Source organism: Saprospira sp. CCB-QB6 (assembly GCF_028464065.1).
In the GTDB taxonomy this organism is placed as follows: domain Bacteria; phylum Bacteroidota; class Bacteroidia; order Chitinophagales; family Saprospiraceae; genus Saprospira.
This window is the reverse complement of sequence record NZ_CP116808.1, coordinates 3,910,932-4,141,617: the sequence shown is the minus strand read 5'-3', so window position 1 is coordinate 4,141,617 and position 230,686 is coordinate 3,910,932. Positions and strand designations below refer to the sequence as shown.

Sequence of the window (230,686 nt, the reverse complement as noted above, 5' to 3'; positions counted from 1 at the left end):
AGCGAAATAAAAAAACTCGAGAACTGGTCCAAAACTTTTTAAAAGGAAAGCAACAAGACGAACCTTGGTCTTTCTTCTTGCAACAACTAACAAAATCTGATCTGGAAATATTAGAAGAGGTAATTTTAGCCCATGATGAATTTGATCAACTTTTGTTTAGTCAAGATGATAATCAATGGGCCGATTTCTTAAAGGAGTATTTTTTTCGACTCCAAAACAGACTACTATTCAAAGATTTTTATCAAGGAAAAGAGCCTCATAGAGTTAAATATATTCTTGACCGATTAGGCGAATATATTTTTGAAGAAAGCATAGCATTAAATGCTCATATACATTATATGCTGTTGTTACAATCTCTCTTTAGTAAAGAGGATGAGTTTCTACAGGAAAAAATGAAACAGGCTATACCTGCTTGGACAGAGAACTACGGCGAACAGTGTTTTCCCATCAATGCAGCAGAAATATTAGAAATTTTGGAGCGCTGAAGTTAGATTTTACTTTTTTTGGGGGTACTCCTTTCAGCCGTCGAACTGCAGACAATAAAAAATTAAATTAAAGGATAGAAGTGGCAGGGCTTTTATTTGGCCTTAGCCGCACAACCTTAGTTGTTTTCATGGCTCTTAAATCCCCTTTCAATTAGTGGCTTTTAAATAGCAAGAGGGAGAAAAATCATAAAGATTTTTCTCCCTCTTTTTTGTAGTTGAAACAGACAACGCTATTTAGCTTTAATTACATATTGATAAGGCAGGAGTTCTTCTTTTAGCTCAAAATTGACAAAGCCTGCAGCCTTAAGCTCTTCTAATACTTGTTCTTTCTTGATTTTATGGTCCATGGCAGGACCAATAGGCAGTTCCTTTTTAAAAAAGTCTATAATGAGGAGCTGCCCACCTTCTTTTAGGCCTCTTTTTACAGCCTTAAAGTAGGCAACGCGATCTTCAATATGTTGATATGTATTGCTAATAAAGACCCAATCTACTTCTTGAGCACTAATTTTTGGCGAGTTATAAGGTAGAAGTCGGAGCTCAATATTTTCAATTTTATCTTGAACAATGCGTTTGTGTAAATAATTCTGAAAACCAGTGTCTACATCTGCTGCAATAACTTGAGCGCCAGCAGCAGCAAATTTTACAGAAAAGTAGCCAGAACCAGCACCAATGTCCATAATTTTTTTGCCCGATAGCTCGCCCATATAAGCCAGCACTTTGCTGGGTTGTTGATACTCATCTCGTTCTTTAGACTCGTAGATTTGGACCAATTCTTCAATAGAGGCTTTATGCATCTCTAACTGAATATCTCCTCGAAGGTTTTTGTTTTCTTGGGGATTTGTTTGCATGTCTGTTTGTTCTATTTCTGAGGGAGAACAGGCGCCAATAAAAAGGAGTAGCGCCAAACTTAGTTTTTTCATAGTTTAGTTGTTGTTGTTGGCGCAAGATAAGGAAGTTGCTTTGTTTTTCTGTGATTGAATTTTAGGGTAGAACAAAAAAGGATCTACCTCTTAGGTAGATCCTTTTTTGCTAGTGGTTGTAGCACCATTCTACAAATTCTTTGCGGTCAATACTGCTTGTGAATACATCTTGAAGGTCTACATAATTGTCTATGTCATAAGTGTAGCTATAGGCAAAATGGAGAAAATCTTCTCGATCAAAGGAGCTAGACCAAAGTGTAACCAGTTGTCTAATTTGGGAGACGGTATAGCAACCTTCTCGGGGCATTTGTGCTTTCGCGACATCCATACGGTCGAAGCTACTACTGTAGCTGGCTAAATTTTGTCGAGTTCTTTGGAATTGATTGTTCGTGATTGGGGCATTGCAGCCTAGTCTTCCGGTATAGCCTGGTACGGGGCCGCCCAAAACCACACCGCCGCCATTACCAATAGCAGAGGGATCAACAACAATACAAGAGGCCATAAGGAGGCAAAGGCTGAAAAAAGTAATAAAAATTCGCATGAGCGTTAAGTAGTTTTATAATGATAAGTTCAAAAGTTAAGGTCAATCTGCGGCTCCATTTTCCAAGAGTGTGCCAAAAATAGAAGCATTTTTTTGAGTAGATAGAAAATTGGGCTAAAGAAATCAACTATTTTTTGGTCCAGAGAGGGCGGCGGAGCCGCCCTTGGCCGTAGGCCAAATGGCCCAGCGATGCGACAGGGTGGCGCGCAGCGCCAGACCGAGCCAGCAAAGCTGGCGAAGGGCCGAGCAGACCTGCGAGCCCCGCAGCCTAGCGGCGGCCGCCCCGCTATAAAGGGCGGCCGCGGGCCCCAGGGCAATAAAAAAACCGTCTTGCTCGGCAGGCGAGAAAGACGGTTGTCGCTTAGTAAAGCTTGTTTATAAACCTCTTTGGGCTTTTGCATTTTTAAGAATATCGTAGAGTAGCTCCTTTGCTCGAAAAAGTTGAGCTTTGACGGTGCCCAGGGGCATATCGAGTCGCTCGGCGATTTCTTGGTAAGAAAGTTCTTCAAAGTAACGCAGCTCAATCATTTGGCGATATTTATCGCTCATGCGCTCCATCAGTTCCTGCATAATGCGTCGGCGCTGCTGTCGGATGAAGCGCTCCTCTGGGTCCAGCAAATCGGCTTTTAGGCTGTTGCTATAGTCGGCACCTCCTTCATCGGAAACGGGCTCATCGATAGAGAGCATTTTCATTCTTTTCTTTCGGATAAAGTCGATACAGTTATTGCTGGCAATTTTGAAGAGCCAAGTACTAAAGGCATAGCTAGGGCTATAGCTTTCTAGTCGGCGGAAAGCTTTGCCAAAGGCTTCGATGGTTAAATCTTCGGCATCATCTTTATTTCGGACCATTTTGAGCATCATGTGAAAGATGGAGTTGCGGTAGCGGTCCATCAGTTGGGCATAAGCCATTTGGTCATTTTCTTCTACAGCGAGGGTTACCAGGCGGTAATCTTCGGCTGCTCTATCGGATAGTTTTTTCATTTCCAGTAGCTGGGCTTTTTTCGCAAAAATTGGAGTGCCATAAAGGGGTAATAGAGGAGGGCGAATAGTTCGGCCCAAAAAAGTTGGCCCCATAAATCATCTTGCTCTAAGGTAAGCAAAGTTTTTTGCCAAACCCTATAAAAAATTAAAATTCTAATTGGCCAAAGGATGGCTAGATAGGGAAATGGCCCCAAGCAGAGGGCGAGGGCGCAAAAAGGCAGGCCGAGGAAGCTAGCCGACCAAAAAGCGAGCATCCATTTAGTCGTATTTTGGTAAAACTCGCTGCTACTGTAGTGTCTGCGTTTTTGGCGAAAGAGCGATCGCCAAGTTTTTTTGGGGGCTGAATAAACAAAGGCTTGGGGATCGAGGCAGTTATGGATGGGGAAGTTTTGGGCAGCAGAGACCAAAATATCATCATCGCCAGAGGGGGTATTTATGCTAGCGACTAGGGCAGGGGTTGCCGCTTCAAAGACTTTTTTGTGGTAGAGTAAATTTCGGCCCACCCCCATATAGGCTTGATTATAGTGAGCGGCCGAAAAGTATTGGAGGGCGACTAGAGCGGTTTCGTAGCGGATCCAGCTATTGAGCCAAGTTTTTTCGGATAGGTAGGGGCCAAAGCCCAAAACGAGGCCCGGGCTATTTTCGGGGCGGGCTTGCATCATTTTTTTGGCCCAAAGGGGGGAGGCGGGTTGGCCGTCGGCATCGGTCAATAAAATCCAGTCGTATTTAGTTTGAGGGATAGCCCAAAGCAATGCTTCTTTTTTGCCCAAATATTTTTTTCCACGATAAAAAAGAGGGCGAAGTTTAGGGTTTTCTTGGGCCAATTGGGCCAAAATAGCTGGACTTTGGTCGCTAGAGTCGTCATCTACCCAAACAAGCTCGTAGATTGGATAATCTTGGGCTAAAAGTTTCCGTAAATTTTTCTGTAAATTAGCGCCCTCATTACGCGCCAGTACGACAATACTCAAGGGCGGCAGTGTATTGCTGTCTGTTTTTTGAGGCGCTTTGGCCCATTGATAAAAGCGATAGGCAAAGCCCATTTGGAGCCCAAAAAAAATGAAAGTCAAAGCAAAAAGCGCGATCCACATCATTAAAAAACTTAATTGCATGCCCGAGCTGCATACAGAAATGAAATTTGAGCTAGAACATAGCGATCCGCAGAGTCAGGCCCGCGTAGGGACACTACAAACAGCGCATGGCCAGATTCCCACCCCGATTTTTATGCCCGTGGGGACAATCGGAACCGTAAAAGGAGTTCATCAAAAAGAGTTGAGCGAAGATATTAAAGCCAAAATTATTTTGGGCAATACCTATCACCTTTATCTGCGTCCAGGGACCGAACTGCTCGAAAAAGCGGGGGGATTGCATCAATTTATGAATTGGCAAGGTCCTATTTTGACCGATAGCGGGGGATTTCAGGTTTTTTCATTGGCCCACCGCCGAAAAATCAAAGAAGAAGGAGCTACTTTCGCTTCTCATATTGATGGAAGCAAACATTTGTTTAGCCCAGAAGGTGTGATGGATATTCAGCGTTCTATTGGGGCCGATATCATTATGGCCTTTGACGAATGTACGCCTTATCCCTGCGATTATCGCTACGCCAAAAAGTCAATGGAGCTTACACATCGCTGGCTCAAGCGCTGTTATACTCGCTTTAAGGAAACAGAACCTAAATATGGTTATCCGCAGTCGCTTTTCCCAATTGTACAGGGAAGTGTATATAAGGACTTGCGCCTAAAATCTGCCGAAACTGTGGCCCAATATGCCGATTTGGGGATTGCCATTGGTGGACTCTCGGTGGGAGAGCCCAAAGAAGAAATGTATGCCATGACGGATTTGGTCTGTAGCCAATTGCCAACGGATAAACCCCGTTATCTCATGGGCGTGGGAACTCCCGCCAATATTTTGGAGTGTATTGCTTTGGGCGTGGATATGTTTGATTGTGTGATGCCTACTCGAAATGCTCGTCATGGTTTGATTTTTACCCGCAAAGGAAAACTCAATATCAAAAATAAAAAGTGGAAGGACGATTTCTCTCCTATTGATGAGGATGCGCCTAATCCCACTAGCCAACAACATACAAAAGCTTATTTGCGTCACCTCTTTACCGTCAATGAACTTTTGGGGATGCAAATTGCTACCTTGCACAACCTCAGCTTTTATCTGGAGCTGGTCCGAGAAGCCCGTGAACGCATCTTAGATGGAAGTTTCCGCGCTTGGAAAGACGAATTGGTGCCTATTTTAGAGCAAAAACGCTAGCCTTTTATGCTAAAAATTATTGATCGCTACATCCTTTTTCGCTATCTCGCCACTTTTTTCTTTATCATTCTATTGATGGGCATGCTCACGGTAGTTATTGATTTTTCAGAAAAGGTGGATAGCTTAGCCAATGGCCCAAAATGGACCGAGGTGGTCTTTGACTACTATCTCAATTTTGTGCCCTATATCAGTAGCATGCTTTTTCCACTTTATGCCCTGATTGCGGTCATTTATTTTTGCTCCCGCCTAGCCGCCAATTCTGAAATTATTGCCATTATTGGTAATGGAATTAGCTTTTGGCGGCTGTTGCGGCCTTTTATGATGGGCGCCGCTATTATTGCAGGCTTTCACCTCTATGCCAACCACTTTATTTTTCCAGAACTCAATAAGGACCGTACTCGCTTCGAAAACACCTATATCCGGAAAAATAACTTTGATGGCCCAAAGGATAATATTCACCTTTTTGTGAGCCCACAAGAAGAAATTTATATCCAACATTATAATCGAAAAGATAGTACAGGACGCAATTTTGCCCTGATCCGCTATGATAGTAATGGCGTAGATCGCCCTTATACACTAGAGGCGAACCGCATCAAATTAGTTGAATATCCCAATAAATGGGAGTTGATTAACTATCACGCTCGCTATGTTGATGGCTTACAAGAGGCTATTGTTAAAGGAGCTAAAATGGATACTCTGTTGCCCCTAAATGCAGGCGATTTGGCCCGACGAAAAAACCTTAAAGATGCCATGAATAGCCGAGAAATCTTGGCTTATATCGAACAGGAAAAAGCCAAAGGTTTGGGCAGTACCACAGTTTTTGAAGTCGAATATCATCGCCGCTCCGCCGACCCCTTCAGCATTTTAATTCTTACACTCATTGGGGTGTCTATTGCGGCCCGAAAAACCCGAGGTGGAATGGGCATGCATATCGTTATGGGGATGCTGGTCTGTGCGCTCTATATTTTTATGTCTAAGTTTTCTATGACCTTTTCTACTCATGGTGGGCTCTCCCCACTTTTGGGCGTTTGGACGCCCAATATCATTTTTACTTTTGTAGCATTTTATCTAGTCGGTAAGGCGCAGAAATAGTTTGTTTTTTTTGGGCCTCTTGCCTAAGGCAGGCGGTTACTCCCTACGGTCGTCGAACTGCGAACTAAAGTTCTTGTTGTGGCCGCTCAACCGCATTTTTACTTTTGGCCCTTTTGCCCCTTTTTTCTTTGGTCCTAAAAAGGCCCGAAGGGCCGCTGGCTGAGGGATGGATAGCAGTGGCCGTAGGCCAGACCCAGTTTTTTTGAGCGCAGCGAAAAAAACGCAGGGCCGAGCGATCAGCGAGCTGCGACACAGCCCGACCTGAACGAAGTGAAGGGCAGCCCCAAAAAATAAAAAAACAAGGCTTAATAATCTTTCATCAAGCCTTCGGCTAGCCAATCGGCCAGAGCTTGGCGGTTGGCGGGCAGCAAAATGCGTTTTTGGTCTTTGGGGTTTTGAATATTGCCAACTTCAATAAAAACGGGAGTGGGAATAACTTCTCGAAGCATGTGTAAATCACGAGCTTTCACGGTGCCTTTATATTCTCCAGAGGCTCGATGTTGTTGATATTTTCCGCGAATATGTTGATGCAAACGGCGGGCGAGTTCTCTGCCGCGCAGACTTTCGGGATAATGATAGAAAAACAAATCGATGCGTTGTTTTTTAGAGCGGGAATCGACGTGAATTTCTACTAAGCGTTGATAATAGAGTCCTTTTCGCAAATTTTCTCGATACAATTCATTGATGATATCAGAGCGTTGGCTTAAGCGTTCACTTTGTCCTTTTGGAATAGTTTCGCTGGGCCAACAGCGTTCATCTTCATCTTTGGGTAAATATTCCAATTGTCGAATTCCATCATTGGCATCACGAACAATGAGGTAGACCAAAGCGCCATGTGATAGTAATTCACGGGCCAATCGCAAAGTAATATCATAAGCATATTCGTCCTCGCAAATGGGTTTTCCTTTATAAGTAGCCACAGCACCGGGGTCGGGCCCGCCATGTCCAGAAACCAAATAATAGACGGCTCCGGCTAATTTTTTATCCTTTAAAGGGACATCGGCAAATTCTTTCCCAAAAATGGAAAAATGTCGGCCTTTGGGAATATGTTCTTCTAAGTTAACTGCGCAAGCTTTTAGGTGGTGGGGGTACCAAAGAGGAGCATTTTTAGTTTTGAAGCTTGTTTTTAGTCGAAAAAGCTCCATACTTTCATTGTAGCGTTCAATTTGTTTGGCCCTTTGCCAGCTTGAAATTCCGACCGTAGAGCGGATAGATTTTCCATTATATTTATATTCTAAAATGGGGAGTTTATAATTTTTGCCCACCATCAAGTAATCAGTTTCTTTGAGTTTATTGAGCTGGCAAAACTTTTTGAGGTTGCAAGGGCTGCGATCCAAGCCATAGCGGCCTAAAAGGACCAGAATACCATCGCCTCTTTTGGCGGTCACACTCAGATAAGATTGAGCATTTAGTGGAAGTAGATGAAGCAGAATAAGAAAAAGAGAGGCGAAAAATAATTTCATAATGAAGGATTAGAGTTGTTGAAGAAACCATCTTCTTTCGGTCAAAATGCTACAATCTTCAATTTGTTGCCGCAAGTTTTTTTTCTCTTGGCGATCGTAGGGATTGAGCTGCAATAATTTGCGGCAGAAGCTAATAATATTGAGATAATTTTCCTGATGATAGGAGCGCAATTTTTGCGCTCTTTTTTTTCTATTGACAAAGCTTCGGAAGCTGGCCAAAAAGGATTCCAAAAGATCAAATTCTTCTAGCGCATAATAAATTTTGAGCAACATCACTCGCGCATTGAGTTGCATAAAAAGGTCGGCAAACTCTTGTTGCAAAAGCAGCTCTTGGGCTTTTGCATACTGCTCTTTTTCCAAGGCGAGTTTGGCCCAAGAAAAGCGGGCATAAGCCGCTTGATGAGCTTTGGGCAAAGCGTTTTCATAATCTTTAATAAAATTTGCCACCCAATCGTATGCTTTGAGCCAAAGGCCTACGCTAACAATGTTTTTAAAGGCAAAAGGGCTAATTAATCCCTGCTCAAGCAATAGGTTTTCATTTAATCCAGCACGGTAAAGAGCAAACATTTCTTCAAAGTAGTCTTCATAACCAGGCCGCTGTAAATTGACTTGCTTGGTACAAAAATTTATAGCTAATTGATAAAGTTCTCGCAATTGTTCATCGGGCAAAATATTTTTTTCGCTTAACAACAAACGCTTAAGCTCTCGAAAATCTTCTTCTGCGTCTACAGAAGATTGTAGACGATAACAATGGTAATAAAGCGCCAAAGCTTTGTCTTCCAACAACTCTGTTTGTGCCTCGATTTGTGCTAAAACAGCAGGCAGCAACCCAAAATCATATTGCGTTTTATAAACGGCCTGATGGGCCAGAAATAAACAAGCTTGCCGCAATTTTCGCAGACGATATTCGCTATCCAACCAATGTCCTAAAGCGGGTAAATTTTTAGGCGCGTTTCTACTTTTTCCAGCTTTGGCTTCTTCTTTATAGCGCAATTTGGCCAAGGCGTATTGCCCTTTACGATAAGCTGATGCGCGCTGGGGCTGACGCTCCAGTTGCCGTTCCCATTTATCGGTCTGTTGACCTAAGTGCTTGCTTAACCCAATTTGCTGATAGGCTTTGGCCAAAAGCTCAGCTTTGTACAATGGCATTTGATCGAGCTGCTCGGCAATTAAAAATTCTTCAATTTGCTGCAACAAAAAAGATTGGGCATAACGCAAAAGCGAATCTTCTTCCTTCCTATAAGTTCGTCCAAAAATCGCCTCAAATACTTTTGCTTTTTCCCAAGCTTTGGGCGCTGCCTCTGGCCCCTGATCTTCCATATAAGTCCAAAGCGCCCAAATATCCGCTCGTTGGTTGTGCGCTGGAGATTGCAACCATTTTCTAATACCTAAACGCTGACTGGCAGAAAGCAAGGCAAATAAATGAATGAGCTTTGATTTATACATTTGTTTCTGTTTTTATTTTGGGGCCCGCGGCCAGCTCGGCTTCGCCTCGGTTGGCCGCCGCTATGCTGCGCGGCTCGCTGTTCGCTCGGCCCTGCGTTTTTTTCGCTTCGCTCAAAAAAACTCGGTCTGGCCCTGCGGGCCACCGCTCCGCAGCGCTGGGCCATTGGATCAATAAGCAAAATTAGTTTTTTGACAAAATTTAATCAAAGATAAGTATAAAGCTTGTCTTTCCAATTTTTAGCTTGACAAAGGGGCTAAAATAGATTCTAAACTACAGGAGCTATTTCTTTTCTTTGTAATATGGAAATAACCTTAAATAGCTTCGAATATTCTTGATGACCAAAGGACCGAACACCTAAAGTTTAATGGCTTATTCCCTGCTCAGAAAACTCATTTTAAAACAAAGTCTCCCTCCACCGCAAAATAAAATGTCTTATGAAAACCAAGCTTATTTTTCTCTTTAGCCTTTTTACTTTCTTCTTCTTAGGCCGTAACCAGGCCCAAAATGCTTTTTTAAGTGGTAACCTATATCTCGACGCGGATCAAAACTGTAACGTTTCGGTCCAAGATCAAGATTTGCCACATATTATTATCTCGCTAACGGACTCTACCTCAGGGACGCAGTACTTTCAAAAAACCTCCTCTACAGGCTACTATAGCTTTGATGTGCCAGCTAGTCTCTATAATTTAGAGGTCCACTTTCCCTTTGAACATGATTATTTTACACTTTGTGCACATAATAGCAGCATTCTTCTGCAGCCTAGCCAAGTAGATACTTTAGATCTTTTTGCAAGGGTAACCACCTCTAGAGCAATTCCCTTTGTAGAATTAAGTACAGACTTTATTCCCGATTGTGGCTCAGCTCGCTATTATGTTTATATGGCCAATTTGGGAAATACGGCTTTGTTTAATGGGAATCTATTGCTAGAACTAGATGGAGATCGCATGAGCCTTGATACCTCTAGTATCCCGCTAATTAACTTGGGTAACGAACGTTATCAACTAAATTATTCTTATTTGGCGCCAAGTGAAGACTCTGCCTTTCATTTTACATTTGATGTAAATACCAATTGTAATGATGAGCCAGGAAGTATGCATAAGGTCAGAGCTGAATTTAGTCCACAGATTATTGATTATAATATTGGAGAATTGGCCCTTTCTGCAGATTGTTTAGGCGACTCTATTCAATTTATTGCTAGAAATATTGGTAGACAATCTTTGCCCGCCCAAGCTTTAATTGTGATTGAAGATGATGTGATGTATAGTCAGCCCAATATTGGTACCTTAGATAGCTTGGATGCAGATACGATTATTATTCCGACAAGAACACGTTCAACTTACCGCATTCAAGCGCCACAAACGCAAAATAACCGCTTACTTTCAAGTCAAATGAGTTGGGCGAGCTTAGAAGGCTGTAAACCTGATGCCCAAGGAGGATATAATACAAATTTTGCGGGGCAGTTTTATCAGGATCATGCTGCAGCACATATTGCTTATGATGCCCAAGAAAGCCAAGCTCAAAGAACGGCAAGTTTAAGTCGCGCCTTTCCTAGAGGCTATGGTAGCAACCAATATGTCGAACTATTTACGCCCTTAGAATTTCAATTGGTTTATGAAAAACAAGATGCAGACACAACTGCTGTATTAACCTTGGTCGATTCCATTTCACCTTGGTTAGATCCTAGTAGTTTTCAGTTGGGTGCCCATAATTTGACAGGCTTAGATTGGACTATTTCTGGACAAGGAATTTTAACTTTTAATTTTGCCAATTATAATTTATACCAAGGCGATCGAGTTTTTGTGAATTATCAACTTTACCCAAAAGCTTCTGCCCTGAATCAGTTGGCTTATCAGCAGTATTTAGCTTTAGAGGATGGTCAGCTTAAGCAGCCATCTACCACAGCAATTTATAGAACCTTTGGCCAAAACTTTATAATTAGTAGTTACAGCCATGAGTTAGCTGCACCTATGGCACCTAAAGTGAAAATTTATCCACAACCAGCCCGCCATAGCGTAAACTTAGAACTCCTTTCTGCTGAAACAGCTCCCTTACAATTTGAAATTTATAATTTACAAGGGCAATTGCTTTATCAGTTGGAGGGAGTTGGTCCCCGCTGTCAACTCAATTTGCCTAATTTGCCTCAAGGCATTTTGATTTATCGTCTGCGCACTGGACAAAAAGTTATAGATCAAGGACAGTTGAGTATTTTCTAATATTAGCAGTACTTCATAAAAGTAAAAAGCGAGTAGGATTTCCTACTCGCTTTTTTTATGCGTTTAATTTGCGTATCTGCGTCGACGTAAGTAATAGTAAATGAGGCCAAAAATACCCAAAACAATTAGTGGAATGCCTAAATTGATAAATTGCCAAAGGCTTTCTTGATCAAAGGCGCGTTTTTGGTCCAATGGTCGCAAACGAATTTCTCTATTGCGTAAATTAACTAAACCCGAGTCATCTGTGAGGTATTCTACACAAGCCAATAAAAAATCTTGGTTGGCAAATAATTTTGGTCCAAAATCGGGAAGAAAACCCGCACCTAGCGGATAATGTCTTTGGCTGGGCGCATGATAATTATTATAAGCAATATCTCCATCAGAGATGACAATCATTTTGCTGGGGCGGCTAGTCATTCGGATAGGGTAGTTGCCCGCTCGCTTCCAAATATTTTCTGTGCCTGGAGGAAGGCGGTTTTTAAAATGAGATTCAAATTCCCCCTCTAACAAAACAGCTACATTTTGATGCCCTTTGGTAAAAGCCTCTGGTCCAATAGCCGGATCAATGACACCAAAACCAATGCGTGTGGGAGGATATTGTAGTTTACTATACTTGGAGCTTCGCAGTAAGGGTGTCTTTTTTACGTTGGTTTTTGTACCAACAGTATCAATACTTGAAGGATATTTTGTTAAAACAAAATCTAAATTTTTCACAATGGGGTGATCAATTACAGATTTACCTGTCTCCAAGCCTTCTTCAGGGGTTGCAAAAGGTTTGACTAACGGATAGTAAAACCATTTTGGATTTGATTTTTGGTTGGGGCCCGATTGTAATCCTCCAAAGGCCGCAGCATCATAAGAAGCGATTAAGTTATTATTTACGCGAACACCATAATTAAAAAGCAACTTTTGAAGGTCAAGCTCTCTGGGAATAGGAACATGAAAGCCTTGAGGGTTTCCTAAACTATCATCTTCCATATCCAAGGCGTCAATCATCCAAAGAATGCGCCCACCATTCATAACATACTGGTCCAATTTAAATTGATCATCATAACTAAATTGACGTTTGGGCTTGGCAATGACCACTAAACTGACGGAAGAGTCAATTTGATTGAGCCGAGAAAGATCTACATGCTTGGTGCCATAATTTTCAGACAATGCTTTTTCAAAGCCATAAATATGGCGAAGTGGCAATTCCCCATGATTATTGATAAAAGCAACTACGGGTTTGCTTTTCAGTTGTAGTTTTTTAATAGCCGCAGCAAATTTATACTCCAAGCTATTAATAGATGCAGAAATATCACTAGGCTGATAGTACCCATCGCCTAGCTCTATCATATTGATGACTTCAAAGTTGTAACCTGAGCGCACAATGGCAAAAGGGAAAACTAAAATCATTCGACCCTGTCGCGCATCCTTAATTTGCAGAGGCATAATTTTTTGTTTGGCCAATTGTTGCTGCAAGGCTTTGACCTCTTCTTCAGTACCATCTAAGGGATTGACAAAACGATAATTGAGCATGCCGCCAGATCGTTCCTTAAATAACCCCATCAAATCTTTAAGGTTATTTTGTAGATGTCGAAAATCAGAAGGAAATTCGCCATCAAGCAAAATTTCGATGCTCACAGAGGCTGTATCACTGGGAAGTTGAGCCAAAAGCTCTGCGGTAGCAGGATTGAGTGTGAAGCGTTGGTCCTCTGTTAAATCAATTTTACCATAAATAAAGCTGCCTAAAACATTCAGCACGATAATGATGAGTGCCATGAGTGCAAATTTTAGCAGAGAGCTCGCTGCTTTTTTAGATTTCATCGGATAACAATTAGAAGTGGTGATAGAGACACTTTAATAGTGTGCTCAAAAATTCTAAGGGGCTCAAGATACAACCCTTTGGGCATTCTGAAAAATTTGTTCTTCTGCGAAAAGAAGAGGGTTTTGCTTGGCAGATAAATTATCGCCTGAGCAATTAGCTCTTTTTCTTCGGCTTGAATTTTTTAGTAAAAAAAACTAAACTAGATTTTGTTGGTGCGCTCTAAATTTTTGGCTAAAAGCGCAGACTTTTTTAAAAACCTAAATTTGAAGGGTAAATAAAAAAAGGCAGAAAAATCAAACTGATTTTTCTGCCCCTCACTAATTGAAAGCCGCTAATTGAAAGGGAATTTGAGGACCAAAGAAAAAAAGATGGTTGTGCAAAAAAGGCGAGCGAAGCGAGCCTTTTGGCCTAGCGATGCGAAAGGGGGCGGCGAAGCCGCAGACCCAGCAAAAAACTTGTTTTTTTGCGCAGGGCCGAGCAGACCTGCGAGCCCCAAAGCGTAGCGCCGACGAGCGTAGCGAGGCGGAGGCCCCAAATTCAGCAGACAAAAATAAAAATGCAGAGATTTATGTTCTTTTTTCCTTTTTTTATGTGGGGCGGTTTATTTTTTATGCGAGATCTTTGTCATGCAACAAAAACAAAGGAATTATGCAAATTGATAAAACGAAGCCAGTAATGGTGACAGGAGCTACGGGGTATGTAGCAGGATGGTTGGTAAAAAAATTATTGGAAGAAGGTTTGACCGTGCATGCAGCAGTGCGTCAGCCCGACAACAAGAAAAAAACAGCGCATTTGGATAAATTGGCCGCTAATAGTCCAGGCGAAATAAAATATTTTAAGGCCGACTTATTAACCAAAGGGGCTTATTTTGAGGCCATGCAGGGCTGCTCTGTTGTTTTTCATACGGCTTCACCTTTTATTAGTAATGTAAAAGATCCGCAAAAAGATTTGATTGAGCCAGCAGTAAAAGGAACAGAAAATATTTTGATTGCTGTCAATCAAACACCATCGGTGCAGCGTGTAGTTTTGACTAGTAGTTGCGCCGCTATTTATACAGATGCTTCAGAATGTAAAGGTTATCCGAATGGCGAATTGACTGAGAAAATTTGGAATACAACTGCTTCTCTAAAGTATCAGCCTTATTCTTACTCCAAAACTTTGGCGGAGAAAAAAGCTTGGGAAATGCAAAAGGCGCAAAATCGTTGGGAGTTGGTGACCATTAACCCTGCATTAGTCATGGGGCCGCCACTTAATCCAAAAGCAACAACTTCAGAAAGTTTTACGATTATGAAACAACTTGGCGATGGGACCTTTAAAATGGGAGCGCCAAAATTGGGGATGGGCATCGTTGATGTGCGTGATGTAGCCGAAGCACATTTTCGGGCTGCTTTTTACCCCAATGCAAAAGGACGTTATATTACGGTGGGACACAATAGCGACATCTATACGGCCAGTCAAACACTTTTGCCCAAGTACGAAAATTATCCCTTACCGAAAAAAGTGGCGCCCAAATGGTTAATTTGGTTAGTAGGGCCAATGGTCAACTCGGCAATGACAAGAAAATTTGTACAAAATAATGTAGGACATGTTTTTAAAGCAAATACCAACAAAATTCGTAAAGAATTGAATATGGAATTTTTGCCCTTGCAAAAAACAATGCAGGATAGTTTGCAAGCCTTAATTGATGCAAAGATTTTGTAACTAGAATATTTATATAAAGTAAAAGCCCATGCAGAATTTCTGCATGGGCTTTTTTATTTAAGGAAAAAACTTATCCTAGATAGTTGACTTAAGAGCCTTAGGAACAAATTTTTTCTTGTAAGTAGCATATTCTTCTTCAGTAAGTTCTTCTACTACATAGTTACCTTTTTTGTCATAAGTAACTTTTGCATAGGCAGGGAAGTCTTCCTGCTCATTGCTAGTAAGTGAAGGATCGATAAGGGGTGTACCTTCTACAATGAAACCATTTTGGCCATAAAGCAAAAAGTAGAAAGATTTAGAATAGATAACTCCATCAGTTAGAGCAACTGCACCAGGAGTTACTTCAATAGCTCTATCAATAGCTTCCTTTAGGTTAGGAAAACCTGTAGGAATAATTAAGATAATGTGAGCAATGTCCTTTCCTGTAACACGCTCCTTTCCCTTTTTGAAATTTGCTGCATTGCTAAGATCTACATTTTTTGTAGAAATGATGGTAAAGTCAACCATGCGCTGTTGGCAAGAACCCAAGCTAAAAACGATTAGCATAAGGAGAGAAAGACGAACAAACTGTTTCATTTGTTTGAAATTATTATAAGTAATTAAAAAATATTGGGCGCAATACTAGCACTTTTTTTTAAAAAAAAGTAAAATAAAATAAAAAATTACATCCGACTTGGCATTTTCATACCTAAAATAGCCCCAGCTTGTTCAATCACTTGAGCTACAGCTTGGCTAAGATCTAGACGGAAACTACTCGCTTGAGGCGCATCAGCATCTAGAATTTTTACAATATTCCAAAACTGATGATAAGTTTTGGCCAATTGATAAAGGTAGTTGGCAATTTCAGCTGGATTATATTGCTCGGCTGCTCTTTGTACTAAATTCGGAAACAGCTCAATGTTTAACAATAATTCTCTTTCGATGGGCGCCAGTTGATACTCTGCATAAGTGGTTTTGCTAAAGTTTTTCTCAGCAAAAGCTCTTTGCACCGATTGGCAGCGAACAAAAGCATTCTGAATATAAGGGCCCGTTTGTCCTTGCAAGTCAATAGACTCTTTAGGATCGAAGAGCATTCCTTTTCTGGGCTCTACTTTTAAAATGAAAAACTTGAGTGCACCCAAAGCAACGGCCTCATGAATTTCTTTTTGTTCTTCAATCGGCAAAGCGCTAAGCATATCGCGCTCATTAGAAGCTTCAGCTACTTCATCAATTAGTGTTTGCATCAAATCATCGGCATCTACTACTGTACCTTCACGAGATTTCATTTTTCCTTCGGGCAATTCAACCATACCATAAGAAAGGTGGTGGCAATTTTTTGCATAAGGTTGCCCGAGGCGATTCAAAATTTCAAAAAGTACTTGGAAGTGATATTCTTGCTCATTGCCCACCACATAGACCATGCGATCCATTTTATAATCTTCGTAGCGAAGCAAAGCGGTGCCCATATCTTGCGTGATGTACATAGAAGTACCATCTTTGCGCAAAACTGCTTTTTGGTCCAATTTGGCATCCGTCAAATCAATCCAAGTAGATCCATCTTCTTTTTTGAAAAAGATAGGCGAATCGCTCTTCAAATTATTTTCAACCAGTTCTTTTCCTTTGAGATAAGTATTCGACTCATAATAATTTTTGTCGAAATCTACGCCCAAACGTTTATAGGTAGAAGCAAAACCCGCATAAACCCAATTGTTCATTTTTTCCCAAAGCACCTGCACTTCTGCATCGCCAGCCTCCCAAGCTTGTAGCATTGCTTTGGCTTTTTGGCCCAATTCACTACTCTGATTGAAATAACTGTTTTTATAAACTGACTTAAAAAAGTAAGCTTGAATCGCTTCTTCCGTAGGGGCCGTCTTTTTATCTTCCGATTTTTTTGTTAGCTCTTTTACGGCCTTCTTATATTTTTTCTCATCGGCTAAAAAGGCTGCAAAAACAGCTTGTCCCGCTTCGCTAGCTTGCCAAATTTTATATTCTGCCTGAAAAGCTTGCTCAAAGCGAACATAATATTTGCCCACCAAATGATCGCCTTTTAATCCACTGCTTTCTGGGGTTTCGCCTTCGCCAAACAGTTGCCAAGCCAACATAGATTTACAAATGTGAATCCCGCGATCATTGATAATTTGCACTTTTTTTACCGAGTAGCCCGCAAATTTGAGCAATTCAGCAGTCGAATAACCCAAAAGGTTATTCCGAATATGTCCCAAATGCAAAGGCTTGTTGGTATTGGGCGAAGAATATTCGACCAAAATTTCATTCTCTTTGGCTGCACCTTGTCCATAATTTGGATTGCGAAGCAATTCGGCCAACAATTCTTGCCAATAAACATCGGCAATTTCCAAATTGCAAAATCCTTTAGCCACATTAAAAGCAGCCACTTCTGGACAGTTTTGTAGCAAATATTGTCCTACTTCCTCCGCTACTTGCTCTGGTTTTTTACGAGCCGCTCGAACAAAAGGAAAAACTAATACAGAAAGTTGGCCCTCAAAATTTTTAGGGGTCTGATTGATCTGCAGTTGTTTGTCGGCCAAATTTTCTAGGCCATAAAGTGTATTCAATCCCTCTTTCAGGGCCGTTTTGAGTCTTGTTTCTATATAAATCATTCCTTTAGCTTAAATTTTTTGCAAAGAAAACCTTTGTTGACTGAAAAGAAAAGCTTTGCCCCTAAAATCTTCTTTTTTTGGAGGAGTATTTTGTTTTGGGGCCCGCGGCCAGCAAAGCTGGCCGCCGCTACGCTTTGGGGCTCGCTGGTCGCTCGGCCCTGCGTTTTTTTCGCTGCGCTCAAAAAACTTGGTCTGGCCTGCGGCCACTGCTGCGCAGCGCTGGGCCTGCACAACCTTAGTTTTTCTCAGGGCTTTTTTCTTCGGCAGGTAAATCCCCCTTTCAATTAGCAGCTTTCAATTAGCAAGGGCAGAAAAATCAAACTGATTTTTCTGCCCCTTTTTTGTTTTGCGCTTAAAAATGAAGGATTTTTTTATCTAAAAAATTATACTTCAGTCTGTTGTCCTTTTCATTTTTTAGGCGTAACTTGAAAAACAACAAAAAAATAGCCCCATGATGAGTCTCCAAGAAAAAATGCAGGATTATAAATTAAGCAAGAAAATGCTCAAAGCTTTTTATGGCATTTCTTATCCCACTTTGCGCAAACGTCTACGGGCTGCAGGTCTGGAAGAATTTATTGGTCGTAGAAAATTTCTATTTGCCGAATTCTTGCTCATTTTTAAGGCACTGGGCAACCTACAGCCATTTTGGAAGAAGTTGCCGAACTAGCACTCATTTATGAGCAACTTTTAGCCTTGGGCCTATTAAAAGGACCGTCTCAAAAAGATTTGCCGCAAAAACAGTTGGACCAACAGACAAAGACTAGAAAAAGTCACAAATTGATTGCGATCAAACAACCTGTGGATTTATTAAATCGCTTTTTAAGCAACTATTATCAAGTTTTGCTAAAAGGCGGGGAATTATTGTACAACTCAGCCGAAAAATATGCTTTTAAACTAGCCGTATAACAAAAAAAATCTCCCTTAAAGCAGGGAGATAAGAATAAGGTTGAAAGTTTTTGCTTAAACTTTAAGCACAGTCAAGGTCGTCTCAGAAAAAGCACCAATAAAAGACTTTCCATTATTACAAACGGCCCATTTTCCTTTCACTTTTAAATTGGCATCTTCTGTTACTTCATAAACAGCTTGTATACTGATAGGAACTCTTTGACCTTTTTGTCCAGTAAAATAGACACCCTTACCAATTATTTGGTCATTGACCTCAATCGCAAACCAGGTTCCTGCATTATTTTCTTTTCCATTATTCCAAGTATCAGGAGCATTAAGTGTAATTAGGAGTTGTTCCCCTTTTTTGGCAGAAACAATAAGAGGAACATCATCTAAAGGTAAATCCTCGAATGTGGAATCATCCTGAGTATTATGAACAAGCTCTATAGATTTACAACTAGAGGCTGACTTGTATCTTTTTCTTTTGGTGTGATATAGTTTAGACATAGGAAGTGTATTGGTTTGTAAAGACTTTAAAGTAATTAAATATTTTTACAGTGCATTAGCTTTGGCTTAAAAAAATGATTTTCAAATAGCGGCTTTCAATTAGCAACTGGATAAAAAACAAGGACAAAAATATCTCTTGGAAAAAAACTGGCCTGATGGTAATGAATGGATTTTTTACCACAATTTTTTCTGCTAGATGTTATGAGCCGATGGTTTTAACCGTCGGCTCATTTTTTTGGATGTAGAATGGCCTCCCTTTTTGCTGTGGGTTTTAACCCATTGGTACTAGAAATCGTAGAGAAAAATAATTTTCTCAAAACCGCCGAAGAAAACAGCCAAAAGAAAAAAGACCGTTGAGCGGCCTAGCGATGGTAGGCAGTGCGGCACAGCCGCAGACCAAGCAAAAAACTTGTTTTTTGCGCAGGGCCGAGCGACCCGACCAACGGGAGCCGACGCAGCGAAGCAAGTAATAGCGAGCTGCGACATAGCCCGACCCAAGCGAAGCGTAGGGGCAGCCCCAAAAAAAAAAAAAACTGTACAGATAGGTTGGTCCGTTGTGCTTTTTCTTTGAACTATTGAAGAAAAACTAAAACGAATGTCTATGTCAGTAAGAATTTACCTCCTCAGTGTATTTAGCTTTTTGATTTTTATGGGAAATCTGCAAGCGCAGGAAGAAAATGACCAATTTTGGCGAGATTATAATCAGTTTGCGATGATGACAGATTAAGAGGGGAACAGGACGGAATGGAAAGAAACCTCAGCCAATGAGGTTTTTTAGTACCCAATTATATGGAGATCGAGAAATGGGCTTAAAATTTATATTTAAGCAAAAAAAAGCCGCAACGAAAGTTGCGGCTTAAAAAAGCGGTCTGGACGGGACTCGAACCCGCGACCCCCTGCGTGACAGGCAGGTATTCTAACCAACTGAACTACCAGACCATATAGGTCTTCTTTTTTAAGAAAAAATTGGCGGTCTGGACGGGACTCGAACCCGCGACCCCCTGCGTGACAGGCAGGTATTCTAACCAACTGAACTACCAGACCAATTTTTTATTCTTGCTTTCCTTTGAGAGCGGCACAAATATAGAGCGTCTTTTTTGTTTTTCCAAAAGCATTTTGGAATTTTAGGCTAATATTTTTACAATATATTAACAACTACTTGATTTAGAACCTTATATTTTTTTGAAAAAATGTCAGTACATCTTCCAGCTATATTATCTGCCGAAAATATTAGGCAACGACAAGCTCTTATTCAGCCCTATCTTAAAAAAACGCCTTTGCTTCAATCGGAGAAGATAAATGCCTTGGCGGGCTGTAAAATTTATTTTAAGTGCGAAAATTTTCAGTATACGGGTTCTTTTAAATTGAGGGGAGCGCTTTCGGCGGCCTTGCTTTTATCTGAAGAAGAGCGAAAAAAAGGATTCTGCACGCATTCATCGGGCAATCATGCACAAGCTATTGCTAAAGCGGCGCAGATGCTGGCTTGTCCGGCTTATATTGTGATGCCTGAAAATGCGCCAGCCTTTAAACAGCGAGCTACAGCAGAATTGGGAGCTGAAATTCGTTTTTCTCCGCCCACTACTGCGGGACGAGAAGCGGCTTTAGCGGCTTGGCAAAAAGAAACGGCTGCATATTTTATTCATCCCTATAATGATTATGATGTCATTTTGGGCCAAGCGAGTTGCAGCTTAGAAATTTTGGAGGAGCTTTCGGATCTAGATGGAATTTTGGCGCCTATTGGTGGGGGAGGGCTCTTGAGTGGTAGTTTGTTATCGGCCCATTACTTTCGGCCTGGCCTAAAGGTTTTGGGTGCAGAGCCTCAGCTGGTCAATGATGCTTATTTATCTTTGGCTGCGGGAAAAATTATTGAAAATAAGCGAACAGATACGCTAGCAGATGGTTTACGCACTACGATTCGGCCCAAGACCTTTGGCGTTTTTCAAGAATTGCTTTCCGAAATTATTTGTGTAGAGGAAGAAGAAATTATCTTAGCGCTTCGCCTAATTTGGGAGCAACTAAAAATTGTTGTAGAACCTTCTTCTGCGGTTCCACTTGCTGCTTTATTAAAACATAAAGCACGCTTTAAAGAACAAAATTGGGCTATTATTTTGAGTGGGGGCAATGTAGATTTAGATCAATTGCCCTTTTAAATTCTGTTTATGCGTGTCAAATTACCATTAGCTAAGCGCTATCCTTTTGAAACTCCTTTGTCTATTCGCGTCAATGACCTAAATTATGGCAATCACCTATCTAATGATCGCTTTTTAACCTTGGCCCATGAGGCGCGCATGCGATTTTTTGCCCGCTTAGGCTATAAAGAAACCGATTTTGCTGGAGAAGATCTCATTATGTCTGATGCGGCCCAAATGTTTTTAGCCGAAGGTTTTTGGGGCCAAGAAATTGTCATCCAAATTGCCGTAGGCGATATCTACAGCCTAGGGTTTGATTTGCATTATCGCTTTTTGCGGCCCGAAGATCAACAGGAAATGGCCCGCATCAAAACGGCTTTACTTTGTTATGACTACCAAGCACAGAAGTTAGTGCGCCTGCCCAAGGAGGCCGCCGAAAAATTAGAAAAATATCAAGGCTTTTAAAGCAAAAAAAAACGCCTAGCCAAATCGGCTAGGCGTTTATCATTTAAACGACTTTATCGGCACAGCTTGAGCTGGCAAAAGCATGAGGTTTGGCTTTAAATTCATAACCCATACCTCGAATATATCCCATGGCTTCTTTTAAGGCCACATTAGATTTAAAATTGCTATCCGTGCTGATGTCTGCATGAACTTCCATTTGCACCCCATGGGCCGCAAAAATATCAGTCAATTCATAAGCCACGGCAACAGATTTGGCTACTTCTGTAATCATTCGCTCCCGAATGCTCATTTGCCCAGTTTGCAGCTCTGGCTTAATATACATGAAACCACCCTTGCCCTTACGCAGAAAAACAATCACCGTCGCAAAACTGATTTGCTTGCCTCGCACCTGCGAATCTGTTCCGATACAAACCTTGATGTCATGACCCTCGGCCAATTCTTTTGCTAAGGTTTTGTCTACGGCTTCCTTAATAGGCAGCAAAATTCGACTTCCGTTTAGTTTTCGCCAATTCATTAAAATAGGATTTTGGGCGACCTAAGCCGCTGTCATAATAATCATGTGCTTCTATTTTATTGTTGAAACACAATCACTTAAACTATGACGAGCTTTTTCAAGTTCCCAAGCTCCTGATTTATAGGTGATAATATATTAAGCCCTTATTTTTTATTTTACTTAAGTTGTTGGTTTTCAGTTGTTCGTGTTCTTGGTTTTGGGCTGGGTTTAATTTACTTTTAGCGCCAAATAATCCGCCACAATTTGCATATAATCTGCCCGCTCAGCTGCTGTACTATGAATAAATTCTAACTTAACCTCGCCAGCTTCCAATACAAAAACACCAGGCATCTGACTAATACTTCCATATTCCTTACTAATACTCGGCAAGCTAAACCCCTCAGCCAAAGCTTTCATACCACCTACCACCACTTTTAGTCCATACAATTGACTAAAAGTGCCTTTTTTTAAGCCAAAATAAGCGTACAGACTTAAATCAGGGTCAGAAACATGCCCTATATCTGGCAAATTAAAATGATGCAAACGCTTATTTGCTAGCTCTTCTGGAGCCATATGGACAATAATTGGCAATAAGCCTTTGGCCTCTATCTCTGCTCTCACTTTCGCCAAATCAGACATGGTTTGCTTGCAAAAAGTACAACCAAAATGCCGCAAAAAAATAAGCAGAACAGGCTGCCTTTGCGAAAGCTCTAAAAGATTTTCATCTTTCTGAGTGTATATCGCCTCTAGTATTTCTGGATCTACTCGCATCATAATTTTTCCTTATATCTCTTAGCAAGATACAACAGCAGGCAGAAAAAAAAAAGCTAGCTCCCAATAAGGAAAGCTAGCTTTTATACTTTAACAGACTCTTAGAGTTCTCTATTTAGAAGCAGTCATTTGATCTTCAGCAGGAACTTCTTTTAGCTGTACCATCATAACGTCTTGGATAAGAGATAGTTCTCTGGCAACTTCTACAGGAGAATCTACGTTGGCATTAGGCGCCAAAACCAAACCCTCACTCATATCATCTACCTCAAATTGCTGAACAATAAGCAAATTGTGACTCGCCAAGAGCTCATTAAATTGATCATTGCCCGTTTGGCTGTAATCTCCAGTACTAAATACTTCCGCCCAAGAAGTGGCCGCATCATAAAGCACAACATAATTGTACTCTTTTTGCTCCATCTCATTGATCTTATTAAGTGCTGTCAAACTCAAGTCTTGCTGACTTTGTCCCTTCTCAAAAGCAACTAAAGAAGGATAATAATAAGCTTTGGCCTTCACTTTTTTCTGCTGCCCAGCTCTAGTTTTATCCATATTCTCTGTGTCAACTACAGATGCGCTAAGGTCTTTTTGGTCTACATTGTTTTGGCAAGCTGCAAATAAACCTACAGCAAAAAGGAACAAAAGTAATTTTTTCATAGTGGTTATAGTTTTATAAAACTTTAGGTATCACAGGAAAAGTAGATCCTTCCCATCAAAATTGGGGCCACAAAGTTATATTTTTCACTGCTCTTTGCTGCAATCTTTCGAGACTTCTGAGCAATTCAAAATTAGAACAAAGCTAAATAACTTTTACGTTCCCAAACTAGCCATTTTTTAAATTGTTTTTTGTTTTTGGGCCTCCGCCTCGCTACGCTCGTCGGCGCTACGTTGCGCAGCTCGCTCTTTGCTCGGCCCTGCGGCCTGACGGCCTTGGTCTGCGGCTGCGCCGCACTGCTGCACATCGCTAGGCCGCTCCACCAAGTTGGTAACTTAGGTCGGTCCGCTTCGGCTATTTTATCGAGCACTAAAAAACAAACTCAATTCCCATTGTTGCAAAGGCAATGGCCGAGCAGAGACCAACTGATATTCTGCTCCCCAAAGGTTATGCACTTGCAACTGCAGGCGAATCGGATATTGGGCCATTTCCCCCTTCCAACCCAACTGAATTTGGCCCAATTGATAAGCCGCCAAGGCTTCTTCATTCAATGCATCCAAATAACGAGGGGCATCCCAAAGATGATGATAGCCCAAACGCCAAGTTTTATATTGGTAATTTACAGCAAAATTAGCCGAAAAAATAGGACGATACTCTAGTTGTTTATCTCGCAAATCTACCGAAGGACTTTTATGTCGGCTAATGCGGTTGTAGTTGGCGCCAATTTGCAGTTGCAACTGGCCCAACTGCTTCAAATTAAAGCTTTTTTCGCTGCTCCAACTGGCTCCTCTGGCCCAAACTGCCGCCAAATTTTGGGGTTCCCATAAAGCCGTATTGGGATTGGGTAGCCATAAAATCCAATTCTCGACTTCCTGGTTAAAAAAACTGAGTTGATGCAAACCCCATATTTTGTGTTGCCAAAAAATATTGAACTCTTCTTGCCAGCCTTGTTCTACTTGCAGCTCTTCTTGGCCCACTAAGGGCCAAAATCGATCATTTAGTGTTGGAAAGCGAATGGACCGCTGCAAACTAACTTCTAGGCCTAGTCCCGCAGCCCAAATTTTCCTAAAACTTAGATGACCCGCAGGAAAAACACCCAAATTAGATCGATGGGCCAAAGATAATTGTCCTTCTAATTCGGCTCCTAAAATACGCTGTCGAAGGCCCACAGAAAGACGACTTTGTTGTTCTTTTTTTATGTCTAGATAACTACTGCTTTGAACCTGGTTTTCCCCCCAGCGCCCATTAATGAGCAAAGCTCCATTTTTTAGGGCAAAAAACTGTTGGGCCTGAATAAAAATACCTTGTGTGAGATGCTCTTCACTACTCAAATCACGGATATAAGTCATATCCTGATAGAGATAGCCCAAACGTGCCTGAAAAACAGAATGCTTAAAGCTTTTTTTCCAGTTCAGGCTGTTTCGCCAGCTCAAGGTATTTTGTGCTTCGCTGTTAGCTTGTTGGGCTTGCAAAAGCGTAGGCGGCAGCTCTTGCTGGTCCTTTTGGAGCCAGCTTCTTAGGCTCAGTTGGCCCTTAAAAAGAGGAAAATCTAAAGTATAAAGTGCGGCTTGACGAGCCGTTTGGGCTTGTGTTCTTCTTTTCCAAGGCTTGGGAAAGCCAAAAGCTTGTAGATCTCGGTAGGGATAATCATTTACAGCAGATTGGACCAATAAGCGGAGCGATTGCCGCCAGTTATTTTTGGCAAAGGCCAAGAGAAATTGCTGCTGCTGCCTGCTAAAACTGCCTAAACTACTGCCAAAGCCTACTTGCCAGCCTTCTAAACGAGGCGATTTGCTACGCATCAGTAAGCTGCCGCCTAATGGCTGAGGAACACTCAAGCCGCCAGCTCCAGCTTGCCAGCTTAGTTGATCGATAAAAAAGAGGGGAATAAGATTGAGGTCGCTTTGGCCCAGCATTGGGTTGGCCAGATTGAAGCCCTCCCAGCGCAGGAGGTTTTGCTCTGGGCCGCTTCCGCGGCTAGAGAGGGTGGCCAGTTGTCCTGGTCCATAGGAGCGGATATGTATACCCGCTTCTTTTTGCAATAAATTGGAGAGGTTTCGGCTACTTTCTTGTTCTAGTTCTATGGTAGAAAACTCCTTTTTGCTAAAGGGGATTTGCTCTGTTTTCTTTTGGGCCGAGATGGCCACGGTTTCTACAGAATCACTCATCATTTGGGCCAATAAACTGCTAGGCAGTAGCAGCGCAAAAAGGGCGCAAAGCGCCCAATTTTTCAGGCCGTTTAGGCCTGTTTTCTTTTGGCCTAGCGATGTGCAGGGGGGCGGCGTAGCCGCAGACCAAGCGGGCAAAGCCCGCGCAGGGCCGAGCGAATAGCGAGCCCCGCAACGTAGCGCCCGCCGCAGGTGGGAGGCCCCAAAAAATGAAGAAGAATTATACAGTTGCATGCCGAGTTTCATTGCTAAGAGTATTCCTCAAGCCATTTCTGAAAGCGTTGGATAAGTAGGTTTTGAAACCTTGGGTCAGGAATGATATTATTAACTGATAAGTTAATTAGATATAGGGCATTTGTCTTTAAATACTGCCAGAAGAAAGCATATTCTTTATCAACTTGAGAATTGCTTTCTAGTTTAGCTAAGAGGCGGTAAAAGATAGTTTGTAGATCGGGAAGTTGGATTTTTCCTGTTGCCAATTGGGATAAATGGAACAAGAAATCATCAAATAAGGCTATTATAATGTTGGCTCTTCGAGTCTTTAGGTAGTCTCTATCAAGTCCTATTATTTTTATTGTAGCATCAGCCCGTTTATATTCTAAGTCTGTTTTCTTTAGACCTTTTTTGACTATTATTGCTGCTGTCTCAAGATTGAAATCAAAATAGTCAAAGGGATCAAAGTCTTGCTCTTCTGGATGTAGTAAAAGGGGCACTTCTTGGCTAAGGTAGAGTTCGTTTAATTTTTGGTCTGACTCAATAATTTCGCTGAGATGGTTACAGGAGGGAGTTGTTTTATGGCTGTTATTCACTGGGAAATGATTCCTTTTTTGTCTTTGATTGCAACTTATGCAAGCTGGGAGTAAATTGGTCCATTCGTAAGCTAGCCAGTAATAACCTGGGTGAGCAGTATTTTCGGTAACTTCTTTTTTGGGACGATAGTGTTCTATGTCAAAACCGTCTAATAAACTTTCACAGTAAGCACATTTATTGTGATAGAGTTCGTTCAACTTTTCCTTTACAGAAGTATCACCATAGTAGTAGGCACTAATTTTACCTTTATTTATAGGTGGACCAATAATTTGCCTTCTATTATTGAGGCAACTTTCCGAGCTTAGTTTGGCTGGAATTGAAAGAGGTTCTTTTTGGACAGGAATCATCAGATACTATTATTGTGCTTTAGGTCATAGGAGGTTAGTCTTCTTCCTCTTCTAGTTCTTTGAATAGTGCTTTTAAATGCTCTTTAGCTTGTTCTCTAGCATTTTTGTCTTGCATAGATGCACTGAAATTAAGGATTTCCTCTTGTTGTGCACTGATTGGAGCCAAATCATCCATATTGAAAATATCAGAGCTTAGGATGAGGTTGGGAAGTAGTTTTGGCAGCTCTTGTTCTAGTCTCTCTAAGCGCCTTACCGTGATTCCATCTTTTTGAGTTCGGTTAAGCGTAAGGATGACACTATTCTTGGGAGCGCCTAAAAGAGGTATAGGGCTATGAGTGGATACTACAAAAATCAATTTGGGAAAAAGCTGACTTAATATTGTAGGCAGCTTTCTTTGCCACTTTGGATGCCAATGCAGGGCAATTTCATCGATAATGATAAGGCCAACAAACTCTTTAGGGTCAATAACATCTGGTTGACGTTCATATAATCTGATAATCATATCCCCAAAAAGCGCCAATAAACTGCGATAACCTGCAGCTAGTTCATCAAAACTAACAGCTTCAAAATAGCTTTCTTCTGGAGCCTTTTCTTTATACCAAATTGATTTCTTAGCTACGATTTCAATTTTTAAGGCAGGCAATAGCTCCTCTAGTATTTGTTTAGTCTTCTCAAAACGCTCGCGGTCTAAGAGATTCCATTCTAAGAGTTTGTCTTCAATATTTCTCATTACATATTGACTACTAAACAAGCTCTCAATAGGGTTGCTCGCATGCCTTTGAGGATTGGGGTCTTTATCAATATCTAAACGAGATGCACCATAAGCTAGAACGCTGTGGTAGCTAGTATTTGACCGTCCCTTACTGAAGACAAAAAATGAGGGACAAGCTGTAACTTCATTTTTATGAATAATCGTCCAAAGATTTGCTTGAAGAGGTGAAGGGGATTCCTCGAAGCGTTCTCTTTGAAGCTCACTTTTTGGAAGGTTACCATCTAGTGAAATAGCAAGAGCTTGAAGAAAAGAGGTTTTTCCAAAGCCATTTTCACCCGTTATAAAAAACCAAGAAGCTCCTTTAGGAAGCCCATTTAAGACAATTTTTTTTATTCCTTTATAATTTTCAAACTCCAATGATTCTAACTTGATGGGATAGGCGTAAAATGCGCTTTTAACTTTGAAAAACTGCTCTAAGATAGAAAAGTCCTCGGCATCAATTAGTTGAGTTTCTTCAGCTAAGGGGGTTAGCAGCTCTTGGACTAATTTGCTTGTTGCAGCTTCATCATTTTTAGAAAAAGAAAGAATTTTTATAGGGGGGATTTTCTTTGAGGGGAGTTGCTGAAGAAGTTCTTCCTTTAGCAGTGGTTCTATATTTTGGAAATTAGTGTTAATAATTCCTCCTTGATTTATGTCTAATACAATAATTCCCGCTCTCTTATCTAAGAGGATAAAAGACATCACAGATGATCCACTACTATTTTCTGTTTTTGAATCTTGTAACCAAACTTTATAAAAAACACTGTAGCGTTCGCCCAATTCACTAAATGTTTGGAAAAGGCTAGCTTCTAAGTAATTGCTAAAGCGGTTATCTACAGTTCTAGGAAAAATCATAGCTCATTTTTATGATAAAGATAGTCAATTTATTTAAAGTGAGAGATAACTCAACCCCAACCCAAGCGCTTATACCCCCAATACAAAACCGCCGACAAACTCAGGCCCAAAAAAGCGCCACAAAGGAGGTCCAAGGGGAAGTGAACACCCACATAGAGCTGCCCATAGGCAATGCTAAAGGCCCAAAGCAAAAAGCCGATCCAGAAGTAGGTTTTATAGGCTTTGTAATCGGTAGAAAGGAGTTGGGCAAAGAGATAGGCCAAGCCAAAATGATTGGTCGCATGAGAGGAGGTAAAGCTGTAGCCGCTGCCACAGGTCACCAGTAAATGCAGTTCTTTTTGTAGGCTGGTCGTGCGGCAGGGCCGCAATCGCATCACATTCTTTTTGAGCAATTGGCTGCTGAAGGTGTCAAAGAGGAGCAGGCCCAGCCCTAGGAGCAAAAGGGGCTGCCAGACTTTGCGTTTGCGCTTATAAATGAGGCTGGTCAAAATGAGAAGATATAAGGGAATCCAAGTTGTTTTTTCTCGCCAAATTGGAAAAATTTGGTCCAAAAAGGGGCTGTGCCAGCCCCCGTTTATGGTTGTAAACAGTTGTTGGTCCCAAGCGATGAGTTCGGCTAGCATGCTTTAGCAATTAAGATCAAACGATTAGAGCTTTCTTCGGAAAAAGGAGCCAGTTGGTAGTTGCCAAATTGGGCCAGAATTTCTAAACCCGCCTGGGCAAAGAGCGCTTGGAAATCGGCTAATAAAAAGCCACGTACTCGCTCCTGAAAGTTAAAGTTTTGGCCTTCGGCCTCAAACCGAATATCCTTAACAATATAGCCGTTTTCTACATAGCGACGAAGATGAAAAAGGACATCTTTTACTTGCTTTTCTTCGGCCAAAACAAGGTTTTGAATGACCTTATGTGCATTCATGAAATCGAGTACAAAAAAGCCATCTTTGGGCAACATGTTTCGAATTTCTTTTAGCGTTTGTAGATGCTCTTCTTCGCTTTCAAAGTAGCCAAAGCTTGTAAAAAGGTTAAATACTGCATCAAATTGGCCCATATTTAATGGCTCTCGCATATCATGTACGGCAAAGCTAAGGCCTTCTTTGGCTTGTTCACTAGCGGCGGCAATGCTTTCTGCAGCTAAATCTACCCCCAAAACTTCATAGCCTTGGCTATGCAAATAAATGGAGTGGCGTCCCTTGCCACAGGCCAAATCTAATAGGCGACTCCCTTTGTCTAAGTTCAAATGAGCCAAAAGATTGCGCATAAATTCTTGCGCTTCTGCTTCGTTTCTGTTGTTGTATAACAAGTGATAATAGGCCGAGTCAAACCAATCGGCAAACCAAGTTGTAGTTGTCATGCATAGTAGTTTTGTGGCCTCAAAACTACGCCTATTCTAGCAATAAAAAAAAGGAATAGCGCTCAAAGCCCTTGGCCGATCGCCCAACAAATTGTTCGATGCTGATACTGATATGTGGAAACTCCCCATCCAATTTTATATAACCAGCGGCTTGCTCGTATTCTAGGCCCAAATTGCTACCGCGGTAATAGTATTGTCCCTGTCGCTGTTCTGGAATACGCAGTTCGATAGCTGCTTCTCCCTCCAATTCTCCCCAAGCCAAATAAGCATCTATAGCGGGTAAATTGGGGAGTTTTAAACGGACGGATTGTTCCGATAAGCGCTCAATTTTCAAGCTTTGCTGCTCCAGAAAGTTTTCTGCTTGCAAGACAAAAAGTTCATCTCCTTTGCTAATTTGACTTTTTTCCTCCACCACAAATTGGCTGTGTTCAATTTCGCCATTGGACCAAGTTCCCACTATTTTGTCTAAGGGCAGGGCTTGTTCATTTTGGACCAAATTGCTGCTAGTTTTGGCGTCCAAAAGGTAGCGTAAGCCTTCTAAAAATAGCCAAAGTTCGGCCTTGTTGTGGCGCAGCTCGGGCATTTCTTTATAAATGTGGTCTATTCCCGCGCTATCGAGTAAACGGCGCGCATAACGCATTCCATTGAGGCGATCGGGCGCTTCTTGCATGCCCATAGTCATAAAAAATCGATAGTCTTTTTCCCTAAAGACTCCTAAGGTTTCGGCTGTAGTGGGATAGCTACAGCGGCTGCCCATCACTAAGGCGCCTTGGTAGCCTTGGGGCTGTCGTTGAGAGATGGCCCAGCTCAAATCGCCACCCAAAGAAACCCCAGTTAGGTAAATGCGTTGACTATCAATTGGGTAGCGGCCCAGGTTGCTTTTTATGTCTTTTTCCAAACGGCGTTCATAGCGTTCAAAACAGGCTTTAAAACCTCGCCAAGAGTGGTCTCTACGGCTGCCTCTTCCTGCGGGTAAGAGCAGGGCAAAGGGCTGGGCTTTTTCGCCAGGAGCGGGCAGGGCGGCAATAATACTGGCCAGTTTTTCTTGGTCCGAATCGCTTTTCTCGCTGCCAGCCGCCTGGGCATAGGCCTCAAACATATAGCGGGCATCTCCGCTAGTAAAAGGGAGCATGACCAAAAGAGGGTAGGGGCCTTCTCCAAACTCTTCTGGAGGCAAAATGAGTTTGCTGGCTACGGGAATATGGCTGCCATAATATTGCGCTTGCAAGCCACTGCAAAGCAAGAGCATAAAAAGTAAAATTCTCATTTCTTTTTGTTTAGAATGATTTAGGGGCCTGCCGCCTTTGGCGGCCGCTATGTTCGGCAGCTCGCTGTTCGCTCGGCCCTTCGCGGGCTGCGCCCGCTCGGTCTGGCCTTCGGCCACTGCCTACCAGCGCTAGGCCCTGCCAGACTAGATCCAAAAATGGTATTCGTCGCTGCGCTCCTCATTCGTCAATATGTCCCCGCCCACCCGCCCCTCTACGGGATTCCTTAAGGAATCCCTCGGGCCGGCTGGCCAAGTTATTGGTCCAAGGCGGGCGGAGTCCGCCTGGCCGCAGGCCGAACGGCATAGCGCTGTGGAGCAGTGGCCGCAGGCCAGACCAAAGCGGCAAAGCCGCTGCAGGGCCGAGCGATCAGCGAGCTGCGCAACCTAGCGCCCGCAGCCCCAAGTTAAAGGGCTGCGGGATGCCCCTAAAAAACAGCAGGTCCTTTAATAATTTTGGCAGGAACGCCAACAGCCGTTACCCCTTTGGGTAAGTTTTTATGGACCACAGCCCCAGCGCCAACCACCACCTCATCGGCAATTTTGATTCCTGGTAGAATCGTGGCATGGGCTCCAATTCGGCAATTTTGGCCAATTTGGACCGCCCCCAAAAGTAGGGCTTTAGGTGAAATCTCTGTATAAGCCCCCACTTTCACTTCATGGTGAAGCTGGGCTCCTGCGTTAATCAGGGCGCCTTCTTCAACACTTACCGAATTGCTGAGCCAAACGCCCTGCATTAGGTTGAGCCCCTTGGCCAATTGGTTGTCAAACTGGCCGATATAGACATTTTGGGCCTGAATACTTTGGAGCTGGCCGCCTGCAGTTTGGCCAATTTGGGCCAAAATTCGGCGGACCTTAGGGCTGCCCACCCCCAAAACAAAATCAGGGGCTAGGGCAAAATGCGCTCGAAGCTGCTCTTCTTGGTACAGAACGGGAAAGCGGTCATAGATCCAAGAGGGCGCTTGGCGGGTATTGTCAAAAAAGCAAAGGCCCTCTAATTGTCCATTTTGGGCAGCAAGTTCTAAGATTTCGAGGGCATGTCCCCCAGCTCCCATAATCAGCATAGGCTTATTTTAGGGCTTTATGAATCACATTCGTAATCAGCTTCATTTCCTCAGCCGAAAGCTCTACATACATGGGGAGGCAAAGCACTCGTTTTGAGATATCCTCGGCAAGGGGACAGTTTTGTTGGCCCACATAATCGAGTAAATTGAGTGCGGGATAAAAATAGCGGCGGGGGTAAATCCAGTGGCTATTTAGGGCTTTGACTGTTTTGAGTAGGGCCTCTTCCGATTCAAAAATGACGGGATAATAAGAATAATTGGGTTGAGCTTGGGCCAAGATTTTAGGTTGGCTAAGGGGAAGGCCTTTGAGGGCCTTATCATAATAGGCTTTTTGGTCCAAACGAGATTGGCGGATGCGGGCAATATGTTTGAGATTGACCAAGCCCATAGCGGCGTGAAACTCAGAGTTTTTGCCATTGACACCCACTTCGGCGAAGCTTTCTGGACCATCATGGCCGAAGTTGCGCATATAGCCAAGGCGCTGAGCAATTTCTTCAGAGGGGCTCATCACGGCTCCGCCTTCAATGGTATGAAAAAGCTTGGTGGCATGAAAGCTACAAGTGCTCACATCGCCAAAAGCGAAGACCGATTGGCCCTTATATTCGCTACCGAAACAGTGAGCGGCATCATAAATGACCTTGAGATTGTGTTTATCGGCTATTTTTTGGATGGCGTCAATGTCGCAGGGATTACCATAGACATGAGTGGCCAAAATAGCAGAAGTATTTGGACCAATATGTTGTTCCAATGAATTGGGGGCAATATTGAGCGTTTCGGGATCAATATCGACAAAAACGGCTTGGCAGTTTTCCCAAACGATACTGCTGGTTGTGGCCACATAAGAAAAGGGCGTTGTTAGAATCTCTCCTTGCAGATCTAGGGCCTTGATAGCAATTTGCAAGGCAATCGTTCCATTGCTTAAAAAATGCAAATAGGGCAATTGCAAATAGTTTTTAAGCTCGGCCTCTAGTTCATTGACCAAAGGGCCATTATTGGTGAGCCAGCCTCTTTGCCAGATGCCGGAAAGATAGGCTTCATATTCGGCTTGAGGGGCCAAAAAAGGTTTGGTTACGTTAATCATAGCGATAATTTGCGAATAATCTGATCATAGACTTCTGCGACTTGAATCGGCGAACGATATTTTTGGGCCAATTCGACAGCTTCGTTACGTTTAGCCAATAAAGGGGCTAAAGTTTCAAAATAATCTTGATAATTGGGTTGAGGAACTTCTAGGTTAATGATAATTCCCCCTTTTTGTTCTTTTTGAATGATATCAGAATCATCTCCTACATTGGCTGGAACTAAAATAGGTAAGCCTGCCGCCCAGTATTCTCCATTCTTGATGGGAGAGCAAAAGGGGCGAGAAGGAGCTGGTTTAACCAAAGAAAAGGCAAAATCTGCTGCAGATAGATAATTGGGCACCTCCTTATGAGCTACTAAATCATGAAAGTATTGATTTTCTGGAAAATCAACTTCGGCAAGTTTAGCTTTTACCTCTGCTTTTGGTGCAGGACTCAATAGACAAAGGAAAAAACGATCCTGATAGTAATCGGCTGCAGCTTTAAAGATTTGAAAAGCTTCCTTATCATAGTAGTTACCGCCAAATTTACCCAAATAGAGCCCAACAACAGTATCTTCTGATAGCCCCAATTGGGCCCTAGTTTTGGCTCTTTCATTTTCATTAAAAGCAAAACGATCTAAAGGGACAGTACAAGGAACCGTATACACTCTATCTGCCGAAATGCCTTCTTGCTCAATGAGCTGCCGTTGGTAGTTGTAGCTCACCCCAACAATGGCATCAGCTGTGGCTTTGGTTTGGGCTTCTTTTTTTCTTTGAAACTGAGTTTTGATGCCATTGGGCGACCAAACCTTCGATTCGACCATATAGTCGGCATGAGGTTCAAAAGATTCCACCATATAAGGGATGCCTAATTTCTGCTTTACCAAATGTCCAATACCACTTGCCATAGAAGAACGGCAAATTAGAAAGTTGGGCTTTAGTTGTTTGGCAGCGGCTAGAATAGTTGATTGTATTCGCCACCAATCAGCTGCTTTGGTGAGCAAATGCAAGCCCATATTTTTAGAGAAAATAGGGGAGTGGGTGGTTTTGGGAATCGGCGGAAACTCGTCCTTAAATTTCTGGTCTTCTGCTCGTTCTACCGTAAAAAAGTGAATAGCCGTTACATCTTCTCTTTGGGCCAATATTTTCAAATGAGGATAAACAGTAGATACGGTTAGGCCCTCTTTAACGCCCCAATAAGAGATATAAAATAGAATCATGCTTTAAAATATCGTTGTAAAACTGGGCCTAGGGCCGAAAATTGTTTAGATCGAAGGTAAGATAAAAACATGATGCGCAAAATTCGCTTTTTGAGGTAGCGAATATGAACCCTCGGAACAGCTTTTAGCTTTTTCACCTCTGCCAATAATTCCCAGTAGCCCATTTCCAAGCCTTTGAGATTAGTCATCGCAGAAGCATTGCCTTGCCGATAACGCAAAACGGGAGTCTGGACTGCCGCATATTGTCCGCCTTCTGCCGCTAACTGAATATAAAAAAGGAGATCTTCAGCATGCGTCATGCCCATTTTTAGCTGATAGTTTTGATTGGGTTGGCATCGAATCATCCAACTGGGACCAAAGAAAGATTGCCCCCCCAAACGAACCAAATCAATTAAGGGATTACCCTGCCAACTGGGCTGTACTTCTCTAATCGTCTCTTGAAGTTGCGCATCTTGAACTAATATTCGCCCATCTACAAAAGTAAGTTGCTCATCCTGAGCAAATAGCGCTAATCGATCGGCTAAACTGTTGGGCGGCAAAGCATCATCCGCATCTAAAAAGCAAAAAAAATCGGCTCGCATTTCTGCTAAAGCCAAATTTCGAGCAGCGCTAACTCCTTGATTTTTTTGATTTAAATAAATGATCCGAGGGTCTTCAAATTGAAGAATAATCTCCTCGGTCATGTCTCGACTACCATCATTTACAATCCGCAATTGCCAATTATTATGACTTTGGGCCAATACAGATTTAATGGCCGTAGCAATATATTTCTCTGCATTATAAGCAGGCATAATGATCGCCACCAAAGGTTGATTAACCGACATAGAAAAAGACTTAATCTAAGAATTGGGCAATTTTTTCTAGCTGTTGCTCATACTGAAACTGCTGTGCAAAGGCCATGCGCTTCGCCCGAAGCTCAGGGCTGTTCAACCGCTCTACTTTCTTCAAACTTTTGGCAAATTGCTCGGGCATATCCTCTAAACGATCAGCCATGACCAATAAATTTTGCCGATCCTTATAATCTTGGGTCGGGCTGGCCACTACCAAGTTCCCCGTGCTCAAATATTCCAATATCTTTTGTGGATTGGCCACTTTGTCCGCAAACTGATCGCTATCATAACAAACCAAAAAGAAATCCATGGTTTGGACCAATTCCGTCATGCGCTTCCGCATCAAACTGCCATACATCCGCACATTGGGCGCGCCCATCAAATACTCTACAAAAGGATCTTCCCAAGTTTTATTCCCCTCTAAGGCCAAATTGCTGTTCTTCACAAATGGCCCAATCATATGAAATTCTACTGTGGGATGCTGCCGAACGAGCTGCTGAAACAATTCTTTGGCAATAAATTCATTTTGCAAATTGCCCACATACCCACAACGCAAACGCCCCGTCGTAAATTGAGTGTTGGCCCGAATCCGCTCCGAACGCTTTTCCGCAGTCACAAAAGCCGGATGCAAAGCATGTTCAAAACGCATTTTTTTGGCCCGACCCTCCGGCAAAGAAGCCAAAAGTGGACTAGAAAGCGCCAAAACCAAATCCGCAGACTGCATAATCGCCTTGGCGTGCTCCGGCTTTTCTTGCCATTCCTCCAAATAAAAAATAGCTTTTTGGGCCCCAAAAATACTCAGATCGCCAAAAGCACAACAATGAAAACTAAAGAGCAAATCAATAGGCCGCCCAAGCAATTTTAATATCCGCTTGGCCTGACTCGCCTCCGAAGATTTTCCCCACAAACCCAATATCGGCTTGGGCAAGCGATAATCTACCACAAATAAATTTTCTTCCTCTGCCTGTGGCGTTACCGAATTAAACTGAGATGGCGGATTGACAAAATAGACCCGATTCCCCCTACGAGCCAAAAAACGCGCATAGAGCTGCCGTGCCGGAGAATCTACTCCCCAAGCCTTAGGCGATAAAATGACTATTGTTTTCTCGCGTAATTCCATAAGGTGCTTGCCATCTGCTTTGAATTCATTTAAATGCAGTAATTCCCCTGCTTTTAAAGCAAAAATCACCGTTTTTAAAGAGTCCTTTGTCTGAAATGCCCAAAACTAAGGCTTTTTTCAAATTTTAAGGAATCTCACTCTAATTTTAAAGCTTTGTTTTTTTGGGCCCGCGGCCGCCCTTTATAGCGGGGCGGCCGCCGCTAGGCTCCGCGGCTCGCTGTTCGCTCGGCCCTGCAGCGGCGTTGCCGCTTCGGTCTGGCCTGCGGCCACCGCTGCGCAGCGCTGGGCCTTTGGCCCTGCGGGCCATGGGGGCTTCGCCCCCGATTTATTGGCCCAATTCCCATTGGATGCCCTGACAAGCATAAAGGGCCGCGGTTTCGGTCCGCAGACGGCTATGTCCCAAACTAACAGACTGAAAACCCGCTGACTCGGCCATTTCCACTTCCGGCCAAGAGAAGTCACCCTCCGGGCCCAACAAAATTAAAATTTCCTCCTTAGGCCCGATAGTTTTTGGACAAGCTGCTTTCAACAAAGGCAAATCCGCAGAATGACAATGGGCAATGAAACGATGCTGGGCCTTTTGCTGAGGTAAAAAATCAGAGAGCTTCTCTAGCTCTCCCCATTCGGGCAATACCCACTTATGCGATTGCTTAGCCGCCGAAAGAGCAATCCGCTCCAAACGGTCCATCCGAACCTTTTTGCGCTCCGACTGCTGGCTCAAGAATAAACTGATTTTATTCACGCCAACCTCTACGGCTTTTTCTACCAACCACTCCATACGGTCTATATTTTTGGTTGGGGCCAAAGCCAAATGCAAAGAAAAGGACCAAGGCAAAGGCCGCTCTTCTTGCTCCAATATATCTAAGAGGGCTTCTCGCTTGTTCGTTTTGGCAATCTGCCCCAAATAATAATGTCCCCGACCATCAAAAAGGTGGAGTTGGTCCCCCTCTTTTTTGCGTAAAGTTTTGCAAGCATGACGAAATTCGTCTTCTTCAAGTATAGCTTGTTGTCCCTGAATGTTTGGACAATAAAAGAGTTGCATAGTCTTAGTTAATAGCGTAGATATAATAAATCTTTCCCCAAATTTGCTGCCGTAGCACCTTGGGCCGAAAACGGAGCCGCTGCTCTAGCCCAAGCAGTAAACGCCAAGCGCCTGCCGATTGATAGCCTAAGGAAAAGGCCAAACGATTTTCATATTGCCAGCCCTGAGGCCGCCAGCCAGGCAGCAGCTCTTCGGAGGCCTGCCAATATAGCTCTTTTGCATTGATTTTTTGGCCCATAAGGGGACGTTCTAGGGCCAGGCGATAGCGCAAGCGATATTCTGGCCGCCGCTGAGTTCCCCAGTTGCCCTCCAAACGAAAACGATGGCCCAACTGCCCAATGGATAACTTTTGGCCCCAAGATAACTGCTGAATAAAACGATGACTAAAGGCTTGTCCCGCATCTTGGGCCAAACGATAGCCCCAGGCCAATTTAAAGCCCCTATGGGTTTTGTAATCTAGAAAGTATTGGGCATTGAAACTACTATGGGCCAAAGGCGGAAACTGAGCAAAATGCTCTAGCTTAAAGCTTGTTCGCCATTGCTTATTGTGGTCATAACGCAGCAATAATTCAGACAAAATACCTTGCTCTTGCTTAAATTCTTGAGCATAAAGCAACCCACTATTAAAGAGGAAAAAGAAAAGAATAAACCGCATAGAGAAAGAAATTGGATCGGCTTCCCTGGCCCAGCGCTGCGGAGGGGTGGCCGAAGGCCAGACCGAGCGGGCAACGCCCGCAAAGGGCCGAGCGAACAGCGAGCCCCGCAGCATAGCGGCGGCCAGCTCTGCTGGCCGCGGGCCCCAAAAAAAACTAATAATCTAATTGCCAGCTACTGGCGTCTACTTCTATCAACTGCTCTTGCCGAAGAATTTGGCCATCTGTTGTAAATAGAAATTCCCAAAGCTGCCATTTTTTATTCTCTTTTTTACCTTTAATAACTAGCTCATAGGCCTGATTGGCATTGGCTGTTTGGCCTTGAAGGGCTTTGGCTAAGGCCGTTTGAGGGCCAGTGAATTGCAGCTGTAGCTTTAGGATTCGATAATGCTTAAATTGCTGTTTGAGCAGTTTGCGAATCTGCTCTTTGGTCTGGGGCTTGAGCTTTTTCCATTTTTTCCGAATTTCAATTTCTTCTAATTGCCCCTGAGCATTGTATTCCACACTATGGCAATGGCCCTGATAGCGAAATTTGGCCTCATAGCTATAGCTCTCCTTTTGGTATTCTTTGTAAAATTTGGCCCTTTTAGGGAGTTGGCCATAAAGCTGTTGCAGGCTTTCTTGCATAGCAGAAGGGAGCTTGTCGTAGCGACAGCGCTTTTCAAATTCTACTTTTTGGCCCAAGAGGCCAAGGGGCAGAAAAAGCAGGAAGATTAGCGATATTTTTTCCAATACTGATCGAGTTTTTGTTTAAACTTATGCTCTTGAGCGTTTTGGGCGGGCTCGTAAAGTTTGTGCCCCCGCAGGGCTTCGGGCATAAATTCTTGCTCTACAAAATGGCCGGGATAAGCATGAGCGTAAAGATAGCCATCGCCAAAACCCTCTTGTCGGTCCTCTTGAGAGCGGGGATTCCGGAGGGCCAGAGGCACCTCTAGTTGTCCTGTCTTTTCTACTAGTTCCATCGCCTTGTTGATGGCCGCATAAGCAGAGTTGCTTTTGGGCGAACAAGCCAAATAAATCACTGTTTGCGAGAGAATAATCCGAGATTCGGGATAGCCAATGCGGTCTACGGCTTCAAAACATTGATTGGCCAAAAGGATGGCATTGGGGTTGGCCAGTCCAATATCCTCACTAGCCGAAATAATCAATCTTCGGGCAATAAACTTGAGGTCTTCGCCTCCCGCCAACATGCGGGCCAGCCAATAAAGGGCGGCATTGGGATCAGATCCACGGATAGATTTGATGAGGGCAGAGGTCACGGCATAGTGCCAGTCGCCATTTTTGTCGTAGGCGGCCAGATTCTCTTGTAGTACCTCGGCCAATAAATCGGCAGTAATGCGCAAAGGCTGCTTGGGATCGCTATGGCTACCCACCAACAACTCTAAAATATTGAGCAGTTTACGGGCATCTCCGCCAGCGTATTGTTGCAGGGCTTCGGCATCGACAATCTCTACCTCATATTGTTGTAGCAATTCATCTTTGGCCAAGGCTTGCTCCGCAATAGTTTGCAGTTGCTGGGCCGTTAGGGGACGCAGGCGATAGATTTGGCAGCGGGAGCGCAGGGCCCGAATGACCTCAAAAGAAGGATTTTCGGTGGTGGCGCCCAAAAGAGTCACTACTCCTTGCTCTACAGCAGAGAGCAAGGCATCTTGTTGCGATTTGCTAAATCGGTGAATCTCATCGATAAAGAGCAAAGGACTTTTCCCTTGTTGAAAGAGGTTTTGTTTTTTGGCTCTTTGTAGCAATTCGCGCAATTCTTTCACTCCAGCATCTACGGCAGAGAGGCTATAAAGTTGGCGACCAGATTCTTGGGCCAGCAAGCGGGCCAAGGTCGTTTTGCCAATACCCGGAGGTCCCCAAAGAATAAGGGAGGGCAATTGGCCCGAGTTAATCATGCTGCGAAGAGGGGCGCCTGCACCCAACAAATGTTCTTGGCCCATATAATCATCTAGGCTTTGGGGGCGCAGGCGTTCAGCTAATGGTTGCATTAAAACTTGATTTTTCCAGCCTTGGCCATTTCTGCATAGGCTTTGGCAAAATAACTCAAAATGACTTTGGCCCCAGCGCGGTGGATGCTCATAAGCATTTCGGGCATGGCCTTTTCAAAGTCTAGCCAACCCTTTTCGCAAGCAGCTGAGAGCATGGCACATTCGCCACTTACATTATAGGCGGCAATAGGCAGCTCAAAGTTTTGGTTGAGCAAAGCAATAATGTCGAGATAAGGAAGAGCGGGTTTTACCATCAAATAATCGGCCCCCTCTGCGGCATCCAATCGTCCTTCAATAAGGGCTTCTCGGCTATTGGCGGGACTCATTTGGTAGGTCTTTTTATCTCCAGCTTTTGGGGCCGAGTCTAGCGCATCTCTAAAGGGGCCATAAAAAGCCGAGGCATATTTAGCGGTATAAGACATAATAGAGGTATGGCCAAAACCGGCCTGGTCTAGGGTCTGGCGAATATGCGCTACACGGCCATCCATCATATCGCTGGGACCAATAATATCTACCCCAGCTTGGGCTTGGGCCAAAGCCATTTTGCTCAAAATGGGCAGGGTTTCATCATTTAGAATTTGGCCAGATTCGTCTACTAAACCATCGTGTCCGTCTGAGCTATAAGGATCCATAGCCACATCGGTCATCAGGCAGGCCTCAGGAAACTCCTCTTTGATGCGGCGCAAAGCGTGCAGATAAAAATTCTCTTCGGCATAGCTGTAAGAAGCCACTTTATCCTTCAAGTCTTCGGCCACAGCCGGGAAAAGCACAAAGCTCTGTAGACCCAAATTCATACAGCTTTCAATTTCCTTCAAAAGAAGTTCTAGGCTCCAGCGGTAGTTGCCGGGCAAAGAGCTCACTTCTTCTTTAACGCCTTCTCCTTGGACCAAAAAGAGGGGATACATCAAGCGATCTACCGTAAGATGATGCTCTTGAATATGTGCTCGAACTGCGGGGCTTTTTCTATTGCGGCGGGGCCGACTTTGATTATATGAAAACATTTTTTATCGGTTTGTTCTGGCCGAAAGTTAAAAATAAGCGCCTTAAAAACGAGCACTTCTTCTTTTTTTTACCGCAAACTGACAAAGCCGCTCGGCCAAGCTCCCTAAAATTAGAATGCCTAGAATTCTGCTTTGTTTTTAGTCGGCTTGTTGTATCTTGGCCGCATTAAAAAATGACGAATCGCTTATGCAAACAGAAAAAGAACAGGCCGCATTTATGCGCAGTGTACAGTATAAAACGTATGGATTATTGGCTATAAAGGTTGTCGTTATCGGCCTGCTTTATTTTTATGTAGAAAATGACCCTTGGATGAACTGGCTCTTACTAGCTTATTTGCTCTTCAGCCTTGTTCGCACTTATCAAATGATTAAGAAGGCAAAAGCAGCTATCCGTTAGTGATTAGCCCCAAAGGGGCGCCAGTTCAACGAAGTAGAGGCCCTACCCGCCCAACAGGGCGGGCCGGGCCTCTAGGTGCAGAGAAGGACACACCAAATCGTAAAGAAACTCATCGGAAACTCTTCCCTCAATCTGTTCCCTGTACAAAATCCCAATCGGTCAAACTTTCTAAAAAGGCGATTAGGTCAGCTTTTTCTTGGGGTGAGAGTACAAAGGCCTGTATTTCTGGGCTCTTATTAAAGTGGGCTTCTCCGCCAGCGGCAAAGAAATCAATCACTTCCTCTAGATTTTGTATGCTGCCATCATGCATATAGGGGGCGGTTAGCGCAATATTTCGAAGGCTAGGCACCTTAAATTTGCCAATATCGCTTTCTAGGGCAGTCACTCTTCGGCGGCCTGGATCTCCATTGTAGTTATAATCGGCATAAAGGCCAATATTGATAAATTCCTCATTAGAGAAGTTAGGGCCTGCATGACAATCTCGGCAGCCCTTATCCTGAAAAAGTTGCCAACCTCTTTTTTCTTGGTCATTTAGGGCGCTGCTATCGCCTTGATAATAATAGCGATCAAAAGCCGATTGGCCCGAAAGAAGGGTCCTTTCATAGCTGGCTATCGCCCGTGTTAGGGCAAAAGTAAGGGGTTTGCCTGGATAAGCCTTTTCTAAAAGTGGGGCATATTCTGGATGCCGAGCGAGCCGCTCGACAACCCCTCCCAAATGAAAATCCATCTCGGCTGTGTCTTCTATCGGGGCCACTACTTGCAGTTCTAAGTTGGGGACCCCGCCATCAAAGAAAAAGTTTTCTCGATAAATTAGGTTGGTCAAAATAGGCGCATTGCGAAAACCTAAGCGGCCCGCTATTCCTGGTGAAACGACCTTGTTGTCCGCAAACCCCAAGGCTCTAAAATGACAGGAACCACAAGAAATACTAGAATCTCTAGACAAAATAGGGTCAAAAAAGAGCCGCTTGCCCAGTTCTACCCGCAAAGCCGTAGGCAGATTATCTTCGGGCAGCTCAACTTCTGGAAAGCCAGGGGGTAAGGCCAAGGCATAGGCTTGCTCTTCTTTTTGGCAGCTAGATAGCAGGCCAAGAACTAGGAATAAGGGGAGCAGATATCGCATAGGCTTATTTTTGGGCCAATTGAACTAATATTTGGCGGATTTTGAGCAGTTGCCCCATAAAGACAAGAATAGAAAGACTCAAAGCACCCAAGGCCAACTCATAAGATTGGCCATTATTAACAGCATAAAGCGCCCAAGAAGAAAAAGCCAGCATCAAAAAATGAGTTAGCCAAAAATTAAGGGCTGGAAGAGGAGTTTGGGGCGCTAAGAGTAAAAACAAAATCTTGTTTCCAATCGCAGCACCAGCATATAAGGCCACTGCTAAGAGGACTAAAAATAAATAGGTCATAATGATAAAATTTAAAAAGCCAGAACAGGCCAACGCCCGTTCTGGCCTAGCGGCTAATGCCTAGCATTAACCTATAATAAAATGAATCGCAGAATCTTATTCTACACCAAAGGCCGTAGCCATGTTGTTAGCCACTTTAGTCGCCAAAGGCATGTTGTTCATGGTGTGTGTGCTATAGTCATTAGCCAAATCAGTATTCGTCAATACTGTGGCTAGATCAAATTCAACCTCAATAGTAGCTTCTTCGCCCTCCATATCCTGATGAGCCATCAAAGAAACTTCGCGAAGCATATTGTTTGTACCAATATGCCAGTTTGCAGCAGTATCAGGAGTGCCATCGCCATCTGTGTCTACTTCACCTTCTATTTTAACAAAGATATACCCAGAGCTCCAACTCCAGTGCATTCCTGGGTTTTGCGCAGCCAAAGGGTCATTGGCATCACGGCTTGTAAAATCGGCTTCTGTTTGGCTGTTGGTCAAAGAATCTACTCCAATATTAAATTTGAGCATGTGCAGATGGTCGCCAAAGCTAGCGGGAATTGTCCCTAGAGCATAATCCATCTGGCTAGGCTTAGCCAAAATGTAAAGGTCCTCAAAGCTGTGCATATTATTGTCATCATCCATAATATTGACGCCAGAGATGTAAAATTGAGCTAAGGTAAATTTTACTGCTACACCATCAATCGTATAAACTTGGTCATAGGCAAAGTCTTCTGTACCTACTTTGTAGTGCAAATGCATACTAAGGTCTGTGTCTGTGGCTGTTTCCTCATCTTTTTTACAAGATCCCATAGAAAAAACCAAAGCAAAAGCAGCAATAGCTAGGCTAAATTTAGATAGTAGATTAAACATAAGTTGGTGAATTAAATAAGTGATTTAATGTAGTTGTTTGTCAAAAAAAAGATTAGGTTTTGGGGCCTCAGCGGCGCTTCGCTTGCTGCGCTACGTTTCAGGGCTCGCTCTTTGCTCGGCCCTTCAGCCGCCTTTGGCGGCTTCGGTCTGGCCTGCGGCCACCCTTTCACATCGCTAGGCCGTTCTGCCCCTGCGGGGCAGTAGCGGCTTTGCCGCTATAGAAGTCCATCTGGCTTTTATTTTATCTTGTGAAACAATGGACAAAATTCCCTATCTTTCGGCCCTTAATAAGGGCAAATATAGAAGGCGGAATAAGCATTTCCCAATCTTTTTTTGCTCTCAATAAAGATAGTTTTTTTTAATTTTCTTATTAGTGACATTTGTTGTATTAAACCTGCCAGTTATGCGAAATACAAGCCTTTTTATCCTTTTAGCAATTTTCCTTTCTGTTACTGCTTGCAAAAAGCCAGATCCTGTCACAGTAGAGCAAAAAAGACCTAATTTTTACCTGCCTGCCGAATTGGGCAATATTGTGCTCAATATGAGTTTGCAGGAGTTGCAAGCTAAGCGTCCAAAAATGCAGCGTATTGATTATGTGCATAATGCGCTCTCTTTCCGCAAAGAGTTTTATGAAGAAATTGGCCGTGATAGCATCAAAAGAGTTTATTATTATGTAGATACAGAGGCGCCTCGGCCCTTGTATGAGATTTTGGTAGAGTATCAGGACCAAAGCTATATGGCTGAAGAAGCAGAGCGCTTATTGGGAAAACCCAATGCGAACAATGGGACCGAATGGTTGTTTGATTCTCGTCAGGGCTTTAAAGTTCAGGCTTGGTTATATGAAAACCGTTTGGTCTTTGCGGGCCAAATTCCAGGTACAGAATGGAGTGAAATCGAGTAATTAACCTTAACCCAAACAGCCAAACGCTAGTTGGCTTAGGGATGGATAGGGGGGCGGCGAAGCCGCAGACCAAGGAGCAAAGCGACGCAGGGCCGAGCAGTCCTGCGAGCCCCGACACAGCCCGGCCCGCCCAAAGGGCGGGCAAGCCCCAAAAAAATACTAACCATTAGAACCGAAAAATATGCCAGCTAACGAAAGAACAACCACCTTTACTTTTTTGGCCGAACCTAGCGATGTGAACTTTGGTGGCAAGGTGCATGGAGGGGCGGTAATGAAATGGATTGACCAAGTGAGTTATGCTTGTGCGGCTAGTTGGAGCGGCCATTATTGCGTGACTGTATACGTGGGGGGGATTCAGTTTTATCGGCCAATCAAAATTGGTCAAAGTGTGCGTTTAGAGGCCAAAGTAATTCATACGGGCAGTAGCTCTATGCACATTGCCGTAGATGTTTACTCTAAAGATTTGAGAGATGGCGATTGGGAAAAAACGACCCATTGCATCATCATTTTTGTGGCTGTCGATGAAATGGGGAAAACGGTAAATGTGCCAAAGTGGGAGCCTAAAACGGAAAAAGATAAGGCGCTTGAGGATTATGCCAAGCGCCTTATGGAACATCGGGAGCGCATTCAGAAAGAAATGTCGCCCTATGTAAAAGAACAAACGGGAGCTTAAACTTGCTCCTCTTTGCCTTCTAGTGAAATTGTACGATGGATGCTCTCTTCTAATGAGATAAAGGTTTCTGTGCGTTGAACGCCTGGGATTTCCTGAATCTTTTCATGTAATACTTCTCTTAAATGCTCGGTATCTCTGCAGATGATGCGGACAAAAATGCTGTAATTTCCTGTAGTGTAGTGAGCATTAACGACCTCGGGGATATGATAGAGAGCATCTACTACTTGGCTATAAAAAGAACTATTTTCTAAATGAATTCCCAAAAAAGCACAGATATCGTAGCCTAATTTATTGTAGTCTACATTTAAGAATGCTTTTTTTACAATGCCGATGCGGACTAAGCGTTTCATGCGGACATGGACTGTGCCTGGAGATACATGAATCTGTTTGGCAATATCTACATACGAGGTGTTGGCATCTTTGAGTAAAATATTGAGAATTTTACGGTCCGTTTCGTCTATGTTTTCTTTCTTTCCGTACATCGGTTAGTTCTTTAAGTCAGGTGATAATGGAGCAGCTTGGGAAGCGGGCTGGCCAATATTTTTGCCCGCTGAAGTTGGGCTGCGGAAAGTGCAGCTTGTAATTCAGGCTCAAAGACAGCAGCTATGCTGCCTGTAAAATGAATGGGGTAGTTTTTTGCAGCCTCAAATATAAGCAGCTGTTGGCAGATAAAGTCTGAAAAATGATATTTTAAGGCTTTTTCAATGTAATTAGTTTGTCGATTTTGGGATAAAAAACGAGAAAACTGTCCCAAAAAAGCATTTGGACGTTCTTGAGCATAAAGTTGGGCAATAAAATTTGGCGCTTGAACTATTGGGAATTGTTGGGCAAAAGCTTGGGCTAAGGAGCTTGGCATCACTTTATACAAGTAGTCTTTAATCAGTTGCCGCCCCAAGGCATTGGCACTGCCTTCGTCGCCTAATAAATAGCCCAAAGAGGGGCGTAGTTGGACCAAGCGTTCGCCATCAAAGAAGCAGGCATTGCTGCCTGTACCCAAAATGCAGTAAAACCCAGGCTGAACCGGCTTGCCAAAGGCCCGAATTGTAGCCCATAAGTCAGACTTTACTTCTATATTAGAACATTTGGGAAAAGCTTCGGCTAGTAGCTGTTGCATTTTATCGGCTGCTTCTTCAGCAGCGCAGCCCGCTCCATAGAAAGAGATTTGTTGGATAGAGGCGCAGGAAAACTGCTCTAAAACTTCTTGAATGGCTTTTTTTAACTCTAAATGGCTATAAGTTACGGGATTCATCCCAGCAGCCTGAAACAGTTGATAGCGACCATTCGAGGCTAAAAAATACCAATCCGTTTTTGTCGATCCACTATCGGCTATTAGGTGCATAGGTTCAAGGGGTTAAGTTAAGTTTTGGATGAGAAAAACACAAAAAGCTGCCGAAATTATAAATTTTAGCATAAAAAAATAGGGCTTTTTTCATTTTCTTTGTGCTTTGCTTCGGAAAGAACTGTTTTTAGCTTTCCTTGTTCTATGGACAGACTCATTTTTTGGGCAAAATAGTTTTCCACCCTCATCTCAAATCATTTATGTCTCAGCACAATTCTTCCAACAGTCCTCTTTCTTTCTTACAAAAGGTTCAAATTTGGCTCCCCGCTCTTATTGGACTCTCGCTGGCTTTAGGTGTTTATATGGGCCTGCTTTTGCGTCAGTCTAGTCGCGCAAGTTATCAGTTTGATCAAGATAGTCCACATACTGCCGAAATTGGCCACTTTAACGGAAAAGTAGAGGAGGTGCTGCGCTTTGTTGATGCTCGTTATTTAGAAGGGGTAGAACTAGAAGAATTAGAGGATGCTGCTATTAAGGCGATCCTCGATCAACTCGATCCGCACTCTAATTATATTCCCAGCCAAAAATTACAAGCTGTTAACGAATCGCTAGAAGGGAACTTTGAGGGCATTGGCGTAGAATTTTTCCTTTTAGATGATACCGTCTCGATTACGACAGTCCTCAAAGAAGGCCCAGCCGATCAAGCCGGCCTAAAAGTAGGCGATAAATTTCTACGCGTAAATGATAGCCTTTTTGCGGGCCAAAAGTTAGATAATGAAGATATCGTTAAACGCCTCAAAGGACCCGCAGGCTCAAGCGTAGAGGTTACCGTACTAAGAAGAGGAGAAGCCCAACCCCTAAAAATAGTCATTAAAAGAGGTGAAATTCCCGTCAAAAGTGTAGATGCTGGTTTTATGTGGGACGATAAAACGGGCTATATCAAAATTAGTCGCTTTAGTAGCAAAACTTATAAGGAGTTTATGGAGGCCCTAGAGCCTTTGGTAGAAAAGGAGGGCATGGAGAATCTAGTGATCGATCTGCGCCAAAATCCAGGCGGTTACCTCAAAGAAGCGACAGAAATCCTCAACCAATTGTTTAAAGATAAACGACTTTTGGTCTATACGGAAGGACGCAGCTACAAACGCAAAGAATATAAATCTACAGGCCGTAGCTTTTTTAAAGTGGGCCGAGTTGCCGTTTTGATCGATGAAGGCTCTGCCTCTGCTTCAGAAATTATGGCAGGCGCTATTCAAGATAATGACCGTGGAATTATTGTCGGTCGCCGCTCTTTTGGTAAAGGCTTGGTCCAAGAACAATATGGCCTAAGTGATGAATCTGCACTTCGCCTTACCGTTGCCCGCTATTATACCCCCTCTGGCCGCCTCATTCAACGTCCCTATAAAAAAGGCGATGAAGAAAGCTATGATCAAGATTTTGAAAGTCGCCTGAAATCGGGTGAACTTTATGAAGAAGATAGCATTAAAATCCTAGACTCTACGGTATACAAAACTACAGGCGGTCGCTTAGTCTATGGCGGCGGCGGAATTATCCCCGATGTTTTTGTTCCCCTAGATAGCCTCAACCGCAACGATTTTTATGTCAATGCCCGCTTTAATCTACCCGCTTTCGTTTATCGCTATCTCGACCAACATTTTAAAGCCTTTGAAGGACAAAAAGCAGATGATTTTCTCAGAAATTATCAACCTCCAACTCAACTTATGCAGGCCTTTAAAGAGTATTTGGTCGAACAAAAGGAATTGGAACTAGACCCCGCAGCTTGGCAAAAAAGTCAAGCCAGCCTCAAACGCTACATTAAAGGCTATCTAGCCGAACAATTGTTTGGCGAAGCCTATTTCTATAAAGCAATGGCTGAAAAAGATCCCGTGGTTTTAGCTGCCGTTAAGGGTTTGAAAACAGAATAAAGGGCAATTTTTAGCACATCTTTCCTATCTTTGCCCTCTCCAATTAAATATTATTCAATCGAAAATAATAATCGTATGTATCCAGAACATCTGACTGCACCTATGGCCAAAGACCTTACCGATCATGGCTTCAAAGGTCTTGAAACTGCTGAAGACGTAAAGGCTATTTTGGGCCAAAAAACAGGAACAGCTTTGGTCGTGGTCAATTCTGTCTGTGGCTGCGCCGCGGGTAATGCCCGCCCAGGCGTAAAATTAGCCCTAGCGCAAGCAACTAAGCAACCCACCGAAGCCGTTACCGTTTTTGCCGGTGTACATAAAGAAGCCGTAGACACAGCCCGCCAATTTATGTTGCCTTATCCTCCCTCTTCGCCTTCTGTGGCTTTGTTCAAAGATGGCAAATTGGTACACTTCCTAGAGCGTCACCATATCGAGGGCAGTACGGCCGAAATGATCGCCGCTAACCTTAAGGCCGCTATCGAACGCTTTTGCGACTAAGCCTTCTTTTGGCCTCTTAAACCCAAGCGCTAAACTCAAGCACTTGGGTTTTTTTATGCGTTTTTGACTACCTTTGTGGATAATTTGGGGCTTGCCCGCCTCTGGCGGGCCGGGCTGTGTCGGGGCTCGCTGCTCGCTCGGCCCTGCAGTTTTTTCGCTGCGCTCAAAAACTTGGGTCTGGCCTTCGGCCACCCCTTTCCATCCCTAAGCCGGCGCTGCGCTCGCCTCCAGACGCAAAAAATCGTTCAATAAAAATCAAATGATGCGATATAGTTTAATTTTCTTTTTTCTCTTCAGTTTTTCCTTTTCTTGGGCCAAGCCCATCCGTTTTCGCGCCGTTTTGCGCCAAGATCCTAGCCAAAGTATTAGTATCGGTTGGGAACAAGTTTCTGGCAAGGCGCCCGTCCTTTATTATGGTCCCAAGGATTTGGGCCAAAAGGCCAAAGCTTATCCCCTCAAACAAATCCCCCAAAAAAGCTATCAGGTAAAGGGAATGCTGACTTATTTCGCCCGCTTAGCCAATTTGCAACCCAATACTAACTACTATTTTGTAGTTTGCGATGAGGAAGGCTGCGGCCAACGCTATTCGTTCAAAACTTTACCTAGTTCTCCCAAAGAACGCTTATCTATTGTAGCTGGAGGAGATTCTAGAAATTATCAGGCGGCCAGAATAAATGCCAACCGTTTGGTGGCCCGATTGCACCCGCATTTAGTAGTTTTTGATGGCGATATGACCGCTTTGGGCACGCCCAAACAATGGCAGGGTTGGTTAGATGATTGGCAAGAAACGATTACCCCTGAAGGCAGAATAACCGCTATGGTGGTGGCCAGAGGAAATCATGAGCTTTCTAATGAAACTTTGTATAAGTTATTTGATTTGCCCAACCCCAAAGCTTATTACGCTTTGAGTTTAGGCGGCAACCTCATGCGCTTATATACCCTGAATAGCATGATGCCCGCAGCAGGCTTGCAAGCCGATTGGTTAGCCGAAGATTTGGCCGCTCATCAGGATCATGCTTGGCGATTCGCCCAATATCATCATCCTATGCGCCCACATGTAAAACGCAAATCAGAAAAAGAAGAATTGGCCAAGGCTTGGGCGCCTTTATTTGAGCGCTATGGAGTACAATTGGCCCTAGAATGCGATTCGCATACTTCTAAATACACTTGGCCCATTCGCTACAGTCAAGAGCAAGGCCATGAAGAAGGTTTTATCCGCGATGATAAAAATGGAGTGGTTTATATAGGTGAAGGCGGCTGGGGAGCCCCACTCCGCAACGCCGATGATACAAAAAGTTGGACCAGAGCCGCAGGCAAACTCAACCAAGTGAAATGGTTGTTTGTCAGCCTAGAAAATATCGAAATTCGCACTGTTAAATCAGATAATGCTAGCCTAATTGGCTTTTTAGATGATGATAGCCGCTTTAGCATGCCCAAAAATATTATGCTTTGGCAACCTCAGCAAGAAGAGCATATTGACCTGGCCAATAATTATTTATTGCGTTATCAACCACCTACCGATAAGGCCAAAACAGCTTTGATGGAACTAAGCGCCAAGGCAGAACAACAACGCCTGCGCTTATTTTGGGCCTGCAAATATGAAGGCCATAATTATCGCTTTCTGATTCAGCATTCACACAATAAAATTTATTGGTCTACTCTGGCAGAACTAGAAGGAGCTGGCCCTTCAGAGGAATTACCCAACCACTACGAGTTTGCCGATATTCAACAGCGTCCCTTGAGCCAACAATCTTATTATCGCATTTCGGTTTTAGATGAAGATGGTGAATTATTAGATCGCCAAGAGCTCCTGGTTAAAGCTAGCCAAGAAAATGAAGAACGCATTCCACTCTTATCCGTGAATTTATTGCGCAAACATTTACCCATTAACCTTGCTTTGCATAAGGCAGAGGAAGCCGTTCGCTTTGAGCTTTTTGATGTGAACCGAAATAGCCAAAGACGCTATAAAATGGCTTTAGGTGCAGGCAGGCAAGAGGTTCAACTCAATATTCAGGGACTAAAAGCAGGAGATTATCTTCTGGAAATAAGTTATGATGGTCGACTCGAAAAAAGAGCAATCCGTTTATATATTCCTTAAGGTTAACTTTTCTGATCGCCTCATGTTGGCTTAGGGATGGAAAGGGGGGCGGCGCAGCCGCAGACCCAGCAAAATGAGCGTAGCGAATTTTGCGCAGGGCCGAGCAGACCTGCGAGCCCTGACACAGCCCGGCCCGCCCGAAGGGCGGGCAAGCCCCAAAAAAATAAAATGAAAAAAACAGCTCAAATAATTGGTCTTTCTTTTTTGCTCTGCCGAAATTTTTCTTGCGCAGAACAGAAAGTGCCCAGCAGCAAAGCAGAAAAAACAACAGCTGTTGCATCCTCAGCTCAGCAGCCGCTAAGGTTTAGTTCTGCAATTATGGCTATACATCGGGATCGCAGCGGAAATTATTGGCTGGCTAGCCATAAGGAGGGCGTTTGCCGTTATAATGGAAAAAGCGTTGAATATTTTACTGTTGATCAGGGCTTGGCCGATAATCAGGTTCGTTCTATACAGGAAGATCAATTGGGCCGAATTTATTTTGGCACTGCTCAGGGGGTATGTCGTTATGAGCAAGGAAAAATTATTCGCTTAGTAGAAAATAGCTGGGAACCAGCGCTAAAAGAAAAAGATTTTGGCCAATTTGACCTTTGGTTTAATGCCGACACAAAAGAGGGCGCTTATTGCTACGATGGTGAAAAATTAAGCTATTGGGCTTTTCCTTTGGGGGATAAGCGAGATGTGAATAACGCTTATGCGCTAACTGATTTTTCTAGAGGAAAAAATGGAGCTTTGTATTGGGCTACTTATGCCGCAGCTTTTATTTATGAAGGGCAGGGCGTTCAGCGAATTGATAATGAAACTTTGGGCCTTAAAAAAGAGGAGGGCTTGCACATCAGAAGTATTTTGAAAGATTCAAAAGGACGCTTGTGGATCGGCAATAATGGGATTGGCGTTTTGTTAATGCAGGGTGATACCGTCCTAAATTTTTCAAGAGAAAAAGGCTTGTTAATGCCCATGGAAGCATTTCGAGAAAATACAGAAAAAAGAGCATTTACTAAGAATAAAGGCTTGCAATCTGTTTTTCTTATTGTGGAGGACCAAAAGGGAAATATTTGGTTTTCTGATCGAGATACTGACCTTTGGCGATTTGATGGGAAGAATATTCAAAATTATAAGATCACTGAAAATGATGCTCCATCAATGCCACTCAGTTTTTATGAGGAGGAAAATGGAATTTTACTTTTTGGCTTAAGTAACGGAAAAGTCTATCAATTTGATGGACAATCTTTTCAAGAACGTTTTTAGTGGAAAAGCTCAAAAAAGCCTGTTGATTCATAATCAACAGGCTTTTTTGCTAGTACCTCAATTCTTCAGCTTTATTCATTAAGTGCTCAAAATTATTGAGTTGTGGGTTATCCCAAAATGCAATCTTTTCTCGATACCCTTCCAAAATCATTTCATTGGCCAATTTTTGTTCCTTCAAAAGTTGTGCATAGGCAAGTGCTATATCTTTCTGGGTTCTTTCAACGCTTTGGGCCAAAGCTTGATAGTCTTTTTGTTGGGCTTCTCTTTTTTGTAGTAGTTGTTGAGAAACTGCATATTTTTGCTTTAAAAAAGCCGTGTAATATTGATTAAACTCAGCTTTAGATTGTTCAATAGCTTGTTTTCGCCTTGCTTCAGGTCCTAATAGGGCTAGTTTTTTCTGTTTGTCTTTTAGGGCTGCAATTTCTTCCTTTTCTTTTTTGGCAATAGCAATTTGGTCCAAAACAAACTGATCTTCCAGTTCTCGTTCTGATTGCTTAAACTCTTTTTGGATCTTACGAAATTTAAATAACCGCTTTTGGAAAGCCTGGTAATCACTATCTTTTTGAATAAAAGGGGCCAAATCAACCACCACTTCACTTTTTCCGATCAAAGCTGCCTGTTTGGCATCTATAGCTTGCCAAAGGTTAATGTAATCTAAGCCAAAGGGCTGCAGCTCATTCAAAAAAGCTTGAACGACGGCTTGGGGCCAGTTTAGTTCTTGGACCAAAAAAGCAGAAATGTCGCCTAGTTTTTCAAGCTGGTCGTTTAAACTGGCTAATTGTTTATTTTTGCGATGGCTTAATTTAGATCGTTCATTTCTGGCATTTTCTTGAACTTGCTGAACTGCCTCTTCAAGCTTTTTTGCCGTTTTTTTAAAGGCGCTAGCCGACAATTCCTCCAGCGAATTGGCCTGTTCAAAGGTTTGCGTCTGCAATTTAGCTAAAGCATTTTCTTCAGCTTCTTGCAAACGCTTCTCGGCCTCGGCTATAGACGAAACATTTTGGAGCAGAGGATGAATCTCGGCCAATTTTGGCAAAATTTGTTTTTCACTCACCCGCCAACTTTTTTCTTCTTCATCTAGCAAAGCCGATAGTTGTTCTTTGATGGTGTTTGTTTCTTTCGTCCATTTTGAGCGCAGGTCGTCAATTTCATTGCTCAAACTTAACCGCATACTTTGCCAAAGTGGTTGGATTGTTTCTTTAGCAAAGCGCCAATAGGCTAAATATCGCTCTCTTTGTTTTATCATCTCGTCTTGCACAAGATCTATTGCTTCAAGCTCTTCTTTCCGATTGCCCATAGCAAAGCGAATAAAAATTAGCGGGAATCCTAAAAGGAACCAAAGCATAAGCAGTAAGGCCACAGAACTACTAATCCCCTCTCTCTGAGAAGTGATATAAAGAAAAACGCAAGGAGGCAAAATAAAAGAAAGTAGGGCCGCAAGTAGCAGTAAACGAGGCGCCAATTTATTTTTATGGCGTAAATCATAGGCTTTTTGCTCCAATTTGACCCAAATATCCTGTTGCGGATTTAAGGCTTCGGGCAGTTCCCATTGACAGATTTCTGCAAATTGAGCTGGAATGACTTTTTGTCCCAGAATTTTTTCTGGAATTGGGCTTTGCTCCAGGGCCATCACCACTTTTTCCAAAGAAGCTTTGGCTAATTTTCCCTCTAAATCTTTTTGTAAAAATTGCCGATAAAAACTTTTGTCTTCCAATTCTTCTGCAATCACTAAACAAAAATCTTCAGGACGAGGCCGAAGCTCAGCCCGCTCATGTCCCGCCACAAAAGCAGTTTGAAAAAGCGCTTGTAGTTTTTCGGGCAACTCGTAATAAGCCTGATGTAGACTTGGCCGCACTTCAAAAAGCGTTTCGGCCTGAGGATGATGGACAAATAATCCCCGCTCGATATTCTGATGTAAACTGCTCAGATTTTTTTGCTTGGCCGTTGCCGCATAAGGATGAACCCCCAACAACAATTTGTAAATGATAACGGCCAAGGCAAAGTTATCCCAGCTAGCAGAAAACTGCTCAATTTTTCCCCGATAATATTCTGGCGCAGAAAATTCTGGGGTAGCCACTGGCGCCCTAAATTTTAATTCGCCATTTTCCAAAATCTGTATTGAATCAATATCAACAATAGAAATTTGCCCATTTTCATGCAATAAAATATTTTCGGGCTTAAAATCTACCAGAACATATTCTCCGCCCCGCTGCAAAAGATAAAGAGCATAAGCTAACTGATAAGCAACTTTTAAGCGGTTTTCTCTCCCTTTTTTATGCGAAAAATCATACTGCGCCCAATTTGTCGCCAAGGATTTAGGCAACTTGGGCAAACAAAAAAGCGCCAACTTTTTTCCTTCCACCAAAGGCATCAAAAATCCACGCCCTTTGCCCTCCTTATCGCTTAAAAGCTGTTGTGGCCAAACAAAAAAAGGCCGCTCCTCTTGCTCAATAGGATGTTCTAATAAGTAGGAAATTTTTTTTATTCGACCTTCATCTAGTTTGTTCGGATGATAAATTTTGGCCAAACTAGTTTGATAACGCTTGGGGGTTCGGATCGCAAAAAGCTTCCCTTCTCCACCTTCTGCTAGCGGTTTGGAAGCTAAATTTATTTTCTCTTTAGTCGAATTCGTGTAAAAGGAGCTCATATTTTTTAGGGCTTTGGGCTAATATGCTTTTTGGGGGCAATACTTCTAGAATAAACAGATAGTTCTTTTTTTGGGGCCCGCAGCCAGCAAAGCTGGCTGCCGCTATGCTTCGCCGCTCGCAGGTCTGCTCGGCCCTGCGGCGGCAAAGCCGCCGAAGGGCCGAGCGACCCGACCAACGGGAGCCGACGCAGCGAAGCAAGTAACAGCGAGCCCCGAAACGTAGCGCGGCGGCCGGCTAGCCTTCGGATAGGCCGGCCGCGGGCCCCAAATCTAAAAAAGCATTGTTCATTGAATGAATGCACAATAAAGAGATGAAAGGCGTTCTAGAAAGATAGAAACTTTATCTTAAGGATTCATTAACCCATTTTTATACACCTAACTAGAAAATGCCTATGCGACTGAGCTACCTAAGGGTACTGTTATGCAGTTGGTTATTGCTCTTTAGTTCCCAGATTTGGGGGCAGACAGAGCTTTGGACCGCTGTAAAAGAGGACCAAATTCCCAAGTCGGGAACACGTTACATTTTTGCCGAGCAATATCAGATGGTCCGATTAAATTTATCGGGGATAAGGGATCTTTTAGCGGCCACTCCTATGGAGCGGACGCCTATTGCGGCCATTAGTCCCACTCTTTTGAGTTTACCATTGCCAGATGGCAGCTATGAAACTTTTGAGATTGTAGAATCTCCGATCATGGAGGTAGAATTAGCGGAGAAGTTTCCTGAAATACAGACCTATGCGGGTCGGGGGCTTAGTGATCCTTCAAAAACGCTTCGTTTTGATCTTACGCCACAGGGTTTTCATGCTATGATATTGACTCCGGGCGAAGGAACTGTGTATATTGATCCTTATCAGTTTGGTGGAGGAGATATAGAGCACTATATAGTATATAATCGTCGGGATTTTCGTCCTGCAAGTCCCAAGCAGTTTGTTTGTGGGTTGACGGGCAACAACATTCCGCTCTCTAGTTTTAAGTCGGGCGGGCAGACGGCGGCTCGTTTTGGCAGTTGTGAATTGCGGACCTACCGCATTGCAATTGCGGCGACGGGAGAGTACACTCAGTTTCATGGGGGAACGGTAGCTTTGGCCTTGGCGGCTCAGACCACCACCCTAAATCGGGTGAATGGAGTTTATGAGCGGGAGATGGCCATTCGGATGAATTTGGTGGCCAATAACAACCTCATTATTTACACCAATGCGACGACGGATCCTTATACTAATGGAACGCCGGGCACAATGATTACAGAGAATCAGGTTAATATTGATACGGAGATTGGTTCGGCCAATTATGATATAGGTCATGTGTTTGGGACCAATAGTGGTGGATTGGCTGGTTTAGGTGTTGTTTGTAGCAATTCGGGCAAAGCCCGAGGCGTAACGGGCAGTAGTGCGCCTATTGGCGATCCTTTTGACATTGATTATGTGGCTCATGAGGTGGGGCATCAGTTTGGCTGCAATCATACGCAAAACAACAGTTGCAACCGCAATAATGCCACGGCTATGGAGCCCGGTAGTGCTTCTACCATTATGGGGTATGCGGGAATTTGTGCGCCTAATGTACAGAATCAAAGTGATGACTATTTCCATTCTGTCTCTTTGCAGGAGATGGGGGCCTTTATTACGGGAGCAGGGCATAGCTGTCCGACGACTACGGCCTTGGCTAATAATGCGCCCACAGTTAGTGCACCAGCTGCGAATATTAGCATTCCGGCCAGCACTCCTTTCTTATTGACGGCAACGGCTAGTGACCCTGATGGGAATACCCTAACCTACAGTTGGGAACAGATGGAGAATACGACGGCCACGATGCCACCCGTAGCGAGTTCTACGGCTGGGCCAAACTTTCGTTCCTTTGATCCTGTGACCGATCCGACTCGTTATTTCCCAAATCTTAGTGATTTGGCTGCGGGTGGACCATTTACTTGGGAGGTACTTCCTTCGGTTAGTCGAACTATGGATTTTAGAGTGACCGTTCGGGACAATGCAGCGGGAGGCGGTTGTACGGCTCATGCGGATATGCAAGTGACCGTAGATGCCAGTAGTGGTCCTTTTGTGGTGCTTTATCCTTCTGCCACGGGAATTAGTTGGAATGGGGGAAGTACAGAAACGGTAAGTTGGGATGTTGCCGGTACGGATGGCAATCCTGTGAGTTGTGCCAATGTAGATATCTTATTGTCTACGGATGGAGGCTTGAGCTATCCTACTGTTTTGGCGGCTAATGTACCCAATGATGGAAGTGAGGCGATTAGCGTTCCGAACATAGGGACCACAACAGGCCGTATTATGGTACGTTGTGCCAATGGATATTTTTTCGATATCTCTGATAACGACTTTACTATTGTTCTTTCGACCAATGATTATACCTTAAGTACGGCCAATAATAGTCAGGCTGTTTGTGCGGCTGCTACCCTAAGCTATACAATTGATGTGGGGCAAATAGGTACTTATAGTGATCCTGTTACACTTGCTGTAACGGGCTTGCCTGCAGGGGTTAGTGCTAATTTTGCTAGCAATCCAGTTACGCCAGGGGGCAGTGTGGCCCTCAATTTTAGTGTAGGGGGAGCAACTGCAGCGGGCAGTTATTCGATTACGGTCAATGCGAGCAGCACATCGGGGAACAAAAGCTTGATCTTGACCTTAGTGGTAAATGATCCGGCGCCTGCGGCTCTGAGTTTGAATAGCCCAGTTAATGGAGCTACCGCAGTGGCCCTACCCGTCAATTTTAATTGGTCGGCAGCGGCTGGAGCTAGTTATGACATTAGCATTGCCACGGATGCGGCCTTTAGTAATATCGTAGATCAGGCGACGGGATTGAGCAGTCCTAATTATATCTCTAATGTATTGGGGACGGGGACGCAGTACTTTTGGCAGGTGAGTGCCACAAATGGTTGTGGGAGTTCGCCAGCGGCTAGTGCTAGCTTTAGTTCGGGTCTACAGGCCTGTGACACCATTTCTAATTATGATTTGGCCAATGATAATCCTGCGCTCTATAATGCAGGTGGACCTGGGGGGTATCTGAGTGGCCATAATGGTTATGGTGATTTGGCTAAGGCCGATTACTTTAATTATGGGGGCGCAAATAGCCATTTGACAGGGGCCTACTTTGGTTTTGGTCAGGCAGTAGCTTCCAATGCGAGCAATAGCTTTAACGTTCAGGTTTGGGATGGTACAGGAGGTACTCCTGGCGCTGTCATAGCGACAGTTCCTATTGCTTATCAAGATATTGCAAACATTATTGCAGGAGGAAGTGGTGTTGTCTTTATTCCTTTTGGAAACATTAGTCTTCCTGCGTCTAATGAGTTCTTTGTAGGCATAGAGTACACTTATGGCAATGATACAATTGCATTAATTACCAATACAGATGGGGAGACGGCTCCTGCTACGGCCTGGGAGCAGTGGAGTGATGGAAGTTGGCATGCCTATGATGAAACGGGAAGTTGGGGGATTGAGGTTGCACATTATATTGTACCTGTTTTAGGTACGCTTCCTACTGCTGACTTCAGTCCAACCAATAGCACAATTTGCTTGGGGAATAGTCTCAGCTTTAGCAACAACTCGAGTAATGCCGACAGCTATGAATGGTTTTTCCCTGGAGGAACACCAGCCAGCTCTAGCAGTACGAACCCTACTGTTAGTTATGCTGCTGCGGGTAGTTATGACATTGCTCTTGTAGCGACTAATGGTTGTATTAGTGATACTCTTATCATTCTTTCTGCGGTCACAGTAACAGAACTCGCTACTGGAATTAGTAGTACCGATGAAAGCTGTGCGGGCAATGATGGCACGGCCACGGTAACAGTAAGTGGAGGAACTGGGGCTTATAGCTTCCTTTGGTCAGATGGACAAACGGCAGCTACAGCTACTGGTCTAACGGCAGCTAGCTATACTGTAACGATTACGGATGCTAATGGCTGTACGGCAGTAGCTACGGCTGTAGTTGGTAATAGTTGTACGCCTTGTACTTTAGCAGCGACCACGAATGCTACTGATGCTAGTTGTCATGGATTGGCGGATGGAATGGCTACGGTTGTTGCAACGGCAGGCACTACACCTTATACATACCTTTGGTCCAATGGACAGACGACGGCAACAATCTCTGGATTGTTAGCAGGCACTTATACGGTAAGCATTACAGATGCTTCGGGTTGTACGACAGTAGCCACAGCAGTAGTGAATGAGCCTACGGCTTTGGTGGCTACAACAGCTAGCACAGATGAAAGCTGTGCAGGCAATGATGGTACGGCCACTGTAACAGTAAGTGGTGGAACTGCGGGCTATAGCTTCCTTTGGTCAGATGGACAAACGGCAGCTACAGCTACTGGTCTAACGGCAGCTAGCTATACTGTAACGATTACGGATGCTAATGGCTGTACGGCAGTAGCTACGGCTGTAGTTGGTAATAGTTGTACGCCTTGTACTTTAGCAGCGACCACGAATGCTACTGATGCTAGTTGTCATGGATTGGCGGATGGAATGGCTACGGTTGTTGCAACGGCAGGCACTACACCTTATACATACCTTTGGTCCAATGGACAGACGACGGCAACAATCTCTGGATTGTTAGCAGGCACTTATACAGTAAGCATTACAGATGCTTCGGGTTGTACGACAGTAGCCACAGCAGTAGTGAATGAACCTACGGCTTTGGTGGCTACAACAGCTAGCACAGATGAAAGCTGTGCGGGCAATGATGGCACGGCCACGGTAACAGTAAGTGGAGGAACTGCAGGCTATAGCTTCCTTTGGTCGGATGGGCAAACAACAGCTACGACTAGCAACCTCAGTGCGGCAACTTATACAGTAAGCATTACGGATGCTAATGGTTGTACGGTAGTGGCTACGGTTATAGTTGGCTACAACTGTCCCTGTAATGGTAGTCTACAACTCAGCCCTACGGCTGTGAGTTGTGCCAGCAATTGCGATGGAAGTATTAGTCTACAGAGTACGGGCTTGCAAGCGCCAGTTAGTTATCGATGGACGAGTGGAGCCACTGTGGCGAATCCCATTAACCTTTGTGCTGGAAATTATAGCGTAACAGCGATTGATGCAAATGGTTGTGTGGCTATAGCCAGTACGAATATTGCTCAACCTACTGCGATGACTCTAGCTACAGGAATCAATGATGAGAGTTGTGTTGGGAATGATGGCGATTTAACAGCTATTGTAAATGGCGGAACAACACCCTATAGTTTTGTTTGGTCCAATGGCTCGACAAGTAACAGCCAAACAGGCTTAAGTGCTGGGGTTTATCAACTAACCGTAAGTGATGCCAATGGCTGTGAGCTAGCCGCAGCTTATACTATTTCTCTAGACAATAGCTTGGCCACTAATGCTGTCGTTAGTCAAAATGCAAGCTGTGCAGGCTATGCTGACGGAGAGGCACAGGCTGTGGGTACAGCTACAGGGCTTCCAATCAGTTATAACTGGTCCAATGGAGCCAATACGCAAACGGCTAGCGGTCTGGCAGCTGGCAGCTATACGGTAACGATTAGCTCTGGAGTTTGTAGTGCTCAAAGAACAGTTCAGGTGGGAGAGCCTACTGCAATGCAAATTCAATTATTGAGTAGCGAGCAAAACTGTGTACCAGGGACTGCTGCTTTAGCTTTAACTGTTAGTGCTGGGGCTGGTGGGCCCTATAGTTACCTTTGGTCAGATGGTTCAACGGCTACAAGCATCAGCAACTTGGCTAATGGTACTTATAGTGTGACCGTTACCGATGCCAATGGCTGTGAGGCGGTACGAAGCGAGAGCTTCAATATTCCTCAGGGACCTGTATTGACAGCGCTAAGCAATGGCCCTAGCTGCTCGAATACAGCAGACGGAAGCCTTGATTTATCAGTAAGTCCTGTTGGAAACTATCTTTATTCTTGGTCCAATGGGGCAAATACTGAGGATTTGCAGGGATTACCTGCTGGTATTTATACAGTTTCTGTTAGTGATACAGCTCTAGGTTGTACGGTGATCCTTCGCGATACGGTGATAGCTCCTGCCAGTTTGCAAGTCGCTTTTTCGCTTACTCAGCCTCATACCCCAGCAAGCAATAATGGTGCTTTGGCAGCCAGTGAAAATGGAGGTACGGCTCCCTTTAGCTACCTCTGGAGTACTGGAGACAGTGTGCAACAGCTGACCAATGTCGGAATTGGCAATTATAGTGTTACTGTTACGGACGCAAATGGCTGTACGGCTACGGATAGCATTCAAGTGACGGCTGTTACTGCTCTAAATACACAATGGGCCGAGGCTTTTAGTCTCTTTCCTAATCCAAATAATGGACAAATGCAATTGCAGCTTCTCTTGACTCATGCTAGCCAAGCCGAATTGGCCATCTTTGATGTTTTGGGTCGGCAATTGCATCAGCAAAGTCTGAATGGGCAGCACTTTGACTTTGCCCTTTCTTTTGATTGGCCCGCAGGTACTTATTTCTTGCGCCTTTCTACTCAACAAGGCCAAATTACCCAAAAGTTTGTCATCCGTCGATAAGGCTTTGGCTAAACCCTAAGGGAAGTATTCATAACCCTCAGCACTTTTGTGTTGGGGGTTATTTTTTGGGGCCCGCGGCCGGCTAGCCTTTGGCTAGGTCGGCCGCCGCTATGCTGCGGGGCTCGCTGTTCGCTCGGCCCTTCAGGCTGCACTTCCGCCTTCGGTCTGGCCCTTTGGGCCACCGCTGCGCAGCGCTGGGCCAAGGCTTCACTTCGATTGCCTCTAGCAGAACGGCCCTTTTCTTTTGGCTTGAAGATTAAAAAAAAATGGGCGAAGAACAGCTGTTCTTCGCCCAAAGTTATGGTTAGCTAAAAAATCCAAGCTTAATGCTGTTGACAGCAAGCAGGAAGCTGATCATGTGCTTTAGGGTCGGCAGGGAGATCATCTGCGGGATAGCCCAATTTACTGAGGGCTTTGCGCAAAGCGGCAGGATTCGTTTTCTCCTCATCGTAGTGAATTTCTACGGTTTTGCTGCTTAGATTGGCGCTAGCATGATAAACGCCCTCAATTTTTTCTAAGCCTTGGCTAATCGTAGTTTGGCACATGCTACATTGAGGGTCAGACTTAATCAATAGCTCGGCGCCATTCTCATGATGATGTTCGCTAGCTGTTTTGTGGGCTTCATTAGGCCCGTGGTTATGTCCAGCATGAGGATCATCATGGCCTTCATTAGGCCCGTGGTTATGTCCAGCATGAGGATCATCATGGCCTTCATTAGGCCCGTGGTTATGTCCAGCATGAGGATCATCATGGCCTTCATTAGGCCCGTGGTTATGTCCAGCATGAGGATCGGCCTTGGTTTTTTGACCCAAAGTATAACGGAAGCCAGCATAAACCATAGTCCCGAAAACGGGAGCATAAACGGCCGAAGCATCAAATAGTTGGGGTTGTAGGCTTTGCCCAAAAGGGTCTTGAGCACCCAAAATGGGTTGCTCTTGGCGGTAGTTTGTCAGGTTTTCTCCACCCAAATAAACTTCCCAGCCTTTGCCCAATTTTTTGCTGACTTGCGCATTGACTAAGGCAAAAGTAGGAGAGCGGGCTTCTTGGCGATAAGCAGGAAGATCGCTAAGATCACCATAAAGTGTAGGGAGACGTTGCGGACCAACCAATTGGGTGTTAAGGTTAAACTGCCAGCCAGATTTAGGCAGTTGGTACTGCAAAGCCATCAGGCCACGGTGACGCGGCGAAAAGGGCATCCAGTCTAAATTACCGTGATAAGTAGCACGGACATCATTGTATTTGTAGGCCAAACGCAATTCTAAGTTTTCAATAATATCTTGGGTCCAAGATAACAAGATGCTGTTGGCAAAAGAGCGGCCTTTTAAGTTGTAAAACTGAACTTGGCTGCTGCTGTGATCAATATCTGCGACTAATTGCTGTTCAAAATCAGTGCGATAAATATCTAGGCTTAAGCTCCCTGCACGCTCGCCCAAAATGTAGTTGCGAGTAATATTTAGGCCATAGTTCCAAGCTTTTTCTACGGCAGGGGTTTCATTCAATACAAAGGTTCGAGCAGTAGGCAAATAGCGGAAGTTTTCAATCAATAAGTTGGGTAGGCGAATTCCTCGGCCTCCAGAAGCTCTAATGATAAAGTCTTGATTGAAGTTGTACTTGAAATTGAGACGGCCAGTAGGCAAGTACTCCATGCCATTAAGGGTTTGGACCTGATCGAGGCGGAGCCCCGCAATAAGACCAAAGCCACGACCTGTTTCTAGATTGAGCTCTTGCTGCCAGTTGTATTCCGCAAAAAGAGAAGATTGCTGCTCTCTGCGATCCATATTGAGCTCATTTACCTGCTCTTGAAAGTCATCTAGGCGATAGTTGAAACCCGCCATCAACTCTTGCCCTTTGCCCAAAGGCGTTTGAAAGAGCAAATTGAGATAAGCGGTGTTTTGTTTCCCTTCATAAAGTCTGTCGCCAAAAGAAGAAGATTGATTGTGCTGGCTAAGGCTGTAAATAAGCGCCAAAGATTGTAAGGGATTATCAAAGCCGATAAATCCAAGTTTACCAAATACCTCATAACGCTCAATATCTGAGTCGATTTGGTATAAGCGTTGGGGCAAATCAGCCGCAGAAAAGAAGCTAGCAACTTGTCCACCCTCTCTTTGGTCCAAAATAGCTTGCGCATTGATTTCGGCATGCAGGTTTTTGGTTCGGTGGTTCAAGCGCCAAAGGGCATTGAGCTGCCGCTTGAGGGGAATATCCATAAAATTATCCCCATTATGATCTAAGGCTTGGTTGAAATAGTTGCCATGTAACAAAAGTCCAGTAGCCGTTTGCTCATTAAATTTGTGAGCCAAATTGAGGTTAAGCTCGCTACGCCCCAAATGATTGATAAATCCATTGAGGTAGAGCTTAGGCGCATTATGTGGCTTAATCAATTCAGTGTTGATTTGTCCTGTTAAGCCTTCTACGCCATTGCGTACAGTGCTAGCTCCCTTAGAAATCTGAATGCTTTCGACAAAAGTACCTGGAATATATTCTAAGCCATAAGCCAAACCCAAACGATTAAAGTTAGGCCGATTTTCAATCATCAATTGACTGTAAATGCCTCGCAAGCCCAGCATTTCAATATCTCTGGCTCCAGTAACGGCATCGGTAAAACTTACATTGACGGTCCCATTGTTCTCAAAGCTTTCGGCCAAAGAGCAACAAGCCGCACGGCGTAGCTCGCACTGTCCTAAGGTCTCGACATTGATGGGGTTGATGGTAGAAGCAAAGGCATCGCCTTGCTTAGCCGTGACTTCAACGGTGGCTTGCTCTAGTAGTAAGTCATCGCCCACAGTAAGGATTAAATCTTGCTCTGAGGGCAGTATTTCTACAGACACAGGCTCATAAGAAAGATGGCGAATTTCTAGGGTGTGTGGCTGGACCGTATCCAGGCGAAGAATGCGAAATTTCCCCTCAAAATCCGTAACGGCCCCAATACTAGCGCTATCTTGCCAATGAACAGTGGCTGAAATAATAGCTTCCCCTTGGCCATTAACAAGCTGGCCCAAAAAATAAGATTGGCTATAGGCCAACTGGCTCCATGCTAGTCCAACTAGCAGGAGGATATATTTGTAAAATTGCATAAAATTTTGATTTTCTGATTATTAACTAATGATCGAACAGAAAATCAATTTTAGCAACGCATGATCTGAAGAAATTGCAAATAGCCAGCCCCCTCAAAAAGCAGTGGAGCTCGTTTTTGCCAAAAAACAAAAGGAGTTGCCCAAGCCAATTCTTCCTGTGCAGAAAGTGGCGCATTGGGCCAATTTAAGAGTAGGCGAGGTGCCCAAAAAAGTTGAAGAGAGAAAAAAGATTGCGCTAAATCTGGAGGCAGTAAATCCCCAGAATCATCCCAAATAGAAAGAAACTGTACCTCATTATCCTGGCAGCAGGGATTATCTACACTACAATGATTGCCTCCCTCTTGCTGGGGTAAAATAGAACAGCAGCTTTCGGCTTTTTCTAGAGAATTATCAGCTTCATGCTGACAACAACCCATATCGGCCCAAATACTTTGGTGCCAACTATCTTGACAAGCACAAAAATGAGAATAACTGGTCCAACCCACTGAACTACAGAGAAATAGCAGGGCGAAGATTGGCGCTAAGAAGCGGCCAGTTTTATATAGTTGGACGAGTCTCATGAGACAAATGAAGCACTTTTTTTAGACTTATCTAAACTTTTAACCCTTTTTAAATCTTCTTTGCCTCATTTTTATCTTTTAGACTTTTTAGCCAAGCTTTGGCCTGTTCCTTATCCGAAAAAGCCCTAGTTGGATAACTTGGTTTATTGAGCCCCAATATGAAATTGCTCAATAAACGAGAAATAGGATTGGCAATTAAGGTGGCTACTCCTTTTACTAAAGTTGGAGAAGCCTGCGCCAAGGTTTTTCGCGCTCCTGCTGAGGCCCCTTTGATGTTTTTCATGTCAATCAAGAGGTAAATATTAGCCGATCTAGCGGCTGCCATAGCCCTCATGCATTGCAAAGATTCCTCTGCATCTTCATTGTCCATATAATAGGCAGGCAAAATTTGCTGCTCGACAATAAAATCGCCAGCAGGCCAAGAAAAAGAGCCGGATTTAATGCGTAATTGCTCTGCAAAGTAGTTTCTCTCTTGCATACTATTCTAGGTTGGTCTACCACAATAATAATAAAGCTTTAATTAAATTTTAACTTTCGCCAAGAAAAAACTAATAAGATTGAATCTTGTGACGGCTATTTTGGGGCCCGCGGCCGGCTAGGCAAAGCCTAGGTCGGCCCCCGCTATGTTTAAATCCATGAGGGTTTCAACCCTCATTTCATAAATTATCGCGAAGCGATAGCATTGTTGCGGTGGGTTTTAACCTACCGAAAAAAGGTCCTCCGCAGCGCCAAAAAAGGCTTGGCCCTCTAGGAAAACTATAGTGTTATTTAGTCCCTCAACTTTTTCTGCGGTGGGTTGGATTTAGTTTTTGGCAGGGAGCTAGGTAAATGAGCGAAGGGTTGTTTCCTCAGTTTAAGCGGGAATCAAAGAGGAGTAAGAAGTATGCAAGAAAAACCCAGGACCGTTTTGTGGGCCATCTTGAAAAAAAATCGGGACTATTCCTGTTTTCTGTAGCTGAATAAAATTTGTGTTTTAGCTTAGCTCTCAAAAGTAGAATTTGACCAATAATTGCCTAGGGACAAGCTCCTAGGCTGCAAGAAAGATGAGAGCATGAAATTTTAGTATAGTCTAAAATCCTGATTTTTAAACTAGCAACAACTAAAGGGCCAAAGCAGAGAACTTTTAGTTTGGCCCAGCGCTGCGTAGCCGTGGCGCGAAGCGCCAGACCAAGGCGGCTTGCCGCCGCAGGGCCGAGCAGACCTGCGAGCGGCGCAGCATAGCGGCGGCCGACCTAGCCGAAGGCTAGCCGGCCGCGGGCCCCAAAACAACAATTGAATAATTGAAAGTAATTAGTCCCTCAACTTTTTCTCGCAGAGATGGAGGTCTTTTTTAGATTGAATTTTATTCAAAAATAGGAGGAGAGGAGAAGCTGTTTAGAAAGCAAAAAAGTCCTTTTAGCCCAATTCCATCTGTAAACTGGCTAGGTCTTCGGCTTTGCTGGCGAGCAGTTGCAGGGTGTCGCCCGCTTCTATTTTGGTATGGGCGGTAGGGACCAAATACTGCTGTTTTCGGATAATCAGGACCACCATACAATCGGCTGGAAAGCGAATATCAGCCAATTCTCGGTCAATCAGAGGACTTTCTTCAGAAATGTAGACCTCTGCAGTTTCTACCTTACTTTCTTCTTCTAGCGCCAAAGAACGAGCATGAGTTAAGGCCGAGACTTGTAGGTCCACCAAACCCAACAAACGGGCAAAAAAGGGGATGCTCGTGCCCTGCAAACCAATGGAAACTAAAGTGAGGAAAAAGACCAAATTGAAAATGAGATAAGAGGAGGCAATGCCCATGACCATCGGGATCGTGGCAAAAACAATGGGAGCGGCCCCGCGAAGCCCTACCCAAGAAATAAATAATTTGGATTTAAAATCGAGTTTGGTCCAAGACAAGCCAATAAAAACACTGATTGGCCGAGCAATGAACATCAGGAAAAAGGCCAAGGCTAAGCCCATTGGCCAAACGGCCAAAATTTGAGAAGGGAAAACCAAAAGGCCCAAACTCAAAAAGAGAATGATTTGCATCAACCAGGCAAAACCATCAAAAAATTGCCGAATACTCAGCTTTTGTGTCAATTGACTGTTGGCCAAAAAAACAGCAGATACATAAACCGCTAGAAAACCATTGCCAGACAAGAGCTCGCTGCAAGCATAGGCCAAAAAACCAAGAGAAAGAGCCAAAACAGGATACAAACCCTTGAAATCTAATCGAATACCATTGATTACCCATTTGCTCAACTTGCCCATCATATAGCCAATAGAAACACCTAGAACCAACTGCAAAAGCAGTTGTGTTAGGGCTGGAATCAAGCTCATTTCATCTTTTAATACCGCTCCAGCAAGCAAACTGGTCAGAAAATAAGCCACAGGGTCATTACTTCCGCTCTCTAACTCCAAAATGGGCCGAATGCCATGCTTTAAGTGAATATTGGTTGAGCCCAAAATTGAAAATACAGCCGCTGCATCAGTTGAGGATACGATAGCTCCCAATAAAAAAGCCTCCAGCCAACTCCAATAAAAAAAGTAATGCGCAAAGATCCCCACAGCCGCCGCCGTAATAAAAACGCCCAAGGTGGCTAAGGTCAATCCTTTGCCCAAAACCAAGCGAACAGCTCCCCAACGAGTATCTAAACCACCCGCAAATAAAATGATGTTTAGCGCAATGATGCCAATAAATTGAGCAATCTGAGGATCATCAAAGTAAATGCCGCCAAATCCCTCAGAACCCGCTAACATGCCCACCAATAAAAATAAAATTAAGGTGGGTAAACCTAAGCGAAAAGAGGTTTTTCCAGCCAAAACACTGAGCAATAATAAAAGCGCCCCAGCAAAAATAATGTGTACGGTATCCATCTTTAACCATTTAAGCCAGTATAATAGCTATTAAGTAGAATAGTTGTATCTAGATAGGCTAATATTTATATAATTTTAATATTACACTAGTCCCCCAACTTTTCCTCATCAGTAAAATAGAAGATATAAACGAAAATTTTAGCTTCAAAAATGAGCGTCGTATAAGGCGGGTAGCGTTATGCTCGATGGATAGGAGAATATTGTTTGGTAGTGGGAGAGAGGGGGACAAAAAAAGCCCAAACTAAAGTTTAGTTCGGGCTTTGGGGGCTTAAGCTTCATTAGGCTCTAATAGCTTTTTTATTTCATCGGTGCCGGCCGAGAACAAGTTGGGATTATGCTCAGCAATAAATAAATAGACTTCCTTGAGCATGGCTTTGGTCCCTGGCGATACAATATTTGCCCATTTTAAGTCGCCATTTAATACTGCTTTTAGGAAGGCATCAGCGAGTTTTCCTTTTCCTTCAGATTTTATTTCCTTCTCAGCTAAGAAAGCGTAACACTCTTTATCGCTCAGTTGCTCGTTGAGAAAGTCAGCAATTTTTACATCCTTATAACTCTCATATTGGATAGCTTCCCCAAAAGAAAAGTTTTCCTTTTCCTTGAGGATAACATGGCCAATTAAATACTCCCAAGTTTTAACTGATAAAATATTTTCCATTTCAACGCCATCTGTACAAGAATAAGCGAATGCTTCATTTTCTGCTTTGCCCAATCTTTCATGTTGTTTAGCCTTGCCCTTTGCTTTCCGACCTAAATGGTCTTGGTCATGTACCAGACAGATTTTGCACAAAAAACGCCCAGCTGACAACTCAACTGGGCGTTTCCTACTCTCCAAACTCCTAAACCTCCAAAGGAGCGAGCCAATCAATTCCCTTGACCAAATAGCTCAAGGTTTGCGCTTCTGCGCTGCCAGCCTCTGGCTGATGATCATAGGCCCAACCCGCAGTGGGCGGCATGCTCATCAAGATAGATTCGGTACGGCCATTGGTCTGCAAACCGAACTTGGTGCCACGGTCCAATACCAAGTTAAATTCTACATAACGACCACGGCGAAGCGCCTGCCAATCCAACTCTTTTTGACCATAAGACATCTCTTTGGTGGCGGTCACCTGCTCGGCATAAGCAGGCACAAAAGCTTTGCCCACCGCAATGATAAAGTCCAATAATTCTTCTTTAGACAACTCTTCTTCTGGACCTAAACGATCGAAGAAAATGCCACCAATACCTCGCATTTCTCCACGATGAGGCAAATAGAAATAATCATCGCACCAAGGCTTGAAACGCTCGTAAAAGCTAGGATGAAACTCATCGCAAACGGCTTTCATCCGCTGATGAAATTGCTGGGCCAATTCTGGAAATACATAATGTGGCGTCAAGTCGATTCCTCCGCCAAACCACCAAGTTCCATCGCTCAATTCAAAATAACGAACGTTCATATGCGTAATGGGCACATAAGGACTCTCCGGATGCAAAACAATAGACACTCCAGAAGCAAAAAAGCGCAAACTTTCGTCTCCTTTGGCCTCAATTTTCAAGGTTTTGAGCAAAGCATCTGGCGCCTCGCCCTCTACGGCAGAAAAATTCACGCCGCCCTTAATCAATACATTTCCATCGCCAATTAGGCGGGTGCGGCCACCGCCACCACCGGGGCGCTCCCACAAATCTTCCTGAAATTTCCCTTTGCCATCCATGGCCTCTAGGCCCGCACAAATATGGTCCTGCAAATCTTGCAAAGCCGTCTGAATCTTTTGTTGCTCGTTTTTCATTTCGCTATATTTTATGCCCGAAGGCGAGTTTAATTCTAATTTTTGGGGGCTGCCCCGCCCTGCGGGCGGGTCGGGCTGGTTGTCGCAGCTCGCTGATCGCTCGGCCCTTCGCCAGCAAGCTGGCTTGGTCTGGCGCTTCGCGCCACTGCTGTCCATCCCTCAGCCTGCGGCCGCTTTGCGGCCTGCTAGATGCAGCTCGCTGCGCTCGTTTATGGCCTAGCGATGTGCAGGGGGGCGGCGAAGCCGCAGACCCAGCGGGCAAAGCCCGCGCAGGGCCGAGCAGACTTGCGAGCCCCGAAACGTAGCGCCTGCCGAAGGCAGGAGGCCCCAAATCCAATGCCTCAAAGATAAAACAAATTTTAGGGCTCCCTATAGGATGTAGATATTTAGAATGAGGCTAATTAGGGCCAAAAAGGTCATAAAATGGTCAAAAAACAAGGGGGGCAGCACTTGAAGAAGAGTAGAAAATACCTTAAACTTGCTGACACACAAAAAAACAAAGCATGCGCAGAAAAAACGTCCAAGCCTTTCGCACAGATTGGCGCAAAGCCGAAGGCTATGATATGCAAGCCTGGGATGAAAATTTTATCGGTAGTGTTCATGAGGGCCAGCAATTCGGTTTTTACCGAATGGTCAACGGAATTGTGGATAATATTAAGGCCGATTTGAGTCCCAAACTCCAAAATGCACAGGATGAACAAGCTATTTATGAGTTTTTGCAAAATGCAGCCGATAGCCAAGCGAGCGATTGTGCCGTCATTTATGATGAGCAGTATTTTATGGTGCTCAATAATGGGCGGGCGTTTACGGATAAGGACCTCAAAGCTCTACTCAACTCTTTTCAAGGGACCAAAGCCGATAAAAGTAAGGCCGAAAACTGTGGCAAAATTGGCCGCTATGGTATTGGCTTTAAGTTGGCCTATCGCCTAATGGGCAAATCTGATGGCGCAGAGGAATTATTAAAGGATTTGGCTGGGCCACTCCTTTTTAGTTGGCAAAATGCTAGCGAATTTGAGGAGCTAATGGCCTATCAAAAAGGAGGCTATCAAACTGCTGCTCAAACTACAGCCGATTTGCCTTGGCTGCTCAAGATTATCTTGGCTTGTTTTCCCACGGGCCTAGAGGAAGAAGTAAAAGATTTGAATTATCAGCCGCAAACGCTCTTTAAGGAAGCGGAATTGCTGGAATTACAGGCCTTTTTGCAGCGAAACCAAGAGCAACTATCGGCTTTGGACCTTTCTCAGGGTTCGCTTTTCTTCCTAAAGTTTGGACCAAAAAAGCATGAGAAGCTCAAAGAGTCTTTGCTCAATATCCAATCGGGCATTGGCTATGCGATGAACACCCTCAAAACCCTAAATAAGGTAGTTTTGCAGGACAAAGTTATTGAGCGCCAAAGTCTGCGCTTTGAGAAATTTGCCGTTTTGCCCAAAACAGCTGATTTTGAGCGAATTGATCCTGAATTTGCCTTTTGTCCCATCGAAATCGCCCTGGGTTTTCCAGATGATACCCTAGAGGCCAAGCGGATGAAGCAAAGTCCCTCCCTCTATCAGTTTTTTCCTATGCGCAATGAGCGGCATAATTTGGCCTATCTCATTCATGCTAGCTCTTTTGCCAAAATTACCGACCGTACCCGCCTAGATGACCAAGGCGAGGCCAATATTGAGACCTTTAAGTACATTGCTAAGGCCTTGCAGAAAAGCCTCAATAGCAAAAGAAACAAAGATTTTGAGCACTTCTTGAGCATTTATAAATCGCTACTCCTGTCTGATCCTTCTGAGGAATATGATGCGGAATTGCTCAATCAGCATTTATATCGACCGAACCTCAAGTACATTCAGCAATCTATTCCCACCAATAAGCGCAACTTTTATCCCAAGGACCTAGTCGTCATTAAAAAGACGGCCCTTCCCATTGATCCCATGCAGTTGGGTATTGGTAAAGAATGGTTTTATTGGACCGAAGACGAGCATTTGCAAAGAGAAGCCGCTAATTCAGCCAAATTGGACCTCAAAGGCTGGGGCCTCAAAGAATTGCTATTGCAAGGTACGCCAGCCCTCATCAATAGCTGGATCGAAAGCTTAGATGAAGAGGATTATGCGGCCTTTGTGGCCGAATTGCGTCAAATTGATTTTGATGAAGACTTTTTGGCCCAATTCCAATATATCAACTGCTTCCGCTTTAGCCAACAGGGCGGCGGCGAGGAATACCTCTCGATCTTGGACCTCAAGGAGGAAGAGCAAATCTTTTTGATGAATGCCCAAACCCTGCCTTATAAGGAAGAAATTAAGGCGCTGGGCTTCTCGGTCCTCTCTTTTGATATTCAGGATTATGCCGCCATTTTGGAGCAGCTGCAAAAAGAATTGGATTACCTCAGCCAACCCAAGGCGCTTTTCCAGAAAATTGCAGAGCGGGCTGCAGTCTCTACACTTTCTGCAGCACAGAAGAACCGCCTATTTGCTTTCTTGAGCAGCTTGGGCCAAATTAGTGCAGCAGATTTACGGGCGATCCCCCTTTTTGCTAATCACTATCAACAGCAATTGCCTTTATCGGCTATTTTGCCTTTGGGGCAAGCCCCTTCTAGCTATTTACAGGGCTTTGAGATCTTGGAATTGGAAGACAATAGCCAATTGGCCGATTATTATTGTTCCGTAGAGGGGGCCGAGCTCTATCAAAACATCATTTGGGCCTATTGGGAGCAATTGACGGAGCACCCGAGCTTGGTGGAGATCGATCAGGTGCAAGCACTTTATGAGCAAAGTATTTCCCTATACAAACAAGCTAGCTCCCTGCCTGATTTAGCCGATAAAAAACTCGTTTTTGTTTCTGCCGCAGAGGGTTTTCTTCCTGCAGAAAAAGTATTTTATCACAACAGCCTTTTAGCGGTTGCGCCTAAACAATATCCAGCTTTGCGCACAGCTGTGCGCAAACTCATGGGCCTAGAACTGCCCGATCCCGCTATCCTAGATTATCTCAATCAAGGCCCCTTTAAAATTCGGGCAAGCTCCAGCCACAAAGATTGGCGACAAGCTTCGCGGGCCATTTTGGAGCAGGCCGAAAGCCAGCCTCTTAGTCCCAAAGAAAAACAAGCCGTTTATCCCATTCTCAATGCTTCTCTGCATAGTCTAGAGCTCAAAAAGCTTTGCTTATTTGAGAATCAATTGGGCCAAAGACGACCCTTGCAAGAGCTCTTGAGCAGTGAAGAACAGTTCGAGTCCTTCTTGTTGCCCTACCAAATTAAGGAAGAGGAATATATGGAGGATTTGGCACTGCTCCTCTGTGCAGAAAAGGACCTCTTTAATAAAGTTATTCATAGAAATTGGAGTGAATTGATTGCTCAGGAAGCCGTTTTGGAGGCGCCAGAGGCTTTCTATGATGCAATTAGTAAATATAGCGAGCTGGCTAATTCCGTTAAGCCGCTTATTGGCGAAAAATATGTATTCCTCTCCAAAGAAGAAGGCTTCATTAGCGAAGGGATTTTCTATCATCAGGCGATGGAGCAGGTAGAAGATTACCCCGCTTTGGTCCGTGCCCTAGAAACCTTAACGCCTTATCGCTGTCCCAATAAGTTAGTTTTACCCTATCTCAACCAACGAGCCTTAAATACTCGAGATGCCGTTTTGGGCCGTTTGCTACATTTAGAGCCGCAGCAATTGGATAAAGAAGCGGTTTTGGCCCTACAAGAGTTTTTGACCTTGGCCAAAACGCCTCTCTTTAAGTTTATGTATGTGACGGCTGGCGAAGGCCGCCTCTATGAGCTGGGCCGTAGGGCTAAAAACACCCCCTACTATCTTGATAAATCGGCCCAAAAAATGGCCGCTGTTATCAAAGAGAATTTTGGAGAAAGCTATAAGCTCTTTCCCTATAGTCTATATAAGGAAGGCATCGACTATGAAGATTTACTCCTAGGGCCAAAATTATACAAGGAGCTCTCTCGCCATAAAAATGCAAGTCCAGAACTACTTTCTGCTATGATTGTAGAATCTGGCAATGCGGCTTTGCAAGAACAGGTCTTTTCTAAAATTGAACGGATCGTCCTAAAAGAAGATCGCATTTATGATAAGGAAAGCTTTGAGCATCAAGCTTTGCAGATTTTTAGAAACAAAGATGCCGAACATGCCAAAATCCGTTCTAAGGTATTTGTAGAAGCCATTGAAGGCGGCTTGATGAAACTGAGCAGCATCTCTTTTGCCCCTCAAACTACCGTTAGCATTGAGCGAGATGGTAAATATCAATTGGATGTAGCGGCTATTTCGCCTAAGCACAAAAAATGGCAGGCCCTGACCAATAAGTTGATGGAGCAATTGGTCGACTATGAAGCGCCCAATAGCCTGCGCCGCCGCTGCTTTGAACTAGAGGAATTGACCTTAGAACAGCTTTATGATTTGCTTAAAGGCGATAGAGTGGAACTCCAAAATGCTCAACAACTAGCTGTAGTGCTCTTGCAGGTTAAACGTAAGGAACGCCCCATTTTGGCCCGCAATTTTTGGGTCCAATTGGCCAATGAAGAATGGCTTCCCCTAGAAAGTCTAGAGGCTTTCTATTTCAATGCCCCCGATTATATCCACCCTCAAGCTTGCTTGCATCCAGAACGCTATGCCGATTTGCCCGAAATTCTTCGGATGGATCCAGAAAGTAGCAGTCGCCAAGCTTTCGAGTTCGCTGGCCAATACATCGCTTTTCAGCCTTATCTGGAACGCAACCGCTTTTTTGCTGCCCCTCTACGCGCTTTGCAAGAGGATGAACCCAAGGCCGCTTTGCTCCGCCGCTTGCTAGAGGCGGTTTATCCCCTTTGGGCCGAGCAGGGAGATGCAAAACAAGCGATCGAGATTTATTTTGGACAAAAGCATCAATTGGGCGAGAAAATGGACCTCTCCGCCTATCTCTTTAGTCCCCAATATGCCCTTGAGGAGGAACAACTGCCCCCACTTTTACAAGATTATTTGGGCGAGGATGCCGAATCTATTTCCTATGAAGCCGAGCCCGATGCCGATTTGCCACTTAATCGCCTCAGTTTTATGCTGGCCCTAGGCCTACAAGGTCCACAATCTGCTGTAGTGAATTTGCGGCGCTATTTGGCCGAAAGCCAAGGCGAAACGACTTCTCAAAAACAGATCAATGAGGTCCAAAATAGCCATGCTCCACTCTTGCCCCAAACGGTCCGCTTCTTGGCCCAAAAAGAACTGCGCTTTTCTTCTCAAGATGAACGCATTTTCTGGTTGCGCAAACTCTACAACAGCCTATCCGAGGCGCAGATGAAGGGCTTGGCCCTACCTTATATAGAGTCGGCCCAAATGAGCGAAGAAGGCTTAGTGATGCAATATGCACTGGGCCAAACAGAGGACTGGACCTATTGCTATACGCCCAGTAGCGAGCTCAGCGATTTTCTAGAAAAATACGAGCTGCCTTTAGATAAACTCCTTAGCCTTTTGGCCCAAACCAACAAACGCTTATTCGATAAAACCCTCAAGTATTATCCGCTCTTCCAAGCCGATAGCCAGGAGGAACTCGATCGTGAGAGTTTGGAGGAAACTGCCCAAGAATGGGCTGCCCCCCACTACCTCAAATGGAAGGAAGAGTTTAAGCAAAGTATCTTTTTACTGCAGGGCGCAATTCCCTATACTGTCTATTTCCTAGACGAAACGGTCAAAATTGTTCGCCAAGGAGATGCCGTTTTCATTGATGGAGAGATTTATCTCAATAGCCAAGCAGATAATCTCGAAGAGGCGCTTTTTGCCATTGCTGGCCGTCAAACCGTTTCCGAAATGGCCCTTTTGCAGTTGTTGCGCTACAAAAACGAATTGAACAAAAAGGAAGAAGTGCAGGCGGTCCGTAGCGAAACGGTCCGAGAACTCAAAGCTTTGGAAGAAGCCGCTATCCAATCCCCAAAATTGGAGCAATTGCAGGCCATCAAGAGCAGCGAGAAGGAGGCCCAATTGTCTATGTCCTTCAACCTGCAAGATTTACCCGAAGAACTCCTCAGCCAATTGCTTAGCTTGGCCCAAAATAGCCAACTCAAAGTGAAGGAGGATTAAATAAAATAGGCGTTTTATGCTGCTCAATAGCGAAGCTGGTCAAGGACTGGTTTCGCTATTTTTTGTTTTGGGGCTGCCCCTTCCTTTGGTCGGGTCGCTCCACTACGCAGCTCGCAGGTCTGCTCGGCCCTGCAGCCCTTCGGGCTTTGGTCTGCCGCCTTCGGCGGCCCTGCTTCGGCAGCTCAGCCGCTCCTCTTGAGATTTTCAGTTTGGGGTTCTCGGCTTCGGCACTAATAGCTGCGAAAACTGCTTCTTTGTTTAAAGGCCTAAGCCCTATAGCTAGAGCAAAAATGACTGTTGAGCGGCCTAGCGATGCGGCGGGGTGGCCGAAGGCCAGACCGAGTTTTTGAGCGTAGCGAAAAACGAAGGGCCGAGCAGACTTGCGAGCCCCAAAGCGTAGCGGCGGCCGACCTAGGCCTTTGGCCTAGCCGGCCGCGGGCCCCAAAACAAAAAACTAAATAAATAGCCCTAAAACTTGAGAGTATATTTTAAAGTTACTACATTTGGTTAAACTAAAAATATGCTCAACGAAAAAGAAAAACTCTGGGCCATTGCGCTGCAGCAATCTCCGCAATTGGGGGCGATTCGGGCCAGAAGATTATTGCGGGACTTTGGTTCTATTCAGGCGATTTATGAGGCGGATGCGGTGGCTTTGGCCCAGGCTAGTTATATTGGAAAGACGGCCATGCGGCATATTTTGAGCCGAGAGGGCCTAGAAACGGCCAAAAGGGAGCTAGATTTTGTGGAAAAGAAAGGCATTGAGCTCTTGCTCTTTGGCGAAAGCAACTATCCGAGGCGGTTGTTGCAGATTGAAGATGCGCCCTTTTTGCTTTATTATAAAGGTTCGGCGGCTTTGGACCAGTTGCGGACGCTTTCGGTGGTGGGCACTCGCAAACCCACAGAAAATGGTCGCTCTGCTTGTGAGCGCATTTTAACCGAAATTAAGGAATTTTCGCCTTTGATTATTAGTGGTCTGGCTTATGGTATAGATGCTTGCGCCCACCGAAAGGCCCTAGATTTGGGCCTAGAAACCGTGGCAGTTTTAGCTCATGGGCTCAACCGAATTTATCCGCCGCAGCATCGTTCTTTAGCGGAGCAAATGCTGGAACAAGGAGGATTATTGACCGAATTTATTAGTCAGAATAAGCCTTTGGCTTGTAACTTCCCCATGCGCAACCGCATTATTGCAGGCCTATCCGATGCGCTTTGGGTGGTGGAAACGGGACCAAAAGGTGGCTCGATGATTAGTGCCCAAAAGGCGATAGACTATCAGCGGAGAGTTTTCGCTTTGCCTGGGCGTTGGAATGATAAATTGTCTTTGGGCTGCAATGAATTGATTCGGCAGCAAACGGCTTTGCTCTTGACCAAAGGCGAACAATTGGTCCAAAAAATGAAATGGAGCCAGCCGCAGCGGGGGCAACAACAGCAGCTTTTTCAGCAGTTATCGCCCAAAGAGCAGCAAATTAGTGAGTTATTGTTGGGGGGACAGCAATTGCATTACAATCAGCTGTTGGCCCAATTGCCTTGGGGCCACAGCCAATTGATAGAACTTTTATTGCAATTAGAAATGCGGGGGCTGATCAAAGCCCTACCCGGCAAATATTATCGCTTATCCTGAGCATCTCGGAGCAATTGCTGGCAATTATCGGGCACGAAAAGAGCACCATCTCCATTTCCCTTGAGGATTTCGCGGACCACCGTAGAGCTATAGTAAGAGTATTCGGGAGCGGTCAGCAAGAAAATGGTTTCTAGGCCCTCGCCCAAATCGCGGTTGAGCATGGCAATAGAGACCTCGTAATTAAAATCGTTGGAGTTGCGCAGTCCTCTAAGGATAAAATCGGCTCCCTTTTCCTTACAATAATCTACGGTAAGTTGTGGGAAGCGGTCGATTTCTACTTTGGGAGCATCGGCAAAACTGGCTTTGAGGAAAGAAAGGCGCTCCTCTTCAGAAAAGTAATAGGATTTTGTCGAGTTGGTCCCTAGGGCCACAATGATTTTATCAAATAAAGGCAGGGCTCGGCGAACAATGTCTTCATGGCCTTTTGTAATGGGGTCAAAAGAACCCGGGAAAACAGCAATTTTCATAACTAAAGATATTCAGAGTCAAAAAAAGGCGCCAAACGAAGGTTTGGCGCCTTTAAGTTAATCAACTTGATGGCCTATTCGGCAATTACGATAAATTTATTCTTCTTTCCATTTTGGCAGAAGAGGTAACGCTCTGCAAGAAGGTCCTTGCTCGTTAGTTCTTGGTTAAAGTCTGTTACTTTTTTGGCATTTAGCGCAATCGCACCTCCTTTAACGGCACGGCGAAGATCGCCATTAGAGCCTAGGCTTTTATGCTGCCCCACCAAAAGGTCAGCTAGGCTAATACCTGCTTCCAATTGGCTTTTTGCCACAGTAACCACCTCTAATTCTTGGGCCAAAACGGCAAAGTCCTTGGCCGAAAGGCTTTGGAGGAAATCCGCTTCTAGCTTTTTGCTAAAGGCGATATTCGTTGCTTTCTTAGCAGAGGCCAAAGCTTCTTCTCCATGTAGGCGGATCGTCATTTCTTCGGCCAATACTTCTTTGAGTCCTCTAGGGTTTTCGGCATATTCTGCCTCCAAAGCCTCAATTTCTTCTCGGCTCTTAAGGGAGAAAATGCGGATGAGCTTGCTCAAATCGGCATCATCTACATTGAGCCAAAACTGGTAAAACTGATAAGGAGAAGTTTTTTCGGCATCTAGCCAGATATTTCCTTTTTCCGACTTACCGAATTTCTTTCCATCCGATTTAGTCAAAAGCGGGCAAACCAAACCGTAGCCTTTTCCACCGCCTTTGCGGACAAATTCAGTTCCCGTCGTGATATTCCCCCATTGGTCACTACCGCCCATCTGCAAAAGGCAATCGTAGTTTTGGTTGAGGTGATGGAAATCATTTCCTTGAATCAATTGGTAAGAAAACTCGGTAAAAGACAGGCCCGTTTCCAGGCGCTTTTTCACAGATTCCTTAGCCATCATATAGCTAACCGTGACATTTTTGCCAATATCGCGCAAAAAGTCAAAGATGCTCATATCCTTATAAAAGTCGTAGTTATTGAGCAAAATGGCGGGATTCTCCCCTTCAAAATCAAGTAGCTGCTTAAACTGTGCAGTTTGGCGGTCAATATTCGCCTGCAAAGTATCATAATCCAAGAGCTGACGTTCTTCGTCCTTGAAAGAGGGGTCGCCAATTCGACCAGTGGCCCCACCCAACAAAACGATAGGACGATAACCCGCTCTTTGCCAATGCTTTAGCAACATAATTGTCACCAAGTTCCCAATGGTCAGTGAGGGAGCGGTGGGGTCATAACCAATATAGGCCGTTTTGGGTCCTTCTTGGTTCAGGGCATCTTCTAGGCCCTCCGTCATTTCTTTCAACAAGCCACGCCATTGCAGCTCTTCGATAAAGTTCATGCCTTTATTTTTTCAATTCGTAAATAGTCATTCTCTTTGCGCAGAGAAATTTTCCATGCTCGGAAATTTAACGCTTCAAGATAAAGTTCCCAACAACTTCTCTATTTTTGTTTTTTGGGGCCTCAGCAGCAAAGCTGCGGCGCTACGCTTTGGGGCTCGCAAGTCTGCTCGGCCCTGCGGCGGCTTTGCCGCCTTGGTCTGGCGCTTTGCGCCACCCCGCCGCATCGCTAGGCCGCTCAGCCGGATTCTTTGCGCTGGGCCTTTTGCTTCGGCCGCTGAGGCTGCGGATTACTTTACAATACCCAAAATACGAGGCAAGTCCCAAAGGTTTTTAAATAGGGGCTGAAACTTACCGGTTCGGACCTGTTCCTCTTCTCTTTCCCAAAAATGCAGATTAGAAACCGAATAGAGGTAACCAAAAGCGTAAGCCGTATGCCCTTCTTTAAGTTGAGCAATATACTCTAAAGGGTAGCGATAAAGCACTTCTTGTTTTTTGACAATTTTTTGAGCCTCTTCTCTGCAGCTTTTTGCTTTTTCTAGCCATTTATTGGGATCTTCAAACTTCTCCTTGCGCAATTTTGCCCGTCTTTTGTCCAGCAAATAATTGATGGTATAAGCTCTGTGCCGAGCTCTCAAAGCGGTAATCTGTAGACTATTGGCCAATTCTCCCGCCAATTGCTTTTGTATATTCGTTTGCGGGAAATGACGCTCTTGAAGGGCCAGAAGTTCTTCTGTTCTTAGAGCAAAATCTAACAAAGGCGCCACAATAGTTTGGCTTACTGTATCCAATTGATGAGGCGCCGCCTGATTTTGGATGTAGGGATAGCTATAAAGCGGACGAGGTTGGAATTCCATGTCACCTAAACGGCCAGGAAGCTCATCTGTCGTGCTAGAGGGCGCCATATAGCGAATAAGCTCTTTGTCCTTAATAAACTCCTCTTGCAAACGGAGCATAGACCAAACGGGATCGGTCCAAAGGTCGTTTTGCATCAATTCGGCCAAATACTGTAAAGGGTCATTCACTTCTTTTTCTCCCTGAATTTGATGTTCCCAAGACCAACGAGCTATACTCCAATCAATCAACCAGTAGCTCCACTCCCAACCCGAACTAAAGGTGATATGTCCTTCGGCCTTCAAAGAATCCATAAGTTGGATATCTTCTAAGCGAGCAGAGAGGTAAGGCAATAAAGTCATAGGCACCGAATTGTCAAAGGTGATCCAATAAGCAGACTCGGGAAAATACCAACATTCTCTTTTCTTGACCTCTTCTTGGTAAAGGGCCAACATGGCTTTTAGGTTTTCATTATTGTAAACTGGGGCGCGTTCATCTTGTAAATCATAAAACATGACGGTATGGACCATTAGGCCATGGCTGCGTTCTAGTAAAAGATCATTGCCAGATAATTCGGGAAGCTCCTCTTTTTTGTCCAACATGGCCTCTTCTTGGACTACATGTGCTCTACTCATAAAATGAGCTTTATAGCGGTTTTTAATTAAGCCCGCTAAGAAAATTTCTAGCTCTTGTTTCTTTTTTTGGTTGCCCTTACTAAACTCTGTAGTCGAAAATTCTACATTATAGACATCCCAACCTGCTTGGGCCAAATAATCCATATTCTCCTCAATCTGTTTCTCTTTTGATTTGAGGCTATTGGGGAATGTTTGGTAGAGTTGAAAGGCTTTTTGTTGGGTCATGTGCATGGAAATGTCAATGCCCATAAGCAAGCCTCTTTTTTGTCCATAATCTACTAGCTTTTTGATATAAGGCATCCATGTTTTTTGATCAATGCTATTGAGCAGATTGAACTCAAAGTAGTTTTGTTGATTTCGGGCCAGCCAATCAATGTAGCGCTTAACTTCTTTTTCTGCATCGGGATAGTTCGGGTCCAAAAGAGCTTCTGTTAGCTCAATGGGATGCATAGTATGTAAATGGAAGCCTTTTTTTGCAAAGCGGGGACGCGCCTGCCAGTCCAGCCCATTGGCAATAGGCCAAAGTGTTAGATTGGGGATAAAACTTTGTTTGGGATGGAAAAACTGGAAGCCCAACTGTTCTTGCAAAAGTCCGTATAGGCCCATACTTACTCCTTGATAAGAGTTAGTGAGCAATTCCATTTTTGTTTGTGGTCCAGAAACCTTGCTACTCCAGCTATAAGCGTGCTCAGGCACATAAAACCCCTTCCCTTGTTTATTAGCTTGTCCTTGGTTGATATGAGGCAAGATGATAAGGACCTCTGCATCGGCTTGGTTATAGCTTAATTCACAGTGGCAGGCCTGCGCTAAAAGCCTGTGGGCATCTTCAATGGCATATTTGCTAATAGAAACCTCAAAGAGCTCTGCATCTCCCATGATGCTAATCGAGCGGATGGCAAAACTATTAGGCATAAAGGCCCAAAAGAAAAAAAGGGAAAAGAAAAGTGGATGTAGCCGCATAATAACTTAAATATTGCTGTTTGAAGTTGTGGGTCCTGCAAATTGGTCGCTTACTTTTGCTAATCCCACAGTTCGCCCTCCTTGAAGAGGGGCCTTTTGTCATAAATGCGGCAAAGATAAGAACTGAAGGCCGAAAAGAAAATCTCTTTTCGGCCTTTAGGATATCCTTCTATTTTTGGTCCAAAATAGTTTAGAGTTCAATAGCATAGCCCTCTCGGCGGTCATCACCTACAGCTTGGAGTTGGCCATTTTCTTTGCGCAGGATAGAGTTTAATCCGCCAAAGAACATGGCTTTTTCGGGCCATTCAACTAATTGTTCAAGTCGGGGGTCCTCTGTATTGGCTAGACCTGCATATTCAGGTTCTAAATTGAGGCGACCATGTTCGTAGTGTAGGCGGCTGCTGGCTATCGCCTCTTCTAGTTCCATTTTATGGTCCAAAACATGATGCAATAATTGGAGAATCATGCCTGGAATCCGGCTAGCTCCGCCTGTACCTGTTGCTAAATGAAATTGGTTTTCTTTGAGGACCAAAGTAGGGGCCATCATAGAAGAAAGGCGGCTGTTGGGAATCCAATTATGAAAGCCATCGGGCAAAAGGGCGGCTTCGCCCAGCATATTATTCATCATGATGTTGGTCCCTGGAATCATATAGCCGCAGCCTTCTCCATTGGATAGGGTTATGCTGATGGCATTGCCCAATTCATCGGCAATATTGAGGTGGGTGGTACTGCCCCATTTGCTATTGAGCTTTTTGGGGTTGCGATCTATGCTATAAATATCTCCAAGGACCTTTTGCAGACGAGCCAATTGCTTTTTGCTATGTAGGTCATCAATGGGAAGTGGCTCCAAAGCGGAGAGGCCTTCTGCAATAAGAACACCTCCTGTGCTGGGAAGTGGATTTGTGAGTAAGTGATGGCCTTTATAGTTTAATTGTAGGGGGTTGCGCCAAATTACCTCATATTGAGCCAGGTCATCAGCTCGGAGCAGGCCGCCTTTTGTTACGCTATCTTTTAGAAGTAGTTTAGCGGCTTCTCCTAAGTAAATATCTTTGGCCCAATCTTTTTCGTGGCTGAGATAATCTAAATAATCGGCTAGGCCGGGCATGCGCTGTATTTGGCCCACAGGCAAAGGTTGTCCATCGGGGTAGAAAATAGCTGCCGATTCTGCAGAGCGGGTCATAATGGGCTGTAGTACCCGAATATCAAAAAACTGAAAATCGGTCATGGCGAGGCCTTCTTTGGCCAAAATCTTAGCGGGTTCTATAAGGACCGAAATGGGGAGGCTAGCATAGCGTTCATGCAGAGCCGAGATGCCCGCCATCATGCCAGGGGTGGCCATAGCGCCCATACCAATGTGAAAAGTTTCTTGGGCAGAGCCAAAGTCTACCTGCATGGGATAAAATTCTAGTTCGGCGGGAGCGATTTTATTGATTGGGGTTTGGACAAAAAAGTCGAGCAGTAAATTTTGTCCCGCAGCGGTATGTAAGCAGGCAAAACCGCCTGCGCCCAAAGAAGCCATACAGGGTTCGGCTACAGAGGCCGCAAAAAGGGCAGCTATGGCAGCATCAAAGGCATTGCCCCCTTCTTTAATAATGAGGGCAGCGGCTTCAGCTGTTTTTTTGTGACCAGCAGCAATACTGGCTCTTAGTGGGGCAGATGAAGGCATGAGGAAAACGATTAGAAAGTTGTAGCTAACTATTTGGTTGTAATGGCCTAGCGATGTGCAGCAGTGGCCCGTAGGGCCAGACCAAGCCGCCCTAGGCGGCGAAGGGCCGAGCGAACGTAGCGCCTGCCGTAGGCAGGAGGCCCCAAAACAATTACTTAATTAGCTTAGTTTTTTGATAAAATCTGGATAACTGATTAGGCCTAGAATTTCTTTTCTATTATCATCTAGATGTTGGTACTCGTAGAACTCTATCTTCTGTTTGTAAGCGGCACCGATATTTACCGATTTGCTGAGCAAGCCAACTCCCCAGTCCGTATCTATGCAGCAAGAGTACAATTCTTTATTTTGTCTAGCTTTGACAAAGGCCTTCCATGTTGTGCCATTCCAGTAGCCTGTTGCAGGTGTGTAGGCAAAATAGAATTTTTCTCTAGCGTGCCAAATCGTGGGAGGGTTGCAATCGTGTAAAACGATAAAGCCATCATCTTTGATAAAATCGAGAGCATTTTTGATATCCCTATCAACCTGTTCTGCCAAGTGTAATCCGTCGATAAAAATTAGATCGAAGCGGGTGTCTGCAGAGAGGAGTTTAGATTGGCGAATTGCAGCAAAAAAATCGTCACTGGTCAGTTTAAAATCGACAGGGTTCTCTTTAAACTCGACGCCTGGATCTACACTATACTTTTGATCTGCTTTGATTTTATCAAAGTTTTTGGAAGGGTCGCGTACCCCAATTTCCAAGTAAGTTGTGGGGCGATTGAGTGTCTGGAGTAAAAAGTTAATAATTTCAGTGCGGCTCCCTTCTTTGTTTAACTCTAAATGGAGTTGTTGGTCACTTTGTATTTGTTCTTTATCTAAAAGAGCAGCTTTACCGTGACGGTAAAATTTAAAATGTCGTTTTAATGTATTAAGCATACTGTAGGATAGCTTGAAGAGCTCAGGTTAAAAAAAGTCGCTTAGTGACTAATTTATAAAAGCCACTAAGCGATCAGTTCTCGTTATATGTGGTTATCCTTCTTTTTCCAATAATTCTTGGAAGAAAGCGATGAAGTCGGCCACGGGCATACTTCCTTTGTCGCCATCTTCGATTCCTTGGATACGGACCGAAATGCTGCCTTCTTCGGCTTCTTTTTCGCCGAGGATGAGCATAATCGGAATGCGTTTTAGTTCGGTATCACGGATTTTGCGGCCCAAAGTTTCGTTGCGATTATCGACATAGCCGCGGATATCTACGGCGGCCAATTCTTGTTGTACTTTGGTTGCATAATCGCCAAATCGATCAGAAACGGGCAAAATAGCGTATTGCTCGGGCATCAGCCAAAGCGGAAATTTGCCTGCGGTATGCTCGATAAGGACAGAAATAAAGCGTTCTAGAGAGCCAAAAGGTGCGCGGTGAATCATCACGGGGCGGTGCTTTTGGTTATCAGCGCCAACGTACTCCAGTTGGAAGCGTTCGGGCAAGTTGTAATCCACTTGGATGGTCCCGAGTTGCCAAGAGCGGCCGAGGGCATCCTTCACCATAAAGTCGAGTTTGGGGCCGTAGAAAGCGGCCTCCCCCAATTCGGTAACGGTGGGTAAGCCCACTTCTTGAGTGGCTTCGATAATGGCTTTTTCTGCGGCCTCCCAGTTTTCCTTGCTTCCGATATACTTTTCGGGTTTTTCGGGATCGCGCAAAGAGATTTGGGCGGTAAAATCGGCAAAGCCCATTTTGCGGAAGACCATCATGGTGAGGTCAAGTACGTTGAGGAACTCGGCTTTGAGTTGATCGGGCGTACAGAAAATGTGGGCATCATCTTGGGTGAAGCAGCGCACGCGAGAAAGGCCGTGTAATTCTCCACTTTGCTCATAGCGGTAAACGGTACCGAATTCGGCTAGGCGGAGAGGCAATTCTTTATAAGAGTGTGGTTTATGGGCGAAAATTTCACAGTGGTGAGGGCAGTTCATGGGTTTGAGCATGAACTCTTCGCCTTCTTTGGGCGTGCTGATAGGTTGGAAGCTATCCTCTCCATATTTTTCATAGTGGCCCGAAGTAACATAAAGATTTTTGTGACCGATATGAGGGGTAACGACTAGTTGGTAGCCACGGCGGACTTGTTCTTGCTTGAGAAAATCTTGCAGGCGGTCGCGCAAGGCGGCACCTTTAGGCAGCCAGATGGGAAGTCCCATCCCTACTTTTTCTGAAAACATAAAGAGTTCGAGTTCGGCCCCTAATTTACGGTGATCTCTTTTCTTGGCTTCCTCGAGCATAGCCAAATACTCTTTGAGTTCTTTCGCCTTGGGGAAAGTAATTCCGTAGATACGAGTTAGGGTTTGGCGGCTTTCATCTCCTCGCCAGTAAGCGCCAGCTACATTAAGTAGTTTGACGGCTTTGATAAGTCCTGTATTGGGAATATGAGGGCCACGGCAGAGGTCGGTAAAACCGCCTTGCTCATAAAAAGTGATGGTACCATCTTCTAGGTCCTCCAATAATTCGAGCTTATATTCATCGCCTTTTTCTTGGAAATAGGAAATGGCATCGGCCTTAGAAACCTCTTTACGGATATAGGGATTTTTTTGGCGAGCGAGCTCAAGCATTTTCTTTTCTAGGGCTTCTAGTTCCTTGAGGCCAATCGTTTTCCCTTCGGGCAAATCGATATCGTAGTAAAAGCCATTTTCGATGGGCGGGCCGATGGCGAATTTTACGCCAGGGTAAAGGGCCTCGATGGCTTCAGCCAAAAGGTGGGCGCTAGAGTGCCAGAAGGCGTATTTGCCCCCATTGTCTTGAAAGCTGAGTAGCTGAACTGCGGCGTCTTTCGTCAAGGGGCGAGTAGCATCCCAAATTTCGCCATCTACTTTAGCGGCAATAATTTTACGGGCTAGGCCTTCGCTAATCGACTTGGCCACATCCAAGCTGTTCACTCCCGACTCATACTTACGAACGCTGCCATCGGGAAGAGTAATCTCAATCATTTGGTTAAAGATATAATGAACTTCTGCTCCTTTGAGTGGGCGGAAGTTCGATGTGTAAAAAATAGGTATAGGTGCCAAAGCTAAGTTTTTTTGTGCAGTTGTCTAGTTTTGGACCTAGATAATTCTATTTTTGCCCCAATGATTTCGAAACTCATTTAAAGCAAAATGCAAAATACCCCCTTTGTAGATGTCTGTATGATTACCTATGGCCATGAAGCTTTTTTAAGGCAAGCCATAGAAAGCATTTTAATGCAAAAAACCGATTTCCCCTTTCGTCTAGTTATTGGAGAAGATTGTAGCCCAGATAACAGCCGGGCTATTTGTGAGGAGTATGCCCAAGCTTATCCAGAGCAAGTCGTTTTGCTCCCTTCGGATAAAAACTGGGGGGCAATTCCCAATTTTGAGCGAACGATTGCGGCCTGTACCGCTCCTTATATAGCCTTTTGTGAGGGGGACGACTACTGGACGGACCCCTATAAGTTGCAAAAACAATGGAATTTGCTAGAGGCTAGCCCAAAGTCGGTACTTAGTTTTCACGAAGTTCAATTTTTAGAAGATGATGAATTCCGTCCCTTGTTGCAGCCCTTTGAAGAAGGACAAGAACTGAGCTTTTTTGAGCTTTTTGATCGCCATATCGTGCCCAATACTTCCACGGTCATGATTCGCAAGCCCAAAACGGCCCCCAAACGCTTTGCCGAGGTGTTCAATGGGGATACCCTTTACTTTTATTTTGCCCTTAATTTTGGCAAGGCGCTGTTCAGCCGAACGATTTCGCCTTCTACTTATCGCTTGCATGCAGGGGGGGTATTCTCTAGTTTGGCACAGTTTGGCCGCCGAGAGAAGGCCCTAAAAACCTACCGTATTTTGGCCCAAAACATGCAGGGCGAGGCCGAAAGACGGGCCGTTGAAGCCCTGCTGCTGCAACTTTATCGAGAATATCTTATCTTGGCCCTCAAAGAAAAAGCACTGGCTGAATACCTAAAAAAGAAATGGGCTTATTTTACCTATGCCTTTGGTTTGGGGCAATACAAGGCCCCTTGGCTTCATTTAAAAGATGTACTTTATCACCTTAGCCTTTATTTTAAAAGAAAGTAATGAAAGAAACAGAAGAAAACTGGAGCTTAGTGATTGGCCCCAAACGCTCGCTTTGGTCCCTAGATTTGGCCGAGCTTTGGCGCTATCGCGACCTGCTGCAGATGTTTGTTCGCAGAGATGTAGTGACCGTTTATAAACAAACTGTGCTGGGCCCCATCTGGTTTTTTGTGCAGCCCATTATGACCATGTTGGTTTATGTGGTCATTTTTGGCAATATTGCGGGCCTGCCCACAGATGACATCCCTCAGCCGCTCTTTTATTTATCGGGCATTATTATCTGGAATTATTTTTCAGATTGTTTTATGCAAACCTCTGATACTTTTTCGCTTAACCAAGATATGTTTGGCAAGGTCTATTTTCCTCGCCTTATTATGCCACTCTCTAAGGTGGTGGCTGGTCTTATTAAGTTTGCGATTCAGTTTATGCTCTTTATGGCCGTTTATGTCTACTTTTTTATCAAAGAGGTAGATTTGGCGCCCAATGCGGCCTTGGCTTTGGTGCCCGTTTACATCCTACTGATGGCTGCTCTGGGTTTGGGGTTTGGGCTTATTTTTACCTCGCTAACCACTAAATACCGCGACCTTAAGTTTTTGGTCCAATTTGGTGTGCAGCTATTGATGTATGCCAGTCCCATCATTTACCCCATGAGCATGATTGACCAACCCTTGCTCAAAAAGGTCATTTACTACAATCCTTTGGCCCAAGTTATTGAGGGCTTTAAATATGCTTTTTTGGGCCGTGGCGAACTGAGCTGGACAGGCTTTGCCTATGCGGCAACTTTCGCTTTTGTGGTCCTTTTTCTAGGTGTTTTTATCTTTAATAAGACGGAACGCAGTTTTATGGATACTGTTTAGGGGCTTGCGGGCTTCGCCCGCCGGGCCCCTTCAGGGCTCGCAGGTCGCTCGGCCCTTCGCCGCCTAGGGCGGCTTGGTCTGGCCCTACGGGCCACCCATTTCGGGCCCCTAAGCCGCTCATCGGAACCGATAGCTTTGGGCTGCAGGGCTAGGCGCTCCTTGGCCTAGCGATGTGAAAGGGTGGCGCAAAGCGCCAGACCCAGCAAAAAACTTGTTTTTTTGCGCAGGGCCGAGCAGGCTTGCGAGCCCTGAAACGTAGCGCCGCAAGGCGAAGCCGCAGCGGAGGCCCCAAAAAATAAAATTAACAACAATCTGCTTTAAAATACAGTCATGTCAAAAATAGCCTTAAGTGTAGAAAAGCTCTCTAAGCAATATCGTCTGGGAGAAATTGGAACAGGCACGATTTCCCATGATTTGAATCGTTGGTGGGCCAAAATGCGGGGAAAAGACGATCCCTTTTCTTTGGTGGGCCAAGAAAACGACCGCACCAAAAAGGCCGAATCTGATTTTGTTTGGGCCTTGAGAGATATCAATTTCAAGGTAGAACAGGGCGAAGTCTTGGGGATTATTGGTAAAAACGGAGCGGGAAAATCGACCTTACTCAAGCTAATTTCTAGAATTACCGCCCCTACTCAAGGTTTTATTAAAGCCAAGGGCCGAATTGCCTCTTTGTTGGAGGTAGGAACGGGCATGCATCCTGAGATGACTGCCAGAGAAAATATTTTTCTCAATGGGGCCATCATGGGAATGACAAAAAGAGAGATTCGCCGCAAATTTGATGAAATTGTAGACTTTGCTGGCTGCGCTATGTATGTAGACACGCCTGTTAAGCGCTATTCATCGGGTATGCGAGTGCGTTTGGGCTTTGCCGTTGCGGCCTTTTTAGAGCCTGAAATCTTAATCGTAGATGAGGTTTTGGCCGTAGGCGATGCCGAATTTCAGAAAAAGGCCGTGGGTAAAATGAAAGATGTGAGTAGTGGAGAAGGACGGACCGTTTTGTTTGTGAGCCATAATATGGGCAGTGTTCGGGCGCTTTGTAATAAGGGCTTAGTGCTCAAAAATGGCCAAATGCAGTTTCAAGGAACGGCGGATGCAGCAGTGCAAAACTATTTGGACAACTATGTAGAAGAAAGTCGAGAAATTGAGTGGTCCAGAGAAGAGGCGCCAGGTACGCATGAAGTCAAATTGCTTTCAGCCAAGGTGAAAAAAGCAGGGGCAAGCAGCAGCCGGGAAATGATTGAGCAAGGGGATGCCGTAGAGCTTGACTTTGTGATTGAAAAATTGACCGAAGGGGAAGAACAGGTAGATTTTACCTTTCATTTCTATGATGAAATGAACAACTTTGTGTTTATGGCCAGCTCCGCTTTGCAAAATGATATTCCTGCATCGAGAAAGGGCCTATTGCATTACAAAGCCACTATTCCTGCCAACCTTCTACATGAGGGGAATTATAGCTTAGACAAGATTTTTATCGTCAAAAATAAAGCTAGCTTACTTTACCGTCATGGGAGCAGCCTCAACTTTGAGGTGGTGCGTAGAAGCTCTGGTTTTGGGTGGCAGGGAGCCAAAGAGGGAGTAGTAAAACCAGATATCCACTGGAGTTTAGAGCAACTTTAGATAAAAAGCGAAATGGCTGAACAAAAACAAATCTTGCACTTTTGTCGAGATAGCGTCTTTCATCGAATCATCATAGATCTTTATGAGGCGGTTGCTCCTGGCCAAAATCGCTATGTTTTGGTAAAGGAAAAAGACGCCTATGTTTCTTTTAAGCTGGAGCCAGAAATGGAAAAGCTAACTAAGACAGAGGCAAAAGAGGCATTAGCCAAACATGAGGCGGTAATTTTTCACTCATTGAGTGAAAACAATCTTTGGGTGGCTGCTCAGGCTAGCCTTGGGCAAAAAGTTGTTTGGTGCAGCTGGGGAAGCGATTTGGGCGCCAACCATATTTACTGTTCTGATGAGACCATTTTGGAACCAAAATCATATCAGGCCAATCAGCAAAATAGAAGTGTTTTATTAAGAACGGTCAAAATAACGCTGTATAAGCTTTTGCATCAGTTTCCTGCCCTGCAAGCGGCTTACTTCAACCGACGGATTGCTAAAGACAAACAGCCCCTGAGAGAACAAGCATTTTCGAAAATAGATTATGTATCGACTATACTTCCCCCTGAGAGGGAAATCTTGAGCAGCCTTCCCAATTTGAATGCAGATTATCAGTGGGTAAACTATGGTGCGGTGGATATGTTCGTTGGAGATTTTTACAAAAAAGATATTCCTTTGGGCCAAGGAATGTTTGTGGGGCATGCCGCTTTTTTCACCTGCAATCATCTGGATATTTTACCCCAAATTAAAGCATTAAACTATCCGCATCCTATATTTATCCCCATGGCTTATGGCAATAAATACTGCAAAGCTGCTTTGGCCGAAGAAGCCCCCAAGCTCTTTGGCCAACAATTGATTTTGCAAAAAGAAGTGCTGCCAAAAGCCGATTATTTAAAGCAGCTCTTGGCATGCAATATTGCCGTGCTCAATACAAAGCGTCAAGAAGCTTTAGGTACGCTAATTACCGTACTCTATTTAGGGATGCACACCTATTTACATCCAGAGGGTGTGCTCTATAAGTTTTGCCTAGAACAAGGCCTCAAAGTTCACTCTACTCAAACCCTAAAAAAGGGAATGGATTTCCCAGTAGGAAACGCTAAAGAGATGGAACATAATAGAGGCCAGTTAGAAAAGATATACGGTCGGGAGGTGGTCCTCTCCAGAATAGGAAATTTAGTAAAAAAATTACAGCACTAAGATGACAAAGCCGTTACTTTCCGTAGTCCTCTCTGTCTATAACGCAGCTCCTTACTTAGAAGACTGCCTAACTGCTCTGGCTAAGCAAACTTATGAGCCTGTAGAGTTTTGGCTGGCGGATGATGGCTCCAGTGATAACAGTCGCGCTATTCTGGACCAATGGGCTGCCAAAGATAAACGCTTTAAAACAGATCATAACGATAAAAATAGAGGCAAAATAAAAACCATTAACCGTTTACTCAAAGAAAAGGCTAATGGAGAGTTTCTCTCTGTACATGATGCAGATGACTACTCGGCCCCAAATCGCTTTGAGCTGCAAATGAACTTTTTACTGGCCCATCCAGAATTTGGATTTTGTGGAACCGCCTACGAATCGATCTCAGCTAAAGGGCAACGAATTGCTGTATACCAAAAGGAAAGCGACCCCAAAATAATCAAAGCCCAGATAACGCAGCATAATCAATTTTGTGGAGCAACTATGATTTATCGAGCAAGCCTATTTCATAAAGTAGGGGGCTATCGCCATTTTTTTAATCGAATTGGCAATGAAGATTACGATTTATCTTGTCGAATGCTAGAGCTTATGCCCGCAACAAATCTACCCGATAATCTTTATGCTTACCGCCAACTCAATAACTCCTTTTCTAAAACCCTAAAGGCGGAAAATGCGGTAGGTCATAAACTAGTACAGTGGCTGGCCCAAGAACGCAAAGATAAAGGCCAAGATGCCTTGCAATTAGGCGAAGAAGAACGCGTTTTGGAGCAGTTGGAAGTGCTTTGCCAACCTTATCGCCAAACTCCCGACTTACTCTACCGAGAATATGCTGCTAGTTATATGTATCAGCATTTATATCGATCTGCATTTTTTGCTGCACTGCAAGCCATAAAAATTGCCCCCAAACATTTGATTAACTACCGAACAGCTTTTTATATCTTACGCAAAGCTAATATTAAACTCTTGAACTAATTTCTATGTGTGGTATCGCTGGACAATTTAATCGATCGGGCCAAGCTTTTTCTCCCGCTCAAAAGGAATTTATTTTTAAATCACTGGAAAGAAGAGGACCAGAAGCCCAAGGCGAAAAATCTTTTGCTCTGCCCGCTGGACAATTAGAATTCTTCCACCGCCGCTTGTCTATTATTGAACTCTCTGAAGAAGGCCGACAACCTATGCCTTCTGCTAGCGGCCGCTGCTGGATCAGCTTCAATGGAGAAATCTATAATTACCAAGCTATCCGAACAGAACTAAGTCAGGAGTACGTCAAACTCAATACGCTTAGCGATACAGAAGTCATTATGGCCGCTTACGAACAATGGGGCCTACAAACAATGCTGGATAAGATTGACGGAATGTTTGCCTTTGCCCTTTTCGACCAAAAGGAAAATAAACTTTTCTTGGTTCGCGACCGCCTAGGCAAAAAACCCCTTTATTACAGCTGGACGGGCCAAGCGCTTTATTTCTCTTCCGATATTCGCATCGTTAAGGCACAACTTCCCAATGCCCAGCTCGATCTGGCTAGCCTCGATTACTATCTCACTGAGCTGTCTAGCCCTCAACCACATACTATCTGGCAGGAAATTAAACAAATTCCGCCCGCTCAAGTTCTTCAACTTCAATTGGAAAGCGGAGAACCTCAATTGACCAGCTACTGGAGCCTGAAAAAGAAAGAAACCTTAAATATCAATTTGGAGGAGGCTTTGACCCAAACCGAAAATATGCTCCGAAAAGCTATCCGCAAACGTCTAGTAAGTGATGTCCCTATCGCTTGCTTCCTGAGCGGTGGTGTAGATTCTGGCCTCGTTACGGCCCTGATGGCCGAAGAATCTAGCCAAGCCGTGCCCAGCTTTACCATCGGCTTTGCCGAAGCGATCGACATGAACGAATTTGCCGAAGCAAAAGCCTTGGCCCAACACTATAATTGCGATCATCATGAAATTGTGGTGGAAGACCAACTCTTTGATCAATTAGAAGGATTGATGGACTATTTCGGAGAACCCTTTGCCGATGCGAGCATTTTACCCTCTTCTCTGGTCTGCCAAGCCATATCCAAGGAATATAAGGTGGCCCTATCTGGAGATGGAGGCGATGAGCTTTTTGGAGGCTATCCCGATTATGGCCTGGCTTTTCAAGCTAGCCAATTCGCCAAAAAATATCCCAAAAATCAATATCTAGTTAGCCAATTAGATAAAGTATTGGGCCGCCTAAAAGGCAAAAAGAAAAATATGGGAGCCTACTATGCTTATTTACAACTTCCTCCAGAAAAACGCCTCTTCCGACAAATGGGATTTTGGTCCAAAGAGGCCCTTTATGCCCAAAAACAGCCCCCCAGCGCTCAAGAACATCTACAGTCTATCTGGACCAATCATGCAGGCCAGGGAACTCCTGTCGATCAACTGATGCGCAGCTCCCTACAAACCCGCCTGCTCAACGATTATCTACCCAAGGTGGACCGCGCCTCGATGTACCATTCACTAGAGGTACGTTCGCCTTTTCTCGATATCGATTTGCTTAATTTCGCTTTCAGCCTACCCGATGAACTCAAGTTTCATCAAAACCAAAATAAGTTTTTACTCAAGCAATTGGCCAAAACGAAAATTGATCCCCAAATTTTAAATCGCCCCAAAAAAGGCTTTAGTATTCCCATCGGCGATTGGCTGCGCAATCAAGCCAAAAGCTGGGGTGAAGAACTACTTAACCAACTCAAAAAACGCCCTTACTTTCAAGCCAATTATCTCGATACAATTTGGACAACCCACCAAAAAGCTACAGATAATCGAGATGCACTCCGTATCTGGACTCTCCTCTGCTTCGAGCTTTGGGCACAAAAACATCTCGATTAAGTTTTTTGGGGCCTCCCTTCGCCCTTCAGGGCTCAGGGCGCTAGGTTGCGGGGCTCGCTATTCGCTCGGCCCTTCAGCGCTACGCGCTTTGGTCTGGCCTTCGGCCACCCCTCCACAGCGCTAGGCCATTTGGCCTGCGGCCAAGGCGGCACAGCCGCCTCCTTTCTAGATCCTTTGGACCATTTTACAACTATGAATATTCTTTACCTTGCCGACCCAGGCCTTATTCACGACCTTAAATGGATGCGCTTTTTCACCCCAAATCATAATTGTTTTGTGGTCTCTAGAGCTCATCATAAGCCCCATCTCCAATCTCCCCAATGGAAGCAATTTTTGGCCGAGGAGAAGGTGGAGTACTTGGGCCAAATAGAAGATTTTTCTATCCGCCACTTTTTTCGCAGCCGCCAAGAAATGAATAAATTGGCAGATTGGGTTAAAGAACATAAAATTGATCTTATCCATCTCTTTTATGCCGAACCCAACGCCCTTTGGGCCTATTTCAGAAAAAGTCTAGGCGTGAAAATGGTCCTGACAAGCCGCGGAACAGACGTTCTACAAACGATTCCCCAATTTTTTAAAGAAGGAGGCTGGAAAAATGGACTCATTCGCCATTTTTATGGCCGAGCCTTTGGCCAACTGGACCAAATTGTCTCTACCTCTTTGCGACAAGCTCAAAGTATTGAGCAACATTTTCCACAGGTCCAAAAAGAAATTGCCATCATCCGTACTGGAGTAGATGTAGCCCTATTTGAAGAGCCGCAGCCTCAAGCTTTGCCCGAGGAGCTCAAAGAAAAACAATTTGTCTTTTTCCCCAGAGCGATGCGCCCACTCTATCAACATGAATTGGCTATTGCCGCTATTGAGCTTTTACCTAAGTCTATTCTGGACCAATACCAGTTCGTTTTTGTAAATAAAGACGGAAAAGAGCAAGCTTATTTGGATAAAATTGCCCAGTTGATGCAAACAGGCCAAGCCAATTATATCTGGCTGCCCAATTTGGAGCAAAAAGCCCTTTGGCAGAGCTATAAGTCCGCTAGCTTAGTGGTAATGACCCCTAAATCAGATGGAACGCCTGTAACGGCCATAGAAGCCATGCTCAGCAAAACGCCTCTTATTTTGCCGCCCTTGGCCTACGATGAAGATCTTTTTTCGGGAACTTGCTTACAGTTTAGGGAATGGACCGCTAAATCTTTGGCCCAAGAAATTCAAAAAGCTTTGGAGCAGCCCCAAACAGAAATGATCGAAGAGGCTTATCTTCGGGCGAAGGGTTTGGCCAACCGAGAAACAGAAATGATCCGATTAGGCCGAATTTATGGACAGTTGGTCCCTAAAAACTAAGTTTGGGCTGGCGAAGCCAGCTTGGCCGCAGGCCAAATGGCCTAGCGCTGTGGAGGGGTGGCCGAAGGCCAGACCAAAGCGCGTAGCGCTGAAGGGCCGAGCGAATAGCGAGCCCCGCAACCTAGCGCCCTGAGCCCTGAAGGGCGAAGGGAGGCCCCAAAAAACAACTAGAAAAAAGCAGTTATGAATATTCTTCGAGGGAAGAGCATCTTTATTTTATCGCCTGAAGCTTGGGGCAAAAGTTTTGTTTCCAAGCATCATTATGCCAGTTTGTTGGCCCAAAAGGGCAATCGCGTTTATTTTGTGAATCCGCCTTCGGGAAAATGGGCCAAGCAAAAAGTGGCGCCTAATTTATGGGTTTTGGATTATAGCACTGCTTGGCGAAAAGGGCTGCAGCGTTGGCCCAACTTTTTGCGAAAATGGGCTAATGCCGGTTTAATTAAACGGCTGTATCAGTTGGCGGAGGCTAAGGCAGACATCATTTGGAGTTTTGATCCTTTTCGCTTTCAGGATTTGAGGCAATTTGGAGCGGATTATCGCATTTATCATCCTGTGGATCCCCATATTTGTCCGTTGGAGCAGGCGGTAATCAATTCGGCCCAAATTCTTTTTGCCAGTTCGCATAAAATCATAGAGCGCTTTGAGGCTACTGGGCCCACGCCCATGTATTTCATCAATCATGGTTTGGCACAGCATTTTTTGGCTGCGGCGCCCGAAGTAGATTTTTCGCCTCGATCGGAACGCTTGAAAGTGGGCTATGTAGGCAACTTGAACTATCCTTTTTTGGATGAGCGGGCTTTGTTGAGCATTGTGAAGCAGCAGGGAGAAGTAGATTTTTATTTTATTGGACCTTATGAAAAAGGGAATTTGTCGGGCACTGAGCGCAAATCATTGATTGCGCAATTGATGGAGCTGGACAACTGTTTTTTATTGGGCCCCAAACCCTCGGCAGAGCTGCCCGCTTATTTGGACCATTTCGATTTGTTTTTGATGAGTTATGAGGGGGATAAGAATCCTGCAGCTATGGCCAATCCGCATAAGATTTTAGAGTATTTGAGTCGGGGGAAAGCCGTTGTTAGCCATTTTATAGATGAGTATAAGGAGCGAAAGGATTGGGTCTATATGGTGGAAGATAATGCAGATTTGCCCGCTAAATTTGCTTGGGCTTTGGGGCATTTGACTGAGATCAATAGCGAGCAGTTGCAAGCGGAGCGCAAAGCCTATGCGCAGGCTAATAGTTATTTGGCACAATTGCATCGGATAGATGCTTATTTGCAAGAAATTTAAGGGAATAGAGATGTCAGAAAAGATAAAATTTGCCGTTGTGGGCCTTGGTTTTGTGGGCAAGCGGCATTTAGCGATGATTCAACAGCAGAGCGAGGCAGAAGCTTGTGCGCTTTGCGATATTCGGCCCAAATCGGAGCTCAATTTACCAGATTGGGCGGAAGAACTACCATTTTATAGCAGTTTGTCGGAGCTATTGGCCCAAGAAAAGTCGGTCTCTGTGCTCTGCATTTGCACGCCTAATGGTTGTCATGCCGAGCAGGGGCTCTTGGGCTTAGAAGCAGGAAAAGAAGTAGTGATTGAAAAGCCTATGGCGCTCAATAAAGTAGATTGCGAGGCCCTAATTTATAAATCCTTGCAAATGTCCAAACAGATATTTGTAGTGATGCAAAACCGTTATTCGCCGCCTGCCAAATGGCTTAAGCAACTGCTATTGGAGCAGCGTTTGGGGGCCATTCAATTGGTGCAGATCAATTGTTATTGGAACCGAGATGAGCGCTATTATCGGCCCAATGGCCAAGCGCATGCATGGAAGGGCCAAGCGGCAGCCGATGGGGGAACCTTATTTACGCAGTTCTCTCATTTTGTGGATATGATGTACTGGCTTTTTGGCGACATTAAAAATATATCGGCTCGCTTTGCTGATTTTCAGCATCAAGAAATGACCGATTTTGAGGATTCGGGTTTGGTTCAGTTTGATTTTGTCAATGGGGGAATGGGCTGCATCAATTATTCTACAGCTGTTTACCGACAAAATATGGAGAGCAGTTTGACCGTCATTGGGGCCAAGGGCAGCCTAAAAATTGGTGGCCAATATATGAATGAGGTAGAGTATTGCGAGATCGAAGATTATGAAATGCCTGAGCTGCCACCTGCCAATCCACCAAATGATTATGGGCACTATAAAGGCTCTGCAGCTAATCACTCTTATGTGATTGAGAATGTAGTGGACGTATTGAAGGGGAGGAAGATTATCAGCACCAATGCCTTAGAAGGACTTAAAGTGGTAGAAATTATTGAGAAGATTTATGCCTTGAAATAAATAAGTGAACAAAAAAAACGGCTTGATAATCAAATGATTATCAAGCCGTTTTTGGGTTTATTGAATCACTCCAGAAAAGACCAATTCATCGCCTAAATAAGCTGCCGCAAACTGCCCAGGTGTAATCCCTCTTTGGGGTTGCTCAAACAAGAAATATAAACCTTCTTCTCGAGCAATCAACTGTGCTTTCTGCAAGGCTTGGCGATAGCGAATGCGCGCCATAACGCTCATTTCTTCCCCAGCTTTCAAGGCTAAATCTGGACGCAACCAATGGGCTTCCGCAGCAGGCACAAATAAGGCTGGGCGATACAAGCCTGGATGTTCTTTGCCTTGGCCCACATAAACAATATTTTTCTCAGTATCAGTATGCAAAACGAAAAGTGGCGCTTTAAATCCACCTAATTGCAAACCTTTGCGCTGACCAACAGTAAAAAAATGCGCTCCAGCTTGTTCGCCCACAACCTTGCCCAATTCGGGAGAAAAAGGGTAGGGGCGCGCCAAATCAGCTAGCTCAGTGGCTGTCCTTTGAAAAATGGGAGCATCCGCCGCTATTTCAATGGCTTGGCCCGTTTTGGGCGCCAATTGCTGTTGTAAAAATACAGGCAGCTTGATTTTTCCCACAAAACAAAGTCCCTGAGAATCTTTTTTCTCTGCAGTAATCAAGCCCTGCTCTTTGGCAATTTCCCGAACCTCAGATTTCTGCAAATGCCCAATAGGGAAGAGGGCCTTGGCCAATTGCTCCTGAGATAATTGACAAAGAAAATAACTTTGGTCCTTGTTCGGGTCCGCCCCAGCTTTCAACTGATGATAAAGCTGCCCATCTTTTTCAATACTCGTTTTTTGGCAATAATGACCCGTCGCCACATAATCTGCACCAAGCTCCAAAGCCTTTTCCAAAAAGACATCAAATTTGATTTCTCGGTTGCAAAGTACATCGGGATTAGGCGTGCGGCCCGCCTCATATTCCGCAAACATATAATTGACAATCCGCTCTTTATATTCCTCGCTCAAGTCAACTACCTGAAAGGGAATACCCAATTCCTGAGCCACCAAAAGTGCATCATTGCTATCCTCAATCCAAGGACATTCATTTTCCTCAATTACCGAATCGTCATTCCAATTTCGCATGAAAAGACCAATCACTTCATAACCTTGCTCCAAAAGGAGATAGGCCGTTACACTTGAATCTACACCGCCTGAAAGGCCGACAACTACTCGTTTTCCGTTCATTTTTTCCAACTGATTTCTGAGCTAAAAATACGCTCATTGCTAAGCAGCCGCAAATATACGGCACTAAATAGTGGATTTAACGATTAAAGGGCCTAAATGTTTGTTTAAAGCTTGCTAATCAACACTTTAAAGTTGTAAAAACCTGTAATTCAGTCTTTTATATTGAATGATGTGAAAATCATCCATAAAATAACAACAAGAGCCAAAAGCAAAGGAATTTCTCAGGGGATGAGCCCTCCAGCGTCTTGAAGCGGCTCAGGAGGATCAACTTGCTCCAAAATCAATGGGCCATAACAAAAGACATTGCCTGAAAGTAAGTGGCAAACCTAAAATGACATCCGCAGCAATAATCAGCCTAAAGCGAGCACAAAAGCCCAAAACAAATTTTATTGGCCCAAATAAATCCCTCAATACAGCAACCTAGACTGCTCGAAATAACAAGCAAAATCCCTCAAAGCCCGATACACAGGGCCTCTCTCCCTTTTTTAAGCCCATATTGCCCCATAATTTATATTATGTTAAATAGATTTACTCAAAACACCCCTATCGACAACTATTTGGCGTATTTTTCCAATTCTTCTTTACTATTTAATTTGGGGCTGTCCCCAAGGCCTGCGGCCTTGGGTCGGGCTATGTCGCAGCTCGCTACTACTTGCTTCGCTGCGTCGGCTCCCGTTGGTCGGGTCGCTCGGCCTTTCGCCAGCAAGCTGGCTCAGTCTGGCCTTCGGCCACTGCCTACTATCCCTCAGCCTGCGGCCCTTCGGGCCTGCAAAATCGTTAATTGGACCAAAGGTGCCGCAGCCGCTCCATTTTAGTCTCCCCTCTCCCGCTGAGCGGCTTAGTGATGCGCAGCAGGGCCGCCGAAGGCGGCAGACCCAGCGGGCAAAGCCCGCGCAGGGCCGAGCAGACTTGCGAGCTGCGGAGCGTAACGCCAGCGAGCAAAAGCGAGCTGGAAGCCCCAAATTAAATAACTAGATGTAAAACAATCAATTACAATTGATTACTAAAGTCAGCTTAGACCAAATATTTTTTCAAATAATGGCAGTTTTCCAGCTTTAATTTTGATTTTAAAGCCAAAAAACTGAATCTTTGCCCAATTATTACTCACCTTTTCGACTCATTTTTTATGCAAAAGAACCTTCCACTCAAATTTTTAGGGATCTGGCTACTTTGCTCACTTAGTTTTGGCCAACTATGGGCCCAAACACCCCATGAGCAAATCCAAGAAATCCTTCACCAACAACAAAAGCAGCTTGGTCTCAATGCTGCAGATCTGGCCGAATGGACCATTTATGATCGCCACCAAAGCAAACAAACTGGAGTCGAGCATATTTACATTCGCCAGATGCACCAAGGCATCGAGGTCCAAAATGCTGTAATTAACCTCAATATTAAAGATGGGCAACTTGTCAGTCTGGGCAATCGCTTTGAAGCCAATCTGGCCGCTAGAATTGAGGGTCAACAGCCTTCTATTAGCCCTTACCAAGCTATTTTAAAGGCTGTAGATGCACTTTATTTACCCCCAGTCCAAAACCTAGAAGAGCTGGAAAATAGCGCAACAAACAGCTATTTATTCAGCCCTGCAGGCATTTCCCTAAACGAGATTCCCGTAAAACTTTGCTATCAAGCTGGTCCAGAAGGAGAAATTCGACTGGCTTGGGATCTAAGCATTCATCAAACCAATAAACAACATTGGTGGTCGCTTCGCATTGATGCCCAAAACGGAAAACTTTTGGCCCAAGAAGACTGGGTAAAGCACTGTAGCTTTGCCGATCACGCCTTTGGCCGTTGTAATCGTCCAAACAGTCCGCATCTTCCCACAGTAACTGGAAACTTGTCGAATAATGCCCTACCCGCTCAATATCGCGTATTCGCAGAGCCTGTAGAAAGTCCCAACCACGGTAGCCGCAGCCTAGAGATTGATCCCTCAGATGCTACGGCCTCTCCCCTTGGTTGGCATGACACAGATGGGCAAGCTGGTGCAGAATATACGATCACTAGAGGAAATAATGTGCATGCTTATGAAGATCGGGCCGCAGTCGACCAGCCAGGCTACTCTCCAGATGGCGGAAGCGCACTTGATTTTGACTTCCCCCTCAATATGAACCAACAGGCAGCAGCCTACCAAGATGCCGCTATTACTAACCTTTTCTACTGGAATAACCTCACTCACGATGTTTGGTACCACTATGGGTTTGATGAGGCTAGCGGAAACTTCCAAGAGAACAACTACGGCCGTGGCGGCTTAGCCAATGACTACGTTTTTGCCGAAGCGCAAGATGGTGGAGGAACCAATAATGCTAATTTTAGTACCCCTCCAGATGGGAGTAACCCGACTATGCAAATGTTCCTATGGTCCAATGGCAGCGGAGCATCTAGCCCTTTAGATGTAAATAGTCCTGCTAGCATTGCTGGAACTTATACCGCATCAGAAGCTACCTTTGGCCCCGGCCTTCCGGCTACGCCCATTACAGCAGACCTTGCCCTCGCCGATGATGCTACTGCTCCAGACCCTAATGATGCTTGTGATCCTTTGGTTAATGCGGCTAGCCTTAGCGGAAAGATTGCAGTAATTTACCGCGGGACTTGCTCTTTTGTCTCTAAGGTACAAGCTGCTGAAGCAGCCGGAGCACTAGCCGTTATCATCATCAATAATGTTTCTGGTGCCGCTATTACCATGGGAGGAACAGGTACAACCAATATTCCTAGTATTATGCTCACAGATATTGATGGAGCCGCTATTGTTAGCGCTATGGCTAACGGCACCGTCAATGCAAGTATTGGTAACTTTTCATCCAATTTCGACAAGGATGGAGATTTTGACAATGGTATTATTGCTCACGAATATGGACACGGCATTTCTATCCGCTTGACAGGTGGAGCTTCTAATTCAGGTTGCCTGAGCAATGCAGAGCAAATGGGCGAAGGTTGGTCAGATTACTTTGGCCTGATGATGACGATTGAGCCTGGCGACCAAGCCACGGATGTTCGTGGAGTAGGTACTTTTGCCACGGGCCAGTCAACAACCGCAACAGGAATTCGACCCGCACCCTATACCACAGATATGACGATCAATAGCTATACTTATGGCGATGTTAATAACACTAGCCTCTCTGAACCCCATGGTGTAGGTTTCGTTTGGGCAACTATGCTTTGGGACCTTAACTGGGCACTTATCGACCAATACGGCTACGATGCCAATCTACATAATGGTACTGCTGGGAATAATATGGCCATGAACCTAGTGATCAACGGCATTAAGCTCCAACCCTGTAGCCCTGGTTTTGTCGATGGCCGTGATGCCATTCTTCAAGCCGATCAATTACTCTATGGCGGCGCCAACCAATGCCTAATTTGGGAAGTTTTTGCCCGCCGTGGCCTAGGCGCTAGCGCCGATCAAGGAAGTAGCAATAACCGCTCGGACCAAGTAGAAGCTTTCGATTTGCCCAATAGCTGCTTGACCCCAGTTACTGCCCCTACCGCTAACTTCAATAGTCTTCTGCTTTCTGCTTGTGGCACCCAAGTTAACTTTGAGGACCAATCTACTGATGTTCCCCAACAATGGTTCTGGGATTTTGGCGATGGCAATACGGATACGATCCCCAACCCCAGCCATAACTATAGTGCTAATGGAAGCTACAACGTGGTACTTATAGTAAGTAATAGCCTAGGGAGCGATACGATGAATGCCAATGTGACCATCAATATCCCCGCAGCACCTACCGCTGCTAATCAAACGATTTGCCCTGGTAGTACTAATATTAGCGCCAATACAACAAGCAATAACGTAATTTGGTACGATGCACAAGGCACAGCCTTAGATACCACGATTACTTTTACTACTCCAAACCTAAGTAGCAATACCAGTTTCCAAATGGAAGGGGTAACCTTCTACCCCAGAAGCTTGGTCGGAATTGATTCCGCTGGCGCTCAAGGGAATGGAGGCTACCACAATACAGGCTTCACTGGAACCCAAAACTTTGAGGCCTTTAAGCCCTTGGTGATTGTTTCCGCGTGGATCGATGCAGGAAGTGCAGGCCCCCGTACCATCTTTCTATGGGATGGCAATGATGGCAGCGGAAATATTGTAGATCAAGTAACCATTAACGCAGTGGCTGGCCCACAAAGAGTAGATCTCGGCCTAGAAGTGCCTGGCCCTGGCAACTACAGTTTAGGCGGAACCTCTATTGACCTTTTCCGCAACAATGCCGGAGCCAATTATCCCTACCTTGTTCCTGGCCTACTCTCTATCAATAGCTCTTCTGCCACTACTGGACCTCTCGACTTCTGGTACTATGTCTATGACTGGGAGGTAGAAGAAGCCCCCTGCCGATCTCCTCTAGGAACGGTCAGCATCAATGTAAATAATGGTGCCCTATTTAGCTATAGCGCTAGCGATTTGGACCTGAGCTTTACCGACCAATCCGCTAATGCTTCTAGCTGGAGCTGGGACTTTGGCGATGGCAATAGCTCGACGCTACAAAATCCTACGCATAGCTATACCCTCCCAGGTACTTACACTATTACCCTAATGGTGGATGGTAACACGAGCTGTACTTACAGCGAAACAATTACAGTGACGGAAAGTAGCATCCAAAACTTGGCCGATGGCAATAGCATGCAGCTTCAACCTAACCCCGCTACTACCTCAACACTATTGAGCTTTAGCCAAGCGCTCCAAAATTCACAACAATTGGAGCTGATTAGCTTGGACGGACGGGTATTGAAGACCTGGACCCTAAACGCTGGACAAATTAGCTTGCAAATTGAACTAAACCAACTGCCTCCAGCGGTCTATCTTCTTCGATTGACGGACCAAAAGGGCAGTCATAGCCTCCGCTTAATGGTGAAATAGAACAATTATCTATTTCAATGACTCTATCAGAGCCCCTAACTGTTTGTTTAGGGGCTTTTTTTGGGGCTTCCCCTCGCCCTCAAGGGCTCAGGGCGCTGGCTTGCAGGGCTCGCAGTTCTGCTCGGCCCTTCGCTGCCCCAAGGGCAGCTCGGTCTGGCCCTACGGGCCACCCTTACAGCCAGCTAAGCCTTCAGCCTACGGCTGTGGCGGCTGCGCCGCCTCTTGGTCCAAAAAATATGGGGCAGCGCTTAATTAAGCGCTGCCCCATTCTTATGCACTTCACTAAAGAAATAAACTTTTCCTTACTTCAGCTTTTACCTTAGTTGCTAGTTTTCTTTGCTCCCCTCATCCTCTTGCTCAATGGGATGAGGATCTATCTCTATTTGTATCTTCTGTGCATCTTCCCAAGCTTGAAAGTCTTCTAACTCCTGCTTGTAGTTCTTGATGAGCCAAAGAATTAAGGCAATATCATCCACCAAACCAATGACCAAGAAATCGGGAATAAAATCAAGGGGAGCCACAAAGTAAAGCAAGGCCGCCACAGAAAGAACTACCCCCTGCAAAGAAACGCCTTTATACTCTCCCTTGGCATAGGCCCGAACCATTCTGAATAATAACTGAAATTGCTCCAAAACATCTTCTCCCAATTCTCGCGCACTATCATAACGCTGCAAACGCTCCGCCGACTGCTTGAGCAGTTGCAATAAAGCCAATGGTTTATTGAGGAAACGATAGGCCGATTTGACAAATATCTTGTATAGCCAGGTCTCCGAAATCAATAGGCCCTTATCTTCTAAAGGCTCATCTCCCTCCGCAAATTCTTTCATGGCAGGAGTCAATTTCTTCTCTTCTTCTTTAGGTTCTTCTTGCATAGTATTTAATTGCTATAGGTTGCTTCAATAAGTTGGTTCTCTGCTAGGCTGCTCGCTAGATCAGCCTTTGTTTTTTGCCAAAGCAAGTTTCGGCTTTTTTGTTCCCAAAGTTTGAGATTTGGTCCAAAATCTTTCAACTTCCAGCTCTTGGCATAGGGCGCATAGGCTTGTTGGAAAAGACCAAAAAGGCGCTCCTTTTCGGCTGGGGGCAATTGACGGTCCGCTAGGCGGTCTCGCAAGAGGTTAAGTTGTTCTTGCCGCTGATTGATGACCCACTGCAAAAGTTCTCGCTTCTCATTTTGGTTGGGCAGACTAGCGGACCAAAGTCCTAGCTGCTTGAGGTCCAACATGATGATTTCTATGGGCGGTTCCTGGACCAATTGCTCATAACAATGGTTCCAATCTATCAGATCTGCTTGCAAATAGCTGTTGAGCAATTGCTTTTGGGCCAACTGCGCCTGCAAAGCCTGCTTTTCGGCCCGCAGCGTCGCCAACTCGGCCTGCTGCTGCGCACAGAGGCTGCGCAATTCTTTTTTGCGCATTTTCTCTAAGGGCTTGGCTTGCCCCCAAAGACTAACAAAAGATAGGGAAAAAAAGAAGATAAATACAAACCGCAGCATAAGATAAAAAGAGCTTTAACGCATTGAAGTAAAGATGGAATGGAAGATGATGCTACTCCTTCTGAGGCGGCTTTGCCGCCTATTAGGCGCAAAGCGCCTCGGCCCAGCGCTGCGCAGGGGTGGCCGCAGGCCAGACCCAGCTGCCGAAGGCCGCGCAGGGCCGAGCGAGCAGCGAGCCCCGCAGCATAGCGGCGGCCGCCCCAAATTGAAGGGCGGCCGCGGGCCCCAAAGCTTAGTCTCGAATCAAAACCATTTTAAGTTCATTCATTTCGAGTAGCATTTCTTTATTGTTCCAGTATAAAACTTTCCAGCCCTCATTGCCTGCGCTGGTTGCAAACTGAATAACATCGCCTGTATCACTGAGGCCCCAAGCCCCTTTCTCTGTACTTTCCTTACCCACAAAAAAGACCAGCTCCCCATCTTGGCGGAACTCAAAGGAGGGGTAGTTGAGCTGCTCTGGCCCCTGACCAGAGATTTCTACGATCCGCCAACGTCCCAACAGCTTTTGCATATCAGAAGGCAAGATCGGGCGGCTGTAACGACTAAAACGAAGTCTTGCCCCATTGGGGTCTTTAAACTCCATATTATCCTTATCGACCTGCAGTAAGGACCAACTTTCTGTCTGCTCAGGAGTATTGAGGTCAATTAAGGTCACAATTCTCTCCCGTCTAGGGCCCATCCGCCAAAAAATGCTATCTTTTTCTACGCCCGCATCAATAAATAAGCGACCATAGGCCGACAGCTGCAAACTTACCGAGCTTTGGTTCTGTGCAGGAATATCATTTACAGCCGATAGTAGCCATTCGCCTACCAAATCAGAAGCATAGGCCTTGACGAACTCTCCATCTGCAGGGGGAGGCATAGCCGAAAGGGTCAATAGCTTCTGACTCGTCTCTTCTCTTAGGACCAACAAACGCATAGGAACAAAGGCCATTAGGGTCCATGTTTCTGTGCTATCGGTCTCCACAATAAATTGCCGCTCAGGATGATTCCAAGCCCAACTGCCGCCCTTTTGGTCTTCTCCATTGACCAATAACAACTGATTGCCGTCAAAATGAATGTAGATATTGGCTCCCTCAGGCAAAGGCTGATTATCAATCTGCTTGAGTTGCCAGTAGCCCTCAAAGCTATTTTCTATTCCGACCATATAGGGCTGGGCCTGCAAGCTAAGGCCCAAAAAGAGGGCGAAGATAAGGGGCAAGGAAAAAAAGCGCATAATAAATTAGTTCTGGAGTAAATAAATTGAATTTCGCCTACTGAGGCTGCAACATACGGAAATCAACGGGAATGACTTGAGATACCCCTTGTTGCATACTCACCCCATACATCACATCGACTGCTGCCATTGTTTTCTTATTATGGGTAACGATGATAAATTGGGAGTTGCTAGAGAAGTCCTTGATGATGTTGTTGAACTTAGCAATATTGGTATCATCCAATGGGGCATCTACCTCATCAAAGATACAGAAGGGAGCTGGCTTGAGCAGGTAGAGCGAAAAGAGTAGGGCCGTTGCGGTCAGCGTCTTCTCTCCCCCCGAAAGCTGATTGATAGATAAGGGGCGCTTGCCTTTGGGCTTGGCAATAATTTCTATGCGAGACTCCAAAGGATTCTGTGGATCAGAAAGCAGTAGGTCGCAAGTATCATCCTCCAAGAAGAGGGAGCGAAACACCCGAATAAAATGTTCTCTGGCTTGCTCAAAGGCTTCCATAAACTTCTTGCTGGCGGTCTCATCAATCTCCTCTATGGTTTGCATTAGGCTTTCTTGGGCCTCGATTAGGTCCTGCCGCTGTTCGCCAATAAAATCAAACCGCTCTTTGGCCTCATCAAAAGCCTCGATAGCCATCTCATTGACGGCTCCATAGTTATTGATCCGTAGGCGGAGCTGTTCTACCTTTTTATCGAGCTCTGACTCTGGCAATTCGCTCACTACTTCATGCTCTAAGAGCTGAGACAACTGTAGCTCAAACTCAATCCGCAACCGCTCGGCAATATTCGACAACTGCATTTTGAGTTCGGCAAAGCGTTCTTTTTGCAACTGAAAGAGCTCTTGGCTTTTGCGCAATTGCTTTTGTTGCTCCTCCCAGCGCTCTTCCAATACTTGGATCTCTCCACGACCACTAAAGAATTGTTGTTCCACATCGGATAGCCGAGCTTTATACAATTGTCGGTCTTCATAGAGCTCCTGCAATTGTTTTTTGCTCTCTTCCTGGGCAACTAACAAACTTTGCTCTCTTTCTTCCCCAGCCGCCAAGGCATTTCGGTCTTCTTGGAGCTGTTGTTCTACCTCCCTCGCTTGGCGCTGGGCAAATTGCCATTCTTTATCTAGGCCCTCCAAGCGGTTTTGCTGTCTAAGCTGCTCAATATGTTTCTGATTGTAATGGGCAGAGGCTTTGGAGAGCTCTTGGGCCTGCTCCTTAAAGGCCATATTCTTTTTGCCTAGGCGTCTTTGCAGCTGCTCCAGTTGGTCTTCCTGAAATTCGACCTCTCCCTCAATCTCTCGCTTGTCGTTGCGTATCTTTTTAAGTTCTGTGCGGAGCTGCTCCTTCTGGGCTTTGGCTTCGGCCTTAAATTCTTCAAAGCCCTCTAGTTTGCTTTCTAGCGAAATATTCTTTTGCAGCAGCTGCTGATGGCTGCGCTCTGCCGTTTGAATCTCCCTACTGCGATCCGCCTGTCGGAGCTGCCGTTGACGAAGGCGCAAATCATCTACCTCGGTCTGAAGGCTACTTACTTGGCTTTGTAGCTCGGCAATCTCCTCGCTGAGTAGGGCCAAATTTTTCTTTCGCCCAATCTTCTTGCCCTCGAAGGCGCCCACGGACCCCCCTTGCAGGCTATACGGACCAAAACTTCGCTTTCCATCCTTAGACAGAAAATATGCTTCGCTTTCGCTTGGCCGTTCTTGGCCCTCTTCTAAGATATACACCTGGGCCAATAGCTCCTGAGCCAAGGCTTCATACTCTGGCTCATAATCGAGTAGGTCCAAAACAGCCTGAGCCCCTGCAGCCGATAATTGTTTTTCGCTCTTGGGCAAAATCCAATCTAGGATAAAGAAGTTGGCTTTGCCCTTTTCCGCTGCTTCGAGTAGCTGCACCGCCTTGTAGGCCTCTTCTGCCGTTTGAACTACATAGTAGCTCAAGTAGGGGGAGAGATAATTTTCTACCGCTAAGCGATATTCCTCTGGGCAGTAGAATAGATCCGATAATAAAGCAGGCTTCTCCGTCCAGCTATCATTCTGATGCAAGAATTTTACGGACTGCGCATAACCGTCCATACTCTTTACTAGGTCTTCCAGCAACTTTTTTTCGTTGCTTTTGGCATCTAGCAAACGATTTTTCTGCTGCAAGATTTGGTTTTGCCCTTCTAAGCGCTGCTCTACACGCTCCAACTCGGCTTTACGGCTTTCTTCTGCCTGCTGTAGGCCCTCCAAAATGCCTTTTTGGGTCTGTAGCTCCGTAGCACTTTCCCGATAGGCCAGTTCTACCTCTTTGAGCTCTTCGGCCCGTATGGCCAAACGCTCATCTATCTGTCGGTACTGCTTTTTGAGGTTGTTCTGTTCCGTTTCATAGACCGCCATTTCTTTTTCGGCCTGTACCAAACGTTCCTGCATGCTCTTTTGCTCTTCTAGAAATTGTTCCACTTCTATTTTGAGCTGCCCATGCTCCGAACGAATGCTAGCGAGTTGCTCATGGGCCTCTGCCAAAGCATCGGAAAGGATCTCTAAGACTTCTTCCTCCGTTTTCTTTTGCTGCGCATAACGATCGGCATTCTGTTGGGCTAGCGCTAAGCGTTCTTTGCCTGAGCGCAGACGATCCAATAGTTTTTCTTTGTTTTGTTGTAAGAAGAGGGCTTCTTGCGCCTTCATCTTTTGCTCATTTTCTAGGGTCTTGATGCGCCCAATCAACTGGTTGAGCTTCTTTTGAGCTGTAGACAAACGCTGTTCCTTCTCAATTTGCTCTCTTTTGGCTGCTCTTAGACTCTCTTGCTCGCCCTCCAAGGCTGTTTCTTGCTGCTGGATGGTCTGTCCCTCTAAAGCAATCTTCTTTTCGAGCTCCGAATAATCTTTGCGCAGCCCTCTAATCCGAATAGCTTGTAGGTCGATACTCAGACTTTTATATTCGGTCTTCATTTCCAAGTAGCGCTTGGCCCGCTTGGCTTGTTTCTCTAGGGTTTTGAGTTGTTGCTCGACCTCATGCAATAAATCTTCTACCCGTTCTAGGTCCTCCGAGGTCTGCTTGAGCTTGCGTAGGGTTTCTTTCTTGCGAATTTTATATTTGGATATGCCTGCGGCCTGTTCAAAGAGCTTTAGGCGACTATTGTCCTTATCCTGCAACAAATCATCTACCATCCCGAGAGCGATGATAGCATAAGAGTCGGAGCCCATGCCTGTATCGGAAAGCAAGTCATTGATATCTTTCAAGCGACACTTTACTCCATTCAAATAGTATTCTCCACTGCCGTCTTTATGTAGGGCTCTTTTGATGGTCACCTCCTGAAATTCGGTGGGCAAGACCCCTCGATCATTCTCGAAGCGCAAACTGACCTCCGCCAAGGCGGCTGCTTTCCGCTTGCTTGTCCCATTGAAGATAACACTGGTCATACTATCCGAGCGCAGCTGCTTAGTTTTCTGTTCTCCTAGCACCCAGCGAATCGAATCTACAATATTGGACTTACCGCAGCCATTCGATCCCACGATACCAATTACATCTTCCGAAAAATTGATTACCGTTTTGTCGGCAAAGCTCTTAAAGCCCTTGATCTCTAAACTTTTTAATCGCATACCCCTTGATTTGAGCCCACAAAAATGCATTCTTCCCCGCAGAAAAGCAAATTTCTTTTTATAGGGGGTATGGGGCTTCCCCGCCCTGCTGGGCGGGGCGCTATGTTGCGGGGCTCGCTGCTCGCTCGGCCCTGCGCCGGCTTCGCCCGCTTGGTCTGGCCTACGGCCACCCCTGCACAGCGCTAAGCCGCCCCACAGTTGTTGTTGCCTCAATAATCGGCTCCGGCCCCTTGCCCCCAAACTTGGATAGGGGCCTGATGTTCAATAACTAACGAAGTGGATAAGAGTAGGGACCTTGATAAGGGGACTTAAGGAGCTATCCGCAGCCCTTTGACCTCAGTGCTTCAGCATTTCCCTTATGCTTTTCAGAGTAGGGGGAGCAAGTTAGAAATAGAAAACAAGGACCCAATCCCCCTTAGCCCTACTAACCGCCCTTTTCTAGGGCATTTATTCAAACTACTCCTAAAGCTAAACCAACTAGTTGCTCCAAAGCCCTGTTGAGGCTTTAGAGCTAGTCCTTAGGGGCCTTATTCTTCCCAACAACCTTTTATACACATCCACAAAGGGCCAACTGAAGCCCGTTTTGTCCTGCGGTCCTTCCTTTTCCCTAAATCAACTTGCTGTTTTTACTCTGTGGCTCCCACAGCCTTAAAACAACAGCCCGTTTTTGCTCTGTGGCTTGGCCATTTCATCCGCCAAACTTGGCGGATAAGATATTTACTTTACTATGGACCCCGCCAAGCTTGACAGATAGCTTAGTAAATTTATAATCTACTGCGACAATACTGGCAAATAAGACAAAAAACCTACTAGGCCCAAAGACAAGACTGTCGGATAGTCTACCCCAGTATTCAAGCTATGCTTAGCCTTATACTAACATTTATTTTGCCCATAAAATCATTTTTTGTTGATAATACAAGTTAAATTTTTTATTTTAGGAATAAATGAGTTATTACCCCATTAAAAACGTTAAATAACTATGCCTAAAAAAACTTGGCCCTATTTAAGAAACCCTTTTCAGCGCTTAGCTCAAAGGAGTCATAAGTACTTTCATTACTTTGCCCTCTACCATTTTCGCAAACTGCGCATACATCGGCAAGATCGGGGCTTCTTGCAGCAAATATATAGCGATAGTCATCCCTATTTACTGGCCTATGAGCATGCGGCTATCTTAGAGAGAGAGGCTAAGGTACAGTTGAGACTGGCCACTCTAGCTGTGGAGGCTAAATTTGGGCAGTTGGAGGCGGAGCTACTCCGAAATTGGGATCTTCATTTACAATTGGTTCATCATCCTAAGTCTATGGAGTATAAACGCATCATGCCCAACAAACAAAACTTTAGAAAGGGGGGATATGAGCCCCGACTGAGAGCGGTAAAGACCTTAGGGCGGGCACTGCGCTTAGCTCCACAACTAAACAATATTCAACAAGAGGTAGTGCAGTTTGCTCAAGAGCTTCTTAACCTTAGAGCGCAGCAATCGGGCCTCAAGCAGCAGCAGAGCGAAGCTAGAGGGCTGCTAGACCGCAGACGGCAAGAGCTGTTGCAGGTCCTACACGCCAATTTTGGGGCCCTCATCTATCATTATCAGGGAGATGCTGAGCAGATACGGCTCTACTTTAAGCTGTCTTATCTCAAGAAGTAAGGATTGGACTAGCGAGGGCCTTAGTCTATGCGGCCTAGCAGGGCGCAAAGCGCCCGCAGGCTGAGGGATGGACAGCAGGGCCGCCGCAGGCGGCAGACCAAGGCGCTTTGCGCCGCAGGGCCGAGCGAATAGCGAGCTGCGAGACAGCCCGACCCGAAGAAAGGGAGGGGCAGCCCCAAATTCTCAACCACTACCTTATTGCCTCAATGAAGAGGGGGAAGAACAAAAAGCTAGGCCCTAATTGCGGCCAGATAAGGCCAAAGAGAAGCAGATCGGGCCTGAGGGGCCAAAATAAGCGGCAGGCACTTTCGTCTAGTTTAAAAAACATTGGTCGATATTATTCCTATTCTTGCCGAAGACTGCTTATTATCTAAATTCATCAAAACAAAACCTTATGCAAAAGATATTTGCCCCCTTTTGGCTGCTCTTCTTGCTCCCACTATGGGCCGAAGCACAGCTACAAGACGCCCTTTGGATGCGTTACCCAGCTATTTCTCCCGATGGACAAAGCATCCTCTTCAGTTACAAAGGCGATTTGTATAAAATGCCTGCCGCAGGAGGAGAAGCTAAGCCGCTAACGCAGCATAGCGCTCATGATTTTATGCCAGTTTGGTCTAAGGACGGTCGGACAATTGCCTTTGCTTCTGATCGCTACGGTAATTTTGACATTTTCACTATGCCCGCAGAGGGTGGGGCCCCTAAACGCCTCACTTTTCATTCTACAGATGATTATCCCTCGGACTTTAGCGGAGATGGTCGCCGTATCTTCTTTAGCTCTTTGCGGATGGATGATGTCAAGAGCCAACAGTTTCCCTATGGCCGCTTGCCCGAGCTCTATGCCGTGCCCGCTACAGGCGGAAGAGTAGAACAGATCACTTCAGCCGCTGCCGAATACACCAAAGTGAGCCGCAAAGGCGATATTTACGTCTTCCAAGACAAAAAAGGCTATGAAGATCCTTGGCGCAAGCATCATCGTTCTTCTGTCACTAGAGATATTTGGTTGTATGAGCCCCTTAGAAACAAAAGCTTTAGCCGATTGACGGATTTTGAGGGAGAGGACAGAGAGCCTGTGCTTTCTAAGGATGCCAAAACCCTCTACTACCTTTCGGAGGAATCGGGCAGCCTTAATGTATATAGCCTAGAGATTCGGGGCAAGCAGAACAAAAAGCAATTGACCAATTTCGATAAGCATCCTGTTCGCTTTTTGTCTATTTCTGATGAGGGCCTGCTCTGTTTCCAATACAATGGGGAGCTATACACCCTAAAGCCAGGGGCTAATGCCCAAAAATTGCAGGTACAAATTGCTGCCGATTGGCGGACCAATCCCACGGAAATCGTTATGGCCAATCGCGCTGGGGAGTTTGCCCTTTCGCCCAATGGAAAAGAGGTCGCTTACGTTTATAGAGGGGAAGTTTTTGTCTCTTCTATGGAAGCAGGAACGACTAAGCGCATTACCAATACGCCAGAACAGGAACGCAGCATTAGCTTCAGCCCCGATGGTCGCAGCATTCTCTATGCTTCAGAGCGAGGACAAAGTTGGAACCTCTATCAGACTAGCTTGCTCCGTAAGGAGGAAAAGTATTTCTTTAATTCCACCTTGCTCCAAGAAGAGACTATTCTGGCATCAGATAAAGAAACCTTTCAGCCCGAATATTCTCCTGATGGTAAGGAGGTGGCTTTCCTAGAAGAGCGCACAAGGCTCAAGGTAATCAACCTAGAGAGCAAGAAAGAGCGGACGATCTTAGAGAAAGACCGCAACTACTCTTATTCCGATGGTGATCAGTACTATCAATGGTCTCCTGATGGCAAGTGGTTTTTGCTAGAGTTCTTACAAGAGAACCAATGGATATCAGAAATTGGCCTAGTAGCTGCCGATGGGAAAACTGCTCCTGTAAATTTGAGCCGTAGCGGCTACAACGATAGCCGTCCTAAATGGAGCATGAATGGAGAATCTCTTATTTGGTTCTCTGACCGCAAAGGGATGCGCAATCATGCTAGTTGGGGCAGCCAGAACGATATCTTTGCTCTTTTCCTTACTCAAGATGCCTATGATCGTTACCGCCTAAACAAGGAGGATTATCAATTGCTCAAAGAGGAGGAAGAGGAAAAGAAAAAGGCCGATAAAAAGGAAGAGGAGAAGGATAAAGAAGAAAAGACAACGGATAAAGAGGAGCTCAAACCCTTAAACATCGAATTGGAGGGTATTGAAGACCGTATTGCCCGCCTAACCATTCATTCGGCTAACTTAGCCGATGCCGTTTTGGACAAAGAAGGGGAAACGCTTTATTATCTAGCGGCCTTTGAAAAAGGCTTCGATCTTTGGTCTACTGATTTGCGGACCAAAAAGACGGAAATCGTCCAGAAGTTGGGGAGTTCCGGCTCTTCACTAATCTTAGACAAAAAGGGAGAGAAACTCTACTTTGGCAAAAATGGGCAAATCCAAGAGATGGAGCTCAAGAGCAAGAAGGTGAAAGGCATCAGTCTCAAGGGAGAGATGGAACTACAGTCTGCCGAAGAGCGAGCCTATTTGTTTGAGCATATCTGGAGACAGGTAAAACGCAAGTTCTACTTAGAGGACCTACATGGAATAGATTGGGACTTCTACAAAAAAGAATATGCTCGCTTCCTTCCTCATATTAACAATGGCTACGACTTTGCCGAGATGGCTAGTGAGCTGCTCGGAGAGCTCAACGCCTCTCATACGGGTTGTCGTTATTATGCCGGCAAAAAAGGCGGAGATCAAACAGCTGCTTTGGGGATCTATATGGATTATGCCTATGATAAGGATGGGATTAAAATTGCCAAAATCCTCAAAGGCAGTCCTTTGGACAAGGCCGATATCAAGGTAGAAGCAGGAGACATTATCGAGGCTATAGATGGGCAGAAGATTGGCAAAGAAGACAACTTCTGGCCTTTGCTCAATCGCAAGGCAGGGGACTACATCCTGCTTACGATTTATAATAGTAAGGAGAAAAGTCGCCAAGACATCCGCATCAAGCCTATTTCTTTTGGTCAAGAATTCAACCTCCGTTATGAGGACTGGGTGGAAAGCCGCCACAAGATGGTAGAGGAGCTTTCTGATGGGCAATTGGGTTATGTGCACGTTAAGGGCATGAATAATTCGGCCTTTCAGCAGGTATATTCAGATGCCTTGGGCCGTCATTACAACAAAAAGGCCCTAATTGTAGATACTCGCTTTAATGGCGGGGGCTGGTTGCATGATGATTTGGCCACCTTCTTAAGTGGAGAGGTCTATCTCAAATTGCGTCCAAGAGGGCAAAAGATTGGAACAGAGCCGATGTTCAAATGGTCACGTCCCTCAGTAGTCCTCATGGGCGAAGGCAACTACTCGGATGCACATATGTTTCCCTATGTATACAAAGCCTTGGGCGTTGGTAAGCTAATGGGAATGCCTGTGCCAGGTACGGCCACTGCGGTATGGTGGGAGCGTCTACAGAACGGCATGGTCTTCGGCATTCCACAGGTGGGCATGGAAACCCTAGAGGGGCAATTGCTAGAAAACACCCAATTGGAGCCCGACATCATGGTCCGAAACGATTATGAGAAGATGCTCAACGGTAGAGACGAGCAAATTGAGGCCGCTGTAAAAGAGTTGCAGCTTCAACTCAAGGCACAAAATGCCGATAAGCAATAGTCGGAATCTCGTATAGACAATGAGGCAGTAACTTTAGGGTTGCTGTCTCTTTGTTTTTTATAGGGGCTGCCCCTCCCGATGATTGAAAAACCAGCGCAAAGCAAAGCGGTATCGCTTTGCCGAGCTAGACAAAATGAGGGTGTTCCCCCTCATGAATTATCGGTCGGGTCGCTCCACTTCGCAGCTCGCAGGTCTGCTCGGCCCTGCAGCCCTTCGGGCTTTGGTCTGCCGCCTGCGGCGGCCCTGCTTCGGCAGCTCAGCCTGCGGGCGCTTCGCGCCCTGCTAGATCCATAGTTGGCCCTAGGGTCTAGCTTTAGGGCATTAGTTTTTTGCCTAAAAAAATGTATTTTGCGGCTTATTGAGGACCATTAAATCAACTTATGTTTCAATTTGAGTTTAGGGGGCGGCCCTTCAAGCTGCAACGTTATCCGCAGACTAGCAATCGCTCTTTAGTGCCTGTCTCTGCAGCTCAGGCTTATCTGCTTCGCCTACTAGAAGAGGGGGAGCTTCCTTTGACGGATCATCCTTTGATTTATAATGATCGCTTTGGCGCTTGGGCCTTGGCTTTATCGGGCTGGCAGCCGCAGCTCGTCCCTAACTATGCCTCTCAAAAGAAGGCTTGGACCAAAAACTTCTTGCTCAATGGCTTAGATTTGGACCAATTGGACTACTGTCTTCCTTTGGAGCAGGCCAAAGCCTGCTCACAGGCCCTCATGCTGGTCCCCAAGTCCATGGATCTCTTTGAACTGCAGTTACAGCAGGCGCATCAGGCCCTAAAAGAAGATGGAGCGGTACATGCCGCCTTTATGACTCGGCATTTTACGCCCAGTATGCTACAAGTCGCTCAAAAGTACTTCGAGCAAGTGGAGCAATCAAGGGCCTGGAAGAAAGCACGCATCTTGAGTATGCGAGGCAAAAAGCCCTTGGCTGGCCAATCCTTGATTCGGAGCATTTATTATGAAAGTGATAGCTATCAACAATACTATGGGGTCTTTTCGGCTAGGCAGGTAGACAAGGGCAGCCGCTTCTTTATAGAAAACTGGTTAGTGCAGGAAGAAGAGGGGCAGCTGTTGGACCTCGCTTGCGGCAATGGCATTTTGGCCCATCAATATCTTAAGCGAGCGCCTAAGATGCAGGCCCAATTAACCGATGATGCTTACCTAGCCATCGCCTCCAGCCAATTGAACTTGCCCGATGCCTCGGCGGTCTGGACCGATGATCTCTCGCATATTCCTGCGGGCAGTCTAGATTTGGTCCTCAGCAATCCGCCTTTTCATTTTGGGCATGAAAACAATATAGAAGTGAGTCTGGGCCTTTTTCAGGCCGTCAAACCACTACTAAAGCCTAGTGGAAGCATGCAAATTGTAGCCAATAGACATTTAAATTATAGCAGTCATCTGGAGCGCATTTATTCTAGAGTAGATTGTTTGGCCCAAAACCTCGCCTTCGAGGTCTTGAGAGTAGAATTGTAAAATAGACAACAGATGAACTATTCTTGGAGCTTTATCCTCGCTCTTTTTTTATCCTTTAATCTAAATGCGCAGTATGCGCCTGCGGCTGGGCAGGCAGGAAGTACGGCCTTGCATAAAGACTCTGTACTTTGGGCCGATTGGGGAGCGGCTCCTTATCTATGGAGCAGAGGACCACAGGATATTAGTCAGCCCCAACTTGGTTTGGCGAGCAACGGGCAGCCCGCTGCTGCGGCTGGTCCCGCTGGAGATGGGACCGTCTTTAGCCTTGGAGATGGCGGACAAGCCAGCTACTACATCAATCCCCCCATTATTGACGGGGCGGGGGCAGACTTCGCCATCTTTGAAAACGGCTTTAGCGATAGTTTTCTAGAGTTGGCTTTTGTAGAGGTCAGTTCCAATGGGGTGGACTATGTGCGTTTTCCTGCGGTTTCCCTAACTGATACCGCTCAGCAAGTGGGGGGATTTGGGGCCTTGGAGGCAACAAAAATTCATAACCTAGCGGGAAAATACCGGGCGAACTATGGGACCCCTTTTGATTTATCGGAATTGGCGGACTCCAATCGGGTAGACATTAACAATATAGCCTATGTCCGTATAGTGGATGTAGTAGGCCATATTGGGGAATATGGGAGCTATGACAGTCAGGGGCGGGTCATTAACGACCCTTGGCCCACGCCATTTCCCTCTTCGGGCTTTGATTTAGATGCCTTGGGGATTATTCATCAGCGGCCGTTGGGCATGCTGCCATTAGTCAAGGCCGAGCCCTTAAAGATTTGGCCCAATCCATTGCCCAAGGCGAGAGAACTACAGTTAAGTTTAGCTTATCGGGCAGGAACGAAGCTCTGTATCTATAGCATGAATGGCCAATTAGTAAAGAGCATTCAGCCGAATGGGCCAAAAGTTAGCCTTTCCTTAGCGGAATTGCCTGCGACTAACTATATTATAGACTATGGGGGGCAATTGGCCCGGCTCGTCTTATTGCCTTAGTCCAATAACTGGACTTTGGTCCCTTGCGGATTGGCTGCCCATAGCAGGGCCCTTGGGCCCGCAGGCTGAGCGCTGCGGAGCGGGTGGCCGAAGGCCAGACCGAGCTGCCGATAGGCAGCGATGGGCCGAGCAAACCTGCGAGCCCCGAAGCATAGCGACCCGCCGTAGGGCGGGGAAGCCCCAAAAAAAAGAAATTTACTGACAATTGAATATAAACAGCTAGCTATGCAAGATCAACTATCTTCAGCAGATTTGATGGCCTTAGAAAATGAGTATGGGGCCCACAACTATCATCCTTTACCTGTGGTATTGGCCAAGGGAGAGGGCGTATTTGTTTGGGATGTAGAGGGAAAGCGTTACTACGACTTCCTATCGGCTTATTCTGCCGTGAATCAGGGCCACTCTCATCCGAAAATTGTGGCGGCCATGATGGAGCAGGCCAATACCTTGGCCCTAACCTCCAGAGCCTTTTACAACGATCGTTTGGGGGTCTATGAAAAGACCTTGAGTGAATACTTTGGCATGGATAAGGTTTTGCCGATGAACTCAGGAGCTGAGGCCGTAGAGACGGCTATTAAGCTTTGCCGTAAATGGGGTTATGAGAAAAAGCAGATTCCCGCCAATCAGGCGATTATTATCGTTTGTGGGCAGAATTTTCATGGGCGGACCACCACCATTATCTCCTTTTCTTCTGATCCTGATGCAAAAGGCCAATTTGGTCCTTATACGCCTGGTTTTGTTTCCGTGCCCTACAATGATTTAGGGGCCTTGGAAGCGGCATTAGAAGAATATGGCGATCGGGTAGCTGGCTTTTTGGTCGAGCCCATTCAGGGAGAGGCTGGCGTCTTTGTGCCCGATGAAGATTTTATTCCCAAAGCGGCTGCGGCTTGTAAGCAACGCAACGTTCTTTTCATTGCGGATGAAATTCAGACGGGGATTGCGAGAACGGGTAGCCTTTTGCGCATCTGCGGCGATTGTAGTTGTGGCGGGCATTGCGAAAAGCAGGAAACTTATACGCAGCCTGACATTTTGATCTTGGGTAAGGCCATTTCTGGAGGCTTGTATCCCGTTTCTGCCGTCTTGGCTAACAAAGAGATCATGGATGTGATTCAGCCGGGGCAGCATGGGAGCACCTTTGGGGGTAATCCTTTGGCTTGTGCCGTAGCTATGGCGGCCCTAGATGTCGTTAAAGATGAAAAACTGGCCCAAAACGCAAGAGCATTGGGCCAGCGGTTCAGAGATCGCATTCAGGCGGAATTGGTTGAGCAAAGCGAGCTCGTTAGTTTGGTTCGTGGAAAAGGCCTATTGAATGCCGTAGTCATCAATGACAGCCCCGACAGCAAAACAGCCTGGAACATTTGCGTCAAGTTGGCGGAAAATGGCTTATTGGCCAAGCCCACACATGGCAACATCATTCGTTTTGCGCCTCCTTTGGTCATGACCGTAGAGCAATTGGATGAATGCTGCAACATTATTATAGCGACCATCAAGTCCTTCGAAGCTTAGGTCCAGATAGCTATATGAAGCGCCAAGCTAGTTCACTAGTTAGGCGCTTTTCTTTATATTTTGGGGCTGTCCCGCCTAAAGGCGGGTCGCTATGCTTCGGGGCTCGCAGGTTTGCTCGGCCCATCGCTGCCTATCGGCAGCTCGGTCTGGCCTTCGGCCACCCGCTCCGCAGCGCTCAGCCTGCGGGCGCTTCGCGCCCTGTAGGTATCCAAAAAATCCCTCATACTTTTATTCCATCAACTATGCAAAAAGAGAATCGCGTCTTGCCTCAGGGGCATAGACTTAGTCAAAACTACTTTCAATCGGATAAGCTGTTACAGGACTATCTACATGCACATTTACCAGCCAAAGTCCTTTCTGAGCAATCGGATGCTTTAACGCAATTGGGTCGCTTAGCGGCTGGGGTGATGAATGACTTATCCTTAGCGGCGGATAAAAATGGGCCGAAGTTGCGCAAGCGCAACTATTTAGGAGAAACCATCAATCAGGTAGACTTTCATCCTGCTTATGAAGAGCTCAAAGCCATAGCCGTACATTCGGGTATGTTTCGCTTAAAGTGGGCCCCTGAATTTAGGGAGCGTTATGCGGGGCAGCGGCATCGTTTGGGCTTTGCCTTGGGCTATCTGTATGCTATGAGTGAAAGCGGTTTGTATTGTCCCTTGTGTATGACCGATGGTGTCGCCTTGTTGATCGATAAGTATGCTTCAGAAGAAGACAAAGCAAGGCTATTGCCTAGAATTTATACCGATGAGCCCAAGGATTTCTATACAGGCGCCATGTTTTTGACCGAAAAAGCGGGTGGTTCGGATGTGGGGGCCAATTTAGTCAAGGCTAGTCCCTTAGATAATGGATATTGGTCCTTAGAGGGCGAGAAATGGTTTTGCAGTAATGCCAGCGCAGAGATCATTTTTGCCTTAGCACGGACGGGTCCCTTAGAAAAGGGCACCAGAGGTTTGGGTATTTTTCTTTTAGAGCCGCAGCGGCCAGACGGCAGTGCTAACAATATGGACCTCATACGGCTTAAAGATAAATTGGGTACGCGTTCTATGGCTAGTGGCGAATATCTTTTGCAGGGCAGTTGGGCCAAGCTCATCGGCGCAGAGGATGCGGGCTTCAAGATCATGACCGATATGATCAATCTTTCTCGTTTGTATAACTCGGTAGCGGCTATTTCGGGCTTGCGCAGAGCCTTAATAGAAGCCTATCAGTTTGCGGCTTATCGAAACACCTTTGGGAAAGAATTGCTAGAGCATGCTTTGGTGCGTATGAAGTTCTGGGAATTGGGCAGTCTTCATCAGGGGCAATTTTACAGCTGTTGGAAAGCCATTAGCTTATTGGACCAATCAGAAGCGGGAGATGCTACGGCCAAAGAGTGGTTGCGCTTCTTAACCCCCATGATTAAAAAAGCTACAGCAGAGCAGGGCGTTTATGTGGCCAGGGAAAGTATGGAATTGATGGGTGGATTGGGCTATATTGAAGATGGCGTTATGCCCAAAGTCATTCGGGACATTATGGTTTTGCCCATTTGGGAAGGTGCTGGCAACATCATGATTTTAGATATGTTGCGGGCCAGTCAGAAGAGCAAGGGATTGCCTTTATTATCGGCCTTTGTAGAAGAGCAGTTAAGAGAGCAAGCGGCAACGGCCCTAAGTTCGGATTTCGATCAGCTTAAAAAGCGGTTATTTGCCTTAAGTGAGACCACCGATATGGACCAAATTCAATTGGGGGCCAAACAGCTCTTTGAGCGTTTGAGTTATTACTTCCAATGGGCCTGTATTGCCGAGCAGACTAGCCTTATGCAAACTGATTATCAAGCCTTGGCCTTGCGTTATTATGAGGAAGAATTATTATTGGCTCAGGCTTATCGAGAGCAGTATCTTCCGAGTCGCGCAGAAATTGCTGAGCTTTTGGCTTGGGAGTTTTAGAGAGACAACTATCTATTGGGCCATTTGATGTAGAGAATAAAAAGAAGGGAGCCATGCAGCTAATGAAATTTAATAAAACCGCTTGCGGGGTGGATTTTATGCTCAATGTACTTAATGAGGAGCAATTAGCGGCTTTGCATCCCTATTTCTTTGCTCAGCCCCATCGAGGCGATTGTTTTGAGATCCTTTTCTTTGAGCGGGCTCAAGGAACCTTATATTTAGGAGACCAACAAATTGTGTTGCAAGACAATTGCCTCGTTTTTATTTCTGCCTTTCAGCTTAGGCGTTGGGAAATTCAGGCAGAGGAATTAAAATTTAAAGTGCTCTTTTTCAAAGAAGAGTTTTTGCATGAGTTCTTTGCCGATCAGTTATTTACTTATAAGCTACTTTATTTCTATCAGCGGGAGCAGCCTTTGTATTTGCCTTTAGCTGCTGGAGCTTTGGAGCCCTTGTTCTTCTTTTTGGAAGAGATAAAAAAGGAATTGCTTCATCCATTGACGAATAGTGCTCATATTATTCGCTCTTTGATTTATTATTTATTGGAGCGGATAAATCGAGATTATGCGGTACATTATCAGCTGGCATTTACTACTGAGGGCAAGCAATTGGCTTATGAATTTAAGCGCTTATTAGAGCTACATATTCGAGAAAAGCAGCGAGTAGAAGATTATGCGCAACTTTTGGGTTTGAGTCGAATTAGTTTAAACAAACTAGCCAAAACAACTTTTGGTCAAACGGCCAGTGCGTTAATCAAGCAGCGATTGCTGGCAGAAATTAAATTAGAGTTGATTTATCATCCAGAAAAAAGCCTTAGCGAGATTGCTTATGCTTTAGGGTATTCAGAGCCCAATCATTTGATGCGTTTTTTCAAGGCGCAAACGGGGCAAAAAAGCTCAGACTTTTTGGCTGCTTATCAAAATGGTAGTCTTTCGAGCTAGGAAGGTAGTTGCTTGAGAGCTAAAGGGAATAATTTTGCCTTATCGAAATTATTTCATCGAAAAAAACTCTAGAAGAATGTCAAATCAGTTTTTGTTTGTGCGGAATGCCAGCGTTTATTTGAATTATGGGGGGCAAAGTTTTTTAATAGATCCTATGTTTGCAGAGAAGGGCGCTCTTGGTTGCTTTCCAGGCACAGTCAACTCAGAGATTCCTAATCCCACTGTAGATTTAGCTCTTTCTGTTGAAAAGCTTGTGGCTGCCGATACTGTTTTATTGACTCATTTGCATCCTGACCATTGGGATGAGGCCGCAGCGAGGCTCATAGATAAAAATAAAACCGTTTATCTTCAGAATGAAGAAGATGCGGCCAAGCTTCAGGCCCAAGGATTTCAAAAAACGGAGGTTATAGAGCACAAATTATCGATAGGCAATGTCCAGATTGAACGGACTAAGGGGCAGCATGGTAGTGATTTGGCCTATTCTATTCCAGAGCTGGCCAAATTTCTAGGGGAAAGTTCTGGCTATTATCTTCAGGCAGAGGGACAAGCCTCTATTTATTTTTTGGGAGACACTATTTTGACCCAGGAAGTGGAAGCAGATTTGAAGCGTTTGGCTCCTGATTGTGTTGTAATCAATGCGGGGGCTGCTCGTTTGGCGGATGCTGCGTTGGGGGCAATCATTATGGGGAAAGAAGAAATTGCAAAAATCCATCAACTGTTGCCCAAGAGTAAATTGGTAGCCATACATTTGGAAGCTTTGGCCCATTGTGTATTGAGTCGAAAAGAATTGCGTCAATTTGCGGAAGAGCAAGGATTCTCTTCCCAATTGATTATTCCTAAAGATGGAGCTTCCTTTTCATTTTAGCCTGGAAAACGTATTGGAATAAAATTTAAAAGCGAATGCCCTAACGGCATTCGCTTTTTTAGTTGGACCTCTCTCCCACTCTCAGCCTGTTGACCAAATAATATTCTTGATTTTAGCTAGCATAACGCTACCCGCCTTATACGACGCTCATAAATGACTTTAAAATTTTCGTTTACATCATCTCCCCGTAAGTTCGTAGGGAAAAGTTGAGGGACTAATAGTAGCTTAGTACTAAAAAACAAGCTAAGTCCTTTTCTACAAATTATTTAGGGCTAAGCTTTAGATGAAGGTGAAGTCAAAATAGCGATTGATTCTGGATAAAAGGCTAAAACTTACTGTTCGTCGCTATTTCTATCGCTAAACCCTTAATTATCTGTTAGATAAATCAACTATATAAAGCCATTTTGTTTACTAGTGTTTGTACTACTTTTTCGCCCACAAAACTGCAAGAAAAAGCTGAGGGACCAAATAACACTACAATTCCCCCAGAGGGCCAAGCCTTTTTTGGCCCAGCGCTGCGGAGCGGGTGGCCGAAGGCCAGACCGAGCTGGCGATAGGCAGCGAAGGGCCGAGCAGACCTGCGAGCCCCGCAGCATAGCGGCGGCCGACCTAGGCAAAGCCTAGCCGGCCGCGGGCCCCAAATCCTTCTATAGAATAATAGGCACTCCCTTAAACAAGAAAGTGCCTATTATTTGCAAGAAAAAGTTGAGGGACTAAAAAGAATTCCCCCAATCTAAGCGGAGGCCTAGTTGAAAACCGTTTAGTTCGCCTCTCCAATGATAGCGAAAGAAGAGGCCTAGGGCTCGAATTTGATCGCTTTTTGTGCTAATTGCGGCCAAGTCACTGCTCAATTCGACTAAATGCTGCTGGGAAATAGCTGTGGGTGAAGCTGAAAAAACACCTGCTTGTTGCCAAATTTGGCCAGCGGCTAAAGAGCAGCGCCAGGCCATACTGTGTTGGCGCCAAAGGGGAAAAGCGAGTCGAAAGGAAACGGGAGTTTGCCAGGCGCCCATCCCTTTATATTCTGCAGTATTGAGGTGAAAAGGCAAAAATTCTATCTGGCCATCGAGTTCGAGGCTGAGGCGGCGGGCATTGCCCAACCAAAGCCCAAGACCTAGAGAAGGCAGCAAGTTTAGGATTTGCCCCTCACTATCATTTTTTTGATAGCGTTGATCGAGGCCCATCTTTTGGCAATTGTATAAATTGAGGCCTAATTGCAACTTATAACCCAGCTGAATTTGCGCTTTTAGGCCAAAGCTGCTCATGAAAAAAAGGAGTAAAAAACAAAAACGCATATAATTTTAAGTAAAAGCGGCATCGCCATCGCCATCCTGAATAGAAAAAGGCCTTCCCCCCAAGGTTTCGGCTAAAGGATGTGTAATAATGTAATGTCTTACTTGGGGGCGCCGGCCTAAAAATGGCCATTTATTGGCCTGTAAAGCCGCAACGAGCTGTTCTTGATAAGTGGTCAGATAAATTACTCGTTTTTGGCGCATCCAAAATAGCAGTGCGCGAATGAGCTCCTTAGCATCAGCCTTGGGCATAAAGACATAAGGCAGGCGCAGATGACCGTCTCGCAACAAATACAAAACTACTGCTTTTAGAGTTTGGCCCTCATAAAAATAGAGATAGCCATTATCCAGACTTTTGGCTTTGCTGGAGAAATAATAGCGTTGGGAAGCCTCATCTTCTGGCCCTTCTTGCAGCCAAGGATAATTTAATATCCACTCCAAATCTTTGGAGCCACGAAGAAAGCCCTCTTTTGGCTCGCTCAATAGGTTATTGGATTCGGATCGCCATTTTTCGTCTGATTCGCAGCGATATTTTCCTTTGGCCAAAAAGAGCATTCGCATATTTTGGGGTGCAAAAGACAATTGTTCTAGCAAATTGAAAATGGGCAAATACGCTCGCCATTTTTCGGGATCTTTTTTGGGCAGCACCTTGGCTAGAGGGCTATACAAATAAACGCGAAGGCCCTTGAGTTGAGCTAAATCTTGGAAATAGCCACTTTTGTCGTAGAGTCCTTTGGCTGCGGGAGTAAATTCCGTAATCACTAGACGGCCCGACCAAGCGGTATACATTTGTTCCAAAAGCGATTTAGCTAAACCTCTTCCCCGCATATTAGGATCAATCCAAAGGCAGGACAGCCAAGCAAAGCGCTCCTCTCCTACTTTTCCCTGCAAACGATTGGGCAGCGCCCCCAAATAGCCCACTAAATGCCCATCTTCCTCCGCCAAAACGAGTAAAACGTCATCAGCTTCTGCTTGGGGGTTTGCGGCATGAGAAGCGCCACGAATTTGGCTAATAGCAATTGGCCCAGCCCCAGCAAAACTGGGGTCCTGGGCCAAAAAACTGCTCATTTCTCTTTGTCGAATATGTCTATAAACAATCATCTTAAGAATTTTGAGCGCAGTATTCTGCTTGTAGTTCAGCGGCATCCTCATCCCCTGCATCTGCTGCTTTTTGCAAATAGCCACAAGCCTCCTCGGTTTCTTGCATATTGAGCGCCATAACAGCGGCCAAATAATAGAAATCGCGTTGGGTGGGATCTAAATTCAATGCTTTTCGACAAGCATCCAAGGCCAGAGCGTCTTCTGATTGTTCGCTGAGAATAAGTGCATAAGTATAATAGTAATTGGCATTCTTATCATCCATGCGTAGGGCCAATTCGGCTTCTTTTCGAGCCCCTTTCATATTGCCCAAACTGTAGTAAATATTGGCCAACTTATCTCTAAAATCGGGACGTTGAGGTTGCAGACGCAAAAAGGCCTGATAATCATCTAATGCTCCCAAGGTATCTCCTTGCTGTAAATGCAAGTCGCCTAAAAGTGAGTGAAGACTTGGGTTTTCGGGATTGATTTCTACGGCTTTTCGCAAAGCCGGCAGTGCCAAATCAAATTGTTGTTGCTCGGCGTAAATGACCGCCTGCGCATGATAATACTTAGCCCGCCCCCCTTCTAACTTAATTGCTTGAGCATAATCCGCTAAAGCCTCCTTGTAGCGGTCCATATCATAAAGTACTCGCCCCCTTTCATAGTAAAATTCGGGTTCTTCAGGAGCCGTTTCGATAGCAGCGGTGTACAAGACATAAGCTGTATCAAACTTGCCGTGATTGTGTTTTTCTTGAGCTAGATAAAAGTATTCTAGGCTAGAAAAGTTTGGTCCGTCTGCCGATGGCAAATCTAAATTGCAGGCGCTAAGGCCAAAAATTAAAAGTAAAAAGCTAAATAATCGCATAAGGTTAAGTTTATTGTTTGTAGCGGTCTACTGCCTCTTGGAGGCGATGCTGCAATAAGTTTCTTAAAGAGGTTGGAGATAAAACCACGTATTTTTCGGCAGCCATCAAAAGTTGTTGTTGTAGCTCATAATTGGGCTGCAACTCCAAACTAATTACTATACTTCCATCTGCTCGGCGCTCCAACAGTTTTTGAGAAGCATGAATCGGCTTACTTTCCGTATAAGGCACTTGCTCCGCAGCCACCCAAAGCTGAATTAACTCTTTTTTTTGATGTTCATCTCGAGATACCCCAAGAATATCTTTAAAGAAATCCTCTTCCCAATCTATCTCGACTTTTTTGTACGGAAAAATACTTTCCTCTAATTTTTGGATGCGATCTAAAGCCAAATTGCGGTAATCAAAATCTTGCTGTTCCGACCGACCAAAAACAAACCATCGCTTATTATACTGTTTGAGCAACTGCGGATGAAAAGTAAATTGCTCTTCTTTGGCCTCCTCTTCAAAACTTTGATAACAGACCGACAAGCAGTATTTTTCTTTTATAGCTGTAAACAAAGGCCGCAAATGCTCTAAACCCTGATAATCCTTATTTTCATCAAAAAAAATGATCGCCGCTTGCTCGGGACGAGCATACCCCAGCTTCTGTTTCATCTTGGGCAAAAGTTCTGTCAACCAATTAAAGTCCTGAAAACTTTCCAAGCGCTCCAAAATGTTCAGAGCATCTTCCAATTGCGCATTTTCCTTGGGCCCCAAGGGCGTTTTATGAATCGAGAAATCAATGGGATCATAACGCATGTATACTTTATGCCCCTTGCGCAAGCGCTTAATTGGCGCCCGATAGCCCAACTCGCTTTCCATATGCTTAATGTCACAATAAATCTGACTACGCCCCACCTTTGTCCCCTCATCAGCCAATGCCTCATTCACGGCATCTATGAGGTCCTGAATAAAATACTTGCGATGGGGATTTCCAAAACAACTATTGAGCACCTGATAACGTAAAAGTGCATTTTTATTGATGGGCATAAGGATTTCTTTTAATTTCTCTCCAAAATAAGGAATTGTTTCCAGATAAAATGGACAGCCTAGCCTTTCTTTTGTTTTCAATTATCTATGGCCTCCCCTAAAACTGCAAAAGGTTCAAGTTTTTTCTTGGACCTTTGTTTATTTTTTGGGGCCTGCCGCCTGCGGCGGCCGGGCCCTTGCAGGGCTCGCAGGTCTGCTCGGCCCTGCGCCAGCAAGCTGGCTGGGTCTGCCGCTGCGCGGCACCCTTGCAGGCCCCTAGGCCGAATGGAAGTTCTGCGCTTCGGCCATCCTTTGATAAAAATTTTAGGCTAGTCAAGGCATTTTTTAAAGGCATAGCCCTAGCTATGGGGGAGAAAAATAACGCAGAATAGCAAGAAATTAAAGCAAAGGATAGAAGTGGCAGGGCTTTCATTTGGCCTTTGCCTGCGGCGGCTTCGCCGCCTGCTAGCTGTGGCTGCAGGTTGAAACCAGCAGCCAATTTAGGTACAGCACAGCTAGCTCCTCACCAACAATTGGCCTGCAGCTTAAAAGCCGCAGGACCTGAAAACCAAATATATCCTTCCCACAAACAAAGCAGGGACTTTTAAGCCGCTGCGGCAAGAAAGACCAAGGCCCAACAAAAATGGCTGCGGCCTTTAGGCTGCAGACAAACGGCCTAGCGATGTGTAGGGGTGGCCGCAGGCCAGACCCAGCCAGCTTGCTGGCGCAGGGCCGAGCGAGCAGCGAGCCCCGAAACGTAGCGCCGCAGCGAAGCTGCGGAGGCCCCAAAACCACCTCCTTTTAAAAAAACCTTATTTTTATTTGGAATTAGTTTAGATAAGCATAAATTTGCGGCTGTTAAGTTATTCTTATCATAAAAATATAACCACTATGAATTTAGCGAGCTTGAAACAAGCCCTACTTATTTTGGCCGTTTTTGGCTTTAGTCTTAGCTCTTGTAAAAAAGACGATAACAGCTATGATGTCCCCGAAACTTACAGCTTTGAAAACGTAAGTTATAGTGGACAAACGGACCGCCTAGATATGTTGGGCGAACTAGCCGCTTATGCCAAATCTGCTAGCGCAGTAAGTGCAACTGCCTTGGATGCCAGCAGCATGAAAGATATGTTTAGCAATGCTAATGAGCCTTTTAGCTTAGCCGAACTCAATGCTAGTACAAAACAACTCAAAAGCAAAACGGTCGCTTCAGAACAAACCGTTTTGGAAAACTTAATGGATGCGCTTGCCTTGGCTAGTCTGTATACCGACAGTACCGCAAGTAGTGGACAAGCAGGGATTATGCAAACCAATGATGGTGCAAGCAGCTACTTGCTCAATGCCAATGGTTTGGAACTGGCCCAAGTGATTGAAAAAGGAATTATGGGCGCCTGCTTCTATTATCAGGCTACTGCTGTTTATATGGGCAGCGGAAAAATGGATGTAGATAACGAAACAGTTGTAGAAGGCGAAGGAACTGAGATGGAACACCACTGGGATGAGGCCTTTGGCTATTTTGGTGTACCTACCGACTACCCTAGCAATATCAATGGCATCCGCTTTTGGGGCAAATATGCCGACGGTAGCCGCGAAACTTATTTGAGCACAGGAACTAACCTAATGAATGCCTTGATTGAAGGCCGTGCCGCTATTTCTGCTCAAGATTTAGACGAACGCGATGCCCAAATTGCTATCGCTCGCGAACAATGGGAACTCGTTTTGGCTGGCGCTAGCGTTCACTACCTCAATAAAGCCATTGCCAACTTTAGCGAAGATGCTGCTGTCTTGCATCACGCTCTATCAGAAGCTTATGCCTTTGTTTATGGCCTACAGTTTGGCGGACAACAAAGCCTAAACACTACTGAAATCGACGCAATTTTGGTCCAAATTGGAAATAATGCCGATCCATTACAAGCCAACCTATACAACAGCAGCAGCGCTAACCTTCAAGCTGCAAAAACCGCTTTAGTCAATGCTTTTCCCGCATTAGCTAGCGTTCAAGACCAACTTTAAGAAAAGTTTTTTGTTTTTTGTTCATTCTCTTGACTGGTCGGCTCTTCGGACTCGGCCAGTTTTTTTATTTTAAGCAATTTACAACTATCGTTCTATGCTCAATTTCAAATGGCTTCAAGGAGGTTTATACCTAGCCGCCTTGGTTTTCACCCTCTCTAGCTGCGGCTCCGATACAGAAGATCCCTGCGCCGTAGAGTTTAATCAATTGGCCCTGCTCGAAAATGTAGCCGATAATTTTATTTCGCCCGCCTATAACAACCTACAAACTAAAGTAGACAGCCTAAATGATGCGGTAAATGCTTTTTGTGGACAGCCCGATGCCAGCAAGCTTCAGGCCCTCAAAAGCAGTTGGCTTTCCGCCTATATCGCTTTCCAAACAGCTAAAATCTATGAGTTTGGTCCAGCCGAAGATTATCAACTGCGCAGCAGCCTCAATAATTACCCTGTCTTTACGAGCCGCCTAGAGTATGCCGTTAGCAGCCAAACTTACAATCTCGAAATTGATTCTTTTGCCTATACTCGCGGCTTTCCTGCCCTCGATTATCTCCTACATCACGATAGCGAGGCCCAAATCTTAACAGAATTTGCCGATACGGCTCGCCAAAATTACCTTAAAGCAGTCAGTCAACAAATCAAGCAAAAAGTAGATTGGACCCAAGACGGTTGGAGCGCCTATGCCAATAGCTTCAAAACAACCGAAGGCCTAGCCGTGGGCAGCCCCCTCAGCCTTTTGGTCAATCAACTCAACCAAAATTACGAGCTCTTCAAAAACAATAAGTTGGGAACGCCCGTAGGCGCCAAAGTCAGCTATATCGCAGCGCCCGAAAAAACCGAGGCCTATTATAGCGGCCAATCGCTTATTTTGGCCCAAACTACCCTAAGTGCCAGTCAAGCCCTTTTTAATGGCGGCAATGGCCAAGGACTAGACGATTACCTAGACGCTACGGCAGTTCAAAAGGACGGTCGCCCACTTAGCCAACTCATCAATGAACAGTTTGATGCGGCCAACACGGCCCTCAATGCCCTAAATGGACAAAGCCTAGCCGATAATATCCGCAACAATTTTGAAGCCTGCAAAAGCGCTTATGCTCAGGCCCAAAACCAAGTGGTCTACCTCAAAACAGACCTTCCCGCTGTCCTTTGCATCAATATCACTTATGCTGATAATACCGACGATGGCGATTAAATAACTGTTTTTTGGGGCCTCCGCAGCTTCGCTGCGGCGCTACGTTTCAGGGCTCGCTGCTCGCTCGGCCCTGCGCCAGCAAGCTGGCTGGGTCTGGCCTGCGGCCACCCTTGCAGGCCCCTAGGCCGAATGGAAGTTCTGCGCTTCGGCCATCCTTTGATAAAAATTTCAGGCTAGTCAAGGCATTTTTTAAAGGCATAGCCCTAGCTATGGGGGAGAAAAATAACGCAGAATAGCAGGAAATTAAAGCAAAGGATAGAAGTGGCAGGGCTTTCATTTGGCCTTTGCCTGCGGCCCTTCGGGCCTGTAGGATGGAGATATATACCTTGGGTTGAAACCTACAGCAATAGCGGTATTAGTTCGCAGGGCTAAAACCCTAATAAAATACGATCTGGGCCAGTAAACTTAGAGCAACAAAAATGGCCCGCCTAAATAGGCGGGCCATTTTGCTTAGTCCAATCGTTCTTCCCGACCATCGGCATGGCGAGCAAAACGTTCTTTTTTGAGACCAAAATGGTGCTCATCTTCGGGCCAAGGCCAAGTTCCAAACTTCCCAGCTCGATAATCCTGAAAAGCTTGCTGTAAACGCTCTGGAGAATCCATAACAAAAGGCCCTCTTTGCCAAACGGGCTCCTCAATAGGAGGCGCTTGTAAATACAAGAGTTTGGCGCCTTGGGCTCCAGCCACTAGCTCCAACTCTTCTTGGGCCAACCAACTCATGTAATGCCTAGCGGGCATTCGTTGTCCATTCACTTGAATATCTCCTCCCTCATATAAGTATAAGCGGCCCCAGCTTTCTGTAGAACTAGCTTTTGGAAGTGTAAATTTAGCTCCAGCCTCCAAATCTACTCGTAAGACCATAAAGTCTGAAGACTTTTGACTGGCCCAAGAGACCTCTGGCGGCTTGGGCGCTTTATGCTCCCCAAACTGTCCTGCCCAAAGCCGAAAACGAGCCCCCTGCTCTTCTTTCTCTACCAATTGATGCGACCAAAACATTTTGTACTGAGGATCCACCATCTTTTGCTTACTCGGCAAGTTGAGCCAGATTTGGAACAAACGCAAAGGGTTATCCTTTTCCTGATCCACCAAGGGAAACATTTCTGAATGCAATAGCCCACGACCAGCAGTTAGCCATTGTAGGTCACCAGCACTATATCGACCAGCTCCTCCATGAGAGTCTGTATGGTCCACCCAGCCCTTTTCTACAATGGTTAGGGTCTCAAATCCACGATGCGGATGGTAGGGAAAACCTGGAATTTGTTGGCCGTGATACATCCGCCAATTAGCAGCAGGATTAAAATCACTGCCCATTTGTCGCCCTTTTAGGCTACTGCTTGCAGGACCTAAATTTGCTTGTCCCTTAGGATAGTGATCTTCATGATAAGCACAAAATATAAAGGGATCTTGCGCAGGCCAAGGACCAGCTTGCGGCAAGGGATAAAATTTCATCTTCTTCATAGCTATTTTTAATTCTTGTAGGTACATCTATTAAAGACTAAAAATAGAAAAAAGTTGAGTTGAAGGCATAAAAAAGCCCTCCATAGAGGGCTTAAAAATTTCTTATTAAATATTAATTATTACTAAGCAATTAAAAATTAGGGCTTAATGTACGTAACTCTGTAAAGCTAATGGGCCGATAAGTTAGGGTTTGCTGGGCCAAGTCTTCAGGATAAGCAGTAATTTGAGCGAATTCAATTCCTCCATTTTCGCGAATACGCAAAGCCGTAATGCTCATTTTTTCGCTGCGGGCTACTTGTCCAGGAGTTTGATAGCTGCCTGTTTCTTTATTATAATACATAGCCATCAACCCACGGGTTTTGCTAAAGCTAGTACTCACTTTCTCTCTCGCTATGTTCTGAAGTTCTGGAGCGGCGATTTGGGCCAACATTTTTTCCTCTTCTTTTAATTTAATAAAGCGATCACAGTTAATCCAGCCCAAGCGATTAATCGGCATACTGTTGAGGATGCGGCGAGTTTGGAAACTGGGAGAAATCAGCCCTCTTTCTGTTTTTTCATCAATGACCTTCTCATAAATCAGGTCCATTTTTTCTACGACCTTTTGCAATTCCTTAGCCTGTTGGTTAAAGCCCGTAATAGATAGTACCTCATTGTAGTTGGCAATCATTTTATTAAGCATATCCGCATGATGATACACCTTATGAAGACGCTCACTAGTCTCCAGAGCCAATCTACTTTGCAGACTTCGCTCCTCTCGGCTTTGGATGACGAAAAGGTCCCGCATTACATCATTACGAAGTTCATTTAATTTATAGTTTCTATTGAAGCTATAATTAGCACTAATACACTTTTTAAGCGAACTAGCCAATTGAAGGAATATAGCCGGTTGATTAGCCTCCTTTTCTAAGGTCAAAAGGGTTTGTACTTCTTCTTCAAAGCCCAATTGCTTGCATTCCTCCATCAAGTAATCTTGATAGCGTTGTAGTTGTTTTGTGTTTCCAATAAGGCCCACTAGGCTTTCATTAAAAGCAACAGACCATTTAAAATCGAGTAGCCATTGGTTTATTTCTGCTCCTTGTCTTTTTGCTATTTCAATCAATAAATTGATACTATCTTGTTGAGCAGAATAAGCGGCCATCTTACTCTCATATTGGATTAGAGCCTGTTCATAACGTTTTTGGGCTTGCTCATAAGTTTTAGTTCGGCCTTCATTGATTTTCCCAATGCGTAGTCGGTATTTCTCCGCCTTTTTAACTAAGCCTGCAATACGGCCCTCATATTTTTTATCGCTTTCAAAGCGCTTCTTAGGGTTTTCGCTGCGAATGGCCGATTCATCTACTACAGGCAATTCTATGTATTCTAGTGGCGCCACTTCTCTAGGCTTTTGGGGTAAAGATAAAAGGTACCCAATTTTAGGCATTAGCGGCTCGGCAATTAGGCGGATAGAGTCTAGGTCAAGTAGATGAAATTTAAAGCTGGGCGGATCCTTCTCAAAATTATAGCTTTTGACTTTGGTCCCTGAAGCTTCCCAAACAATATCTTCTGTAGTTTGACTAATGTCTCTATCAGCATAAAAGACTTGCATGCCTTCATTTAGCGGTTCATCTGAGGGAAGGCGAAGATTAAGGCTAGCTTTGGGGGCCAGTTGTAAGTCTTTCTTATTGAGATCTTGGGCCTGAATATTCACCATGCCGCCTGTTTCAATCAATTCATGTCCAGGCGCTAGGGTTTGTAGGTTTTGCATCCACATATCGTTAAGACTAAGGGCTTCGCGCAGCTCGATTTTCACTTTGTCCTCTACTACAGCTTGGCCATTGGCCCGAACAAAACTGCCTGCGGGGATAAACAACTGGCTTCCGTTGGCGCCAATAATGAGGGTATCTCTATTGGGATTGATCCAGAACTCTTGCTTCATGCGTTGGTCCATAAAGCTATAGAACTCCTCCCAGTTTTTGGGCTGAAAGGCCTGCAAACGGACCTCTACTCTTCGATTTTCGGCCCAATCGCCTTCTTGCAGTTCTCCCTTAGCTGTTAGCGAAAAGCTAGCGGTTTTCAAGCCTTTTGCTTCTAGGAACTTGGCCACAGCCTGGGCTCTTCTTCGGGCGAGGTCTTCATTATAGCTCAGGCTACCCACTTCATCGCAAAAGCCTTTGAGGTCCAAAACAAGATCGGGATATTCTTGGCTTTGGGCCAAGAGCTGTTCTAACTTTGCTTTTGCTTTTTTCGTCAATTGAGCTTGGCCCGATTCAAAGTAAACGGACTGCTCAAAATTTTGGGCAAAAGCGGAGAAACTCAGGCTGGCGAGGAGAACAAAAAGGATATTTCTCATAATGGCTTAGGATTTTGTTTTGGAAAAGAGCATTTAACTGCGCATCTGTTCTTTTAATCTCTTTTTGGTCCAAAGGTTACGACCAAGAATTCTATTTTTTAAAAAAGAGGAGCCGAAAAGTTAAATTCCTGAGGGGTTTCAACCTACAGTATGGCCTAGCGATGTGTAGCAGTGCGGCGAAGCCGCAGACCGAGGCCGCTAAGGCCGCAGGGCCGAGCAGACCTGCGAGCTGCGAAACGTAGCGCCGCAAGGCGAAGCCGCAGCGGAGGCCCCAAAAAAAAAAACCAGCTGATGAAAATAATCATCAACTGGCTTTATAGCTTATGTATAGCCTAATTTACTCGCCGAAATACTCGCAGTAAATTTTTGGGGTCTCTTGTAATTTCACGCAATGTAGTTGGCAGTTTTCGGGCAGGAAGGGCGCCAACTCTTGCCAGATATAGTAAACCAAATTTTCGGTTGTGGGCAATACGCCCTCGGGCAAAAAGTTGGGGTCCATATTCATATTGGAGTGGTCCAGAATGTCGGTTACTTTTTCGCGCATGAGTTTGGCCAGCACCTTGGCATCCATAAGGAAGCCCGTCACGGGATCGGGTTGGCCCTTGAGGGTTACCCAAAGCTCGTAATTATGGCCATGAAAGTTTTTGTTGGCGCATTTTCCAAACATTCTAAAGTTCTTTTCTTCGCTCCAGCTAGGCACCCAAAGTTGGTGGGCCGCATTAAAACTTTCTCTTCTACTGAGGTATACAAGCATATTGCATCTCCTTTTTGGCCCATTTGAGAAACAGTCAAGGGGCCTTTTTATCAAATAAAATTATAGGCCTAGCAAGAAGGCTAGGGTATCTTTTCCGTCGGCAAAATTGGTCCATTTGGGCTGCTGTGCCTGCCCAAAAGCCACTGAGGGGCGCTCAATGGGAAGCTTCTGATTCAATAAAACCTGAATTTTGTCCCAATGTTCGGCTAATTTTTGTTCTAGATCCTCTAAATCGCTATAAAACTCATAATGCAGACTCGCAATTCTGGATTCTAGGGCGGGCAAGGGCAAAAGCGAAAGCACCGCATTCACATAATGTTCTTGGCCATTGAGCAAGTACAAAGAGCGGTTATAGTCGTAATTATTGCGGTATTTGCTATGGTGTTCTAGGGGCGTAAAAGCCTCTAGGCGCTGCATAAACTGCTCAAACTTGAAGTCTTCGGGCACATAAATTTTGGCCACAGAGCGGCAGCCCAAACCAAAATAATCGAAGATATCGCGACCTAGGGCCAAGATTTCCTCCTCCGTTTCATCTCCAGATAAGACCGCTACAGACTTGCGATTTTTGCGGATAATATGCGGCTTTTTGCTAAAATAATGTTCAAAATAACGGGCTGAATTATCGCTGCCCGTAGCAATCACCGCATCAAAATTCTTAAGCTGATCGACCACCTCAAAATAGGGTTCAATAGCGGGTTGCTGCTGCTTCCAAAGGGCCAAAAGAGCCGGAATCAAAACGGCGTCCTTAGACGAATACTTAATTAGGGCCTTATGTCCCGCCAAAAAACAAAGCAAAATATCTTTGATACCCACCATAGGAATATTGCCAGCCAAAACCAGCCCCACTCGCTTACTAATAGGATAATCTTCTGGCTGATAATTGGCCAAAAAAGCGTTGAGCTCCGCCTCCGCCAAATAGTTATTGATTAAGGCATCCAAAGCTTTTTGGCTATCCTCCGCCCGAAACCAACCATTTTGTCGATAAGCCAAAGGGAAATGTTTCCGCATTTCTCCCTGCCCATATTCAGAGGCCAACAATTGCCCCAAATCAATTAGCGCTTGCTTGCGCGCCGCAAAATCCATCATGCTCTATTTTTAATATGTGTTCGGCGCAAAGTTCGCAAAAAAAAAGAGCTAGAACGAATAAGTTATTTAAAATATGTTTTGAAGGCTGTTGTTTTGGGGCCTCCTGCCTGCGGCAGGCGCTACGTTCCGCAGCTCGCTGTTACTTGCTTCGCTGCGTCGGCTCCCGTTGGTCGGGTCGCTCGGCCCTGCGGCCTAACGGCCTTGGTCTGCGGCTTCGCCGCACTGCTACACATCGCTAGGCCTGCGGCGGCTTCGCCGCCTGCTAGCTGTTAAAATAAATGGCATAAAAAAGGCCCAAAACTTAGGTTTTGAGCCAGAAAGAAGGGCCTTAAATCATAATTTAAACCTTCAGGTCTTGCTCTCTAAGCACATAACTAATTTTGCCTTTTTGCTCATCGATATCCAAGAAAAAGACGCCCTTATCATAAAGTTCATCTAAGCGATCTTGGGCCTCGTCTAGGCTGCTTTTGGTTTTTAGACAAAGTTGGCTAACGGTTAATTTGCCTCCATGTTCTATAGCCAATTTAAGCAGGCTAGCATCATCTAGTTCTATACGTTGCGCTTCAACTTCTTGAGCCAAACGGAAATTACCCTTGAGTTCTTGCTCCTTAAAGCTATAATAACGCTGTAAATTACTATCGTAATAGCTTTTGAGATAATCCAATTTCACCCATTCCTTAAGTAGTTTGCGGGCTTCGTTCAGTTCTAAATCAAAAACCCAGACTAATTCGGCAATATTGATTTCTCGACCAGAATGCAGGGGGCGGAAAGCCTCCAACAACTCTTTAGATGATTTATTGGCTGTAGATAAGGGCCGATCCAATTGCGGCAAATTGGCCTTGAGTTGATACATCACTTGATCGGAACCATCATAAAGCGTACGGAAAGCGGCTAGATTCATCCAAGCTTGCATCCGCATACTCAACTCCATAGAAGTCAATGAAGACATCGTTTGAAGCTGAGGAATGCTCAGTACATAATTATTCATGGCAAAAGCCGCTAAAAACTCTCTATCCGATAATTTACTGAGCGATCGCTTTCTTGTGCGATTATAGTGGCGCAATAAAATATGTATAGAGAAAAAAGTAGTGACTACCATGACGGTAAGTAAAATTACGGCTAGTCTTCCCATTAGTCTACAATCATAAGTTTGGCGTATTTAAGCATAATGCGCTTTTCGCCAATTCGTTCACCAAATAAGATAGTGGCTACTTTCTTGTCGCCCCCATCCACTGCTATAATTTTGCCCTTGCCAAAACGCTCGTGCATCACTTTTACCCCAGGTAATAGCTTTTGCACAGGACTTGGCTGAAAATCTTTGATTTTCGGCAATTCACTTTTGCGTAATTGTCGGCCAGAATTGGCCATTGGGCGGCTATTTTGATAGCGATTTACACCAGAAACTGTTGCTCGATTCCCCATAGGTTGGGCCAAGGCCAAACAAGAAGGAGAAATCTCCTCTAAAAAGCGGCTGGAGTTGTTGTACTGCATTTTTCCAAAACGATAGCGACTAGAAGCATAAGATAACGTTAGGTATTGTTCGGCCCGAGTAATCGCCACATAAAACAAGCGGCGCTCTTCATCCGTAGCCGAACGGCTATCTTTAGCTTTTAAGGCCATAGTAGAAGGGAATAAATTCTCTTCTAGGCCCACAATATATACAGCGGGGAACTCCAAACCCTTGGCCGCATGTACCGACATCAACTTAACTCGATCGTTTTCATTCGCATCATTGTCAAAATCTGTAATTAGGGCAATATTCTGCAAATAACTGGTCAAGCTTTTATCCTGAACGTCATCAAGCAGCTCATCCACTTCATCCTCTTCTACAAAGGACTTGATTCCGTCCAATAGCTCCTGAACATTATCTACCCGAGCCTGCCCTTCTGCTGTTTTGTCCTTTTTGAGATGATCGTTAATGCCTGTCATCCGAACCACTCTTTTGGCCAACTCATAGGCATCATCATCTTCGGCCCAACGCTGAAAGGTTTCTATCATGGCCGCAAATTCTACCATAGAACGGCCAGCACGGCCCCCAATGCCCAATTGAGGAGCTGCTTTCAAGGCCTCCCATAGGCCCAAACCTCTTTCAGCCGCAGCAGCCCGAAGCTTAGTCAAGCTCGTATCGCCAATGCCTCGAACAGGGTAGTTGACAATTCTAGCCAAAGCTTCCTCATCCTTGGGGTTAATAATGGTCCGCAAATAAGAAAGGGTATCCTTTACTTCCTTGCGCTCATAAAAAGACATTCCCCCATAAACCTTATAAGCCAAACGCTTATTCTTCAAGGCTTCTTCAAATACTCTCGACTGCGCATTGACCCGATACAAAATCGCAAAGTCTTCATTCTTCAGATGTAAGCGATTTTTCATCTCTACAATAGACTCGGCCACCAAACGCGCCTCTTCCTTATCCGTCACGGCCCGCATCACCTTAATCTGCTCGCCCGTCCCCTTATCCGTAAAGATTTTCTTGCGAATCTGCTTGCTGTTATAAGCAATCACATCATTAGCCGCCTGCACAATATAATTGGTTGAACGGTAGTTTTGCTCCAATTTATACACCACTAGTTCGGGATAATCTCGCTCAAAATCCAAAATGTTCTGAATGGTCGCCCCCCGAAAAGCATAAATAGACTGCGCATCATCGCCTACCACACAAATATTTCTGGGACTGCCTGGATAATTCACCAACAACTGGATAATTCCATACTGCAAAGAGTTGGTATCCTGAAACTCATCTACCAAAACGTATTTAAATTTCTTGCGGTATTTTTCCACCACATTGTCGGGATTTTGCTCCAACAATCGGTGCATCTGATACAACAAATCATCAAAATCCATGGCACCAGATTGCGCACATTTCTTCACATAAAGGTCATATATTTTATAGATATAAGGCATTTTTGCCTGCTTGTCCTGCATAATTCGATCGGGATCGGTCGCATAAGCCTGAGGCGAAACCAATTGGTTTTTAGCCATAGAAATCCGACTATAAACTCGATTGGCCACATATACTTTGGGGTCCAAACCCTGCGCCTTAATAATGGCCGTGATTGCACTTTTGGCATCTGAGGCGTCATAAATCGAAAAATTGGAGGGAAAACCAATTTTCTCAGCCTCCGAACGCAGAATCCGAGCAAAAATGGAGTGGAAAGTTCCCGCCCAAATTTGATTGGCCTTATCGCCAACTACCCCCGAAATCCGCTCTTTCATCTCTCGAGCAGCCTTGTTGGTAAAGGTAAGCGCCAAAATCTCCCAAGGCGGGATCCCTGTTTTGACCAAATGCGCAATGCGATAAGTCAATACCCGCGTTTTTCCCGATCCAGGGCCAGCAATCACCAGCAAAGGGCCGTTGATATGCGTGACCGCCTTATATTGTATATCGTTTAATCCTGATAAATAATCACTCATTTTTTCTTTCTTCTCGGTTTGCAAAAACAATCTGCTCCTCAAATGTCTGTTATTTTTTGGGGCGTTACTCCCTCTGGTCGTCGAACTGCGGCTTGCGCCTTGTTGTCTGCCTGCGGCAGGCGCTACGTTTCGGGGCTCGCTATTACTTGCTTCGCTGCGTCGGCTCCCGTTGGTCGGGTCGCTCGGCCCTTCGCCAGCTTCGCTGGCTCGGTCTGGCCTTCGGCCACCCCTCCACATCGCTAGGCCTGCGGGGCGCGTCGCGCGCCGGTCCAACCAAAGCCAGCAGATCAGCGCCCCTGCACATCGGTTACTCCCGTTGGTCGTCGAACTGCGCCCTAAAGGGCTTGTTGTGGCCTGCGGCTCGCTTCGCTCGCCTGCCCCAGCCAATTGGCCCAAGCCTTGATAGCTATGAACCTTCAAGCTCTAAAACTGTTTGGATAGACAGAATCAGCGCAAAGCTGGCCCAAAATTACGACCAATCCAATAAAAAAGCGACCCTAAAGGAAGCTACTTCCAAAAAAATATAGGTTTGCCTTATTCAAAAAAAAACTAGGATTTGCCAATATATATGAGTTTATGGAACCAAATAAAAGGGCTTTTTGGCGAAAACAGGCCCCAAACGCCTGAGTCTAAATGCCCTAGCGAAGAAACACTTATTCGACATGAGACACTGGACCGAAAGGAAAACTTTCTGACCTACTTTCAACAATGGTTGGCCTCTAACACCAAAGAGCAAATGCTCGATTGGCTTTATGCCCAATATCAAGACTATTGCTGCTGCGGCCAAGCCGAAGCCGCCATCCATTTTATGATTATCCCTTCTGTTAGCGGCTTTGTCATCCACTTTGACGAAGAACGCTGGCGCCCGATGGATTTTGAATGCCTCTTTGATTTTTTTAAGCAACAGTTTAAGCAAGGCGGCTACCGCCTACAATTAGCCGAGGTCAAGGTAACGGAAAGAGATGGCCTTGAGGAAGAAATGGCCCGCTATTACCTTAAACCTCCCAGAGAGTTTGGCCTGCCCTACGGCCATAAGATGGACCAAATTTTTGGTAATATTATGCTCACCTTATGCAAACTTAATGGACAAATGATTAACTTGAAGCTGAGCGCCACTTCTTACAATGATCACTTATATAAAGCCCCCAAAGACTTCTCGGCGCTGATGCAAGACATTTGTGAGGCTTATTAACTATCCTTCAACCCTTTTTTAGATGTTACGTAAACTTATGTTTTCCCTGCTTGCCCTTAGCCTTTTTTTAGTTACTGCTTGTAGCAGCTTTGAAAAAGAACAACTTATGGGCAGCTGGCAAAATGAATTGATCTTTGTCAAATTTAATCCAGATGAAACGATGGAGCTAAAACTTGGCGGCGACAATGTTCAGAAAGGAAGCTACCACATTTTTGGCAACACCATTGAATTGATTAACGCAGAAGGCAAAGTTAGCCTTAATATGTCTGTAGTTAAGATTGAAAATGACAGCCTCTATATCAATATGATGAAAACGGGCAGTGATAATATCAAAGCGCTGGCTAGAGTGAAAGAATAAAACTAACGATAGGTTTAGCTGACAAGCCCCCTGAGCAATTGCTCAGGGGGCTTGTTTTTTATTGGCGCAAATGGCCTAGCGATGCGGCGGGGTGGCCGTCAGGCCAGACCAAGGCGGCAAAGCCGCCGAAGGGCCGAGCAGACCTGCGAGCCCCAAAGCGTAGCGCCGCAAGGCGAAGCCGCAGCGGAGGCCCCAAAATCATTTACAACTAAGGATTCAGTAAAATAAAGTCTTTGCCTGATTTGCGGAATTGTTGTGGGCCAATTGTCAGGATTTCTCCATCTTGCATATCACTTAGGTTGAGGTACTCGCCTTCCAGAGTATAGATAGAGCCGCCCGTTCGGCTGGCGATGCGAATATAATCTACGCCCACTTGTCCCTCTTTACCCGTTTCGCAGATAAGGACATCGATTTTTTTGCCCATTTTTTCAATTTTTTTGAGCAATGGCATATCGCGTACTCGGGCAAAATTATCGGCAATGAGAAGAACGCCTGTGCATTCGGGATAGCGATCGAGACCAGCCAAGACAGCCTCCAAGTCATTTTCAGAAGGGCGGCCACCGCGGCCAGCTTTCATGGCTGAAAAGGCCACTTCTTTGATACGGTCGGGAGAAGGCGAGCCGACAAAATAGGTTCCACCAGATCGGCCCAGCATACCATCGGGGCTATCATCTCCATCATTGAAAAACAGGTACTTTTTAGTGCTGTCCATTTTGGCCTGAGACTGAATAAAGATCAGTGTTTGCGTGATATAGGGATACATGCTGCCCGTTACATCTTGGACAATGAGGTGGCCTGACCAATCTTCGGCTTTTTCGGTGAGGTATTTATAAACGACTGTATCGCTATCGAGCTGCTCCAAGGCTGCAGAAATAGAAGCGGCCGAAGGGGGTTCTCGGTAAGCGACCTCTCTTTCGGTTAATTTTACCTCTTTGATTTTTTTGGTCACATATTGTTTGGGGCGTTTTTTTCCAAAAAGGCCTTTTTTGCTGTTATAGCGTTTTCCATTTTTGCGTTTTTTAGGGTTACTGTGTAGGTATTTGCCCGTCCAAGTTCGTTTTTCTACCCATTCGATTGTAGAATCTTGGACCGTTTTATAGGCTGTTTTGCCCAAAGCGGCATCCATTGTTCGTTCGATAAAGGCAATTTCTTCTTCTGGGGGCAAAAGGCGGCTAGTTGGTCGGTCCACTCGAACATCATCTACTGTGCGAAGGATGCTACCATCTTCGGCGGTAAGGCGGTGAGGTTTGAGATAAATTACAAAGCCGTGAAAATAAGTGCGGGCGGTTTCATAATCGCTAGCGCCATCTTGGGCCACCAACCGCCACTCGATAAGGTTAGATTTGAAGGCTTGAGGAAAAAACCAATGTAGCATTTCGTAACGGTCCTCATTGAGTTTGACTTGATCAAAGCTTTTATCTTGTCGAAAAACCGTGTACACCAAATCAATGCGCTCCACAATCGTATCAGTCAAGCTGTTAATTAGGGCTTTATCTTCTGGTGTAAAAATAAAGCGAGCGTAACGCATCGGAAAGTAGAGAATGTAAGGGCTTTGGCGACTCGTATCAAATTCGGCAATTAGCTCTTCGGGTTCTTCAGCCAGCATTCTGGGCGTAACGACCAGCGTATCTTCACTGGCCATTTTTTGGGCCGAAAGCGGAAGGGCTAAGAACAATAGAAAAAATAAATAGTAAGGCATAAAACTGTTTTAGTGGGTTTGGCCAAAGATAAAATTTTTAAATCAGGGGCCTGCCTGAAGGAGTATAAAATAGCAAAGGGCAAAATGCGTTTGCAGCTAAAAAAGATGTCACAATTCACAATAATTCTCCTTATAGCTTGTAAATTGAGAAGAACAAAACCAGCATGCCTATGAAAACCTTATTTAGTCTAGTTTTTTTAATTCCGCTATCTTTATTTGCCCAAATTTCTGATCAACCTTTTGAGGAAATGGCCCAAAAAGGGGAATATGACAAGATGATCCAACTTGCTCAAAAACAACTAAAAACCCCTAAAATATCGGCTAGAGAAAAAGCTCGTTTACGGTTTTTCTTAGCTTGGGGCTTAGATGAGGGAAAAGGCGAAGATAGTCTGGCGCTAAAGGAATATTTGGCGGCCGAGCAATGGCAAAAAGAGCAACCCCAAGCATTAAAAGATTATGCAAAAACCTTAGAGTTATTGGGGAATTTTTATATTCAAAAACGGTCAGAATTTGGGCAGGCGCTTCCTCGTCTGCAAGCGTTAAAACAAGCTTATGTAGAGCTTCAAGAGTCTGATAGCCTAAGCATAGACAATGACTTTAACATTGCTTATTGTTTTCGCATGTTAGAAAAGGGGGAAGAATCTAGTCGCATATATAATAGCTTGGTCCAAAAGCTTTCCGGCTTGCCCAAAGCAGAACGCTCCATTCTTCCTAGGGTTTATAAAGAATTGGCCAATTTGGCCTTAGAAAAAGATGAGCTAGATCAAGCACTGCTACTATTTCAACGAGCCTTGCTTTCGGCTAAAGAAACTTTTGGAGAAAAAAGCATCGCTTATGCCAGCCAACTCAATAGTTTAGCGACCTACTACTACCGCCTAGAATTATATGATGAAGCCGAGCCCCTTCTGCTAGAGGCGCTTAAAATTTATAAAACTCAAAACATTCAGGACAAACGATATGCTGCGGCCTTAGGCAATTTGGGAGCCCTTTATATTGAGCTTGATCGTTTACATGATGCCCTGCCCTTGATGCAAGAAGCTGCCGAAATTGAAAAAGCGCTTCTAGGGGAACAAAATATAGACTATGCCACAAGTCTGAATAATATTGGTGCCGTTTATATGCGTTTGGGAAACTTTGAAAAAAGTTTAGCAGCTATTCAACAATCTGTAGCGATTATTAAGAAGACTAAAGGAAGTAGCCACGGTAGTTATGTCAATAATTTATCAAATCTAGCTTATGTGTATACTGTAGCTAAAAAATATGAGCTAGCGGATGCCGCTTATCAAGAGGTATTGGAGTGGGTACGCAAAAATCGAGGAGATAGAAGTCTAACCTACGCTCGTATTTTATATGACTATGCCATTTTGTGGGAAGCTAAAGGGGATGTAGACAGAGCAATTGCCATCAATCGAGATATTTTAAGCATTCAGGAGACGGTATTAGGCCCTGATAGCCCAAAACTTTTGCGAAGCAAAAATAGCTTGGCCATTTACCTCTTTGCGGCCCAACAAGATGAGGAAGCCTTGGCCTATATTGACCAAGTGGTTCGACATTGTACCAATAAAAGTGTAGGATTAAAGGATGAAGCCCAATGGCAACAGCAAATCTTGGAGCACGCTCCTTTAATCAATACTGATTTGCTCAAAAGCTTAGAGCTTTATTATACCTATTTACAGCGAACACAACCCTCAAACTACCAAAAACGCTTGGACCAAATTGAGCAAACGGCCATCTCCCTGCTGGAAAATGAACGCAAAAACATGAGTGCCGAAGCTGATAAACTACAGAGTTTAAAAACACAGCAAAAATGGGTAGTTCGCGCTAGTGAACAGGCTATGACTGAAAAAGACTGGGCTCGTGCCTTCAGCTATTCTGATTTTAACAAAACGGTCTTGTTACGCCAACATTTGGCCCAAAAAGCAGGCCGCAGCCTTAGCAATCTTCCCAAAGAATGGCAGGAAAAACAGCGTCAATTAGAGGATAATTGGAAATCTATCCGAATTGCAGCAGACAAAACATTTGATGCAAAGCAAAAAGATAGTTTGCTTATTGCTGCCAATGAAGCCAAATTACAACTAGAAGAATTACGCCTTGATTTAAACCAAAAATATCCTCAAGCCGCTCAATTAGAAGAAATTAACTGGCTAGACAAGACTAAACTTCAAGCTGAGCTACAAGAAGGAGAAGCTATTCTCAATTATTTGGTCCAACCCTCAAAAATATATATCTTTTTACTCCCCAAAAAGGGAAATTTGGTTGCTAAAACAATCCCTATCGAGCTAGACCAACTGAATAAAAGTATTAACAATTTTAGAAAGAGTCTAAGTGATTATCCTTTTATCCAATCGGACTCAGCCCAAGCACGAGCGCTTTTTTTAAAAGAAGGTCAAGCACTTTACCAACAGCTTGTTGCTCCAGTTTTAGCACAACAAAAGGGCATCCAACAACTACTGATTATTCCAGATGCAGCTCTTGCTCATATTCCTTTTGAGGCCCTACTAAACAAAGCGCCTAAGGCCAATAGCAGTTATGCTGAACTGCCTTATTTGATTAAAGACTACGCTATTTACTATAATTATTCGCTAGCGCTTTGGCAAGAAAACAACCAACAAAAACCTCAGAATAATGGACAGTTTTTAGGGGTTGCGGCTAGCTATGAAGGCCAAACTAATCAAGCTGGCGCTTTACGCTCAATGCAAGAGCAGCGCTTGCGCTCCCATTTGAGTCCTCTACCTGCCGCTCGCCAAGAAATTGATTTTTTGGCCCAAGAGTTTTCTGGCCAATTCCTCTATGATAGCCTCGCCAATGAAGCCAATTTTAAACGATTAGCCCCAAATTTTGCAGTCATCCACTTGGCTATGCACGGCCTGCTCCGCCCCCGACAACCACTCTTGTCGGCCCTAGCCTTTAGCGAAAATTATGATTCGATAGAAAATAACTTTTTGGAGGCGCACGAGATTGCAAAAATGAACCTACAAGCCGATTTACTGGTCCTTTCGGCCTGTGAAACTGGCTTGGGAAAGTTCCAAGAAGGTAATGGAATTGCCTCTTTGGCCCGCTCATTTATGTATGCTAAAGTGCCCGCTCTACTGGTCTCGCTCTGGCAAGTCAACGACCTGAGCACCGCCTATTTGATGCAAGAATACTATAAAAATTTAGCTGCCGGGAACAGCAAATCCCAAGCCCTTCAACAGGCCAAGCTCAATTACCTACAACATGCCGAAGGCCTGGCCCAACACCCTGCCTTTTGGGCCGCCTTTATTCAACTAGGTAACGACAAGCCCCTTCAATTACAGCCTGATTTTTGGAGCAGCAAACTGATCCTATTGGCCACTATTTTTTCTAGCGGTTTATCTATTCTCATTTTACTCTACATTGTTTTGCGCTGGAAGAAAAAGGATCAAAAAGCAGGTTTATATCAAAAGTAAGAACATTTTTTGGGGCTGCCCCTCGCCTATCGGCTCGGGTCGCTATGCTTCGCGGCTCGCAAGTATGCTCGGCCCTGCGTCGCTTCGCTCCTAGGTCTGGCCTGCGGCCACCGCTGCGCAGCGCTCATCCGCTCATCCTTATTACTTTGCCCCAAGCTTCTGCTTCGGCCCCTTTATCTACAAACGCTTTGTTCTATGAAAAAACCATTTGCCTTAGCTTTAGCAGGACTAATTTTTGGCGCCTGCCAAGAAACGCCCAAAACCATATCTTCACAGCAAGAAGAAGCAGCTCAAAGGGCCATTCCGGTGGTCAACCAAGCCCCTAGCCAAAAAGATAGCCTGCAATTCCCTTGGCTAGCGCAACCCATCTTTGCCGAGCGACTGGCCGATGCTTTTTCCCCACCAAAAGGGTTTAGTTGGGTATCTGCGCCCAAAGGCAGTTTTGGCGCTTGGTTAGCTGATTTGCCGCTTTATGAAAAAGGCTATAAGGTCCATTTGTATCATGGGGCCGAAAAACCCTATCAGGCGGGAGCGGCCAGAGTGATTCAAATTGATGTGGGCCAATCTGATTTGCAACAATGCGCAGATGCCGTCATGCGGCTCTATGCCGAATATGCCTATGCAAAAAAAGATTATGAAGCCATTTTCTTCAACTTTACTTCTGGCGACCGGGTCCGCTTTTCGGATTGGGCCAGGGGCAAAAAACCAATAGTTAAGGGCAATCGAGTTTATTTTTCTGAAGCTAAGGGCCAAGTAGATTATAGTTATAAAAACTTTCGGAGCTATATGCAGCGGATATTTATGTTTGCGGGTACAGCCTCTTTAGCTGCCGAATTGCCCAAACGCCCTTTGGCCCAATTAGAAGCTGGAGATTTGTTTTTGCAAGGGGGATTTCCAGGGCATGCCGTCTTAGTTATGGGGGTAGCCAAGGACCAAAATGGCCAAAAGAAATTCTTATTGGCCCAAAGTTATATGCCGGCTCAAGAGATTCATTTGTTGCGCAATCTGCAAGCTGGGGGAAGTCCATGGTTTTCTTTGGCCGAAGATGAGATTTTATATACTCCAGAGTGGAACTTTGCAGTAGGTAGCCTACATAGCTTTTCGGGTAGAAAATAGGGCCAAAAATGGCCTAGCGATGTGCAGGGGGGGCCGCAGGCCAGACCCAGGCGGCTCTGCCGCCGCAGGGCCGAGCGACCCGACCAACGGGAGCCGACGCAGCGAAGCAAGTAATAGCGAGCCCCGAAACGTAGCGCCTGCCGCAGGCAGGAGGCCCCAAAACAGCAGGACAACTTTCTGTATAAAAAAAACTGCTCTTCCCCAAAATAGGCGAAGAGCAGTTCTCATTTAAATTCTAATTGTTTCTAGTCAATTTGAATTTTGTCGGTATAGCTGCGGGCAGACTCAAGGTGCTGAGCACGGATTAAGTAATTGCCTGCGGGTAGGTCATTGGGAAGGTTGATTTGCAATTGGTTGTGTCCGCTTTGGATTTGGACCATTTGGCTAATCAACTTTTTGCCCAATAGATCGTATAGTTGGATTTCTACCGTTTCCTGCATACTTCCCTCTACTTGGTAGAAGAGTTCCGATTTGGTAGGATTGGGGAAGAAGCTAGCGACCAATTGATCTGGGCGAGCGAATTGAAGGGCAAGCACCTCAGAAAGTTCGGTTTCGCCATTAGCGAGGAAGCTTCTTACACGGTAGTAATTCATTCCTTCTAGAGGAGCGATATCGTCGGCGCTATAATTTAGCTCGTTAGCAGAAGGGCCTTGAGCGGCTACCTCCGTCATATCGCTAAAGTTAATTCCATCGGCAGAACGTTCCACAACATAATGTGACACTTCTTCTTCTTGGGCCACGCCCCAGTAGACGCGGTGTATTTGGCCGATAGCTTGAGCGCGGAGATAGCTCCATTCGGTATTCAGTAGTGGATCAGGAATTAGGATAATTGCGCCAGATCCGCCAGAGAAGCCAGGAATCCCCGTCCATTCAGAGTAGTTTACCCCATTGGTGGTAGTTCCTGTGCTAGCACTATAATGTGTATCATCATAGAGTGGAGCGGCATAATTACTTCCTGAGTTTTTGAACCAGTAGAAGCCGTTAGGAGTAGCATACTTATAAGTGTAAGCGCAGGCGGGATAGCTTGCGATCCAGTTAGCTGCGGCCGTTTCGATAGCCGTTTTTTCTGCAGGCTGATAGTAGAAACGTACTTCATAGCCACCGATAGGAGCACCACCACCAAAGTCTAGATTCCAGCTACGTTCCATTTCGAAGCGTTCCTCACCAGGAGTTCCCCCTGTAGAGCAATCGGCAGCAGTAGCGGGTCCTTGAGTTTGTTGGTAATAGGCGCCATTATCATAAATAGTAGCAATAGGATAGCCTGCGGGGGCTCCGCTAAGGTCACCTCGGACAGAGAAAATGATTTCATTGCCATTATAGAAATGGTGCCAGCCTAGGTTGTCAGTACAGTAGGTATTGGTAGAGGTTCCATTTAGGGCATAAATATAGTCCTTAGCCAAAATGGGTTCGCTATCATCTGCAGTATTGTTACAACTACCTTCGCGGCGAACATAAACGGTAGAACCCCCTGAAGGAATTGTATAGTTAATTGAGCTACCGATGCCTAACAAAGTACCAGAGCCATTAGGGCCAGAATACCAATAGAGGTCAGAGGCTGTTCCAGCTGTTCCGCCAGCAGCAGAAAGGACAACATCGGTATTGGGGCAGAAAGTCCCTGCGATAGGAGCGATAGTTGGTGTGGTAGAGTTATAAGTAACATTTACTGTTTCTGCTGCAGTAGTAGTACAGCCATTAGCATCAGTTACTGTTACCGTATAAGTAGTTGTATTTAGCGGAGAAACGGTTTGGCTAGCACCAGTGGGCAAACTATTATCCCAGTTATAGGTAGTTCCACCAGTTGCTGTAAGCGTGGTATTATCTCCATCGCAAATATCGGTTGTTCCGCTAATTGCGCCAGTGGGCAAAGCGTTCACGAGTACACATTCGTCCGTAGTATAAGTACAGCCAAAATTATCAACAACTTCATAGGTATAACATGTAGTACCTGTAGTTGTAGGAGTTACATCTGCAGTGGTAACAGAGGTAGCGTTGAGATCTGCAGCCGCTTGCCAGCCTTGACTAGCGATAGTGGGTGTAAAGCTACCAATAGCCTGAATAGAGGCACCAAAACCCATCTGCCAACTAAAAATATATCCATCATCAGAGCCTAGATTATCTGTAATTTCGATGGTCCAGTCTCCATTCAGCGGACAGCCGACAAGGTCTGCAAAGCTTCCTGAAGGCAAATAGTCGCCAGGGGTGACTGTATTACCTCCTTCTATAGGTGATGTAATAGTAGGTCCATCCACTAAAAGATCTGTAGCCGTATTAGTAAAGCAATAATCATAACCTACACCAGGTCCACTAGTCACATCATCATAAGGATCACCTAAAAAAGTGCTAGTACCTCCAGGATAAGTGTGTAAATCTGTAGATTGGCCATTCGGACAACGAATCGTCATTTGAAGGTCACCAAGATAAGAGTGTTCCATATTGACACAAATACTTTGGATATCTGTAGCAGCAGTAACCGTAGTTGCAGCGGGATAACAATCTACAGTTGTAGAAGTAGAATAAGACACTCCAGAACCATCAGGTAGGAAAGTAGTTCCACTCACAGGGGGAGCACAGTTAAATACAAAAGTATTCATAGTTACTGTCGCATCTAAGGCTGAGCTCTCTCCCAAACAAAGAGGATCTGGAGTAGCCGTTGTAGTTAAAGTAGGAGTAGTAGAAACCTCTATTACTTGGTCGAGCACATTATCATTTACACAACCATCTGTATCTGTAATATTAAGGTCAAGTTCATAACTACCTGCTGTAGCATAGCTATAAGAAGCTGAAGTTCCCGAAGCCGTTCCTCCACCACCAAAATCCCAATCATAAGTTGCACCTGCTCCAGAGTTAGAGAAAGTTCCACTACCTACCACAGAAAGTGTTTGGCCTTGGCAAAGGCGAATAACTCCATCGGCATCAGCAGCTGGAGAAGTAGAAACTAGTACAGAGTTTATTGTTTGGCAACTATTTGTACAAGTCACTGTTGCCACCCAACCTGCTTCAGTTGTAGAGCCGTCAGAAGTAAATCGAAATGTAAGGCAACCCGAAGTATTTGCAGGAGTGGCTGATACTAAGCCAGGCCCAGTTGTTCCAGTATAGGTTCCCAAAGAAGAAGCAGAAGTTGAATTACCATCAAAGATTTCTAAGAAATCGTAACTATCTTCTAGCTCAAAGCTCGTAAAATCTGCTTGTACTTTAGAATTAACGGCATTCGGACAAATAGTATACACTAAAGTTTGACTACTACTATAGTTTCCTGATAGTCCCCCATCATCGGTAAAAGTTCCAGAGCAAGAGGTTGTACTTCCATTAGACATAGTAATTCCTCCTGCTAGATCTGGCACACAACTAATAGTTGCTTCAAAACCAGAAGAGGTGACTGATCCATCAGAGTCAAAAACCAAGGTTAAGCAACCTGTGGTAGATGTAATTGTACCTGGGTTTGTTGTCCCAGCATAAGTACCGATTAGCGTTCCTGAGGTGCTGCTTCCATCATAAATTGTCAGATCATCACAACAGCTTTCTGTAGAAAATGAGCTAAAGGCCAGTTGTACTTCATCAGTACTTCCCGAGCAAATCGTATAAGTAACTAGTTCGCTATTTCCATAATTTCCTGTTCCACCTGGATCCAATAAGGTACCAGAGCAAGCCGTGATACTTCCACCATCTGTCATAGTATAGCTACTTCCACCACCTCCTCCTCCACCAGAGGGCACACAACTAATAGCTGCTTCAAAACCAGAAGAGGTGACTGATCCATCAGAGTCAAAAACCAAGGTTAAGCAACCTGTGGTAGATGTAATTGTACCTGGGTTTGTTGTCCCAGCATAAGTACCGATTAGTGTTCCTGAGGTGCTGCTTCCATCATAAATTGTCAGATCATCACAACAGCTTTCTGTAGAAAATGAGCTAAAGGCCAGTTGTACTTCATCAGTACTTCCCGAGCAAATCGTATAAGTAACTAGTTCGCTATTTCCATAATTTCCTGTTCCACCTGGATCCAATAAGGTACCAGAGCAAGCCGTGATACTTCCACCATCTGTCATCGTACGATTTTGCGCAGATGCATCAAAAGAAAGGCTTATAAAAAATATACTACATAAAAACAGATAAAAATTTTTCATATCCAAAAAGAGTTAGGTGAAAAAGGGAGTTATTTTACGGGGAGAATGACAATTAAATATGGCTCATTATCAAATCGATAGACCTTTTTTGTCTGGGGAAACAAGTCTATTCCGTATTTTAATGGATTGAATGTAAGCTGGTTAAATCGCTGATCTCTAGTTATGTTTCGATTGTTCTTATTCCTCAGAGGCAATTCTGACAATTTGGGAAACTTCTCATCCGCCTCAATAGGATAATTTAAATATTCAACCCGACGCTGGAGTAAGTCCTGCAGCTGAGCATAAATACCTGGATTTTGTTGTTGGTAATTTGTACCATAAACCTCCTCAATTTTGGCTGAAGGTTCGGTAGGTTGGAGAGTTGCTTGTGCATTTAGGCTAAAGGAACCTACAAATACACAGAAAATTAACGTAAGGTTAAATCTCATATTTTGGGATTTTGAACAGTGAGCTAATCGTAAAATTTTATTGCTTTAGTTTAAAAATAGCAATTTTTTATTGTAACCAAAACGGACTTTAGGACTTATAGTATCTTAAACGTCTTTTTAACGCATTTCATACCCCTTAGCGCATTTTTTTCGATTTTTTTGCAAATCAACGAAATACATATATAAAAAAGGGCCTCCCCTCCAAAGAGAAAAGACCCAGAATCAACAACTGCTTGACAGAAATAAAAAAATTAAATCGCCTTTTGCTAATTAAGCTATGACTTACTATAACGACTTTTTAGCTAGATAAAAATCAACTTTTTCGCAAGAATCATCCGCCAAACGCGCATCCATCTGTTCCAAAGTTTTGGGCGGAGGTACAATGACTTTATCCCCCTTTCGCCAGTCTAATGGCATCGCCACTTTGTGCTCATCAGATACCTGTAAAGCCTCCAACGCACGCAAAATCTCATCCATATTGCGGCCCACATTCAATGGGTAATACATAACCAAGCGAACTTTCTTTTTGGGATCAATAAAAAATACCGCCCGCACCGCTGCCGTATCACTCTCATTGGGCTGCAACATTCCATATAGCTTAGATACTTTCATATCAATATCGGCAATAATGGGAAAGTCCAAATAAACGCCTGTATTTTTACGCACATTGTTTACCCAAGCCAAATGCGCATGAATACTATCAATACTCAAACCCATTAATTCCGTATTTAAAGCCTCAAACTCCGCCTTACGCAAAGCAAATCCACTCATTTCAGTGGTACAAACAGGAGTAAAATCCGCTGGATGTGAAAAAAGCACAACCCACTTATCTTTTGCATAATCCGAAAAGGTAATGCTTCCTTTTGTCGTTACTGCTGTAAAATCTGGCGCCTGATCACCAATGCGAGGCATATTATATACCTCTACTTTTTCTCCTTGCTGGTTTTCCATAATCTATTATTTTATTAAACACATTTAAATGATGATTCCTTTTAAATGTCCTCCTGAAGGTATTGTTTTGTCTTTTTTACTTTTGTGACCCTCTTAACAAAACACACTATTCTTCCAAAAAAGCCACGACCCGAGCAGGTGCAGCCGATGCCCCCTCTATCTTCAAGGGAAATACAGCCAGCTCAAAACCCGAATAAGGCAGCGCATCCAAATTGACCAACTGCTCCATATGCCAATACTCCTTCTCCTGCCCCACCAAATGCGCCTCCCAAAAAATATTACGATCTCGCCCCTTTTTCGCCCGCCGAATCTGATCAGGCAAAGGCGTATCCCAGCCCCAAGCATCTATGCCCATCACTTTTATCCCCTGATCAATTAAAAAATGAGTGGCTTCTGCACTCATTCCCGTTCCCCGCTGATGAAAATCTGGCTCTCCATTATACTTATCCGCCCCTGTCCGAATCAACACAATCATCCCCTCTTCTAAAACTAAATGCTCCCGCTCCAAAAAAGCACGAATATCCGCTTCCGTAATTGGATCAAAATCAGCCTTATGCGACATATCTATCACTAATCCAGGCCCTATACAATCCCCCAAATCAATCTCATCTATGGTTTTTGCCCGCTGCCCCCCACAAGTAGGCGAGTAATGCCAAGGCGCATCTATATGCGTTACCGAATGCACCCCCATACTTATATAATCATCCGCCCAACCCTCAAAATTCTTGGGAAATAATCGAAAAGGCAAACCCAATAAACGAATTAACCAACGCGCCTGACGATGCTTTTTATGCTTGATTTTTACCCGCATAAACCAAGGATCTCGCTTGTTTTCCCGTATCGCCTTAGAAAGGTCTATAATTTTTCGCTTTTTCATATTATCTGGATTTAGTGCTCAATATAGTTACGGAAAAAATTAAATATTTCTGAGCTTCCCCTCTTTTTTTATTCTTTTTGGGGCCTGCCGCCAAAGGCGGCGGGCTGTTTCGCAGCTCGCTGTTCGCTCGGCCCTTCGGCGCTTTCAGCGCCTTGGTCTGGCCTAACGGCCACTGCTGTCCATCCCTAGGCCTGCGGCGGCTTCGCCGCCTGTAGGATGGATGTATATACCTGTGGGTTAAAACCCACAGCAACCAAAGCGGCCATACTAAGCGCAATAAAAATGAGCCGAAGGTTAAAACCATCGGCTCATAATGAGTTCTACAGCAAACAAGAGCTAAAATGTTTATTTATGGAGGGTTTCAACCCTCCATTGAACACAGAAATGCATTCGTTAATTGGCTGTAGGTTTCAACCTACAGTGGCCGAAGGCCAAACGGCCTAGCGCTGTGCAGGGGTGGCCGAAGGCCAGACCGAGCCAGCGAAAGGCGAAGGGCCGAGCAGTCTTGCGAGCCCCGCAACCTAGCGGCGGCCAGCTTGCTGGCCGCGGGCCCCAAATCATCTCCCTAAAGAAGTTCTTATCAGTTGCATATTGGGTTGCTGCTGCATAATGGGCAACAACAAACTATCCGAAAGCTGAGTATCCGCTATAAGGTAATCGATCTTTTTTTCGGGCCAATGCGCTGGCCACTGATAAAGAAGCAATATCCGCTTTTGGCCCAATAATAACCATTGATTTTGCTTACTAGCAACGGGCTGCTCTTCCAATTTTTTGATTTTGGCCCGCCGCTGACTTCCCGCCGATAAATATCCCCGCTGCCGAGCTGAAGACCAAGCCGTCGAGTCATAATAACTATAGGCCGTTCGGCCATAAAAATAATCTAGATAAAGCCCTCGATTGCTTTGATAAATCTGCAAATGCGCCTGCTTTTCGGCCTCTAACTGCTGCCAACTATTATGGCCCAAAATGCACAATAAACAACAAGCGCCTAGCAATAAGGGCGTTATCCGCCGCCATCCTAAGCTCAAAACCAAAGACAAAATGGCCAAATAAGCCAATAGTAGCTCCCAAGGGGCCAACTCAAAAGCCGAAATTTTGGCCAATGGCCAAGTTTCCATATCCAAAATTGCCCCATTCATCAAGCGCAAAAGAAAAACGAGCGCCCAGGATAAAAGTCCGCCCAAAATGGGAATATCTAAGCACAATAAGGCCGCCATGCCCAAAGGCAAAAGGATGCCCGCCAAGGGCACCACCAACAAACCCGACAACCAGAAATAGGTCGGAAACTGATGAAAATAATAGAGCGTGAGCGGCAAAGTAGCCAATTGCGCCGCCAAAGAAACCGTAAACAAGCCCCAGATGTATTGCAGGGGCCAAAAAGAAAAATAATACCAACGATAGAGCTTAGGCTGAAAATAAACAATGCCCAAAACAGCCAAATAAGAAAGTTGAAAACCCAAATTCCATAAATTAGCTGGATCATAAAGCAAGAGCAAAAAAGCCGAGCCCGAAAGGCTATTGTAAATCGAGGAGTTTCGACCCAAACACTGCCCCAATATCAAAAGCGAAAACATACTACTCGCCCGACAAACCGAAGGAGCCGCCCCTGTCAATAAGGCAAATAACCAAATGCCTAATAATAATAAGACCGCCTCTCGAAAAGAATAACGCCAGGCCGATCTTCGCCTAAATAATTTGATTAAGGCCCCTAAAATACTGGCCAATAGGCCCACATGCAAGCCCGAAACGGCCAAAACATGACTAGCCCCTGTGGCCGAATAAGCCTGCCGAAGATCTTGGTCCAAATCGGTCTTATCTCCCAAAATCAAAGCCGCCGCCACCGAATAAGCAGCATCCTGATCGGGAATTAGCCGCCGCAATCGCGCTTTTAAAAATAAACGCCAATCAATTAAAATGCCCCAAAAGCTAGGCGCCGCCTTAGCCGCTAAACGCCAGTTTTTGCTATACATCTGGGCCGAAATCCCCTTTTGCCCATAATAAGCCTGAGCATCAAATTGACCATAGTTTTTTGGGGCCTCAAAAGCCTTGGGCTTGCCCAAAAGGACCAATTCATCCCCATAATTTAGCGCCAAACTCTGACTATCTCTGGGCAAATACAACAAAAGCGGCTCTTGACAAACTTGCCAGCCTTTTTCCGCTTCATAATAATGGGCTAGTTGCAACTCTAGCTGTACCGTTTTGCTTTTCGGTTGAGGTAAACTATTTACCCTAGCCCGAAACTCGGTCCAAACTAATGGAATCGGCTGCTCTGTTGGACGCAAAACCCGCTCATAGGTCCAAATATAACCACCCAATAAGAGTAAAAGCTGCAAACCCAAACCCCAAAAACGCCAAAAAAAAGGGGAATATCGCCCCAAATACTGCCCAAGCAATAAAAGAAGCAATAGCCCCCCAAATAAATAACCACCCCAAAGGGCCGCAGCCGCCCAAGGCATCCAATAGGCTAACAATAGGCCCAATAAGCCAGGTAATAGTAAACGGAAAAATGGAATCGTACTCCAGTTCATAAGTCTGTATTGAGGTAACTTTAAATAAATCACCCTCAATATAAACTAAAAAAACGACCTATAAAACTATCGTATACTTTAAATTAATTCCAAGCTTTTCTCTATCAGTTCTTTGACCAATTTTTTAGGCTGATCGTGGAAGATCCCAGCCTCTCTATTCGCCAAAATGGCATTTAGCGAAAGGGCCTGATGGCCCAATGCCGTAGCCAAGCCATAAATCCCAGCCGTTTCCATTTCTAAATTGGTGGCTTTATATCCATCAAATTCCAAGGCTCTAAACTTCGACAATAGAGCTGGCATGCGGTTCTTCGCTCTAAGCTCCCGGTTTTGTGGGGCATAAAAGCCCGTTGCCGTTAGCGTAATTCCCTCCAAAAAACCAGCGGGACGAAATTGCTCTAATAGTGCTGTTCCACAACTGACGGCTTCTGGACGAATACCAAAATCTAACTCAGCCAACAAAGCCTGGGCTTTTTTAGCCAATAAGTTTTCGTCTTCGCTGATCGGACGCTCATAAAAGCCCAATAGACCTTCCAAGCCAATCGAATAACGGCTCATCAATAAGCTCCCCACAGGAATATCCTCCCGCAAACTGCCCGAAGTACCAATCCGTAGGAGCTTTAAGCTGCGTAATTCTTTTTTGAGGGTCCTTGTTTTTAAATCAATATTGACCAAAGCATCTAGCTCATTGATGACAATGTCAATATTATCCGTCCCCATGCCTGTCGACATGACCGTGATGCGCTTCCCTCCCAATTCTCCTGTATGAATCACAAATTCTCTTTTGTGAATTTCCGTATCTATACGATCAAAGTAGCAACTGATTTTACTCACTCGCTCTGGATCTCCAACCAAAATAACGGTATCGGCCAATTGTTCGGGCTGCATATTCAAATGATAAATGCTGCCATCGGGATTCAAAATCAATTCTGATGCGGCTAAACTCATAGTTGTTGTTATTAGCTTCTTATAAAAAAAAGCAACAGCCCTTGGCACCGGTCCAAGAGCTGTTGCTCCTCATTTCAGTTCTTTTTGACCTAGCTGTGCAAGGCGCGATCTTCTGTAGCCGCCAATGCTGCCTCTTTCACCGCCTCGGTGAAAGTGGGGTGCGGGTGGCTATAACGAGACATATCCTCTGCAGAAGCACGGAATTCCATGGCCGCTACCGCCTCAATAATGAGGTCAGCACAACGAGCACCAATCATGTGCACGCCCAATACCTCATCGGTTTCTTTATGCGATAGAATTTTTACAAAACCATTGGTATCCGCAGAAGCACGAGCGCGACCAAGCGCTTTGAAAGGGAATTTACCTACTTTGTAAGGTACTTTGGCCGCTTTCAATTCTTCTTCTGTCTGGCCCACTGCAGCCACTTCAGGCCAAGTGTAAACCACGCCAGGAATCAAATTGTAGTTGATATGAGGCTTCTGACCACTGATGTATTCCGCAACATAAACGCCTTCTTCCTCGGCTTTATGGGCCAACATAGCCCCACGAACAACATCACCAATAGCAAAAATACCCTCTACATTGGTTTGCATGTGATTGTCAATTTTGACGCGTCCACGCTCATCCAATTCTACTCCCACATTTTCTAGTCCCAAAGCATCTGTATAAGGACGGCGACCAATAGCCACTAGACAATAATCCGCTTTGAGCTCCAATTTTTTACCATCTTTGCGCGCCTCAGCAACCAAAACAACTTCTTCGCCTAGGTTTTCTACGCTTTCTACTTTGTGGTTGAGGTGGAAGTTAATTTTCAATTCTTTCTTGAGCACTTTGCGCATTTCTTTGCCCAAATCGGCATCCATGCCACCCAAAACAGCATTTTGGTACTCAATGACCTCGACCTCTGTGCCCAAACGAGCATAAACAGAACCCAATTCCAATCCAATTACTCCAGCACCAATGACCAACAAACGCTTAGGCACTTCTTTCAAGTTCAAGGCCTCTGTCGAGCTAATAACACGCTGCTTATCATAGTTGAAAGCCGCAGGCAAAACAGGCTTAGAACCCGTAGCAATAATCACTTTATCGGTTTCAATCGTCTGCGTTTCCCCTTCGCCATCTTTGGGCACAATCTGAATTGTATTGCGATTCACAAAGCTTCCGTGGCCGGTATAAACGGTAATTTTGTTCTTTTTCATCAAGAACTCTACCCCCGCACAAGTCTGCGAAACCACCTCATCTTTACGCTTAACCATCTGTCCAAAATCTACAGAAAGTCCAGAAATGTTAATGCCGTGGTCTTGGAATTTTTTCTCCGCCGCATGAAAATGCTCCGAAGAATCCAATAGCGCTTTTGAGGGAATACAACCCACGTTCAGGCAGGTTCCGCCCAAAGTAGGATAACGCTCAATAATAGCGACTTTTTGGCCCAATTGGGCTGCGCGAATGGCAGCTACATAACCGCCAGGTCCAGATCCGATGATGGTGAGATCGTACTTCATCTTGCTCGTTTTTTATAGTTGGGAAATGCTCTTCCCAAAAGAGATTTTTTTAATATTTTTTGGGGCCTCCTGCCTGCGGCAGGCGCTAGGTTGCGGGGCTCGCAAGACTGCTCGGCCCTTCGCCAGCTTTGCTGGCTCGGTCTGGCCTTCGGCCACCCCTTCACAGCGCTAGGCCGTTTTGGGCCGTTGGCCCAAAGGCAGCCAAGCTGCCTATTCGCTATCCTTGGGCGCCTTGGGCTGCTGCAACTGTTTTTGCTGCATGAGCCAAGCTTGCTGCGCCTGAAAGGCTTTTAGTTTGGCTTCCTGGGCTCTTTTTCGGCTAGAGCGGGCCGCAAAAAGCGCTGTTAGCGAAAAGATAAGGCCAAGTAGTATATAGGGCCAAAGGTAAGCCATGCTCACCAAAGACTCCTTGAAATTGGTCCAACCCGTTTGCGCTCCTTCTGCCATCCGATTGCCAAAAGCAGCCTGCTGTACCTTTTCCTCAGGATTTACCTCCTGGTAAAAGGTCAAAGTAATGCTACTATGGGCCGATTTCTCCAACATCAAATTGACGCTCTGCTTGAGCAACTCGATATCCTCTGTAATCTGGTCCAGCTCTCTTTGAATAGGCAAAATAGCCTGAGCGTCCTGCGCATTGCGCATCAAACTCTCCAAACGAGTTTTGGCCAAATACTTATTTTTCAATCGGCTATCGAGCTCCACAAATTGACCGCCCAAATCTTGGCGCCAAATGCGCTTTTCTCGCAGCACAACCGATAGCTCCCGCAGCTCCTCCAAAAAGATTTGGAAATTGCTAGGCGGCAGTTGTAGGACCAAGGTGTTCTCCAATTGCAAATCGCTGCCTTTTTCTTCCTCAGAAATAATTTCAGCTTGATAAGTAGCGGCTAACTCCTTGATTTTCTTATAGGCTTGCTCATAGTTGCGCACCCCAATCAAAACAGCCCCATTTTCAATGGGAAGGCGTGTCTTTTTGCTCGGCGCATCTTCCTGAAACAAACTATCGGGTGCTTGGTTTTCTTTATCGTCATATTGGGCCAAAATAGCTTTGACCTCCTCCTTGGCCGAAGCATCTAAGCTAAGACTAAGGCGTTGTAGTTGTATCGATTGGCTACTACTATCAATAGTAGAAGCCTCCATTTTCCGGCTCCATTGCTTGAAGCGATAAGCCGTTTCTTGGGCAGCATTTTCTTTGGCCGCTTCTTGGGCCATGGCCTCTTGCGTAGGAGGCGATTGACAGGCGGTCCAGAAAAAAGGCAGGGCTAAAAGTAAGTATGCTTTTTTATTCATGCGATTTAGGCAATTAGCAGTGGAGAGATAGTTCCCTAGCGGCCGAAGGCCGAATGGCCTAGCGATGGTAGGCAGTGCGGCAAAGCCGCAGACCCAGCAAAAACTTGTTTTTTGCGCAGGGCCGAGCGACCTGCGAGCTGCGAAACGTAGCGCCCGCAGCCCCAAATAAAAGGGCTGCGGGAGGCCCCAAATCTTAGCCCTCTAAAAGAGCCGCTTTGGTAGCATCTAGGATTTGGCGCACCTCTTCATCGGTAGGCGCTTGGGCATAAACCCGCAAAACGGGCTCGGTGCCTGAAGGGCGAATCATCACCCAAGCATCATCGCGTAGGTAAAACTTAAAGCCGTCAATATCCTCCACTTTTTGGATGTTGTAGGGACCAAATTGGCTATAGCTGCCCGCCTTACAATTTTCTACAATCTGCCATTTTAGCTCATTGTTGAGGTGGAGATCATCGCGGTTGAAGGCGAAGGGACCAACCAACTCATAGATTTCGTCCATCAATTGGCTGAGCGTTTTGCCTGTTTTGGCCATAAACTCAAGGAGAATGAGGCCAATCCAGATACCATCTCTTTCGGGAATATGGCCCGTAGCGGCAATTCCGCCCGATTCTTCCCCCCCAACGAGAACTTCCTCTTTGGTCATAATTTCGGCAATATATTTAAAGCCGATTTTGGTCACTTGGCAATCCAAGTTATAGCGTTCGCAAAGTTTTTTCACTTTGTCCGTTACCGAGAAGGTCACGACCACCTTGCCTGAAAGCCCTTTATATTTGTGTAGGTAGTGAATGAGGAGCAACAAAATCTGATGCGAATCGACAAAGCGGCCCTCCTCATCATACATCCCGATGCGGTCGGCATCGCCATCATTGGCTAGGCCTGCGTTGAGTTCGGGCGTTTTGGCCAAAAGAGCAGAAAGCTCGCCTAGGTTGCGGTGGATGGGCTCTGGAGCCTGGCCCATAAAGCTAGGGTTATAATCGCAATGCAATTCTGTTACCGCTGGAATCAGTTGGCGAACCACATTTTGGCCAGCGCCATACATGGCATCATAAGCCAGATTGACAAAAGAATTGTTGATCGCCTCGATATCAAAGGCCTTGCGGCAGTGCTCCACATACAACTTTTCGAGATCGATATATTCGATTTTGCCTTGAGCGACAAATTCTGCCTGAGTAGTGCTTGGTGTAGCGGGTACCTCATCGGCGATGCGGTTTTCTACCTCCGTTACTTCGGCGGGAATGCTAGGTCCGCCATAGGCCGACTTTAATTTATAGCCATTATAGCTGGGGGGGTTGTGGCTGGCCGTGATAACCACGCCCATAAATGCCTTTTGCAAAACTACCCCTAAAGAAACCATAGGCGTAGAAACAAAACCTTGGGCCAAATAGACTTTTAAGCCTTGGTCGGCAAAGATGCGGGCCGCCAAATCGGCGAACATGCTTCCTGCAAAACGGCAATCGTGTCCGAGCACTACAGCTTGGCCACCTTCGGCCTTAATATATTGAGCGGTAGCTAAGGCTACTCTTTTGAGGTTATCGTTGGTGTAAGTATCTGCGATGATGGCGCGCCAGCCATCGGTACCAAATTTAATCTTCGTCATCTTGGCTTTTTGTAAATCAAAATTGTTGGATCTCCTGATCCTTGGAGGCGAAAGATAAATTTTTTTCTGAACTCCTTAAAACCTAAAAGCCCTCAATTGAAAATGAAAGGGCCTAAAATGGGAATTTCAGCGGATTGTAGGCGGGAAATATATGGAAATGGGGATATATACATTTACTTCCTGTACCCATTTTGTTTTTTTGGGGCGTTACTCCCTCCGGTCGTCGAACTGCGGCTTGCAGCCTTGTTGTCCGCCTGCGGCGGGCGCTACGTTTCGCAGCTCGCTATTACTTGCTTCGCTGCGTCGGCTCCCGTTGGTCGGGTCGCTCGGCCCTGCGGCGGCTACACTGCCTGGGTCTGGCCTAACGGCCACCCCGCCGCATCGCTAGGCCAAATTGAAGTCCTGCATAGCCAGTTATGTTTTTTACATAGCCAGTTATGTCCCAGACATAACTTTTGCCTTTTTTCATTTTGTTGCGTTATTTCATTTTTTAACACATCCCTAACAAATAGACACTATTTTGGTCAAACATGGACATAAAAAGCCTGTGGAAAGGAAAGCTTAACCTTGAAATGGAAATATATATTTATATATAAAGAAGCCTTTTTACATCTAAAAAAAAGGTCAAGCTCAAAAAATAAGTCCCTTTGCAAAACAATATATTGCGGGGCTCTTCTTATCTTGTAGAACCAAAATCAATGAATTATGTCAAGAATAAACAATAGAACAGTCCTCATTACTGGGGGGGCAGCTGGAATAGGAAAACTGATTGCCGAGCGTTGTTTGCGCCAAAATGCCTATAAAGTTATCTTGTGGGACATCAATGAGCAGAAGCTTTTAGCGACCCAAGAAGAGTTTAAGGGCCGCGGACATGAGGTAGCCATTCAAGTAGTGGATGTGGCTAGCCTAGAAGACATAGAAGCGGCGGCCGCCGCTTGTAAAAAACAATGGGGGATGGTTGATATCCTCTTTAACAATGCGGGCATTGTTGTGGGCAAACGCTTTGAGGAGCATAGCCATCGAGATATTCGGAAGACCATTGATATCAATGTTTCGGCCCCAATGCATATTGCCTTACAATTTCTACCCGATATGCAAGACCAAGGCGAAGGCCATATTGTCAATATTGCTTCGGCTGCGGGCCTAATCCCCAACCCCAATATGTCTGTCTATGCGGGCAGTAAATGGGCCGTAGTGGGTTGGTCCGAATCTTTGCGTTTAGAACAGGAAGAAGCTAAAAATGGCGTGGTGGTTAGTACTATCCTACCTAGCTATATCAATACAGGAATGTTTGACGGGGTAACTGCTCCAGCACTTACGCCCATTATGGAGCCAGAGTATATAGTAGATAAAATCATGAAAGCCGTTAAGGAAGATGACATCTTAGTGATGGAGCCCTTTATGACCAAGGCGATTCCCTTGCTTAAGGGAATACTTCCTACTCGAACCTTTGATTTTGTGGCGGGCCGTTTATTCGGAGTATATAAAACCATGAGCACCTTTAAAGGGAAGGCACCCAAAGAGGCTGTACCCGATAAAGATGAGTTGAAAGCAGAATAAAAGAGATAAGGGGCTACCTGCAGAAGGCAGCCCCCTTTTTTTTGCCCAAAAGGGCCGAAGCAAAACATTAAATGTAGGCTATTTCAGTTGAGCGGCCTAGCGATGTGAAGGGGTGGCCGTAGGCCAGACCGAGCCAGCAAAGCCGGCGACAACAAGACTGAAAGCCGCAGTTCGATGACCAAAGGGAATAACGGCCGAGCGAGGAGCGAAGCGACTGGCCTAGCGATGCGGCGGGGTGGCCGAAGGCCAGACCCAGGCGGCGGAGCCGCCGCAGGGCCGAGCAGGCTTGCGAGCCCCAAAGCGTAGCGCCCGCCGAAGGCGGGAGGCCCCAAATCATAAAAATTAGAAGTTGAGAAATTATTTATTACTACTATTTACCGCCTATGCACTAGCGGCTTTTGGGCAGCGCCCTTTGGAGGATTTACAGGATATTTTGGATGAAAACCTATCAGAGGGACTGAGTCCAATTTACTTGCTGTTGGATGACAATATACTGCTAAATGCTCAGGCTTTTCCGTTTGTCACTTGGCGGGCAGAAAATCCAGCTCCAGCATTGAATCAGGAGTTGGGCGCAGGTTTTGAGTCATTTTTAGGAGCGGCTGGGGCCTATTATGCGAACCAAATTCAGAAGAAGTGGTGGGATTTGAGTCCGATGGAACGCTATGCGCTAAGGGTATTTATGGAAGATGGGATTGCTTATTGTCGGGATTTCTCTTTGGCTAGAGAAGAGCAACATCTAGCCAATTTGGCGCAGTTGGGGGCTTTGCCCAATTATGCGAACTATTATGCGGAGCGGCCGGGATATGATTTTAGTGGGACGGGACGCGGGCTGTTTGTGCGTTATGGACCAGAGGATTTTTATGGGGGGAACATAAAGCATCCCAAGCCTTATTTTGCTCGGCAGCGGTTTCGTCGGCTTCACGCCTTTATTTATAGACGGGTTAAGGCGGGAGTGCCGATTGAGAATATGCAGCGCTTATTGGAGGGGCTAAATCGGCTGTTGCCTAGTTTGAGGGAGGGGAAATACGAGCATTATGATAAGGAGGGGCGTTTGCAGGAAGAGGGCGAAATTCGGAATGGGAAGCCCTACGGCCATTGTCGGCATTATGCTTATCTCTATGGAGAGCCGGATGTTCCTACCTTAATAATGGATTGGCAGACGGACAAAAAAGGGCGATTGGAGAAACTGTATTTTACGGGCCCTTATTTACAGGAAGATTTGCGGCATTATTTGCAGTACAAAAAGGGGAAATTGCAGGCTTATCAGGTCAAGTTGCCAGATATAGAGGTCTCTTCTTATTATGGAATGGATAGTTTGAGTATGGATTTGCGCAAAAAAAAGGTCCAACTATTTAGACAAAATAGAAAGACCGCTTATACACTTGATTTTAGGCGAGCGCCGAAGCGTTGTCATCAATCTGTATGGGAATTGGAGAAATTGCAGGAAGATATCGTTTTGGATCTTCGGCTTTGTGATCAGGAAGATATTTGCTTTCCAGCCGAGGCGTTAAGCTATGCGGACAAGGTCGTTGCGCTTTATATGGCCCCTCAAAGTCCAGCGGAATTTGTAGAGAAATGGCAGCCTTTGCTGCAGCAATTCACTCGTTTGAAAAAGGTTTATCTCTATTTGGAGAAGGAAGAAGATTTGGGGCTTTATTCTGAGCTTTTGGATCAGGGGATTCAGTGGGAGTTGTATTAAAAATAGGGTTGTTCCTCTAGGATTTGGGCCAGGCATTGGTTGAGTGGGGCTCTGAGGAAGAAGTGGCCATCTGCTACCCAGTGGAATTGGGCCGAAGGGAGATTTTTTGCAAATTGTTGTCCGTAGCGGCCAGGGGTGATCTCATCTTCCTTACCATATATTATATATAGGGGTAGTTCTTTTTCTTGAATCAACTTTTTGAGCTTCCGTTTATGGACGGGGAAGTTGTAAAGGGAGATCCAGCAGTTAAACAAGCGTTGTCGGCGGTCGGCCTGCTCAATTTGTTGGCGGAACAGAACATAAGTAGCTTTGTTCAGCAGCTTAGCTTTTCTGGCCCAGGCAAAAATGGATAGAATCCAGCCAGGGGGCTCTAGGCGAGCGGCTAAAAAGCGGCGCAAAAAGAGGGGAAACAAAATGGGGCTATCGGAAGGCGTGGGTTGCAGGCCTGCTGGCGCCAACAAAATGAGGGCATCTAAATGGGGCCATAGTTTGGGCAATAAGCCAAGGGCGATGCGCCCCCCCATACTATGGCCCGCCAGGCTAAAGCGTTTAAAATTTTCTTTTGCCAGCATGAGCTGAATGATCTGCAGAAGTTCTTGGGGATTAAATTGGGGCTTCTCCCAATGCGTTTTTCCATGAAAAGGCAGATCGAGGGCAAAGACTCGATAGCGTTCTCCCAGGCTCTTCAACTCTTCGAAGTAGCCGCCATGATTGGCAAAGCCATGCAGGGCGACCAAGGCTTTTGGTCCTTGGCCAAAGCAACCATAGTGGAGGCGATGCGGACCAAAATCGAGTTGATGATAGCTAGGAGACATTTGTTTTGGGTGTTTGTGGTTGCCAGAGGCGGAGCAAAAGCGTTTCGAGTAGAAGAGCGAGAAGGCTGAGCAGCAAAAAGTATTTCCAGAGGGCGGCGCCTTCAGTTTCTTCTAGAACGAGGCTGCCAAAATCTTGTCCGTAATTTCCGTCAATAATATTATAGCGGCCTTCTGCTGCGGTTTTTAGTTCTTCTAGAGAAAAGAAATCGAGTTGTGATTCTCGGCGGTTGTAGTTAAAGGCGAATTGGTCCAATACCGTTTTGGGGTCCAAATAAAGCTGATAAAAACCAGCTTGTTGCAATTGGTTATTGAGGCCCAAAAGCAGATGATTGCCGAGTCGGCGTTGTTCGGGAATAAATTCTACTTGGCCGTTGCCTAGTTTAAAGGCCGTTTCTTGCTGTTGGGCTTGCGCCTCTGATTCTAGGTTTTGGTCTTGGCCGATAATATAAGCGATCTGTTGTCTTTTGCCGCTTTCAAGGGCCATGCGGTAGAGCATAGGAACGAAAACCTCCCCATTCTTGCTCAGGTCAGAGCTTTCGGAATCGGCGGGGGCTGAGCATAAATACAGAAAGCCATCTTTCACCTTATACTTTCCTAAAAAGCTGCTGCCATCGCGGTAGCGCAAAAGTTGTTGTTCGGCGGCTTTGGCCGATTTGCGCAAAGGGAAATTCGCTTGACTGATGGGCAGTTTCATCCGTTCCGATTCATTCTCATAGACGTCGCTAAAGATAAAATCTTGGTAATTGATGCTAGCCACCTTGCGTTCTTTTTGCTCTAGGGGTGCTAAGCGGTTGGCGCCCAATTGCTGCAAAAAGCTATTATAATCTTCTAGTTTGGCTGAGCGGGCGGGCAAGATGAGTAGTTTTCCGCCTTCTTCCACATAGGTTTTGAGTTCGGCTTGGAGGCCAGAAGACAAACTATTGAGTTGGCTAAGGATAATGAGGTCATTATTGGGCAGCTTAGAATAGTCTAATTGGCTAATTGCCTGAGCTTTGGCCTCAAAATAATCATCATCCGCAAAGGCGGCGGCAACGGCAGATAGGGGTTGATTCTCATAAAGTTCTAGTAGGCGCAACTTTTCCTTGACATAAAAAGAAAAGCGATAACTATTATCGAACTCAATGGGGAAATCCGTCAATTGAAGTTCGGCCAAATACCAGCCTGTTTTATTCAGGTTGAGGCTAATCGTATCGTAAATAGAGCTATTCGCAGGTACGTCTAGGCTTCCAATTGGGCGGTTCTCGCCATTGAGTTGTAGCGAGAGGCGAAGTTTATTTTGGTCCGTTTGGCCATAGTTATGAATCTTAACAAAGAGGCGATTATTTTGGTTGAGCCCTTGAACAGGGGCTTCAAACCAGGCGCTATCAATAGCGACATTCTTTAGGGCTTGTGCTTGTAGGGGGACCAGGCTCAGTTGCAGTTGAGAGTCGGCCTCAATTTGGGCCAAATCGCTGCTATTTTTCTGGAAATCAGAAATGATAAAGGCCTGTTTCTTCTTATTGCTACCTTTTTCTAGGGCTTGTTTTTGGCGAGCAAAAACGCGCTCCATATCCTGCACCTGATAAGACAGTTGAATTTCTCGAATTCTTTGTAGGGCATCTTCTTTAGACAAAAGGCGTTGATCGCGGCCTTCTAGGTCCATAGATAAAATCTGGATGCGATCATTGGGACCATAGGCAGCGACAATTTCCTCGGCTCGGCGGCGGGCTTTCTCTAGCAGGCGTAGGTCTTCGGCCTCGGCAGACATACTATAAGAGTTATCGAAAAAGATGCTCACATCATGGTTGCCCAGTTCCATTTTGCTACCTGCTTTTTGCCAATAGGGTTGGGCGAAAGCCAGGACTAGGGCGGCTAGGGCCAGCATACGCATAGCGAGGACCAGTAAATTGCGCAGTCGTTGCCAGGAGTTAGTTTGTTCTTTTACCTCCTTTAGGAAGCGGAGGTTAGTAAAATAAACCGTTTTGTACCTTCTAAAATAGAAGAGGTGAATAATAACAGGGATAATCAGGGCCAAAAGTGCCCATAAAAAACTGGGATATAGAAAGCTCATAGTCTGTTTTAAGAAAACCTATTGTTTTTTATTCTTTGGGGCTTCCCGCCTTGCAGGCGGGTCGCTATGCTTTGGGGCTCGCAGGTCTGCTCGGCCCTGCAGGCTACACTTCGTTTCGCCTTTGGTCTGGCCTTCGGCCACCCCTCCGCAGCGCTCATCCTGCGGCCGAATTCCCTTCGGTCATCGGCCTGCAAAGGCGCAAAACTAGCGTTTTTTTGGGCTGCTAATTTATGCGTGGCGCTAAATATAAACAATCTTTAGGGCTAATGTTTTTTTTAGTTCCAAAAGCTTTGTTAAGCTAAATGGATTAGCCTAGCGCTGGAGAGCAGTACCATAGAGCGGCAACAAGTATAAAAGGAGTAACGCCAAAAAAAGCTGCTTAAAAGCCAAAGCGCTTTTTAAACATCCAATACAATAAGCCCAAACTAGCGGTTAGTAGTAATAGCAGAGCAGGTAATCCACCCAAATTAGAGAGCATCTTAATCCCTTTTATACCTGCTTGGCTGACCATAATATAAGCGGCGGCACCAATGCAAAGTCCCCAAATCACTTTAATATATAGCTTTGGGGAATCACCTGTGGCTAGGCCGTCCATACTAATGCTGCCCATGGCTTCTGTATTAGAATCGGCGGCCGTGACATAGGATAAAAATACGGTAAAAATGAACAAGAGGGCCATAAAGGGCATGAGCGGGGCAGCGTATTTGGCCATAAGTTCATAGATAATAGACTCGGCCCCATTGGCTGAAAGGCTACCGAGTAAATCTTCTCCTGTTTGTACAGCCCAAAGAGCAGAACCGCCAAAAATGCTCATCCAAATCAGGGCAAAAATAGAGGGTAGAATCCAATTGAAGAGCAGCATTTCGCGCAGGGTATAGCCTCTGGCGATTTTACCCAAAAAAAGTGCGGTGATCGGAGCCCAAGCCATCCAATTAGCCCAGTAAAAGGTGGTCCAGCTATTGGCCCATTTTTCTTTTGGATGATAAATATTGTATAGATTCTTTTCTAGGAAGGTCCCAAAGTATTCTCCTAAGCTACTTCCGATTAGCGGCAACATTTTTTGGCCTGGTCCTAAAAATAAAAAGCTAAGTGCGATGAAGATAAAGGCCCAAATATTTATGCTTGACAAAAATTGGATGCCTTTTTTTAGGCCCGTAGCAGCAGAAATAATAAAGGCTAGTACCGTAATGATGCAAATGAGAAGCAACATGTTGCTGTTGGCGGTCCAACCCAATTGGCTTTCTAAACCACCAGCTAAAGTAAGCAAACCTGCTCCCAAAGAAGAAGCCATACCGGCGACCAAAGCAAATAAGCAAAGGCTATCAATGATAGACGATAAGCCTTTAAAACTATGAAAACCGCCTTCTTTTTTTGTTTTCAAGAAGGGGAATAATAAGGCTGTTAAGCTATATTTTGCGCCATAATTATAGTGGGCTAAAGCAAAGACTAAAGCAGGCAGACTATAAATAGCATAGGGCGTAAAACTCCAATGCAAATAGAGAGTAGAGAGAGCAAACTGGGCTGCTTCTGGACTTTCCGCAGCCAAGCCCGCAGAAGCTGGTGGGCTACCATAATGATATAAAGGTTCTGCAGTTCCCCAAAATAGAATTCCCGTAGCAATAGTAGTACAAATAGTAATGCTAAACCACTTCCAGCGATTAAGTATAGGTTCTGCCTTGGGGCCTCCAATCCGAATACGGCCCAAAGGAGATACGAACAATGCGATCAGTAGCAGTAGCATTAGAAAGCTCGTTAGACTGAATAGGGGACCACAATTAGACAGCAAGGCTGCGTTGAGCAGCTTCATTTGATCCAAAAAACCTTCTGGATTTGCTATGCTGTATATAATTGCGAGCGACAAGAGGCCAAAGCTTGGCCAAAAAACAGTCTTTCGGAGAGTTTGCATATATTTGCGGTTCAAACTAAGTTAAATGATGAAAAGATACTTTTTAGAATTTGCCTATAACGGCAGTCGGTTTTTCGGCTTTCAGCGACAACCTCAACAAATCAGTGTTCAACAAAAAGTGGAAGAGGCCTTATCTACAATTTTAAGACAAGAAATCCAAATTGTGGGTTGTGGGCGTACGGATACAGGCGTTCATGCATTGCAATATTTTGCTCATTTTGATGCCAAAGGCGAACTGCCAAAACGCATCCCTTTTCGTCTAAACAGTTTGCTAGGGCCAGATTTTGCTGTTTATCGTTTATTAGCGGTAGAAGCGGAAGCTCATGCTCGATACGATGCTTTTTCTAGGGCTTATGTCTATCAACTTAGTTTGCGGCCTGACCCTTTTCGGCAAGAGACGGCCTTTCATTTTCCTAGAGCCCAAATGTTGGATGCAGAAAAAGTGCAGGCTGCGGCTCAGCTGCTGCTTAATTATGATGAATTTTTTCCCTTTTGCAAAACTAATAGTGATGTCAAGCATTACGGTTGTCAACTGAGTCGATCGGAATGGGATTTTAGCGATCCATATCTTTGGCGTTATGAGGTCCAATCTAATCGCTTTTTGCGGGGTATGATTCGCCTGATTGTGGGAGCTTGTTTAAATGTGGGAACGGCTAAATTATCTTTAGCAGAATTAAAAGCGGCTATGGACCAACAAAAAGCCCTGAAGCGGGCCTATTCGGTCCCCCCTCAGGGTCTATTTTTGAAAGACATTCAATATCCTTATATACAGGACAATATGCCTAGTCTGTAGGTTGCTTGCGCAAACGCTCCTCTACCGTATCGGTTACTGAGCGCAAAATGGAAAAGGCTGTTTCGGCCATTAGGTTGCGCTTGTTGTCTAGTAAGGGATTGACCTCCGTTACCTCCATACATTTCAGGCGATCTTCTTGAGCAAAGCGACAAAGCAGTTTTCGAGCTTCCTCTGGGGTCAATCCGTTAGGGACAGGTGTTCCTGTGCCCTCCGAAACTAAGTTAGAATCCATACTATCTACATCAAAAGAGACATAGATCATATCGCAATTTTGTAGATAGTGTAGGGTTTCTTCTGCAATACGCAATGCGCCTTTTTCTTGGACCTCAGGGACTTCAAATACCTTAACTTTATGTTGATCGATTAAGAAGTTTTCTTCTTTTTCGGTATCTCGCAAGCCGATAAAAACAAGGTCTTCGGGATAAATTTTTGGGGAGATATCTCCTACCCTTTTGAGTTGTTCCCAATATACATTGAGTTCTGGAGAAAGATTATTGCGACGCATATCCAAATTATCAAAACCTAAAGAAGCGGCCAAAGGCATCCCGTGGACATTGCCTGAAGGCGTGGTATAAGGTGTGTGTAAATCGGCATGTGCATCTACCCAGACCACTCCTAAGCGTTTATCTGGATAAGCCTTGCGCAAGCCAGCAATAGAAGCTCCTGCAGAAGAATGGTCTCCAGATAAGATAGTTAGGAATTGAGTGCCTTCTGTGAGAAGTTGGTCCATGGCATCTGCTACATAATTGTAAACTTTTAGGATACCTTTAATGTGTTTAGCGTGGCGGGTGGTTGAGCTAGGGCGAAATAAGATCTCATTTTCATTGGGCACCAGATGCAGGGGGTAATGAGCAAAATAGGTGTCATTCATTTTGAGCGAAGCAACCTTCATGGCTCCAATTCCTAGGCTTGCACCTCGGGTACCTGCGCCTAATTCGGAGCGAATTTCTAAAATTTGTATGTTTTCCATGCTGTTGTTGTTATTCTGTGAAGACAGCCAAGATAAAAAAGCATTGGAGAAAATAAAAATTATGTGTTTCTGGACCTTTAAAATTTGCGGTGGACAGGCGGCTTCGCCGCCGCAGGCTGAGCTGCCGGAGCAGGGCCGCCAAAGGCGGCAGACCAAAGCCCGTAGGGCTGCAGGGCCGAGCGAACAGCGAGCTGCGGAGTGGAGCGACCCGCCGACAACAAAGCCTTTAGGCTGCAGTTTGACGACCGAAGGGAGGAAAGGCGGGGCAGCCCCCAAAAAAAACGCCTATCCAAAATGAATAGGCGTTCAGTTGATCTAAAAAGATTCTTTTATTTTGGTAAGGCGGCTATAATTGCCTCTCTGACTTCTACTTCTGTTACTTTTTGGCGGGGGCCAAAAGACTGCAAGAGTTCGCCTTGGGGTGAAACGAGGAACTTTTGAAAGTTCCAGCGCACTTTAGCATCAAAGACCCCATTTTCTGACTTTTGGGTAAGATAACTATAGAGAGGGTGGATATCGTCGCCTTGTACAGAGATTTTGGCAAACATGGGGAAGCCCACGCCATAATTCATGCGACAAAAACTTTTGATTTCCTCATTACTTCCGGGTTCTTGGCCCATAAAGTTATTGGCGGGAAAGCCCAAAATGAGTAGGCCTTGGTCTTTATACTCTTCGTAGAGTGCTTGTAGCTCTTCGTATTGGGGAGTGAGTCCGCATTTGCTAGCTACATTGACAATGAGGAGCGTTTTGCCCTTGTATTGACTGAGTTCAATCTCTTCTCCGTCAATTGTTTCTACCTTAAAATCATAAATCTTAGCCATATCGTTATTTGATTTAAATGCAAAAAAGCTGAATGCTAGGCCAAAAAATAATAGGCCTGAAACAAATAAGTACTTCATGGAAAATCCGTTTTTCTATTTGACGAATAATATGTACTTTCTACAAACGACAGCAACTGCTAAAGGTTTAGCTGCTGTGCTCACTTTAAAGTTACTTTAAAATATGCTTACTTATGAAATATTTACTGATCACTCTTTCTTTATTTCTCGTATTAGGCAGTGGTCTACAAAGCTGTAACAGAGGCCCTTCTTGTCCTGCCTATGGAGGTATTGACCCTGGTTTTAGCACCCCTAATCCCGATGACAAGGCTAGAGAAACAACCTTAAAGAGTAAGGGGAAATACAATAATAAGAAAGAGGTAGAGAAGAAAAAGAAGAAAGAGCTGAGTGCTAAGCGCACGAAGAAAGGAAAATCTAATCTTTTTCCAGGCTATATGCGCAAAAAGCGTCGTTAGTCTACTGCACCAAAGCCTCAATATGGTCCCTAAAGAGCTGCTTCCAGATGCTATATAGTTGCTGAAAGTATTGTTCTTTGGGGACTTCTTGTTTAGAGAGTTGGAACTCGCTATCCTCGATGCGTTGCAGGCGATATTTGCGTTTGGGGCTTCTGCTAAGTGATCGGACCTTCATTCGGTGTAGTTCTTCGGGCAGTTCATTTTGCTCATCTCCTTGCACTAAATAATAGTAATAGAATTTATCTAAATCATACTCTAGGGCATGCAAGCCGTATTCATGCGCAAAAAATAGTCGGGCGCCAGGACCTTCAATATGTAGACGCAAGGCAAACAAGCGGCCTAAATGATCTAGATGGGCCAATTCTTCGAGTTGTTGAATGGGCTGTTCTATGTATTGATATTGGCTACGGCCCACTTTATAATAACGCTGTCCGTTTTCTTCTTTTTCCTCTAGTAATTTACCTTCGTCTAGGGCTTGGTAGCTCATTTCATCGAGCCAAACCTCTTCCACAAACTTCTCTAATTGTTTGGGGGCCAAAATGGCTGTTAGGCTTAATAGGAAACCTTCCTCTTGACAAGCCTGAGCAATAAATTGTGGAATCCGAAGATCGGTAAAGGCTTCTGGATCACTATAAATATGTAATTCTAAGTCATCGGCTTGATTATCCATTAAGCGATAAAGCGACAATTTGGCCGCAAAAAATTCTTTCTCCCAATCTTTCAGAGCCTGATGTCGTTGACGATTAAAATCTCTATAGCCTAGACTACAAAGCGCCATCTCGGTTTCCAACGCATCAATCTCTTCTCCTTTTTGTTGAATTTCTGCCAAAAGTTTACTTCCTCTATTGAGGAAGCGAGCAGCTCCAGCATGCTCTTGCTCAGCCTGTTCCCTACGGATTTGTTCAAGCTGTGTTTGCAACTGAATATAAAATTGTCCCTCTTTGAGTAGATGAAAATCATAGCGAAGTTCACTGGCAAAGTCCATATATTGTCCTTGACTCAGCTGCTCAATTAAGGCTGTAAATTCCTGGCTTTGAGCCCTTAACTGAAAAACGACCGCTTGTTCCTTAGGATCATAATCAGCCAAAACGTCTAAGCGATCATCGGGTCCATATTTATTCAACTCTTCCGCCAAAGGCAAGTATAACAAAGAACGCATAGCCCGCTGTAAAGCCCGCGCTCCATATTTTGGCTGATAGCCTTCCTGTGCCAATCGCATCTTGAGGGCCATCGAACAATTGAGTTCAATCGGGCGACGTTTCAGCCCCTCCCGTTCTTTAAATAAGCCCAACTCTCTTTCCACCAACTGCAACATCAATTCTTGCCCCAAAGGCTGAAAGGGCAAAATGCGATCGAGGCGATTGTATATCTCTGGTCGAAAGAATTTCTGCAATTCTTGCTCAAAATGTTGTTGTAGCTCCAGATTAGACAAGCTATCGGCCCAACCAATTCGCTTGTTTTGCAAATTGGCTGCGCCCACATTAGAGGTCATAATAATGATGCAGCTACAAAAGTTGACCAATTGCCCTCGGCTATCACTCAAGCGCCCCTCGCCCAAAATCTGTAGCAATAAATCATTAAAAGAGGGATGCGCTTTCTCTAACTCATCAAAAAGAAGAACCGAAAAGGGTTCACGACGAACCGCCGAACTAAGTAGCCCATCAGAATTAAAATCGGTTCCAATCAATCGCATGACATCATAAGGCGAAGAGAACTCACTCATATCAAAACGAATCATTCGCTCCCGACTCCCAAACATGTATTCCGCCAAGAGCTTCGCCAATTCCGTTTTCCCCACTCCCGTTGGGCCCGCAAACAACAAAGAAGCAATGGGTTTTTCTGGACGATTTAAGCCCGTTTTCACTAAAGCCAATACATCTCTCAGACTCTCTACTGCCGCATCCTGCCCAAAAAGCTGTCGTCTAAAAAATTGTTCTAAGGCAAAAGGATCAAGTTTGATCTCTGGATCAACCATAAAGGCTGGCATATTACTCTCCTGACAGAAAGCTTGTACCACCTGAGTTCGGCTAATTTTCCCAGCTTCTTCTTTATGCTGTTGTAAAATACCTTCCATAAATCGAATGCTTCTGGCCGGGAAACCAGAATACGGCTGATAGCGCAACTGTAAACGCAAACCTTCAGCAATAGCCTCCGAATCAATTTTCACCCCCATACTCTTGGCTCGCTGCTGCAACTTGCCCTCCACGATCTCTAGCAGTTGCTGCCCTTTGGGCGCAACCAGCTCCAAACGCTGAAAATGTTGTAAAAAAGACGGACTCCGACTCTCAATTAAGGCCAACTCCTCTGCCGTACATTCGGCAATCATACGGATTTCTCCCCGATCCAAATGCTGACGCAACTGCTCCGCCATGCTCAAATCACTGCCCGAATATTGCCCAACCTCAAACAAGGAAAGTAAATGCTCTACATAAAGCACTTCCTTCAACTGTCGCAATTCCTGAACAAGTAGGTGTAGCTTTTCTTGCCAACCCGTCTCTCCACTCAGTTCCTTAATGAGCCGAGCCGCTGTAGTCTTCCAAATCTGCGGCTTTTTACTCTTTCTTTTACGCATAGCTTCCAGCAAAAGCGTAGATTTCCCTACCCCCGAAGGCCCTACAATAAGAATCGACTGCCCTTCTTGTTGCAACAATTGCAAAAGCTCCTGCAAAGCCTCTTCATGCCCCCAAAGCTGCTGCTTTTTTGCCTTAAGCAAAGGCGTAGCCGCTGAAGGCAAAAGGCTATTTTCATTCTTTTCCTTCAAGGCATTCAATTCCTTGAGATTATAAGCTTCTAGTTGAACATGCCCCTTTTTTAAACTCATATTTTCAGTCCAAAAAAGAGGCATCAACCCCTGCACATATTCCAACCTCCCCGCCCGAAGCACATCAATCTCAACCAATTGCTTGAGCTGCTGCGGAATATCTTCTTCTTTGGCCGCAAAACCTTCCAAACCCAATTGTGGCAACATCAACCAATACCCCTGTTCCTGCTCCCTACGCAAATAAGGCAAACGCAAATAAAATCCCTGCAAATCCAAACGCTCTTCAAAACTCGGATGGTCAAAATATAAGCGAGTTTCCGCCAACTCAAAATCCTGCGGCAACTCATAATCCGCCATAAAAAGATACTCGCCCTCTTTCATCACAGCCTCCTGAAAACGCTGCTGAAAACGATGACGCAATTCTTCCTCCCGCTCCAAAGACAAATAATCCTGTTCGGCCAAAGGAATTCTAATAGGACTGGCCTGCCCAGCCAAATAAAGCTCTACAATCGGAAAAGCAAGTTGTACTTTCTGCATATTCAGTGATTCATTTGGCCGAAAATACAAATAAGTTTCTGAACTCATCGAAGATCCCCTTCCTTTCTCTTTCCAAATTGAATCGACTTGCCTATATCAATAATATATTTCTTATCGTTTGGGGCCTCCGCCTCGCTACGCTCGTCGGCGCTACGTTGCAGGGCTCGCTATTCGCTCGGCCCTTTGGCGGCTTTGCCGCCTCGGTCTGGCCTACGGCCACCCTTCCACATCGCTAGGCCTGCGGCTCGCTGCGCTCGCCTGCTCCATCCAAAATAAGCCCACCACAGCCTTTTTTGTAGCTACTTTGGACAAAACTATGGCCAATCTCAGCAAAATTAGCTTTCAAGTCCAAGGACAGTTGTTTTTAAAAGAGTTCTTTGTTAGCTTTGCGCCACTATAGCCAAAATTGGCGAAAATAAAGCAAACTATGAGTTTAAAAACAGAGCTAAGATCGCAAGGAGATTTCCTATTTAAGCACCGCAGTTATCTCCCTTTAGTCATTATTGTATTGGGCCTAGGCGCCTATATCTATAATGTATGGAGCAAGCAGTTGATTGATCCCAACTATGCCGAATATTATAAATGGGGCTGCTTAGCAGTTTCTTTAATCGGCTTGTTTATCCGAATGCACGCCATTGGCCATGCTGCCCCCAATACTTCAGGCCGCAATACCGCTGAAGGCCAAATTGCCGATCATATCAATAGCTCTGGCTGGTACGCCATCTGTCGCCACCCGCTTTATGTAGGCAACTTTTTTATGTGGTTGGGCCTAGCTGGTCTTACCCAAGAGTTTTGGTTTATTATCGCCTTCATCTTTATGTATTGGGTCTATTACGAGCGCATCATGTATGCAGAAGAAGCCTTTTTGATCGATAAATATGGTAAAGCATATACCGATTGGTCCGCTAAAACCCCTGCCTTCTGGCCCAAATTTAGCCAATGGCGCAAACCCGACTACCCCTTTTCTTGGGCCAAAATTATTCGCCAAGAAAAAGCCGGTATCCTCAACCTCTTTTTGGTCTTCTTCATCTTTGAAGCCCTCGGAAGTTATATTAGCAGCCAAGAATGGCTCAATATGTCCCCACTCTGGTACGGCCTGCTCATCGGGTCCATTGTTTGGTACCTCATTATTAAAGTCCTCCAAAAAACAACAAATATCTTTGAAGGACGCTAAGAGTAGCTTATCATTGAGCTCACCAAAATCAATTGTATTATGAGCAAGCTTCCCTTAATTTGGAAACAAGCTGTTGTTTGGGGCGACATGGATGCCTTTGGCCACGTGAATAATGTGCAATACCTGCGCTATTTCGAAACGGCCAGAGTCAAATACTTTGAAGAGTTAATGACAGGCGAAAAGGGCAAAGGCCCAGTACAACCCGTTGTAGCAAACTTAAGTGCTGACTATAAAGCTCCCGTTACTTATCCCGACACCTTAGAAGTCCGATTGGGCGTAACCGAAATGGGTAATAGCAGCCTGAAAATGCGAGCAGAAATGTATAGCTCTAAAGGCTATTTGGCCGTAGTAGCCCACTGTAGTATCGTGATGTTCGACTTTGTGAAAAAACGTCCCGCTAGAATCTCTGATGAACTTCGTCAGTTTATTGAGGAGCTAGAGGCAAAAGCCACAGAATAGCTTGAAGGAAGAATCTACTATTTATGATATTGGCCTCCTGATGGAGGGAGAACTGGCCCAATGGCTAAGCGCTTATGCTACAGCCTTGGGCCTCTCTGTTTTTTGCTTTGAAGCGAAAAATAGCCGAAGCGAAGCAGCTTTACTTCGCCCCGCAGCCCAGCTTTTTCTTTGGCAGATGAAGGAAGAAAACAAGCTATTGGATTGGAATTATCAAATTCATAGCGATAAAGCGAAAAGCTTTCCTCACCAACAAATGAAGGGCCTAGGCGAAAAAGAATTACGCCCTAAAACAAAAAGCGAACTTCGGCGCTTTCCTTTGGTCCAATTAGAAGCCATTGAAGAAGAGGAGGAAGGATTTATTTGCTGGCATAGTCAAGCCGGAATGGAATTGCAGGCTATCCGCTGCCGCTACCTCATCCTCTCTAAGGGTTGTCCTAAAAAATATATAGCGCAGTTTGATCTCTTGGCCCAAGAACTCAATGGACAAAAAGAAGTACAACAATATCAGACAAAATCTAAAGGTAAAAAGCCTCAAAGAGAATTATTTCTTTGGCCCAAAATCTATAGCGTAGAAGATAATGGCAAGCTCCGAGACTATCGTTTTTTTGGTCGCGCTTGGAACGCTAAAGAACAAGAACAAATTTTAGCGGGTCCAGGCCTCAAGGGTAAAAAAGATGTTGAGGAGGCTTATCGCTTAAAGAAATGGCGAAAAGGGCGTTTGTTTGCTTTGGGGCCTTTGGCCCATCATCTGCCTGCATATTTTGGCTTAACAAGCAGCCTGTTTTGGGAAGAAATGGGCAATCTACTTTGGCGAATTGCCTACATCCAATCCAACTACCTAGCTGAAGAACCTCTTTTGCAAGCTTGGGAGGAAGAACAGCAAAGAGATTGGCAGAAAGTCTTTAGTTTACAAAAAGAATTATTGGCTGGCCAAGCTTCCCTTTGGTCCCGATTTAAACAATATTGGCGAGGAGCTAAGTTTTGGGAACAACGACTGCTGGCCCGAAAAAATACTTTACTGCCAAATTTGCTGCTAGAAGATGCTTTTAGTCGCCAAACTCATCTTTGGAAAATTAAGCAGATGGGCTTTCTTCTCTTAGGCCTAGATAACAATCCCGTAGATATTTTAACGCCTAAAGAATTGGCCCTTTTTGCCCGTTTGCGTAGTCAGTTTGTGGGCTTATATAGCTCGCAATTACCTGAACAAGCTCGTTTTGCTTCTGCTTATAAAGTTTCGGATTCAGCCAAATTGGGAGCTATGGGCAGCTTAGTTGTCATAGACCCCAAAGGCAGCATTTTAGCCGTCTTAAAAAGCCGAAAAAAAATTCAGGCCTTTTGTAAGCGGCTAGAAAAAAGCTATCCAGAACCGCCCCAAAAGAAGATAGAGTTATGCAAAGAAGAATAGGACTTTGGCCTTTACTCTTTATTCTCTTTTTGCTTTCGGCCTGTGAGTCTGGGGGACCAAAATGGGAAGAGCGACATTTCTATCATTGGAAAATGAACTGGGATTGGAGCAAAGCCGAAACCCAAGGAATGCAGGCATTGGGAAGTAAGAAAATATATTTGCATCTAGCCGATTTTGATTGGGTGCCCAATCAGGACGGCATTTATCCAATAGCCCATTTGCAGTGGCCAAAAGATTTTTCGCCTCCTGATATTTGGAAGGAGGTCGTGCCCGTATTTTTCATTACGAATCGTAGTTTTTTACAACAAAACAAGCTTGGCCAGTTGGAACTGTTGGCCCAAAATACGGCTGAGTATTTACGTGCCTATGAAGCGAAACTTCCTGCTCATTTGGCTTTTAAGGAACTGCAAATTGATTGTGATTGGAGTTTGAAGACTAAAGAGGCTTACTTTCTCTTTCTAAAGCTATTGAAAAAGGAGTTGGGCCAAACTATTCGCTTATCCGTTACCCTGCGACTACATCAGGTAAAATACCAACGGAAGACCGGCATTCCCCCAGCAGATAGAACGGTATTGATGTTCTATAACATGGGCGCCTTACGCAATTGGGAAACGGAAAACTCTATTTTGGATCTTAAGCTAGCCCAAAACTATTTGGACAATTTTTCTACCTACCCCTTAGCTATGGATTTGGCGCTGCCTATTTTTCATTGGGGGGCTTGCTTTCGAGCTGGGAAGCTACAATATCTACTCAATAAAAAAACAGAGGCCGATTTTTTGGCTACAGGCTTGGCTTATAAAAAGCTTGGTCCTATGCGCTACACGCTATTAGAAGAAGGCTTTTTTGGTGGGCATTATTTATATGAAGGGGATCAAATTCGTTTTGAAGCTTGTACGCTAGCTGATTTGGAAGAAAGTTTGGCGGCTTTGCGGCCCATTTGGCCCGAAATGCCAGACAGTCAGTTGTTATTTTATGAATTGCAGTCGGTTTATCTAGAACAACTTTCGGCCAATAGTTTGAGGAATTTGGATTAGTCCACCTAGGCGCAAAAGCAGTGGCCCGAAGGGCCTTTTGAGCGCCCGAAGGGAGTCATTTTTCAGCTGGCTGAGGGATGGACAGCAGGGCGGCAAAGCCGCAGACCCAGCAAAAAAGCTTCGCTTTTTTTGCGCAGGGCCGAGCGAACAGCGAGCTGCGGCACAGCCCGACCCGACCAAAGGGAGGGGCAGCCCCAAAACAAATACTATGCAAAAACATTTACTTTTCGTTTTGTCATTCTGCTATTTCACGGCCCTTTGGGGGCAAGATAGCTTGTATATTTTTGATGCGGATAGTCGACAAGCGGTGGCCAATGCCCAGCTGCAAATTCTAGATGCAGAAGGAAGAGGTCAATTGACCGCCCCCTTATTTTCCTCAGAAAAGGGCCTCTTTGTTCTTGACTCTTTTGTGGAGGGGCAATTTGTGTTGGTTACGCATCTAAATTACCATCAATTTTATGGTGATTATTTTGATTTGAAGGCCCAAAAAGGGCATTTATTTTTGCAAAGGCGGCCCATTGATTTGATTGAAGTGTTGGTGCAGGGCTCTTCTAAGCGGGAGGAGCCGCTGCGAGAGGTTCCCTCTCAATTGACGCTTATCGATAAAAAAGAGATTGAGATTTTGCAGCCACAGACGACTGCTGGAGTAATGGAAAACTCTGGGGAAGTTTTTGTACAGCGCTCTCAAATGGGCGGTGGGAGTCCGATTATTAGGGGCTTTGAAGCAAATAAGGTATTAATTGTTTTGGATGGGATACGGATGAACAATGCCATTTATCGGGCTGGGCATTTGCAAAATATTATCACTATTGATCCGGCAATTATTGAAGGTGTAGAGCTGCATCATGGGCCAGCCTCTACAATTTATGGATCGGATGCTTTGGGGGGCGTAATGTATATTCGGACCAAATCGCCTAGGTTTTTGGAAGAGCAGGGCAAAGCTTGGCATATTCATGCTTACAGCCGTTTTTCTACGGCCAATTTAGAGCGTCGTTTGCATAGCGATATACATTGGTCAGGCAATCGTTGGGCAAGCTTAACAAGCATGAGCTTTTCTAAATATGGCGATCTTCGAGCGGGCCGTTATAAGGCAGATAGCAGTATGGCGCGCTATTGGAACCGCTACTTTTATGTAGAAAGAAATGAGGATTTGGGGCAAGACTTGATTCGAATCAATGAAAATCCCAATGTGCAATTGGGCAGTGCTTATGGGCAAATGGACCTAATGCAAAAGCTGCGCTATCGCTATAATGAACAACTAGACTTTGAGTATAATTTGCAGTATTCTACTTCTACGACTGTACCTCGTTACGACCAGTTGACAGAAGGAGAGGTGAGCTTTAGCAATGGACAAATTATTTCTCAAAATTTGGAATATGCAGAATGGAACTACGGACCACAAAATCGCTTGCTCTCCGCCTTAAGGGCCAACATCAATGGCGATAGTAGTCGCTGGCTGGGACAAGGACAAATTGTCGCCGCTTTTCAACAAATAGAGGAAGAGCGAATTACTCGAAAGTTTAATGACCCACTACGTCGAACACAGGCCGAAGAGGTACGCGTTTTTACCTTAAATGCCGATTTTCTACGGAAGATTTGCAAAAAACAAGAGCTTTTATATGGCGCTGAATGGACCCATAACTGGGTGAAATCAGAAGCTTTTACAGAAAATATTGAAACAGGAGAGCAATCTAATCGGGGACTAGGCACTCGCTATCCCGACGGAGGAAGCCAAATGGGAAATCTAGGCGTTTATTTGAGCTATCGCTTGAAGTTCGCCAAGGAAAAAGCCAAGTTAATTTTGGGCAGCCGATACACTTACACCAACTTAGCTGCTAGCTACTTGGATACTTTATTATACAGCTTGCCTTATGACAACATTCATTTGCAGACACATGCCTTGACGGGCAGCGCAGGTTTGAGCTGGGATTTAGGACAGCAGTTTCAGCTTCGGGCGGTGGCTTCTACGGCTTTTCGCACACCCAATATTGATGATATGGCCAAATTGAGGGCCAAAGGAGGCAATGTAACGGTGCCCAATGCCGAAATTGGTCCCGAAAAATCCATCAATATGGAGATCGGCCTCTCTAAACAGTTTGCTAAAAAGCTAAAATTGAGCAGCACGATCTATTATAATTATCTCTTTGATGCCATCGTACAGCAAGCATATAGCATCAATGGACAGGATAGTATGTATTACGATGGGCGATTTCGGAATATTCAGGCCCTAGTCAATATTGGTCGAGGGGCCGTTTGGGGAATACATGCCAGTATGGCTTACGAGCTCAATGATTTTGCCTTCTTAAAATGGAGTTTGGTCTATACCCAAGGTTTAGATTATTCGGAGGCCGTAGCGCAACCCCTCCCCCATATTCCACCCTTATATGGGCAGTGGAGCTTCCATTATCATAAAAAGGCCTTTAGCCTACAAACCAATATCCGCTTTAATGGCCCAAAACGACTAGAAGATTATGCCGATGAAAGCTCAGAAAATTTAGACCAGGCCTTACCCACAGGAACACCCGCTTGGTTTGTTATTAACTTTTATACCGCCTACGAACTAAGTCCAGAATGGAAGTTGCAATTGGGCATTGAAAACCTATTAGATTGGCATTATCGACCTTATGCTTCGGGAATATCAGCTCCAGGTCAAAATATTATCCTGACGTTAAGAGCCAATTTATAAGAGAAAAGCCCCTAGATAATCTCATCTAGGGGCTTTTATTTTTTCTTCAATAGCTTTTAGCGCATACCAAAGCTCTCTTGTACTTGTTGTAGTTGTCGTTTTCGGGGTTGACGATCTACTTCTGTACCCAAAGTTTGAACAAATTCACCATTATCTGCAACTACAAAGCGTTTGCTATCAGTCTCTTTATAGTGATAAATATCATCTTCGAGCGCTCGATCCCATTCTTGCAGAATAATAGAACAATCCTCAGAAATAACGGCCCCAACTTGCTTACCATAACGATTGGTAGCCACCATCATCTCATCAATTAACTCTCCTTTTTTGCTATAAGCCGCCAAAACCCAACGTTCGTTGGCGCGAAAGGGAGGCAAGACTGCATAAAGCAATAAATCATAGTTTTTGGTCTGGGCCAAAATGCCTTGAGCCTGATAACGATCGGGCCCCATACGGCTCATCATGCCATCATCTAAACCTGGAATAAAAGCAGAAAACTCTCTATTTAACCGCTTGCCAGGAAGTTTTTCCCAGAGATCGCGTTCATAATTTTGTTGCTCTGCATGGCTACTAAATTGATCGTGGTTGAGCGCCAAAGGAAGCGCCTGTTGCTCAAACTGAGCCAAAAAATCGGCATAACTAACTTGGCCCTCTTCTTTATCTTGACCCATTTGATTAAAAGAATATAAGCCAAAAGCAAGCAGTAGCGCAAGAGCCGAAAAACTAAGGATTTTCATAAGCAGAAGATTAAAGTGTGAGTAAGAAATCTGTTTTACAGATGCACAAAAATCTCGCCTTGGTGCAAGACTTTTTTCTTTAATACCCAATCTGCTTAAAAGATAGCATTATTATTTGGGGCTGCCCCTCCCTTTGGTCGGGTCGGGCTGTGCCGTGGCTCGCTGTTCGCTCGGCCCTGCGCGGGCTTCGCCCGCTGGGTCTGGCCTTGCAGGCCACCACTATCCATCCCTCAGCCGATTTAACTCTTTTTCAGGCTAAATATTCCGCTTAATCGCCTCTTGCTCAACATAGCGCTTCAGCCCATCAATAATCGCTTGAGCAAAACCTTCATCTTGTACAAACTTCCGATAGAGCTGAATATCCAATTTGCGATAATGCGTCATAACCTCTTTTATAATTTTACCAAAAGCCATAGCCCTATTCTGCGCATCAGGATTTTCCATAACCTTATCCTTATAATCTGGATGATTCAAAATGCCCTCTCCAAAAGAAGCAAAACGAATCCGCTGCTCCTCTGGGGTGGCCCCCCAATCCTTAAACCATCGCTCATTAAACATCCTCAAGATTTCTTCTAAAGTATCTTTTTCCTCTTCTTCCTCATGTGCTCCTCTGGGGTTGGCATTCTGAGGTTTTAAGCTAGTTTCCTCTGCATCTAATTCTATTTTATGATTGAGCTTTACTCGTTCAATACCATAAGTAGACAAATCTACTGCATCCAATAAGCTGTCTAGCTGGTCCTTATCTTTATTCCTAATGACCATCTTGGGAATAAGAAACTTTAAGAACCAAAATAGCTGCTCCCAATCCAAACGACTATAATCCATAATTGAAGCCACTTGCCCATAAATCTTAATAAACTGCTTGGCCTTAATTTTATAGTCCGCTTTTTCTTCATCCGTAAGTTCTAGCTCCTCGTTAAAACGATGAGCAGCCTGGTCTATAATCGGACTCAATAGCTGAGCATCGGCATTGTCAAAGAATAAATTAGTAAACTCCTTTACTTCATCCAGTTCATATACCCCAGGGTCTTCTAAATAGTCCTTTAACTCATGCAATACATTCACATCCGTAGCCTCAGACAAACTGGTTGCGGTATAAAAATCATCAAAGGCTTTTTTGATGTCTTCTGTGCTATTAAAGAAGTCCAATACAAAAAGATCTTCGGTCTTCTTGCCCAATTTATTAGCCGAGCGATTCAGACGCGATAAAGCCTGTACCGCCAAAACCCCTTGTAGCTTTTTATCAATATACATACTACAAAGCTTGGGCTGATCAAAACCTGTAAGGTACTTGTTGGCCACAATCAATATCCGATATTCATCCATATCAAAATAACGGGCAATCTTATCACTGATGTAGTCTGGGTCCGAAGACTTTGCCCGATCTAATTCCGCTGGTAAATAGTTGATCTGTTCTTCTGTATACTCTATGCCCTTCAACATTTTTTTACCAGAAAATGCAACTAATATCCTGAAGGGATTCCCCTTTTGCTCCAATAATCGCTGCATGGCCTGATAATATAAAATAGCCGCCTCAATGCTCTGCGTTAAGACCATCGCCTTGCCTTTCCCCTTTAACTTCCGCTTCGCCTGCACTTGCTCCATAAAATGATTGAGCATAATCTCAGCCTTGGTCGCTATCGTCCGCACTTGCCGCTCTACATACTTCCGCAATTTCTTTTGCGCCTTTTTGGTATCAAAAAGAGGATTCTCCGCTATAGATTTTTGTAGCTCATAGTAGCTCTTATAGGTCGTATAATTAGCCAAAACATCTAAAATAAAGCCCTCCTCTATGGCCTGCTTCATAGAATACAAATGAAAAGGCTTAAAACTCCCATCCGCCTGCCGAACCCCAAACTTTTCTAGGGTCGAGTTCTTTGGCGTAGCCGTAAACGCTAAATAAGAAACATTCTGCCGCATCTTACGCGCAGACATTAAATCAAATAGCTTGTCCTGAGCATCGCCCAAGCTATCATCTGTTTTGGCAAAAGTCATATTCATTTTGTCTGCAGTGGTCCCCGTCTGTGAACTATGCGCCTCATCTATAATTACCGCAAACTGCTTCTCATTCATCTGACTAATTCCCTCCAAAACAAAAGGAAACTTTTGTATGGTCGTAATGATAATCTTTTTCCCCAGCTCTAATGCCGCCTTCAAATCTGCAGAGCGATAAGCTGGAGCAACAATATTTTTGACCTGAGAAAAACTCTTAATGTTCTCCCTGATTTGCTTATCTAATAAACGCCGATCCGTTACCACAATAACCGAATCAAATAAAGGCCTTTCCATTCCTCTAAATCCCCTAACATTTTCATGCTTAGGGTAGGTCTCTATCAACTGATAGGCCGCCCAAGTTATAGAGTTGGATTTTCCCGAACCCGCCGAATGCTGAATCAAATAGGTTTTTCCCAGGCCTTCCGCTTCTATATCCGCCACAATCTTACGAACCACATCCAACTGATGAAAACGAGGAAAATATAAGGTCCGCTTGTTTAATGCAGTCGTTCGCTTCCCATCAAAACGCACAAAATGCTGAATCAAATTGGCCAAACTCTCCCGCTTGAAAATTTGCTCCCACAAATAGGCCGTTTTATGCCCAAACTCATTAACGGGATTCCCCTTGCTTTGCCCATTCCCCTTATTAAAAGGCAAAAAGAAGGTCCCTTTACCCGCCAAACGAGTAGTCATATAGACCTCATCCGTATCGACCGCAAAATGAACCAAACAACGACCAAATTGCAAAAGCGGCTGCCGTATATCTCGGTCTTCTCTATACTGTTTTTGCCCATGATAACGAGCATTCTGCCCCGTCCAAGGATTCTTGAGCTCCATCGTAATTATAGGCAGACCATTTACAAAAATGACCATGTCTATTTCCTGTAAGGGCTTATCTAGTGAATAACGCAATTGCCGACTCACACTAAACTCATTTTGCTCAAACTGCTGCCGAACTCTTTCCCCACTACTCGCTAAGGGCAAGGGATACAATAACTCAAAATGCGCATCATCAACATCTAGCCCTTTGCGCAACACTTCTAAAACCCCATATTTCTTGATGAGCACATTCAAGCGATGAAGGATCTTTAATTCCCCATCCGACCGCTTGCGCAGTTTGGCCAACTCCTCGGCCTGACTGCTTTCTAAGAAATGCCAAAAACGCCGCTTGTCTATCGCCCATTTTGCATCATAATCATTAGGGTCTCCTATATAAAACCCATTGCCCGAACGGTAGTGGATCTCCCCCTCCGCCATCTGCTGGGGCGCATAACCCTGCGCTTTCAGCTCCTCTAAATTACTGCCCGTTAAGGCTTTTTCTATGGCCGCCTCTAAGGCCTGTTCATTCGTCTTGCTTGGCATCTTTGTTTTGTTTGTTTTAAAGGTACTCCGATTTTAATAGGTATACAACCATAGGCGCAAAGCTATAAAATTTCCCATCATCCCCTTTTCTCTCATAGGAAGGTAGTTCCTGCTCAGCAGCTTCTTCTTCTGAAATACCCTCGCTGTCAGCAATATCTTTTACATCTAATCTAACACGATTCCAAATCCTCCGTCTTATTCTTTTCAGTTCCGCTGCATTAAGATTAAGGACATCTTCCAACTCCCTCTCTATATTTGGGTTATTAGAATACACTTCTCCACTAACAGTATAGTACAGCTCCAGCTGATTATCAAAATCTATTGCGGGAAGACTAGCCATATTCGGAATATGCACAAGCTCAGTTTCACCTTTATGAGGGTCGCAATAACGATTAGCTTTTCCACTCCTTTTTCCACCGGAACAAGACGCAAAAAGATTATTATAATCAGTGATGAGGCCATCATTATCAGTTAATGGTTCAAAATGTTCTATTGACATGTCTAAAAGAGATAATCCATCTTTTGTTATAGCCACTCCATTAGCATCTTCTCTGTCTTTAATTTCAGACATACAATAACAACAGATATAACCTTGCTCCTCTGCTAAAGCGTGGAATAACTGATTTTTAGATCTCCATTTAAAATTATTAAAAAGCTCTCTCCCCAAAAAACCATCGGCTTTAGCAGCGGCCCCAATAGCATTATAGTGCGCTGCCTTTGCAGGATCTTTATCTATTTGTTTCATCCTTAGGTTGTTGTTTTATTTTAAAAATGGGCTAGCTTAAAAATTTCATCTACTTACTTATGCCTAGATAACCTATCTCTAGTCCGATTGAAAGTAAACTCTAGCTCATATACCTCTGCATCATCTCCAAGTCCTTTCTGCTTTAATATTTTGATATTTTCCTCAGCCTTTCTCAACCCTTCCTCATCTCTTTTTGCAATTCCTTTAAATGCTTCTTTAATAAGATGATTTATTGCGTTATCGCGATTTTCAACCCCCATCCACTCTAAGAAAATATCGGCAATGTCCCGACCATAAGTGAAGTTAATCTCCCTAGGCGCTTTGGCCGCTTCTTGCCCCCCTATAGGCGAATCCAAAATATATACCTTGGCCGTCTCCCCATGAGCCTCTAAATAACTGGCCACCAAAGGCGAATGCGTACTCACAATAAACTGCGCCCTAGGAAACTCCTCCGCTAAAGCATCTAAGATCTTGCGCTGCCATTTCGGATGCAAATAGGTATCGATCTCATCGATCAAGACAATAGCGGGATACTTATAAAATTCTGCATCATAATCTGCCGACTCATACAAGCGTCGAATCAAACGCCCCACCCAGGCAAATACATTCCGAAAACCCTGACTAAGCAGATGAAAAGGTACTTTCCGCCCCTCTAACTGCAACCAAATCAAGTTTTCTTGATGCTCTACCTGAAGGAGCTCTACCTGCTGCTCCAAAATCTTAGACAATAAGCTAAAGATGAAGGTTAATACCGCCCCCTCATTATGTCCATTATTTTTATGGCTATCCGCCTCCAAGTCTTTGATCCACTCCCCTAAGGCCGCATAGCGATTCTGATCCATATTGTAAATCAGGCTACTCACATCATTAAAGTTTGGCGCTAAGACCTTCTTGGGCTCATGATCGTCCTTGCTGCTGCCGGCCTGCAATTGCGGAAAGCCCAAGAGCAAATGCTTGTACTGACTAAGGCCCGCCGCTAAGCCAAATGAATCCCGCTCTATCTGTATGCTATTATGTGCCCCAACAAAAAACATCCCGGCCTCCTTGCTGAGCACTACTTCATTACGGTAGTCTTGCTCTAGCTCATAATCTACAGTAATCTTGCCCCGATAAGGATGCTCCAAACGATAGGTTCCCGTTTCTGTATCAATCCGAAGCAAGCGCTGTATTTCCTCTTCCCGAATATCTAAGGCGGGATTATCATCAACCCCCACTAAGCCCAAGGCCAATGCCCGCAATACGGTAGACTTTCCGCTTCCATTATGCCCCAATAAACAGATGATCCGACTACTTAAGTCTAACTCCAAACGCTCAAAATGTCCTATGTTCTCTAAGACTAAGCGCTGCAAACGAAAATACTGCTCTTTTCTGGGCGGCGAACTTGGGGCGCTGCTTGGAGTTGAGTCAGGAATTGGCTCAGTTGAGTCAGGAATTGGCTCATTAAAACCATCGTAACGGAGGCCCTCTTTATATTGCATGACCTTAGCCAACTGCCACTCAAAAAGTTCTTGCGGAATAAAGCCCAAACTCCCCAAAGGGCTCTTCTTATGCTGTTCTAGCAACAAAAAGGCATCTATGGTTTCTTTCTCTCCACCTACAAAAGATCGCAGCCAAACGGGAAAATTTACTAGCCCATAACTCTTCTCCCAATAGCCACCTTTTCCGCCCTCTTGGGGCTTATACTGCATTCCCCCTAGCTTTACGGCCAACTTTTTAAAGAAGGCCGCTTTATTGGCATTATCTCTAGCCGAGAAAATTAGTTTAATCGTAAACTCTTCTCCCTCATAACCTATTTTTATAAAAATATTAGGCGTTTTGGCCAATAGATCATCTCCCGTCCAAAAGGAGATGATACAATTATTTTTATCCCCCAAAAAGAAATAGCCCTTTTCCAGTAGTTTATCTGTATTTCGAGCCCGTAAGCGAAAGTGCAGAGAAGGCTGCTCTTCCCTCAAGTTATTTAGAGTAAAGAAACCTGCTCTATGAAAGTCTAAAGCAATCCCTGATAATTGATGTACTCTCATATATACATAACTATCAGCTATTTCTTCAAACCAGGAATCAACCTTATAAGTAAACTGCTCCTCCTGGCTCAATTGCTTGACCTCCACAGCACAACAGAAATATTCACTAGGGTTTACACGTCCCTGAAAATACTGCCTCCCTCTAGCATGCTGATCTAAAGGCACTACCTTCTCATCAATGACTTTTGCTAGAGCCAAACAACGCCCTTTTTTATTGGGAATTAGCAAAAAGTCCCCTTTTACTAGCTGCGCTCCTAGCTCTATTGGATAAATAATAAGATTTCCATCAATCGCTAACGAAAAAAACTCATCGCTTAACTCAATACTCCAAGTCCTCATAACTATTGCCTATTTGTTCCCAGTAGCCGCCTACCAGAAGGTTTCTATTCTATTTCGGTCCTTAAATATAACTCTTTTTCCCCTACTCCCCCAAACACATACGCCCCCGAACTACCTCATCAATCAATACCTCCCGATACTCCCGCAAAGCCTTTATCCCCTTACGCTGATCCAATACCGCCCGAGCCGTCTTACTCACGACCTCATCTAAATGCTTGGCAATCCGCTCTTGCTCGGAAAGAGGCGGGAGGGGGAATAACATGGCTTTAAAATTCTTTGAATATATATGAACTATAATTCCACCCTTGCCATCTCTTGCTCTTTGATATCTTACGCATTCCGAATTAATAAGATATGATAAGAATAATGGCAAAATTTGAGGCACGGGATAAAGAATTATAATATCTCCACCAACATAAATTGTTTCCTCTCCAAGATACACAACACATTTACCTATATCTTCTAATGTTTCACCAGAACCAGTAAGCATTAAGGCACCTTTACTAACTGTTGTATTACAAACCCCCTCATCAATAAAGGACTTAGTTTTATCAAATTTCAGATTATAGTGAGTATATATTTCACCATATCTAATACATGGCAAACCCTTTTCTTTGACTTCATCCTTTTTTATCCCTGTCCCTTTTGAATATGCCCCAATCGTAGAGCCTCTTCTAACCTCCCAATGCGCAGGAATCTCCCCCAACCAAGCTACCCCCGAATCCTTCATCTCTACCCCACTATCCAAACCCTGACTCACCGCCCGCTGAATCACAATCTGCTGCCGCTCTTCCAATAAAGCGATCATCCGCTCCTTTTGCGCTATGGCCAAATCAATCTGCGCACACTTCTGATCTAAATAATCCGCTATGCGACGCTGCTCGGGAAGAGGGGGGAGACAAGTTTTAAAAGAGAAAAAAGAGTCCTTAGGTATTGTATTCCTTAACCCACGGTAAAGAAACTTCATTTTTTTACCTGTATCCAGGTTGAGATAAAAGTAATATAAAAACCTTTTTTCTATACCTGAAGCAACCTTCATCACAGTATAGGCACCTGTAATCATCCCATTATAATCAGATAATCCTACTGTACGAGGAGTTTCTTCCACATCAAATAAACAAAAAACGAAATCGCCTTTAGAGACCTCTTGATATGTATCAAATTCTGCAGGGAATTTACCTTGAGGGTTTTCCATATCCCTTCTTATGATCCCTTTTAAAGTTAGGGAGAGTAAATCATAATTAGCTGAATTTTTCCCAACAAGTACTTTATTAAGTTTAAAAATATACTTGTTCGGCACCACCTCCCAATGCGCGGGAACCTCCCCCAACCAAGCTACCCCACTATCCTTATAGGCCGAATAAACGGCCTTTGCTGTTTTTTTCGTTCTGCTCATCCCTTATACCAACTTTAAAATTTCTGCAATCAATCCATCGCTTTCTGCTTCTAGCGTTCTGATCTCCTGACTCACTTCTTCTAGGGAGCGCAAGGGCTGATGACGATAAAAATATTTGTTGAAGCTAATCTCATAGCCCAGCTTTACGCTATCCAGATTGATCCAAGCCTCGGCAATATGCGGACGCACTTCCTCTAAGAAGTAACTATGAATCTCTTCCTTTAAGGGAATGTTTTCGCTATCTCTCAAGCTGCTTTCGCTTTCATACTCCAAGTATTCGCCCGCCTTTCCGCTGGGATAATAGCCAAAGTCGGGCAACTGCTCTAGCGTACAGCCCAAATGAGCCAATAAGTTCGCTAGCTTTTGGCCGCTCAACTTCAAGCGGCGCTTAATGACCTTTTCGGCCTTGGCATCATAAGTACTTACTGCCGAATAAATGGCCTTTTTCTCTGTGGCCGATAGCTTTAGCCCCAAGGCCTTGATCTGCCCATTTACGGCTGCTACAAACTGATTGAAATCAAAATAGACCTGCTCCCCCATGGCCTGCATCAACTGCTGGGCCGCACTATAAAGGGCCTGCCCTTTTTGCCAAGCCTTGGCGGTGGTTAAGGCCGTTTTTTGCTTGGCCGACAAAGAAATGCCCTCCGCCTCACAATAGGCCAAAAGCGCTTTCTTATGCTGCCCCAACTGCTGATAAACATCCGCCCCAAATTCGGCATAAGCCCAACGCATAGGCACTTCTAAACCTCGCTGATAAAGCAGACTTTCAATGGCCTCCGCACTAAACTCGGCCCGCAAACGCTGCGGCCGCTCTATATTGACCTTATAATAGCCAAAATCCTGGTTCTCAAAAACCTGAGCCGCAATGCCCTCTTCTCCCTGCCGCTCTACAGTCGCCAACTCCTGATAAACCGATAGAATCTCCCCAATATGCGCCTGCGATAACTCACAGTTCTTATCCCCCAAGTTCTTGCGCAACTTCTGATACAACTGACTCGCATCAATCAACTGTACTTTGCCTGCCCGCTCTGCCGACTTCCGATTGCTCAACAACCAAATATAGGTCGTGATCCCTGTATTGTAAAAGAGGTTGTTGGGCAACTGTATAATCGCCTCCAAATAATCTTGCTCTATCAAATAGCGACGGATATTACTCTCTCCGCTGCCCGCATCGCCCGTAAACAAACTCGAGCCATTATGCACAGAAGCAATCCGAGAGCCCGTAGGACTTTCGGTCTTCATCTTGCTCAACATTTCCATCAAAAAGAGCAACTGCCCATCAGAAGAGCGGGGCGTAGCCGCCACAATTTCTTCTTTCCCCCAATAATCTTTGAGCGGCACCATAAAACGAACATCGGTGCCATCTGCACCATCAATATACTTCTTCTCCGAGCTCCAAGACTTGCCATAGGGCGGATTAGAGAGCATAAAATCAAACTGCAAACCCGCAAACTCATCGGTAGATAAGGTAGAGCCACTGCGGATATTTTCGGGATTATTCCCCTTAATCATCATATCCGACTTACAAATCGCATAGGTCTCATCATTGATCTCTTTCCCAAAGAGGTATACATCATGATCCGTACAACGGATTTCCCCCTCCTCATCTTTCACAAAATTCTGCGCCTCGGTCAGCATCCCCCCCGATCCACAAGCGGGATCATAAATCGTCATCACCTTGGGCAAAGCCTCCTTAATCGGCAAAAAGACCAAACGGCTCATTAAATCAATGACCTCTCTGGGCGTAAAATGCTCCCCCGCTTCCTCATTATTTTCCTCATTAAACTTCCGAATCAACTCCTCAAAGACATAGCCCATCCCCAAGTTAGTCAAAGCGGGCAGCTTATTCCCCTCAGGGTCTAGCTTATCCTGATTGGTCAGGTTAATAGTAGGCGATACAAACTTCTCCACCACCTCCGAAAGCACATCCTTATTCACCATATGGCGAATTTGCGCCTTGAGGTTAAACTTCTCAATAATCTCCTGCACATTTTGGCTAAAGCCCAGCAAGTACTCCTCAAAATTGGCCAACAACAACTGGGGGCTATTACTTGCCCGCTCATGCAACAGTTGCAAGGTCCACTTACTCGTATTATAAAAAACATAGCCCGAAGCCTCCTGCAAAGCATGCTCATCCCAATCTACCAACGCCATTTCCTCTTTCTGAAAACGCGCCTCTTCCAAAACGGCTTCCTTACTATCTTCCAACAAAGCATCCAAACGCCGCAAAACCACCATGGGCAAAATCACATCACGGTACTTCCCACGCACATAAATATCTCGCAAACAATCATCTGCAATAGACCAAATAAAGGACACCAATTTATTATGAACAGCTGTATTCATTTTCTTCTTTCTCTGATTAACAATAGCTGCGAATATAATGTATTTGAACTGATCCTGCCTATCCTTCTTCATCTCTTTTTGGGGCCTCCGCTGCGGCTTCGCCTTGCGGCGCTACGCTTTGGGGCTCGCTATTCGCTCGGCCCTTCGCCAGCAAGCTGGCTCGGTCTGGCCTGACGGCCACCCCGCCGCATCGCTAGGCCAGTCGCTTCGCTCCTTTGCGGCGGCTGCGCCGCCTGCTATATGGGCCTGTAGGTTGAAACCTACAGTATATTCCAGCCAGCCTCTATCCCCCATCCCCTACAATAACCATTGACCGAAGGCCTGTAGGTTGAAACCTACAGCCAGACAACAGGGCCATTCTACATCCATAGCGTGGAGGGTTAAAACCCTCCACAGCTTTTAACGGTCCTCATAGCCGCTGCATTCATGATTGAGGCAGCCTAAAACATGTTTATTTATGGAGGGTTTTAACCCTCCATACTGTATTAAATGCATTCGTTAATTGGCTGTAGGTTTTAACCTACAGTATATTCCAGCCAGCCGCTATCCCCCACCCCCTACAATAACCATTGACCGAAGCACAAAAAGCCCCCTCAAAGGAGGGGGCGACCAATACCTTAGCCTAGGGCCTTGGCCCTAGGGGCATATATCACCGCAGCTATTATCTCATCTCTACACCTAGGGCTAAGGCCCTAGGCTATCCAAAAAAATCGCCATCCCCTCCTGCGAGGGGATTTGCCTTATAGCTCAACTCTAACCCCATTCCCTACAATAACCATCAACCGAAGCACAAAAAAGCCCCCTCGACGGAGGGGGCGACCAATACCTTAGCCTAGGGGCTTATATCACCGCAGCTATTATCTCATCTCGACACCTAGGGCCAAGGCCCTAGGCTAGCCAAAAAAATCGCCATCCCCTCATTCGAGGGGATTTGCCTTATAGCTCAACCTTACCCCCCATTCCCTACAATAACCATCAACCGAAGCACAAAAAGCCCCCTCAAAGGAGGGGGCGACTAATACCTTAGCCTAGGGCCTTGGCCCTAGGGGCATATATCACCGCAGCTATTATCTCATCTCTACACCTAGGGCTAAGGCCCTAGGCTATCCAAAAAAATCGCCATCCCCTCATTCGAGGGGATTTGCCTTATAGCTCAACCTTACCCCCATTCCCTACAATAACCATTGACCGAAGCACAAAAAAGCCCCCTCGACGGAGGGGGCGACTAATACCTTAGCCTAGGGCCTTGGCCCTAGGGGCATATACCACCGCCCCTATTATCATCTCGATACCTAGAGGTCCACCTCCTATCATCCCTTATTACATCTCGACACCTAGGGCCAAGGCCCTAGGCTATCCAAAAAAATCGCCATCCCCTCATTCGAGGGGATTTGCCTTATAGCTCAACCTTACCCCCATTCCCTACAATAACCATCAACCGAAGCACAAAAAAGCCCCCTCAAAGGAGGGGGCGACCAATACCTTAGCCTAAGGCCAAGGCCCTAGGGGCATATATCACCGCAGCTATTATCTCATCTCTACACCCTAGGACGCAACACCACAGCCGTCTGCATCATTACATTTAACTGGGGGGATTCCCCCAAGCCGTCTGCATCATTACATTTAACTGGGGGGATTCCCCCAAGCCGTCTGCATCATTACATTTAACTGGGGCGCCAAGGCAAAAAGGAAGTGCAAAGCAGAGGCTACAAACAGACACAAACTATTTTATAAATGTCACTAAAACATACTTTAAATACACAAACACATAACAACTATTAAAAATGTATATTTTTTTCACCCAAAAGCCTTGACATTACAAACATCTATACCTATACTTATAACGTAATCACATTTTATTACCCTAAATTTTCATACTATGGTAGAAATTACTGGCTGGACTAAGACGGAAAACTTCGTCTATACCATCACCAAAGACAACAAAAAGAAGATGTACCTTTTAGCTAAGGATCATGTTCACAAATTGACGGAAAAAGCCGCTTCGGATCCTGTCATTCAAGACATCCTCAACTTTGTACTCCCTGCCTATGATGACTTTCTTCTTCAGTACCGCAAGAATACTATAGATAAAAGAGAATATCATCAAAAGACTGCTGACTTCAAAGCACTGCTTCATCAACTCTCTAGCGTTGAAATTCGCCGTTGGGATATTGAAATCCAAATGACTTATGATGTCATCACTAGCGATTATACCCGCTTGCTCCCCGACGGACGTGAACCTTTCCAAAAAGGAACCTACGATATGCGCATTGAGGCCGTCATGACTTTGGGCGACCTTTTGAGCAATGACCCTCAACTTCAGGGACTAGGCGCAACAGTACTTGCTTTTGGCCAGCAGCTAGAAGACCTCCGCAGCCAACAACAAGGCGTAGAAGGCAATACCGATGATAATGTCGATGATTTGGAAACAACACGCCAAGAGCTTGCTATTGTACTTTATGGCGCCTTCGCTCGCCTTTTGGCCCATTACTACCGTACCCCAAAACGGGTAGACAACTTCTACGAACTCAAGTACTTCCGCCGCGGCAACAGCTCTAGCGAAGAAGATGATGATTATAGCCGTTTTGAGGTGGACCTCGCTCCAGAAAGCCGCTTGGTCCAGCTAGAAGGCCTACTTACAGGAGGAGAAACCGTCCGCATTACGCATCTAGAAGGCGAGCCCATTAAATACTACTCTGCCGCCAATGCAGCCGACAGCCCCGCCCAAGTCTATGAATTGCAGCCCAACCAAACGGTTAGTTTGCAATTGCCTGCGGGCCACCGTTTGCTGTTGTTGGATAACCCCGCCGCTAATATGGCCAAAGTTGAATTGGAATTGATGTAGGGGAGGGTATTATATCCCCCTAGGGCCTTGGCCCTAGGCTATTATTATATTATCCCCTCCTGCGAGGGGATTTTTTTTGTGGCTTGGCCCAGCCTTCTTTATCGTCTCCACACCCACAATATTCACCTCAAAAAATCAACATGGCTCAATCAATTGCCCACATTTATTTGCATATCATTTTTAGCACAAAAGAACGAACCCCCTATCTTGATCCTAAGATAGAGCCTAATCTATATCAGTATATAAAAACAATCTGTGCCGATTTAGACTCCCCTCTAATTGCTATTGGAGGAAATGTAGACCATATACACCTCCTTTGTTCTTTATCTAAATCGATTACGTTAAGCAGCTTAATTAAAACTATTAAATCCAAGAGTAGTCATTGGATAAAAAGACAAGATCAAAGCTTTCAAAACTTCTATTGGCAAAGAGGATATGCAGCCTTTTCGGTAAGCCCATATAATTACCAAAAGCTGATTTTATACATCAAAAACCAAAAAGAACATCATAAGGACTATAGCCTACAAGAAGAACTCAAACAATTTAATCTAAAATTATAGTCCTATCATCTCGACACCTAGGGCCAAGGCCCTAGGCTATCCAAAAAAATCGCCATCCCCTCCTGCGAGGGGATTTGCCTTATAGCTAAACTCTACCCCCATTCCCTACAATAACCATCAACCGAAGCACAAAAAAGCCCCCTCGACGGAGGGGGCGACCAATACCTTAGCCTAGGGCCTTGGCCCTAGGGTCCTGTATCTCCTCTTTTATTATCATCTCGACACCTAGGGCCAAGGCCCTAGGCTATCCAAAAAATCGCCATCCCCTCATTCGAGGGGATTTGCCTTATAGCTCAACCTTACCCCATTCCCCACAATAGCCATTGACCGAAGCACAAAAAAGCCCCCTCGAAGGAGGGGGCGACGCTAGCATTAGCCTAGGGCCTTGGCCCTAGGGTCCTGTATCTCCACATATATTATCTCATCTCGACACCTAGGGCCAAGGCCCTAGGCTATCCAAAAAAATCGCCATCCCCTCATTCGAGGGGATTTGCCTTATAGCTCAACCTTACCCCATTCCCCACAATAACCATCAACCGAAGCACAAAAAAAGCCCCCTCGACGGAGGGGGCGACCAATACCTTAGCCTAGGGCCTTGGCCCTAGGGTCCTGTATCTCCTCTTTTATTATCATCTCGACACCTAGGGCCAAGGCCCTAGGCTATCCAAAAAAATCGCCATCCCCTCATTCGAGGGGATTTGCCTTATAGCTCAACCTTACCCCATTCCCCACAATAACCATTGACCGAAGCACAAAAAAGCCCCCTCGACGGAGGGGGCGACCAATACCTTAGCCTAGGGCCTTGGCCCTAGGGTCCTGTATCCTCTAGCCTATATCTCGGCCAAGATGGCCGAAGGCCAAAAGGCCTAGCGATGCGGAGGGGTGGCCGTCAGGCCAGACCGAAGCCGCCAAAGGCGGCGAAGGGCCGAGCGAATAGCGAGCCCCAAAGCGTAGCGGCGGCCGGCCTAGCCCAAGGCTAGCCGGCCGCGGGCCCCAAATCCTAAAAAAAAGACTAGCCTTTAATTAGAATTTGCTGGTACAATTGGCCTTTTTCATCTTGGAGGCGAAGCAAATAGGCCGCGGCGGGCAACTGGCCCAAAGAGATGGGCTGTCCTTGCTGCCATTGGCCAGTTCTGAGGAGTTGGCCCTGCAAATTGTAGAGTTGGTAAGGGGCTTGCAAAAGGTCGAGCTCCAGATAAACAGCCTCTTGGGCAGGTTGAGGATAAAGGCGAAATTCTTGGACAGCGAGCGGGGCAACAGCCGTTCCGACCTGTCGTTCTCCCTTAAATTCTGCAGCTTCTACCGTTTGGTCATCCTTATTGGTCGTCAATCGAGCCACAGGCATCCCCTCATCCTCGGCAATAAAGCTAAACTGCTCGGTCGTATCGCTGAGGGGGATGGGCAACTGACCAGAAATGGCGCTGCTGATATCCTGCCAGCCAGAACCAAAAGGCGTAACGAAATAGGCCTCAATCTGTACATCCGAGTAATTGACGGTATGTTGGCGCAAAACGGTATAGCTGCTATCGGGCAATTGGCAAGTACCAAAAGCGTCTACCTCCGACTCATAGTTACCAGAGAGGTTAATGCGGATAGAATCGGGATCGACGGGTAGGCCCAATGAATCAATCAGTTGGCGAAGGTTGGGAACGCTATCAATATGTTCTGAAATGAGTAACTGATAGCTATCGGTATAGCTATCGCCATAATTGAGGGGGGCGCGTTGAATTTCGAGCGGGTCGTTAAACAGGCCAGAAAAGGCGATATTTCCGAAGCCTAGAGCACCCGCTACATATTCCATTTTTGTGCTACTGATATTGATAAACACCAGTGCTTGGCCAAAAAAGGGCTGTTGGATATCGGCTGTGGGAAAATCTGGGCGGTTGGCGGCCTCTACGCTATCGCGAGAAAAGGTTTCGGTCCGCAAAGAGGTAAAATCCCAAGTTTGCGCTTGGTTAGAAGCGGCCGTAATGGCTAGCGCTTGGGGATCAAAGCTATTGATACTGGTTGAGCGTTCAAAGACATCGCCAGCAGCGGGAAAAATCGAGTTGCTTAGAGTCGGCTGGGCCAAAAGGGCCAAGCTAGGCAGGGCCCAGAGGGCCATCATTAGTAATTGTTTTAGCATTGGTCATTAAATTTTAGTGCATTGAACAAATTGAACCTCCTAAGATAAGATTATCTGCCAGAAAATCTCTGTTTGTTTTTTGGCGGCAAAAGTCGCATATTAGGGCGCATTTTTCCATTATTTCAATCCATCTGCAACTATGAAATCTGTTTCCGCAGCCGAATTGGCCCATTTGCTCGACGCTAAAATTGAAGGTGACCCCAGTGTTCGGGTTCATAAACCCGCCAAAATTGAGGAGGGCGAGCCTGGCGCCATTAGCTTTTTGGGCAATCCAAAATATGAGTCTTATCTCTATAACTGTGCATCCTCTATCGTCTTGGTAGGTCTTGACTTTGAGCCCCAGGCTCCTGTTTCGGCCACTTTGCTCCGCGTTAAGGATGTTTATGCTAGCCTTAGCTTTTTGCTACAGCATTTTCAGGCCGCTCAGGCAGAGGCACCTGCCGCCCAACAGATTTCGCCTCAGGCCGTCATTGATCCTTCGGCAAAGATTGAAGAGGGCGCAGAAGTAGGCGCATTGGCTTATGTAGGGCCCAATGCGGTGATTGAGGCGGGCGCAAAAATTTATCCGCAGGCCTATATTGGAGCGGATGTAAAAATTGGTTCGGGCAGTATTATTGAGCCCGGTGTTCGCATTTTAAAAGGCTGTCAGATTGGACAAAACTGTATCATTCATGCCAACTCAGTAATTGGTTCCGATGGCTTTGGTTTTGCCCCTCAGGCCGATGGCAGCTATGAAAAAATCCCACAATTGGGGATTGTCATTCTAGAAGATCAGGTAGAAGTAGGAGCCAACACGGTGATTGATCGCGCCACCATGGGACAAACCCTAATTAAGCAGGGCGTTAAGTTAGACAACCTCATTCAGATTGCCCATAATGTAGAAATTGGGAAGCATACGGCCGTAGCTGCTCAGGCAGGTATTGCGGGCAGCACCAAAGTGGGCGAAAACTGCTTAATTGGTGGACAGGTGGGGCTAGTTGGCCACATCCAATTGGCCAAAGGCACGAAAATTCAGGCCCAAAGTGGAATCAATAAGAGCGTAAAAAAGGAGAACCAGGCGCTCTTTGGCTCCCCGGCTCTCCCCTACAATGATTTCTTGCGCTCTCAAGCGGTCTTCAAACAGTTGCCCCGCCTCCAAAAAGAGGTCAATGCGCTTAAAAAAGCCCTAAAGGCCCTGCAAGAAAAAGAAGACTAAGCCTTAGAGATTTCATCAGACAATTCGTTCTGATCGTCATCTCCAGCATGTGGAAAATGGGCCTTGAGTTGCTCGCCAGTTTGCAAAATGGCAGCCTTGAGGCCTTCTAAAAATTGCTTTTTCTGAAAAGCGGTATGCAAATTATCCCGAATTTCATCCCAAAAATTGGGAGGCACTACTGCATTGATGCCCTGATCGGCCACAATCGCAAATCGGTGTTGCTCATAGGCCATATAAAACAGAACGCCATTTTGCAGCTTTGTTTTTTGCATCTCTAGCTCCTTAAAACAGACTAATGCACGGGCAAAAGCATCCTCCCCCTCAAACCTGGGTTCTACATGCACTCGAATTTCGCCAGAGCTTTTGGCTTCTGCCTCTCGGATCGCTGCAATCAGCTGATCCTCCTCTGCGGGCTTAAAAAAATGCTTCGGTTTCTTACTTAAGAATGGTATTTTCATAGGATTATTTTTTTGTTTTTTGAGGCGTTACTCCCTCTGGTCGTCGAACTGCGGCTTGCGCCTTGTTGTCCGCCTTCGGCGGGCGCTACGTTTACTCCCTTCGGTCGTCGAACTGCGAACTAAAGTTCTTGTTGTCGCAGTTCGCTATTACTTGCTTCGCTGCGTCGCTCCCGTTGGTCGGGTCGCTCGGCCGTTATTCCCTTCGGTCATCGAACGGCGACCTAAAGGCCTTGTTGTCGGCGCAAAGCGCCTCGGTCTGGCCTGACGGCCACCCTTACACATCGCTAGGCCAATAGGGCCAAACTTTTGTTTTTAATCAAAATCTACGGCTTGCATATAAGCTTGCTGCAATTCTTGCATTTGCAATTGCAATTCTGAGGGTCCCCAGTTAAAGTATTTGAGCATACGCTGCATTACTTTGGGGTATTCAGCAATAATAGCGGCCCGTTCAAAATAGAGCTTGCCTGTTCTGCGGATAAAGAAATCGGCCAAACTGCCCACACTTTCGTATTCTAGGGCATATTGCAGTTCGGCAAAGAGCAGGCGATCGGCTGGATTTTGAACTTCGGCATGTAGAGCAAAAGCATTTTCTAGAATAAGGTCCAGATTGGCTCCATAGCGTCTAGCCAAGCGGCCAATTTGCTCTGGGCTAGCAGAAATTTGTTTGGCCTCTCCCACTCTAAGTTGAATAAAGCGGTCAAACTCCTCTTCCGAAGCAAAATCGCCTCCGCTCAAGACCAAATTTTCGGTTTGGCAACTGCTTTCTAGGCCTAGGCGTTTTACAATTTGGTCAACTACTCTTTCGGCCATTTTGCGGTAGCCAGTCAGTTTACCTCCAGCAATAGAAATGAGGCCAGAAGAAGCATAAAAGATTTCATCTTTTCTAGACAGCTCCGAGGCCGACTTACCATCTTCATGAATTAGGGGGCGCAAGCCAGCCCAAGAAGATTGAATATCGTCTTCGGTTAGGGGATGTTTGGGGAACATCTCTTTGCAGGCGGCCAAAATATAATCGACATCAGTTTGTTCGCTGCGGGGGCTATCAATGGCTCCTTTATAATCCGTATCGGTTGTGCCGATATAGGTGCAATTTTCTCTGGGGATGGCAAAAATCATTCGGCCATCTTGGCGCACATCAAAATAGAGGGCTTGTTGGATGGGTAAGCGTTTGTGATCGACAACCAAATGTACTCCTTTAGATAAATGTAGGCGTTTTCCCTCTACCCCATCCGCATCTTTAGCGCGGAGTTCATCGACCCAAGGGCCAGTAGCATTGACTACATTTTTTGCTTTGAGTTCATATTCTTCTTCTAAAATATAATCACGAATAGCTGCTCCTGTGACTTTATCATTTTCATCATAGGTAAAATTGAGCATTTCGCTATGATTGAGGGCCAGTGCGCCATGTTCAACGGCTGTTTTGATTAGTTCAATGGTTAGGCGAGCATCATCAGTTCGGTATTCGTAATACATAGCGCCAGCCTTAACAATATCGGAGCGGAGCAGAGGTTCTGCGGCCAAAGTTTCCTCCTTAGTCAGCATCTGGCGGGCCTCAGTTTTATCCACCTTAGCTAGGCGGTCATAGACCCAAAGAGCCAAAGCGCTAGACCATTTGCCTAGAGAGCCTTCTTCCACAATGGGGAGTAGCATTTTTTCTGGGCGTACGATATGACGGGCATTATGATGAACAATGGCTCGTTCCAGGCCTACTTCTCGGACAAGGCCCAGTTCTAATTGTTTGAGGTAGCGCAGGCCACCGTGAATCAGCTTAGTAGATCTGCTGCTTGTCCCCCAAGCAAAATCATTCTTTTCGATAAGCACAACAGAGAGACCACGGCTAGCTGCATCGAGGGCAATTCCAGCTCCAGTTGCTCCCCCTCCAATAACTAAAAGGTCATAGGTTTTGTCGTGTGTAGTCAATAAATAGCGGGCGCGTTCTTTTACAGAAAATTTATGCGTAGATGTTTTTGGATTCATAACTGAATTTGGTGAGCAAAGAAAATATCTTCCTCAGTAAGTTAAGGAACTACTATAAAAAGCAGAATAAGAAGTCCTTTTTTTTTAGTTCGGTAAAATATATCGCCCCTAAGTCAGTTGCATCGAGAATAGCTACCTAAGCTATTTTGGTAACAGCTAGCTTTTAGATTAAAGCATTTTAGGCCTCTCAAATGTGACATATAAACTAAGGTTTCAACTATAGTTTATTTAAAAAAACTACCTAAATAAATAAGGATATAGATATAAAATCATTTTTTAATGCTTAAATTATAGCATAACAACTGACTAATTTAAAACAAGAACAGTACAACAGCATGGAGAAACACAAAACACATTCAGCGGCTCTTTATCGGCAGCTCTTCTTTCACACAGAAGAAGAAAGTAAGTTAATTAACTCTGCTAGTCAGAATATTCCTCAGGAGGGAATTGATTGGGCTTTTGAAGAGATTGTGAATTGGATGGAAAACGGGCCTTATCAGCGTTCTTTTAACGAGATGATGGTTGAGGCTACTCGGCAGGGAAAAGTTCCCATTTGGCGAGATATGGCTTCGGGTAATTTTAATGATGATTATGTACAGCAGCAGACAGAGGCTCGTTGGGTCTTTTTGCGATCTGGGGTAAGTTTGGAAGCATTTACGGCTATGATTGCAAAATTTCACGAGTTGGTATTTCAGACCTTTATGAATTACAATACGCCTACGCCAGAGTTAGTCCGGGCGTTAAAAGGGTTTTCTCAGATTGATTTGAGTATTGTATCGGAAGTCTATCGACAAAAAGCGATTAACGATTTGGAGGAGCAGAATGAGGCCTTAAAGCAGCTTTCTACTCCTATTGCTCAGATTTGGCAGGGCATTTTGCTTTTGCCTTTAGTGGGTTTTATTGATTCTAAGCGAGCTAAGGATGTCATGGAGGCGATGTTGGAAGAGATTGCCAAGAGTCAAGCAAAATTCTTCATTCTTGATATTAGTGGTGTAGCTATTGTAGATACTGCTGTGGCCAACCACTTAATTAAGATGACCAAAGCGGCTCGTTTGATGGGGAGTGAGTGTATGATTTCGGGAGTGTCTGGTCCTATTGCTCAAACAATTGTTGAATTGGGTATTGCTATTGATGAAATACGGACGACAGGTAGTATGCGTGATGCTCTTCGCTTGGCTATTCAAGAAGGCGGAACGGCTATTGTGTAATTCCTCATTGTTTTCCCCATCCTGTTTCCCTTAACAGACAGCTCTTGATCAATATATTGGTCAAGAGCTGTTTATTTGGGGGGGATATTGGGGCGGTCTGAAGGCTACAAAAGAAAAACCCTAGCAGCGGCAACTAAAACGTTGATCTACTAGGGTTTGAAACTAACCTAACTTAATCTGGCCCTAACTTAAATCAGTGCGAATTGAGTTTGGGCGATAATTCCTGTACTTCGACGACTAATTTGTAAGAAACGTTTTTCAAAGCCATTGCCAAGACTACCTTCATAGGCGGCCATACCATCTAGTCCTGAATTGCCTAAGACTAGGGCTAATTTGGTAATCATTTTGGAACTTGGGGCTGGAATGCGTAGCCCCATTTCTAGTAATCCAGTTTTGCTCATTTTGAAAAAGCTCTCCATATAGTTGGGTTCATCCTCTACTAAAATGCCGAGCAAGGCATCGGGTAAGGGATTAACATTAAGTGCTTTAGCTTGATCTATATGTAAGTCGGCATTTTGGCTAGGCGTTTCGCCAAAAAGCTCTGTTGCAAAGAAGCTGTAGGTATCGGCGGCTAGAGAACGGCCAAAAAGGACAGCTGCATCGGCATCGAATTGGGCGTACCATGTTTCAATTTTATCGCGATGTTCTGAAGCTGGGACTAGCTTGAGGGTTTGGCTCAGGGGATATTGGCCATTAAAGGCCCAGCCTGTATTTTGACGATTTTCTCCTAGTTCGATAAAAAGCTGGAGCTTTCCTTGAGCTGCGGCGATTTGCAAGCCTTTTTTGAAAACTTTAAGTTCATTTTCGTTAAGTCCGGCTATTTTCACAAATTCGGCAAAGCGTTTAGCAAGCAGTTTATGGTCTTCCGATTCTACTCCCCAGCAGACATCTGATTGATTAAAAGCAGTACTATTGAGTAGACGAGTTTCGGTTTCCATGAATGGGCGCATTTGGCCCAACCATTGGCGGAGGAGTCCCTCCTTATCATCGGTCATGAAGGGGAGGCTAGCTAAAGCTCCTCTCATTCTGATTATAGATTCCATTTATAATTTGATTATGGGTGGTTTTAGAATTAGGCTCGAGCATTTTGTGGAAGCTGCAGCCAATTTTCGTAATAGTTTGGAATGTCGGACAAGTCATACTTTTCTCCTAATTTCTGTAGTTCGACATCGCCATCACCAAAATCTAGGGTATAATTGCCCCAAACTTGGCCAGAAACAATTTCCTGAAGGAATTTTGTATCCTTCAAGCAGGGCATTGCGGCCTGATAGAAGCTCACGTATTCCTCAATAGAGTAGACTTTGCTATCCTTTTCAATCCAGGTTGCAAAAGCGGTCCATTCAGCTTTATTGAGTTTAATATAAGCCTGAACACCTTGGCGAATTTCATCTACAGAAGCAAATTCTTGAGGGATTTTTCGGCTCATGCTGAGCAATTGGCCTAAAGAAAGTTCAGAAATATCTTGGCCGTTGGCCAAGCCCATAGCGGTAAGTTCCTCAGGACTTTTGCTAGCTAGTTGTTTGGCCATATTCGCTTTAAAGTTAGCTTGTGCCTCTTCTAGTGCAGCAATCATTTCGGCTTTCACTTCTGCGGGATCTGGCAATTCCACGGCCTCGGGTAAATCGGCTGTGGCTAATTGATCCATTTTGGCAGTAATAATATTATCAATTGTAGTCCCCAGAGAGATGTCGAGATTTTCATCTGCTTCTCCCTCGAGGATACCATTCGCAAGGTTAATATATACCTGAGGGTTTTTCATATTAGCAGCCATAGCGCTAAAGAATTGGCTAGGATTTTCGGCAGCAACCAAATAAGTTTCTGTGCCTTCGTCTTCATCTTCCCCCCAGGCATCATCAAAGTTAAAGTTATCTGCAGTTCCCTCCCCAAAGATAAGATCTAGGGCGCCATCTTTAAGTTTACCTGCACCTTCAGCAAGTAAGCCTTTGAGGTAAGCAGCAGGCATATTCATAAAGAAGTCGGTCCCCCAAGTCTGTAATTCAGCAACAGTAGAAGTAATTGGATTTTTCTTCTCGTGGAAGATGCTCGTGGTAATTGACTCTGCAATAGTGTCTGCTATTTCGGTAGGCGCACCGACTAGAATATCTTTGAGTGGCTTAAGGAAAAGAGTATCCTTTTCTCCAGCTGTGATTCCCATTTCTAGATTTGATAGAATACTATTAAGGTCTATGGCGTCTAGTGCAACTCCAGCCCAAAAGGTAAGCATTTTAGTAGTTTGGTCAGCCAAAAACTGAGCGACAAACTCGCTAGCACCTCCATAATTATTTCCTTTAGTAATTCGCTCAACGGTTTGGTTAATCACTGTTGTGATGGCTGCGGATGAAATTGCCCAAAGCATTTGCATTAGAACTGGAGCTGCAGGAATACCAGCCATAGAAGAAACGGCCATCAGAATTGCCCCTGCTACTATTGAGACTACCATTTTAAGGCGCCCATCGTACTTCTCTTTTGTTTCTAAGAAGCGTTCTTGAGCAGCCTCTAGTCGTTCACTAGCTTCGCCTAAATTATCTACATATTTAGCTTCTTCTTTTGCTAGAGCCTCTGCATCTGCGGTAGCCATTGAGTCTAGTGACTCTTTGCCTTCCCAACTCGCTTTAAGATAATTAGCCGACTCCATATCTCGTTGTAGCGATCTGGAGCTTAAAGAATTCCATTGCAGGCCTTCTTCTAGTTGGCGCTCATATTCAATATTAGAGATTCCCTTAAGGCTAGCGCCTAGCATTTGGATTTCTGTATCACTAAGGTTAATTCCTGCTTGAGTGAACATTGTTTTTAAGCTATCAAGCTGCGCTCTATCTTGTAAGGCAGCTGCAATTTGCTCTCGAAATCCTTTTTTAAATTCGGCTATTTTATCGCCAGAAGCAGTTTGGTCTAATTGCTTCTGAATATCAGCTTTGATATCAAAAGATCGAATTTGAGCATTGATATCTTGTAGCTGTGCCTCTAATTTATGAAGTTGTTCTACATCATCAGCGGTTTGTGGATCTTTATCCTGAATAGCTTTAGCTTGTTGTACCAAACTGCGTTTACGATCAATTTGTCCCTTGAGTTTATCTAAATCAAACCAATCTTTCAGAAGAATACTTGCATCGACGCCTTCAGTAAGAGACTGTATTTCTTCTAAAGGTACTCGGCGCTGAAGAAAAGTATCATCACGAGTGTGTTTTAGCATGTCGACCACCGAAGGCATATCTCCATGAAAAATCTGATACGTCAAGGCATCTACTTCTGCGCTAATGCGATAACCCAGTTTAGCTAATTCGGCCAAGACTTCAGTCATATCGATCCCAGAGTTGCGCGCCTCATAGGCAATATTAGCAAGTAAGGCATCACTGCTATCACTCTTATGTTCTTCAGCCATACGAGCAGCCCAATACATGGCTGTATCCTTACGCTTTTCTTCTTCCTCCTGAACAGCTTTAATTTCTGCCTTAGTCATTATTTTATGCCGTTTGGGCTTACTAAGTATTTCAGCCAAAGCACTATCTGTATCTGTAGGAGCAATATTAGGGTCTGCAATTTTAGTCTGCCACTCCAGCAACTCAACCAGCTCATCATTCCCCGCCGTTCGAGCTGCTTCAATTGCTGATGGATCAGGAGGAAGACCTAGTTTAGCCATAGCCACTTTCCATTCTGCCTTTTCAGTCTGCCCTTTAAAGCTGCCATCTAATGCATTTTTCTTAAGCCGCTGCAACATTCCTATATCTTGCTTAATGGCTACAATTTCTTTAGAATCTGCCTCCAAATCCTTAATTACTTTCATGGCTTTTTCGGCCACAAAAAAGCTGGCATCTGTTAGCTCTTCTAATTTCCGATAATTATCTCCCCTAGCGCCATCGCTATCTACCATATCCATAATTTTGACTAAATAGTCGTCATGGATAGCCGCTTCCTTCAAAATAGGGACAAGCTGTTGTTTTGCCTTATTCAAAATGGCCATTTTCCGATCCTGGCTAGTTCCAGCATAAGTAAATTCAGCTAAATCCTCTGCACTGCAAAACTTCATGATTAGGGTTTCTTGCGGAGATTCTACATTCTCTCCAAAGAGCAAATCTTGCATCTTTTGTCCCATTTCCTCATTCTGTTTCCGCTTACTATAGCTCGATTTTTCAGCTTGCTGTTTTGCCAACTGCTTCATTTGATCAATGATGCGGGTAGATTCTTGCCCTTGGATGGGTTCTGAGTAAAACTCAATTAATGAGCGTAGATAAGCAGCCTCACTGTCTTTTAACCCTTTGATCCAACCATCTGCCGATTTTTGCAACGCTTTAGAAAACTCACTATTGGCATCCAACACAGCAGCACGTTCCTCTGCTGTCGAGTTTTCTAACCATGAACCAATTACCCCCTTAAGCGCCGTGAAGTCATTTCCTAAACGCTTAAAGCTAGCCATTAGATAATAATCACCCTTAGACGTATAGTTCTTGCCTGTCGTGTTGTTAATTACTTGTAAATCTTGACTTACATCGCCCTCTCGCTTGAGTAACGAAAGAGATTGCATTTGTGCTCGATACTTATCTTCTCCACCAATTTTATTGTTAATTGCCTCGGCAAAACGATCCGATTTAGCCTTATTAGCATCTAAAATCGTATCTATTTCAGCCGAAGAAAGCTCCGATTCCATATAGGCAAAAGCATCCCCTACTTCTTTTGCAAACCAGCCATTCCCCAAAAGACCAAGGGCCAATGCTGGACGAACAAAGTTAGAAACGCTATTCTGATAGTATTGCTTGAGATATAAGAACTGTAAGCTTTCTGCTCCAAATACTTTTTGTATATCAGCCAAAATACCTAAGCTGTTTAATCCATAAATTTCAATAACAGCCTCCCGATACTTTTGATCTAATGCATAGTCATCACTATCCACCAACCAACGTAAAACAGCCCCCATCAAGGCATCAGAACTAGAGGCCTTTCCTCCTTTCAATAAACTCGCTAATTGACGGCCCCGATCACTTACTGTACTATTCAATACTTCTGCAGCACGCTCCGAAGAAGCAGCTGTGCCTGCTTTTTCCTCAAACATTTTGGTCCCCTGAGCTGCAGCCTGAGCTAATTCACTATCCCCCAAGTCTTGAGCTTGTCCAGCATTAATCTGCTGGCGAAGTTGTGCTAAAGCAGCTGCTTGCTTTTTCTCCGTTTTAGATTGCTGTGCTACCGGATAGCTTTTCTCCCAGCTTTCTATATTTGCCATGATTCGCTTAAGTAAAGCCGCACTCGCAACTGGATCATTCTTGACCGCTTCATAAGTCTCTAAGTCCTTACAAATATTCTTATACTCATTACTCCAAAAACGTCCCGGACTGCCACCTAATTCCTTAAATCGACCAGCACTAAACAACGCTATAGGTTGCTCTTCTTTCTGAATGCCTTCGATATAAGTATAGACATCATTATAGTACTGAGCAGCTTCTCTGTACTCATCTGGCAAATCCGTATATTTCTTCCTAAAGTTATCTACAAACTGCCGAAGATTAGCCACTACTTTATCCTTCAAGGCCTCTTTTGCATCCAAAACCCCTGAAGTTAACTGCTCATAAGCCTTTTGAACCTTAGCATTAACCGGTTTCTGAGCAACGGCATTTTCGTTTTCCTTAGGCGCCTCAACTTGCCCCGCAGCAACCTGCATGTCATCTCCAAGATCACTCCCGTCTGCCTGGACAAATTTAAAATGATATTTGTTCTTTAATACCTTTTTCAATTGCTTCAAAATAGGAGACTTAGATGTCCCCTTACTCGCAATCAAACAAATCGTAGACGGCCCATCTTCTCCCCCCTCAATATAAGCCTTCCCCACACTCACCATCTTCTTATCCTTCTTCAACTCATCCTTGGCAATTTTTTTCCAAGATGGAGCCATAAAACCTACAACCAAAATAGGAACAGCCTTGGGCTGATCCAAATACTGATAATCAACTTTCAAAAAATAATCCGTTGCAGTCTCTGGACTAACATGCTCCTCAGCCAAATCCGATTCCCAAGAAAGGTAAAATTTCTTGTACAACGGAAAAGCTAAGCCAGCAATAAAATCCTCTGGCTTGATCTTTTTAATCTTCATCTAAAAACTTTTGTTTGGTGAACGAATTTTGACAAACCCCAAAATAAGAGCTTATCTTTTCATATTAAATCATTGGGGGTAGACAATTAGTGCCTCTATTCTTTTTTGGAGCCCGCGGCCGCCCAAAATAGGGCGGGCGGCCGCCGCTATGCTTCCTGGCTCGCTATCCGCTCGGCCCTTCGCTTTTTTCGCTACGCTCAAAAGCTCGGTCTGGCCTACGGCCACCAGTCCGCAGCGCTGGGCCATTGCTCGCTTCGCTCGCTGGCGGCTCCGCCACCAAAAACTCAGCATTCTCCTAAAAATTTAAGCTGTTAGTTAATTAACTATTAAATCCTTACACTTTAACAGTCCAAAGAATATTTGACAAAGTCCATAAATACAAAATCTTATTCAGCTTTAATAATAAAGCCCTCAAATAATTTCACTCAGAGATCAACACATAAAATATAAGTGCGTTTTACGGTTATTTTAGCTTTATACATTCGTATGATTTTTTCCGTTCATTTTGTGACGCTTGTCCCCCTCTAGTGTCTTACCAAATGTATGAAACTAATAACAATGATGAATAAGAAATTTTACCTACTTCTAACTTTACTTTTTGCCCAACAACTTCTTCATGCTCAATTTGGCCCCGCCGGTGTAGGCAATAGCAGCAATAATGGTCTTTGGCTAGCCGCCGATGCCATTCCAGCAGTTGCCGATGGTACCCCAATTAGCTTTTGGCCCGACCAAAGTGGCAATGCCAACCATGCTCGCCATAGCGTAGCAGGCCGCCAACCCACTTATGTTAGCAACTCAAATATCAATGGCCAACCCGCCCTTCTATTTGATGGAGCCAACGACCAAATGATTGTCAATGATGCCGATATCTTAGATGGCAGCAATGGCCTTACTTACTTTTCTGTTGTTCGCGGCAATAATATCGACGGCACCCCCCGCGGTATTTTTGGCAAACGCATTACTTATACTGTCAATGTTGAATACGCCTATACCTTTTTCTTCTGGAGCGGCCAACAACTAAATGCCGATGTCCATACACAAAATAACCGCTTTGCCACTAGCAACAGCTTTACAAATGGCGTTAATTATATGCCTACTTTACTCTTTGATGGGAACCTCGCTAGCAACCAAAGAAGTAAGATTTATGAGCGTGGACAGCTGATTCGCACGGCCTCCGAAAGCTCTACGACCCTTCCCAATAGTAACCAAGATCTCTGTTTAGGCGCTCTAAATGTAGACTACGGGACCTACTTTGGCGGCGAATATGCCGAACTTATCCAGTATAATTACGCCCTCAATTCTGCCCAAAGAGTTATCGTCGAAAATTACCTGGCCGCCAAATATAATATGAATATTGCCCGCGATTACTTCAGCTTTAAAAGCACTTATGGCCACGAAGTAGCCGGCATCGGCCGAGATGACGCCAATAACCTACATGACGATGCCCAAGGTTCTTCCTTTATCCGCATCAACAATCCCTTAAATATGGAGGATGGCGAGTTTCTGCTTTGGGGCCACAATAATGGCGATATCAGTACCAATAACACCACCGATGTAGATGGAACAATTATCGAAGCTCGCCTCAACAGAAGCTGGCGCGTACAAGAAACTGGCGACTTAGGACCAGTAGATATTATCTTTGACGTAGCCCAATTCAATCGCTTTGACCTTACCGATCTTCGCCTTTTGATTGACCGCGATGGCGACGGTTTTGCCGATAATGATGTCCCCGTTCGTATGGGTACTCCTGTTGGCGCTACACAAATTTTATTTGCTACAATTGATCTACAAGATGGCGACATTGTAACATTAGGCTCTATAAATGAATCAATTACACCTCTCCCTCTAGATTTAGTTCATTTTGAGGTCAATCAAACAGAAAAGAAAAACGCTCAATGGACTTGGCAAACAGCCCAAGAAGAAAACCTTTTAGAGTTTGAGCTACTACACAGCCTAGACGGCCTAGATTGGCAAAGCGAAACCCTAATTGCCGCCCGCAACCAAAACGAAACTCAAAACTATAACTACCTACAAGAAGAGCTAACTGCTGGCCAACATTATTTCCGCCTCAAAATCTGGGAAGAAGATGGTAGCTATAGCTTCTCTGCTATAAAAACACTTTTTGTAGAAAGCGAGCAAGCAGCACTCACACTTTTCCCCAACCCCGCCAAAGATTGGGCAGAAATTAGCAGCTCCCAAAGCCTAGACAATGCCCAAATACAAGCCTTTAATAGCTTAGGACAAGCGATTCCTGTACACTTTCAACAAAATGGGCAAAACCTGCGTTTAACTATTAGTGACTGGCCCGCAGGTCAATATATTATCCGCTTAGAACAAAATGGTATAGTCCGCAATTTGCGCCTAATCAAACCATAAAAAATAATTAGCAATATAAGCCAGTCTTCGGACTGGCTTTTTTTATGCCCCAAATGATCCATTTTTTAAACAAAAAGCTTAGTTTAATGGATTAACCAGTATAAAATCCTAATGAAGAAAGATCATCAACTAAAAATTGGCCAGCAAGAAATTGATTTGCTCGCCTTGGCCCAAATGGCCCCGGAAGTCCTAATCCCCATCTTAGAACAAATTTACTTTGATGGCTATCAAGCTGGTAAGGCCACAGCCCCCGAAACGCCAAGAGCAACAGAAGAAGTGGTCATCAAAAAGGAAAGCAGCGAAGAAATTCGCATTTCACTGGCCACCATCCAAGATGAAACGATCTCTACCGAAGATCCCCTGCACAAAAGAATGCGCGAAATGGAGGAAATGGTCTACCGCTTCAAACGCCCCGGCTTTGTCCTCTATCGCCTCAACGGAACCGAAGAAGAATACCTCATGGGAAAATACAATTATAGTAGCCTCCCCATGAAAGCCCTCATCTTTGATAGCTTGGAAGATGCCCAAGCCCATAAAGATGCCTACTGGGGCGCCTATTATGAAGAACTAAAAATACGTCAAGTCTAAATGAAAGCTTGGTCCTTTTGGCAACGTCTACTTTTGGCCCTACTCCTCTGTTTTGGAGTAGCGGCCCTAGGGGGCTGGGCAACCGCCCAAGGCCTGAGCGAGTGGTATCCTCAACTCCAAAAACCCAGCTTTAATCCCCCAAATTACCTTTTTGGCCCCGTCTGGACCCTACTCTACACCCTCATGGCAATCGCCTGGGCCGATATAGAAGGCCAAAAGAATAAACCCACCCAAAAGGCTCGTTTTTTTTTCCTCCTCCAATTGGGCCTAAACGGACTCTGGTCCTTTCTCTTCTTTTTTGCCCAATCTCCCGCCGCCGCTCTAATCGAAATTGCCCTGCTTTGGGCCTGCATTTTTTATTGCATCCGCCTATTTTGGGCCCTACAAACTAGAGCCGCCTACCTCCTATTCCCCTACCTGGCTTGGGTCAGCTTTGCCGCCCTCCTCAATGCCAGTATTTACCTCCTCAATAGCTAAAATATGCCTCAACGACTGATTGACTCTCTGCTAAACAAATATGGCGAAAGCCACCAAAATGCAACAAACAAAATTATTCACTGGATTTGCGTGCCCAGTATCATGTTTAGCCTAATGGGACTGCTCTACAGTATTCCCTTTTTTGGAAGCGCCCCCTCGCCCCTCCTCAATTGGGCCAGCCTCTTAGTCGGCCTCACTTTTATCTACTATATACGCCTCTCTATCCCCATGTTTATCGGCTTTGTGCCCATCGGCCTAGGCCTTTTATACGGCAACCATTATCTGGCCCAAGCCAGCGCTAGCTGGGGCATCGCCTACGGTTGGCTGGCCTTTGGCATCTTCTTTATCGCCTGGATCGGCCAGTTTATCGGCCACAAAATTGAAGGCGCCAAACCCTCTTTTATCGAAGATCTTCAGTTTTTATTAGTGGGCCCCGCCTGGCTGCTACACTTTATCTATAAGTCGGTCGGTATTAAGTATTAAGGTTTGAGGCCTCCCGCAGCTTTGCTGCGGGCGCTACGTCGGCTCCCGTTGGTCGGGTTGCTCGGCCCTCCGGCGCAAAGCGCCTTGGTCTGGCCTTCGGCCACTGTTCCACATCGGTTACTCCCTTTGGTCGTCGAACTGCGCCCTAAAGGGCTTGTTGTGGCCAAATGAAAGTTGCTCCGCAAGAAAAACGCCCTGCGGGCGCCCAACTATTCCCCCCACTTTTTATATAACCCCTTGAAATAAGAAAATGAAACATAGAGGAAAACACCCTCAGGATAAACAGTTATTTGGACAACAAACCCAACTCTGGAGCCTACAAGAGGCCGTTCGGGATCTCTCCTTTTTATTGGACCGCGGCTATGCCGAAAAATCAGCCTCCGAACTCGTAGGCAATCGCTACCGTCTCCGCAAAAGACAAAAAAAGGCCCTGCTCCTCATGAGCTCTGGCCAAGAAGCTCAAGCCAATCGCCTCAATAAACAAATCCCTGCCGAAATGCTGGCCGGCGAAACCCTTTATATTGATGGCTATAATTTACTGATCGGCATGGAAGCCGCCCTCTCTAAAGGCTATTTGTTAGAATGTGAGGACGGACAAATCCGAGATTTGGCCTCCGTACACGGCAGCTACAAAAAAGTAATGGAAACCCAAAAGGCTATAGAAATCATGGGCCAAGCCCTTCTTGAACTAGAAGTGGAAAAAGCACATTGGATTTTTGATCGCCCAATTTCTAACTCTGGCAAACTTAAACAAGAAATGCTGCAAATGGCCCAAGAAAATAACTGGCCTTGGGAAGTAACATTGGCCTTCAATCCGGACAAAGAATTGGTGGAATTAAACCAGCTTACCGCTAGCTCCGATGCCTGGATTTTGGACCGCGTAGATCGCTCATTTAATTTCATGAGCTATTTGGTCCGAAACTATGTCCCTGATGCTGAATTAATTAGCCTTTACGAAATGGCATAAAAAAAAGAGGCTGCTCCTATTCGGAACAGCCTCCCCTAAAAACCCAAACAAATAAACACAAAGACAATACAAATGTAAGGATTAGATTTTAATCCACAAATCCCTGTCACTTTTTTTCCCAACTTTAACATTTGAAGGGCCATTTTTACAGCAGATAGGTCCAAAAGGAGCGAAGCGACGACCGGCTGAGGGATGGACAGCAGTGGCCCATAGGGCCAGACCAAGCAAAATGAGCAAAGCGAATTTTTGCGCAGGGCCGAGCGAATAGCGAGCTGCGAAACAGCCCGACCCGAAGGGGCAGCCCCAAAAAATAAATCTAAAAAACAGATGTCAAAAAAATTGAAAGTAGTCATTTTGACGGGTGCAGGAATTAGCACCGAATCGGGCATACAAACTTTTCGGGATGCTAATGGACTTTGGGAGGGGCATGATGTGATGCAGGTGGCTAGCCCGGAGGGTTTTGCCCAAAACCCGGCTTTGGTCCTCGATTTTTATAACCAGAGACGGGCGCAATTGCATGAGGTGGCGCCCAATGCGGGGCATTTGGCACTAAAGGCTTTAGAAGAGCATTTTGAGGTGGCCGTGATTACCCAAAATGTGGACGATTTGCATGAGCGGGCAGGCAGCAATCGGATTTTGCATTTGCATGGCGAGCTGTTTAAGAAGCGCTCTAGCCTAGATCCCGAAAATATTCAGCCTTGTAAAGAAGATATTTTATTGGGCCAAACTTGCCCAAAAGGAGGACAATGGCGGCCGCATATCGTTTGGTTTGGAGAAGATGTTCCGATGCTGGGCGTAGCTGCTGCTTGGGCAGAATTAGCCGATATTTTTATTGTGGTAGGGACCTCTATGCAGGTCTATCCCGCAGCGGGTTTGATTCATTATGTTCCTCAAGCTTCGCCCAAATTTTATGTAGATCCCAATCCCGCCCAACTACCTCATTTAGACAATTTGAAAGTCTTGGCAGAGCCCGCCACAACAGGCCTGCCTGCTTTGGTGGCAGAACTGATTGAAAAATACGGATAAATGGAAGAGAAAAATCCCTGGACTTTTTTGTCTCGCAAAAAAATATATAGCAATCCCTGGATTGAGCTGGAGGAAGACCAAGTTTTGGATCCTAGCGGCAAAGCCGGCATTTATGGGGTCGTTCATTTTAAGAATATTGCGGTGGGCGTAATTCCGATAGATGCCGAGGGCTACACTTATTTGGTGGGCCAATATCGCTACCCGCTTTCGGCCTATAGCTGGGAAATTCCCGAAGGGGGCTGTCCAAAAGCAGAATCGCCCTTGGCGGCTGCCCAAAGAGAACTATTGGAGGAAACGGGCCTGCGGGCAAAAAAATGGCGGCCCTTATTGCAACTGCATACCTCTAATTCCGTCACGGATGAATCGGGCATTGTCTATTTGGCCCAAGAACTCAGCCAAGGTCAGGCCCAGCCCGAAAGCAGCGAAGAACTTCGACTTTGGCGCCTACCTTTAGCTCAAGCCATTGAAATGGCCCTAAAAGATGAAATTACGGATGTCATTTCGCAAGCGGCCCTCTTCAAGCTAAAAATTTTAATGGATCGGAATGAGTTGTAAATAGATTTATCTATTTTGTGCGCCCTTTGGCCCTTCTTGGACCAAGGGGCTTTTTTATGACCTTTTTTAGCATACTTCATGGGACAATTGAAAGGAATTTTGCTGGTGGCCGCAGGGGCCTGCAGCTATGGCGTTTTAGCCACTTTTGTAAAAATGGCCACCAATAATGGCGGACATATTGGCAATTTGACCTTGGGTCAATTTGTTTGGGGCATTCTGATCCTCTTTATTTTGCGCTTGCTCTTTGGCGGCAAGGCCAAAAAGGCCGTAGCGCCCGCTAGCCTGCAGGAAAAAGGGCAGTTGTTGTTGGCTGGTACTGCTATGGGCCTGACCAGTACCTTTTATTATTTGGCTATCCAATACATTCCCGTTTCGGTGGGCATCATTTTGCTGATGCAAGCCATCTGGATGGGCATTCTGTTAGAATCTGTACTGGAGCGAAAATTCCCTCCTCTTATCAAAATTATTGCTGCGGCTATCGTTTTGGTCGGGACCTTTTTAGCCACGGGTATTTTGGGCCAAGAGGAATCGCTAAGCCTAGATTGGCGCGGTTTGGCCTTTGGTTTGGCCGCCGCTTCTAGTTATACCGTCACCCTCTATTCTTCCAACCGCGTAGTTTTGCGCCTCCCCAATTTGGAGCGCAGCTATTTTATGGTTTGGGGCGGTTTGATCATCACGCTTTTGTTCTGGAACCTCAGTCTAATCGACAATTTTGGTTGGGCCGATTTTGCTAGCTGGGGGCTGCTCATTGCCGTTTTCGGGACCGTCCTCCCTCCTATTTTACTCAACGAGGGCATGCCTATTACGGGCACGGGCTTGGGCAGCATCATCGCTTCCATGGAAATCCCCGTCTCTATCTTATTTGCCTATGTTTTGCTCAATGAGCAGGTGGGCAACCTACAATGGTTGGGCGTTGGCTTAATTCTAGCCGCTGTTTTTTGGATCAACTGGCCCAAGAAATCGAAGGCTTAGATCATAAAGAAGCGAAAACGGGCTCTAGTTCGTTTTCGCTTTTTCTTTTTTTGGGGCTGCCCCTTCGGGTCGGGCTGTCCGCAGCTCGCTACTCGCTCGGCCCTGCGCGGGCGCTGCCCGCTAGGTCTGCCGCCTTTGGCGGCCCTGCTCCCATCCCTCAGCCTGCGGCCCTTCGGGCCTGTAGAACGCCAATTAACGTAAAGAAGGATCTAGGCGAATAGCTTGTTTTCTATATTTATCGGCTTCGGCCAAATTGCCCAAACGCTTGTGGCTATGAGCCAAAGTCAAATAAGCCTTAGCAAATTTGGGATCCTTTTCGACAATTTTTTCGGCCTCGGCTATAGCATCTAAAAAGCGGTTGGTCTCAATATAATTGACGCAAATATGATATTGAGCATCAATAAAATAGGGGTCTAAGCTCAAGGCTTTTTCAAAGTTTTGGATCGAAAGATCATTTTTCTTTTGGCGCAAATAGCTCAAGCCCAAGGCAAAGTAAAATTGTTTCTCTTTGGGATTTTTAGCAATAGCTTGCTCAAAACTTTCGGCAGATTCTTGAAAGCGATTGAGCTTATACAAACTGCTTCCTAGTTGATAATAGCTATACGCATCCTGCATCCCTGCCTCGATACAAGCCTTAAAATAAGCAGCAGCCTCGCTATACTTCTCTGCCTGATAATGAATATCGCCTAATGCAGAATAAGCTTTGGCATGGCTAGGTGCCAGCTCTACGGTTTTGGCAAATTCTTTTTGGGCCTTCATGCTATTGCCCACTTCTAGGTAGTTGAGGCCCAAATTAAAGTGCAGGGCTGCTTCTTCAGAATGCTTGGCAATAGCTTCTTCTAAAACCTCAATTGCTTTTTGGTAATTTCCATTTTGGCGATATTCGCTAGCGAGTTGTCCGTATTCAGCCAAATCATTTTGGATATCTAGCTGAAGATCGCCGCTCTTATCTAGCTGTTTAGCCTTCGCCAAAGCTTTTTGGCTTTCCTTATTTCGGCCCAATTGATCTAGGCTTTTGGACCAATAATAATACAACTCCGCTGATTGCAATTTGGGTGCAAGTTCAGCCAAAAGGGGCTCGGCCTTGCTCATATTATTGCCCAAATAATAGCTCAGGGCCAAATGCTTGGCAAGTTCTTTTTTCTTGGGTTGCTTTTGGTAGGCGGTTTCTAGCAGGGCTTCGGCTTCTTCATAATTCTCATCATTGTAGTAGAGAATTCCCAAATTATAATTGCTATTAAAATGGCGATCATCTAGAGCCAAAGCCGCTTCATATTGTGCAATAGCAGCCGCTCTTTCGCCTAGCTGCTGCTCGCAAAGGGCCGAAAGATAATAGAAATCGGCTTGGGTAATTTGGCCCATAAAAGATTGCAGTTTGCTGCGCGCCTCTTGATACTTTTGCTCTCGATAAAGCGCCAAAGCCGCATTATAGGCCTTATCCGAAGGGCTACTGCGCTCTTCTTCTATAAACAACTCTCTTTTTGGGGCTTCTTCTTTGGCCAAATAGCGCTCTATTTGCTCCAAAGACTTCAAGGCTTTTCCATCTGTAGGAGAAATTTGCAGACTATGTTCCAATTCTTTTTTCGCCTCTCCCCATTTCTGTAATTGAATATAGGTTTGCGACAAATTGAAATGTAAATCAAAATCATGTGGGGCCACTTTTAGGGCCTCCAAGTAAGCAGCTTCTGCCTTTTCTAGTTCTTCCAGCTGTTCATAACAACTGATTAAGCTGCGATGTGCGTAGTAAAAGTCTGGAGATTCCTGAATGGCCTGCTTAAAAAGAGGAGCTGCCGTTTCATAATCTCGACTTTGATAATATTGTAGGGCCGAATTATAGGCCTTGATGGCCGCCTTGTTTTGGGCCAATAGCGTTCCGCTAAACAATAACAAACTAATTAGGAGCAACTTGGGCATCATGGCATTTGGTTTTGAGTGGCGGGGCGGGAACTGGGGAGTTATCTAAAATACGCAGTTTTTCCTGTTCTGTTGTTGGCCTTTAGTCCTTTTTCATAAAATTAGGCAGTCTGCATAGGTAGAATTACAGCTAATTAGTTGATTTACTTATTTTTATGAACAAAATTTAAAACTATTCTACTTAGCCCAAAACAAAGCCTGACAAAAAATAGTCCCTAAATATAAATTAAGCGTTCAACAAAAAAGCATTAGATCTTGTTATGCGACAAAATCAACAAATTCTAATACCATGAGTAAAATGACTTTAGGCGATGCCTTACCTGCTTTTCGTTTGCAGGACCAAGATGGGCAGTGGCTCACAGAACAAGACTTTTTGGGCCAAGCATTGGTCCTCTATTTTTATCCCAAAGACGATACGCCTGGCTGCACAGCAGAAGCCTGTGCATTTAGAGATCAATTTGAGGTCTTTACTGACTTAGGGGCAAAAGTAGTTGGCGTTAGTGCTGATGGACCAGAAAAGCACAAGAAATTTGCCAGCAAGCACCGCTTACCCTTCCGCTTGCTTAGTGATAGCAAAAAGGAGTTACGCAAAAAGTTTGGTGTCCCAGGCAGCTTATTTGGCCTTTTACCTGGCCGTGTAACTTATATATTTAATGCCGAGGGCAAGTTGATTCATGAATTTAGTTCGCAATTTAATGCGGTTCAGCATATTGAAGAGGCCTTAGAAAGCTTAAAAAAAGAGGCTTAAACGCCAAAGGAGCAAACAGTAAACTGTTTGCTCCTTCTCTTTTTGCTTATGCTAGCTTTCGGTATTGGTTGGGGCTCACCCCCGTTTTGGCCTTAAACATTCGGCTAAAATAATGCGGATAATTATAGCCCAACTGATAGGCTAATTCACTGATATTGAGTTCCGATTGGAGTAAAAGTAGCTTAGCTTTGTCTAATACAAATTGCTGTATTTTTTCCTTCACCCCATAACCTGTTTCTTTTTTGATTAGATCGCTTAAATAGTTGGCCGAGAGCTGCAATTCAGAAGCAAAGTAACTGACTGCCGGCTGGCCCTCTTCTGCAAATCGGCCCTCTTGATAATACGTCTTTAATAACTGCTCAAAGCGGCTGAGCAGATCGCTATTTTGGGCCGAACGAGTATTAAATTGCCGTTGATAATAGCGCTGACTATAAGTCAATAATAATTGCAAATGGTCCACAATCACGTCTTGGCTATGGTCATCTATTCTACCTTCCAATTCTTCTTGGATTAAGTCAGCACATCGATTTAAGATATTTTGTTCCGCCGCAGAAAGATGTAAAGCCTCATGCACCTCATAAGAGAAAAAGTGGTAATCATCTATTTTTTGGCCCAACTGTTTGTTGCGGATAAGATCTGGATGAAAGAAAATCATCCAGCCCGTTCGTTCTCCTTTTTTCTGACTTTCATGCATACTGCTCGTTTGTCCAGCCGCAGTAAATAAAAGCACCCCCTCTGAAAAATCGTAGCTATTTCGGCCATAATCCATCCCACACCCCCCATCTTTGAGCGCAATACTATAGAGCTGCAAACAGAATTTTTGTGCCAGCAACTCCTCTCCGATTTCTACTTCACTAAGGTCTACCACAGAGATAAGTGGATGCTGAGGGGCAGGCAAGCCAGCCATTGCATGCAGTTGGCTAACAGAATCTATTTCTATAATCATCAGACAGTTATTTTTGAATACTTCACTAAGGTCGAACAAAAAAGAAGAAGAGAAAAACAGAAATCTCGGAAATTAGCACAGAAAACCCTTTTTCAGGTCTGCAGCAAAAATGAATCTAGAAAACTGGCAGAACGAATCAAATTCCTACTAATCAGGATGCAGTTTTTTTGGGGCCTGCCGCCTGCGGCGGCCGGGCCCTTGCAGGGCTCGCAGGGCTGCTCGGCCCTGCGGGCTGCGCCCTTGGTCTGCCGCTACGCGGCACCCTTGCAGGCCCCTAGGCCTGCGGCCCTTCGGGCCTGTAGGATGGATGTATATCCCAGTGGGTTAAAACCCACAGCAACAAAAGCGGCCATACCAAGCGCAATAAAAATGAGCCGAAGGTTAAAACCATCGGCCCATAATAAGTTGTAATAAACAGCAAACAAGGGCTTTAGCCCATGGCCCAAAACTGACGAACCGCCGAAGAAAACAGCCAAAAGAAAAAAGACCGTTGAGCGGCCTAGCGATGGTAGGCAGTGCGGCACAGCCGCAGACCAAGCAAAAAACTTGTTTTTTGCGCAGGGCCGAGCGACCCGACCAACGGGAGCCGACGCAGCGAAGCAAGTAACAGCGAGCTGCCGAACGTAGCGCCCGCCGAAGGCGGGAGGCCCAAACTACAAATCAATGTAGATAGAGCTACTAGGGCAGACAAACAGCTATACAGCTAAATATTCTAAACAGTATTTTTGCGTATACTTTTCTTTATACACAAATAAAATATGAAATAGATAGCCATCAAAGATTATCCTAGCTTTTCCTCCATTCTGAACCAGCCACTGAAAACACGAAATACGTCGTTCATTAGAGCTAAGGCTATTTACAGCAAACACATCTTGCAAAAAAGAACTAGTCATTTTTAGATGTTCTTTATAGTTATCAAATTCTTGATCGCTAACTTTTAATAGATGCCTTTCTTCATATGTTCTAAGGCTATTGACAAGCTGGTCTTCTGTAGTAATATTACTAATATATTTAGGCCCATCATAATTTCCCTGCCCTCTAAAAGAGAGATGTTGAATTAACAAACTATCTACTCCTTCCAAGTCTAATCCCTGATTAGAAATAAATTCTGAAGCATTCAAAAAGTCTTCAAAATGATGAAAATCATGATTTGAAAAATAGTACAAATTATGATAAGGACTTTTCCAATGTGAATAATGCATTCTCGAATCTTCGTTTGAGGCTTTAGCTGGCATAAGAAAAAATGCATTGCTGCTCAAATCCCTTAAAATAAAAAAGCGATTATAAGCAGAAAAAATAGATCTAATCTTGTATAGCTCCAAGCCAAGTGAATATAAGCTTAGCTTTTCTTCTATTAGATATGGCTTTTCTCCTGCTAAAGTTAATGACTTTAAGTGCCTTTCTTCCACTTCACTATCACAACACCACAATACATTCGATAAAACACTATCTATTTTTTGTTCTACAAAAAGATTACTTTTCGTAGTATTTCCTGCATCTTCTTTACTGGCACTACAGCTAAGAGCCAAGAACAGCATAAATACATTTAACAATCTCATTTTCTGACCCTTAGTATTCACAACACCTTTAGATTATTGAGTATCCCTAAACTATAAAATCAATCTGACAAAATTTTTTCAAACACAATCAAAGCATAAGCATTATCCTCTTTATCTCTTGCCTCTTCGATCAAAAAATACCACTTTTTCTTCTCCTTAAGAAAAGAGGATATTTCTCCTATAAGAACTAACTGCTCCTCGTAAAAATCATCCATATCATCGGCATATATTAAGTGCTCCCTCAATGTCGCATCTCTTTGATATAGTCGAATTCTTTTAATTAAAGACTTAACTACATTAGATTTTTCTACCTCAGTAAAGCCATTCCATAAACTATCGACCCTTTCAAGAGAACATCTAAATAAGTCCATATTTTTTTGATCAAAATTTGAACATAAATAACCTGGGTTATCAGTAGTACAGTTAGAATTAGAACAGCCTCCTAAAAGGACAAAAAAAACAATGTGTATAAACTTAATCCTCTTCATTAAAAAATTATTTTGAATCAATGGACTGACTCCATTTGGGATTGGTCTAGGGCTCAATCGCCTGAAATCCACTGATAATCTATGAGTCGCACACTATCATCGCCCCGATTGGCTAAGGTCCAACTGCCTTTTTTACCATTTTCAAATAGGCGAAAACCATTATAAAATCGGCCTTTCACAGGCCACTTTCTAGCCCCTCCTAGCTGATTAACTTCTACTAAATAAGCTTGCTCGTCCTCCTTACAAAAGAGATAGATCTTTTTCTTTTCCTCTTTTAAAAAATAGCAGTCCCCACAAGCCTCTAACTGACCTGCATATTCAGCGATAAGCTCCCCATCTGCATCTAAATGTAAAGCGTTATAATGTTTCCCTAACAAAATAAAGCTGGAATCAGTAAAATAGAATTGTGTAGAAGGGTAATTGCAAGTTCTATCTGTAAACCCCTCAAAGCTTTTGGTCCAAAGCAACTCTCCATCTTTTAACTTTTTCAAAATTATTTTAGTAGGCTGCTCGTAAAACGAATGCACTTCAACAGCCAACACAATCCCACCATCGGCCATTCTTTCAAGCTGAAGAATAGACAATCCACCCTCGCCCTCTATACCTATATTCTCTGATTCATAACGCTTTTGTTCTTTCCCATCTGCATCAAGAAAAAGAACAATAATTTTTTGATTCAAATTGAAAACTACAGCAAAGCCAGCCGAAGGTAGATCGATCATGTAGGCTGTATGTATATAATTTCCTCTAAAGATCTCTTTAAACTGATGGCTTTCTGTTTGCCGATCCCATTTGTTAAAGTACATGATGCTCCCCCCCTTATTTTTTCCTTCAAACATCTTAGTCCGACTCAGGCTATAAATATAATCTTCTTTCCATACATAATCATCTAGATGATGCCTCTTTACGATAGGAAAGTAAATACGCTCAACAGTATCTTTTCTATTTACTAATAAGACGCCCTTTTCTCTTGAAAGCTGTATCCCTAAACCTTCTGCATAACTTTGTCTCATTCGATAAGCCCTGTAAAGGCCTGACCAACTCTTATTTTCCCCAATATAAATTGTGGTATCTCTAACAAGCGCCAAGCTGGGCGATTTCCTTTCTATAGCTTTCTTTTCTGGAGCTTTCTGCTCACAAGATATTAGCCACAGCAATGCGATAAAAATTATAAAATTACTTGCTATTCTTCCCTTCATGATCTTTAGTTCTATAAATTTAATCCTCAGCGCAAAACCTCAGCCTTGGAGCCCATGCACCGGCAGTAAATATACCGCATAAGACAGCTCTGTTGGTCCCTGCGGCATACAAGCAGAAATAAAAAAGATTACAATTATATACAATATATTTTTCATTTGCCCCTAATTACCTTAGCTAAAGTTATATTCTGTTTCAACAGATGCTCAAGCGGCCCATTTTGGCGCCAATTTCTAATATCAAATTTCTTACTGCTGTTTTTTTTTGGGGCCTGCCGCCTACGGCGGCCGGGCCCTTTCAGGGCTCGCAGGGCTGCTCGGCCCCGCGGGCTGCGCCCTTGGTCTGCCGCTACGCGGCACCCTTACAGGCCCCTAGGCCTGCGGCCCTTCGGGCCTGTAGGATGGATGTATATCCCAGTGGGTTAAAACCCACAGCAACAAAAGCGGCCATACTAAACGCAATAAAAATGAGCCGAAGGTTAAAACCATCGGCCCATATCATTTATAGCAAACAAGGGCTTTAGTCCACTCTTTACATAGCCCTACAAGCATGGGCTTCAGCCCATAGGCCCAAAACCGCCCAGCCGCTAAAAGACGCTTTATTTATCTTTTCCTTTTTTCAAAACCCCAAGAAAAAGCTGGGGGACTAACAAAGTATAACTATGAAGTTCCACAAGCCCAAAATAGGGGTCCTCTAAGGTATATGTTGGGTCCAACAACGCCAAAATAGCCCTTCTTTACCGTATTTTATAGCTTAAAAAGCAGAAGAGGCCGCTTGTTTAGCCCAAGCTAGAGCTCTTCTACTGCTTTATAGGCATCTGGAACTGCATTGTATAGGTCCTAAAACCCCACAGGGTACGTCCCGAACTCTATCAGATACGTCCATCAACCCCACAGGGTACGTCCCAAACTCTATCAGATACGTCCATCAACCCCATAGGGTACGTCCCAAACTCTATCAGATACGTCCATCAACCCCATAGGGTACGTCCCAAACTCTATCAGATACGTCCATCAACCCCATAGGGTACGTCCCAAACTCTATCAGATACGTCCATCAACCCCATAGGGTACGTCCCAAACTCTATCAGATACGTCCATCAACCCCATAGGGTACGTCCCAAACTCTATCAGATACGTCCATCAACCCCATAGGGTACGTCCCGAACTCTATCAGATACGTCTACCAACCCCATAGGGCACGTCCCAAACTCTATGAGGTACGTCTAGGGCCCCAAAATAGACGTTCTAGGACGTCTATTTTGGGGTCTTACAACCTATATTGTACACTTACCCAACGTATACTATACACTTCTGCAACATATATTATACACTTCCATAACCTATACTATGGAGTTCAGGACGATAGCTATGCAGTAAAAGAACCTAGAACGAGCAATTAGTTAGTGCATTCAATGACTTTGACAACATATATCATAGATTTCAGGACGACTAACTAGGAGTTTTGCTAAGCATCAGCTCATAACTATATGACATGAATACATCTAGGTGGAAAACCAGCGCAACAAAAGAGGCTATACTAAGCCCAATAAAAATGGGCCGATGGTTGAAACCATCGGCCCATATCATTTATAGCAAACAAGGGCTTTAGCCCGCCAGTTTGCATAGTCTACAACCATGGGCTTCAGCCCATGGGCCCAAAACCGCCCAGCTACCGAAGCTGAAAGCCAAAAGAAAAAAGACAGTTGAGCGGCCACAACAAGCCCTTTAGGGTGCAGTTCGACGACCAACGGGAGTAACCGATGGTAGGCAGTGCGGCAAAGCCGCAGACCCAGCAAAAACTTGTTTTTTGCGCAGGGCCGAGCGACCCGACCAACGGGAGCCGACGCAGCGAAGCAAGTAACAGCGAGCTGCCGAACGACAACAAGGCCTTTAGGCCGCAGTTCGACGACCGAAGGGAGTAACCGCCCGCAGCTTGCTGCGGGAGGCCCCAAAACAAGAAATAAAAAGAGGCTTAGACTAGATTTCTGGTGCCGCTTAAATTATGACAAAAATTCCTTAGTTTCGCTGCACACTTTAAGCGCAGAAAAAACTATGGTAAACGTACAGATTTTGGCCGTGGATAGCCAACAGGAGCATCAGGCAACTTTAGAGCAGTTTTTGGCTCCTTTAAAGGCTAGCGGACAAATTCAGATTGTAGGGGAACAAGAAGAAAACCCCTTTGAGGCCTATGAAGAGAAAGACTTGGCCGTTAATATTTTGATCTTATTGCTTTCTCCCGTCTATTTGGAAGATGCCCAATTGGAGGCCGCTCCTTTGGCCCAATTGCTAGCCCGAAAAGCACAAAAACGCCGCGAATATTGGGTGCAACCCATTTTGTTGGAAGCCTGTGATTATAGCCACAAACCCTATGCAGATTATCCCGTTTTTCCCATGCCCAATGGGCAAAAAACAGCCCTGCCTATCTTAGATCCTAGCTGGTCCTCTACCGCAGAGGCCTGGAAAAGAGCCGTAGAAGGGGTAGAATTGGGCGTGACTTATATTGAGCAGCAACGCAGCAATGCGCCTACAGCCGTTGGACAGCAACAAAAATTGCTTTTGCTGACGGCCAACCCTAAAAATACGCAGGCCTTAGACCTCAATATTGAGATCAATGCCATTAAAAATGCGCTTCGCCGCTCTGATTATCGAGATAACTTTGAAGTGGAATTATCTTTAGACATTCAGAAAAAGGCCCTTTTAGAGACCCTTTTGCAAGAAAAACCTCGCTTTGTCCATTTTTCTGGCCACGGAAGTGGAGAGGACGGCCTACTCTTTTATGGCGCTTCTGGAGAATCAGAATTAGCCGACGGACCAAGTTTGGCCCAACTCTTTCGCCTCTTTCAAAAATACATTGATTGCGTTTTCCTCAATGCTTGTTACTCTGAGGCACAGGCCAAAGTGATTGCTCAATACATTCCCTACGTTATTGGGACCAATAATGCCCTTTCTGATCAGCAGGCCATTTTATTTTCTGAGGCTTTTTATATGGCCATCTTTAACGGTACCACGCCTGCCGAAGCCTTTGCCTTAGCTTCGGCCCAGGTCGATTTTCAAAATTTACCGCCCTCCGCCCAAGCCATGTTTTATGAGCATGGCCAATTGACCCTTTCTCAAAAAGCGACCGATAGCAGTGAAACGTCTATTGGTCCTGACCGATCGGGAGAGGTAGAAAAAGAGGAAAAAGTGGAAGAGCCCAAAGTAGAGGAACCCAAAGTGGAAGAGCCGCCAAAAACAGAGGAGCCCCTCCCCCAGCCAGAGGTTTCTGCAGAAAAAACAACCTCTTATTGGACCGATCCCAAAGATGGACAAAAGTATCCTGTTATTAAGATTGGGAAACAAGATTGGATGGGGCGCAACTATGCCTTGGCCCTAGCGGACAGCATGCCCTCTAGTTTGGCCGATGGTGGACAGTTATATAGTTGGGAGCAGGCGGTCAAAAACTGTCCTGCCGGTTGGCGCTTGCCCAATAAAAGTGATTGGGAGGCCCTATTGGTCATGGTAGATCATAAAAGCTCGGCCCTAAAGGCACAAACGAGCTGGGTCAATAAAAAAGGGCTAGACAGCCGTCAATTTGCGGCCCTAGCCTGCGGAGAATATAAGTTGGAGCGCAAACTGCTCTGGCAAGAAGGCCATTATGGCCATTTTTGGTCGAGTACTGATCGGGCTGGAGAAGTCTACAAAGGCGAGCAATTGGCTTATCGACTTCGCTTAGCCTATAATAGCGAGCAATGTCAGTTAGCGGCCATTTATAAGAGCAGCTACTTCTCGGTCCGCTATATTAAGATCGAAGAATAATTTTCTTCAAAAAAAATCAAAAAAGTTTCTCCCTGATAATCTTAGAGTTAGCTCAAAACAAGCATTATCGGGGAGTTTTTCTAGAAAAAAAGATTTGGAGATTTAAAATCTTGCCGTATATTTGCAATGCATTCAACGGAAAGCAACACAAAAATAAGGGCGAATAGCTCAGTTGGTTCAGAGCATCTGGTTTACACCCAGAGGGTCGGGGGTTCGAATCCCTCTTCGCCCACTACAAAAAAGAGTTACTGATTTAATCGGTAACTCTTTTTTTTTGTTTGTGTGGGTCATAGCAGTCTAAAATACAGTATAGTCAATCGTATACCTCCGATGCTTAAAGCGGGGATTTTTATTTTCAGTAACAACAATAAGGTGTATCAAATGCTGGTCATAATAGACCAATGCCCCTGCTTTCAAAGCATCAGCAGCGTATTTGATTTGTAATGATTTTTCCCTCTCTAAAGAAAGCATATCCTTTAAGAACTCAAAAAGCGCTTGATCCTCTCTGGCTCTTGAGCTAAAAAAATGCTGTTTCACTTTTTCCAATTCCGATAAATCGTGAACTCTCTTCAGAGTTAAAGTGTCTGCAATTTCCCAATCATTTTTGTAATTAAAATAGCAGCTAAACAAACTATCTGTTAATGACAGACTTAGCCCTTGCTGTTGAATAACAGCCGATTGATTAACAAAACGTTCCAGACCAAGCATATCTTTATTTTGAAGAGCAAATACTTCTTTATAGATATTCTTCTCTCCTCCACTTAGTTGCTTAATCGCAGAATTATAGTTATTCATTGGAAGAATGCTTAAATGATGATTCAGCCCATCTTCTAAAAGAAGAAAACGTATATTTCCGCCAAGAGTGTGTACGACATAAATTCTTAACCCTAGAGAGAGTTCGTCCAAAGTATCTATATGGTAGGGAGGGAGCTGCTCCTCTGCTAATCGGTCAAAGTATTGCTGTTCCTTTTCTGTGGTAGCCCAAACTATCTCTTGAGTTATAAATGAGTCTAGATTAGATAATTCTGCAACTGAAGTGCGTTCTATAAGCTTCTCTTTTTCCATCTTCTCAGAACAGGCAGATAATATGGCTATAAAGAAGAGCAGTCCAAAAATATTTTTATCCAGATCTGTTATTCTGATGCTCATTCATCTTGGTTTTATTAAAAAAAATTGGGGCAGTTTAGCTCACTTTATTTTTCTCTAAGAAAATGAATTCGCACTGGCAAAATCAACCGACAGGCGACTACCTTGCCTTTATGTTTAGCGGGCTGCCAGATATATTCTTTGTCTAGTTGTTTTAGGGCTAGCCTCTGGGGCTCTGTATGTCCCCTATTTGTAAAACTGGCGCTACTAGTTTTTCACTTCAGTATTCGCACCCAAAGCCCGGCCATCCTCCATTTCAATACGTAATTCAATTTCCGTACTATGGGTATCAGCTAGTAGTTTTTTAAACTCAGCCTTAGGCATCCAAAAGTAAACTTCACTGCCCAAGAGGTCTTTCCAAGTTTTCTTAGAATTAGAATTATAGCTCCTTTTGAAATCAGTTAAACTTGAGAACACTTCTGTCCCTAGACAGGAGCAACTATTGGTGCCGCAAGGATGACTCTCTGTAGTATGCGAAGTGTTTACAGCTTTTTCTATATGGACAAAACTGAAGTTTTCATTTCCTACAAGGAAGCTATCTATAGAGTTTTGATCAAACAGCGTTTGTAATGATATCCTATGAATTTTTTCTTCTGTTCCATAAAAACCTTTTGGCTGACACCCAATAACGATGTAAGTGCCATTGGTTGAGTCAGAATAAAACCTTTTATAAAACCTAAGGGCTATACCGCAGGAGTCATTTTTCCTCTCATTCAAATAATTATCTATAATAGCGCAGCCCATACTGTCTTTGCCAAGATAGTCAACTACTCGAATAGCTACTTTCTCTAAATAATATCGGTCTTCAGGGTATTTCTTCTTACAAGAAACAAGACAATAGAGTGCTAGCAAGCTAATAGCCCCAAAATAAATCAAGCTAATTTTTTGCATAAAATGGTCCGCAGTCTTTTAAGTAAAAGATCTCCTAAATTAAGGAATTTGATCCTTACGATCTCTCTTCATAAGGATACTTTTTTGGGGGCTTGCCCGCCCTGCGGCCGGGCCGGGCTGTGTCGCAGCTCGCTGATCGCTCGGCCCTGCGGCCTTACGGCCTTGGTCTGGCCTGCGGCCACTGCTATCCATCCCTAAGCCTGCGGCCGCTTCGCGGCCTGTAGGATGGATATATCGCCCTGCAGCTAAAAGCCCTCATCTAAAATAAGGCATAGAGTTACGGTAATTTAAAACCCATGAGCACTCTTGCCCCTGCACAGCTGAAGTATCATGGCTTAAAGAAAGATATCCATATCTGTAGTCTACAATAAAATTACTATTGTGAATACTATCTGATACCCATATTTGCTTGTCCCTTTTTCTGTCTAATTCATAAGCCATCAGGCCAAATTTAAGCCCATCTAAAGCGATTTTTGCCCCTTTTAGCTCTCGTTTTCCATTACGAACAGTAACAGTTGTCGATTCAGGATAAACATAAAGGATTGCAGTAGACTTTAAGGATGCAGAAACCACTAGCAACTTCTCTATGCAAAGCACTTCATCTGCCATAACATCACTATTGTAAACTTCTAATCGCCTACTGCTTTTACAGCTCAACAAAAATACAAATACAACAAATAAGGTATACTTCATCTATATAATCATTTTAGCTGTTAGCCTGATGTATAATAAAATTAACTTTGCCGCAGATAGCCCAAAAAAGCCTCTCTAAAATTATTCAAAATCGGCGCGCAGCCAAGCATAGCGACTAGCTGCTAAAGGATGATTTTGCCTACTCCTAAT

At 44.8% G+C, this 230,686-nt stretch carries 164 protein-coding genes, 3 tRNA genes and 1 pseudogene (2 of these 168 only partly in view); 68 read left to right on the top strand and 100 right to left on the bottom strand.

Annotated features, from left to right (window positions below; genetic code table 11):
• Nucleotides 1–485: the 3' end of a hypothetical protein gene (locus tag PPO43_RS15850; RefSeq protein ID WP_272619583.1), read on the top strand. Its footprint begins 673 nt before the window's first position; the window shows 485 of its 1,158 coding nt (coding positions 674–1,158); its start codon lies beyond the left edge, outside the window; its stop codon occupies nt 483–485.
• 230 nt (nt 486–715) lie between these two features.
• Here the strand turns inward: PPO43_RS15850 and PPO43_RS15845 are convergent, their stop codons facing one another.
• From PPO43_RS15845 to PPO43_RS15830, 4 genes are all read right to left on the bottom strand, one after another.
• Nucleotides 716–1,405: a class I SAM-dependent methyltransferase gene (locus PPO43_RS15845; protein WP_272619581.1), complete on the bottom strand. Its 690-nt coding sequence runs from the start codon at nt 1,403–1,405 to the stop codon at nt 716–718.
• A gap of 109 nt (nt 1,406–1,514) precedes the next feature.
• Entirely contained in the window at nt 1,515–1,946 is a 432-nt protein-coding gene (locus tag PPO43_RS15840; protein WP_272619579.1) for a DUF4476 domain-containing protein, read from the bottom strand.
• A gap of 375 nt (nt 1,947–2,321) precedes the next feature.
• Nucleotides 2,322–2,927 (bottom strand): sigma-70 family RNA polymerase sigma factor, encoded by a 606-nt coding sequence (locus PPO43_RS15835; protein ID WP_272619577.1) that lies wholly within the window; start codon nt 2,925–2,927, stop codon nt 2,322–2,324.
• Nucleotides 2,924–4,018, bottom strand: coding sequence for a glycosyltransferase (locus tag PPO43_RS15830; protein WP_272619575.1), 1,095 nt, complete (start codon nt 4,016–4,018; stop codon nt 2,924–2,926). The genes PPO43_RS15835 and PPO43_RS15830 overlap by 4 nt, the downstream gene beginning before the upstream one ends.
• Nucleotides 4,019–4,055: 37 nt before the next feature.
• Between PPO43_RS15830 and tgt the strand changes: the two genes are divergently transcribed.
• A complete protein-coding gene (gene tgt, locus PPO43_RS15825; RefSeq protein ID WP_442985464.1) occupies nt 4,056–5,186 on the top strand; it encodes a tRNA guanosine(34) transglycosylase Tgt in 1,131 nt (376 codons plus the stop codon).
• Between the two features lie 6 nt (nt 5,187–5,192).
• Nucleotides 5,193–6,278 (top strand): LptF/LptG family permease, encoded by a 1,086-nt coding sequence (locus PPO43_RS15820; protein ID WP_272619572.1) that lies wholly within the window; start codon nt 5,193–5,195, stop codon nt 6,276–6,278.
• Between the two features lie 305 nt (nt 6,279–6,583).
• Here the strand turns inward: PPO43_RS15820 and PPO43_RS15815 are convergent, their stop codons facing one another.
• Both PPO43_RS15815 and PPO43_RS15810 read right to left on the bottom strand, forming a co-directional pair.
• On the bottom strand, nt 6,584–7,741 hold the full coding sequence (locus PPO43_RS15815; RefSeq protein WP_272619570.1) for an N-acetylmuramoyl-L-alanine amidase family protein: 1,158 nt from the start codon (nt 7,739–7,741) through the stop codon (nt 6,584–6,586).
• A gap of 9 nt (nt 7,742–7,750) precedes the next feature.
• Nucleotides 7,751–9,187, bottom strand: coding sequence for a hypothetical protein (locus tag PPO43_RS15810; protein ID WP_272619569.1), 1,437 nt, complete (start codon nt 9,185–9,187; stop codon nt 7,751–7,753).
• 435 nt (nt 9,188–9,622) lie between these two features.
• Here PPO43_RS15810 and PPO43_RS15805 point away from each other — a divergent pair, with 435 nt between their 5' ends.
• The gene (locus PPO43_RS15805; protein ID WP_272619568.1) at nt 9,623–11,401 is read left to right on the top strand and encodes a T9SS type A sorting domain-containing protein; all 1,779 of its coding nucleotides are present in this window, start codon (nt 9,623–9,625) and stop codon (nt 11,399–11,401) included.
• A 63-nt stretch (nt 11,402–11,464) separates the two neighbouring features.
• On the opposite strand, the gene gldG is transcribed toward PPO43_RS15805, so the two are convergent.
• Nucleotides 11,465–13,210 (bottom strand): gliding motility-associated ABC transporter substrate-binding protein GldG, encoded by a 1,746-nt coding sequence (gene gldG / locus PPO43_RS15800; RefSeq protein WP_272619566.1) that lies wholly within the window; start codon nt 13,208–13,210, stop codon nt 11,465–11,467.
• Nucleotides 13,211–13,859: 649 nt separating this feature from the next.
• On the opposite strand from gldG, the gene PPO43_RS15795 reads away from it, so the two are divergent.
• Entirely contained in the window at nt 13,860–14,912 is a 1,053-nt protein-coding gene (locus PPO43_RS15795) for an NAD-dependent epimerase/dehydratase family protein (RefSeq protein ID WP_272619564.1), read from the top strand.
• 75 nt (nt 14,913–14,987) lie between these two features.
• Here the strand turns inward: PPO43_RS15795 and PPO43_RS15790 are convergent, their stop codons facing one another.
• Together PPO43_RS15790 and argS are read right to left on the bottom strand one after the other, a co-directional pair.
• A complete protein-coding gene (locus tag PPO43_RS15790; protein ID WP_272619562.1) occupies nt 14,988–15,488 on the bottom strand; it encodes a hypothetical protein in 501 nt (166 codons plus the stop codon).
• 86 nt (nt 15,489–15,574) lie between these two features.
• Nucleotides 15,575–17,509: an arginine--tRNA ligase gene (gene argS, locus PPO43_RS15785; protein WP_272619560.1), complete on the bottom strand. Its 1,935-nt coding sequence runs from the start codon at nt 17,507–17,509 to the stop codon at nt 15,575–15,577.
• Nucleotides 17,510–17,960: 451 nt separating this feature from the next.
• Here argS and PPO43_RS15780 point away from each other — a divergent pair.
• Nucleotides 17,961–18,415 (top strand): annotated as a pseudogene (locus PPO43_RS15780) (hypothetical protein).
• 54 nt (nt 18,416–18,469) lie between these two features.
• On the opposite strand, the gene PPO43_RS15775 reads toward PPO43_RS15780, so the two are convergent.
• Nucleotides 18,470–18,901 carry a hypothetical protein gene (locus tag PPO43_RS15775; protein WP_272619558.1) on the bottom strand — a complete coding sequence of 144 codons (432 nt, stop codon included), beginning with the start codon at nt 18,899–18,901 and terminating at the stop codon, nt 18,470–18,472.
• Between the two features lie 601 nt (nt 18,902–19,502).
• Here PPO43_RS15775 and PPO43_RS15770 point away from each other — a divergent pair.
• The gene (locus PPO43_RS15770) at nt 19,503–19,628 is read left to right on the top strand and encodes a hypothetical protein (RefSeq protein WP_272619556.1); all 126 of its coding nucleotides are present in this window, start codon (nt 19,503–19,505) and stop codon (nt 19,626–19,628) included.
• Nucleotides 19,629–19,766: 138 nt separating this feature from the next.
• Here the strand turns inward: PPO43_RS15770 and PPO43_RS15765 are convergent.
• Nucleotides 19,767–19,840 (bottom strand) — tRNA-Asp (locus tag PPO43_RS15765).
• A 28-nt stretch (nt 19,841–19,868) separates the two neighbouring features.
• Nucleotides 19,869–19,945, bottom strand: a tRNA-Asp gene (locus tag PPO43_RS15760).
• Nucleotides 19,946–20,091: 146 nt separating this feature from the next.
• On the opposite strand from PPO43_RS15760, the gene PPO43_RS15755 reads away from it, so the two are divergent.
• Both PPO43_RS15755 and PPO43_RS15750 read left to right on the top strand, forming a co-directional pair.
• A complete protein-coding gene (locus PPO43_RS15755; protein WP_272619555.1) occupies nt 20,092–21,051 on the top strand; it encodes a threonine ammonia-lyase in 960 nt (319 codons plus the stop codon).
• A gap of 9 nt (nt 21,052–21,060) precedes the next feature.
• Nucleotides 21,061–21,495 (top strand): acyl-CoA thioesterase, encoded by a 435-nt coding sequence (locus tag PPO43_RS15750; protein ID WP_272619553.1) that lies wholly within the window; start codon nt 21,061–21,063, stop codon nt 21,493–21,495.
• 43 nt (nt 21,496–21,538) lie between these two features.
• Here PPO43_RS15750 and PPO43_RS15745 read toward each other — a convergent pair whose 3' ends face one another.
• The 19 genes from PPO43_RS15745 to hemB form a co-directional block, all read right to left on the bottom strand.
• Nucleotides 21,539–22,009 carry a ribonuclease H-like YkuK family protein gene (locus tag PPO43_RS15745; protein WP_272619551.1) on the bottom strand — a complete coding sequence of 157 codons (471 nt, stop codon included), beginning with the start codon at nt 22,007–22,009 and terminating at the stop codon, nt 21,539–21,541.
• 207 nt (nt 22,010–22,216) lie between these two features.
• Nucleotides 22,217–22,762, bottom strand: a complete 546-nt coding sequence (locus PPO43_RS15740) for a SelL-related redox protein (protein WP_272619549.1) — start codon at nt 22,760–22,762, stop codon at nt 22,217–22,219.
• A gap of 108 nt (nt 22,763–22,870) precedes the next feature.
• Nucleotides 22,871–23,413: a hypothetical protein gene (locus PPO43_RS15735; RefSeq protein ID WP_272619546.1), complete on the bottom strand. Its 543-nt coding sequence runs from the start codon at nt 23,411–23,413 to the stop codon at nt 22,871–22,873.
• A gap of 357 nt (nt 23,414–23,770) precedes the next feature.
• On the bottom strand, nt 23,771–25,582 hold the full coding sequence (locus PPO43_RS15730; protein ID WP_272619544.1) for a TonB-dependent receptor plug domain-containing protein: 1,812 nt from the start codon (nt 25,580–25,582) through the stop codon (nt 23,771–23,773).
• A gap of 245 nt (nt 25,583–25,827) precedes the next feature.
• Entirely contained in the window at nt 25,828–26,736 is a 909-nt protein-coding gene (locus PPO43_RS15725) for a hypothetical protein (RefSeq protein ID WP_272619542.1), read from the bottom strand.
• A 34-nt stretch (nt 26,737–26,770) separates the two neighbouring features.
• Entirely contained in the window at nt 26,771–28,342 is a 1,572-nt protein-coding gene (locus tag PPO43_RS15720) for an AAA family ATPase (protein WP_272619540.1), read from the bottom strand.
• Between the two features lie 50 nt (nt 28,343–28,392).
• Nucleotides 28,393–28,965, bottom strand: coding sequence for a phosphatase PAP2 family protein (locus PPO43_RS15715; RefSeq protein ID WP_272619538.1), 573 nt, complete (start codon nt 28,963–28,965; stop codon nt 28,393–28,395).
• On the bottom strand, nt 28,959–29,693 hold the full coding sequence (locus PPO43_RS15710; protein ID WP_272619536.1) for an SAM-dependent methyltransferase: 735 nt from the start codon (nt 29,691–29,693) through the stop codon (nt 28,959–28,961). Before PPO43_RS15710 ends, PPO43_RS15715 begins: the two co-directional genes overlap by 7 nt.
• Before the next feature lie 31 nt (nt 29,694–29,724).
• Nucleotides 29,725–30,960 carry an alpha/beta hydrolase gene (locus PPO43_RS15705; RefSeq protein WP_272619534.1) on the bottom strand — a complete coding sequence of 412 codons (1,236 nt, stop codon included), beginning with the start codon at nt 30,958–30,960 and terminating at the stop codon, nt 29,725–29,727.
• Between the two features lie 425 nt (nt 30,961–31,385).
• Nucleotides 31,386–32,021, bottom strand: coding sequence for a PglD-related sugar-binding protein (locus tag PPO43_RS15700; protein WP_272619533.1), 636 nt, complete (start codon nt 32,019–32,021; stop codon nt 31,386–31,388).
• Nucleotides 32,022–32,025: 4 nt separating this feature from the next.
• On the bottom strand, nt 32,026–33,102 hold the full coding sequence (locus PPO43_RS15695; protein WP_272619531.1) for a DegT/DnrJ/EryC1/StrS family aminotransferase: 1,077 nt from the start codon (nt 33,100–33,102) through the stop codon (nt 32,026–32,028).
• Nucleotides 33,099–34,301: a glycosyltransferase gene (locus PPO43_RS15690; RefSeq protein WP_272619529.1), complete on the bottom strand. Its 1,203-nt coding sequence runs from the start codon at nt 34,299–34,301 to the stop codon at nt 33,099–33,101. Before PPO43_RS15690 ends, PPO43_RS15695 begins: the two co-directional genes overlap by 4 nt.
• Nucleotides 34,298–35,125, bottom strand: coding sequence for a glycosyltransferase family A protein (locus PPO43_RS15685; protein WP_272619527.1), 828 nt, complete (start codon nt 35,123–35,125; stop codon nt 34,298–34,300). The genes PPO43_RS15690 and PPO43_RS15685 overlap by 4 nt, the downstream gene beginning before the upstream one ends.
• A 10-nt stretch (nt 35,126–35,135) precedes the next feature.
• Nucleotides 35,136–36,320 (bottom strand): glycosyltransferase, encoded by a 1,185-nt coding sequence (locus PPO43_RS15680; protein WP_272619525.1) that lies wholly within the window; start codon nt 36,318–36,320, stop codon nt 35,136–35,138.
• A 256-nt stretch (nt 36,321–36,576) separates the two neighbouring features.
• On the bottom strand, nt 36,577–37,293 hold the full coding sequence (locus tag PPO43_RS15675) for an RsmE family RNA methyltransferase (RefSeq protein ID WP_272619523.1): 717 nt from the start codon (nt 37,291–37,293) through the stop codon (nt 36,577–36,579).
• Nucleotides 37,294–37,297: 4 nt separating this feature from the next.
• Entirely contained in the window at nt 37,298–37,948 is a 651-nt protein-coding gene (locus PPO43_RS15670) for a DUF2490 domain-containing protein (RefSeq protein WP_272619521.1), read from the bottom strand.
• 154 nt (nt 37,949–38,102) lie between these two features.
• Nucleotides 38,103–38,678, bottom strand: a complete 576-nt coding sequence (locus PPO43_RS15665) for a hypothetical protein (RefSeq protein ID WP_272619519.1) — start codon at nt 38,676–38,678, stop codon at nt 38,103–38,105.
• Nucleotides 38,660–39,934: a replication-associated recombination protein A gene (locus tag PPO43_RS15660; RefSeq protein ID WP_272619517.1), complete on the bottom strand. Its 1,275-nt coding sequence runs from the start codon at nt 39,932–39,934 to the stop codon at nt 38,660–38,662. The genes PPO43_RS15665 and PPO43_RS15660 overlap by 19 nt, the downstream gene beginning before the upstream one ends.
• Entirely contained in the window at nt 39,934–40,935 is a 1,002-nt protein-coding gene (hemB, locus tag PPO43_RS15655) for a porphobilinogen synthase (RefSeq protein ID WP_272619515.1), read from the bottom strand. The genes PPO43_RS15660 and hemB overlap by 1 nt, the downstream gene beginning before the upstream one ends.
• A gap of 187 nt (nt 40,936–41,122) precedes the next feature.
• Here hemB and PPO43_RS15650 point away from each other — a divergent pair, with 187 nt between their 5' ends.
• Nucleotides 41,123–41,332: a hypothetical protein gene (locus PPO43_RS15650; protein ID WP_272619513.1), complete on the top strand. Its 210-nt coding sequence runs from the start codon at nt 41,123–41,125 to the stop codon at nt 41,330–41,332.
• Between the two features lie 127 nt (nt 41,333–41,459).
• Here the strand turns inward: PPO43_RS15650 and PPO43_RS15645 are convergent, their stop codons facing one another.
• The 3 genes from PPO43_RS15645 to PPO43_RS15635 form a co-directional block, all read right to left on the bottom strand.
• Nucleotides 41,460–42,452, bottom strand: a complete 993-nt coding sequence (locus PPO43_RS15645; protein WP_272619511.1) for a cytochrome-c peroxidase — start codon at nt 42,450–42,452, stop codon at nt 41,460–41,462.
• A 4-nt stretch (nt 42,453–42,456) separates the two neighbouring features.
• On the bottom strand, nt 42,457–42,741 hold the full coding sequence (locus tag PPO43_RS15640; protein ID WP_272619509.1) for a hypothetical protein: 285 nt from the start codon (nt 42,739–42,741) through the stop codon (nt 42,457–42,459).
• Between the two features lie 96 nt (nt 42,742–42,837).
• A complete protein-coding gene (locus PPO43_RS15635; RefSeq protein ID WP_272619507.1) occupies nt 42,838–43,593 on the bottom strand; it encodes an MbnP family protein in 756 nt (251 codons plus the stop codon).
• A gap of 403 nt (nt 43,594–43,996) precedes the next feature.
• On the opposite strand from PPO43_RS15635, the gene PPO43_RS15630 reads away from it, so the two are divergent.
• Together PPO43_RS15630 and PPO43_RS15625 are read left to right on the top strand one after the other, a co-directional pair.
• A complete protein-coding gene (locus tag PPO43_RS15630) occupies nt 43,997–44,494 on the top strand; it encodes a hypothetical protein (protein WP_272619505.1) in 498 nt (165 codons plus the stop codon).
• Nucleotides 44,495–44,675: 181 nt separating this feature from the next.
• Nucleotides 44,676–45,167, top strand: coding sequence for an acyl-CoA thioesterase (locus tag PPO43_RS15625; protein ID WP_272619503.1), 492 nt, complete (start codon nt 44,676–44,678; stop codon nt 45,165–45,167).
• On the opposite strand, the gene PPO43_RS15620 is transcribed toward PPO43_RS15625, so the two are convergent.
• Both PPO43_RS15620 and PPO43_RS15615 read right to left on the bottom strand, forming a co-directional pair.
• Complete coding sequence (locus PPO43_RS15620; protein WP_272619501.1) at nt 45,164–45,649, bottom strand: Lrp/AsnC ligand binding domain-containing protein; 486 nt, start codon at nt 45,647–45,649, stop codon at nt 45,164–45,166. The two genes, PPO43_RS15625 and PPO43_RS15620, sit on opposite strands and share 4 nt — an antisense overlap.
• Nucleotides 45,650–45,660: 11 nt before the next feature.
• A complete protein-coding gene (locus tag PPO43_RS15615; RefSeq protein WP_272619499.1) occupies nt 45,661–46,506 on the bottom strand; it encodes an N-acetylglucosamine kinase in 846 nt (281 codons plus the stop codon).
• 200 nt (nt 46,507–46,706) lie between these two features.
• On the opposite strand from PPO43_RS15615, the gene PPO43_RS15610 reads away from it, so the two are divergent.
• The 4 genes from PPO43_RS15610 (at nt 46,707) to PPO43_RS15595 (ending at nt 52,209) form a co-directional block, all read left to right on the top strand.
• Entirely contained in the window at nt 46,707–48,368 is a 1,662-nt protein-coding gene (locus PPO43_RS15610) for a S41 family peptidase (protein WP_272619497.1), read from the top strand.
• Between the two features lie 75 nt (nt 48,369–48,443).
• Nucleotides 48,444–48,863, top strand: a complete 420-nt coding sequence (locus PPO43_RS15605) for a BrxA/BrxB family bacilliredoxin (RefSeq protein ID WP_272619496.1) — start codon at nt 48,444–48,446, stop codon at nt 48,861–48,863.
• 259 nt (nt 48,864–49,122) lie between these two features.
• A complete protein-coding gene (locus PPO43_RS15600) occupies nt 49,123–50,961 on the top strand; it encodes a purple acid phosphatase family protein (protein WP_272619494.1) in 1,839 nt (612 codons plus the stop codon).
• A gap of 168 nt (nt 50,962–51,129) precedes the next feature.
• Entirely contained in the window at nt 51,130–52,209 is a 1,080-nt protein-coding gene (locus PPO43_RS15595; RefSeq protein ID WP_272619492.1) for a ligand-binding sensor domain-containing protein, read from the top strand.
• 49 nt (nt 52,210–52,258) lie between these two features.
• Here the strand turns inward: PPO43_RS15595 and PPO43_RS15590 are convergent, their stop codons facing one another.
• Nucleotides 52,259–54,856, bottom strand: a complete 2,598-nt coding sequence (locus tag PPO43_RS15590; protein ID WP_272619490.1) for a protein kinase domain-containing protein — start codon at nt 54,854–54,856, stop codon at nt 52,259–52,261.
• Nucleotides 54,857–55,248: 392 nt separating this feature from the next.
• On the opposite strand from PPO43_RS15590, the gene PPO43_RS15585 reads away from it, so the two are divergent.
• Nucleotides 55,249–61,335, top strand: coding sequence for a reprolysin-like metallopeptidase (locus tag PPO43_RS15585; protein ID WP_272619488.1), 6,087 nt, complete (start codon nt 55,249–55,251; stop codon nt 61,333–61,335).
• A gap of 323 nt (nt 61,336–61,658) precedes the next feature.
• Here the strand turns inward: PPO43_RS15585 and PPO43_RS15580 are convergent, their stop codons facing one another.
• The 6 genes from PPO43_RS15580 to hemF form a co-directional block, all read right to left on the bottom strand.
• The gene (locus tag PPO43_RS15580; RefSeq protein ID WP_272619485.1) at nt 61,659–64,409 is read right to left on the bottom strand and encodes a TonB-dependent receptor domain-containing protein; all 2,751 of its coding nucleotides are present in this window, start codon (nt 64,407–64,409) and stop codon (nt 61,659–61,661) included.
• A 50-nt stretch (nt 64,410–64,459) separates the two neighbouring features.
• Nucleotides 64,460–64,969 carry a hypothetical protein gene (locus tag PPO43_RS15575; RefSeq protein WP_272619483.1) on the bottom strand — a complete coding sequence of 170 codons (510 nt, stop codon included), beginning with the start codon at nt 64,967–64,969 and terminating at the stop codon, nt 64,460–64,462.
• A gap of 49 nt (nt 64,970–65,018) precedes the next feature.
• Nucleotides 65,019–65,447 carry a DUF7793 family protein gene (locus PPO43_RS15570; protein ID WP_272619481.1) on the bottom strand — a complete coding sequence of 143 codons (429 nt, stop codon included), beginning with the start codon at nt 65,445–65,447 and terminating at the stop codon, nt 65,019–65,021.
• 917 nt (nt 65,448–66,364) lie between these two features.
• A complete protein-coding gene (locus tag PPO43_RS15565) occupies nt 66,365–67,816 on the bottom strand; it encodes a potassium/proton antiporter (RefSeq protein ID WP_272619479.1) in 1,452 nt (483 codons plus the stop codon).
• A gap of 268 nt (nt 67,817–68,084) precedes the next feature.
• The gene (locus PPO43_RS15560) at nt 68,085–68,528 is read right to left on the bottom strand and encodes a hypothetical protein (protein WP_272619477.1); all 444 of its coding nucleotides are present in this window, start codon (nt 68,526–68,528) and stop codon (nt 68,085–68,087) included.
• 127 nt (nt 68,529–68,655) lie between these two features.
• Nucleotides 68,656–69,582 (bottom strand): oxygen-dependent coproporphyrinogen oxidase, encoded by a 927-nt coding sequence (gene hemF, locus PPO43_RS15555; protein ID WP_272619475.1) that lies wholly within the window; start codon nt 69,580–69,582, stop codon nt 68,656–68,658.
• 503 nt (nt 69,583–70,085) lie between these two features.
• Here hemF and PPO43_RS15550 point away from each other — a divergent pair.
• Complete coding sequence (locus tag PPO43_RS15550) at nt 70,086–75,614, top strand: sacsin N-terminal ATP-binding-like domain-containing protein (protein WP_272619473.1); 5,529 nt, start codon at nt 70,086–70,088, stop codon at nt 75,612–75,614.
• A 520-nt stretch (nt 75,615–76,134) separates the two neighbouring features.
• Entirely contained in the window at nt 76,135–77,232 is a 1,098-nt protein-coding gene (gene dprA, locus PPO43_RS15545; protein WP_272619471.1) for a DNA-processing protein DprA, read from the top strand.
• Here dprA and coaD read toward each other — a convergent pair.
• From coaD to thrS, 6 genes are all read right to left on the bottom strand, one after another.
• Nucleotides 77,217–77,699, bottom strand: a complete 483-nt coding sequence (gene coaD, locus PPO43_RS15540; RefSeq protein WP_272619469.1) for a pantetheine-phosphate adenylyltransferase — start codon at nt 77,697–77,699, stop codon at nt 77,217–77,219. The two genes, dprA and coaD, sit on opposite strands and share 16 nt — an antisense overlap.
• Before the next feature lie 74 nt (nt 77,700–77,773).
• Nucleotides 77,774–79,045, bottom strand: coding sequence for a tyrosine--tRNA ligase (gene tyrS / locus PPO43_RS15535; RefSeq protein WP_272619467.1), 1,272 nt, complete (start codon nt 79,043–79,045; stop codon nt 77,774–77,776).
• Nucleotides 79,046–79,333: 288 nt separating this feature from the next.
• Nucleotides 79,334–81,472, bottom strand: coding sequence for a hypothetical protein (locus PPO43_RS15530; protein WP_272619465.1), 2,139 nt, complete (start codon nt 81,470–81,472; stop codon nt 79,334–79,336).
• A gap of 190 nt (nt 81,473–81,662) precedes the next feature.
• On the bottom strand, nt 81,663–83,138 hold the full coding sequence (locus PPO43_RS15525) for a gamma-glutamyltransferase (RefSeq protein WP_272619464.1): 1,476 nt from the start codon (nt 83,136–83,138) through the stop codon (nt 81,663–81,665).
• A 159-nt stretch (nt 83,139–83,297) separates the two neighbouring features.
• A complete protein-coding gene (locus tag PPO43_RS15520; protein ID WP_272619462.1) occupies nt 83,298–84,050 on the bottom strand; it encodes a class I SAM-dependent methyltransferase in 753 nt (250 codons plus the stop codon).
• Between the two features lie 93 nt (nt 84,051–84,143).
• On the bottom strand, nt 84,144–86,084 hold the full coding sequence (gene thrS, locus PPO43_RS15515) for a threonine--tRNA ligase (protein ID WP_442985463.1): 1,941 nt from the start codon (nt 86,082–86,084) through the stop codon (nt 84,144–84,146).
• A 165-nt stretch (nt 86,085–86,249) separates the two neighbouring features.
• Between thrS and PPO43_RS15510 the strand changes: the two genes are divergently transcribed.
• The 9 genes from PPO43_RS15510 (at nt 86,250) to PPO43_RS15470 (ending at nt 97,337) form a co-directional block, all read left to right on the top strand.
• The gene (locus PPO43_RS15510; RefSeq protein WP_272619458.1) at nt 86,250–87,179 is read left to right on the top strand and encodes a glycosyltransferase; all 930 of its coding nucleotides are present in this window, start codon (nt 86,250–86,252) and stop codon (nt 87,177–87,179) included.
• Entirely contained in the window at nt 87,179–88,033 is an 855-nt protein-coding gene (locus tag PPO43_RS15505; protein ID WP_272619456.1) for an ABC transporter permease, read from the top strand. The genes PPO43_RS15510 and PPO43_RS15505 overlap by 1 nt, the downstream gene beginning before the upstream one ends.
• Before the next feature lie 330 nt (nt 88,034–88,363).
• Nucleotides 88,364–89,650 carry an ABC transporter ATP-binding protein gene (locus tag PPO43_RS15500; protein WP_272619454.1) on the top strand — a complete coding sequence of 429 codons (1,287 nt, stop codon included), beginning with the start codon at nt 88,364–88,366 and terminating at the stop codon, nt 89,648–89,650.
• Between the two features lie 12 nt (nt 89,651–89,662).
• Nucleotides 89,663–90,832: a TDP-N-acetylfucosamine:lipid II N-acetylfucosaminyltransferase gene (locus PPO43_RS15495; RefSeq protein ID WP_272619452.1), complete on the top strand. Its 1,170-nt coding sequence runs from the start codon at nt 89,663–89,665 to the stop codon at nt 90,830–90,832.
• Nucleotide 90,833: 1 nt separating this feature from the next.
• Nucleotides 90,834–91,799, top strand: a complete 966-nt coding sequence (locus PPO43_RS15490; RefSeq protein ID WP_272619450.1) for a glycosyltransferase family 2 protein — start codon at nt 90,834–90,836, stop codon at nt 91,797–91,799.
• 5 nt (nt 91,800–91,804) lie between these two features.
• Nucleotides 91,805–93,673 carry an asparagine synthase (glutamine-hydrolyzing) gene (gene asnB, locus PPO43_RS15485; protein ID WP_272619448.1) on the top strand — a complete coding sequence of 623 codons (1,869 nt, stop codon included), beginning with the start codon at nt 91,805–91,807 and terminating at the stop codon, nt 93,671–93,673.
• Nucleotides 93,674–93,865: 192 nt separating this feature from the next.
• A complete protein-coding gene (locus PPO43_RS15480) occupies nt 93,866–95,011 on the top strand; it encodes a glycosyltransferase family 4 protein (RefSeq protein ID WP_272619446.1) in 1,146 nt (381 codons plus the stop codon).
• Between the two features lie 183 nt (nt 95,012–95,194).
• On the top strand, nt 95,195–96,298 hold the full coding sequence (locus PPO43_RS15475) for a glycosyltransferase (protein ID WP_272619444.1): 1,104 nt from the start codon (nt 95,195–95,197) through the stop codon (nt 96,296–96,298).
• Between the two features lie 10 nt (nt 96,299–96,308).
• Nucleotides 96,309–97,337 carry a Gfo/Idh/MocA family protein gene (locus PPO43_RS15470; RefSeq protein ID WP_272619442.1) on the top strand — a complete coding sequence of 343 codons (1,029 nt, stop codon included), beginning with the start codon at nt 96,309–96,311 and terminating at the stop codon, nt 97,335–97,337.
• Between the two features lie 57 nt (nt 97,338–97,394).
• Here PPO43_RS15470 and mnmA read toward each other — a convergent pair whose 3' ends face one another.
• A complete protein-coding gene (gene mnmA, locus PPO43_RS15465; protein ID WP_442985427.1) occupies nt 97,395–98,567 on the bottom strand; it encodes a tRNA 2-thiouridine(34) synthase MnmA in 1,173 nt (390 codons plus the stop codon).
• Nucleotides 98,568–99,693: 1,126 nt separating this feature from the next.
• Here mnmA and PPO43_RS15460 point away from each other — a divergent pair.
• Entirely contained in the window at nt 99,694–103,422 is a 3,729-nt protein-coding gene (locus PPO43_RS15460; RefSeq protein ID WP_272619438.1) for a T9SS-dependent M36 family metallopeptidase, read from the top strand.
• A gap of 326 nt (nt 103,423–103,748) precedes the next feature.
• Here PPO43_RS15460 and PPO43_RS15455 read toward each other — a convergent pair whose 3' ends face one another.
• The 4 genes from PPO43_RS15455 to smc all read right to left on the bottom strand — a co-directional run bounded on the left by PPO43_RS15455 (nt 103,749) and on the right by smc (nt 109,689).
• Nucleotides 103,749–104,294, bottom strand: a complete 546-nt coding sequence (locus tag PPO43_RS15455; RefSeq protein WP_272619436.1) for a YkvA family protein — start codon at nt 104,292–104,294, stop codon at nt 103,749–103,751.
• A gap of 5 nt (nt 104,295–104,299) precedes the next feature.
• Nucleotides 104,300–104,914 (bottom strand): hypothetical protein, encoded by a 615-nt coding sequence (locus PPO43_RS15450; protein WP_272619434.1) that lies wholly within the window; start codon nt 104,912–104,914, stop codon nt 104,300–104,302.
• A 232-nt stretch (nt 104,915–105,146) separates the two neighbouring features.
• Nucleotides 105,147–106,130 carry a hypothetical protein gene (locus PPO43_RS15445; protein ID WP_272619432.1) on the bottom strand — a complete coding sequence of 328 codons (984 nt, stop codon included), beginning with the start codon at nt 106,128–106,130 and terminating at the stop codon, nt 105,147–105,149.
• A gap of 37 nt (nt 106,131–106,167) precedes the next feature.
• Nucleotides 106,168–109,689, bottom strand: coding sequence for a chromosome segregation protein SMC (gene smc / locus PPO43_RS15440; RefSeq protein WP_272619430.1), 3,522 nt, complete (start codon nt 109,687–109,689; stop codon nt 106,168–106,170).
• A 979-nt stretch (nt 109,690–110,668) separates the two neighbouring features.
• Here smc and PPO43_RS15435 point away from each other — a divergent pair.
• The 8 genes from PPO43_RS15435 to PPO43_RS15400 all read left to right on the top strand — a co-directional run bounded on the left by PPO43_RS15435 (nt 110,669) and on the right by PPO43_RS15400 (nt 122,679).
• Nucleotides 110,669–111,331, top strand: coding sequence for a hypothetical protein (locus tag PPO43_RS15435; protein ID WP_272619428.1), 663 nt, complete (start codon nt 110,669–110,671; stop codon nt 111,329–111,331).
• Nucleotides 111,332–111,725: 394 nt separating this feature from the next.
• Entirely contained in the window at nt 111,726–114,986 is a 3,261-nt protein-coding gene (locus tag PPO43_RS15430) for a S41 family peptidase (protein WP_272619426.1), read from the top strand.
• A gap of 380 nt (nt 114,987–115,366) precedes the next feature.
• The gene (locus PPO43_RS15425; RefSeq protein ID WP_272619424.1) at nt 115,367–116,458 is read left to right on the top strand and encodes a class I SAM-dependent methyltransferase; all 1,092 of its coding nucleotides are present in this window, start codon (nt 115,367–115,369) and stop codon (nt 116,456–116,458) included.
• Nucleotides 116,459–116,470: 12 nt separating this feature from the next.
• On the top strand, nt 116,471–117,445 hold the full coding sequence (locus PPO43_RS15420; protein WP_272619422.1) for a T9SS type A sorting domain-containing protein: 975 nt from the start codon (nt 116,471–116,473) through the stop codon (nt 117,443–117,445).
• A gap of 225 nt (nt 117,446–117,670) precedes the next feature.
• Nucleotides 117,671–118,951: an ornithine--oxo-acid transaminase gene (gene rocD / locus PPO43_RS15415; protein WP_272619420.1), complete on the top strand. Its 1,281-nt coding sequence runs from the start codon at nt 117,671–117,673 to the stop codon at nt 118,949–118,951.
• A 242-nt stretch (nt 118,952–119,193) separates the two neighbouring features.
• The gene (locus tag PPO43_RS15410) at nt 119,194–120,876 is read left to right on the top strand and encodes an acyl-CoA dehydrogenase family protein (RefSeq protein ID WP_272619418.1); all 1,683 of its coding nucleotides are present in this window, start codon (nt 119,194–119,196) and stop codon (nt 120,874–120,876) included.
• 53 nt (nt 120,877–120,929) lie between these two features.
• Nucleotides 120,930–121,814 (top strand): AraC family transcriptional regulator, encoded by an 885-nt coding sequence (locus PPO43_RS15405; RefSeq protein ID WP_272619415.1) that lies wholly within the window; start codon nt 120,930–120,932, stop codon nt 121,812–121,814.
• Nucleotides 121,815–121,890: 76 nt separating this feature from the next.
• Nucleotides 121,891–122,679 carry an MBL fold metallo-hydrolase gene (locus PPO43_RS15400; protein ID WP_272619413.1) on the top strand — a complete coding sequence of 263 codons (789 nt, stop codon included), beginning with the start codon at nt 121,891–121,893 and terminating at the stop codon, nt 122,677–122,679.
• Nucleotides 122,680–123,392: 713 nt separating this feature from the next.
• Here PPO43_RS15400 and PPO43_RS15395 read toward each other — a convergent pair.
• The 4 genes from PPO43_RS15395 to PPO43_RS15380 are packed head-to-tail and all read right to left on the bottom strand — an operon-like array spanning nt 123,393 to nt 126,943.
• On the bottom strand, nt 123,393–123,974 hold the full coding sequence (locus PPO43_RS15395) for a hypothetical protein (RefSeq protein ID WP_272619411.1): 582 nt from the start codon (nt 123,972–123,974) through the stop codon (nt 123,393–123,395).
• 6 nt (nt 123,975–123,980) lie between these two features.
• Nucleotides 123,981–125,072 carry a GNAT family N-acetyltransferase gene (locus tag PPO43_RS15390; protein ID WP_272619409.1) on the bottom strand — a complete coding sequence of 364 codons (1,092 nt, stop codon included), beginning with the start codon at nt 125,070–125,072 and terminating at the stop codon, nt 123,981–123,983.
• Nucleotide 125,073: 1 nt separating this feature from the next.
• Nucleotides 125,074–125,916, bottom strand: a complete 843-nt coding sequence (locus tag PPO43_RS15385) for a tetratricopeptide repeat protein (RefSeq protein WP_272619407.1) — start codon at nt 125,914–125,916, stop codon at nt 125,074–125,076.
• A gap of 10 nt (nt 125,917–125,926) precedes the next feature.
• Nucleotides 125,927–126,943: a helix-turn-helix transcriptional regulator gene (locus tag PPO43_RS15380; protein ID WP_272619405.1), complete on the bottom strand. Its 1,017-nt coding sequence runs from the start codon at nt 126,941–126,943 to the stop codon at nt 125,927–125,929.
• Nucleotides 126,944–127,813: 870 nt separating this feature from the next.
• Here PPO43_RS15380 and PPO43_RS15375 point away from each other — a divergent pair.
• A complete protein-coding gene (locus tag PPO43_RS15375) occupies nt 127,814–128,932 on the top strand; it encodes a DUF4856 domain-containing protein (RefSeq protein ID WP_272619403.1) in 1,119 nt (372 codons plus the stop codon).
• Nucleotides 128,933–129,026: 94 nt separating this feature from the next.
• The gene (locus PPO43_RS15370) at nt 129,027–130,118 is read left to right on the top strand and encodes an imelysin family protein (RefSeq protein WP_272619401.1); all 1,092 of its coding nucleotides are present in this window, start codon (nt 129,027–129,029) and stop codon (nt 130,116–130,118) included.
• A gap of 450 nt (nt 130,119–130,568) precedes the next feature.
• Here PPO43_RS15370 and PPO43_RS15365 read toward each other — a convergent pair whose 3' ends face one another.
• The 6 genes from PPO43_RS15365 to PPO43_RS15340 all read right to left on the bottom strand — a co-directional run bounded on the left by PPO43_RS15365 (nt 130,569) and on the right by PPO43_RS15340 (nt 139,156).
• Complete coding sequence (locus tag PPO43_RS15365; protein ID WP_272619399.1) at nt 130,569–131,576, bottom strand: pirin family protein; 1,008 nt, start codon at nt 131,574–131,576, stop codon at nt 130,569–130,571.
• Between the two features lie 130 nt (nt 131,577–131,706).
• On the bottom strand, nt 131,707–133,905 hold the full coding sequence (locus PPO43_RS15360) for an OmpA family protein (protein WP_272619397.1): 2,199 nt from the start codon (nt 133,903–133,905) through the stop codon (nt 131,707–131,709).
• Between the two features lie 337 nt (nt 133,906–134,242).
• Entirely contained in the window at nt 134,243–134,659 is a 417-nt protein-coding gene (locus tag PPO43_RS15355; RefSeq protein WP_272619395.1) for a 6-pyruvoyl trahydropterin synthase family protein, read from the bottom strand.
• Between the two features lie 60 nt (nt 134,660–134,719).
• Entirely contained in the window at nt 134,720–135,745 is a 1,026-nt protein-coding gene (locus tag PPO43_RS15350; RefSeq protein ID WP_272619393.1) for an acyl-CoA reductase, read from the bottom strand.
• A 340-nt stretch (nt 135,746–136,085) separates the two neighbouring features.
• Nucleotides 136,086–136,877: a hypothetical protein gene (locus tag PPO43_RS15345; protein WP_272619391.1), complete on the bottom strand. Its 792-nt coding sequence runs from the start codon at nt 136,875–136,877 to the stop codon at nt 136,086–136,088.
• Nucleotides 136,877–139,156, bottom strand: coding sequence for an ATP-dependent helicase (locus tag PPO43_RS15340; RefSeq protein WP_442985462.1), 2,280 nt, complete (start codon nt 139,154–139,156; stop codon nt 136,877–136,879). Before PPO43_RS15340 ends, PPO43_RS15345 begins: the two co-directional genes overlap by 1 nt.
• A gap of 568 nt (nt 139,157–139,724) precedes the next feature.
• On the opposite strand from PPO43_RS15340, the gene PPO43_RS15335 reads away from it, so the two are divergent.
• Together PPO43_RS15335 and PPO43_RS15330 are read left to right on the top strand one after the other, a co-directional pair.
• Complete coding sequence (locus tag PPO43_RS15335) at nt 139,725–140,348, top strand: hypothetical protein (protein ID WP_272619387.1); 624 nt, start codon at nt 139,725–139,727, stop codon at nt 140,346–140,348.
• Nucleotides 140,349–140,370: 22 nt separating this feature from the next.
• A complete protein-coding gene (locus PPO43_RS15330) occupies nt 140,371–140,706 on the top strand; it encodes a hypothetical protein (protein WP_272619385.1) in 336 nt (111 codons plus the stop codon).
• A gap of 208 nt (nt 140,707–140,914) precedes the next feature.
• On the opposite strand, the gene PPO43_RS15325 is transcribed toward PPO43_RS15330, so the two are convergent.
• On the bottom strand, nt 140,915–142,405 hold the full coding sequence (locus PPO43_RS15325; protein WP_272619383.1) for a hypothetical protein: 1,491 nt from the start codon (nt 142,403–142,405) through the stop codon (nt 140,915–140,917).
• Between the two features lie 170 nt (nt 142,406–142,575).
• Here PPO43_RS15325 and PPO43_RS15320 point away from each other — a divergent pair, with 170 nt between their 5' ends.
• Nucleotides 142,576–145,833, top strand: coding sequence for a CHAT domain-containing protein (locus PPO43_RS15320; RefSeq protein ID WP_272619381.1), 3,258 nt, complete (start codon nt 142,576–142,578; stop codon nt 145,831–145,833).
• A 195-nt stretch (nt 145,834–146,028) separates the two neighbouring features.
• Nucleotides 146,029–146,949, top strand: a complete 921-nt coding sequence (locus PPO43_RS15315; protein WP_272619379.1) for a DUF4846 domain-containing protein — start codon at nt 146,029–146,031, stop codon at nt 146,947–146,949.
• 245 nt (nt 146,950–147,194) lie between these two features.
• Here PPO43_RS15315 and PPO43_RS15310 read toward each other — a convergent pair whose 3' ends face one another.
• From PPO43_RS15310 to PPO43_RS15270, 9 genes are all read right to left on the bottom strand, one after another.
• Entirely contained in the window at nt 147,195–151,070 is a 3,876-nt protein-coding gene (locus PPO43_RS15310; protein WP_272619377.1) for a CUB domain-containing protein, read from the bottom strand.
• Between the two features lie 29 nt (nt 151,071–151,099).
• Nucleotides 151,100–151,498: a GTP cyclohydrolase gene (locus tag PPO43_RS15305; RefSeq protein ID WP_272619375.1), complete on the bottom strand. Its 399-nt coding sequence runs from the start codon at nt 151,496–151,498 to the stop codon at nt 151,100–151,102.
• Between the two features lie 285 nt (nt 151,499–151,783).
• The gene (locus tag PPO43_RS15300) at nt 151,784–152,449 is read right to left on the bottom strand and encodes a peroxiredoxin (RefSeq protein ID WP_272619373.1); all 666 of its coding nucleotides are present in this window, start codon (nt 152,447–152,449) and stop codon (nt 151,784–151,786) included.
• 106 nt (nt 152,450–152,555) lie between these two features.
• Nucleotides 152,556–153,326, bottom strand: coding sequence for a cyclase family protein (locus PPO43_RS15295; protein WP_272619371.1), 771 nt, complete (start codon nt 153,324–153,326; stop codon nt 152,556–152,558).
• A 557-nt stretch (nt 153,327–153,883) separates the two neighbouring features.
• Nucleotides 153,884–155,854, bottom strand: coding sequence for a ComEC/Rec2 family competence protein (locus tag PPO43_RS15290; RefSeq protein ID WP_272619370.1), 1,971 nt, complete (start codon nt 155,852–155,854; stop codon nt 153,884–153,886).
• Between the two features lie 78 nt (nt 155,855–155,932).
• Complete coding sequence (locus PPO43_RS15285; RefSeq protein ID WP_272619368.1) at nt 155,933–156,799, bottom strand: nucleoside phosphorylase; 867 nt, start codon at nt 156,797–156,799, stop codon at nt 155,933–155,935.
• Between the two features lie 89 nt (nt 156,800–156,888).
• Complete coding sequence (gene lpdA, locus PPO43_RS15280; protein ID WP_272619366.1) at nt 156,889–158,301, bottom strand: dihydrolipoyl dehydrogenase; 1,413 nt, start codon at nt 158,299–158,301, stop codon at nt 156,889–156,891.
• Between the two features lie 210 nt (nt 158,302–158,511).
• Nucleotides 158,512–159,588: a DUF4349 domain-containing protein gene (locus PPO43_RS15275; protein ID WP_272619364.1), complete on the bottom strand. Its 1,077-nt coding sequence runs from the start codon at nt 159,586–159,588 to the stop codon at nt 158,512–158,514.
• Between the two features lie 193 nt (nt 159,589–159,781).
• Complete coding sequence (locus tag PPO43_RS15270; RefSeq protein WP_272619362.1) at nt 159,782–161,185, bottom strand: phosphoglucomutase/phosphomannomutase family protein; 1,404 nt, start codon at nt 161,183–161,185, stop codon at nt 159,782–159,784.
• A 705-nt stretch (nt 161,186–161,890) separates the two neighbouring features.
• On the opposite strand from PPO43_RS15270, the gene PPO43_RS15265 reads away from it, so the two are divergent.
• Nucleotides 161,891–162,745, top strand: a complete 855-nt coding sequence (locus tag PPO43_RS15265) for an SDR family NAD(P)-dependent oxidoreductase (RefSeq protein ID WP_272619360.1) — start codon at nt 161,891–161,893, stop codon at nt 162,743–162,745.
• Nucleotides 162,746–163,094: 349 nt separating this feature from the next.
• Nucleotides 163,095–164,444: a hypothetical protein gene (locus tag PPO43_RS15255; protein ID WP_272619356.1), complete on the top strand. Its 1,350-nt coding sequence runs from the start codon at nt 163,095–163,097 to the stop codon at nt 164,442–164,444.
• On the opposite strand, the gene PPO43_RS15250 is transcribed toward PPO43_RS15255, so the two are convergent.
• From PPO43_RS15250 to PPO43_RS15235, 3 genes are all read right to left on the bottom strand, one after another.
• Entirely contained in the window at nt 164,441–165,259 is an 819-nt protein-coding gene (locus PPO43_RS15250; RefSeq protein WP_272619354.1) for an alpha/beta fold hydrolase, read from the bottom strand. The two genes, PPO43_RS15255 and PPO43_RS15250, sit on opposite strands and share 4 nt — an antisense overlap.
• A complete protein-coding gene (locus tag PPO43_RS15245) occupies nt 165,249–167,309 on the bottom strand; it encodes a BatA domain-containing protein (RefSeq protein WP_272619352.1) in 2,061 nt (686 codons plus the stop codon). The genes PPO43_RS15250 and PPO43_RS15245 overlap by 11 nt, the downstream gene beginning before the upstream one ends.
• Before the next feature lie 379 nt (nt 167,310–167,688).
• Complete coding sequence (locus tag PPO43_RS15235; protein ID WP_272619350.1) at nt 167,689–169,215, bottom strand: BCCT family transporter; 1,527 nt, start codon at nt 169,213–169,215, stop codon at nt 167,689–167,691.
• A gap of 25 nt (nt 169,216–169,240) precedes the next feature.
• Here PPO43_RS15235 and PPO43_RS15230 point away from each other — a divergent pair, with 25 nt between their 5' ends.
• Entirely contained in the window at nt 169,241–170,008 is a 768-nt protein-coding gene (locus PPO43_RS15230; protein ID WP_272619348.1) for a tRNA pseudouridine synthase A, read from the top strand.
• Here PPO43_RS15230 and PPO43_RS15225 read toward each other — a convergent pair.
• Complete coding sequence (locus PPO43_RS15225; protein ID WP_272619346.1) at nt 169,998–170,978, bottom strand: arginase; 981 nt, start codon at nt 170,976–170,978, stop codon at nt 169,998–170,000. The genes PPO43_RS15230 and PPO43_RS15225 overlap by 11 nt on opposite strands.
• On the opposite strand from PPO43_RS15225, the gene PPO43_RS15220 reads away from it, so the two are divergent.
• Complete coding sequence (locus PPO43_RS15220; RefSeq protein ID WP_272619344.1) at nt 170,968–171,276, top strand: hypothetical protein; 309 nt, start codon at nt 170,968–170,970, stop codon at nt 171,274–171,276. The genes PPO43_RS15225 and PPO43_RS15220 overlap by 11 nt on opposite strands.
• 31 nt (nt 171,277–171,307) lie before the next feature.
• Here PPO43_RS15220 and PPO43_RS15215 read toward each other — a convergent pair whose 3' ends face one another.
• On the bottom strand, nt 171,308–171,877 hold the full coding sequence (locus tag PPO43_RS15215; RefSeq protein ID WP_272619342.1) for a glutathione peroxidase: 570 nt from the start codon (nt 171,875–171,877) through the stop codon (nt 171,308–171,310).
• Between the two features lie 113 nt (nt 171,878–171,990).
• On the opposite strand from PPO43_RS15215, the gene PPO43_RS15210 reads away from it, so the two are divergent.
• Complete coding sequence (locus tag PPO43_RS15210) at nt 171,991–172,272, top strand: hypothetical protein (protein WP_272619340.1); 282 nt, start codon at nt 171,991–171,993, stop codon at nt 172,270–172,272.
• 1 nt (nt 172,273) lies between these two features.
• Here the strand turns inward: PPO43_RS15210 and PPO43_RS15205 are convergent, their stop codons facing one another.
• Nucleotides 172,274–175,570 carry an AAA family ATPase gene (locus PPO43_RS15205; protein ID WP_272619338.1) on the bottom strand — a complete coding sequence of 1,099 codons (3,297 nt, stop codon included), beginning with the start codon at nt 175,568–175,570 and terminating at the stop codon, nt 172,274–172,276.
• A gap of 427 nt (nt 175,571–175,997) precedes the next feature.
• Between PPO43_RS15205 and PPO43_RS15200 the strand changes: the two genes are divergently transcribed.
• From PPO43_RS15200 to PPO43_RS15180, 5 genes are all read left to right on the top strand, one after another.
• A complete protein-coding gene (locus PPO43_RS15200) occupies nt 175,998–176,744 on the top strand; it encodes a methyltransferase family protein (RefSeq protein WP_272619336.1) in 747 nt (248 codons plus the stop codon).
• A 39-nt stretch (nt 176,745–176,783) separates the two neighbouring features.
• Complete coding sequence (locus PPO43_RS15195; RefSeq protein ID WP_272619334.1) at nt 176,784–177,203, top strand: acyl-CoA thioesterase; 420 nt, start codon at nt 176,784–176,786, stop codon at nt 177,201–177,203.
• Between the two features lies 1 nt (nt 177,204).
• Complete coding sequence (locus PPO43_RS15190) at nt 177,205–178,608, top strand: hypothetical protein (RefSeq protein ID WP_272619333.1); 1,404 nt, start codon at nt 177,205–177,207, stop codon at nt 178,606–178,608.
• Nucleotides 178,593–179,642: a hypothetical protein gene (locus PPO43_RS15185; RefSeq protein WP_272619331.1), complete on the top strand. Its 1,050-nt coding sequence runs from the start codon at nt 178,593–178,595 to the stop codon at nt 179,640–179,642. Before PPO43_RS15190 ends, PPO43_RS15185 begins: the two co-directional genes overlap by 16 nt.
• A 208-nt stretch (nt 179,643–179,850) precedes the next feature.
• Complete coding sequence (locus PPO43_RS15180) at nt 179,851–182,328, top strand: TonB-dependent receptor (RefSeq protein ID WP_272619329.1); 2,478 nt, start codon at nt 179,851–179,853, stop codon at nt 182,326–182,328.
• A gap of 56 nt (nt 182,329–182,384) precedes the next feature.
• Here PPO43_RS15180 and PPO43_RS15175 read toward each other — a convergent pair whose 3' ends face one another.
• The 6 genes from PPO43_RS15175 to PPO43_RS15150 all read right to left on the bottom strand — a co-directional run bounded on the left by PPO43_RS15175 (nt 182,385) and on the right by PPO43_RS15150 (nt 193,269).
• Nucleotides 182,385–183,062, bottom strand: a complete 678-nt coding sequence (locus tag PPO43_RS15175) for a hypothetical protein (RefSeq protein WP_272619327.1) — start codon at nt 183,060–183,062, stop codon at nt 182,385–182,387.
• A 255-nt stretch (nt 183,063–183,317) separates the two neighbouring features.
• The gene (locus PPO43_RS15170) at nt 183,318–186,419 is read right to left on the bottom strand and encodes a type I restriction endonuclease subunit R (protein ID WP_272619325.1); all 3,102 of its coding nucleotides are present in this window, start codon (nt 186,417–186,419) and stop codon (nt 183,318–183,320) included.
• A 16-nt stretch (nt 186,420–186,435) separates the two neighbouring features.
• A complete protein-coding gene (locus PPO43_RS15165) occupies nt 186,436–187,164 on the bottom strand; it encodes a hypothetical protein (protein ID WP_272619323.1) in 729 nt (242 codons plus the stop codon).
• Nucleotides 187,165–187,217: 53 nt separating this feature from the next.
• A complete protein-coding gene (locus PPO43_RS15160) occupies nt 187,218–189,527 on the bottom strand; it encodes an AAA family ATPase (protein ID WP_272619321.1) in 2,310 nt (769 codons plus the stop codon).
• An 82-nt stretch (nt 189,528–189,609) separates the two neighbouring features.
• Nucleotides 189,610–190,923: a restriction endonuclease subunit S gene (locus PPO43_RS15155; protein WP_272619320.1), complete on the bottom strand. Its 1,314-nt coding sequence runs from the start codon at nt 190,921–190,923 to the stop codon at nt 189,610–189,612.
• Between the two features lie 3 nt (nt 190,924–190,926).
• Entirely contained in the window at nt 190,927–193,269 is a 2,343-nt protein-coding gene (locus PPO43_RS15150) for a type I restriction-modification system subunit M (RefSeq protein ID WP_442985461.1), read from the bottom strand.
• Between the two features lie 1,879 nt (nt 193,270–195,148).
• Between PPO43_RS15150 and PPO43_RS15145 the strand changes: the two genes are divergently transcribed.
• Both PPO43_RS15145 and tnpA read left to right on the top strand, forming a co-directional pair.
• A complete protein-coding gene (locus tag PPO43_RS15145; protein WP_272619317.1) occupies nt 195,149–196,114 on the top strand; it encodes a hypothetical protein in 966 nt (321 codons plus the stop codon).
• A 140-nt stretch (nt 196,115–196,254) separates the two neighbouring features.
• Entirely contained in the window at nt 196,255–196,674 is a 420-nt protein-coding gene (gene tnpA / locus PPO43_RS15140; protein ID WP_272619315.1) for an IS200/IS605 family transposase, read from the top strand.
• A gap of 1,012 nt (nt 196,675–197,686) precedes the next feature.
• Here tnpA and PPO43_RS15135 read toward each other — a convergent pair.
• On the bottom strand, nt 197,687–198,799 hold the full coding sequence (locus PPO43_RS15135; protein WP_272619313.1) for a T9SS type A sorting domain-containing protein: 1,113 nt from the start codon (nt 198,797–198,799) through the stop codon (nt 197,687–197,689).
• A 139-nt stretch (nt 198,800–198,938) separates the two neighbouring features.
• Between PPO43_RS15135 and lpxD the strand changes: the two genes are divergently transcribed.
• On the top strand, nt 198,939–199,994 hold the full coding sequence (lpxD, locus tag PPO43_RS15130; protein ID WP_272619312.1) for a UDP-3-O-(3-hydroxymyristoyl)glucosamine N-acyltransferase: 1,056 nt from the start codon (nt 198,939–198,941) through the stop codon (nt 199,992–199,994).
• Here lpxD and PPO43_RS15125 read toward each other — a convergent pair.
• Nucleotides 199,991–200,452 (bottom strand): TPM domain-containing protein, encoded by a 462-nt coding sequence (locus PPO43_RS15125; protein ID WP_272619311.1) that lies wholly within the window; start codon nt 200,450–200,452, stop codon nt 199,991–199,993. The two genes, lpxD and PPO43_RS15125, sit on opposite strands and share 4 nt — an antisense overlap.
• Nucleotides 200,453–200,764: 312 nt before the next feature.
• Nucleotides 200,765–202,429, bottom strand: coding sequence for a glycerol-3-phosphate dehydrogenase/oxidase (locus tag PPO43_RS15120; RefSeq protein ID WP_272619309.1), 1,665 nt, complete (start codon nt 202,427–202,429; stop codon nt 200,765–200,767).
• Nucleotides 202,430–202,764: 335 nt separating this feature from the next.
• On the opposite strand from PPO43_RS15120, the gene PPO43_RS15115 reads away from it, so the two are divergent.
• Nucleotides 202,765–203,637 carry an STAS domain-containing protein gene (locus PPO43_RS15115; protein WP_272619307.1) on the top strand — a complete coding sequence of 291 codons (873 nt, stop codon included), beginning with the start codon at nt 202,765–202,767 and terminating at the stop codon, nt 203,635–203,637.
• 188 nt (nt 203,638–203,825) lie between these two features.
• On the opposite strand, the gene PPO43_RS15110 is transcribed toward PPO43_RS15115, so the two are convergent.
• Complete coding sequence (locus PPO43_RS15110) at nt 203,826–204,680, bottom strand: hypothetical protein (protein ID WP_272619305.1); 855 nt, start codon at nt 204,678–204,680, stop codon at nt 203,826–203,828.
• Between the two features lie 29 nt (nt 204,681–204,709).
• Nucleotides 204,710–209,713, bottom strand: a complete 5,004-nt coding sequence (locus tag PPO43_RS15105) for a hypothetical protein (RefSeq protein ID WP_272619303.1) — start codon at nt 209,711–209,713, stop codon at nt 204,710–204,712.
• Between the two features lie 543 nt (nt 209,714–210,256).
• Here PPO43_RS15105 and PPO43_RS15100 point away from each other — a divergent pair.
• From PPO43_RS15100 to PPO43_RS15065, 8 genes are all read left to right on the top strand, one after another.
• Nucleotides 210,257–212,089, top strand: coding sequence for a T9SS type A sorting domain-containing protein (locus PPO43_RS15100; RefSeq protein WP_272619301.1), 1,833 nt, complete (start codon nt 210,257–210,259; stop codon nt 212,087–212,089).
• Between the two features lie 111 nt (nt 212,090–212,200).
• Nucleotides 212,201–212,677, top strand: a complete 477-nt coding sequence (locus tag PPO43_RS15095) for a hypothetical protein (protein ID WP_272619299.1) — start codon at nt 212,201–212,203, stop codon at nt 212,675–212,677.
• Nucleotides 212,678–213,154: a TspO/MBR family protein gene (locus tag PPO43_RS15090; RefSeq protein ID WP_272619297.1), complete on the top strand. Its 477-nt coding sequence runs from the start codon at nt 212,678–212,680 to the stop codon at nt 213,152–213,154.
• Between the two features lie 3 nt (nt 213,155–213,157).
• Nucleotides 213,158–213,637, top strand: a complete 480-nt coding sequence (locus PPO43_RS15085; RefSeq protein ID WP_272619295.1) for an Mpo1 family 2-hydroxy fatty acid dioxygenase — start codon at nt 213,158–213,160, stop codon at nt 213,635–213,637.
• Nucleotides 213,638–213,887: 250 nt separating this feature from the next.
• Complete coding sequence (locus PPO43_RS15080; RefSeq protein ID WP_272619293.1) at nt 213,888–214,604, top strand: DUF434 domain-containing protein; 717 nt, start codon at nt 213,888–213,890, stop codon at nt 214,602–214,604.
• 327 nt (nt 214,605–214,931) lie between these two features.
• Nucleotides 214,932–215,630, top strand: coding sequence for an SIR2 family NAD-dependent protein deacylase (locus PPO43_RS15075; protein ID WP_272619291.1), 699 nt, complete (start codon nt 214,932–214,934; stop codon nt 215,628–215,630).
• The gene (locus tag PPO43_RS15070) at nt 215,631–216,185 is read left to right on the top strand and encodes an NUDIX domain-containing protein (protein ID WP_272619289.1); all 555 of its coding nucleotides are present in this window, start codon (nt 215,631–215,633) and stop codon (nt 216,183–216,185) included.
• A 78-nt stretch (nt 216,186–216,263) separates the two neighbouring features.
• Nucleotides 216,264–217,157, top strand: a complete 894-nt coding sequence (locus tag PPO43_RS15065) for an EamA family transporter (protein WP_272619287.1) — start codon at nt 216,264–216,266, stop codon at nt 217,155–217,157.
• 192 nt (nt 217,158–217,349) lie between these two features.
• Here the strand turns inward: PPO43_RS15065 and PPO43_RS15060 are convergent, their stop codons facing one another.
• Nucleotides 217,350–219,074 (bottom strand): tetratricopeptide repeat protein, encoded by a 1,725-nt coding sequence (locus PPO43_RS15060; RefSeq protein WP_272619285.1) that lies wholly within the window; start codon nt 219,072–219,074, stop codon nt 217,350–217,352.
• A gap of 286 nt (nt 219,075–219,360) precedes the next feature.
• Between PPO43_RS15060 and PPO43_RS15055 the strand changes: the two genes are divergently transcribed.
• Nucleotides 219,361–219,819, top strand: coding sequence for a peroxiredoxin (locus PPO43_RS15055; RefSeq protein WP_272619283.1), 459 nt, complete (start codon nt 219,361–219,363; stop codon nt 219,817–219,819).
• 46 nt (nt 219,820–219,865) lie between these two features.
• Here PPO43_RS15055 and PPO43_RS15050 read toward each other — a convergent pair whose 3' ends face one another.
• The 4 genes from PPO43_RS15050 to PPO43_RS15035 form a co-directional block, all read right to left on the bottom strand.
• Complete coding sequence (locus PPO43_RS15050; protein ID WP_272619281.1) at nt 219,866–220,765, bottom strand: helix-turn-helix domain-containing protein; 900 nt, start codon at nt 220,763–220,765, stop codon at nt 219,866–219,868.
• 695 nt (nt 220,766–221,460) lie between these two features.
• A complete protein-coding gene (locus tag PPO43_RS15045; protein ID WP_272619279.1) occupies nt 221,461–222,324 on the bottom strand; it encodes a hypothetical protein in 864 nt (287 codons plus the stop codon).
• Between the two features lie 59 nt (nt 222,325–222,383).
• Nucleotides 222,384–222,812, bottom strand: a complete 429-nt coding sequence (locus PPO43_RS15040) for a hypothetical protein (RefSeq protein WP_272619277.1) — start codon at nt 222,810–222,812, stop codon at nt 222,384–222,386.
• A 53-nt stretch (nt 222,813–222,865) separates the two neighbouring features.
• On the bottom strand, nt 222,866–224,011 hold the full coding sequence (locus PPO43_RS15035) for a hypothetical protein (protein ID WP_272619275.1): 1,146 nt from the start codon (nt 224,009–224,011) through the stop codon (nt 222,866–222,868).
• A gap of 2,052 nt (nt 224,012–226,063) precedes the next feature.
• On the opposite strand from PPO43_RS15035, the gene PPO43_RS15030 reads away from it, so the two are divergent.
• Nucleotides 226,064–227,806 carry an FISUMP domain-containing protein gene (locus PPO43_RS15030; RefSeq protein WP_272619273.1) on the top strand — a complete coding sequence of 581 codons (1,743 nt, stop codon included), beginning with the start codon at nt 226,064–226,066 and terminating at the stop codon, nt 227,804–227,806.
• A gap of 157 nt (nt 227,807–227,963) precedes the next feature.
• A tRNA-Val gene (locus tag PPO43_RS15025) sits at nt 227,964–228,038 on the top strand.
• Nucleotides 228,039–228,103: 65 nt separating this feature from the next.
• Here PPO43_RS15025 and PPO43_RS15020 read toward each other — a convergent pair.
• The 4 genes from PPO43_RS15020 to PPO43_RS15005 all read right to left on the bottom strand — a co-directional run.
• The gene (locus PPO43_RS15020) at nt 228,104–228,955 is read right to left on the bottom strand and encodes a hypothetical protein (RefSeq protein ID WP_272619271.1); all 852 of its coding nucleotides are present in this window, start codon (nt 228,953–228,955) and stop codon (nt 228,104–228,106) included.
• Between the two features lie 204 nt (nt 228,956–229,159).
• Nucleotides 229,160–229,843 carry a hypothetical protein gene (locus PPO43_RS15015; RefSeq protein ID WP_272619269.1) on the bottom strand — a complete coding sequence of 228 codons (684 nt, stop codon included), beginning with the start codon at nt 229,841–229,843 and terminating at the stop codon, nt 229,160–229,162.
• Between the two features lie 255 nt (nt 229,844–230,098).
• Nucleotides 230,099–230,536 (bottom strand): hypothetical protein, encoded by a 438-nt coding sequence (locus tag PPO43_RS15010; protein WP_272619267.1) that lies wholly within the window; start codon nt 230,534–230,536, stop codon nt 230,099–230,101.
• A gap of 81 nt (nt 230,537–230,617) precedes the next feature.
• Nucleotides 230,618–230,686 carry the end of a hypothetical protein gene (locus PPO43_RS15005; RefSeq protein ID WP_272619265.1) on the bottom strand. Its footprint extends 567 nt past the window's final position, so only the last 69 of its 636 coding nucleotides appear in the window; its start codon lies off the right edge, out of view; it ends in the stop codon at nt 230,618–230,620.

What these genes read in the sequence shown, in the direction of transcription:
- PPO43_RS15845 (WP_272619581.1), bottom strand. Translation starts at nt 1,405, where the DNA reads ATGAAAAAACTAAGTTTGGCGCTACTCCTTTTTATTGGCGCCTGTTCT.
- PPO43_RS15840 (WP_272619579.1), bottom strand. Translation starts at nt 1,946, where the DNA reads ATGCGAATTTTTATTACTTTTTTCAGCCTTTGCCTCCTTATGGCCTCT.
- PPO43_RS15835 (WP_272619577.1), bottom strand. Translation starts at nt 2,927, where the DNA reads ATGAAAAAACTATCCGATAGAGCAGCCGAAGATTACCGCCTGGTAACC.
- PPO43_RS15830 (WP_272619575.1), bottom strand. Translation starts at nt 4,018, where the DNA reads ATGATGTGGATCGCGCTTTTTGCTTTGACTTTCATTTTTTTTGGGCTC.
- tgt (WP_442985464.1), top strand. Translation starts at nt 4,056, where the DNA reads ATGAAATTTGAGCTAGAACATAGCGATCCGCAGAGTCAGGCCCGCGTA.
- PPO43_RS15820 (WP_272619572.1), top strand. Translation starts at nt 5,193, where the DNA reads ATGCTAAAAATTATTGATCGCTACATCCTTTTTCGCTATCTCGCCACT.
- PPO43_RS15815 (WP_272619570.1), bottom strand. Translation starts at nt 7,741, where the DNA reads ATGAAATTATTTTTCGCCTCTCTTTTTCTTATTCTGCTTCATCTACTT.
- PPO43_RS15810 (WP_272619569.1), bottom strand. Translation starts at nt 9,187, where the DNA reads ATGTATAAATCAAAGCTCATTCATTTATTTGCCTTGCTTTCTGCCAGT.
- PPO43_RS15805 (WP_272619568.1), top strand. Translation starts at nt 9,623, where the DNA reads ATGAAAACCAAGCTTATTTTTCTCTTTAGCCTTTTTACTTTCTTCTTC.
- gldG (WP_272619566.1), bottom strand. Translation starts at nt 13,210, where the DNA reads ATGAAATCTAAAAAAGCAGCGAGCTCTCTGCTAAAATTTGCACTCATG.
- PPO43_RS15795 (WP_272619564.1), top strand. Translation starts at nt 13,860, where the DNA reads ATGCAAATTGATAAAACGAAGCCAGTAATGGTGACAGGAGCTACGGGG.
- PPO43_RS15790 (WP_272619562.1), bottom strand. Translation starts at nt 15,488, where the DNA reads ATGAAACAGTTTGTTCGTCTTTCTCTCCTTATGCTAATCGTTTTTAGC.
- argS (WP_272619560.1), bottom strand. Translation starts at nt 17,509, where the DNA reads ATGATTTATATAGAAACAAGACTCAAAACGGCCCTGAAAGAGGGATTG.
- PPO43_RS15775 (WP_272619558.1), bottom strand. Translation starts at nt 18,901, where the DNA reads ATGTCTAAACTATATCACACCAAAAGAAAAAGATACAAGTCAGCCTCT.
- PPO43_RS15770 (WP_272619556.1), top strand. Translation starts at nt 19,503, where the DNA reads ATGTCAGTAAGAATTTACCTCCTCAGTGTATTTAGCTTTTTGATTTTT.
- PPO43_RS15755 (WP_272619555.1), top strand. Translation starts at nt 20,092, where the DNA reads ATGTCAGTACATCTTCCAGCTATATTATCTGCCGAAAATATTAGGCAA.
- PPO43_RS15750 (WP_272619553.1), top strand. Translation starts at nt 21,061, where the DNA reads ATGCGTGTCAAATTACCATTAGCTAAGCGCTATCCTTTTGAAACTCCT.
- PPO43_RS15745 (WP_272619551.1), bottom strand. Translation starts at nt 22,009, where the DNA reads ATGAATTGGCGAAAACTAAACGGAAGTCGAATTTTGCTGCCTATTAAG.
- PPO43_RS15740 (WP_272619549.1), bottom strand. Translation starts at nt 22,762, where the DNA reads ATGATGCGAGTAGATCCAGAAATACTAGAGGCGATATACACTCAGAAA.
- PPO43_RS15735 (WP_272619546.1), bottom strand. Translation starts at nt 23,413, where the DNA reads ATGAAAAAATTACTTTTGTTCCTTTTTGCTGTAGGTTTATTTGCAGCT.
- PPO43_RS15730 (WP_272619544.1), bottom strand. Translation starts at nt 25,582, where the DNA reads ATGATGAGTGATTCTGTAGAAACCGTGGCCATCTCGGCCCAAAAGAAA.
- PPO43_RS15725 (WP_272619542.1), bottom strand. Translation starts at nt 26,736, where the DNA reads ATGATTCCTGTCCAAAAAGAACCTCTTTCAATTCCAGCCAAACTAAGC.
- PPO43_RS15720 (WP_272619540.1), bottom strand. Translation starts at nt 28,342, where the DNA reads ATGATTTTTCCTAGAACTGTAGATAACCGCTTTAGCAATTACTTAGAA.
- PPO43_RS15715 (WP_272619538.1), bottom strand. Translation starts at nt 28,965, where the DNA reads ATGCTAGCCGAACTCATCGCTTGGGACCAACAACTGTTTACAACCATA.
- PPO43_RS15710 (WP_272619536.1), bottom strand. Translation starts at nt 29,693, where the DNA reads ATGACAACTACAACTTGGTTTGCCGATTGGTTTGACTCGGCCTATTAT.
- PPO43_RS15705 (WP_272619534.1), bottom strand. Translation starts at nt 30,960, where the DNA reads ATGAGAATTTTACTTTTTATGCTCTTGCTTTGCAGTGGCTTGCAAGCG.
- PPO43_RS15700 (WP_272619533.1), bottom strand. Translation starts at nt 32,021, where the DNA reads ATGCTGATTATGGGAGCTGGGGGACATGCCCTCGAAATCTTAGAACTT.
- PPO43_RS15695 (WP_272619531.1), bottom strand. Translation starts at nt 33,102, where the DNA reads ATGATTAACGTAACCAAACCTTTTTTGGCCCCTCAAGCCGAATATGAA.
- PPO43_RS15690 (WP_272619529.1), bottom strand. Translation starts at nt 34,301, where the DNA reads ATGATTCTATTTTATATCTCTTATTGGGGCGTTAAAGAGGGCCTAACC.
- PPO43_RS15685 (WP_272619527.1), bottom strand. Translation starts at nt 35,125, where the DNA reads ATGTCGGTTAATCAACCTTTGGTGGCGATCATTATGCCTGCTTATAAT.
- PPO43_RS15675 (WP_272619523.1), bottom strand. Translation starts at nt 37,293, where the DNA reads ATGCAACTCTTTTATTGTCCAAACATTCAGGGACAACAAGCTATACTT.
- PPO43_RS15670 (WP_272619521.1), bottom strand. Translation starts at nt 37,948, where the DNA reads ATGCGGTTTATTCTTTTCTTTTTCCTCTTTAATAGTGGGTTGCTTTAT.
- PPO43_RS15660 (WP_272619517.1), bottom strand. Translation starts at nt 39,934, where the DNA reads ATGCAACCATTAGCTGAACGCCTGCGCCCCCAAAGCCTAGATGATTAT.
- hemB (WP_272619515.1), bottom strand. Translation starts at nt 40,935, where the DNA reads ATGTTTTCATATAATCAAAGTCGGCCCCGCCGCAATAGAAAAAGCCCC.
- PPO43_RS15650 (WP_272619513.1), top strand. Translation starts at nt 41,123, where the DNA reads ATGCAAACAGAAAAAGAACAGGCCGCATTTATGCGCAGTGTACAGTAT.
- PPO43_RS15645 (WP_272619511.1), bottom strand. Translation starts at nt 42,452, where the DNA reads ATGCGATATCTGCTCCCCTTATTCCTAGTTCTTGGCCTGCTATCTAGC.
- PPO43_RS15640 (WP_272619509.1), bottom strand. Translation starts at nt 42,741, where the DNA reads ATGACCTATTTATTTTTAGTCCTCTTAGCAGTGGCCTTATATGCTGGT.
- PPO43_RS15635 (WP_272619507.1), bottom strand. Translation starts at nt 43,593, where the DNA reads ATGTTTAATCTACTATCTAAATTTAGCCTAGCTATTGCTGCTTTTGCT.
- PPO43_RS15630 (WP_272619505.1), top strand. Translation starts at nt 43,997, where the DNA reads ATGCGAAATACAAGCCTTTTTATCCTTTTAGCAATTTTCCTTTCTGTT.
- PPO43_RS15625 (WP_272619503.1), top strand. Translation starts at nt 44,676, where the DNA reads ATGCCAGCTAACGAAAGAACAACCACCTTTACTTTTTTGGCCGAACCT.
- PPO43_RS15620 (WP_272619501.1), bottom strand. Translation starts at nt 45,649, where the DNA reads ATGTACGGAAAGAAAGAAAACATAGACGAAACGGACCGTAAAATTCTC.
- PPO43_RS15615 (WP_272619499.1), bottom strand. Translation starts at nt 46,506, where the DNA reads ATGCACCTAATAGCCGATAGTGGATCGACAAAAACGGATTGGTATTTT.
- PPO43_RS15610 (WP_272619497.1), top strand. Translation starts at nt 46,707, where the DNA reads ATGTCTCAGCACAATTCTTCCAACAGTCCTCTTTCTTTCTTACAAAAG.
- PPO43_RS15605 (WP_272619496.1), top strand. Translation starts at nt 48,444, where the DNA reads ATGTATCCAGAACATCTGACTGCACCTATGGCCAAAGACCTTACCGAT.
- PPO43_RS15600 (WP_272619494.1), top strand. Translation starts at nt 49,123, where the DNA reads ATGATGCGATATAGTTTAATTTTCTTTTTTCTCTTCAGTTTTTCCTTT.
- PPO43_RS15595 (WP_272619492.1), top strand. Translation starts at nt 51,130, where the DNA reads ATGAAAAAAACAGCTCAAATAATTGGTCTTTCTTTTTTGCTCTGCCGA.
- PPO43_RS15590 (WP_272619490.1), bottom strand. Translation starts at nt 54,856, where the DNA reads ATGAGCTCCTTTTACACGAATTCGACTAAAGAGAAAATAAATTTAGCT.
- PPO43_RS15585 (WP_272619488.1), top strand. Translation starts at nt 55,249, where the DNA reads ATGCGACTGAGCTACCTAAGGGTACTGTTATGCAGTTGGTTATTGCTC.
- PPO43_RS15580 (WP_272619485.1), bottom strand. Translation starts at nt 64,409, where the DNA reads ATGCAATTTTACAAATATATCCTCCTGCTAGTTGGACTAGCATGGAGC.
- PPO43_RS15575 (WP_272619483.1), bottom strand. Translation starts at nt 64,969, where the DNA reads ATGAGACTCGTCCAACTATATAAAACTGGCCGCTTCTTAGCGCCAATC.
- PPO43_RS15570 (WP_272619481.1), bottom strand. Translation starts at nt 65,447, where the DNA reads ATGCAAGAGAGAAACTACTTTGCAGAGCAATTACGCATTAAATCCGGC.
- PPO43_RS15565 (WP_272619479.1), bottom strand. Translation starts at nt 67,816, where the DNA reads ATGGATACCGTACACATTATTTTTGCTGGGGCGCTTTTATTATTGCTC.
- hemF (WP_272619475.1), bottom strand. Translation starts at nt 69,582, where the DNA reads ATGAAAAACGAGCAACAAAAGATTCAGACGGCTTTGCAAGATTTGCAG.
- PPO43_RS15550 (WP_272619473.1), top strand. Translation starts at nt 70,086, where the DNA reads ATGCGCAGAAAAAACGTCCAAGCCTTTCGCACAGATTGGCGCAAAGCC.
- dprA (WP_272619471.1), top strand. Translation starts at nt 76,135, where the DNA reads ATGCTCAACGAAAAAGAAAAACTCTGGGCCATTGCGCTGCAGCAATCT.
- coaD (WP_272619469.1), bottom strand. Translation starts at nt 77,699, where the DNA reads ATGAAAATTGCTGTTTTCCCGGGTTCTTTTGACCCCATTACAAAAGGC.
- tyrS (WP_272619467.1), bottom strand. Translation starts at nt 79,045, where the DNA reads ATGAACTTTATCGAAGAGCTGCAATGGCGTGGCTTGTTGAAAGAAATG.
- PPO43_RS15530 (WP_272619465.1), bottom strand. Translation starts at nt 81,472, where the DNA reads ATGCGGCTACATCCACTTTTCTTTTCCCTTTTTTTCTTTTGGGCCTTT.
- PPO43_RS15525 (WP_272619464.1), bottom strand. Translation starts at nt 83,138, where the DNA reads ATGCCTTCATCTGCCCCACTAAGAGCCAGTATTGCTGCTGGTCACAAA.
- PPO43_RS15520 (WP_272619462.1), bottom strand. Translation starts at nt 84,050, where the DNA reads ATGCTTAATACATTAAAACGACATTTTAAATTTTACCGTCACGGTAAA.
- thrS (WP_442985463.1), bottom strand. Translation starts at nt 86,084, where the DNA reads ATGATTGAGATTACTCTTCCCGATGGCAGCGTTCGTAAGTATGAGTCG.
- PPO43_RS15510 (WP_272619458.1), top strand. Translation starts at nt 86,250, where the DNA reads ATGCAAAATACCCCCTTTGTAGATGTCTGTATGATTACCTATGGCCAT.
- PPO43_RS15505 (WP_272619456.1), top strand. Translation starts at nt 87,179, where the DNA reads ATGAAAGAAACAGAAGAAAACTGGAGCTTAGTGATTGGCCCCAAACGC.
- PPO43_RS15500 (WP_272619454.1), top strand. Translation starts at nt 88,364, where the DNA reads ATGTCAAAAATAGCCTTAAGTGTAGAAAAGCTCTCTAAGCAATATCGT.
- PPO43_RS15495 (WP_272619452.1), top strand. Translation starts at nt 89,663, where the DNA reads ATGGCTGAACAAAAACAAATCTTGCACTTTTGTCGAGATAGCGTCTTT.
- PPO43_RS15490 (WP_272619450.1), top strand. Translation starts at nt 90,834, where the DNA reads ATGACAAAGCCGTTACTTTCCGTAGTCCTCTCTGTCTATAACGCAGCT.
- asnB (WP_272619448.1), top strand. Translation starts at nt 91,805, where the DNA reads ATGTGTGGTATCGCTGGACAATTTAATCGATCGGGCCAAGCTTTTTCT.
- PPO43_RS15480 (WP_272619446.1), top strand. Translation starts at nt 93,866, where the DNA reads ATGAATATTCTTTACCTTGCCGACCCAGGCCTTATTCACGACCTTAAA.
- PPO43_RS15475 (WP_272619444.1), top strand. Translation starts at nt 95,195, where the DNA reads ATGAATATTCTTCGAGGGAAGAGCATCTTTATTTTATCGCCTGAAGCT.
- PPO43_RS15470 (WP_272619442.1), top strand. Translation starts at nt 96,309, where the DNA reads ATGTCAGAAAAGATAAAATTTGCCGTTGTGGGCCTTGGTTTTGTGGGC.
- mnmA (WP_442985427.1), bottom strand. Translation starts at nt 98,567, where the DNA reads ATGAACGGAAAACGAGTAGTTGTCGGCCTTTCAGGCGGTGTAGATTCA.
- PPO43_RS15460 (WP_272619438.1), top strand. Translation starts at nt 99,694, where the DNA reads ATGCAAAAGAACCTTCCACTCAAATTTTTAGGGATCTGGCTACTTTGC.
- PPO43_RS15455 (WP_272619436.1), bottom strand. Translation starts at nt 104,294, where the DNA reads ATGCAAGAAGAACCTAAAGAAGAAGAGAAGAAATTGACTCCTGCCATG.
- PPO43_RS15450 (WP_272619434.1), bottom strand. Translation starts at nt 104,914, where the DNA reads ATGCTGCGGTTTGTATTTATCTTCTTTTTTTCCCTATCTTTTGTTAGT.
- PPO43_RS15445 (WP_272619432.1), bottom strand. Translation starts at nt 106,130, where the DNA reads ATGCGCTTTTTTTCCTTGCCCCTTATCTTCGCCCTCTTTTTGGGCCTT.
- smc (WP_272619430.1), bottom strand. Translation starts at nt 109,689, where the DNA reads ATGCGATTAAAAAGTTTAGAGATCAAGGGCTTTAAGAGCTTTGCCGAC.
- PPO43_RS15435 (WP_272619428.1), top strand. Translation starts at nt 110,669, where the DNA reads ATGCCTAAAAAAACTTGGCCCTATTTAAGAAACCCTTTTCAGCGCTTA.
- PPO43_RS15430 (WP_272619426.1), top strand. Translation starts at nt 111,726, where the DNA reads ATGCAAAAGATATTTGCCCCCTTTTGGCTGCTCTTCTTGCTCCCACTA.
- PPO43_RS15425 (WP_272619424.1), top strand. Translation starts at nt 115,367, where the DNA reads ATGTTTCAATTTGAGTTTAGGGGGCGGCCCTTCAAGCTGCAACGTTAT.
- PPO43_RS15420 (WP_272619422.1), top strand. Translation starts at nt 116,471, where the DNA reads ATGAACTATTCTTGGAGCTTTATCCTCGCTCTTTTTTTATCCTTTAAT.
- rocD (WP_272619420.1), top strand. Translation starts at nt 117,671, where the DNA reads ATGCAAGATCAACTATCTTCAGCAGATTTGATGGCCTTAGAAAATGAG.
- PPO43_RS15410 (WP_272619418.1), top strand. Translation starts at nt 119,194, where the DNA reads ATGCAAAAAGAGAATCGCGTCTTGCCTCAGGGGCATAGACTTAGTCAA.
- PPO43_RS15405 (WP_272619415.1), top strand. Translation starts at nt 120,930, where the DNA reads ATGCAGCTAATGAAATTTAATAAAACCGCTTGCGGGGTGGATTTTATG.
- PPO43_RS15400 (WP_272619413.1), top strand. Translation starts at nt 121,891, where the DNA reads ATGTCAAATCAGTTTTTGTTTGTGCGGAATGCCAGCGTTTATTTGAAT.
- PPO43_RS15395 (WP_272619411.1), bottom strand. Translation starts at nt 123,974, where the DNA reads ATGCGTTTTTGTTTTTTACTCCTTTTTTTCATGAGCAGCTTTGGCCTA.
- PPO43_RS15390 (WP_272619409.1), bottom strand. Translation starts at nt 125,072, where the DNA reads ATGATTGTTTATAGACATATTCGACAAAGAGAAATGAGCAGTTTTTTG.
- PPO43_RS15385 (WP_272619407.1), bottom strand. Translation starts at nt 125,916, where the DNA reads ATGCGATTATTTAGCTTTTTACTTTTAATTTTTGGCCTTAGCGCCTGC.
- PPO43_RS15380 (WP_272619405.1), bottom strand. Translation starts at nt 126,943, where the DNA reads ATGCCCATCAATAAAAATGCACTTTTACGTTATCAGGTGCTCAATAGT.
- PPO43_RS15375 (WP_272619403.1), top strand. Translation starts at nt 127,814, where the DNA reads ATGAATTTAGCGAGCTTGAAACAAGCCCTACTTATTTTGGCCGTTTTT.
- PPO43_RS15370 (WP_272619401.1), top strand. Translation starts at nt 129,027, where the DNA reads ATGCTCAATTTCAAATGGCTTCAAGGAGGTTTATACCTAGCCGCCTTG.
- PPO43_RS15365 (WP_272619399.1), bottom strand. Translation starts at nt 131,576, where the DNA reads ATGAAGAAGATGAAATTTTATCCCTTGCCGCAAGCTGGTCCTTGGCCT.
- PPO43_RS15360 (WP_272619397.1), bottom strand. Translation starts at nt 133,905, where the DNA reads ATGAGAAATATCCTTTTTGTTCTCCTCGCCAGCCTGAGTTTCTCCGCT.
- PPO43_RS15355 (WP_272619395.1), bottom strand. Translation starts at nt 134,659, where the DNA reads ATGCTTGTATACCTCAGTAGAAGAGAAAGTTTTAATGCGGCCCACCAA.
- PPO43_RS15350 (WP_272619393.1), bottom strand. Translation starts at nt 135,745, where the DNA reads ATGATGGATTTTGCGGCGCGCAAGCAAGCGCTAATTGATTTGGGGCAA.
- PPO43_RS15345 (WP_272619391.1), bottom strand. Translation starts at nt 136,877, where the DNA reads ATGGGAAGACTAGCCGTAATTTTACTTACCGTCATGGTAGTCACTACT.
- PPO43_RS15340 (WP_442985462.1), bottom strand. Translation starts at nt 139,156, where the DNA reads ATGAGTGATTATTTATCAGGATTAAACGATATACAATATAAGGCGGTC.
- PPO43_RS15335 (WP_272619387.1), top strand. Translation starts at nt 139,725, where the DNA reads ATGAGTTTATGGAACCAAATAAAAGGGCTTTTTGGCGAAAACAGGCCC.
- PPO43_RS15330 (WP_272619385.1), top strand. Translation starts at nt 140,371, where the DNA reads ATGTTACGTAAACTTATGTTTTCCCTGCTTGCCCTTAGCCTTTTTTTA.
- PPO43_RS15325 (WP_272619383.1), bottom strand. Translation starts at nt 142,405, where the DNA reads ATGCCTTACTATTTATTTTTTCTATTGTTCTTAGCCCTTCCGCTTTCG.
- PPO43_RS15320 (WP_272619381.1), top strand. Translation starts at nt 142,576, where the DNA reads ATGAAAACCTTATTTAGTCTAGTTTTTTTAATTCCGCTATCTTTATTT.
- PPO43_RS15315 (WP_272619379.1), top strand. Translation starts at nt 146,029, where the DNA reads ATGAAAAAACCATTTGCCTTAGCTTTAGCAGGACTAATTTTTGGCGCC.
- PPO43_RS15310 (WP_272619377.1), bottom strand. Translation starts at nt 151,070, where the DNA reads ATGAAAAATTTTTATCTGTTTTTATGTAGTATATTTTTTATAAGCCTT.
- PPO43_RS15305 (WP_272619375.1), bottom strand. Translation starts at nt 151,498, where the DNA reads ATGAGATTTAACCTTACGTTAATTTTCTGTGTATTTGTAGGTTCCTTT.
- PPO43_RS15300 (WP_272619373.1), bottom strand. Translation starts at nt 152,449, where the DNA reads ATGGAAAACCAGCAAGGAGAAAAAGTAGAGGTATATAATATGCCTCGC.
- PPO43_RS15295 (WP_272619371.1), bottom strand. Translation starts at nt 153,326, where the DNA reads ATGAAAAAGCGAAAAATTATAGACCTTTCTAAGGCGATACGGGAAAAC.
- PPO43_RS15290 (WP_272619370.1), bottom strand. Translation starts at nt 155,854, where the DNA reads ATGAACTGGAGTACGATTCCATTTTTCCGTTTACTATTACCTGGCTTA.
- PPO43_RS15285 (WP_272619368.1), bottom strand. Translation starts at nt 156,799, where the DNA reads ATGAGTTTAGCCGCATCAGAATTGATTTTGAATCCCGATGGCAGCATT.
- lpdA (WP_272619366.1), bottom strand. Translation starts at nt 158,301, where the DNA reads ATGAAGTACGATCTCACCATCATCGGATCTGGACCTGGCGGTTATGTA.
- PPO43_RS15275 (WP_272619364.1), bottom strand. Translation starts at nt 159,588, where the DNA reads ATGAATAAAAAAGCATACTTACTTTTAGCCCTGCCTTTTTTCTGGACC.
- PPO43_RS15270 (WP_272619362.1), bottom strand. Translation starts at nt 161,185, where the DNA reads ATGACGAAGATTAAATTTGGTACCGATGGCTGGCGCGCCATCATCGCA.
- PPO43_RS15265 (WP_272619360.1), top strand. Translation starts at nt 161,891, where the DNA reads ATGTCAAGAATAAACAATAGAACAGTCCTCATTACTGGGGGGGCAGCT.
- PPO43_RS15250 (WP_272619354.1), bottom strand. Translation starts at nt 165,259, where the DNA reads ATGTCTCCTAGCTATCATCAACTCGATTTTGGTCCGCATCGCCTCCAC.
- PPO43_RS15245 (WP_272619352.1), bottom strand. Translation starts at nt 167,309, where the DNA reads ATGAGCTTTCTATATCCCAGTTTTTTATGGGCACTTTTGGCCCTGATT.
- PPO43_RS15235 (WP_272619350.1), bottom strand. Translation starts at nt 169,215, where the DNA reads ATGCAAACTCTCCGAAAGACTGTTTTTTGGCCAAGCTTTGGCCTCTTG.
- PPO43_RS15230 (WP_272619348.1), top strand. Translation starts at nt 169,241, where the DNA reads ATGATGAAAAGATACTTTTTAGAATTTGCCTATAACGGCAGTCGGTTT.
- PPO43_RS15220 (WP_272619344.1), top strand. Translation starts at nt 170,968, where the DNA reads ATGTTTTCCATGCTGTTGTTGTTATTCTGTGAAGACAGCCAAGATAAA.
- PPO43_RS15225 (WP_272619346.1), bottom strand. Translation starts at nt 170,978, where the DNA reads ATGGAAAACATACAAATTTTAGAAATTCGCTCCGAATTAGGCGCAGGT.
- PPO43_RS15215 (WP_272619342.1), bottom strand. Translation starts at nt 171,877, where the DNA reads ATGAAGTACTTATTTGTTTCAGGCCTATTATTTTTTGGCCTAGCATTC.
- PPO43_RS15210 (WP_272619340.1), top strand. Translation starts at nt 171,991, where the DNA reads ATGAAATATTTACTGATCACTCTTTCTTTATTTCTCGTATTAGGCAGT.
- PPO43_RS15205 (WP_272619338.1), bottom strand. Translation starts at nt 175,570, where the DNA reads ATGCAGAAAGTACAACTTGCTTTTCCGATTGTAGAGCTTTATTTGGCT.
- PPO43_RS15200 (WP_272619336.1), top strand. Translation starts at nt 175,998, where the DNA reads ATGAGTTTAAAAACAGAGCTAAGATCGCAAGGAGATTTCCTATTTAAG.
- PPO43_RS15195 (WP_272619334.1), top strand. Translation starts at nt 176,784, where the DNA reads ATGAGCAAGCTTCCCTTAATTTGGAAACAAGCTGTTGTTTGGGGCGAC.
- PPO43_RS15185 (WP_272619331.1), top strand. Translation starts at nt 178,593, where the DNA reads ATGCAAAGAAGAATAGGACTTTGGCCTTTACTCTTTATTCTCTTTTTG.
- PPO43_RS15180 (WP_272619329.1), top strand. Translation starts at nt 179,851, where the DNA reads ATGCAAAAACATTTACTTTTCGTTTTGTCATTCTGCTATTTCACGGCC.
- PPO43_RS15175 (WP_272619327.1), bottom strand. Translation starts at nt 183,062, where the DNA reads ATGAAAATCCTTAGTTTTTCGGCTCTTGCGCTACTGCTTGCTTTTGGC.
- PPO43_RS15170 (WP_272619325.1), bottom strand. Translation starts at nt 186,419, where the DNA reads ATGCCAAGCAAGACGAATGAACAGGCCTTAGAGGCGGCCATAGAAAAA.
- PPO43_RS15165 (WP_272619323.1), bottom strand. Translation starts at nt 187,164, where the DNA reads ATGAAACAAATAGATAAAGATCCTGCAAAGGCAGCGCACTATAATGCT.
- PPO43_RS15160 (WP_272619321.1), bottom strand. Translation starts at nt 189,527, where the DNA reads ATGAGGACTTGGAGTATTGAGTTAAGCGATGAGTTTTTTTCGTTAGCG.
- PPO43_RS15155 (WP_272619320.1), bottom strand. Translation starts at nt 190,923, where the DNA reads ATGAGCAGAACGAAAAAAACAGCAAAGGCCGTTTATTCGGCCTATAAG.
- PPO43_RS15150 (WP_442985461.1), bottom strand. Translation starts at nt 193,269, where the DNA reads ATGAATACAGCTGTTCATAATAAATTGGTGTCCTTTATTTGGTCTATT.
- PPO43_RS15145 (WP_272619317.1), top strand. Translation starts at nt 195,149, where the DNA reads ATGGTAGAAATTACTGGCTGGACTAAGACGGAAAACTTCGTCTATACC.
- tnpA (WP_272619315.1), top strand. Translation starts at nt 196,255, where the DNA reads ATGGCTCAATCAATTGCCCACATTTATTTGCATATCATTTTTAGCACA.
- PPO43_RS15135 (WP_272619313.1), bottom strand. Translation starts at nt 198,799, where the DNA reads ATGCTAAAACAATTACTAATGATGGCCCTCTGGGCCCTGCCTAGCTTG.
- lpxD (WP_272619312.1), top strand. Translation starts at nt 198,939, where the DNA reads ATGAAATCTGTTTCCGCAGCCGAATTGGCCCATTTGCTCGACGCTAAA.
- PPO43_RS15125 (WP_272619311.1), bottom strand. Translation starts at nt 200,452, where the DNA reads ATGAAAATACCATTCTTAAGTAAGAAACCGAAGCATTTTTTTAAGCCC.
- PPO43_RS15120 (WP_272619309.1), bottom strand. Translation starts at nt 202,429, where the DNA reads ATGAATCCAAAAACATCTACGCATAAATTTTCTGTAAAAGAACGCGCC.
- PPO43_RS15115 (WP_272619307.1), top strand. Translation starts at nt 202,765, where the DNA reads ATGGAGAAACACAAAACACATTCAGCGGCTCTTTATCGGCAGCTCTTC.
- PPO43_RS15110 (WP_272619305.1), bottom strand. Translation starts at nt 204,680, where the DNA reads ATGGAATCTATAATCAGAATGAGAGGAGCTTTAGCTAGCCTCCCCTTC.
- PPO43_RS15105 (WP_272619303.1), bottom strand. Translation starts at nt 209,713, where the DNA reads ATGAAGATTAAAAAGATCAAGCCAGAGGATTTTATTGCTGGCTTAGCT.
- PPO43_RS15100 (WP_272619301.1), top strand. Translation starts at nt 210,257, where the DNA reads ATGAAACTAATAACAATGATGAATAAGAAATTTTACCTACTTCTAACT.
- PPO43_RS15095 (WP_272619299.1), top strand. Translation starts at nt 212,201, where the DNA reads ATGAAGAAAGATCATCAACTAAAAATTGGCCAGCAAGAAATTGATTTG.
- PPO43_RS15090 (WP_272619297.1), top strand. Translation starts at nt 212,678, where the DNA reads ATGAAAGCTTGGTCCTTTTGGCAACGTCTACTTTTGGCCCTACTCCTC.
- PPO43_RS15085 (WP_272619295.1), top strand. Translation starts at nt 213,158, where the DNA reads ATGCCTCAACGACTGATTGACTCTCTGCTAAACAAATATGGCGAAAGC.
- PPO43_RS15080 (WP_272619293.1), top strand. Translation starts at nt 213,888, where the DNA reads ATGAAACATAGAGGAAAACACCCTCAGGATAAACAGTTATTTGGACAA.
- PPO43_RS15075 (WP_272619291.1), top strand. Translation starts at nt 214,932, where the DNA reads ATGTCAAAAAAATTGAAAGTAGTCATTTTGACGGGTGCAGGAATTAGC.
- PPO43_RS15070 (WP_272619289.1), top strand. Translation starts at nt 215,631, where the DNA reads ATGGAAGAGAAAAATCCCTGGACTTTTTTGTCTCGCAAAAAAATATAT.
- PPO43_RS15065 (WP_272619287.1), top strand. Translation starts at nt 216,264, where the DNA reads ATGGGACAATTGAAAGGAATTTTGCTGGTGGCCGCAGGGGCCTGCAGC.
- PPO43_RS15060 (WP_272619285.1), bottom strand. Translation starts at nt 219,074, where the DNA reads ATGATGCCCAAGTTGCTCCTAATTAGTTTGTTATTGTTTAGCGGAACG.
- PPO43_RS15055 (WP_272619283.1), top strand. Translation starts at nt 219,361, where the DNA reads ATGAGTAAAATGACTTTAGGCGATGCCTTACCTGCTTTTCGTTTGCAG.
- PPO43_RS15050 (WP_272619281.1), bottom strand. Translation starts at nt 220,765, where the DNA reads ATGATTATAGAAATAGATTCTGTTAGCCAACTGCATGCAATGGCTGGC.
- PPO43_RS15045 (WP_272619279.1), bottom strand. Translation starts at nt 222,324, where the DNA reads ATGAGATTGTTAAATGTATTTATGCTGTTCTTGGCTCTTAGCTGTAGT.
- PPO43_RS15040 (WP_272619277.1), bottom strand. Translation starts at nt 222,812, where the DNA reads ATGAAGAGGATTAAGTTTATACACATTGTTTTTTTTGTCCTTTTAGGA.
- PPO43_RS15035 (WP_272619275.1), bottom strand. Translation starts at nt 224,011, where the DNA reads ATGAAGGGAAGAATAGCAAGTAATTTTATAATTTTTATCGCATTGCTG.
- PPO43_RS15030 (WP_272619273.1), top strand. Translation starts at nt 226,064, where the DNA reads ATGGTAAACGTACAGATTTTGGCCGTGGATAGCCAACAGGAGCATCAG.
- PPO43_RS15020 (WP_272619271.1), bottom strand. Translation starts at nt 228,955, where the DNA reads ATGAGCATCAGAATAACAGATCTGGATAAAAATATTTTTGGACTGCTC.
- PPO43_RS15015 (WP_272619269.1), bottom strand. Translation starts at nt 229,843, where the DNA reads ATGCAAAAAATTAGCTTGATTTATTTTGGGGCTATTAGCTTGCTAGCA.
- PPO43_RS15010 (WP_272619267.1), bottom strand. Translation starts at nt 230,536, where the DNA reads ATGAAGTATACCTTATTTGTTGTATTTGTATTTTTGTTGAGCTGTAAA.